This window comes from Streptomyces sp. NPDC006372, assembly GCF_040612515.1.
Lineage (GTDB): Bacteria > Actinomycetota > Actinomycetes > Streptomycetales > Streptomycetaceae > Streptomyces.
The window spans coordinates 114102-339036 of sequence record NZ_JBEXQJ010000001.1 but is presented as its reverse complement, the minus strand read 5'-3'; the positions used below and the strand labels follow the sequence as shown (position 1 = coordinate 339036).

Annotated in this window: 205 protein-coding genes, 1 tRNA gene, 1 other RNA gene, 4 pseudogenes and 1 riboswitch (2 of these 212 only partly in view); of the genes and pseudogenes, 96 read left to right on the top strand and 115 right to left on the bottom strand. The window is 70.9% G+C overall.

Features of this window, described 5'->3' with window-relative positions; translation table 11 throughout:
* On the bottom strand, positions 1-606 hold the 5' portion of the coding sequence (locus ABZ016_RS01555) for a mandelate racemase/muconate lactonizing enzyme family protein (RefSeq protein WP_356914506.1). The gene continues 558 nt to the left of window position 1, outside the view; the window shows 606 of its 1164 coding nt (coding positions 1-606); the start codon lies at positions 604-606; its stop codon lies off the left edge, out of view.
* Between the two features lie 252 nt (positions 607-858).
* On the opposite strand from ABZ016_RS01555, the gene ABZ016_RS01550 reads away from it, so the two are divergent.
* On the top strand, positions 859-1647 hold the full coding sequence (locus ABZ016_RS01550; protein ID WP_356914505.1) for a hypothetical protein: 789 nt from the start codon (positions 859-861) through the stop codon (positions 1645-1647).
* Positions 1648-1651: 4 nt separating this feature from the next.
* Here ABZ016_RS01550 and ABZ016_RS01545 read toward each other — a convergent pair.
* Positions 1652-2480, bottom strand: a pseudogene (locus tag ABZ016_RS01545) (phytanoyl-CoA dioxygenase family protein).
* Positions 2481-2560: 80 nt separating this feature from the next.
* A complete protein-coding gene (locus ABZ016_RS01540) occupies positions 2561-3004 on the bottom strand; it encodes a MarR family transcriptional regulator (RefSeq protein ID WP_356914504.1) in 444 nt (147 codons plus the stop codon).
* Between the two features lie 102 nt (positions 3005-3106).
* Here ABZ016_RS01540 and ABZ016_RS01535 point away from each other — a divergent pair, with 102 nt between their 5' ends.
* Together ABZ016_RS01535 and ABZ016_RS01530 are read left to right on the top strand one after the other, a co-directional pair.
* On the top strand, positions 3107-4129 hold the full coding sequence (locus tag ABZ016_RS01535; RefSeq protein WP_356914503.1) for an NADP-dependent oxidoreductase: 1023 nt from the start codon (positions 3107-3109) through the stop codon (positions 4127-4129).
* 1 nt (position 4130) lies between these two features.
* Positions 4131-4322: pseudogene (locus tag ABZ016_RS01530) on the top strand (organic hydroperoxide resistance protein); the annotation flags it as partial.
* A gap of 120 nt (positions 4323-4442) precedes the next feature.
* Here ABZ016_RS01530 and ABZ016_RS01525 read toward each other — a convergent pair.
* A complete protein-coding gene (locus ABZ016_RS01525; protein WP_356914502.1) occupies positions 4443-5588 on the bottom strand; it encodes a serine hydrolase domain-containing protein in 1146 nt (381 codons plus the stop codon).
* Positions 5585-8161 (bottom strand): M14 family zinc carboxypeptidase, encoded by a 2577-nt coding sequence (locus ABZ016_RS01520; protein WP_356914501.1) that lies wholly within the window; start codon positions 8159-8161, stop codon positions 5585-5587. The genes ABZ016_RS01525 and ABZ016_RS01520 overlap by 4 nt, the downstream gene beginning before the upstream one ends.
* Positions 8162-8304: 143 nt before the next feature.
* On the opposite strand from ABZ016_RS01520, the gene ABZ016_RS01515 reads away from it, so the two are divergent.
* A complete protein-coding gene (locus tag ABZ016_RS01515; RefSeq protein WP_356914500.1) occupies positions 8305-9132 on the top strand; it encodes an EI24 domain-containing protein in 828 nt (275 codons plus the stop codon).
* On the opposite strand, the gene ABZ016_RS01510 is transcribed toward ABZ016_RS01515, so the two are convergent.
* Together ABZ016_RS01510 and ABZ016_RS01505 are read right to left on the bottom strand one after the other, a co-directional pair.
* On the bottom strand, positions 9086-10393 hold the full coding sequence (locus ABZ016_RS01510) for a pyroglutamyl peptidase (RefSeq protein ID WP_356914499.1): 1308 nt from the start codon (positions 10391-10393) through the stop codon (positions 9086-9088). The two genes, ABZ016_RS01515 and ABZ016_RS01510, sit on opposite strands and share 47 nt — an antisense overlap.
* A 105-nt stretch (positions 10394-10498) precedes the next feature.
* The gene (locus tag ABZ016_RS01505) at positions 10499-11080 is read right to left on the bottom strand and encodes a TetR family transcriptional regulator (protein ID WP_356914498.1); all 582 of its coding nucleotides are present in this window, start codon (positions 11078-11080) and stop codon (positions 10499-10501) included.
* Positions 11081-11182: 102 nt separating this feature from the next.
* Here ABZ016_RS01505 and ABZ016_RS01500 point away from each other — a divergent pair, with 102 nt between their 5' ends.
* Entirely contained in the window at positions 11183-13636 is a 2454-nt protein-coding gene (locus ABZ016_RS01500) for a glycoside hydrolase family 3 C-terminal domain-containing protein (protein ID WP_356914497.1), read from the top strand.
* 78 nt (positions 13637-13714) lie between these two features.
* Here the strand turns inward: ABZ016_RS01500 and ABZ016_RS01495 are convergent, their stop codons facing one another.
* A complete protein-coding gene (locus ABZ016_RS01495) occupies positions 13715-14686 on the bottom strand; it encodes an aldose epimerase family protein (protein ID WP_356914496.1) in 972 nt (323 codons plus the stop codon).
* A gap of 27 nt (positions 14687-14713) precedes the next feature.
* Positions 14714-15601, bottom strand: coding sequence for an SGNH/GDSL hydrolase family protein (locus ABZ016_RS01490; RefSeq protein ID WP_356914495.1), 888 nt, complete (start codon positions 15599-15601; stop codon positions 14714-14716).
* A gap of 258 nt (positions 15602-15859) precedes the next feature.
* On the opposite strand from ABZ016_RS01490, the gene ABZ016_RS01485 reads away from it, so the two are divergent.
* Positions 15860-16354, top strand: a complete 495-nt coding sequence (locus tag ABZ016_RS01485; protein ID WP_345659460.1) for a DUF3145 domain-containing protein — start codon at positions 15860-15862, stop codon at positions 16352-16354.
* A gap of 128 nt (positions 16355-16482) precedes the next feature.
* On the opposite strand, the gene fabF is transcribed toward ABZ016_RS01485, so the two are convergent.
* From fabF to fasR, 5 genes are all read right to left on the bottom strand, one after another.
* On the bottom strand, positions 16483-17754 hold the full coding sequence (fabF, locus tag ABZ016_RS01480; RefSeq protein WP_356914494.1) for a beta-ketoacyl-ACP synthase II: 1272 nt from the start codon (positions 17752-17754) through the stop codon (positions 16483-16485).
* Positions 17755-17840: 86 nt separating this feature from the next.
* Complete coding sequence (locus ABZ016_RS01475; RefSeq protein WP_003989952.1) at positions 17841-18089, bottom strand: acyl carrier protein; 249 nt, start codon at positions 18087-18089, stop codon at positions 17841-17843.
* An 81-nt stretch (positions 18090-18170) separates the two neighbouring features.
* Positions 18171-19172 (bottom strand): ketoacyl-ACP synthase III, encoded by a 1002-nt coding sequence (locus ABZ016_RS01470; RefSeq protein WP_356914493.1) that lies wholly within the window; start codon positions 19170-19172, stop codon positions 18171-18173.
* Positions 19173-19188: 16 nt separating this feature from the next.
* Positions 19189-20118 (bottom strand): ACP S-malonyltransferase, encoded by a 930-nt coding sequence (locus tag ABZ016_RS01465; protein ID WP_356914492.1) that lies wholly within the window; start codon positions 20116-20118, stop codon positions 19189-19191.
* A gap of 89 nt (positions 20119-20207) precedes the next feature.
* The gene (fasR, locus tag ABZ016_RS01460) at positions 20208-21413 is read right to left on the bottom strand and encodes a fatty acid biosynthesis transcriptional regulator FasR (protein WP_356914491.1); all 1206 of its coding nucleotides are present in this window, start codon (positions 21411-21413) and stop codon (positions 20208-20210) included.
* Positions 21414-21553: 140 nt separating this feature from the next.
* On the opposite strand from fasR, the gene ABZ016_RS01455 reads away from it, so the two are divergent.
* Positions 21554-22207 carry a pirin family protein gene (locus tag ABZ016_RS01455; protein WP_356914490.1) on the top strand — a complete coding sequence of 218 codons (654 nt, stop codon included), beginning with the start codon at positions 21554-21556 and terminating at the stop codon, positions 22205-22207.
* Here the strand turns inward: ABZ016_RS01455 and ABZ016_RS01450 are convergent.
* On the bottom strand, positions 22204-23019 hold the full coding sequence (locus ABZ016_RS01450; protein WP_356914489.1) for a serine hydrolase domain-containing protein: 816 nt from the start codon (positions 23017-23019) through the stop codon (positions 22204-22206). The genes ABZ016_RS01455 and ABZ016_RS01450 overlap by 4 nt on opposite strands.
* Before the next feature lie 18 nt (positions 23020-23037).
* Entirely contained in the window at positions 23038-23508 is a 471-nt protein-coding gene (locus ABZ016_RS01445) for a GNAT family N-acetyltransferase (protein ID WP_356914488.1), read from the bottom strand.
* Positions 23509-23606: 98 nt separating this feature from the next.
* Here ABZ016_RS01445 and ABZ016_RS01440 point away from each other — a divergent pair, with 98 nt between their 5' ends.
* Both ABZ016_RS01440 and ABZ016_RS01435 read left to right on the top strand, forming a co-directional pair.
* On the top strand, positions 23607-24071 hold the full coding sequence (locus tag ABZ016_RS01440) for a MerR family transcriptional regulator (protein ID WP_356914487.1): 465 nt from the start codon (positions 23607-23609) through the stop codon (positions 24069-24071).
* Positions 24068-25084 carry an aldo/keto reductase gene (locus tag ABZ016_RS01435; protein WP_356914486.1) on the top strand — a complete coding sequence of 339 codons (1017 nt, stop codon included), beginning with the start codon at positions 24068-24070 and terminating at the stop codon, positions 25082-25084. The genes ABZ016_RS01440 and ABZ016_RS01435 overlap by 4 nt, the downstream gene beginning before the upstream one ends.
* Before the next feature lie 104 nt (positions 25085-25188).
* On the opposite strand, the gene ABZ016_RS01430 is transcribed toward ABZ016_RS01435, so the two are convergent.
* The 3 genes from ABZ016_RS01430 to ABZ016_RS01420 form a co-directional block, all read right to left on the bottom strand.
* The gene (locus tag ABZ016_RS01430) at positions 25189-26049 is read right to left on the bottom strand and encodes a DUF4429 domain-containing protein (RefSeq protein WP_356915030.1); all 861 of its coding nucleotides are present in this window, start codon (positions 26047-26049) and stop codon (positions 25189-25191) included.
* Positions 26050-26115: 66 nt separating this feature from the next.
* Positions 26116-27324 carry an alpha/beta hydrolase gene (locus tag ABZ016_RS01425; RefSeq protein ID WP_356914485.1) on the bottom strand — a complete coding sequence of 403 codons (1209 nt, stop codon included), beginning with the start codon at positions 27322-27324 and terminating at the stop codon, positions 26116-26118.
* A 73-nt stretch (positions 27325-27397) separates the two neighbouring features.
* Positions 27398-28030: a TetR family transcriptional regulator gene (locus ABZ016_RS01420; protein ID WP_356914484.1), complete on the bottom strand. Its 633-nt coding sequence runs from the start codon at positions 28028-28030 to the stop codon at positions 27398-27400.
* 115 nt (positions 28031-28145) lie between these two features.
* Between ABZ016_RS01420 and ABZ016_RS01415 the strand changes: the two genes are divergently transcribed.
* Positions 28146-29771 carry an MFS transporter gene (locus ABZ016_RS01415; protein ID WP_356914483.1) on the top strand — a complete coding sequence of 542 codons (1626 nt, stop codon included), beginning with the start codon at positions 28146-28148 and terminating at the stop codon, positions 29769-29771.
* A gap of 236 nt (positions 29772-30007) precedes the next feature.
* Positions 30008-30319, top strand: a complete 312-nt coding sequence (locus ABZ016_RS01410; protein WP_356914482.1) for a small hydrophobic protein — start codon at positions 30008-30010, stop codon at positions 30317-30319.
* A 63-nt stretch (positions 30320-30382) separates the two neighbouring features.
* Here the strand turns inward: ABZ016_RS01410 and ABZ016_RS01405 are convergent, their stop codons facing one another.
* Positions 30383-31117 (bottom strand): potassium channel family protein, encoded by a 735-nt coding sequence (locus ABZ016_RS01405; RefSeq protein ID WP_356914481.1) that lies wholly within the window; start codon positions 31115-31117, stop codon positions 30383-30385.
* 81 nt (positions 31118-31198) lie between these two features.
* A complete protein-coding gene (gene aceE, locus ABZ016_RS01400) occupies positions 31199-33946 on the bottom strand; it encodes a pyruvate dehydrogenase (acetyl-transferring), homodimeric type (RefSeq protein ID WP_356914480.1) in 2748 nt (915 codons plus the stop codon).
* A 418-nt stretch (positions 33947-34364) separates the two neighbouring features.
* Here aceE and ABZ016_RS01395 point away from each other — a divergent pair, with 418 nt between their 5' ends.
* The 7 genes from ABZ016_RS01395 to ABZ016_RS01365 all read left to right on the top strand — a co-directional run bounded on the left by ABZ016_RS01395 (position 34365) and on the right by ABZ016_RS01365 (position 39535).
* Positions 34365-34802: a DUF3052 domain-containing protein gene (locus ABZ016_RS01395; protein WP_356914479.1), complete on the top strand. Its 438-nt coding sequence runs from the start codon at positions 34365-34367 to the stop codon at positions 34800-34802.
* Between the two features lie 154 nt (positions 34803-34956).
* Entirely contained in the window at positions 34957-35415 is a 459-nt protein-coding gene (locus ABZ016_RS01390; protein WP_356914478.1) for a peroxiredoxin, read from the top strand.
* A gap of 147 nt (positions 35416-35562) precedes the next feature.
* Complete coding sequence (locus tag ABZ016_RS01385; RefSeq protein WP_356914477.1) at positions 35563-36138, top strand: TerD family protein; 576 nt, start codon at positions 35563-35565, stop codon at positions 36136-36138.
* A gap of 116 nt (positions 36139-36254) precedes the next feature.
* A complete protein-coding gene (locus ABZ016_RS01380) occupies positions 36255-36830 on the top strand; it encodes a TerD family protein (protein WP_356914476.1) in 576 nt (191 codons plus the stop codon).
* A 125-nt stretch (positions 36831-36955) separates the two neighbouring features.
* A complete protein-coding gene (locus ABZ016_RS01375) occupies positions 36956-38101 on the top strand; it encodes a DUF475 domain-containing protein (protein ID WP_356914475.1) in 1146 nt (381 codons plus the stop codon).
* Positions 38102-38230: 129 nt separating this feature from the next.
* Positions 38231-38965 (top strand): Tellurium resistance, encoded by a 735-nt coding sequence (locus ABZ016_RS01370; RefSeq protein ID WP_356914474.1) that lies wholly within the window; start codon positions 38231-38233, stop codon positions 38963-38965.
* A 9-nt stretch (positions 38966-38974) separates the two neighbouring features.
* Complete coding sequence (locus ABZ016_RS01365; RefSeq protein ID WP_356914473.1) at positions 38975-39535, top strand: GNAT family N-acetyltransferase; 561 nt, start codon at positions 38975-38977, stop codon at positions 39533-39535.
* Here the strand turns inward: ABZ016_RS01365 and ABZ016_RS01360 are convergent.
* On the bottom strand, positions 39522-40427 hold the full coding sequence (locus tag ABZ016_RS01360) for a TerD family protein (RefSeq protein ID WP_356914472.1): 906 nt from the start codon (positions 40425-40427) through the stop codon (positions 39522-39524). The two genes, ABZ016_RS01365 and ABZ016_RS01360, sit on opposite strands and share 14 nt — an antisense overlap.
* Before the next feature lie 228 nt (positions 40428-40655).
* Between ABZ016_RS01360 and ABZ016_RS01355 the strand changes: the two genes are divergently transcribed.
* From ABZ016_RS01355 to ABZ016_RS01345, 3 genes are read left to right on the top strand one after another with little or no spacing between them, the layout of a single operon-like run.
* The gene (locus ABZ016_RS01355) at positions 40656-41822 is read left to right on the top strand and encodes an HpcH/HpaI aldolase/citrate lyase family protein (protein ID WP_356914471.1); all 1167 of its coding nucleotides are present in this window, start codon (positions 40656-40658) and stop codon (positions 41820-41822) included.
* Positions 41823-41826: 4 nt separating this feature from the next.
* Positions 41827-44349, top strand: coding sequence for a phosphoribosyltransferase (locus tag ABZ016_RS01350; RefSeq protein ID WP_356914470.1), 2523 nt, complete (start codon positions 41827-41829; stop codon positions 44347-44349).
* Positions 44349-45158, top strand: coding sequence for an HAD family hydrolase (locus tag ABZ016_RS01345; RefSeq protein WP_356914469.1), 810 nt, complete (start codon positions 44349-44351; stop codon positions 45156-45158). The genes ABZ016_RS01350 and ABZ016_RS01345 overlap by 1 nt, the downstream gene beginning before the upstream one ends.
* On the opposite strand, the gene ABZ016_RS01340 is transcribed toward ABZ016_RS01345, so the two are convergent.
* Complete coding sequence (locus tag ABZ016_RS01340; protein ID WP_356914468.1) at positions 45079-45861, bottom strand: DedA family protein; 783 nt, start codon at positions 45859-45861, stop codon at positions 45079-45081. The two genes, ABZ016_RS01345 and ABZ016_RS01340, sit on opposite strands and share 80 nt — an antisense overlap.
* A 47-nt stretch (positions 45862-45908) precedes the next feature.
* Positions 45909-46130 (bottom strand): zinc ribbon domain-containing protein, encoded by a 222-nt coding sequence (locus tag ABZ016_RS01335; protein ID WP_356914467.1) that lies wholly within the window; start codon positions 46128-46130, stop codon positions 45909-45911.
* A gap of 368 nt (positions 46131-46498) precedes the next feature.
* Here ABZ016_RS01335 and ABZ016_RS01330 point away from each other — a divergent pair, with 368 nt between their 5' ends.
* From ABZ016_RS01330 to ABZ016_RS01320, 3 genes are all read left to right on the top strand, one after another.
* On the top strand, positions 46499-48550 hold the full coding sequence (locus ABZ016_RS01330; RefSeq protein ID WP_356914466.1) for a transglycosylase domain-containing protein: 2052 nt from the start codon (positions 46499-46501) through the stop codon (positions 48548-48550).
* 54 nt (positions 48551-48604) lie between these two features.
* A complete protein-coding gene (locus ABZ016_RS01325; RefSeq protein WP_356914465.1) occupies positions 48605-49879 on the top strand; it encodes a hypothetical protein in 1275 nt (424 codons plus the stop codon).
* Positions 49880-49993: 114 nt separating this feature from the next.
* Entirely contained in the window at positions 49994-51163 is a 1170-nt protein-coding gene (locus tag ABZ016_RS01320; protein WP_356914464.1) for an amidase domain-containing protein, read from the top strand.
* Positions 51164-51181: 18 nt separating this feature from the next.
* On the opposite strand, the gene ABZ016_RS01315 is transcribed toward ABZ016_RS01320, so the two are convergent.
* Together ABZ016_RS01315 and ABZ016_RS01310 are read right to left on the bottom strand one after the other, a co-directional pair.
* Positions 51182-52582, bottom strand: a complete 1401-nt coding sequence (locus tag ABZ016_RS01315) for a hypothetical protein (protein WP_356914463.1) — start codon at positions 52580-52582, stop codon at positions 51182-51184.
* Positions 52583-52656: 74 nt separating this feature from the next.
* A complete protein-coding gene (locus ABZ016_RS01310) occupies positions 52657-53454 on the bottom strand; it encodes a DUF4097 family beta strand repeat-containing protein (protein WP_356914462.1) in 798 nt (265 codons plus the stop codon).
* A gap of 200 nt (positions 53455-53654) precedes the next feature.
* On the opposite strand from ABZ016_RS01310, the gene ABZ016_RS01305 reads away from it, so the two are divergent.
* Positions 53655-53726, top strand: a tRNA-Val gene (locus ABZ016_RS01305).
* A gap of 121 nt (positions 53727-53847) precedes the next feature.
* Here ABZ016_RS01305 and tgmC read toward each other — a convergent pair.
* The 9 genes from tgmC to ABZ016_RS01260 all read right to left on the bottom strand — a co-directional run bounded on the left by tgmC (position 53848) and on the right by ABZ016_RS01260 (position 60553).
* Complete coding sequence (tgmC, locus tag ABZ016_RS01300) at positions 53848-54966, bottom strand: ATP-grasp peptide maturase system methyltransferase (protein ID WP_356914461.1); 1119 nt, start codon at positions 54964-54966, stop codon at positions 53848-53850.
* Complete coding sequence (tgmB, locus tag ABZ016_RS01295) at positions 54963-55910, bottom strand: ATP-grasp ribosomal peptide maturase (RefSeq protein ID WP_356914460.1); 948 nt, start codon at positions 55908-55910, stop codon at positions 54963-54965. Before tgmB ends, tgmC begins: the two co-directional genes overlap by 4 nt.
* Complete coding sequence (gene tgmA, locus ABZ016_RS01290; protein ID WP_356914459.1) at positions 55907-56200, bottom strand: putative ATP-grasp-modified RiPP; 294 nt, start codon at positions 56198-56200, stop codon at positions 55907-55909. The genes tgmB and tgmA overlap by 4 nt, the downstream gene beginning before the upstream one ends.
* Entirely contained in the window at positions 56184-56390 is a 207-nt protein-coding gene (locus ABZ016_RS01285) for a hypothetical protein (protein ID WP_356914458.1), read from the bottom strand. The genes tgmA and ABZ016_RS01285 overlap by 17 nt, the downstream gene beginning before the upstream one ends.
* Entirely contained in the window at positions 56387-57004 is a 618-nt protein-coding gene (locus tag ABZ016_RS01280) for a hypothetical protein (protein WP_356914457.1), read from the bottom strand. The genes ABZ016_RS01285 and ABZ016_RS01280 overlap by 4 nt, the downstream gene beginning before the upstream one ends.
* Before the next feature lie 57 nt (positions 57005-57061).
* The gene (locus ABZ016_RS01275) at positions 57062-58312 is read right to left on the bottom strand and encodes a helix-turn-helix transcriptional regulator (RefSeq protein WP_356914456.1); all 1251 of its coding nucleotides are present in this window, start codon (positions 58310-58312) and stop codon (positions 57062-57064) included.
* A 212-nt stretch (positions 58313-58524) separates the two neighbouring features.
* A complete protein-coding gene (locus ABZ016_RS01270) occupies positions 58525-59169 on the bottom strand; it encodes a hypothetical protein (protein ID WP_356914455.1) in 645 nt (214 codons plus the stop codon).
* Positions 59170-59267: 98 nt separating this feature from the next.
* A complete protein-coding gene (locus tag ABZ016_RS01265; RefSeq protein WP_356914454.1) occupies positions 59268-59834 on the bottom strand; it encodes a hypothetical protein in 567 nt (188 codons plus the stop codon).
* Positions 59835-60031: 197 nt separating this feature from the next.
* The gene (locus ABZ016_RS01260) at positions 60032-60553 is read right to left on the bottom strand and encodes a hypothetical protein (protein ID WP_356914453.1); all 522 of its coding nucleotides are present in this window, start codon (positions 60551-60553) and stop codon (positions 60032-60034) included.
* 158 nt (positions 60554-60711) lie between these two features.
* Here ABZ016_RS01260 and ABZ016_RS01255 point away from each other — a divergent pair, with 158 nt between their 5' ends.
* Positions 60712-61128, top strand: a complete 417-nt coding sequence (locus ABZ016_RS01255) for a DUF6153 family protein (RefSeq protein WP_356914452.1) — start codon at positions 60712-60714, stop codon at positions 61126-61128.
* Positions 61129-61239: 111 nt separating this feature from the next.
* Positions 61240-61911 carry a DUF305 domain-containing protein gene (locus ABZ016_RS01250; RefSeq protein ID WP_356914451.1) on the top strand — a complete coding sequence of 224 codons (672 nt, stop codon included), beginning with the start codon at positions 61240-61242 and terminating at the stop codon, positions 61909-61911.
* An 11-nt stretch (positions 61912-61922) separates the two neighbouring features.
* Here the strand turns inward: ABZ016_RS01250 and ABZ016_RS01245 are convergent, their stop codons facing one another.
* Positions 61923-62276 (bottom strand): hypothetical protein, encoded by a 354-nt coding sequence (locus tag ABZ016_RS01245; RefSeq protein ID WP_356914450.1) that lies wholly within the window; start codon positions 62274-62276, stop codon positions 61923-61925.
* Positions 62277-62327: 51 nt separating this feature from the next.
* On the bottom strand, positions 62328-63233 hold the full coding sequence (locus ABZ016_RS01240; protein WP_356914449.1) for a 2-dehydropantoate 2-reductase: 906 nt from the start codon (positions 63231-63233) through the stop codon (positions 62328-62330).
* Positions 63234-63351: 118 nt separating this feature from the next.
* On the opposite strand from ABZ016_RS01240, the gene ABZ016_RS01235 reads away from it, so the two are divergent.
* Complete coding sequence (locus ABZ016_RS01235; RefSeq protein WP_345659424.1) at positions 63352-63582, top strand: DUF2277 domain-containing protein; 231 nt, start codon at positions 63352-63354, stop codon at positions 63580-63582.
* Positions 63583-63599: 17 nt separating this feature from the next.
* Here ABZ016_RS01235 and ABZ016_RS01230 read toward each other — a convergent pair whose 3' ends face one another.
* From ABZ016_RS01230 to ABZ016_RS01220, 3 genes are all read right to left on the bottom strand, one after another.
* The gene (locus ABZ016_RS01230; RefSeq protein ID WP_356914448.1) at positions 63600-64205 is read right to left on the bottom strand and encodes a VTT domain-containing protein; all 606 of its coding nucleotides are present in this window, start codon (positions 64203-64205) and stop codon (positions 63600-63602) included.
* A 221-nt stretch (positions 64206-64426) separates the two neighbouring features.
* Positions 64427-64879: a DoxX family protein gene (locus ABZ016_RS01225; RefSeq protein ID WP_356914447.1), complete on the bottom strand. Its 453-nt coding sequence runs from the start codon at positions 64877-64879 to the stop codon at positions 64427-64429.
* The gene (locus ABZ016_RS01220; protein WP_356914446.1) at positions 64876-66891 is read right to left on the bottom strand and encodes an FAD/NAD(P)-binding protein; all 2016 of its coding nucleotides are present in this window, start codon (positions 66889-66891) and stop codon (positions 64876-64878) included. The genes ABZ016_RS01225 and ABZ016_RS01220 overlap by 4 nt, the downstream gene beginning before the upstream one ends.
* Before the next feature lie 354 nt (positions 66892-67245).
* On the opposite strand from ABZ016_RS01220, the gene ABZ016_RS01215 reads away from it, so the two are divergent.
* Positions 67246-68619 (top strand): RNA-guided endonuclease TnpB family protein, encoded by a 1374-nt coding sequence (locus ABZ016_RS01215; RefSeq protein ID WP_356914445.1) that lies wholly within the window; start codon positions 67246-67248, stop codon positions 68617-68619.
* Here ABZ016_RS01215 and ABZ016_RS01210 read toward each other — a convergent pair.
* Positions 68504-70141, bottom strand: a complete 1638-nt coding sequence (locus ABZ016_RS01210) for an alkaline phosphatase D family protein (RefSeq protein WP_356914444.1) — start codon at positions 70139-70141, stop codon at positions 68504-68506. The two genes, ABZ016_RS01215 and ABZ016_RS01210, sit on opposite strands and share 116 nt — an antisense overlap.
* A gap of 79 nt (positions 70142-70220) precedes the next feature.
* Positions 70221-70865 (bottom strand): HNH endonuclease family protein, encoded by a 645-nt coding sequence (locus ABZ016_RS01205; protein ID WP_356914443.1) that lies wholly within the window; start codon positions 70863-70865, stop codon positions 70221-70223.
* 366 nt (positions 70866-71231) lie between these two features.
* Here ABZ016_RS01205 and ABZ016_RS01200 point away from each other — a divergent pair, with 366 nt between their 5' ends.
* The gene (locus ABZ016_RS01200; protein ID WP_039932408.1) at positions 71232-71813 is read left to right on the top strand and encodes a TMEM165/GDT1 family protein; all 582 of its coding nucleotides are present in this window, start codon (positions 71232-71234) and stop codon (positions 71811-71813) included.
* A 198-nt stretch (positions 71814-72011) separates the two neighbouring features.
* Positions 72012-72671 carry an HAD-IA family hydrolase gene (locus ABZ016_RS01195; RefSeq protein ID WP_356914442.1) on the top strand — a complete coding sequence of 220 codons (660 nt, stop codon included), beginning with the start codon at positions 72012-72014 and terminating at the stop codon, positions 72669-72671.
* 35 nt (positions 72672-72706) lie between these two features.
* On the opposite strand, the gene cpt is transcribed toward ABZ016_RS01195, so the two are convergent.
* Positions 72707-73246: a chloramphenicol phosphotransferase CPT gene (cpt, locus tag ABZ016_RS01190; protein ID WP_356914441.1), complete on the bottom strand. Its 540-nt coding sequence runs from the start codon at positions 73244-73246 to the stop codon at positions 72707-72709.
* A 29-nt stretch (positions 73247-73275) separates the two neighbouring features.
* A complete protein-coding gene (locus tag ABZ016_RS01185; protein ID WP_356914440.1) occupies positions 73276-74661 on the bottom strand; it encodes a peptidoglycan-binding protein in 1386 nt (461 codons plus the stop codon).
* Between the two features lie 158 nt (positions 74662-74819).
* Between ABZ016_RS01185 and ABZ016_RS01180 the strand changes: the two genes are divergently transcribed.
* Positions 74820-76892: an MFS transporter gene (locus ABZ016_RS01180; RefSeq protein ID WP_356914439.1), complete on the top strand. Its 2073-nt coding sequence runs from the start codon at positions 74820-74822 to the stop codon at positions 76890-76892.
* A gap of 10 nt (positions 76893-76902) precedes the next feature.
* Here the strand turns inward: ABZ016_RS01180 and ABZ016_RS01175 are convergent, their stop codons facing one another.
* Positions 76903-77394, bottom strand: coding sequence for a GNAT family N-acetyltransferase (locus tag ABZ016_RS01175; RefSeq protein ID WP_356914438.1), 492 nt, complete (start codon positions 77392-77394; stop codon positions 76903-76905).
* 168 nt (positions 77395-77562) lie between these two features.
* On the opposite strand from ABZ016_RS01175, the gene ABZ016_RS01170 reads away from it, so the two are divergent.
* Both ABZ016_RS01170 and ABZ016_RS01165 read left to right on the top strand, forming a co-directional pair.
* Positions 77563-78282 carry a hypothetical protein gene (locus ABZ016_RS01170; RefSeq protein ID WP_356914437.1) on the top strand — a complete coding sequence of 240 codons (720 nt, stop codon included), beginning with the start codon at positions 77563-77565 and terminating at the stop codon, positions 78280-78282.
* A gap of 3 nt (positions 78283-78285) precedes the next feature.
* The gene (locus tag ABZ016_RS01165) at positions 78286-78876 is read left to right on the top strand and encodes a hypothetical protein (RefSeq protein WP_356914436.1); all 591 of its coding nucleotides are present in this window, start codon (positions 78286-78288) and stop codon (positions 78874-78876) included.
* Here ABZ016_RS01165 and ABZ016_RS01160 read toward each other — a convergent pair.
* A complete protein-coding gene (locus ABZ016_RS01160; RefSeq protein ID WP_356914435.1) occupies positions 78865-79302 on the bottom strand; it encodes a DUF1992 domain-containing protein in 438 nt (145 codons plus the stop codon). The genes ABZ016_RS01165 and ABZ016_RS01160 overlap by 12 nt on opposite strands.
* Positions 79303-79390: 88 nt before the next feature.
* Between ABZ016_RS01160 and ABZ016_RS01155 the strand changes: the two genes are divergently transcribed.
* Positions 79391-79783: a hypothetical protein gene (locus tag ABZ016_RS01155; protein WP_356914434.1), complete on the top strand. Its 393-nt coding sequence runs from the start codon at positions 79391-79393 to the stop codon at positions 79781-79783.
* Between the two features lie 107 nt (positions 79784-79890).
* Here ABZ016_RS01155 and ABZ016_RS01150 read toward each other — a convergent pair whose 3' ends face one another.
* On the bottom strand, positions 79891-80562 hold the full coding sequence (locus ABZ016_RS01150; protein WP_356914433.1) for an O-methyltransferase: 672 nt from the start codon (positions 80560-80562) through the stop codon (positions 79891-79893).
* 104 nt (positions 80563-80666) lie between these two features.
* Positions 80667-82007: a glycine betaine/L-proline transporter ProP gene (proP, locus tag ABZ016_RS01145; protein WP_356914431.1), complete on the bottom strand. Its 1341-nt coding sequence runs from the start codon at positions 82005-82007 to the stop codon at positions 80667-80669.
* Between the two features lie 319 nt (positions 82008-82326).
* Here proP and ABZ016_RS01140 point away from each other — a divergent pair, with 319 nt between their 5' ends.
* The 3 genes from ABZ016_RS01140 (at position 82327) to ABZ016_RS01130 (ending at position 87850) form a co-directional block, all read left to right on the top strand.
* Positions 82327-84387, top strand: a complete 2061-nt coding sequence (locus ABZ016_RS01140) for a bifunctional glycosyltransferase 87/phosphatase PAP2 family protein (RefSeq protein ID WP_356914430.1) — start codon at positions 82327-82329, stop codon at positions 84385-84387.
* Positions 84388-85009: 622 nt separating this feature from the next.
* Positions 85010-86506, top strand: a complete 1497-nt coding sequence (locus tag ABZ016_RS01135) for an NHL repeat-containing protein (protein WP_356914428.1) — start codon at positions 85010-85012, stop codon at positions 86504-86506.
* A 216-nt stretch (positions 86507-86722) separates the two neighbouring features.
* Entirely contained in the window at positions 86723-87850 is a 1128-nt protein-coding gene (locus tag ABZ016_RS01130; protein ID WP_356914427.1) for a glycosyltransferase family 4 protein, read from the top strand.
* Here ABZ016_RS01130 and ABZ016_RS01125 read toward each other — a convergent pair.
* Positions 87750-88202, bottom strand: coding sequence for an ATP-binding protein (locus ABZ016_RS01125; RefSeq protein WP_356914426.1), 453 nt, complete (start codon positions 88200-88202; stop codon positions 87750-87752). The genes ABZ016_RS01130 and ABZ016_RS01125 overlap by 101 nt on opposite strands.
* A 94-nt stretch (positions 88203-88296) precedes the next feature.
* Between ABZ016_RS01125 and ABZ016_RS01120 the strand changes: the two are divergent.
* Positions 88297-88596, top strand: a pseudogene (locus ABZ016_RS01120) (helix-turn-helix transcriptional regulator); the annotation flags it as partial.
* 78 nt (positions 88597-88674) lie between these two features.
* Positions 88675-88863 (top strand): DUF397 domain-containing protein, encoded by a 189-nt coding sequence (locus tag ABZ016_RS01115; protein ID WP_356914425.1) that lies wholly within the window; start codon positions 88675-88677, stop codon positions 88861-88863.
* Here ABZ016_RS01115 and ABZ016_RS01110 read toward each other — a convergent pair.
* Positions 88847-90016, bottom strand: a complete 1170-nt coding sequence (locus tag ABZ016_RS01110) for a steroid 3-ketoacyl-CoA thiolase (RefSeq protein ID WP_356914424.1) — start codon at positions 90014-90016, stop codon at positions 88847-88849. The genes ABZ016_RS01115 and ABZ016_RS01110 overlap by 17 nt on opposite strands.
* Positions 90017-90233: 217 nt before the next feature.
* Between ABZ016_RS01110 and ABZ016_RS01105 the strand changes: the two genes are divergently transcribed.
* The gene (locus ABZ016_RS01105) at positions 90234-91469 is read left to right on the top strand and encodes a cytochrome P450 (RefSeq protein WP_356914423.1); all 1236 of its coding nucleotides are present in this window, start codon (positions 90234-90236) and stop codon (positions 91467-91469) included.
* A 210-nt stretch (positions 91470-91679) separates the two neighbouring features.
* On the opposite strand, the gene ABZ016_RS01100 is transcribed toward ABZ016_RS01105, so the two are convergent.
* The 5 genes from ABZ016_RS01100 to ABZ016_RS01080 all read right to left on the bottom strand — a co-directional run bounded on the left by ABZ016_RS01100 (position 91680) and on the right by ABZ016_RS01080 (position 97212).
* Positions 91680-92504, bottom strand: a complete 825-nt coding sequence (locus tag ABZ016_RS01100) for an ECF transporter S component (protein ID WP_356914422.1) — start codon at positions 92502-92504, stop codon at positions 91680-91682.
* Positions 92501-94174, bottom strand: coding sequence for an ATP-binding cassette domain-containing protein (locus tag ABZ016_RS01095; RefSeq protein WP_356914421.1), 1674 nt, complete (start codon positions 94172-94174; stop codon positions 92501-92503). Before ABZ016_RS01095 ends, ABZ016_RS01100 begins: the two co-directional genes overlap by 4 nt.
* The gene (locus ABZ016_RS01090) at positions 94171-95226 is read right to left on the bottom strand and encodes a CbiQ family ECF transporter T component (protein WP_356915029.1); all 1056 of its coding nucleotides are present in this window, start codon (positions 95224-95226) and stop codon (positions 94171-94173) included. Before ABZ016_RS01090 ends, ABZ016_RS01095 begins: the two co-directional genes overlap by 4 nt.
* 142 nt (positions 95227-95368) lie before the next feature.
* The gene (locus ABZ016_RS01085; protein ID WP_356914420.1) at positions 95369-96004 is read right to left on the bottom strand and encodes an SCO2322 family protein; all 636 of its coding nucleotides are present in this window, start codon (positions 96002-96004) and stop codon (positions 95369-95371) included.
* Positions 96001-97212, bottom strand: a complete 1212-nt coding sequence (locus ABZ016_RS01080; protein WP_356914419.1) for a prenyltransferase/squalene oxidase repeat-containing protein — start codon at positions 97210-97212, stop codon at positions 96001-96003. Before ABZ016_RS01080 ends, ABZ016_RS01085 begins: the two co-directional genes overlap by 4 nt.
* A 129-nt stretch (positions 97213-97341) precedes the next feature.
* Positions 97342-97411, bottom strand: a riboswitch (cobalamin riboswitch).
* 69 nt (positions 97412-97480) lie between these two features.
* Here ABZ016_RS01080 and ABZ016_RS01075 point away from each other — a divergent pair.
* Together ABZ016_RS01075 and ABZ016_RS01070 are read left to right on the top strand one after the other, a co-directional pair.
* Positions 97481-98158: a phosphotransferase gene (locus ABZ016_RS01075; protein WP_356914418.1), complete on the top strand. Its 678-nt coding sequence runs from the start codon at positions 97481-97483 to the stop codon at positions 98156-98158.
* Between the two features lie 33 nt (positions 98159-98191).
* The gene (locus tag ABZ016_RS01070) at positions 98192-99007 is read left to right on the top strand and encodes an SAM-dependent methyltransferase (RefSeq protein ID WP_356914417.1); all 816 of its coding nucleotides are present in this window, start codon (positions 98192-98194) and stop codon (positions 99005-99007) included.
* Between the two features lie 37 nt (positions 99008-99044).
* On the opposite strand, the gene ABZ016_RS01065 is transcribed toward ABZ016_RS01070, so the two are convergent.
* The 3 genes from ABZ016_RS01065 to ABZ016_RS01055 form a co-directional block, all read right to left on the bottom strand.
* Positions 99045-99950 (bottom strand): DUF5753 domain-containing protein, encoded by a 906-nt coding sequence (locus tag ABZ016_RS01065; protein WP_356914415.1) that lies wholly within the window; start codon positions 99948-99950, stop codon positions 99045-99047.
* A 91-nt stretch (positions 99951-100041) separates the two neighbouring features.
* Positions 100042-100497 (bottom strand): nuclear transport factor 2 family protein, encoded by a 456-nt coding sequence (locus tag ABZ016_RS01060; RefSeq protein WP_356915028.1) that lies wholly within the window; start codon positions 100495-100497, stop codon positions 100042-100044.
* 50 nt (positions 100498-100547) lie between these two features.
* Entirely contained in the window at positions 100548-101573 is a 1026-nt protein-coding gene (locus ABZ016_RS01055; protein ID WP_356914414.1) for an MBL fold metallo-hydrolase, read from the bottom strand.
* A 166-nt stretch (positions 101574-101739) separates the two neighbouring features.
* Between ABZ016_RS01055 and ABZ016_RS01050 the strand changes: the two genes are divergently transcribed.
* Positions 101740-103191, top strand: coding sequence for an aldehyde dehydrogenase (locus ABZ016_RS01050; RefSeq protein WP_356914413.1), 1452 nt, complete (start codon positions 101740-101742; stop codon positions 103189-103191).
* A 2-nt stretch (positions 103192-103193) separates the two neighbouring features.
* Positions 103194-103427 carry a ferredoxin gene (locus ABZ016_RS01045; protein ID WP_356914412.1) on the top strand — a complete coding sequence of 78 codons (234 nt, stop codon included), beginning with the start codon at positions 103194-103196 and terminating at the stop codon, positions 103425-103427.
* Positions 103428-103559: 132 nt separating this feature from the next.
* On the opposite strand, the gene ABZ016_RS01040 is transcribed toward ABZ016_RS01045, so the two are convergent.
* The 5 genes from ABZ016_RS01040 to ABZ016_RS01020 form a co-directional block, all read right to left on the bottom strand.
* Entirely contained in the window at positions 103560-103931 is a 372-nt protein-coding gene (locus ABZ016_RS01040; protein ID WP_356914411.1) for a hypothetical protein, read from the bottom strand.
* A gap of 20 nt (positions 103932-103951) precedes the next feature.
* Positions 103952-104680: a maleylpyruvate isomerase family mycothiol-dependent enzyme gene (locus ABZ016_RS01035; RefSeq protein ID WP_356914410.1), complete on the bottom strand. Its 729-nt coding sequence runs from the start codon at positions 104678-104680 to the stop codon at positions 103952-103954.
* 11 nt (positions 104681-104691) lie between these two features.
* Positions 104692-105201, bottom strand: a complete 510-nt coding sequence (locus ABZ016_RS01030; protein WP_356914409.1) for a GNAT family N-acetyltransferase — start codon at positions 105199-105201, stop codon at positions 104692-104694.
* A 66-nt stretch (positions 105202-105267) separates the two neighbouring features.
* Complete coding sequence (locus ABZ016_RS01025) at positions 105268-106035, bottom strand: sulfite exporter TauE/SafE family protein (RefSeq protein ID WP_356914408.1); 768 nt, start codon at positions 106033-106035, stop codon at positions 105268-105270.
* A gap of 33 nt (positions 106036-106068) precedes the next feature.
* On the bottom strand, positions 106069-107247 hold the full coding sequence (locus ABZ016_RS01020) for an aminotransferase class V-fold PLP-dependent enzyme (protein WP_356914407.1): 1179 nt from the start codon (positions 107245-107247) through the stop codon (positions 106069-106071).
* Positions 107248-107342: 95 nt separating this feature from the next.
* Between ABZ016_RS01020 and ABZ016_RS01015 the strand changes: the two genes are divergently transcribed.
* Positions 107343-108278: a LysR family transcriptional regulator gene (locus ABZ016_RS01015; protein WP_356914406.1), complete on the top strand. Its 936-nt coding sequence runs from the start codon at positions 107343-107345 to the stop codon at positions 108276-108278.
* A 133-nt stretch (positions 108279-108411) separates the two neighbouring features.
* Here ABZ016_RS01015 and ABZ016_RS01010 read toward each other — a convergent pair whose 3' ends face one another.
* The 3 genes from ABZ016_RS01010 to ABZ016_RS01000 form a co-directional block, all read right to left on the bottom strand.
* Positions 108412-109071 (bottom strand): LysE family translocator, encoded by a 660-nt coding sequence (locus tag ABZ016_RS01010; protein ID WP_356914405.1) that lies wholly within the window; start codon positions 109069-109071, stop codon positions 108412-108414.
* 269 nt (positions 109072-109340) lie between these two features.
* Entirely contained in the window at positions 109341-109661 is a 321-nt protein-coding gene (locus tag ABZ016_RS01005) for a GYD domain-containing protein (RefSeq protein ID WP_356914404.1), read from the bottom strand.
* 391 nt (positions 109662-110052) lie between these two features.
* A complete protein-coding gene (locus ABZ016_RS01000) occupies positions 110053-110709 on the bottom strand; it encodes a TetR family transcriptional regulator (RefSeq protein WP_356914403.1) in 657 nt (218 codons plus the stop codon).
* A 211-nt stretch (positions 110710-110920) separates the two neighbouring features.
* Between ABZ016_RS01000 and ABZ016_RS00995 the strand changes: the two genes are divergently transcribed.
* Genes ABZ016_RS00995 through ABZ016_RS00985 form a run of 3 tightly spaced genes read left to right on the top strand, consistent with a single transcriptional unit; the run spans position 110921 to position 114188 of the window.
* On the top strand, positions 110921-112366 hold the full coding sequence (locus ABZ016_RS00995) for a glycosyltransferase family 4 protein (RefSeq protein WP_356914402.1): 1446 nt from the start codon (positions 110921-110923) through the stop codon (positions 112364-112366).
* Positions 112360-113121 carry a class I SAM-dependent methyltransferase gene (locus ABZ016_RS00990; RefSeq protein WP_356914401.1) on the top strand — a complete coding sequence of 254 codons (762 nt, stop codon included), beginning with the start codon at positions 112360-112362 and terminating at the stop codon, positions 113119-113121. The genes ABZ016_RS00995 and ABZ016_RS00990 overlap by 7 nt, the downstream gene beginning before the upstream one ends.
* Complete coding sequence (locus ABZ016_RS00985) at positions 113118-114188, top strand: prenyltransferase (protein ID WP_356914400.1); 1071 nt, start codon at positions 113118-113120, stop codon at positions 114186-114188. The genes ABZ016_RS00990 and ABZ016_RS00985 overlap by 4 nt, the downstream gene beginning before the upstream one ends.
* A gap of 96 nt (positions 114189-114284) precedes the next feature.
* Here ABZ016_RS00985 and ABZ016_RS00980 read toward each other — a convergent pair whose 3' ends face one another.
* From ABZ016_RS00980 to ABZ016_RS00950, 7 genes are all read right to left on the bottom strand, one after another.
* A complete protein-coding gene (locus ABZ016_RS00980; RefSeq protein ID WP_356914399.1) occupies positions 114285-114578 on the bottom strand; it encodes a hypothetical protein in 294 nt (97 codons plus the stop codon).
* Between the two features lie 46 nt (positions 114579-114624).
* Complete coding sequence (locus ABZ016_RS00975) at positions 114625-115635, bottom strand: LLM class F420-dependent oxidoreductase (RefSeq protein ID WP_356914398.1); 1011 nt, start codon at positions 115633-115635, stop codon at positions 114625-114627.
* 98 nt (positions 115636-115733) lie between these two features.
* Entirely contained in the window at positions 115734-116564 is an 831-nt protein-coding gene (locus ABZ016_RS00970) for a hypothetical protein (protein ID WP_356914397.1), read from the bottom strand.
* A 157-nt stretch (positions 116565-116721) separates the two neighbouring features.
* Positions 116722-117669: an N-acetylmuramoyl-L-alanine amidase gene (locus ABZ016_RS00965; RefSeq protein WP_356914396.1), complete on the bottom strand. Its 948-nt coding sequence runs from the start codon at positions 117667-117669 to the stop codon at positions 116722-116724.
* Positions 117670-117806: 137 nt separating this feature from the next.
* Entirely contained in the window at positions 117807-118109 is a 303-nt protein-coding gene (locus ABZ016_RS00960) for a hypothetical protein (RefSeq protein WP_356914395.1), read from the bottom strand.
* A 128-nt stretch (positions 118110-118237) separates the two neighbouring features.
* Positions 118238-118888 carry a class I SAM-dependent methyltransferase gene (locus ABZ016_RS00955; RefSeq protein WP_356914394.1) on the bottom strand — a complete coding sequence of 217 codons (651 nt, stop codon included), beginning with the start codon at positions 118886-118888 and terminating at the stop codon, positions 118238-118240.
* A gap of 98 nt (positions 118889-118986) precedes the next feature.
* Entirely contained in the window at positions 118987-120720 is a 1734-nt protein-coding gene (locus tag ABZ016_RS00950) for an MFS transporter (protein ID WP_356914393.1), read from the bottom strand.
* A 200-nt stretch (positions 120721-120920) separates the two neighbouring features.
* Here ABZ016_RS00950 and ABZ016_RS00945 point away from each other — a divergent pair, with 200 nt between their 5' ends.
* Entirely contained in the window at positions 120921-122363 is a 1443-nt protein-coding gene (locus ABZ016_RS00945; RefSeq protein WP_356914392.1) for an MFS transporter, read from the top strand.
* 65 nt (positions 122364-122428) lie between these two features.
* Here ABZ016_RS00945 and ABZ016_RS00940 read toward each other — a convergent pair whose 3' ends face one another.
* The 3 genes from ABZ016_RS00940 to ABZ016_RS00930 all read right to left on the bottom strand — a co-directional run bounded on the left by ABZ016_RS00940 (position 122429) and on the right by ABZ016_RS00930 (position 125695).
* Entirely contained in the window at positions 122429-123046 is a 618-nt protein-coding gene (locus ABZ016_RS00940; RefSeq protein ID WP_356914391.1) for a response regulator transcription factor, read from the bottom strand.
* Positions 123043-124266: a polysaccharide pyruvyl transferase family protein gene (locus ABZ016_RS00935; protein WP_356914390.1), complete on the bottom strand. Its 1224-nt coding sequence runs from the start codon at positions 124264-124266 to the stop codon at positions 123043-123045. The genes ABZ016_RS00940 and ABZ016_RS00935 overlap by 4 nt, the downstream gene beginning before the upstream one ends.
* 124 nt (positions 124267-124390) lie before the next feature.
* The gene (locus ABZ016_RS00930) at positions 124391-125695 is read right to left on the bottom strand and encodes a histidine kinase (RefSeq protein ID WP_356915027.1); all 1305 of its coding nucleotides are present in this window, start codon (positions 125693-125695) and stop codon (positions 124391-124393) included.
* A gap of 308 nt (positions 125696-126003) precedes the next feature.
* Between ABZ016_RS00930 and ABZ016_RS00925 the strand changes: the two genes are divergently transcribed.
* From ABZ016_RS00925 to ABZ016_RS00915, 3 genes are read left to right on the top strand one after another with little or no spacing between them, the layout of a single operon-like run.
* Positions 126004-126861, top strand: a complete 858-nt coding sequence (locus ABZ016_RS00925) for a MaoC/PaaZ C-terminal domain-containing protein (protein ID WP_356914389.1) — start codon at positions 126004-126006, stop codon at positions 126859-126861.
* Between the two features lie 31 nt (positions 126862-126892).
* Entirely contained in the window at positions 126893-127969 is a 1077-nt protein-coding gene (locus tag ABZ016_RS00920; protein ID WP_356914388.1) for a Zn-dependent alcohol dehydrogenase, read from the top strand.
* 11 nt (positions 127970-127980) lie between these two features.
* Positions 127981-128928: a 3-oxoacyl-ACP reductase gene (locus tag ABZ016_RS00915; protein ID WP_356914387.1), complete on the top strand. Its 948-nt coding sequence runs from the start codon at positions 127981-127983 to the stop codon at positions 128926-128928.
* Between the two features lie 95 nt (positions 128929-129023).
* Here ABZ016_RS00915 and ABZ016_RS00910 read toward each other — a convergent pair whose 3' ends face one another.
* A complete protein-coding gene (locus ABZ016_RS00910; RefSeq protein WP_356914386.1) occupies positions 129024-129191 on the bottom strand; it encodes a hypothetical protein in 168 nt (55 codons plus the stop codon).
* 97 nt (positions 129192-129288) lie between these two features.
* Entirely contained in the window at positions 129289-130581 is a 1293-nt protein-coding gene (locus ABZ016_RS00905; RefSeq protein WP_356914385.1) for a hypothetical protein, read from the bottom strand.
* Between the two features lie 236 nt (positions 130582-130817).
* Here ABZ016_RS00905 and ABZ016_RS00900 point away from each other — a divergent pair, with 236 nt between their 5' ends.
* The 3 genes from ABZ016_RS00900 to ABZ016_RS00890 are packed head-to-tail and all read left to right on the top strand — an operon-like array spanning position 130818 to position 133655.
* Complete coding sequence (locus tag ABZ016_RS00900; protein ID WP_356914384.1) at positions 130818-131657, top strand: Nif3-like dinuclear metal center hexameric protein; 840 nt, start codon at positions 130818-130820, stop codon at positions 131655-131657.
* Positions 131654-132397 (top strand): C4-type zinc ribbon domain-containing protein, encoded by a 744-nt coding sequence (locus ABZ016_RS00895; RefSeq protein WP_356915026.1) that lies wholly within the window; start codon positions 131654-131656, stop codon positions 132395-132397. The genes ABZ016_RS00900 and ABZ016_RS00895 overlap by 4 nt, the downstream gene beginning before the upstream one ends.
* 19 nt (positions 132398-132416) lie before the next feature.
* Entirely contained in the window at positions 132417-133655 is a 1239-nt protein-coding gene (locus ABZ016_RS00890) for a bifunctional RNase H/acid phosphatase (protein WP_356914383.1), read from the top strand.
* Here the strand turns inward: ABZ016_RS00890 and eda are convergent.
* The 4 genes from eda to ABZ016_RS00870 form a co-directional block, all read right to left on the bottom strand.
* Complete coding sequence (eda, locus tag ABZ016_RS00885; RefSeq protein ID WP_356914382.1) at positions 133630-134277, bottom strand: bifunctional 4-hydroxy-2-oxoglutarate aldolase/2-dehydro-3-deoxy-phosphogluconate aldolase; 648 nt, start codon at positions 134275-134277, stop codon at positions 133630-133632. The genes ABZ016_RS00890 and eda overlap by 26 nt on opposite strands.
* 70 nt (positions 134278-134347) lie before the next feature.
* Positions 134348-135130 carry a peroxide stress protein YaaA gene (yaaA, locus tag ABZ016_RS00880; RefSeq protein WP_356914381.1) on the bottom strand — a complete coding sequence of 261 codons (783 nt, stop codon included), beginning with the start codon at positions 135128-135130 and terminating at the stop codon, positions 134348-134350.
* 43 nt (positions 135131-135173) lie between these two features.
* Entirely contained in the window at positions 135174-135752 is a 579-nt protein-coding gene (locus ABZ016_RS00875; RefSeq protein ID WP_356914380.1) for a hypothetical protein, read from the bottom strand.
* Positions 135749-136504 carry a MerR family transcriptional regulator gene (locus ABZ016_RS00870; protein WP_356914379.1) on the bottom strand — a complete coding sequence of 252 codons (756 nt, stop codon included), beginning with the start codon at positions 136502-136504 and terminating at the stop codon, positions 135749-135751. The genes ABZ016_RS00875 and ABZ016_RS00870 overlap by 4 nt, the downstream gene beginning before the upstream one ends.
* A 131-nt stretch (positions 136505-136635) precedes the next feature.
* On the opposite strand from ABZ016_RS00870, the gene ABZ016_RS00865 reads away from it, so the two are divergent.
* The 5 genes and pseudogenes from ABZ016_RS00865 (at position 136636) to ABZ016_RS00845 (ending at position 139787) form a co-directional block, all read left to right on the top strand.
* Positions 136636-137202: a Uma2 family endonuclease gene (locus ABZ016_RS00865; protein ID WP_356914378.1), complete on the top strand. Its 567-nt coding sequence runs from the start codon at positions 136636-136638 to the stop codon at positions 137200-137202.
* Positions 137203-137226: 24 nt separating this feature from the next.
* Positions 137227-138066: an AraC family transcriptional regulator gene (locus ABZ016_RS00860; protein ID WP_356914377.1), complete on the top strand. Its 840-nt coding sequence runs from the start codon at positions 137227-137229 to the stop codon at positions 138064-138066.
* Between the two features lie 19 nt (positions 138067-138085).
* Positions 138086-138865, top strand: a pseudogene (locus ABZ016_RS00855) (EamA family transporter); the annotation flags it as partial.
* A 115-nt stretch (positions 138866-138980) separates the two neighbouring features.
* Positions 138981-139385, top strand: an RNA gene (gene rnpB, locus ABZ016_RS00850) — RNase P RNA component class A.
* Between the two features lie 96 nt (positions 139386-139481).
* The gene (locus tag ABZ016_RS00845; RefSeq protein ID WP_356914376.1) at positions 139482-139787 is read left to right on the top strand and encodes a hypothetical protein; all 306 of its coding nucleotides are present in this window, start codon (positions 139482-139484) and stop codon (positions 139785-139787) included.
* Here the strand turns inward: ABZ016_RS00845 and ABZ016_RS00840 are convergent.
* The 11 genes from ABZ016_RS00840 to ABZ016_RS00790 form a co-directional block, all read right to left on the bottom strand.
* On the bottom strand, positions 139759-141177 hold the full coding sequence (locus ABZ016_RS00840; protein WP_356914375.1) for a DUF6177 family protein: 1419 nt from the start codon (positions 141175-141177) through the stop codon (positions 139759-139761). The genes ABZ016_RS00845 and ABZ016_RS00840 overlap by 29 nt on opposite strands.
* Positions 141174-145151, bottom strand: a complete 3978-nt coding sequence (eccCa, locus tag ABZ016_RS00835; protein ID WP_356914374.1) for a type VII secretion protein EccCa — start codon at positions 145149-145151, stop codon at positions 141174-141176. The genes ABZ016_RS00840 and eccCa overlap by 4 nt, the downstream gene beginning before the upstream one ends.
* Complete coding sequence (locus ABZ016_RS00830; protein ID WP_356914373.1) at positions 145148-146239, bottom strand: hypothetical protein; 1092 nt, start codon at positions 146237-146239, stop codon at positions 145148-145150. The genes eccCa and ABZ016_RS00830 overlap by 4 nt, the downstream gene beginning before the upstream one ends.
* Positions 146240-146254: 15 nt before the next feature.
* Entirely contained in the window at positions 146255-147637 is a 1383-nt protein-coding gene (gene eccD, locus ABZ016_RS00825; protein WP_356914372.1) for a type VII secretion integral membrane protein EccD, read from the bottom strand.
* A 16-nt stretch (positions 147638-147653) separates the two neighbouring features.
* Positions 147654-147944: a hypothetical protein gene (locus ABZ016_RS00820; RefSeq protein WP_356914371.1), complete on the bottom strand. Its 291-nt coding sequence runs from the start codon at positions 147942-147944 to the stop codon at positions 147654-147656.
* Positions 147945-148001: 57 nt separating this feature from the next.
* Complete coding sequence (locus ABZ016_RS00815; RefSeq protein WP_356914370.1) at positions 148002-148841, bottom strand: pentapeptide repeat-containing protein; 840 nt, start codon at positions 148839-148841, stop codon at positions 148002-148004.
* 22 nt (positions 148842-148863) lie between these two features.
* Positions 148864-151650 carry a hypothetical protein gene (locus ABZ016_RS00810; protein ID WP_356914369.1) on the bottom strand — a complete coding sequence of 929 codons (2787 nt, stop codon included), beginning with the start codon at positions 151648-151650 and terminating at the stop codon, positions 148864-148866.
* A complete protein-coding gene (locus ABZ016_RS00805; protein ID WP_356914367.1) occupies positions 151647-152039 on the bottom strand; it encodes a DUF6507 family protein in 393 nt (130 codons plus the stop codon). Before ABZ016_RS00805 ends, ABZ016_RS00810 begins: the two co-directional genes overlap by 4 nt.
* A 40-nt stretch (positions 152040-152079) precedes the next feature.
* Entirely contained in the window at positions 152080-152391 is a 312-nt protein-coding gene (locus ABZ016_RS00800; protein ID WP_355836965.1) for a pore-forming ESAT-6 family protein, read from the bottom strand.
* Positions 152392-152473: 82 nt separating this feature from the next.
* Positions 152474-152806 carry a hypothetical protein gene (locus ABZ016_RS00795; RefSeq protein ID WP_356914366.1) on the bottom strand — a complete coding sequence of 111 codons (333 nt, stop codon included), beginning with the start codon at positions 152804-152806 and terminating at the stop codon, positions 152474-152476.
* Between the two features lie 519 nt (positions 152807-153325).
* Positions 153326-155164: a DUF262 domain-containing protein gene (locus ABZ016_RS00790; protein ID WP_356914365.1), complete on the bottom strand. Its 1839-nt coding sequence runs from the start codon at positions 155162-155164 to the stop codon at positions 153326-153328.
* A 336-nt stretch (positions 155165-155500) separates the two neighbouring features.
* Here ABZ016_RS00790 and ABZ016_RS00785 point away from each other — a divergent pair, with 336 nt between their 5' ends.
* From ABZ016_RS00785 to ABZ016_RS00775, 3 genes are all read left to right on the top strand, one after another.
* A complete protein-coding gene (locus ABZ016_RS00785) occupies positions 155501-156685 on the top strand; it encodes a serine/threonine-protein kinase (protein WP_356914364.1) in 1185 nt (394 codons plus the stop codon).
* Positions 156686-156791: 106 nt separating this feature from the next.
* Positions 156792-159824 (top strand): helicase-related protein, encoded by a 3033-nt coding sequence (locus ABZ016_RS00780; RefSeq protein ID WP_356914363.1) that lies wholly within the window; start codon positions 156792-156794, stop codon positions 159822-159824.
* Position 159825: 1 nt separating this feature from the next.
* The gene (locus tag ABZ016_RS00775) at positions 159826-165390 is read left to right on the top strand and encodes a hypothetical protein (RefSeq protein WP_356914362.1); all 5565 of its coding nucleotides are present in this window, start codon (positions 159826-159828) and stop codon (positions 165388-165390) included.
* Between the two features lie 154 nt (positions 165391-165544).
* Here the strand turns inward: ABZ016_RS00775 and ABZ016_RS00770 are convergent, their stop codons facing one another.
* The 4 genes from ABZ016_RS00770 to ABZ016_RS00755 form a co-directional block, all read right to left on the bottom strand.
* Positions 165545-166549 (bottom strand): hypothetical protein, encoded by a 1005-nt coding sequence (locus ABZ016_RS00770; RefSeq protein ID WP_356914361.1) that lies wholly within the window; start codon positions 166547-166549, stop codon positions 165545-165547.
* Between the two features lie 111 nt (positions 166550-166660).
* Positions 166661-167719, bottom strand: coding sequence for a S1 family peptidase (locus tag ABZ016_RS00765; RefSeq protein WP_356914360.1), 1059 nt, complete (start codon positions 167717-167719; stop codon positions 166661-166663).
* A 711-nt stretch (positions 167720-168430) separates the two neighbouring features.
* Complete coding sequence (locus tag ABZ016_RS00760; RefSeq protein ID WP_356914359.1) at positions 168431-168616, bottom strand: DUF397 domain-containing protein; 186 nt, start codon at positions 168614-168616, stop codon at positions 168431-168433.
* Complete coding sequence (locus tag ABZ016_RS00755) at positions 168613-169473, bottom strand: helix-turn-helix transcriptional regulator (protein ID WP_356914358.1); 861 nt, start codon at positions 169471-169473, stop codon at positions 168613-168615. Before ABZ016_RS00755 ends, ABZ016_RS00760 begins: the two co-directional genes overlap by 4 nt.
* Before the next feature lie 161 nt (positions 169474-169634).
* Between ABZ016_RS00755 and ABZ016_RS00750 the strand changes: the two genes are divergently transcribed.
* From ABZ016_RS00750 to ABZ016_RS00660, 19 genes are all read left to right on the top strand, one after another.
* Positions 169635-170093 (top strand): ATP-binding protein, encoded by a 459-nt coding sequence (locus ABZ016_RS00750; RefSeq protein ID WP_356914357.1) that lies wholly within the window; start codon positions 169635-169637, stop codon positions 170091-170093.
* 98 nt (positions 170094-170191) lie between these two features.
* Positions 170192-171493, top strand: a complete 1302-nt coding sequence (locus ABZ016_RS00745) for a DUF262 domain-containing protein (protein WP_356914356.1) — start codon at positions 170192-170194, stop codon at positions 171491-171493.
* Positions 171490-172677: a DUF3696 domain-containing protein gene (locus ABZ016_RS00740; RefSeq protein WP_356914355.1), complete on the top strand. Its 1188-nt coding sequence runs from the start codon at positions 171490-171492 to the stop codon at positions 172675-172677. The genes ABZ016_RS00745 and ABZ016_RS00740 overlap by 4 nt, the downstream gene beginning before the upstream one ends.
* A 54-nt stretch (positions 172678-172731) precedes the next feature.
* Positions 172732-173673 (top strand): hypothetical protein, encoded by a 942-nt coding sequence (locus tag ABZ016_RS00735; RefSeq protein ID WP_356914354.1) that lies wholly within the window; start codon positions 172732-172734, stop codon positions 173671-173673.
* A gap of 101 nt (positions 173674-173774) precedes the next feature.
* Positions 173775-180569, top strand: a complete 6795-nt coding sequence (locus ABZ016_RS00730) for a DEAD/DEAH box helicase (protein ID WP_356914353.1) — start codon at positions 173775-173777, stop codon at positions 180567-180569.
* A complete protein-coding gene (locus ABZ016_RS00725) occupies positions 180566-182854 on the top strand; it encodes a UvrD-helicase domain-containing protein (protein ID WP_356914352.1) in 2289 nt (762 codons plus the stop codon). The genes ABZ016_RS00730 and ABZ016_RS00725 overlap by 4 nt, the downstream gene beginning before the upstream one ends.
* Before the next feature lie 334 nt (positions 182855-183188).
* Positions 183189-184271, top strand: coding sequence for a lytic transglycosylase domain-containing protein (locus ABZ016_RS00720; RefSeq protein WP_356914351.1), 1083 nt, complete (start codon positions 183189-183191; stop codon positions 184269-184271).
* A gap of 54 nt (positions 184272-184325) precedes the next feature.
* The gene (locus tag ABZ016_RS00715) at positions 184326-185459 is read left to right on the top strand and encodes a sigma-70 family RNA polymerase sigma factor (protein ID WP_356914350.1); all 1134 of its coding nucleotides are present in this window, start codon (positions 184326-184328) and stop codon (positions 185457-185459) included.
* 150 nt (positions 185460-185609) lie between these two features.
* On the top strand, positions 185610-186539 hold the full coding sequence (locus tag ABZ016_RS00710; protein WP_356914349.1) for an ABC transporter ATP-binding protein: 930 nt from the start codon (positions 185610-185612) through the stop codon (positions 186537-186539).
* A complete protein-coding gene (locus ABZ016_RS00705; protein WP_356914348.1) occupies positions 186536-187306 on the top strand; it encodes an ABC transporter permease in 771 nt (256 codons plus the stop codon). The genes ABZ016_RS00710 and ABZ016_RS00705 overlap by 4 nt, the downstream gene beginning before the upstream one ends.
* Before the next feature lie 3 nt (positions 187307-187309).
* The gene (locus tag ABZ016_RS00700) at positions 187310-188125 is read left to right on the top strand and encodes an ABC transporter permease (protein ID WP_356914347.1); all 816 of its coding nucleotides are present in this window, start codon (positions 187310-187312) and stop codon (positions 188123-188125) included.
* Between the two features lie 8 nt (positions 188126-188133).
* Positions 188134-189381, top strand: coding sequence for an MCE family protein (locus ABZ016_RS00695; RefSeq protein WP_356914346.1), 1248 nt, complete (start codon positions 188134-188136; stop codon positions 189379-189381).
* Positions 189378-190415 carry an MlaD family protein gene (locus ABZ016_RS00690; RefSeq protein WP_356914345.1) on the top strand — a complete coding sequence of 346 codons (1038 nt, stop codon included), beginning with the start codon at positions 189378-189380 and terminating at the stop codon, positions 190413-190415. The genes ABZ016_RS00695 and ABZ016_RS00690 overlap by 4 nt, the downstream gene beginning before the upstream one ends.
* A gap of 263 nt (positions 190416-190678) precedes the next feature.
* Entirely contained in the window at positions 190679-191647 is a 969-nt protein-coding gene (locus tag ABZ016_RS00685; RefSeq protein WP_356915025.1) for an MCE family protein, read from the top strand.
* Positions 191644-192771, top strand: a complete 1128-nt coding sequence (locus ABZ016_RS00680) for an MCE family protein (RefSeq protein WP_356914344.1) — start codon at positions 191644-191646, stop codon at positions 192769-192771. Before ABZ016_RS00685 ends, ABZ016_RS00680 begins: the two co-directional genes overlap by 4 nt.
* Complete coding sequence (locus tag ABZ016_RS00675) at positions 192768-194081, top strand: MCE family protein (protein WP_356914343.1); 1314 nt, start codon at positions 192768-192770, stop codon at positions 194079-194081. The genes ABZ016_RS00680 and ABZ016_RS00675 overlap by 4 nt, the downstream gene beginning before the upstream one ends.
* Positions 194078-195355: an MlaD family protein gene (locus tag ABZ016_RS00670; protein WP_356914342.1), complete on the top strand. Its 1278-nt coding sequence runs from the start codon at positions 194078-194080 to the stop codon at positions 195353-195355. The genes ABZ016_RS00675 and ABZ016_RS00670 overlap by 4 nt, the downstream gene beginning before the upstream one ends.
* A gap of 20 nt (positions 195356-195375) precedes the next feature.
* A complete protein-coding gene (locus ABZ016_RS00665; RefSeq protein ID WP_356914341.1) occupies positions 195376-195840 on the top strand; it encodes a hypothetical protein in 465 nt (154 codons plus the stop codon).
* Between the two features lie 48 nt (positions 195841-195888).
* On the top strand, positions 195889-196671 hold the full coding sequence (locus tag ABZ016_RS00660; RefSeq protein WP_356914340.1) for a hypothetical protein: 783 nt from the start codon (positions 195889-195891) through the stop codon (positions 196669-196671).
* 12 nt (positions 196672-196683) lie between these two features.
* Here the strand turns inward: ABZ016_RS00660 and ABZ016_RS00655 are convergent, their stop codons facing one another.
* Together ABZ016_RS00655 and ABZ016_RS00650 are read right to left on the bottom strand one after the other, a co-directional pair.
* Entirely contained in the window at positions 196684-197019 is a 336-nt protein-coding gene (locus ABZ016_RS00655) for a MazG-like family protein (protein ID WP_356914339.1), read from the bottom strand.
* Positions 197020-197065: 46 nt separating this feature from the next.
* Positions 197066-197623 (bottom strand): DoxX family protein, encoded by a 558-nt coding sequence (locus ABZ016_RS00650; protein ID WP_356914338.1) that lies wholly within the window; start codon positions 197621-197623, stop codon positions 197066-197068.
* A gap of 151 nt (positions 197624-197774) precedes the next feature.
* Here ABZ016_RS00650 and ABZ016_RS00645 point away from each other — a divergent pair, with 151 nt between their 5' ends.
* The gene (locus tag ABZ016_RS00645; protein WP_356914337.1) at positions 197775-198101 is read left to right on the top strand and encodes a nuclear transport factor 2 family protein; all 327 of its coding nucleotides are present in this window, start codon (positions 197775-197777) and stop codon (positions 198099-198101) included.
* Between the two features lie 264 nt (positions 198102-198365).
* Here the strand turns inward: ABZ016_RS00645 and ABZ016_RS00640 are convergent, their stop codons facing one another.
* A complete protein-coding gene (locus ABZ016_RS00640; protein WP_356914336.1) occupies positions 198366-199124 on the bottom strand; it encodes an SDR family oxidoreductase in 759 nt (252 codons plus the stop codon).
* A gap of 134 nt (positions 199125-199258) precedes the next feature.
* Between ABZ016_RS00640 and ABZ016_RS00635 the strand changes: the two genes are divergently transcribed.
* A complete protein-coding gene (locus ABZ016_RS00635; protein ID WP_356914335.1) occupies positions 199259-200899 on the top strand; it encodes an alkaline phosphatase D family protein in 1641 nt (546 codons plus the stop codon).
* On the opposite strand, the gene ABZ016_RS00630 is transcribed toward ABZ016_RS00635, so the two are convergent.
* Complete coding sequence (locus ABZ016_RS00630; RefSeq protein WP_356914334.1) at positions 200886-201920, bottom strand: Gfo/Idh/MocA family oxidoreductase; 1035 nt, start codon at positions 201918-201920, stop codon at positions 200886-200888. The two genes, ABZ016_RS00635 and ABZ016_RS00630, sit on opposite strands and share 14 nt — an antisense overlap.
* Positions 201921-202005: 85 nt before the next feature.
* On the opposite strand from ABZ016_RS00630, the gene ABZ016_RS00625 reads away from it, so the two are divergent.
* Genes ABZ016_RS00625 through ABZ016_RS00615 form a run of 3 tightly spaced genes read left to right on the top strand, consistent with a single transcriptional unit; the run spans position 202006 to position 205474 of the window.
* The gene (locus ABZ016_RS00625; RefSeq protein ID WP_356914333.1) at positions 202006-203301 is read left to right on the top strand and encodes a multidrug effflux MFS transporter; all 1296 of its coding nucleotides are present in this window, start codon (positions 202006-202008) and stop codon (positions 203299-203301) included.
* Positions 203253-204428: a serine hydrolase domain-containing protein gene (locus tag ABZ016_RS00620; protein ID WP_356914332.1), complete on the top strand. Its 1176-nt coding sequence runs from the start codon at positions 203253-203255 to the stop codon at positions 204426-204428. Before ABZ016_RS00625 ends, ABZ016_RS00620 begins: the two co-directional genes overlap by 49 nt.
* 59 nt (positions 204429-204487) lie before the next feature.
* On the top strand, positions 204488-205474 hold the full coding sequence (locus tag ABZ016_RS00615) for a small ribosomal subunit Rsm22 family protein (protein WP_356914331.1): 987 nt from the start codon (positions 204488-204490) through the stop codon (positions 205472-205474).
* Here the strand turns inward: ABZ016_RS00615 and ABZ016_RS00610 are convergent, their stop codons facing one another.
* Both ABZ016_RS00610 and ABZ016_RS00605 read right to left on the bottom strand, forming a co-directional pair.
* The gene (locus ABZ016_RS00610) at positions 205475-206839 is read right to left on the bottom strand and encodes a S28 family serine protease (protein ID WP_356914330.1); all 1365 of its coding nucleotides are present in this window, start codon (positions 206837-206839) and stop codon (positions 205475-205477) included.
* 130 nt (positions 206840-206969) lie between these two features.
* Complete coding sequence (locus ABZ016_RS00605; RefSeq protein WP_356914329.1) at positions 206970-207182, bottom strand: DUF6243 family protein; 213 nt, start codon at positions 207180-207182, stop codon at positions 206970-206972.
* Positions 207183-207287: 105 nt separating this feature from the next.
* Here ABZ016_RS00605 and ABZ016_RS00600 point away from each other — a divergent pair, with 105 nt between their 5' ends.
* The gene (locus ABZ016_RS00600; RefSeq protein WP_356914328.1) at positions 207288-207923 is read left to right on the top strand and encodes a TetR/AcrR family transcriptional regulator; all 636 of its coding nucleotides are present in this window, start codon (positions 207288-207290) and stop codon (positions 207921-207923) included.
* Here the strand turns inward: ABZ016_RS00600 and ABZ016_RS00595 are convergent.
* Positions 207902-208783: a glycerophosphodiester phosphodiesterase gene (locus ABZ016_RS00595; protein ID WP_356914327.1), complete on the bottom strand. Its 882-nt coding sequence runs from the start codon at positions 208781-208783 to the stop codon at positions 207902-207904. The two genes, ABZ016_RS00600 and ABZ016_RS00595, sit on opposite strands and share 22 nt — an antisense overlap.
* A gap of 210 nt (positions 208784-208993) precedes the next feature.
* Between ABZ016_RS00595 and ABZ016_RS00590 the strand changes: the two genes are divergently transcribed.
* Positions 208994-209728: a bifunctional DNA primase/polymerase gene (locus tag ABZ016_RS00590; RefSeq protein WP_356914326.1), complete on the top strand. Its 735-nt coding sequence runs from the start codon at positions 208994-208996 to the stop codon at positions 209726-209728.
* A 22-nt stretch (positions 209729-209750) separates the two neighbouring features.
* Here the strand turns inward: ABZ016_RS00590 and ABZ016_RS00585 are convergent, their stop codons facing one another.
* From ABZ016_RS00585 to efeO, 7 genes are all read right to left on the bottom strand, one after another.
* Positions 209751-210749 (bottom strand): hypothetical protein, encoded by a 999-nt coding sequence (locus tag ABZ016_RS00585; RefSeq protein WP_356914325.1) that lies wholly within the window; start codon positions 210747-210749, stop codon positions 209751-209753.
* Positions 210750-210850: 101 nt separating this feature from the next.
* A complete protein-coding gene (locus ABZ016_RS00580) occupies positions 210851-211909 on the bottom strand; it encodes a low specificity L-threonine aldolase (RefSeq protein WP_356914324.1) in 1059 nt (352 codons plus the stop codon).
* Positions 211910-211920: 11 nt separating this feature from the next.
* On the bottom strand, positions 211921-212493 hold the full coding sequence (locus ABZ016_RS00575) for an XRE family transcriptional regulator (RefSeq protein ID WP_356914323.1): 573 nt from the start codon (positions 212491-212493) through the stop codon (positions 211921-211923).
* A complete protein-coding gene (locus tag ABZ016_RS00570; protein WP_356914322.1) occupies positions 212490-213182 on the bottom strand; it encodes a metal-dependent hydrolase in 693 nt (230 codons plus the stop codon). The genes ABZ016_RS00575 and ABZ016_RS00570 overlap by 4 nt, the downstream gene beginning before the upstream one ends.
* A gap of 110 nt (positions 213183-213292) precedes the next feature.
* The gene (gene efeU / locus ABZ016_RS00565; RefSeq protein WP_356914321.1) at positions 213293-214138 is read right to left on the bottom strand and encodes an iron uptake transporter permease EfeU; all 846 of its coding nucleotides are present in this window, start codon (positions 214136-214138) and stop codon (positions 213293-213295) included.
* A gap of 5 nt (positions 214139-214143) precedes the next feature.
* Entirely contained in the window at positions 214144-215382 is a 1239-nt protein-coding gene (gene efeB, locus ABZ016_RS00560; RefSeq protein WP_356914320.1) for an iron uptake transporter deferrochelatase/peroxidase subunit, read from the bottom strand.
* Between the two features lie 13 nt (positions 215383-215395).
* The gene (efeO, locus tag ABZ016_RS00555; protein WP_356914319.1) at positions 215396-216544 is read right to left on the bottom strand and encodes an iron uptake system protein EfeO; all 1149 of its coding nucleotides are present in this window, start codon (positions 216542-216544) and stop codon (positions 215396-215398) included.
* A 363-nt stretch (positions 216545-216907) separates the two neighbouring features.
* Here efeO and ABZ016_RS00550 point away from each other — a divergent pair, with 363 nt between their 5' ends.
* Positions 216908-217552: a PhzF family phenazine biosynthesis protein gene (locus tag ABZ016_RS00550; RefSeq protein WP_356914318.1), complete on the top strand. Its 645-nt coding sequence runs from the start codon at positions 216908-216910 to the stop codon at positions 217550-217552.
* A gap of 24 nt (positions 217553-217576) precedes the next feature.
* On the opposite strand, the gene ABZ016_RS00545 is transcribed toward ABZ016_RS00550, so the two are convergent.
* Both ABZ016_RS00545 and map read right to left on the bottom strand, forming a co-directional pair.
* Positions 217577-218224 (bottom strand): biliverdin-producing heme oxygenase, encoded by a 648-nt coding sequence (locus ABZ016_RS00545; RefSeq protein WP_356914317.1) that lies wholly within the window; start codon positions 218222-218224, stop codon positions 217577-217579.
* Positions 218225-218338: 114 nt separating this feature from the next.
* Positions 218339-219196 (bottom strand): type I methionyl aminopeptidase, encoded by an 858-nt coding sequence (gene map, locus ABZ016_RS00540; RefSeq protein WP_356914316.1) that lies wholly within the window; start codon positions 219194-219196, stop codon positions 218339-218341.
* A 58-nt stretch (positions 219197-219254) separates the two neighbouring features.
* Between map and ABZ016_RS00535 the strand changes: the two genes are divergently transcribed.
* Complete coding sequence (locus ABZ016_RS00535) at positions 219255-219485, top strand: hypothetical protein (RefSeq protein WP_356914315.1); 231 nt, start codon at positions 219255-219257, stop codon at positions 219483-219485.
* Positions 219486-219541: 56 nt separating this feature from the next.
* Here ABZ016_RS00535 and ABZ016_RS00530 read toward each other — a convergent pair whose 3' ends face one another.
* The gene (locus tag ABZ016_RS00530; protein ID WP_356914314.1) at positions 219542-220144 is read right to left on the bottom strand and encodes a hypothetical protein; all 603 of its coding nucleotides are present in this window, start codon (positions 220142-220144) and stop codon (positions 219542-219544) included.
* A 146-nt stretch (positions 220145-220290) separates the two neighbouring features.
* On the opposite strand from ABZ016_RS00530, the gene npdG reads away from it, so the two are divergent.
* Positions 220291-221010, top strand: coding sequence for an NADPH-dependent F420 reductase (gene npdG / locus ABZ016_RS00525; RefSeq protein WP_010036956.1), 720 nt, complete (start codon positions 220291-220293; stop codon positions 221008-221010).
* Positions 221011-221023: 13 nt separating this feature from the next.
* A complete protein-coding gene (locus ABZ016_RS00520) occupies positions 221024-221254 on the top strand; it encodes a hypothetical protein (protein ID WP_356914313.1) in 231 nt (76 codons plus the stop codon).
* Positions 221255-221258: 4 nt separating this feature from the next.
* On the opposite strand, the gene ABZ016_RS00515 is transcribed toward ABZ016_RS00520, so the two are convergent.
* Complete coding sequence (locus tag ABZ016_RS00515; protein WP_356914312.1) at positions 221259-222059, bottom strand: site-2 protease family protein; 801 nt, start codon at positions 222057-222059, stop codon at positions 221259-221261.
* Between the two features lie 103 nt (positions 222060-222162).
* Here ABZ016_RS00515 and ABZ016_RS00510 point away from each other — a divergent pair, with 103 nt between their 5' ends.
* Positions 222163-222897 carry a DUF6578 domain-containing protein gene (locus ABZ016_RS00510; RefSeq protein ID WP_356914311.1) on the top strand — a complete coding sequence of 245 codons (735 nt, stop codon included), beginning with the start codon at positions 222163-222165 and terminating at the stop codon, positions 222895-222897.
* 150 nt (positions 222898-223047) lie between these two features.
* Positions 223048-224935 carry the 5' portion of a BTAD domain-containing putative transcriptional regulator gene (locus ABZ016_RS00505; RefSeq protein ID WP_356914310.1) on the top strand. 1397 nt of this gene lie beyond the right edge of the window, so 1888 of the gene's 3285 nt are visible here — the first part of the coding sequence; its start codon is at positions 223048-223050; its stop codon lies beyond the right edge, outside the window.

Here is a 224935-nt window from a genome sequence, read left to right as displayed (position 1 = left end):
GCGAACGGCCGTGGCGGGGGAGAAGCGGCCGTGCATCTCCAGCATCAGCTCGGCCTCGGGGCCGATGGCGTCGCGTACGGCCTCGATCAGGGAGACGGCGTACAGGGTCTGCTCGTGGTCGAGCTCGAAGTGCCCGGTGCCGAACGGGTCGATCTTGAGTGCCCGGTACCCGCGCTCCATCACGCCCTGGGCGGCCTTGTGGTAGGCCTCCGGAGTCCGCTCGGTGGTGTACCAGCCGTTGGCGTACGCCTTGACCTTGTCGGTGACCTTGCCGCCCAGCAGCTGCCAGACGGGGACGCCGAGTGCCTTGCCCTTGATGTCCCAGCAGGCCATCTCGATCACGGCGATACCCGACATCACGATCTCGCCGGCACGGCCGTAGTCGCCGTACTTCATCCGCTTGACGAGGTCCTCGACGGCGAAGGGGTCCGAGCCGAGGATGTGGTTGGCCTGGGCCTCCTTCAGGTAACCGAGGAGGGCGTCGGTGTGTCCCAGCATCCGGGTCTCGCCGACTCCGGTGATGCCCTCGTCGGTGTGCACCTGGACGTACGTCAGGTTGCGCCACGGCGTCCCGACCACGTGTGTGCTGATTCCGGTGATGCGCACGGCGGTTGTCCCTCGCAGCTTCGTCGGCTCAATTCCGTCAGTGTTCCGTCTGTGTACCATCGAGTGTGTTCGATATTTCGGCACACGTTCGAAATGCTGGCGTGACAGTAAGGACGCGGCGGTGGGGGTGTCAATGGGTCGCGCACATAACGGTTTCGACAGTTTCGAAACCACGCGGGCGGCGTGTCCCCACAGAACTTTCACAGCTGGATCTAGGAACGTGACCGACGCGGAACTTAATCTTCCCGCGTCATGGACTACTGCGACCCGTGCCGAAGGCACCTCAACGGCGCGCTGGCCTGCCCGGGATGCGGCACCTCAGCCCCATCGCCGCACCGGCACGAGCGGGAGTACGGCATCGCGCCCGAGCGCGGCGAGGGCCTTCACGGCGACGCGGACGGGCCGGACGGGTCGGACAGGTTCGGCGGCGAGCGCGACGAACGCGACGATCGCGACGCGCCCGAAGGGGCCGATGAGCCGCCGGGGCGGGCCGCTCGGCGGCGTGGCCGCGGGCGGGGGCACGGGCCGGTCGCCGATGGTCCGGGCGGCGGGTCGAGCCGGCGGGACCGGAAGGCCGCGGCGCATCGCCGCCGGCGGCGCCGGACCCTGTTCGTCGCGGCGGGCTTCGTACTTGCGGCGGGTGGGCTGAGCCTCGCGGAACTCGGAACGGACGCGCCGAGATCGACGCCGAAGCCGGCGGCGGCCGGGGACGAGTCGGCGGACGGTGACGCGTCGCCGGAGACGGGTGAGCCGGGCCGGCCGAAGGGTGACGAGGCGTCGGAGTCCGCTTCCCCGAAGGCGTCCGGCACTCCCTCGGCTTCTGAGTCCCCGAAGCCCGAGAAGTCGAAGAAGGCGGAGGACGACGAGCCGTCGAAGTCCCCCGAGCCGGCCGCCGCGGACCCCTCCCCGGCTCGCCCCACCTCGGCCCCCACCTCCGCTCAGCCGGCCCCGACCCGCACCACGGACCCGGCGCCCCCGCCCCCCACACCGGAGCCGTCCCCGACGAAGACCTGCAACAGGTTCCTGTGGTGGTGCACGTAGCGCCTTACGCCTCGGACCGTGTCGGTCGAGCGCCGCACCGGCCGTTCCCGTCCGGACCGGGGGTGTCCCGTCCCAGACCTCGACGGATCGCGATCTCCACGGGTGAGTAGGCGCCGTCCGCCCGCTCCAGTTCGTACGGCCGCGGCCGGCATGAGCGGCGGCTGGGCCATGAAGCGCGGGCGCACCCCGTGATGCGGTTGGGTGGCGTGCACCAGGAACGGATGGCACAGGAAGACGTCGCCCGGGGACCCGGTGGCGAGGGCGACCGGCCGGTGGTCGGACGCCGCCACCAGATCCGGCGCCAGGACCAGCCCGCTCGCCCCGTCCTCCCCGTACTTCTCCAGCACCTTCGGCGCGTCGAGGTGTGAGCCGACCCGGATCCGGGTCGGGGCGTCCTCCTCGCCGACCTCGCTGAACAGGAACAGCATCAGCAGCGCCCGGTCCCGGGAGCGCAGATTCGTGAAGTACCAGCTCTCGCCCCGCGGCAGATAGCTCCCCTCGATGTGCCAGCCGGCGTCGTCCGGCTCCTCCTCGTGCGGGAAGCGCAACGGGAACGTGCCCAGCGAGTAGCGCGGCTCCCAGCGCCCCGGGCCGACGAGCAGGTCGTACGCGCGGTGCAGGGACGGGGAGTTGGGTGCGGCGGCGAACGGACCCTGCGCCATCCCGGCCACCCGGTGCACGGGCTCTGTCCAGGTCGCCGGATCGTCCGGGTCGCAGCCCGTCTCGCGCCACAGCAGCCGCGCGCAGTCCGCGGCCACGCGCGGCGCGACAGCGCCTTCCAGCTTCACGAAGCCGTCGCGGAGGAAGCGGGATACCAAGGTCGTTTCATCCATGCCGCCATCGTGCGGCGACACCGGTCCCGTTCACCCGACAGTGTCCGCACCACCTTGGTCGGCCCGAGCGGCGCCCCGGCCTACCCGAGCATCCCCCGCAACGCGTCCCGCAGAGCCACCCGCTCCGTCTCCGACAGCCCGGCCAGCGGCTCCCCGGCGAAGCGCAACGACTCCCGCAGGCTCCGGGCCACCCGCCGCCCTTCCTCCGTCGCCGCCGCCACCTTCACCCGCCGGTCCGCCGGATCGGGCCGCCGCTCCACCAGGCCCCGCGCCTCCAGCCGGTCCACGATCCCGGTCACGTTCGACGGCTCGCACTTCAACCGCTGCGCGAGCCTGCGCATCGGCAGCGGCTCCAGGCACAGCAGGCTCAGCAGCCGTGCCTGCGCGCCCGTCAGCGTGTGTTCCGCCGCGGCCTCCTCGTAGTCCGCGTGGAACCGCGCCACGACCTCCCCGATGAGCTCCACGACCTCGAGGGTCAGGGCGTCGGGGCGGTTCTTCCGGGGAGTCGGTGTGGTAGAGGCCATGCGATCGAGGGTACCCGGTTATTTGACAACATGAAATTTCCAGGAGCATGGTTGTTTCAGGTACTGAAACATTCGCTTTGAGCCAGTGAGGACAGGCGCACCATGACCGACACCCCCACCCTTCCCGCCGTCAGCCGCGAGTGGCACCTGGCGAGCCGCCCCGTCGGCTGGCCGAAGCCCGAGGACTTCGCCTTCGTCGAGGTGGAGGTTCCGCAGCCGGGCGAGGGGCAGGTCCTCGTGCGGAACAAGTACCTCTCCGTCGACCCCTACATGCGTGGCCGGATGAGCGACGCGAAGTCCTACGTCGCCCCCTTCGAGGTCGGCAAGGTCATGCAGGGCGGCGCCGTCGGCGAGGTCGTGGCCTCCAACGCCGAGGGCCTGTCCGTCGGCGATCACGTACTGCACTTCTTCGGGTGGCGCGAGTACGCCGTCGTGGCCGGGAAGAACGCCGTGAAGGTGGACCCGGAGGCCGCGCCGCTGTCGACGTACCTCGGTGTGCTCGGCATGACCGGGCTCACCGCCTACGCGGGTCTGCTGCGTGTGGCCTCCTTCAAGGAGGGCGACACCGTCTTCGTGTCCGGTGCCGCCGGCGCCGTGGGCGGCCAGGTGGGGCAGATCGCCCGGCTGAAGGGCGCCTCGCGGGTCATCGGGTCCGCCGGGTCCGAGGAGAAGGTGAAGCTGCTCGTCGAGGAGTACGGATTCGACGCCGCCTTCAACTACAAGGACGGGCCGGTGGGCGAGCAGCTGCGCGCCGCCGCCCCGGACGGGATCGACGTCTACTTCGACAACGTCGGCGGCGACCACCTGGAGGCCGCCCTCGGGTCCCTCAACGAGGGCGGGCGGATCGCCATCTGCGGGATGATCTCCGTGTACAACAACACCGAGCCCGCTCCCGGGCCCAGGAACCTCACCCGGCTGATCGCGACGCGCGGCCGCATGGAGGGCTTCGTGGTGACCGACCACTACGACCTCCAGCCCGAGTTCGTGCGCGAGGTCGCCCCCTGGGTCGCCTCCGGTGAGCTCAAGTACCGGGAGACGGTCGTCGAGGGCATCGAGAACAACCTGGAGGCGTTCCTGGGCGTGCTGCGCGGGGACAACACCGGGAAGATGATCGTCAAGCTCTGACATCTTCTGCCAGCAGTCCGACGTCCTGTACACCGCCGTCGCCACCGCCGAGGGCGGACGGGACGGCCGGGTCACCACCGACGACGGCAAGCTCGAGGTCGTCGTCAACCCGCCGAAGGAGATGGGCGGCAGCGGCGCCGGGACCAACCCGGAACAGCTGTTCGCCGCCGGGTACAGCGCCTGCTTCCAAGGCGACCCGCGGGAACATCACCGTGACGCTGGCCTGACGGTCGTCGTTGGCTACGCGGAGGCCGCACCCTTGGACGTGGGGTGCGGCCTCTTCGCGCCTCTTCGTGCCCTCTCGTGCCTCGGGTCAGAGGGCCAGGGCCGCCTTGTGGACCGCCCGCGCCAGGCGGTCGTTCTCCGGGGCCGCCCCGCCGGGGAAGGCGAAACGGCGCCGGGTGTAGCCGTAGGCGAGGCCGCTCCACGGGTCCGCGAAGGCCTGCGAACCGCTCGCGCCGCTGTGCCCGATCGTCCCGGCGCCGAGGAACGGGTGCCACGTGTCAGCCGTCGTCTGGAACCCCAGGCCGAACGACTTGTGGGCCCGGGCCACCAGGTCGTAGCCGACCGAATGGAACTGGCCGAACTCCGCCACCGTGTCCGGCTTCAGCAGGGGTGCCTGCTGGCCCACCTCGCTGATCGCCGCCGCGTACATCCCCGCCAGACCGCGCGCCGACGCCACCCCGCCCACCGACGCCGGGCCCTTGGCGCGGATCAGCGGCATGTTCGGCAGCGCGGCGAGGTCGGTCGGTTCGGCCGCGTTGCGGTTGAAGGCGATCGAGGCGAGCGTGTGCGGACCGTCCGGGAGCGCGTCGAGGACCTCCTGCTGTTCCGGGGTCGGGGCCATCGGCTGGGTGGTGCGGAAGCGGGGTTCGTCGGACGCGGGCAGTCCGAGGTGGAGGTCCAGGCCGTACGGGGTCCTGACGCGCTCCTGGTAGACCTCCTGGAGCGTGCGGCCCGTGGCACGGCGGACGACCTCGCCCACCAACGCTCCGCTGACCAGCGCGTGATAGCCGAACGCCGTACCCGGGCGCCAGAACGGCCGCTGGTCGGCGAGGCGTTCGGCGAGGTGCCGGTCGTCGGCCAGCTCGGCGAGCGTGAAGCCGGTGTCCGCGCCCACCACGCCCGCCCGGTGCGCGAGCAGTTCGCGCAGGGTCAGGGCGCCCTTGCCCTCGGCCGCGAACTCCGGCCAGTAGTACGTCACCTTGCGGTCCAGTTCGAGTGTGCCGTCCTGGACCAGGAGGGCCACGACCAGGTGGGCGGCGCCCTTGGTGGACGAGAACACGCCGTACAGGGCGTCCGCTTCGGTCCCCGCCCACAGGTCGACCACCTTCCGGCCGTGGACGTAGGCGCACAGCTGGCCCTCGTAGTCAGGGCGTTCCCCGGCCACGAACGCGGCGAACTCCTCGCGTACCCCCTCGAAGCCGTCCGCCACGGTGCCGTGGATCTCCTGCGTCATCCGTTCTCCTTTGCTGAACCGCTGTGTGCCGCTGTGAACAATGCCCCCGCCACCTGCGGGAATTCCCCCTTCGGGTGGTCCCGGAAGAGTGGTTCGGTGCCGAACAGGACCGTCCGGCCGCCGCTGACCACCGAGGCCTTGCCGGCCGCCGCGGCGGGGCCGCCGGTGCCGTCGCGGAGTGGTCGCCAGTGTCCGGAGACGAGCGGGTTCCCGGTCGCGTACGACTGCTCCGCGCGTACGCCCGGGCCGAGGTCGGTGAACCAGAGCGGGGCGTAGACGAAGGTGTGGGCGGGGGCGCCGTGCGTGATGCCGCCCGTGTTCCTGGTCCGCACGACGCCGTTGGCGTCCGGGTTGCCCTCGACCGGCTTGACGGCCAGCCGGTCCGTCGCGGCGTTGAGGGCCGCCCCGGTCGCGCCCCGGCCCACGAGACCGTGGTCGTCGAGGAAGGCGTCCAGGGCGCCGCGGGCGGCGGCGGTCAGGGCGGCCGGGTCCAGACCGGCGGACACCATCAGCACGTCCGTGCCGGACCAGTCGAAGCCCGCGTTCAGGACGGCCGTCGAGACCGGTGTGACCTCGAAGCCCATCTCCCGCAGCGCGAACAGCTCCCCCGGTGTGACGGCCGCGGCGACCCGCAGGCGGTGCAGGGGCGTCCCGCCGGTGTGCCGCGTGGCCGTGAAGGAGACGTCGTGGGTCCGGGCCGCCATGAGCGCCGCGCGGCGGGCCGACGCCGGCACGATCGCGCTGCCGTCCGGTGCCCGGCGAACCGTAATTCCCTGCTGGAGCAGGGAGTTGAGGGCGGCGACCTCGCGCGGGTCGGTCAGGCGCAGACGGAGGTCGCCGTGCCCGGGCACCCGGGCCACCGGGGCGGCTTCCGTGACCGGCCGCAGGGGCGCGCCCTTCAGGCTGCCCGATGGCACCTGCCGGACGGTGGCGCCCCACAGCCGGCCCAGGCTCCAGCCCGAGATGTCGTACATCACCGACACCTTGCCGCTGATGTCCCGGCCGTCGGCCAGCAGCACGTTCGCCATGCCGCGCTTGGGCTGGTGCAGGTCGACGACGTAGGAGCCCTTCGGGTACGTCCGTCCCGCGAGCCGGAAGGGGCGGGTCGCCCGGGTGACCCGCACGTCGTTGGCGAGGAGGTGGTCGACGAGGCGGGCCGCGGCCGGGGCGGAGCGCTGGGTGCGGGAGCCGCCGGGCGGGATGACGTACGCGCGCGGGAAGGTGGTCGTGTAGACGTCCTCCGGGCCGATGCCGGGGACGCCCGGGACCGTCTCCGGTGACACCGGCACCTGCGGGGCGCCCGTCGCGCCGCGCCGGAAGACCTCGATCTGGTCGGCGACGAGCGAGGCGCGGTGCTCACGGACGTGGTTCAGGGTCGCGCGGATCGCCGCGCCCGCCACGGCCGTGTTGACCGCCGAACGGCGCCGCAGCTCCGGGACGGGGAGTTCGTCGTACTCCTCGTTGTTCACCGCCAGCGGGATCTCCACCGTGTGCGCGGCCACCGTGCCGTGGAACGCCGCGTACTGCGGGGTGAAGATCGGCGGCCAGTCGTCCCAGCCCTCCTCCTGGTCGCGGAAGGGGATCTGAGCCGGTTCCACGCCGTCCTTCGCGGGCGTGTAGCCGAGGGCGTTGACCGCGGACTCCATGCCGAGGGCGTTGGCGTAGGTGTGCTTCAGGAAGAGGTCGTACTCGTAGTTCTCCCCGTGCGGGGGCGTGGTCGGCTCGATGAGGGTGCCGTTGACGTAGCCGTGCAGGTCGAGCAGCACGGCCGGCTGCTTGTCGAGCTCGATCCACCGCATCGCCCGGGACTCCGGCTGGGAGGCGGTGACGAAGTCGCGGTTCAGGTCGAAACCGTTCGCGTTGGAGCGGGTGCCGGCGATACGCCCGTCCGGGTTGGCCGTGATGTTGAAGTACAGGCGGCTGTGCGCCAGCAGGTCGCGGGTCTTCGCGTCCCTGGCCGTCGCGAGCTGCTCGATGATCTTCAGGGAGGCGTCCGTGCCCTCCCACTCGTCGCCGTGGATGTTGTTGTTGACGAAGACCGGCGTCTTGTACGCGCGTTTGATCTCGCGGGACTTCGCGGCGCTCGCGGGCGCGTTCTCGATCAGTTCGCGCATCCGGTCCTGGGCGCGGGCCTGGCGGGCGGTCTCCGGGGCGGTGACGGTGACGAGGTAGAGCCGGTGGCCGCCGGCCGAGCGGCCGGTCACCTCCACGCTCACCCGGTCGCCGAGGCGTTGCAGGGCGTTCAGCTTCGGGGCGATCGCGTGGTACGGGGTCAGGCCGAGCTTCAGGGACTTGTCGCCGGGGTTCCCGGGGTCGGGGGAGAGGGTCTGCCGGCGCGGGTAGCCGCGGGCGGCCGGGCCGGCGGAGGTGGTCTCCTCGGGGGCGGCCAGGGCCCGCCGGGCCGCGCTCGCGGGGGCCTCGGCCGCGCGGTCGTCCAGGGCGGAGCCCTCACGGGTGACGGGTAACGGGTCGGCGCCGGCGGCGCCGGGGGTGAGCAGGAGTGAGCTCGCCGTGGCGAGGGCCAGGGCGACGATCAGTGCAGGTCTCGCGGGAACGCTTCTCGTGGTGCGCACGCGTACCTCCTCCGGGGCTTCCTGAGATCGGTACGGCGAGGTGTACCGGTTCGACTCAACGGCAACAAGGCCGCGTCGGTGTCACCGGTGCCCCGGACGGACCCTTCGGGGGGTGGCCGGGCCCGCCCCGATAGGGTTTTGCCATGCGCGATCTCGGGGTGGGTTTCCGGTACCTGCTGAAGGGCCAGCGGTGGGTGGCCCGGCACGGCAGGAGTTACGGCTTCGGGCTGCTTCCGGGCCTGATCACCCTCGTCCTGTACGCGGCGGCGCTGGTCGCGCTGGCGTTGTGGGGCGAGGACGCGGTGACCTGGGCGACACCGTTCGCCGACGACTGGTCGAGCCCGTGGCCGGGGCTCTTCCGGGGCTTCCTGACCGCCGTGCTGTTCGCCCTCGCCCTGCTCCTCGCCGTCGTGACGTTCACCGCGGTGACGCTGCTGGTCGGGCAGCCCTTCTACGAGAACCTCTCCGAGAAGGTCGACCGGGACGTGTCCCCGGACGGGCACGCCCCCGAGTCGGGCCTGCCGCTCTGGCGTGAGCTGTGGATCTCCGCCCGCGACAGTCTCCGGATCGTCGTCCGCGCCGCCCTGTGGGGCGTACTGCTGTTCGCCTGCGGTTTCATCCCCGTCGTCGGCCAGACGGTCGTACCGGTGCTCGGGTTCTTCGTCACCGGGTTCTTCCTCACCGAGGAACTGACCGCCGTCGCCCTCCAGCGCCGCGGCGTCGAACTGCGCACCCGCCTCGGTCTGCTCCGCTCCCGCAAGACCCTCGTCTGGGGCTTCGGCACGCCCCTGGCCGTGGCCTTCCTGGTGCCGCTCGTGGCGGTGTTCCTGATGCCGGGCGCGGTCGCGGGCGCCACCCTCATGGCGCGGGAGCTGCTCGGTGAGGAGATCGACGAAGGTGGCGAGGAGGGCGACGGGGCCGTCACTACCGCTGCGCAGCCACCTTCAGAATGGCCTTCACCTGGGCGATGATGTCCAGCCGGTTCCGTACGAACTCCGGGTCGGTGACCTGGGTGGTGTTCCCGGCGCCGAACTGCAGGACGGGCGTGTGCACATGCCCGCCCGGCAGGCGGTCGTGCAGCCCCAGCCGGTCCCGCAGCAGCGTCGCCCGGTAGGCGATCTCGTTGGAGAGGTAGTCACCGCCGCCACCCGCCCTCGCGGTCGAGCCGGGGGTCGGCCCGTCGGGGCGGACGACGGGCTCGGTGGCGCCGGCCGGGATCTCGGTGACGCTCGTGTTGTCGTACACGGGGAAGCGGCCGGTGTCCGCGGCGACGATCGCGGTGTACGGCAGCGTGGTCGTGGTCCACTGCGGCTGCGAGGCCGGGTCGGTGACGGGCACGGTCTCGGTACGGCCGATGTTGTCGTTGTCCGCGAAACCGCCCCGCCAGGCCCCGTTGGTCCGCTCCACGTCGAACCGCCCGACCCGCCCCTGGCTCACGGTCGTGAACAGGTCGACCTTCGGCAGGTACGGCCGCAGGGTGCGCTCGACCATGCCTCCCCCAGTGCCAAAAGCCTGGGAGGTGCCCCCAGCGAAGTCCTGCCAGCGCACCGGGAACACGGCCGTCTCGATCCGGGCCGGGCCGTCCGCCGTCTCGATCACCGTGCCGTCGAGGGCCAGCGCGGTGGCGCCGGACGGGTTGGAGATACGGATGTCCCGGTCCAGGGTGAACGGGTCGAAGCCGGTGAGCAGGATCCGCTTGAGGCCCTTGGCGTGCGCGTAGTCGATGGCCGTCTGGCCGCGCGAGGTGCGCTCCAGTTCGTCCAGCAAACCGGCCCGCTGCCCGTCCGTCAGGCCGAACTCCGGTTCCCAGGTGCGTACTTCACGCGTCATGCCGAGCCGCGCCCAGTACAGCGGCCGGTCGTCGTCCCGGCTGAGGCCCGCCCGTCGCCCGCCGCCACCCTTCCAAGGAAGCGCTTCGCGCCCTTCATATTCCGCCGGACCCCGCCCCTGCGCCCGGTCCACGGCCCGCTGCCACAGCCGCGCCCCTTCCCGCGCGACCGCCCGTCGGGCCTGCGCGTAGGACCGGGCCGTGTCGAGCTGTCGGGCCAACCGCGGTGCCACGGTGTCGAATCCGGAGCGGCGCAGGAGCTCCTGGGGGACGGCCTTGCCGAGCCGCTGTTCCTCGACGGTGGGGGAGGGGGCCGCCTCGGTGGCGCTCGCGGCGGTCGGGGTGGTGAGGCCGGTCAGCAGGGCGAGTCCGAGGACGCCGAGGCGAACGCGTAGGGAGTTCAAGGAGGTTCAGGCCTTCCGTCACGGTGGGGCGCGGTCGGCCGCAGTATCGCGTGACGCGTGTGGTCCACGCCATGGGGCGGGACCCTGCCGGTCATCAGGTGGCGATCAGTCGGCGCTCTCGCCCAGCAGCGTCAGGAAGTCCCGGAACGCCGCTGCCATGTCCACCGACTCCGGGTCCAGCAGCCACTGGTACTGGAGGCCGTCCAGGGTCGCCACGAGGAGGGGTGCGGCCCGCTCGGGGGTGAGGCCGCTCGGCAGGCGGTCGCCGTACTCGGCGCGCAGCACCTCGGCCATGCCGGCGCGGACGCCGGTGTAGCGCTCGGTGAAGTAGGCGCGGGCCGGATGGTCCTCCGTGACGCTCTCGCCGAGCAGTGCCGAGAAGGTCTGGATGATGGCGGGCCGCATCGCGTTGTACTCGACCAGCGAGGCCAGCAGGTCCAGCCGCAGCCGTCCGGCGGGCACGGCGTCCCAGCGGTCCCGCTCCTGGAGCACCGCGACCAGCAGCGCGTCCTTCGTCGGGAAGTGGTGCAGCAGCCCCTGCTGGGTGAGCCCGACGCGCTCCGCGACCGCGGCCAGGCTCGCTCCCCGGTAACCGCGCTCGGCGATCACCTCCAGAGCGGCCCGCACGATCTCGGCGCGCCGCGCCTCGCTTCTGGTCCTGGCCGTCATGGCGTCACCGTACGACATGACGAACGCCTGATTGTTGCGAGAAGATAACGAAACCTACCGCATCACAGGTATCACGGGCACGATGTCGGCATCCAGCGGCTCTCGACGTGAGGTGGCGACATGGCGGACACAGCAGCGCAGACGGCGGAGGTACGGCGCGAAGCGGTGGTCGAGGCGGCCCTTGGCAAGCTCGACCTGGACGCCAAGGCACGGCTGCTGGCCGGCCAGGACATGTGGAGCCTGCCCGCGCTGCCGGAGGCCGGACTGGCCTCACTGGTCATGTCCGACGGCCCGATCGGCGTCCGCGGGGTGCACTGGAGCGCCGACGACCCGTCCGTCGCCCTGCCCTCCCCGACCGCCCTCGCCGCCACCTGGGACCCGGGGCTCGCCCACCGGGCCGGCATCCTGCTGGCCCAGGAGGCCCGCCGCAAGGGCGTCCACGTCCTGCTCGCCCCCACGGTCAACCTGCACCGCTCCCCGCTGGGCGGCCGCCACTTCGAGGCCTACAGCGAGGACCCGTACCTCACGGGCCGGATCGGCACCGAGTACGTCCGGGGCGTCCAGTCCGGCGGCGTCGGCACCACCGTCAAGCACTTCGTCGCCAACGACGCCGAGACCGACCGCCTCACGGTGAACAACCTCCTGAGCGAACGCGCCCTGCGCGAGCTGTACCTGGCCCCCTTCGAGGCGATCGTCGAGACCGCCCACCCCTGGGGCATCATGACCGCCTACAACTCCGTCAACGGCCCGACCATGACCGAGCACCACTACCTGGTCAACGAGGTCCTGCGCGGTGCCTGGGGCTTCGACGGCGTCAACGTCTCCGACTGGACGGCCGCCCGCTCCACCACCGGCGCCCTCGCCGGCGGCCTCGACATCGCCATGCCCGGCCCCCAGACCGTCTACGGCGACGCCCTCGCCCGAGCGGTGCGGGACGGCGAGGCCGACGAGGCCCAGGTCGACGAGGCGGTCCGTCGCGTCCTGCGCCTCGCCGCCCGGGTCGGCGCCCTGGACGGCGCCGAACCCGTCGTCACCGAACCGCCCGCGACCGTCGACGGCGAGGCGCTCGCCCGCGAGATCGCCCGCCGCTCCTTCGTGCTCGTCCGCAACGAGAACGGCGCGCTGCCGCTGAAGCCCGGCAGGGTCGCGCTGATCGGCGCCGCCGCCCGCGACGCCCGGGTCCTCGGCGGCGGCTCCGCCACCGTCTTCCCCGCCCGGACCGTCTCCCCGCTCGACGGCCTCACCGCCGCCCTCCCCGACGGCAGCCTCACCTACTCTCTCGGCGCCGACCCGAACACCGAACTCCCGGTGGCCGACCAGGGCTTCGAGCTACGCGCCGTCTGCCGCGACAGCAACGGCACGGTCATCGGCTCCCGCTCGGCCCCCAGCGGCCAGCTCCAGTGGATGGGCGACGACCTCCCCGAGGGAGTCACCCACGACACCCTGCACAGCGTCGAACTGACCGGCACCCTCACCCCGCGCGAGACCGGCACCCACACCTTCGGCATCAAGGGCCTCGGCCCCTTCAGGCTCACCGTCGCCGGCACCACGTACTTCGACGACGTCCAGCGCCCCGCCGAGGACGGTGACCCCTTCGCGGCCTTCTTCGGCGCCCCGGTGCCCCACGCCCGGGCCGACCTCACCGCGGGCGAACCGGTCGAGGTCTCCCTCACCTACACGGTCCCGCCACTCGGCGACCACCCCATGCGCGTCATCGGCTTCACCCTCGCCCACCAGGACCCGCAGCGCGACCCCGACGAACTGATCGCCGAGGCCGCGGCGGCCGCCCGCGCCGCCGACACGGCCGTCGTCGTCGTCGCCACCACCGACCGTGTGGAGTCGGAGGGCTTCGACCGCAAGGATCTGCGCCTCCCCGGCCGCCAGGACGACCTGGTCCACGCCGTCGCCGCCGCCAACCCCCGCACGGTCGTGGTCGTCAACTCCGGCTCCCCGGTGGAGATGCCGTGGCGCGACGACGTCGCCGCCGTGCTCCTCACCTGGTTCCCGGGCCAGGAGGGCGGCGCGGCCCTCGCGGACGTGCTCACCGGCGCCCACGAGCCCGGCGGCCGGCTGCCCACCACCTGGGGCTCCCTGGCCGACGCCCCGGTCACCACGGTCGTCCCCGAGAACGGTGAACTCGCCTACGACGAGGACGTCTTCATCGGCTACCGGGCCTGGGAGAAGCAGGGCCGCACCCCCGCCTACCCCTTCGGCCACGGCATCGGCTACACCGACTGGACCTACGAATCGGTCGAGGTCGACGCCACCGCCGACGGCACCACCGCGAAGGTCCGCCTCCGCAACACCGGCGACCGCCCGGGCCACGAGGTCGTCCAGCTCTACCTCGCCCCGGGCGAGGCCGACCCCACCCGCCCGGCCCGCTGGCTGGCCGGCTTCGCGGGGGTCGAGGCCGCCCCCGGCGAGCGCGTCGAGGCGACCGTCGTACTGCCACGCCGCGCCTTCGAGATCTGGGACGAGACGACCATGTCGTGGTCGTTTGTGAAGGGTTCGTACGAGATCCAGGTGGCGCGCTCGATCACGGACCGCAGGATCACCGCGACGATTAACGTCTGACCCGGGACAGGTTCCCCACGAGCAGCCCCGGTCCGGGACCTGACCCCTGGACCGGGGCTCGTGCTCCGCCGGGCCGCGTCAGCGCGTGCCGAACCCGTACACCGTCTCCGAGCGGTACAGACCGCCCGGCCGCAGCACCGTGCTGGGGAACTCCGGCCGGTTCGGGGAGTCGGGGAAGTGCTGGGTCTCCAGCGCGATGCCGTCGCCGGATGCGAAGGGCTCCCCCAGATGGTCCGCTGTGTACAGCTGGAGCCCGGGCTCGGTGGTCGCCACCGTCAGCACCCGCCCGGACGCCGGGTCGTGCAGCTCGGCGACCTCCACCGGAGTCTCCGTCAGGCCCTTGTCGAGCACGAAGTTGTGGTCGTAGCCGGCGCCGGTCTTGCGGGCCGCACGGAAGTCGAAGCGCGTGCCCGTCACGTCGTTCAGGGCCCCCGTCGGGATCAGGTCCGCGTCGACCGGCGTGTACCGGGACGCGGCCAGCCGCAGCTCATGGCCGCCCGCGTCACCGGAACCGCCCAGGTTGAAGTAGCTGTGGTTCGTCAGGTTCACCACGGTCGGCGCGTCCGTCACCGCCTCGTACACGATCCGCAGCGCACCGCTCTCCTGGAGCGTGTACGTCGCCGAGACCTCCAGCCGCCCGGGGAAACCCTCCTCCCCGTGGGGACTGACCCGCGTGAGCCGTACCCCGTGCTCGACGGGCGTCCCCTCCCACACGCGCTTGTCGAAGCCACGCTCCCCGCCGTGCAGCGAGTTCGGCCCGTTGTTCGGTTCCAGCGCGTACGTCCGACCGTCCAGCGGGAAACGAGCGCCGGCGATCCGGTTGGCGTACCGCCCGACCAGGGCGCCGAGGTACGGGTCCGGGTGGGCGAGATAACCGTCGAGGTCCGGGAACCCCAGCACCACACCTTCGGCCCGCCCCTCGCGGTCCGGCACCTCGACGGACTGCAGGATCCCGCCGTACGTCAGGATCCGCACCCGCACGCCCGCACGCTCCAGGGTCCAGCGGTGCACCGGCGTGCCGTCGGAAAGTGTGCCGAAGAGTTCGTTCATGTGCGGAACTCTAAGTCAGGTCCCGGGTCAGGGCCGCTTCGCCGTCACCGCCCGGTACGCGATCTCCGCCAACCGGGCCTGCCCGTTCACGCTCGGGTGGAAGTAGTCCCAGCGGCTCAACTGGGCGGTGCCGAAGCGGTAGTCGTACACCGCGCCCCCGTCGGAGCGGCAGCGCTTGTCCTCGGCGCAGACCTCCGCCAGGACCTTGTTGTAGTCCTCCACCCGTTTCTGCACCGTGTTCCGCCGCAGGGTGGCCGACGAGTCCAGGGCGTCCGCGTCGCCCAGCATCGAGGGGCAGATGCCCAGCTTCCACACCTGCTTGCCCATCGGGCTGGCACGGCCCTCGGACCACAGCCGCTTCAGGTTCGGCACGCTCGCCACGAACACCTGTGTCTTGGGCAGGGCTTTGCGCAGAGTGCGCATGGAGTCCTCGAAGTCGGCGCGGAACTCGGATACCGGGGTCATCGCCGAGGGTGTGGCCCGACACGCGTCGTTCGCCCCGACCATCACCGTCACCAGCTGCGGTTTCCGCCGCACGGCCCGGTCCACCTGCCCGGGCAGGTCCGCCATCCGCGCCCCCGTCACGGCGTAGTTCCAGCTCCGCTCGGCGGCGCCGGTCCGCCCCAGGAGCCGGACGGCGAGCGAGTCGACCTCGGGGCTCGCCCCGGTCGCCCAGGACGCCTCAGGGCAGTCCGACAGCACGTCACAGGCGTCGAAACCGCGCGTGATGGAGTCGCCGACGGCCGCGACGGAACGCGGGCTGCGGTCCCAGAGGGGCGTGGGCTCGGGGGACGGCTTGGCGGTACCGGACGGAGCGGGGGAGTCGCCCCCCACGGCATCACACCCGGCGACACCCAGCGCAGCCGCCGCGGCCACGGCAAGCACGGCCCGTGAGCGAAGGCTTCGCTTCCGCATCCCTGGTCCATCCCCTCGCCGCGCCGTGCCTGTCTCCCCAACCAATAACAACGCACGAGGGTTCCCGACCGATCAGGTGCAACGGCTCACACCCGCACAAGCGTCCCCCTGGGTGAATGGCGGGCGTTTCCCGGCCCCTGGACCGACCGTACGTCACACTCCTTGCGCCACCGCACGGTAGCCTCGCCATCAACGTGACCCGCCCGGTCACAGCCGTCCGCCCGTTTCCAAGCTGTCCCGCTCTGCCCGGAGGTTCCGGTGACGACACGTGGAGTTCTGTACGTGCACTCCGCGCCGCGCGCGCTGTGCCCGCACGTCGAGTGGGCCATCGCCGGGGTGCTCGGCACACGCGTCAACCTGGACTGGATCCGTCAGCCCGCCGCGCCGGGCACCTGGCGCTCGGAGTTCTCCTGGCAGGGCCAGGCGGGCACGGCGTCGAAACTGGCGTCGGCGCTGCGCGGCTGGCACCTCCTGCGCTTCGAGGTCACCGCGGAACCCTGCCCCACCGCCGAGGGCGAACGCTACAGCTGCACCCCCGACCTGGGCATCTTCCACGCCGTCACCGGCATCCACGGCGACATCCTCATCCCCGAGGACCGCCTGCGCGCGGCACTGCAGCGCAGTCGGCAGGGGGAGACCGACCTGGAAGCCGAACTCAACAAGCTGCTCGGCAAGCCCTGGGACGACGAACTGGAACCGTTCAGATACGCCGGGGAGGGCGCCCCGGTCCGCTGGCTCCACCAGGTGGTGTGAGTCTTTAGGGGCGCGGGGAACTGCGCGATCAACCCCCACCGGCCCGCACCCGGCACACAACACGTCACCGAAAACGGCGAATGGCCCGAACTCCACCCAAGGGAGTTCGGGCCATTCAACGCCCAGAATCAAACCGTCCGGAACGCCAGCACCACGTTGTGCCCACCGAACCCGAACGAGTCGTTCAACGCGGCGATGCGCCCTTCGACGGGCAGCTTCCGAGCCTCACCACGGACGACATCGGCATTCGCCTCGGCCTCCGGGTCGAGGTTCTCCACGTTGATCGTCGGCGGCGCCACCCGGTGGTACAGCGCGAGCACGGTCGCAACCGTCTCGACACCACCGGCGCCACCCAGCAGATGCCCCGTCATCGACTTCGTCGCGGACACCGCGAAGTGGTCGGCGTCGTCACCGAACACCTTCCGCAGCGCCTTCAACTCGGCGATGTCCCCGGCCGGCGTCGACGTCGCGTGCGCGTTGACGTGCACGATCTCGGCCGGGTCCAGGTCGTTGCGGTCCAGCAGGTTCTGCAGGGCGTGCGAGATGCCCCGCCCCTCCGGCTCCGGCTGCACGATGTCGTGGCTGTCGGCGGAGATGCCCTGCCCGACCGCCTCGGCGTACACCCGGGCGCCACGCTTGGCCGCGTGCTCGGCGGACTCCAGGACCACGACACCGGCGCCCTCACCGAGGACGAAGCCGTCGCGGGCGGTGTCGTAGGGGCGCGACGCGCCCTGCGGGTCGTCGTTGTTCTTGGACATCGCCATCATGTTGCCGAACGCGGCGATGGGCAGCGGGTGGATCGCCGCCTCCGTGCCACCCGCGACGACGACGTCGGCGCGGCCGGTGCGGATCATCTCGATGGCGTAGCCGATGGCCTCGGCGCCCGAGGCGCAGGCGGAGACCGGCGTGTGCACGCCCGCACGGGCGCCCACGGCCAGACCCACGTTGGCCGAGGGGCTGTTGGGCATCAGCATGGGAACGGTGTGCGGGGAGACGCGGCGGACGCCCTTCTCCTTCAGCACGTCGTACTGGTCGAGCAGCGTCGTCACACCGCCGATACCGGAGGCGATGACGGCGCCGAGCCGGTCCGGGTCGACGGCCGGGTCCTCGCCGGCCTTCGCCTCGAAACCGGCGTCCGCCCACGCCTCCTTGGCCGCGACCAGCGCGAACTGCGCCGAACGGTCCAGACGGCGGGCCTGCGGCCGGGGGATGACCTCGGTCGGTTCCACGGCGACCGGCGCCGCGATACGGACCGCCTGATCGGCGGCCCAGTCCTGCTCCAGGGGCTTGACGCCGGAACGTCCGGCGATCAGGCCCTCCCAGGTAGAGGCTACGTCGCCACCCAGCGGTGTGGTTGCGCCGATACCGGTGACGACCACGGTGCGATTGGTCGAGCTCACGGGAATTCTTTCTCCAACGGATCCGAGGATTAAGCGGCGCCACCGCCGGGTGGCGGGGCAGTCAGCCCTAGGACCTGATCGGTCGATCAGCCCTGGTGCTTGAGGATGTAGTCGGTCGCGTCACCGACGGTCTTGAGGTTCTTGACGTCCTCGTCCGGGATCTTGACGTCGAAGCGCTCTTCGGCGGCGACGACGACCTCGACCATGGACAGCGAGTCGACGTCCAGGTCGTCGGTGAAGGACTTGTCCAGCTGGACGTCCTCAACCGGGATGCCGGCGATCTCGTTCACGATCTCGGCGAGACCGGCGACGATCTCTTCCTGAGTGGCGGCCATGTTGGCGCTCCTTCGTAGATATCCAGAGGGTGTGGCAGGTGTTTGCTCCCGTGCTGGATCGCATGATCCGGCACGGAGTGCCTAGGGGAGGGTAACGACAGTCGCGGCGTAGACGAGACCCGCCCCGAAGCCGATGACGAGCGCGGTGTCGCCGCTCTTCGCCTCACCGGTCGCCAGGAGCCGCTCCATCGCGAGCGGGATCGAGGCGGCCGAGGTGTTGCCGGTGGTGCGGATGTCCCGGGCGACCGTGACGTGCTCCGGCAGTTTCAGGGTCTTCACCATCGAGTCGATGATCCGCACGTTGGCCTGGTGCGGGATGAAGACGTCCAGTTCGTCCGGGGTGATCCCGGCCGCGTCCAGCGCCTGCTGGGCGACCTTCGCCATCTCGAACACGGCCCAGCGGAACACCGCCTGGCCTTCCTGGGTGATCGCGGGGAACTTCTCGACCGTCCCGTCGCGGTAGTCCGTCCACGGCACGGTCTGCTTGATGGTGTCGGACTTGTCACCCTCGGAGCCCCACACGGTCGGGCCGATCGCGGGCTCCTGGGCCGGGCCGACCACGACCGCGCCGGCGCCGTCACCGAACAGGAAGGCCGTCGCGCGGTCCTCCAGGTCGGTCAGGTCGCTCAGCCGCTCGACGCCGATCACCAGGACGTACTCCGCCGAGCCCTCGACGATCATGCCCTTGGCGAGCGTGAGGCCGTAGCCGAAGCCCGCGCAGCCCGCCGAGATGTCGAAGGCGGCGGCCTTGTCGGTGCCCAGCTTGTCGGCGATCTCGGTGGCGACGGCCGGAGTCTGCTTGAAGTGCGAGACGGTCGAGACGATCACACCGCCGATCTGCTCGACGGAGATGCCCGCGTCCGCGATGGCCTTGCCGGACGCCTCGACCGACATCGCGGCGACGGTCTCCTCGTCGGAGGCCCAGTGCCGTGTCTCGATGCCGGAGCGCGAGCGGATCCACTCGTCGGACGACTCGATCGTCTCGAGGATGACCTCGTTCGGCACGACCCGGGTCGGGCGGTAGCCGCCGACACCGAGGATCCGCGCGTACGGGGCGCCCTTGCTGGGCTTGATCTTCGCCATGCTCTCGGGCTCCTTGTCAGGCGTGCTCGGCGATGAGCTCGCGAGCCGCGTCGAGGTCGGCGGGGGTCTTCAGCGCCAGCGTCTTCACACCGGGCAGGGCGCGCTTGGCCAGGCCCGTGAGGGTCCCGCCGGGGCACACCTCGATCAGGGCGGTGACGCCGAGCTCCTTGAAGGTCTCCATGCACAGGTCCCAGCGGACCGGGTTGGCGACCTGGCCGACCAGACGGTCCAGCACCTCGGTGCCGGAGGCGACCGCCTGCCCGTCCTTGTTCGAGACGTACGTGACCTTGGGGTCGCCGGGCGCCAGGGCCTCGGCGGCCTTCGCCAGCGTGTCGACCGCCGGGGCCATGTGGTGCGTGTGGAAGGCGCCCGCGACCTTCAGCGCGACGACCTTGCGCACGCCCTCCGGCTTGTCCGCCTCCAGCGTGGCGAGCTGCTCCTTGGTGCCGGCCGCGACGATCTGGCCCGCGCCGTTGATGTTCGCCGGCGTCAGGCCCAGCTTCTCCAGGTGCGGAACCGTCACGGCGGGGTCTCCGCCCAGCAGCGCGGCCATCCCCGTCTCGGTGACGGCGGCGGCCTCGGCCATGGCGAGTCCACGGGTGCGGACCAGGCGGACGGCCTCCTCGTGGGGGAGCACCCCGGCGAGCGACGCCGCGGTGATCTCGCCGACGCTGTGACCGGCGATGGCGCCGACCTTCTGCGGCAGCTCGGCCGGGTCGTCGAACAACGTGTACGCGGACGCCAGTCCGGCCGCGACCAGCAGCGGCTGCGCCACCGCGGTGTCGCGGATCTCCTCCGCGTCGGCCTCGGTGCCGTAACGGATCAGGTCGAGTCCCACGGCGTCGGACCATGCCTCAAGGGCACCGCGAACACCGGGGATGTCGAGCCATTCGGTCAGGAAGCCGGGCGTCTGAGCGCCCTGGCCGGGAGCGACGAGTACGAGCACTCTCACACTCTCTCTTGGGGACGGGCACGGCCGCCCGTGGGGACAGGGACGAAGAACACGAGGGGGTTTTGTCGAGCTTCGACAAAACCTTAGGGCTGGAGATCTCCATCGACCAGACGCCCCAGGATCAGCGCGATCCGCAGCGTAAAGGCAGAGCGTACATCGGAGGGTGACCAACCGGTGACGTCAGTCACACGTCGAAGCCGGTAGCGGACGGTGTTGGGGTGAACGAACAGCATCCGGGCGGCGCCCTCCAGGCTGCTCGCCTGTTCGAGATAGACGCTGAGGGTCTCCAGGAGTGCGGCCCCGGCCTCCTCCAGCGGTCTGTAGATCTCCTCCACCAGTTGCACGCGTGCCGAGGGGTCACCGGCGATCGCCCGCTCCGGGAGCAGGTCGTCCGCCAGGACCGGTCGCGGGGCGTCCTGCCAGGCAGAACACGCCTTCAGCCCCGCCGCGGCGGCCTGCGCGGAACGGGTCGCGGCCTGCAGGTCCGGCACGACCGGGCCCGCCACGACCGGCCCGGCCGCGTACGGGCCGATGAGCGACTTGGCGACGGCCAGCGGGTTGTCGCTGCCGCCCGCGATGACGACGAGCCGGTCCCCGAGCACCCCGGTCAGCACCTGGAGCTTGGCGTGCCGGGCGGCCCGCCGGATCGCCTCCACGGTCAGCTCGGAGTCACCGTCGGGCGCCGTGCCGAGCACCACGCACACGTGTTCGGGGGAGTTCCAGCCCAGGGCGGCGGCGCGCGACACGGCCCCCTCGTCGGCCTCGCCGCTCAGCACGGCGTTCACGACCAGCGACTCCAGACGGGCGTCCCAGGCGCCGCGCGCCTCGGCGGCCTGCGCGTACACCTGGGCGGTGGCGAAGGCGATCTCCCGGGCGTAGACGAGCAGTGCCTCGCGCAGCACGCTCTCGTCGCCCGGGGCCGCGACCTCGTCGATCGCGCTCTCCATGACCTCGATGGTGGTGCGCACCATCTCCACGGTCTGGCGCAGGGTGATCGCCCGGGTCAGCTCGCGCGGCGCGGTTCCGAACACGTCGGTGGAGATCGCCTGCGGGGCGTCCGGATGCCGGAACCACTCGGTGAAGGCGGCGATACCCGCCTGCGCGACCAGACCGATCCAGGAACGGTTCTCCGGGGGCATGGCCCGGTACCAGGGCAGCGTCTCGTCCATCCGCGCGATGGCCTGCGCGGCGAGCGACCCGGACGACTTCTCCAGTCGCTTCAGCGTCGCGGCATGCGGGTGGACGTCGTGTGCTGGGGCTTCGTTCTTGCTGGTTTCGGGTTCGGGCACGGGGACAAGCCTGCCTTATCCGGACGGGAGGGTGCGTCGCAGGGTCAGGCCCCGCCCGGCGGAGCATGTCGCAGACGCGTTCACGTGTGCTGTCGCTGCACTGCGGCCTGCTCCGCCGGGCAGGGCCTACGGTGGACCTCGTGATGGACGTGAGGCGCGCGGACGGGCGCTACCCCGGTGGGGATTCGACCGCAGGCATCGAGACGTGGCACGCCTTCTCCTTCGGGCCCCACTACGACCCGGACAACCTCCGCTTCGGCGCGGTGATCGCCTGCAACGAGGAGAACCTGGCGCCCGGCGCGGGCTTCGACGAACACCCGCACAGCCACACCGAGATCGTCACGTGGGTGGTGGAGGGCGAGCTGACCCACCGGGACTCCACCGGACACGAGTCGGTGGTGCGCCACGGCGACGTGCAGCGGCTCAGCTCGGCGGGCGGCGTACGGCACGTGGAGCGCAACGACGGCCCCGATCCCCTGACCTTCGTCCAGATGTGGCTGGCCCCGCTCGACCCCGGCGGCGACCCGTTCTACGAGGTCGTCCACGGCATCGCCGACTCGACGCCCTACGCCCTCCCGGAGGCCGGCGCGATGCTCCACGTACGGCGGCTGAGGGCGGGGGAGCGGACGGCGGTGCCGGACGCGGCACACGCGTACGTGCACGTCGTACGCGGCGACGTACGCCTCGACGGCGAGGAGTTGCACACCGGCGACGCGGCGCGCATCACCGACGCGAAGGGCCTGGAGGCCGAGAGCGCGACGGAGGCGGAGCTGCTGATCTGGGAGATGTCCTAGATCTCCGCGAGCACCGCGTCCGTGAACGCCGGCCACGCCTCGACCGCCCACGGCCCGAACGCCCGGTCCGTCAGGGCGACGCACGCGGCCCCCGCGTCGGGGTCGATCCACAGGAATGTCCCGGACTGTCCGAAGTGCCCGAACGTGCGCGGTGAGGACGACGAGCCCGTCCAGTGCGGCGACTTGGAGTCGCGGATCTCGAAGCCGAGCCCCCAGTCGTTGGGGTTCTGGTGCCCGTATCCCGGCAGGACACCCTTGGTGCCCGGGTAGTGCACGGTCATCGCCTCGGCGACCGTACGCGGGTCCAGCAGCCGCGGGGACTGCACCTCGGCCGCGAACCGCAGGAGGTCCTCGACCGTGGAGACCCCGTCCTTGGCCGGGGAGCCGTCCAGGGCCGTCGAGGTCATGCCCAGCGGCTCCAGCACGGCCTGCCGCAGGTACTCCCCGAAGGGAATCTCGGTCGCCTTCGTGATGTGGTCGCCCAACTGCTCGAACCCGGCGTTGGAGTACAGCCGCCGCTCCCCGGGCGGGGCCGTGACCTTGTGCTCGTCGAAGGCGAGGCCCGAGGTGTGGGCGAGCAGGTGCCGGACGGTCGAACCGGCCGGACCGGCGGGCTCGTCGAGCTCGACCGCCCCCTCCTCGTACGCGACCAGTGCCGCGTAGGCGGCCAGCGGCTTGGTCACCGACGCGAGCGGGAACCGCTGTCCGGCCGGCCCGTGGGTGCCGAGGACGGTGCCGTCCGCTCGTACGACACCCGCCGCGGCGGTGGGAACCGGCCAGTTCTCGATCAGCGCGAGGCTCTTCAGCGACATGCGTTCGACCCTATGCGCTCAGAGCGTGAGCTCCAGCAAGGGGTCGGGCTTGGGCCGGAAACCGAGGGACACGTACAGCGGCTCGGCCTCCCGTGAGGCGGTCAGCTGCACGCGCCGGGCGTCCCGCTCGCGGAACCACTCCAGCAGCGTCGTCATGCACGCCCGGGCGTACCCGCGGCGCCGGGCGTCCGGGTCGGTGGCCACACTGAAGACGAAGCCCACCTTGCCCTGCGGATCGGCGGGCTTGCCGATGCGGTAGTCGATCGTCCCGGCCACCAGACTGGCCAGCGCCCCCGGCCGCTCCGGGTGGTCCACGACGAACGCCACGAAGTCCCCGTCCGGCTCGGCCAGTTTGGCTCGCAGCGTGGGGAGGGACTCCCCGTGCCAGGCGGTGGACGGATCGGCGGCGAACAGCGAGTCGATCATGACTTGGCGCAGTCGCAGGACTTCCTCGGCGTCTTCGGGCAGGGCGCGGCGTACGGAGCTCATGACTCCGTACGCTAACCAGCCGGATCAGGACGCGTCCTGCCGATTTCTTACCGTCGGCGCTTGCTTGGAGCGCACTCCAAGGTTCTAGCGTTGGGGTCATGACGGTGATGGAGACCACGGGGACCAGGACCGACCTCTGCGCCACCCCGCCGCAGCAGAACCGGCGCCCGGACGGTGAGGACAGGTACACGATCAGCGAGGTCGTCGCCTTCACCGGCCTGACGGCGCACACCCTGCGCTGGTACGAGCGCATCGGTCTGATGCCGCACATCGACCGGTCCCACACCGGCCAGCGCCGCTACACCAACCGCGACCTCGACTGGCTCGACCTCGTCGGCAAGCTCCGCCTGACGGGTATGCCGGTCGCCGACATGGTCCGGTACGCGGAGCTGGTGCGCGAGGGCGACCACACCTATGTCGAGCGCTTCGAGCTGCTGCAGACCACCCGCGAGGACGTCCTGGCCAGGATCGACGAACTCCGGGGCACCCTCGCCGTGCTCGACCGGAAGATCAGTTTCTACGCGGACGCCGGGCGTGCCCTGGCGTCGGAGAGGTCCCGATGACGGACGGCAAGATCACAACGGCGAAGCTGGGCCACGACGGCCCCGAGGTGGGCGTCCAGGGCCTCGGCTGCATGGGCATGAGCTTCGGCTACGGCCCCGCGGACGCGGACGCGTCCCGGGCCACCCTGGAACGGGCCCTCGAACTGGGCGTCACCCTCTACGACACGGCCGACGCGTACGGCGCCGGCGAGAACGAGCGGTTCCTGTCCCCGTTCTTCAAGGCCCACCGCGACGAGGTCGTCATCGCGACCAAGTTCTCGCTGTCGATACCCCCGGACGACCCGACGCGCCGCGTCATCCGCAACGACCCGCCCTACATCCGCCAGGCGGTCGAGGCCAGCCTGAAGCGCCTCGACGTCGACGTCATCGACCTCTACTACATGCACCGGCGCGATGTGAACGTGCCGATCGAGGAGACCGTCGGCACCATGGCCGACCTGGTCCGCGAGGGCAAGGTCAAGCACCTCGGCCTGAGCGAGGTCACGGCCGACGAACTGCGCGCCGCGCACGCCGTCCACCCCATCGCCGCCGTGCAGTCGGAGTGGTCGCTGTTCAGCCGTGACATCGAGCCGAAGGTGGTCCCCGCGGTCCGTGACCTGGGCGCCGCCCTGGTCGCGTACTCGCCGCTGGGCCGCGGCTTCCTCACGGGCTCCTTCACCGACGCCGCCCAGGACCTGACCTCCGGCGACTTCCGCCGCCAGCAGCCCCGTTTCACGGGCGACAACGCGATGGCCAACGCGACCCTGCTGGAGCTGATCCGCTCGGTGGCCGACGCCCACGACGCCTCCCTGGGCCAGATCGCCCTGGCCTGGGCCCACCAGCAGGCCTCGGTCCACGACCTGTCCGTCATCCCGATCCCGGGCACCCGCAAGCCCACCAGGGTGGAGGAGAACACGGCGGCGACCAGGATCGTCCTGACGGACGAGCAGCTGGACCTGCTGGACGGCATAGCCGCCCAGGTAGCAGGCACGCGCTACCCGGACATGACGTTCACGTCGGCGGGCCGTGAGTAAAGGTTCTCAGGGGCGCGGGGCCGCATCGATATGCGGCTCCGCCGCGTGGGCGCGACCGGCCACAAGCGGCCCGCACCCGCCGGCGCGCAGCACCCCCGCAGACCCTAGAGTTCCGCCAACAACTCGGCCTTTTTGACCGAAAACTCCTCATCCGTCACCAACCCGGCCTGATGCAACTCCCCGAGATGCCGAATCCGCTCGGCGATGTCCGCAGGATCACGACGCGCCCCGCCGGCCGGCACGGCCGGCACCGGACTGGACGTCCGCGCCGCCGCCAGCACCGCCGCGGCGAACGGCAGGGACTCGTGCACAGGCCCGTACCCCAGCCCGAACACCACCGCGGCGGGATCCTGATCGGCCTGAGAGGCGGAGCCCTCAGCCCCGTCGCGCCGCAGCAGCCGCAGATGCCCTTCGAACACCTCCGGCGACCGCCACTCGACCCCGCTCAGCTCCCCGACGGAGAAGGTCTGGTCGCCGGCCTTCCACTTCGCCGACGACGCCCCCGTCCAGAACCAGCGGAAGTTCACGGTCCGCCCGTCGAAGGACGCCTTCCCGTCGTACGCCTTGAAGGACAGCGGTCCCTCCGGCGGCTCCACCAGGAACCGCTCCGACGGTCCTGACTCCGTCAGCAGCCCCCGCAACTCGTCGGCGTAGTACTCCGCGAGGACCTCCCGCTCCGCGGGCAGCACCAGCCGGTAGGGGTCGCCGCTCTCCTTCAGCTGCCCGGCGGCCGCCTCCATCAGCGGGTCCGCCCCGGGCCGCGGCTCCACGCGCAGCACGACCGTGCCGCGTTTGCCGCGTGTCAGCGTCACCCCGGCGAGCGCGTCCAGGGGGACACGCCGTTCCCCCAGCGCCTGGAAGAGCTTGGGTGTTCGAATCCCCCGTTCGTAGCGGATGAGCACGGAGTCGGACTCGAACTCCCAGGCGGCATGAAATCCGGCCAGTACGTCACCCATGCGGGTCATCGTATGCGGCACGCGCTCCTCCGTCCCCCTCCTGAGCAGACCGCAGTTTCTTCGCCTCTACGCGCGTCAGGCCGCCGCCGTGCCGGACAAACCGGTACGGCAGACGCCGTCTTCGTGCGCGCAGTGCACCGAGCGGTATGCGCCAACGCCGATCTCTGCGAAATTCATCAGACTTGCCGTACCCGGCTCGAAGTAGCCGGCGTGACCCTTCGCGCCCTGCGCCGACAGCACCCGCGCACCGAACCCGGAGGACACCGGGTCGGCCCCGTGGCCCAGCCCGCCGACCTCCAGGTACGGCACGTCCTGGATCCAGTCGTCGGCGTCCCGCATCGCCCAGACCCGGGCGCCGGTGTGCAGCTGGGCGGCCTTCTCGACGCGCATGCCCGGGCTGCCGGCCACCGCGATGTCGGACACCCGGCCCGGCATCCTGTGCGCGGCGACCCCGCACACCACGGAGCCGTAGCTGTGGCAGAACAGCGACACCGGCGACTTGCCGGGCAGCGCTCGCACCAGCGCGTTCAGCCGTACCGCACCCTCCTGGGCGCGCATCGCCGTGGCCGAGTCGATGCCGAGTCCGCTGGGTGCCGTGTAGTCGGCCCAGGCGATCACGGCGGTACGGGTCGAGGGGCTGGTCTTCCGCTCGGCCGTGTACAGCGACTCGGCCATGCCGACGGGCGCCGAGTACTTGCGGTTGGTGCGCTGGAAGGTGAGCAGGTCGGTGTCCACACCGGGCACCACGACCGACACCCGCTCCGCCTCGCGCAGGTCGCCGAAGACCTCTGCCACCCGGCCCGAGCCCTCGGGGTCGAAGGCGAGGACGTGGCGGCCCTTCTCCATGAGGTCCTCGAAGCGGTGCATGCGGCGGCCGGCGTCGTGCTGCCCGGCCGGGGTGAGGCGGTTGTCGCGCATGCGTTCCCGCTCGACGTCCCGCGCCTGGCCGAGCGCGACGCGGTTGGCGCGGTAACGCAGCTCGACCGGGGCGCCGTTCATGTTGCCGACCGCGAGCGGGTACGCGCGGACCAGGCTCGCGCGCTGCCGCTCGGTGAGCGAGGAGAAGAAACGGGCCAGCTTCGCCGGCTGGGACTGCGGGTCCGGCAGCCGGTGTCCGCCGATCCGGCCGTGCTCCCAGGCGGAGAGCGAGGCCTGCAGCGGCGTGTCGCCCCGCTGGTTGCGCAGGGCCGTCCAGCCGGTGGTCGCCAGCATCACGAACACGACGGCCAGAGCGAGCAGTGCGCGCCAGACGTTCAGTTGCGGGGAGGTGTCGAAGGAAGTCACTGGAAGGACACACTAGGAGAACGAGAGGGTCTCGCGTTAACCAAGTGACCGGGATCACGTTTCGGTGTATGTGCTAAGGGGAGGGCTCTGTACGCCAGTTCCCCGCCAGGGCGGGACCCACCTGATCCAGGTATGTCGCGGTGAGTTGGCGCATCGCGTCGAGGCTGAGGTCGTCCCCCGTGGACCACAGTCGCTCGGTGACACGAATCACCCCGCCGAACAGGGCCACGATGATCCTCGGACGCGGATCCGCGTCCACGTCGAGCCCCTCGCGCTCGGCGATGATCCGGGCGAGCTGCTCCTCCAGTTCCGCCGCCCGCCGCAGATGCGCGGCGAGCAGCGCGGGCGTGGACTCGATCACCCGGTAGACGCGCATGTGGAGCTCGATCGGCACGAGCTCCACGATGGCCGCGTTGATCGTGTCCCAGCTCTCCAGCACGGCCCGGCGCAGCGCCTCCAGCGGCGCCTCGCCCGGCGGGCGTGCCCGTACGGCCTCGACGACGTGTGTCTCCGCGAGCCGCGGCACGAAGAACGCCGTCTCCTCCTTGCCGGCGAAGTAGCGGAAGAAGGTGCGCTGCGAGACGTCGGCGGCCGCGGCGATGTCGTCCACGGTCGTCTCCTCGTACCCGCGCGTGGCGAACAGTTCCAGGGCGGCGCGCAGCAGCGTGTCCCGGGTGCGCCGTTTCTTGCGTTCGCGCAGGTTCAAGAGGGGCCTCTCGTCTGAAGTGTTTCCGCAGCTCAGGCTAGCTCGCGGTGTCGTGACAGTTACCGACTTGTGAATCCGTTTGTCAATTGTCAGTGGCTGTCATTAGCCTCGCGGTATGACTAGTCAGACCACCATCGACACGACGGGGTCGGGGGGCAACTCGCCGGCGGGTCCGTCGGACGCGACGCCGGGCAAGGGGCTGCGAGGGCACCCCTGGCTCACCCTCATCACCGTCGCTGTGGGGGTCATGATGGTGGCCCTCGACGGCACCATCGTGGCCATAGCCAACCCGGCGATCCAGAAGGACCTCGGCGCCACCTTCGCCGAGGTGCAGTGGATCACCAACGGATACTTCCTCGCCCTCGCGGTCTCCCTCATCACCGCGGGCAAGCTCGGCGACCGCTTCGGCCACCGGCAGACCTTCCTCATCGGCGTCGTCGGCTTCGCCGCCGCCTCGGGCGCCATCGGCCTGTCCGACAGCATCGCGTTCGTCGTCGTCTTCCGCGTCCTTCAGGGCCTGTTCGGCGCGCTGCTGATGCCGGCCGCGCTGGGCCTGCTGCGGGCCACCTTCCCGGCCGAGAAGCTCAACATGGCCATCGGCATCTGGGGCATGGTCATCGGCGCGTCCACCGCGGGCGGTCCGATCCTCGGTGGCGTGCTCGTCGAGCACGTCAACTGGCAGTCGGTGTTCTTCATCAACGTGCCGGTCGGTGTCCTCGCCGTCGTCCTCGGTGTCTGGATCCTCCTCGACCACCGGGCGGAGAACGCCCCGCGCTCCTTCGACCTCCTGGGCATCGCCCTGCTGTCGACCTCGGTGTTCTGCCTCGTTTGGGCGCTCATCAAGGCCCCGCCGTCCGAGTGGGGCTGGGGCGACGTCAAGACGCTGTCGTTCCTCGGTGCCTCCGTCCTGGGCTTCGCGCTGTTCGCCTTCTGGGAGACGAAGGTGAAGGAGCCGCTGATCCCGCTCGCGCTGTTCCGCTCCGTGGCGCTGTCCGCCGGTGTCGTGCTGATGGTCCTGATGGCCATCGCGTTCATGGGCGGCCTGTTCTTCGTGACGTTCTACCTCCAGAACGTGCACGGCATGAGCCCGATCGACGCGGGTCTGCACCTGCTGCCGCTGACCGGCATGATGATCGTCGGCTCGCCGCTCGCCGGCGCGATGATCACCAAAGCCGGCCCGCGGATCCCGCTCGCCGGCGGTATGGCGCTCACCGCGATCGCCATGTACGGGATGTCGACGCTGGAGACGGACACCGGCAGCGGCATCATGTCGCTCTGGTTCGCCCTGCTCGGTCTCGGACTCGCGCCGGTGATGGTCGGCGCGACCGAAGTCATCGTCGGCAACGCCCCGATGGAGCTGTCCGGCGTGGCGGGCGGTCTCCAGCAGGCCGCCATGCAGATCGGCGGCAGCCTCGGTACGGCCGTGCTGGGTGCCGTGATGGCGTCCAAGGTCAACAGCGACCTCGCGGGCAACTGGGAGAAGGCGGGACTTCCGCCGCTGACGCCGGAGCAGGAGCACCAGGCGTCCGAGGCCGTCCAGGTCGGTGTCCCGCCGCTGGCGCCGGGGACGCCGGACGCGATCGCCGCGAAGATCACGGGCGTCGCGCACGACACCTTCATCTCCGGCATGAGCGCGGCGTCGCTCGTCGCGGCCGGGGTGGCCGTGGTGGCGGTGCTGGTCGCGTTCCTCACCAAGCGCGGTGAGAACGCGGAGGCCGGCGCGGGCGCCGCGCACATCTGACGGTCCCCTACGGTTGCGTTCGCCTATCAGGGTGAACGCAACCGCAGAACCCTCCCCTCCGGCACGTATCGCAGGTCACAGTGGGTCAAGTCCTCCGCAGGGCATGGAGGATGGACGCTGCGGCGCGCTGCTGGAGGGGGGTGGCGCGCAGGCAGCGGGATTAACGCGTACCGACGGGGTACCCGTCATTCCATACCCGAAGAGAACCCCAACCGATAGAGGGTTTACGGGAGTTGATGATGGCGAGCTTCGGACACGGTACGCGCAGGCACCCCCGCTCACGTGGCCGGAAGTGGTCACGGGCCGGGACGGATCGCGCGACGCTCGGACTCATCGGAGTCATCTGCGCGGTTGCCGGATTTTTCGTGCTGGGGATCATCCTCGGCCCCGCGGCGATCGTCTGCGGCTGGCTCGCCATGGGCCGCACCTGGGCGGGCTCCCGCCCCGCGACGGCAGTGGTCGCCCTCGTCCTGGGCGCCATCGACACGCTCCTGGCCATCATCTGGCTGGCCGGAGCGGCAACTCCGGGCAACGGCATGCTGTTCTGACCCGGGGATGTGAGGGAAGGGCCTCCGGCGATTCAGCCGGAGGCCCTCCTTCATGCCCCGCCGCTAGTCGACCGATGTCCTCTTGAGCGCCGCCACCTCACCCCGCAACGCCCGAACCTCTGCGGCCAACTCCCGAATCGCCTCGGTCTGCCGCCGCTCCTCCACATCATCCTTCTCGAACCGCGCGATGAACCACGCCGCGATGTTCGCCGTCACCACACCCAGCAGCGCGATCCCCGACAGCATCAGCCCGACCGCGAGCATCCGCCCCAGCCCGGTCGTCGGCGCATGGTCCCCGTACCCCACCGTCGTCATCGTCGTGAAGGACCACCACACCGCGTCCCCCAGCGTCCGGATGTTCCCGTCCGGCGAGTCCCGCTCCACCGACAGCACCGCCAGCGACCCGAACATCAGCAGCCCGACCACCGCACCGGCGACATACGTCGTGAGCCGGATCTGGGAGGCCATCCGCGCCCGCTGCCCGACCAGCAGCAGCGTCGACACCATCCGCAGCAACCGCATCGGCTGCAGCATCGGCAGCAGCACCGCCGCCAGATCGAGCCAGTGCGTCCGTACGAACGTCAGGCGCTGCCGGGCGAGCCCGAGCCGTACGACGTAGTCCAGCGCGAACGCGCCCCACACCACCCACTCGACGGCGGTGCACACCTCCACCACGTCCCGGCTCGCGTCGGGCCGGACGATCGGCACGGCATAGGCGACGGCGAAGGCGAGGGCCAGCGCGAAGAGCGGCCGCTGCGTGTGCTGTTCCCAACGGAGTTGGGCGGACTGCTGCTGCATGGCCGAATCGTAGAAAACGTGAAGGGGTGGTGGGCCCACGGTGTACCCGTGAGGCGCACCACCCCTTGACGGTGGTCCGCGTTACGCGTCGCCGCCCGCGACCCCCGGGTCGGCCGCCGACGCGTCGAGCAGCTGGTACCGGTCGATGGCCTGCTTGAGCACCGAGCGGTCGACCTTGCCCGCACGCGCCAGCTCGGTCAGCACCGCCACCACGATCGACTGTGCGTCGATGTGGAAGAAGCGGCGGGCCGCGCCCCGGGTGTCGGCGAAGCCGAAGCCGTCCGCGCCCAGCGACTGGTACGTCTGCGGCACCCAGCGCGCGATCTGGTCCGGAACCGACCGCATCCAGTCGGACACGGCCACGACCGGCCCCTGCGCGTCCGCCAGCTTCCGCGTCACGTACGGCACCCGCTGCTCCTCCTCGGGGTGCAGCAGGTTGTGCTGCTCGCAGTCCACGGCCTCGCGCCGCAGCTCGTTCCAGGAGGTCGCGGACCAGACGTCGGCCTTGACGTCCCACTCCTCGGCCAGGATCTTCTGGGCCTCGATCGCCCAGGGCAGCGCCACGCCGGAGGCCAGGACCTGGGCCGGGATCGAGCCCGCCGTGCCCTCGCTGAAGCGGTAGAGGCCCTTGAGGATGCCGTCGACGTCCACGTTCTCGGGCTCTGCCGGGTGCTGGATCGGCTCGTTGTAGACGGTCAGGTAGTAGAAGACGTCCTCGCCGTGCGGGTGCTCCTCGTCGCCGCCGTACATCCGGCGCAGACCGTCCTTGACGATGTGGGCGATCTCGAAGCCGAACGCCGGGTCGTACGCCACACAGCCCGGGTTCGTGGAGGCCAGCAGCTGAGAGTGGCCGTCCGCATGCTGGAGGCCCTCACCGGTCAGGGTCGTACGGCCGGCGGTCGCGCCCAGGACGAAACCGCGCGCCAGCTGGTCGGACATCTGCCAGAACTGGTCGCCGGTGCGCTGGAACCCGAACATCGAGTAGAAGACGTAGACCGGGATCAGCGGCTCGCCGTGGGTCGCGTAGGCCGAGCCCGCGGCGATCAGGGAGGCCGTGCAGCCCGCCTCGGAGATGCCGTCGTGCAGCATCTGGCCGTTCGGCGCCTCCTTGTAGGCGAGCAGCAGGTCACGGTCGACCGACTCGTACTGCTGGCCGAGCGGGTTGTAGATCTTCGCACTCGGGAAGAACGAGTCCATGCCGAACGTGCGGTACTCGTCCGGCGCGATCAGCACGAACCGCTTGCCGATCTCCTTGTCCCGCATGAGGTCCTTGAGGAGACGGACGAAGGCCATCGTCGTCGCGATGGACTGCTGACCCGAGCCCTTCTTCACGGTCGCGTACGTCTTGTCCTCGGGCAGCGGCAGCGGCTTGGAGCGGACCACGCGTGTGGGGACGTAACCGCCGAGACCCTTGCGGCGGTCGTGCATGTACTGGATCTCCTCCGAGTCCCGGCCCGGGTGGTAGTACGGCGGGACGCCGGACTCCAGCTCCTTGTCCGAGATCGGCAGGTGGAGGCGGTCGCGGAAGCGCTTGAGGTCGTCGACCGTCAGCTTCTTCATCTGGTGCGTGGCGTTGCGGCCCTCGAAGTTCGGGCCCAGGGTCCAGCCCTTGATCGTCTTGGCGAGGATCACCGTGGGCTGGCCCTTGTGCTCCACGGCCGCCTTGTACGCCGCGAAGATCTTCCGGTGGTCGTGACCGCCGCGCCCCAGGTGCAGGATCTGGTCGTCGGTCATGCCCTCGACCATCGCGCGCAGCCGCTGGTCGTCGCCGAAGAAGTGGTCGCGGATGTACCCGCCGGTCTCCGTGGCGTACGTCTGGAACTGTCCGTCGGGCGTGGTGTTCATCTTGTTGACCAGCACGCCGTCGCGGTCCTGGGCGAGCAGCGGGTCCCAGGTGCGGTCCCAGACCAGCTTGATCACGTTCCAGCCGGCGCCGCGGAACACCGACTCCAGCTCCTGGATGACCTTGCCGTTGCCGCGCACCGGGCCGTCGAGGCGCTGGAGGTTGCAGTTGACCACGAAGGTCAGGTTGTCCAGGCCCTCGCGGGCGGCGAGCGTGAGCTGCCCCAGCGACTCGGGCTCGTCCATCTCGCCGTCGCCCAGGAACGCCCACACGTGCGACTTGGAGGTGTCGGCGATCCCGCGCGCGTCCATGTAGCGGTTCATCCGCGCCTGGTAGATCGCGCCGATCGGGCCGAGGCCCATCGAGACGGTCGGGAACTCCCAGAAGTCCGGCATCAGCCGTGGGTGCGGGTACGACGACAGGCCGTGGGGCGCCTTCGACTTCTCCTGGCGGAAGCCGTCCAGGTTCTCCTCACTGAGCCGGTCCAGCAGGAAGGCGCGGGCGTAGATGCCCGGGGAGGCGTGTCCCTGGAAGAAGACCTGGTCGCCGCCGAGGCCGTCGTCCTTGCCGCGGAAGAAGTGGTTGAAGCCGACGTCGTAGAGGGAGGCGGAGGACGCGAACGTGGCGATGTGGCCGCCGACGCCGATACCCGGGCGCTGGGCCCTGGAGACCATCACCGCCGCGTTCCAGCGGGTGGCGTTGAGGACCTTCCGCTCGATCTCCTCGTTGCCCGGGAAGAACGGCTCGCTCTTGGTGGGGATGGTGTTGACGTAGTCCGTGCTGCGCATCTCCGGCACGGCCACACGCTTCTCGCGGGCCCGCTCGATCAGACGCAGCATGAGGTAACGGGCGCGCTCCCGGCCGCGCTCGTCGACGGCGGCGTCGAGGGAGTCGAGCCACTCCTGCGTCTCTTCGGGATCGAAGTCAGGAACCTGACTCGGAAGGCCGCCAATGATGATCGGGTTGCGATCGGATGCGGAAGCCACGCTGTTCCTTACCTGTCAGAGGGCCTGCGAGGGCCGCTGTTTCGCTGTCGTCGCCGGGGCGTCGTCGCTGGGGGGCGCGCCGCTGTCCATGGTCCACCTCGGGGCCGGGAAACGTCATCTCTACCGAGCGGTAACCCAGACGTGAGATCGACTCCGTGACGTATGGGGCGAATACCTTCGAGTCTCGTACCCACAGACGATTCCCAAACGCCCAAACAGGGCAGAAAGGTGTGGTGTACGTCACCTCGGACCATGATGGTGTGCCTGGAGTTGCGGCGACACGGCCAGGATCGTCACCGTTTCGGCGGTCTGAACGGCCGGGTACTTGCGCGATCCGTCCCGCCCGTGTGGACTACGGCCAATGCTTCGCGCACGCGCGTGGCTGAGATATTCCCAAGACATGATCAGGAGGCAACCCGTGAGCGCGACCGCGGACCACGCGGAGGAGCGGACGAACCCTGCCGCCAGGCTGGGGTTCCAGCCCGGGCAGGTGGTCCAGGAGATCGGCTACGACGACGACGTGGATCAGGAACTCCGCGAGGCGATCGAAGGCATCGTCGAGGGCGACCTGATGGACGAGGACTACGACGACGTGGCCGACGCCGTTGTGTTGTGGTTCCGTGACGACGACGGCGACCTGACGGATGCGCTGGTCGATGCCACCACGTACATCGAAGAGGGCGGTGCCATCCTGCTCCTCACGCCGAAGACCGGCCGTTCGGGCTACGTGGAGCCGAGCGACATCTCGGAAGCCGCCACGACGGCGGGTCTGACGGCGGCCAAGAGCGTCAGCGTCGGCAAGGACTGGAGCGGCAGCCGGCTGGCCACGCCCAAGGCCGCCAAGTCCAAGCGTTAGCCGCACGGCGCGTACCAGCGCCGGCCGCACGACGGGCCCGAGCGGCAGTCGTACGGGAAGGGCGGGCCGACGCCGTCGGCCCGCCCCTCGGTCTGCGCCGATGTCTGCGTAGGGTGGTCCCACCGTCAAGCCCCAGGAAGGGACACCCACAACGATGGCGATCCAGGTCGGCGAGAAGGCCCCTGACTTCGAGCTCAAGGACAACCACGGCGCGAGCGTGAAGCTGTCCGACTTCCGCGGTCGGAAGAACGTGGTGCTCCTCTTCTACCCGTTCGCGTTCACCGGCGTCTGCACCGGCGAGCTGTGCGAGTTGCGCGACAACCTGCCGCAGTTCTCCGACCGCGACACCCAGCTGCTCGCCGTCTCCAACGACTCCATCCACACCCTGCGCGTCTTCGCGGAGCAGGAGGGCCTGGAGTACCCGCTGCTGTCGGACTTCTGGCCGCACGGCAACGTCTCGCGGGCCTACGGCGTCTTCGACGAGGACAAGGGCTGCGCCGTGCGCGGCACCTTCGTCATCGACAAGGAGGGCACCGTGCGGTGGACCGTCGTCAACGGCCTGCCGGACGCGCGTGACCTGAACGACTACGTGAAGGCGCTCGACTCCCTGTGACGCCGGTCGGGCGGCATGCGCTCGACACCCGCTGAAATCTCGGCTTCAGGGCCTGCGTGGGGCGGGAACCCGTCACTAGGATCGACTCGTTGATCCGACATCCGAGCACAACGGGGCATCCCGCCCCAGAACACCAATGGAGGACTCGTGGGAGTCAGCCTCAGCAAGGGCGGCAACGTATCGCTGAGCAAGGAGGCGCCCGGTCTGACCGCGGTCATCATCGGTCTGGGGTGGGACGTCCGCACCACGACCGGCACGGACTTCGACCTGGACGCCAGCGCGCTGCTGCTGAACAACTCCGGCAAGGTCGGCAACGACCAGCACTTCATCTTCTTCAACAACCTCAAGAGCCCGGACGGCTCCGTCGAGCACACCGGTGACAACATCACCGGTGAGGGCGAGGGCGACGACGAGCAGATCAAGGTCGACCTCGCCGGCGTCCCGGCCGACGTCGAGAAGATCGTCTTCCCGGTCTCGATCTACGACGCCGAGACCCGCCAGCAGTCCTTCGGCCAGGTCCGCAACGCCTTCATCCGCGTGGTGAACCAGGCCGGCGGCGTCGAGATCGCCCGCTACGACCTGAGCGAGGACGCCTCCACCGAGACCGCCATGGTCTTCGGTGAGCTCTACCGGCACGGCGCGGAGTGGAAGTTCCGCGCCATCGGCCAGGGCTACGCCTCGGGTCTGCGCGGTATCGCGCAGGACTTCGGTGTGAACGTCTGAGCCACCTGAAAGGCCCTGCTCGCGGGGCCTGAGGGTCTTTCGTCCGGCGCCGCACGGTTTACGTGCGGCGCCGGACGTGCAGGACCACCTGAGAAACACCATTCGGGGAGGGAATCATGGGCGTCACGCTCGCCAAGGGAGGCAACGTCTCCCTGTCCAAGGCCGCACCGAACCTCACTCAGGTGATGATCGGGCTCGGCTGGGACGCGCGCTCCACCACCGGAGCCGACTTCGACCTCGACGCCAGCGCCCTGATGTGCGGCGGCGGACGCGTGCTCGGGGACGAGTGGTTCGTCTTCTACAACCAGCTCAAGAGCCCGGACGGCTCGGTGGAGCACACCGGTGACAACCTCACCGGTGAGGGCGACGGCGACGACGAGTCGCTCCTGATCGACCTCTCCAAGGTGCCCCTGCAGTGCGACAAGATCGTCTTTCCGGTCTCGATCCACATGGCCGACGAGCGGGGGCAGACTTTCGGCCAGGTCAGCAACGCCTTCATCCGGGTCGTGAACCAGGCGGACGGCCAGGAGCTCGCCCGCTACGACCTCAGTGAGGACGCCTCCACCGAGACCGCCATGATCTTCGGCGAGGTCTATCGCTACCAGGCCGAATGGAAGTTCAGGGCCGTCGGACAGGGGTACGCGTCGGGGCTGCGGGGCATCGCGCTGGACTTCGGGGTCAACGTCTCTTGACGCGATATGAGCAATAGTCGGGGCCCCCTGGGCTGCCGAGGGGAGACGACTAGACTTCGGCTTCAAAAGTTCGTAAAGCCGGGTACGGCGCGGGGGAGCCCCGTACACACACGATTGGGTAGCCAGTGGTTCTGAAAACCTTCGGGTGGTCGTTCGCGGTCACCGCGCTCGGCCTGGTCGCGGCGGTCCTGTTCGGCGGGTGGACCGCGCTCGGCATCGTCGCGATCCTCTCCGTCCTCGAGATCTCGCTGTCCTTCGACAACGCGGTGGTCAACGCCGGGATCCTGAAGAAGATGAATGCCTTCTGGCAGAAGATCTTCCTCACGGTCGGCATTCTGATCGCCGTCTTCGGCATGCGGCTGGTCTTCCCCGTCGTGATCGTCGCGATCAGTGCCCAGCTGGGCCCGATCAAGGCTGTCGAGCTCGCTCTGAACGACAAGGACCGCTACCAGCAGCTGGTGACCGACGCTCATCCGTCGATCGCCGCCTTCGGTGGCATGTTCCTGCTGATGATCTTCCTGGACTTCATCTTCGAGGACCGGGACATCAAGTGGCTCGGCTGGCTGGAGCGCCCGCTGGCCAAGCTCGGCAAGGTCGACATGCTGTCGGTCTGCATCGCGCTGATCGTCCTGCTGATCTCGTCGATGACCTTCGCCACCCACGCCCACCAGCACGGCGGCACCCACGTCGACAAGGCGGAGACCGTCCTGCTCGCCGGCATCGCCGGTCTGATCACTTACATGATCGTCGGCGGTCTCTCCGGCTACTTCGAGGACAAGCTCGAAGAGGAGGAGGAACGCGAGCAGGAGGCCGAGGAGGAGGCCGAGCGCAGCGGCAAGCCCCGCTCGGCGGTCCAGCTGGCCGGCAAGGCCGCCTTCTTCATGTTCCTCTACCTCGAGGTCCTGGACGCGTCCTTCTCCTTCGACGGCGTGATCGGTGCCTTCGCCGTCACCAACGACATCGTCCTGATGGCCCTCGGCCTCGGCATCGGCGCCATGTACGTCCGGTCGCTGACGGTCTACCTGGTCCGCCAGGGCACCCTCGACGACTACGTCTACCTGGAGCACGGCGCGCACTACGCGATCGGCGCGCTCGCCGCGATGCTGCTCATCACCATCCAGTACCAGATCCCCGAGATCGTCACCGGCTCCATCGGCGTCATCCTCATCGCCGCCTCCTTCTGGTCCTCCGTGCGCCGCAACAAGGCGCTTGCGGCGGCCGAGGGAAAAGCCGACGCGGACGAGAAGACTGAGGTCTCGTCCGGGGTGTGACACCCGTCCGGGTGAGGAACGCTCTGAGCGGGGCGGCTGCCGAGGCGAGTCCTCGGGGCCGCCCCGTCGGTCGTCAAGGGCCGTGGGCACGACGGTGACCCGCGGTCTCCGAGTGAACGTGGGGGCGGAATGGGCCTGTTCGACGGACTCCGGCGCGGCGATGTGCAGTTCGACTCGGGCCATGCGGCAACCAACGCGATCGAACTGACCAAGCGGCGCGCTCAGATATCGCTCACCAAGCAGGACGCGGCCACCGGCCATCTGCGCGTCAATCTGAGCTGGCGGATGCGCACGTCCGACATCGGCGGCCCGCAGCGCGAGAGCCTGCTGCGGCACCCGTTCCGGGCGCTCAAGCCGCCGGAGGTCGTCGGCCACAGCCAGAGCATGGTCAACGTCGACCTCGACCTGGGCTGTCTGTACGAGCTCAAGGACGGCACCAAGGGCGTCGTCCAGCCCCTCGGGGGCTACTTCGGCGACGTCAACGCCCCGCCCTACGTCAAGCTCAGCGGCGACGACCGCTTCGGCTCCGGGTCGGGTGAGACCATGTACATCAACCTCGACCACCGCGACGACATCAAGCGGCTCCTGGTCTTCGTCTACATCTACGACCAGACCCCGGCCTTTGACCGCACCCACGCCAGTGTCACGCTCTATCCGAGCAGCGGCCCGCGCATCGAGATCCACCTCGACGAACGCCAGCCACAGGCCCGCTCCTGCGCCGTCGTCATGATCGAGAACGTCAAGAACGAGATCGTGGTGCGCCGCGAGGCGAAGTTCGTCTACGGCTTCCAGGCCGAGCTGGACCGGCTGTACGGGTGGGGGCTGCAGTGGGGCCGGGGTTACAAGACGAAGGTCGACCGCTAGGGTCCCCGGGTGAATGATCTACGCCTCCGCCCCGCCACCGAGTCCGATCTCGCCGCCCTCGTCCGCCTCCGCGACGGCGCGGCACGGTGGATGCTGACCCGCGGCGTCACGGGGCAGTGGCGGCCGGGAGAGCTGGGCGAGGACCACTTCCACCGGGTCATGGCGCACGGCGAGATCTGGCTCGCGGAGTCCGGCGGGCTCGTCGCGGGCGCCTGGGAGCTGTGGTGGGAGGACGAGACCGCCTGGGGCCCGCAGCCGCCCGTGGCCGGATACGTGCACCGGCTCATGGTGGACCGGAACACTGCCGCGCCCGGCACGGGCCGCTCGCTGCTGAGGGCCGCGGAACACCGGGTCGCGGCCGTGGGACGCGCCCGGGTGCGCCTGGACTGCCTCGCCGGCAACGCACAGCTCAACGCCTACTACCGGGCGGCCGGGTACCGCGTCGTGGGCCGCACGGAGGGCAAGCCGCAGCCCGGCGGGCCGCCCAAGGCCTTCACGCTGCTGGAGAAGGACCTCCGGCAGTCCGGGGAGGGCGGCGACCAGGGCTTCCCGGTTGTCAGCGGCCGATGAACTGCGGGCCCTGCGGGGGCAGCCGGAGGTCCGGGTCGGGGGCCGCGGCGGCGACGGGCTGGGGATAGCCGTATCCCGACTGTGCCCCCGTGACCCCCGCCGTGGCCGGCGCCTGGGGGTAGCCGTAGGCGGGCTGGCCGGCGGGCTGCGGGTAGCCGTAAGCGGGCTGGGTCGTCGCCGGCTGCTGGGGCGGATAGCCGTAGCCGGGCTGCGCGGGCACCGCGGACGGCTGCTCCGGCGGCAGCGGCCGGGACACCTCGGCGGAGGACTGGGCCGGGGGATGCTGGATGGTCGCGGCCGTCGTCGGGGGAGTGGGAACGGTCGTGGTCGCCGGTTCCGCCAGCGCCTCCGACTCGTCCACGGAGATGCCGTAGTCGGTCGCGAGCCCCTCCAGCCCGTTCGAATAGCCCTCGCCCAGCGCCCGGAACTTCCAGCCCTCCCCGCGCCGGTACAGCTCACCGCAGATCAGCGCGGTCTCCTCGCCCGTCTCCGGCTTGACGTCGAAGTACGCCAGCGCCTCCGCCCCGGTGCCCGCCGCGTCGTACAGCAGAATGCGCAGCGCCTGTACGCGGTCGAAGGTCACGCCGTCCGCCGAAGCGACCAGCAGAATCCGGCTGACTCCCGACTCGACACCGGTGAGCTCTGTCTGGATCGTGTCGGTCAGGCCCTCGGCGACCCGCTTCTTGCCGAGCCGCCACACCTTCCCGGAGGGGTGCCGGGGCTGGTTGTAGAAGACGAAGTCCTCGTCGGAGCGCACACGGCCGTCGGGGCCGAGGAGCAGCGCGGAGGCGTCGACGTCCGGAACCCCCTGCCCGGGTGTCCAGCGCAGCACGGCGCGCACCGTGGTGGCTTCCAGCGGGACGTTCGACCCCTTCAGCATCGCGTGCGTCATGCGGTCATCCTGCCTTCTCGGTCCTGCTCACGACAACGCGGGGCCGCGGGGGCACGAGCGGCGCCGACGGCCGTCGCGGATTACCGTCGTCATGGCCGGGTCTGGCTGTGCTTGCCCGCGTTACCTGAAATTCATGCCTGACGGGAACCTTTGACGTGCTCTTGTACGTACTATTACCGGCCACGTTCCGACGATTCGTAGGTCGCACAACCGCCACGGGGGAGTTCCATGCGTCATTTCGGGCACATCGCCCCTGAGGTGCGGAAGCGTCTCTTCCATCGCGAGCCGAGCGTGTTCACCCCGGACTCCCCGGCCCGGCTGCTCTCCACCGCCCTGGGCGCCACGCTCTACAGCCCGGCGACCCGGCCGCGCCTCGCCGACGACATCCTCAAGCAGGCCGGGCGTGGCGTGGTCTCGATGGTGCTGTGCCTGGAGGACTCGATCGACGACGCGGAGGTCGGCCCGGGCGAGGAGAACCTCGTCCGCCAGTTCTCGAGTCTCGCCGGGCTTCCGGACGCCGACGTGCCGCTGCTGTTCATCCGGGTCCGTGTCCCCGAGCAGATCCCCGACCTCGTACGACGCCTCGGGCCGGCGGTACGGCTGCTGTCCGGATTCGTACTGCCGAAGTTCACCGCGGAACGCGGCATCCCGTTCCTCGAGGCGCTGGCGACCGCCGAGGCCGAAAGCGGCCGTCGCCTTTTCGCCATGCCGGTGCTGGAGTCACCCGAGCTGCTCTACCGGGAGTCGCGCGTGGAGACCCTGGAGGGCATCTCCCGGGCCGTCGACAAGTACCGCGACCGCGTCCTCGCCCTGCGCCTCGGCGTCACGGACTTCTGCTCCTCGTACGGGCTGCGCAGAGGCCCCGACATGACCGCGTACGACGTGCAGATCGTCGCCTCCGTGATCGCCGACGTGGTGAACATGCTGGGTCGGGCCGACGGCACCGGCTTCACCGTGACCGGGCCGGTGTGGGAGTACTTCCGGGTCCAGGAGCGCATGTTCAAACCGCTGCTGAGGCAGAGCCCCTTCCTTGAGGTGCAGGCCGCGGAACTGCGCGAGAAGCTGATTGAGCACGCCATGGACGGCCTGCTCAGGGAGATCTCCCTGGACCAGGCCAACGGCCTGCTGGGCAAGACCTGCATCCACCCCTCGCACGTGCTGCCGGTGCACGCCCTGTCGGTCGTCAGCCACGAGGAGTTCTCGGACGCCGAGGACATACTGCGCCCCGAGAGCGGCGGCGGAGGTGTCCTGAGGTCGGCGTACACGAACAAGATGAACGAGGTGAAGCCGCATCGGGCCTGGGCCGAGCGGACCCTGCTGCGTGCCGAGGTTTTCGGCGTGGCCGGCGAGGACATCGGCTTCGTGGAACTGCTGGCGGCGGGACTGCCGGGCTGAAGGCATGGACAAGGCAGACAAGGCGGAGAAGGCGGAGAGGGCAGTGAACGAGGGGGAGCATCCTGAGGTGCGCGACGAGGCCGACGGCATCTGGTCCGGTACCTGGGTCGCCGAGCGGCTCGGTGTCGAGCTCGCCGGCGACGACCGGCTGACCGGCCTGCTGGGGCTGGCGCTGCGCCGCAACCCCAAGCGCGCCCACCTGCTGGTGTCGAACGTGCTGGGCAAGCACGTACCGCAGTCGCCGTCCGTCGTCTACGGCTACGGCTTCGAGCTCGGCCGTCGGGTGCGTGAGCTGCTCGGCGACGACGAGGCCCGCCGGGCGGTCGTGCTCGGCTATGCCGAGACCGCGACCGGCCTCGGCCACTCCGTCGCCGACGGACTGGGCCTCGCCCCCTGCCTGCACTCCACCCGCCGGCCCGTCGCGGGAGTCGCCACGGCGGGCGGCTTCGAGGAGTCCCACTCGCACGCCACCTCCCACCTGCTGCTGCCGGAGGATCCCGCGCTGCTGACCGGTGACGGGCCGCTGGTGCTGGTCGACGACGAGTTCTCCACGGGGAACACGGTGCTGAACACCGTCCGGGATCTTCATGGGCGGTATCCGCGGCGGCGGTACGTCGTGGTGGCGCTGGTGGACATGCGGTCGGCGGCGGATGCGAGCCGTCTCGCGGATTTCGCCCGGGAGATCGGAGCGCGTGTCGATCTGGTGACGGCGGCGAAAGGGACCGTACGGCTGCCGGAGGGGGTGCTGGAGAAGGGGCAGGAGCTGGTGGCGCGGTACGAGGCCGAGAGTGCCGCGACAGGTGATCGGTCGTCTGCGCGAGCAACCCCCACCGGCCCGCAGCCGGGCGACAACCGCATAGACCTGTGCTGGCCCGCCGGGCTGCCCGACGGCGGTCGGCACGGATTCACACCCTCCCATCGGGAGCGCTTGGAAGCCGCCCTGCCCGCGATGGCGGCCCGGATCGCCGACGCGCTGCCCGCCGACGCACGCCGCGTGCACGTCCTCGGCTTCGAGGAGCTGATGTACGCCCCCCTCCGGCTCGCCCACGAGCTGGAGCAGATCACCGATGCCGAGGTGCGTTTCTCGACCACCACCCGCTCACCCGTCCTGGCCGTCGACGACCCCGGCTACGCGATACGCACCCGCCTCGCCTTCCCCGCCCACGACGACCCCGCCGACGGCCCCGGCGAGCGCTACGCCTACAACGTCGCGGGCGCCGGATTCGACGCCGTCGTGGCCGTCGTCGACTCGGCCGCGGACACCCCCGCGCTGCACGCGCCCGACGGACTGCTGGCCAGGCTCGCCGCGCACACACCGCGGGTCCTGCTCGCCGTCATACCGTCGTACGTTCCCGAAAGGCCCTCCATGCTGCCCGAGCCCCTCCGCGGCCCCGCCTTCTCCTCGTACGCCCCCGAGGAGGTCGGCTGGCTGCTCCAGGACCTCTCGGACGTGACGCTGGAGGCGCCGACCGAGGAGCGCGAGGAGGCGATCCAGAGCGGCGGCGCGCACTACGCCGAGTCGCTGCCGGTGGAGTACCAGCCGAACGTGCAGTACCAGCAGCTGTTCCACGCCGCGCTGGAGACCTCCGCGGCCCGCATCGCCCAGGCGGTCGGCGTGGTCACCGAGACGGTCCTCACCGAACGCGCTCCACGACGTCCCGTCCTGGTCTCGCTGGCCCGCGCGGGGACACCCGTCGGCATCCTGATGCGCCGCTGGGCCCAGCACCGGCACGGGCTCGACCTGCCCCACTACGCCGTGTCGATCGTCCGCGGCCGCGGTATCGACGCCAACGCGCTGCGCTGGCTCGCCGCCCACCACGACCCCCGGGACGTCGTCTTCGTCGACGGCTGGACCGGCAAGGGCGCCATCACCCGCGAACTCGCCCAGGCCCTGGAGGAGTTCGAGAAGTCCGACGGCATCACCGGCTTCAGCCCCGAGATCGCCGTGCTGGCCGACCCGGGCTCCTGCGTCCGGACCTACGGCACCCGCGAGGACTTCCTCATCCCCTCGGCCTGCCTCAACTCGACCGTGTCCGGCCTGATCTCACGGACCGTGCTGCGGGCGGACCTCGTCGGCCCGCGGGACTTCCACGGCGCCAAGTTCTACCGCGAACTCGCCGCCACCGACGTCTCGGTGACCTTCCTCGACGCCGTGTCCGCCCGCTTCCCGGAGGTCGCGGACGCGGCCTGCGCCCAGGCCAAGGAACTGCTCGCCGGCGACCGCTCGCCCACCTGGGAGGGCTGGGCCGCCGTCGAGCGCATCAGCGACGAGTACGGCATCCACGACATGAACCTCGTCAAGCCCGGCGTCGGCGAGACCACCCGGGTGCTGCTGCGCCGCGTGCCCTGGAAGGTGCTGGCACGCGCCGGGGCCGGCAGCGACCTCGACCACGTACGCCTGCTGGCCGAGCAACGCGGGGTGCCCGTCGAGGAGGTCGCCGAACTGCCCTACACGTGCGTCGGCCTGATCCACCCCAGGTACACCCGGGGCGCGACCGGCGCCGACGGCAAGGCGGTGACGGTCTGATGCCCGCACTCGTCGCGAGCGACCTCGACCGCACGCTGATCTACTCCGCCGCGGCCCTGGCGCTGACCATGCCGGACGCACGGGCACCCCGGCTGCTGTGTGTGGAGGTGCACGAGAGCAGACCGCTGTCGTACATGACGGAGACGGCGGCCCGGCTCCTCACCGAGCTGGGCGACGCGGCCGTGTTCGTGCCCACGACGACCCGGACGCGCAAGCAGTACCTGCGCATCAACCTGCCGGGTCCCGCGCCCACGTACGCGATCTGCGCGAACGGCGGCCACCTGCTGGTGGACGGTGTCTCCGACCCCGAGTGGCACGCGCAGGTCACGGCGCGGCTGGCCGACCAGTGCGCGCCGCTGGCCGAAGTGCAGGAGCACCTGCTGAGGGCGGCCGACCCGGTCTGGGTGCGCAAGCACCGGGTCGCCGACGACCTCTTCGCCTATCTCGTCGTCGAGCGCGAACTGCTCGACGAGGACTGGGTGAAGGAACTCGCCGTGTGGGCGGAGAACCGCGGCTGGACCGTGTCCCTCCAGGGCCGCAAGATCTACGCCGTGCCCAAACCGCTCACCAAGAGCGCGGCGATGCGGGAGGTTGCCCGGCGGACCGGGGCCGATCTCACGCTCGCCGCGGGTGACTCCCTGCTCGATACCGACCTGCTCCTCGCGGCGGACCGAGGCTGGCGGCCCGGCCATGGGGAACTGGCCGACACCGGCTTCACGGCTCCCTCGATCAAGGTGCTTCCCGAGCGGGGCGTTCTCGCCGGGGAGCGGATCCTGCGGGAGTTTCTGGGGGCAGTGCGGGGCGCCTGAGAACTCGGGTGTCCTCGTCGTAGTGCGGGTGCGGCTTCGTGGTGGCTTGTCGCGCAGTTCCCCGCGCCCCTTGAGGGCGTGTCTCCTTGGGGCGTCGTAGGAGCCGTACGGCGATGAACACCGCCACCGCCACCGCCGCCACGGCCAGGACCACCTTCGAGTAGGTGGAGACGATGTCCGTCACCTGGTGCCAGTTCGCGCCGAGGAAGTAGCCCGCGAGCACGAACGCCGTGTTCCAGATCGCGCTGCCCAGGGTGGTCAGCCCCAGGAACACCGGCAGGCGCATGCGCTCGACACCCGCCGGCACGGAGATCAGGCTGCGGAAGATCGGGATCATCCGGCCGAAGAACACCGCCTTGGTGCCGTGCTTGAGGAACCACGCCTCGGTCTTCTCGATGTCCGAGACCTTCACCAACGGCAGCCGGGCCGCGATCGCCACCGTCCGGTCACGGCCGAGCAGCGCACCGACCCCGTACAGCGCGAGCGCGCCGATGACCGAGCCGGCCGTCGTCCACAGCAGGACGGCGAGCAGGCTCATCCGTCCGCTGCTCGCGGCGAACCCGGCCAGCGGCAGGATCACCTCGCTGGGCAGCGGCGGGAACAGGTTCTCCAGGGCGATGGCGAGACCGGCACCCGGCGCGCCCAGCGCGTCCATCAGGTCGTTGACCCACTGCGGCCCGGCGTCCGCTGCGATGGCTGTCATGCCACCACGCTAGGAAACCGAAGCTGAAGGACTCCTGAGGAAACGGGTCAGCCGCAGCAGCCGCCTCCGCAGCAGCCCCCGCCTCCGCCGCCCGCGCGGGGCGCCGGGGCCGGGGCGGAGGCCGAACCGGCCACCGAGACGGTGGAGAGGAGCTTCACCGTGTCGTCGTGGCCGGAGGGGCAGGCCGCGGGTGCGGAGGACTCCGCCATGGGACGGCTCAGTTCGAAGGTGTCGCCGCAGGTCCGGCAGCGGTACTCGTAGCGAGGCATGCCCCCAGATTAATCCGCGGCAACCGAAACAACGCCCTTCGGGATTCCATTTGGATCATTCTTGTCCGCACCACTGTGGAGAACCTGTAAAGGCCACTGGTAACTTTCGATCGTCGCGATGAGCCGTAAGGCCGGGGGGATGGGGGGCGCGCTGCCGTCGACCACGGCAGCCACGCTCTTCCGCGCGAGCACCATCGTAAGCGGGGAGGGGAGTCACAGCCGTGACCAGGGCTGGGTGGGAACCGGAAGAGACCATGCAGTTGAAGGCTCCCCCTTCCCTGCATGCGGAACATCCGAAACGTGCCGAAAATCCCGAACACGTTGCACGTGTCGACGAAACCGTGCAACTGCGTGCGCCCTCAGGCGGGATGAAGAGCACCGTCGACGGATCCGACCGGTCGCGCCGTCGTCGCAGGGCCCCCCGGCCTTCCCCGGTGTCCCGTCTCCGCGCCACCGTCGGCCCCAGGCTGACCCCCCTCGTCGCCCGCGCGGCGCCCTACGCCCGCCGCCTGCGGCCCCGGTACCCGCACGCCGACCGCACCGGCTGGCGTCGCTGGGCGCCCTCCTGGCGGCAGTGGCTCGGTGCCGTGCTGACCTTCACCGGACTGGCCCTCGGCTTCCTGGGCGCCGCCTACGCCGCCACCGACATCCCGGAGAACCTCAACTCGTACGCCACCCAGCAGGACAACGTCTACTACTGGTCCGACGGGACGCCCATGGCGCGCACCGGCTGGGTGCGGCGGCAGGCGATGCCCCTGAAGGACATACCCGAGGACGTCCGCGACGCGGTGCTGGCGGCGGAGAACGCGAGCTTCTACAGCGACCCCGGCATCTCCTTCAGCGGCCTCACCCGCGCCCTGTGGCGCACCGTCGGCCAGGGGGACACCCAGGGCGGCTCCACCATCACCCAGCAGTACGTCAAGAACGTCTACCTCAACCAGGACCGCTCGGTCGGCCGCAAGTTCACCGAGGCCATGCTGGCCCTCAAGCTCGACAACGGGATGAGCAAGGACGACATCCTCGAGGGCTACCTCAACACGAGCTGGTTCGGCCGCGGCACCTACGGCATCCAGCGCGCCTCCCAGGCCTACTACGGCAAGGACGTCGGCGAACTCGACGCCGGTCAGGCAGCCTTCCTCGCCTCCCTCCTCAAAGGCGCGGGGCTCTACGACCCGGCCCTGAGCAAGGCCAACCACGCCCGGGCTGTGGAGCGCTGGTCCTGGATCCTCGACCGCATGGTCGACAACGGCATGCTGTCGAAGGCGGAGCGGGCCAAGTACAAGGTGTTCCCCGAGCCGCTGAAGCGGTCCCCGGGGTACGACACCGGCAAGCAGAGCGACTACCTCGTGGAGCTGGCCGCCCAGTACGCCAAGAAGGCCGCGCACATCTCCGCCAAGGAGTTCGACCTCGGCGGCTACCAGATCTACACGACCTTCGACCGCAAGCAGGAGACCGCGCTCACCGACGCCGTGGTCAAGGCCCGCAAGCAGGCCCGGAAGGACGACGCGGCCAAGGCGAAGACGCTGCACTTCGGCGCTTCCTCGGTGGCCGCCGACGGGCGGATCCTCGCCGTTTACGGCGGTCCCGACCACCGCACGCAGGGCTACAACGAGTCGAACGCGACCACCGTGCCCGCCGGTTCGGCCTTCCTGCCGTTCGTCTATGCCGCCGCCCTGGAGAACGGCGTGCACAGGACGCGTGACGGCGCCGCGACCGAGGTCACCCCGCAGACGCTGTACGACGGGGACGACAACATCCCCGTCACGACCCCCGAAGGGCCCTACTGGGACCGCGGCGGAAAGCAGGTCAAGGCCCGCAACGACGGCAGACGGTCCTACGGGCGGATCAGCCTGAGCCGGGCGCTCGCCCTGTCGGTGAACACGCCGTTCATGCAGCTCGGCATGGACACCGGCCTGGATAAGGTGCGGGACACCGCTCAGGCGGCGGGCCTGCTCTCCTCCAGCTTCGGCCCGCAGGTGCCCGGGATGTCGCTGGGCAGCGCCACACCCAGCGCGATCCGCATGGCGAGCGGATACGCCACGTTCGCCGCCGCCGGCAGGCATGTCGAGCCGTACTCGGTGGCCCGGATCACCCGCAACGGCTCCGGGGTCCCGCTGGCGAAGCCGGCGTCCCGCCGCGCGGTGCGGGCGAGCGTGGCCGAGGCGGTCCAGTCCGCCCTCACGGACGCCTTCCGCACCGCCCACCCCGGCGCGGACCCGACCACGGAGGTGGCCGGGAAGGCCGGCACCGTCCAGAACGACACCGCGTCCTGGTACATCGGCACGGCCCACTCCGTGTCGACAGCCGTCGTGGCCTACCGCATCGACCTCACCAAGAGCCTCGAACCGCTGCCGTTGCAGGGGATCGTGGGCGACAGTGTCCCGTACCGCATCTGGTCCGGTGCCCGGGGCCTCGGCTGACCCCGTGCCCGGCACCACCGCACCACCTCACCCCCCTCGCAGAATGAGCCGCGCATGAAGTCACCGTCCGGCCGCCGCCGCAGACCCCGCGCACCCCGCCGCGCCACACCCCCGGGCATACTGACCCTGGCGGCCCTTCTCGTCGTCGCGGCCCTGGTCTCGGGTTACCTGGCCCTGACCCGCTCGGACAGCACCACTCCCACCGCCTCCTCCGGCGCCCGCAAGGGAACCTCCAAGGGGCACCAGGAACCCCCGTGGGACGGCAAGACCAAGGTCCTCGGGGACGGCTCCACCTCCTACACCGGCCCCCCGAAGGGGCAGTTGAAGCCGGTGCCGCTGAAACCCGGTGAGAAGCCGCCCCAGTTCGTGGTCTTCTCCTGGGACGGCGCGCTGCAGGGCGACGACGGGCTCTTCTCGCACTACCGGGAACTGGCCGAGCAGTACGACGCCCACATGACCTTCTTCCTCACGGGCATCTACCTGCTGCCCAAGAGCAAGAAGGACCTCTACTCCCCGCCCCAGCACGCCAAGGGCTCGGCGGCGATCAGCTACGCCACCGACGAGCACATCCGCACCACACTGGAGCAGCTCGGCGAGGCGTGGCAGGACGGGAACGAGATCGGCACCCACTTCAACGGCCACTTCTGCGGCAAGAAGGGCGGCGGCGACTGGAGCGTCGCGGAGTGGAAGAGCGAGATCGACCAGTTCTACGACTTCGTCGAGAAGTGGAAGACCAACACCGGCTTCCAGAACGTCGACCCGCTGCCGTTCGACATCAGGAAAGAGGTCACCGGCGGGCGTGCGCCCTGCCTGGAGGGCCAGGCGAACCTGCTGAAGGCCGCCAAGGGCTACAAGTGGCGCTACGACGCCAGCTCCTCGGGCGACTTCCAGATATGGCCCCGCAAGAAGGACGGCATCTGGGACTTCCCGCTGCAGATGCTCCCGTACGAAGGCGGCAAGTACCAGGGCCTGTCGATGGACTTCAACTACCTCTACAACCAGTCCGACGGCGAGACCGAGGGAGACCCGGCGAAGTACCCCGAGTGGGAGGAGCAGACCGTCGCCTCCTACATGGCCGGCTTCAACCGCGTGTACTACGGCAGCCGGGCCCCGCTCTTCATCGGCAACCACTTCGAGGACTGGAACGGCGGCATCTACATGAAGGCCGTCGACCGGGTCGTCAAGGACATCTGCACGAAGAAGGGCGTCAAGTGCGTGTCCTTCCGGGAACTGGCCGACTGGCTCGACGTGCAGAAGCCCGAGACGCTGCAACGGCTGCGGACCCTCGACCCGGCGCAGTCGCCCGACTGGTCGACGGTCGTGAGGTAACAGGGGCGGCTCCCTGAAATAACGGACTCAACACCCTTCACAATGGCCACACATTTCATGCGAAGATCTGCTACCCCGGCAACCTTTGGCCGGGGCAAGAGGGGAAAAACACCAGTGAAATCACGGAAGTTGAACGTGACGCGCCGCCGCGTCACGATACTCGGCGCCGCGGCGACCTCGGTCGTCGCGGGAGTCGCCCTGCTGCCCAACTGGAGCGCCGGCGCGGCGGTCATCGACGATCCGACCGTGGACGCGCGGACCAAGGCCACCTTCCAGCGCCTGGCGGACGCGGTCTTCACCGACCGCACCGACGCCCTGGTCACCGGCGAGCAGGGGGATCGCGAGAAGCCGCTGACCGGCGGCTTCTCCGGCGACGTCAAGCTGTCCTCCGGCACGGCCCGCTCCGAGGACGCCACCCTGTCCGGGCTGGGGCAGCGTAAGGAGAAGCTGGCCAAGGCCGGCGAGAAGTACCGCAAGGCGAGCACCACCGTCACCCTGAACGCCACGCGGGTGACGGGCCGTACGGCCAAGGCGGCGGTCACCGAGACCACGACCCTGACCTACGCCGCGGCCCGTGGTGACGCGCCGCGCACCACCGGCTTCCAGGCCCGGCACGAGCTGACCTTCAAGGCCGACCGGCAGGGCGACTGGCAGCTCACCGGCATCCGCGACACCGACCAGGGCGGACTCGCGGTGAACACGCTCTCCAAGCCCGCCCCCGTCAAGGCGACCACCGCCGACGACACCATGCCGAACGCCCCGCGCGCGGCGACCACCCGCAACCCGGCCGCCGTCCCGAAGACGGGCACCACGTACGACTACAAGGCCATGGCGTCCTACGCCGAGAAGTACTGGAACGTCTACAACAAGGACTACCCGGACTTCAACGGCCATGGCGCCGGCGGCGACTGCACCAACTTCGTCAGCCAGTCCCTCAAGGCGGGCGGCTGGAAGCACGTCCCCGGCTACGTCTACGACTACACCAAGTGGTTCGGCAACGCCGAGATCCAGTCGGACTCGTTCGTCGGCGTCAACGAGTGGTCCTGGTTCGCCCAGAACTCCAAGCGGACCAAGCCGCTCGCCAACGTCTACCAGCTCGAGGTCGGCGACGTCCTCCAGATGGACTTCGACAAGGACGGGTCCAAGGACCACACGATGGTCGTCACGTACAGGAGCGGCGGCGTGCCGTACGTGACCTACCACTCCAACAACACCCTCCGCAGGTCGGTGGCGAGCCTCGTCGCGTCGTACCCGAACGCGTACTACTACGCCTACCGCACCTGAGACCGGGCGGGGCCGGGCTCAGTGTCCGGCCCCGCGCTCCTCGCGGATCCGGCCCACCACACCGGCCGCCGTCTGCCGGATCGCTTCCGTCTCCGTCAGGAAGTGCCAGTAGTCGGGGTGCCGGCCCTCCAGGCCGGCGATCGCGCGATCGAGGCGGGACACCGCCTCGTCCAGGGGACGGGCGTGACGCGGGTCGGGGGTGTTGCGGCCGGACATGGCCAGCCGCTGGGCGTCGCGGAGGGCGAAGCGGGTGCGTTCGATCTCCTGCTGAGGGTCCTTCTGCACGGCGTTCAAACGGTGCAGGCGGTCGCCGGCGGCCGAGACGGCCTCGTCGGTGGTGTTGAGAAGGGTCCGCACGGTCGACAGCAGGGCCGTCGCGTCGGGCCAGCGCTGGGCGGCGCGGGCGGTGTGGGCCTCGGCCAGTTTGGTCTCGGCCTGCCGGACGTTCTCCGCGGCGATGTCGGGGACGTGCTGCAGGTCCTGCCAGCAGGCGGCGGTGAAGCGGCGGCGGAGCTCGCTCAGGAGGGGTTCGACCTGCTCGGAGCGGGTGGTGAGGGCCTGCGCGCGGGTCCGCAGGGAAACCAGCCGGTGGTCGATCTCGGCGGCTCTCTCCGGCAGCCGCTCGGCCTCCACCCGGATCGCCTCGGCCTCGCGTGTGACGCGCTCGGCCCGCTCCAGGGTGTCGGGCACGCCGTGCCGGCCGGCGCCCTGGTTCAGCTTGGTCAACTCCGGGGAGAGGGCGGCGAGACGCGCGGCGAGGTCGTCCGCCGTCAGCCCCGACGACCGTGACGAGTCGAGGGCGCCCGAGGCGGCGAGCAGGGCCTGGCGGGCGCGCTCGACCGCGGGGGCGAGGCGGGCCAGCTGGGTCTCCGCCTTGCCGAGCAGCGGACCGAGACCGTCGGCGAACCGGTCCAGCTCCTGCTTGACCCGGCCGAGTTCCTCCTTGGCGGCGGTCAGCTCGGAACGGGCCCGGGAGGCGGCCGAGGCCTCCAGGTCGTCACGGTCGAGGTCGTGGGCGTCGACGGCGTCGATGTAGCGGTGGCTGACCTCGTCGATACGCCGCCCGAGCGCGTCGAAGTCGGCGACGGCCCGCCGCGCTGCGGGGGAGTCGTCGACGGCGCTGATCGTCTCTATCGAGATGCGCAGGTCGCGCTGCGCGGTGTCGAGCTCGTAGAAGGCGGCCGCCGCGGCGTCCTTCGCGGCCTGCGCCTCGGCCCGCTGGCTCTCGGCACGGCCCCCGAACCAGCGCCGGGTGCCCCCGCCCGCGAAGGCGGCGGGCAGCGTCAGCGCGGCCAGCAGCGGCAGTCCGATCAGGGTGAGCGTGTCGCGCAGGGGTGCCGGGGTGCGGGGGAGGCGGCGGCGCGGGCGGTGTGCGCGCGGCGCCGACGGCGAGTACGGCTGTGCTGGTGTCGCCGTCACATCCCTCTCCCGTGCTGTGGTCCACCCTGCCCGGTGTCATTCTCCCACCGGTTAAGGACGAACACACGGGCCGGTCAGTTCACCGTTCGGACCATGACATTGCCGTCGCCGGTGTGGGCGGACACGACATGGGAGCTGTTCTCGTCCCGGGGCACGGCCACCTCCGCACCGCCGTCGCCGGTCTCCGTGGTCACGCGGTAGGCCGCCTCGGGCAGCGCGATGGTCACGGAGCCGTCGCCGCTGCGGGACTCCACACGGTCCGGAACGACCCCCAGTTCGAGGCGGACCGAGCCGTCGCCGGTGCGGGTGCGGACGTCACGGGAGGAGACGTCGGCACGGATGGATCCGTCGTCGCTGCGCAAGCTCAGGGGGCCGGTGGTGTCGGTGACGCGGATGGAGCCGTCGCCCGTGCGGATGCTGAGCGGGTCCCGGAAGCCGCGGGCGCGCACGCTGCCGTCGCCGTCCTCGACCCTGACGGTGATGCCACGGGGTACCCGGATGCGGTGCTTGGCGGAGCAGTCGACGATGAAGCCGGAGCACGTCTGCCGCAGCACCAGGCGGTCGTCCCGCATGGACCAGGTGACCTTGGGCTCCTTGCCGACGACCACCGAGCCCTGGAACCACCGGGTCACCTCGACCCTGTCCGCGGGACCGGCGTCGGCGGCGACGATCTCGAGGGCCGAGTCGTCGGAGTCGACGGTGAGCGTGCGGCCCTCCAGGGCGAAGGACCGGTGGTCGGGCTCCGTGTCGTCCCCCGCGGACGCCCCGCACGCGCTGAGCCCGGCGACGAGAACCACGACGACCCCGGCGACGGCCACCGCCCGGGCGGAGACGGGGCGTGCGGTGCCGGCGGTACGAGTGGTGCGGGCCATGACGATCTCCCCCTGAACGGACGACGGACGCCTCTCGGGCGCTCTACGACCGTAGGGAAAGGGGGCCCGCCGGGGGATCCGGTCCACTCCCGGATCCCGGGTGGGGATAACCCCCGGAACGGGCGGCGATACGGGTTTGCGGGACCGTGCCCCGGGCAAGGTAGGCTGTCGACTCGTCCTGGCCTTGTGGTCCGGGAGCCGGGTGCGTAGCTCAGGGGTAGAGCGCCTGCCTTACAAGCAGGATGTCGGCGGTTCGAAACCGTCCGCGCCCACGGTACTGCGTAGCAGGTCAGAGGCCCCCCAGGGATTACCCGGGGGGGGCCTCTTCTGTGCCCGGGGTCCACAACGAGTCCACTCCCCGAACGATCATGGCGAGCGGGGGCGGACCGGGGGTCACCAGTGGATCGCCTGGCCCTCCGGGGTGACGCTGACGGTGAACTCCTCCAGCGCCGGTGCGCCGGCAGCACGCCAGCGACCGAACTGCTCCTCCACGGCGTCCCACAGGGCATTTGGTCCGCCCTGCCGGACGAGCCACCGACCACAGTCCTCGTAGACGGCGGCCCACGAGCCGGACTCGACGTCGATCAGAACGTCCTCGGTGCGACCGCCCCGATGCAGAGCCACCCGTTGGGCGCCAGGTACGGCGAGCTGTGCGACGAAGCGGGCGGTCCAGTTGCTCAGCGGTTCCGCCCCGGCGGGGGTCTCGTGCTCCTTGCCCTCGCCCAGGTCGGGGAGCAGCCCGAGCGGCGGCGGCAGGTCCGGGCGGGCCAGCATGAAATTGACGCCGCCGCCCAGCAGCGGCCCGGAGGCCGTGCCGTCCTCGTGGACCGTCAGCCGTGCGAGCTCCGAGGAGCCGAGCCACCCGCCGACAGTCGCCAGGATCAGACCGCCAGGCCTGGTCTGCTCGAGCCATGCCGCCGGTACCGTGCGCACCCCGCATGTGGCGATGACCCGGTCGTACGGGGCGTCCTCCCTGTGGCCGAGGAGCCCGTCGCCGGTGACGAGGCTGGGGTATGTCCCGAGACGGCCGAGGGTCGTCCGTGCCCGCGACGCTACGTGCTCGTCGTACTCGATCGAGGTGACGTTCCCTGCGCCGAGCCGTGCACAGAGCACGGCGGTCGAGTAGCCGGTGCCGGTCCCGATCTCCAGCACTTTGTGCTCATCCTCGACCTGGAGGTCCTCGAGCATGCGCAGTACAAGGGAAGGCAGGGTGCTGGAGCTGGTCGGCAAACGCATGATCCGGCCGCGGACGTCTTCCGGCACGATCGTGCCCGCGATCTGGGTGACCAGGGAGGTGTCCGCGTAGCAGCCCTCGAGCCACCCCTCGTCGCCTTCGTGCACTGCTTCCCACGCCGTGGGCTCGGCGTCGGTCACCAGGCGGAAGTACCCGCCGCGCAGGAACTCGTGCCGGGGGACCGCCTCGGCTGCGCGCTTCCACGGCTCGGTGCGCAGGCTGCCGGTCGCCGTCATGCTGTCGAGCAACCGCCTGCGGAGCTGTGCTTGATCGGTCACGTCTTCCTCTCCAGAAGGTCTGCCAGGGCTGCGCACATGGGCAGACCCGTTTCGAGTTCCAGCCAGTACCACTGGCCGCTCGGGTTGCACTCCAGGAACCACCATCGGCCGTCGTCGCCGATGGCGAAGTCGAAAGCCCCGAAGATCAGCCGGAAGCGGTTCATGTAGTGGTGGAGCGCCGGCCGGATTCCGGGCGGGGCTTCGACTGGGGTGTAGGTGAGCTCGCTGTAGTCGGTGCGCCAGTCGAGCAGGTCGGAGTCGATACGGACGCAGTACACCTCTTCGCCGATGACGGTCACCCGCACGTCGGCGACCTTGTGGATCCGCTCCTGGAAGAGATGTGCCGTGCCCGCGACGGCGTCGTCGATGTCCGCTGGGGAGACCTCGGCGACTTTGACGACGGACGAGACATTTTCGACTCGGTAGACCGGGTTGTGCAGCGGCTTGTAGATGACCGAGGCGTGCGACTCGACGAACCGGCGGGCGGCGTCGGGGCTGGACGTGATGAGGGTGGGCGGCACCAGGAACCCGGCCTCGGCCGCTGTGGCCAGCCCGGCCGGTTTGAACTCGGCGTCGCCGATGCGATGTGGGTGGTTGACGTAGAGGCATCCGGGCAGTGACGCCAGGACTCCGCCCAGTCCGTACCGGGCCTGTGTGGTGGCGAACCGGGCGTCCTGCTCTTCGAGGTGCGGGAACGCGAACCCGGTCGGCCGGCGGTAGTACAGCGCTCGAACATTGGCCAGGTGCGCTGTGCGGGAAGGAGTGTGCAGGAGGCCTCGTAAGCCGTGCCCGGTGATCTCTGCCTCCACCGACAGTGATGCGGGGAAGTCCCCCGAGTCGAGCCGCACGACCGGAACGTCCCGATTGTGCAGCTCGTGGATCACCACGTCGGCGGTGGGGTCGTGCAGGCTGGTGACGACCAACACCTGACGTGGATCACTCACTGGTCGCTGTCGCTCCCCGAGTCCGTGTCCGTCGAGGGCTGGCCCGACCCGTCCGGGCTCGTACCCGTCGCCGGGCTGGTACCGGTGCTGGTGTTGTGCTTGCCCATTTCCATGACCTGACCGGCGCTGTCATAGAACACGGCGGTCTGCGTGGCCGGATCCAGCTCGGCGCGGACGGCGGGGGCCATGGTGGGGTAGGGCGCCATGCGGGTGATCCCCCACGGTCGGGCGGTGTTAGAGCCCTGCGGGACCGCCGGGCTCGTGGGCAGACGGTCAGAGTGGACGAACATGCCTCTCCCAGTGTCGTGATTGCCGGTACTTCTCGTTGAGCTGGTCGATGGCCTTGCAGGGCAGGTTGAGGTTCCAGCCCTGCTCGTCCACGGCCGAGCACGTTGCGCAGGCGATGGAGTGATTTGCCAGGCGCACGAAGGCTGTCGCCCACGGGACGTCGTCGAAGGATGGGTGCACGGTGCCGGTCACGCCTCAGGCTCCGTGGCCATGAAGTGCCTGCCGGCGGCGATCAGCCGGGCGACTGCCAGCGGCCTGCACAACATCGCGGCCGAGACCATCGGCACCGACCAGTAGGAAGCCAGCCCAGGGGTGCCCTCAACGGCGTCGAGTCTCGGGACTCCCAGGTAGCTGCTGCGGCCCAGGCAGTCGACATCCATGGCGCGCCACTCGTCGACTGCCTGATGCCATGTCGTCGGCATGACGGCGGGGACGAGGGCGTAGTAGCGCTCGTGGCGGGGGTCGCAGATGACGGGGCCACTGTCGAGAGCATCGCGCAGGAACGAGTCCAGCTGGGATACCTCGGTGGTGGCAGCGAGGGCAACCACCAGACGCTTCGGGACTCGTACAGCAGAGAACAGCGTGCCGAGCGGCAGTATTGCCACGCCGTTCTGCTCCCACTCCAGTTGAGCCCGGGCACGGCTGGATGCCGCGAGGGCCGACAACATCCAGTGCTCCGTGGCCAGGCGGCGGTCCGCGATGGGGTGGAGCAGCACGCCGGGGACAGCCTCGAATGGTCGTAAGGCGTGCTGGCTGTAGTCGCTGGTCATGCTCGCGCCTCTTTGGTCGCATGTGGTCTGACTCACACAAGCGACCGTAGAGGCCCTCAACCAGCAGCAGGGGCACAGAATGTGCCCCCTTGGTTACGCTGCGAGCAGCTCCAGTTTCACCGCCAGTTCCGAAGCGCGCCGACGACGAGCCGGGCTCTTAGCCTCAGCCTCTTCCAGCACGATCCGCTTCGCGTACCCGTTGTACTTGATCGTCTCTGGTGCGGCCTCGTACGCCTGGTTGAGAGTCGCCAGTGCCACGTCCGGCTGGCCGTCGAGCTGGTAGCCGCGAGCCTCCTCGATCCGGTGCCGAGCCCGCCGCGGCCGTGACGGGATGGCGACGGAGTCGGCGGCAGCCGCCTGTCGTACGGACTCGCCACCCGCATGCAGTTCAACGGCGATGGTGACAGCGTGGGCGCCCATGATGGCCCGAGAGAAGCTTGTGACCGGGTGGTAGTACGACTCGGGCAGCCTGGCGGCCATGTCGCGGGCCTGGTCCCAGTACCTCCACGCGGTGCCCGTCTCACCACGGCGTGCTGCGGTGTAGCCGGCCTCGAAGGTGAGTGCCCCGGTGATGGCGAGGACGTTGTCGTCGGCGTCCGGCAGCAGCGGCTCCAGGAAGGCGAGAGTCTCCAGGTTCACGGTATCGGCCGCGTCGAAGTGCGCAGGCCCGGAGTCGCGGTGTGCCTGCGCGGCGAGCCATGCGGCGACGCCGATCGCGTGCGGGTCCTCGGACTCCTGCGCAGCGACGAGCCCTCGGTCGGCGACGCGCCACAGAAGGGCGGGGTCTGGCTGGTAGGCACAGAAAAACTGGGCGAGGGAGTACACCTCGGAGAGGACGGCGTGCGCTGCACGACGGTCGGTTCCAGTATCGGCCTGGCGCACGGCGGCTTGGGCGTCACGGATCAGGTCGGGCAGCAGTTCGCCGAGGACTTCTCGGTGGTTCGGCGCGGAGTGGCGGGCGGCCCATGCGTGGGCGAGGCGAGCGCGGAGATGTGCGGCAGGTGGTGCTTCGCACCGGGTCGCAAGGGGGAAGGCGTCGACGGCGGCCTTGACCTCAGGGAGGCGCGCGTGACCGGGGCCGGTGAACAAGTCGATGTGCACGGACTGATCTCCAGTCAGGTCCGAGAGATCCCGCACACGAAGAATCTCGGCAAGCCGGAGAATCACTTCGAGCCGCGGTGTCTTGAGACGGCCGGTCTCCACGCCCTTGACCCAGGAGCCGGACCGGCCGGCGAGCCCTCCAAGCTGGTCTCGTGTAAGGCCCTTGCGGGTGCGGAGAATCTGGAGCCTCTGTCCGAAGACCAAAGGGTCGGCGTACGGGTCCGGGGTAGCGTCAGATGGCACGGTCTCGCCCCTCTCTGTACAGGTCGCACTGCCAGGGTATGAGGGCGGGGCCCTTTTCGTGCGAGCGCTCTGCGACTCTCAGCGCCCGTCGGGCTGAGTTCCTGCCCCAGCATCGATCGGTGGTCCGCACAGGCGCACTGGGCGACACGATCCGGGTGTGCGAAGGCCCGGCCGGGGAGCGGAACTCGGCCGGGCCATTCAGTGGCGTCAGGTCAGCAGGACTCCTCGAACTTCACCGCGGTGAAGGTCACGGGCTGCCCGTCGAGCTTCGCCCCTGCGGCCGGCTCCTGCGTGCACACCTGCCAGTTCGACTCCATGAGCACCATACGGCCCTGCTCTGAGGCGTCGTTGACGGTGATGCTCGTGGAACTGTCGAGGGCCGCGCGGGCCACCTTTACGGCCTTGCCCTTGAAGTCCGGCATCGTGCCGCTGGCGGCTTCCGGCGCTGCGCCCGCGTCCTCGGCCGGGCAGTCTTCTTCGAGCTTGACCGCCGCGAAGTCGACCTTGACGTCCGTCGGGTGCTCGCCGGCCTTGGGGCTTTGGGCACACACCTTCCAGTTCCGGTCGAACGCTTGCATGCGTCCGCGGCCGAGGGCGTCGTGCGAGGTGAGGCTGTAGAAGCCTGCTCCCTGGGCTTGGTCTTGGGCGGACTGGAGGCCCTTGCCTGCCGTGTCGGGCAGTGACGCTGTCTCGGCCTTCTTGGGCGTGCCGGTGTTGTCGGCCTTGTCGTCGGCGGTCGGGATGCTCTTGGAGCTGCTGCCGCTGCTGTCGCTGCTGCTGGTATCGGTGCCTTCGCAGGCGGTGAGAGCGAGCAGTGCAGCGGCGATGAGTGCGGCCGCGGTGGCGCGCTTCGTCATGGTTCCCCCCACAGGTGATGCATGTGCTGAAGGAGCATCATGCGTCATGTGAAGAGCGCGTGAGTACTCCGTGATGTTGCTGTGGTACGACTTGACGCTTACTGCCCCTGGACAATCACGTCGGAGATCTCCACCGATACTTTCGAGCTCGCTGAAGCGGTGCTGATCACGGAAGGCGTGTAGTTCAGGCTTGTCCGGTCCGACAGTTCAGCCGTTTTGATGACCGGACCGGACTCGCCGCCGCGGATTTCATAGGTGATCTCGTACACGACGTCCGGGTCGATGTCCTCGGTGAGACCCAGATAGGTCAGCCTCGGCTCAACCGTCATGTTGCAGCCCGCCGACCCGAAGCACTGCCGCTCGGTGGTGCGCAGCTCGATCGTGAAGCTTTCGGCGTCGATCTCACTGTATGTCGGCTCCGGTTCAGGCTCCTCCGTGGCGGCGGTCACCATGTCCTCGCCCGGGGTGGTCGACTCGGCGGCGGTGGCGGGCTTGCTGTCCCCGTCATTGGACTGCACGACCACGATGCCGGTTGTGACGATCGCGGCGATCGCGGCGGCGGCCGACCCGATGATGATCGCGTTCGTGCGGGATTTCGAGGGCTTCGGTGGCTCGGTGGGGAGCGGCGGCGGGAAGTCGGGCTGTGGCGGCATGGGTGTGCTCATGGTCCCCCCAGGTGGTGCGTGCTGTGCTGCGCGATGCGCTCGCGTGCTGGAGGCCGTGCCGGGGACTGCAGCGGCCGTCGGTGGCCCATCAGGGGCGGAATCCGACTCGGAGTCCCTCGGACCTCGAGAACCGGGCGGAGAGGTCACCGGATGCGGAGGCCTTCCGGGGAGATTTCCGGAAGGCCTTCTCCGTGTGGTCAGTAGTTCGCGTTGGCGAGCAGTTCGCCGTCCTTGTCGTAGACGGTCACGAGGCCGTTCTTCGACTCGTAGCAGGACGTGAACGCGGAGGCGATGAGCTTGCCCTCGCCCTGGTGGGGGCCCATCAGGCCGCCGGTGAAGTCGGTGAAGACCTCCGCCGAGTCGAGGATGTCGTTGCGCTTGTCGGCGCCGGTCACCTTCGTGACGTGCTCGGCCGCGGCCTTCTCGGTGTCCGTGCCGTTCTTGGCGACGCAGGCCCGGAACTGCTCGGCCTGGGGCTTCGCGTCGGCCGGCTCGGCCTTCTGGGCCCGATCGTCCTTGGGCTTGCTGTCGACGGTGGCGGCCTTGTCCTTGTTCGACGTGTCCTCGCTGCCGCCTCCGCCGCCCGTGGCGACGGCGGCGACGACGAAGAGGGCGATGATGCCCGCGCAGCCGAGGCCCGCGATCTTGCCGACGCCGCGCTTCTTCGGCGGCTGGGGCGGACAGGGCTGGGTCGGCTGCTGCGGGTACTGCTGGCTCATGGGGTCCCCTCGGGTCATTCGGGTCGTGCGGTTGGATGACCTGTGGAGGGGAGCGCAGTTGTGGAAGGCTGAACGAGTCCACCCGATCGGGGCGATGCGGCCGCACATGCGGTTGTTACCCGTATGCGCGTCCAGGGCGGCCGCGGGGCCTGTCTAGGATGTGCGGCGTGACCAGCCCCGCGCCGCGCGCCCAGCACCCCGCCGTCCGGCGTCGGCGTGTGCTGTGTGTGCTGGCCCTGTTGGCGGGGCTGTTGGCGATGCACGGTCTGGCACCCGGTGGCGCCGCCCCGCAGCCGCAGCACATGCCGCAGGCGCGCATGGCGCAGCCGTCCGACCGTTCCGAGGCCCAGGACGGCTGTGGCCAGGGCGGGCACTGCGGCGGCGGGCACGTCCAGCACGCCGACACGACCTGTGCCTCGGGTGCCGTCGGGGGTGGGCCGGTGCTGCCCGCGCTCGTCGCCGACCCGGTCGCCGTGGGCGTACCGGAGGACGTCGTACAGGACCACACGGCCGTGGAGCAGGACGGCGCGCGTGCCCCGCCCTCCCTCGCCGAACTCCAGCTTCTGCGGATCTAGACACACCTACGCAGCGTGCCGGCGCCCGTGCCGGTGCGGTGCGTCGCCGTGTCCGAATCCCTTTCCGATCCGTTCCGGATCACAGAAGCACCAAGAAGCAGGAGTTCACGTATGAGCAGCATCCGTACCCTGACGCGCCGGGCCGCCCTGGTCGTGGCGGCGGTCGGCGCCGGGTTCGTCCTCGCCGCGTGCGGCGGGGGCAGTGGTGACGACAACGGCAGCGGGCACGGGGCGCACGCCTCCGCGTCCGCATCCACGGCCGGTGCCCACAACGCCCAGGACGTCTCCTTCGCGCAGGGCATGATCCCGCACCACCGGCAGGCGCTGGAGATGGCGCGACTGGCCGACGGCCGGGCCTCCTCCGCCGCGGTCAAGGACCTCGCGGCGCGGATCGAGAAGGCCCAGGACCCGGAGATCAAGACCATGTCGGGCTGGCTGAAGGCCTGGGGCGAGGACGTCCCCGCGGCCGGAGGCGGCATGGACGGCATGGAGCACTCCGGCTCGGGTCACGCCGGGATGCCGGGGATGATGGGCGAGGCCGACATGACCGAGCTGGAGAACTCCTCGGGCAAGGCGTTCGACACCAAGTTCCTGGCCCTGATGGTCGAGCACCACCAGGGCGCGGTGGAGATGGCCGGCGTCGAGAAGGACAAGGGCCGGTACGGCCCCGCCAAGACCATGGCCGATGACATCGTCACCGCCCAGAACGCCGAGATCGGCGAGATGAACAAGCTCCTCGGCAAGGGCAGCGGCGCCAGCGGCCAAAGCGGCAGCAAGGGCTGACGCCCCGACCCCTACGAGGCTCCGTCGGACTCCTCCGGCGGGGCCTCGTGCGCGTGCTTCAGCTGTGAGCGGGCCGCCACCCGCTCGGGGCCGGTGAGTTCGGACCAGTAGCGGTGGGTGCTGACGAACACCGCGAGCTCGTGCTCCCGCCGCCGGAGCTTCTCCACCTCGGCCTGCTCGTCCGCGCCCCAGCCCGGGGAGGCGGGGCGTTCCACCTTGCGCCAGCCGTTGTCGTCACTGAAGCCGTCCAGCGGCTCCACCGACCAGGGGAGCCGCTTCAGCAGGGCCGACAGCTCGGCCCGGACCTGATGGAGTTCCTCCTGACCGGCGAGGAGGTCACTCGGAAAGTCATAGGTCGTAGCCACGGCCCAATGATACGCCTGTTCGAATTTGGGGGGCGAGTTCCTTCCTGAGGTTCACGCGGGCGGGTGTTCCTTCGTCAGCTCTTGCACCACCCGGGCCGCCACCGGGGCCGCCACCCCGTGCCGCCCGGCCGCGCGGAGCAGTGCCCCGCCGATGGCGTCCAGCTCCAGCGGCCGGCCCGCCTCGGCATCGCGCTGCATCGACGACTTCGTCGCCGGTGGGAAGGCGTCGTAGCGGGCGAGGGCCTGGGCGGGGTCCGCCGGGCCGCCGCACGCGCGGCTGATCGCGGCCGTCTCCTCCACCAGGGCCGTCAGTTCGTCGCGGTGACGGGTTCGGACGTCGCCCAGCGGGAGTCCGTAGCGGGTGGTCAGCAGAGCGAACGGGGCGAGGAACGACATCTTCGCCCACAGGGCCGCCGTCTCGTCGTCCTGGACGCGGGTCGCCGGGCCGGCGGCGGCGAAGGCCTCGGCGAGGGCGTCGAGTCGGGCCCGGGGGACCTCCGCACCGGCCAGGTCGACCTCGGCGAAGGGGCTGGCGTGTTCGATGACGCCCGGGGCGATCCGGGTCGACTCGACGCGGATGACGGCGGGGGCCACGCGGTCGGGGCGGTAGCGGGCGCGCAGGGCGGCCGGGTGTTCCACCCCGTTCAGGAACGGCACGAGGAGGCCGTCGGCGAGCGCGGTCGCGGGGACGCGCGCCAGGGCGGTGTCGAGAGCGGTGTGCTTGACGGTCACCAGGCACGCGTCGACCGGTTCGTGCAGCCGGGTGCCGGCCTCCACCCGGGCCGTGAAGTCGCCGAAGCGGGCGCTGCGGATCCGCAGACCGTCAGCGCGCAGGGCCTCGGCCGTCTCCTCGCCGGACAGGCAGATCACGCGGTGGCCGGCCCGGGAGAGCAGGGCGGCGAGGAGGCCGCCCACGCCGCCGGGGCCCAGGACGGCCACAGTGAGTTCGTTTCCCATGTCGGTTTCCTCTCTCCGGTCGGCCCCGGGACGGTGGCCGCCTTTGAGTGATCATGACAGGAATGGCCGAGGACGGGAATCACTGTCGCGGCGGGGCCGCAAGGGTGAGACTGGGGGCATGTGCCGGAGTATCAAGACCCTGCGTCCGCCCGCTATGCCCGAAGAGGCCACGGAAGCGGACATCCGGGCCGCCGCGTTGCAGTACGTGCGGAAGGTCTCGGGTTTCCGCGCCCCCGCCGCTCACAACCAGGAGGTGTTCGAACGCGCCGTGGAGGCCGTCGCGCAGGCCACGGCCGAACTGCTGGACGGACTGGAGATCCGGGGAGCCGCGGCCCGGCAGGCGAGCTAGCCGGGCCCGGCAGCGGCCTACGAGACCTCGGACGTCCGCGGTGCGCGGCGCATGAGGTACGCCGCCCCGGCCCCCGCGCCGAACAGCGCCCCCACCGACACCACCGTCGCCAGCCAGCTCGCGCCCAGCCAGTGGGCGCCGAACCAGCCGAGCGCGACGCTGTACGCGGCCCAGGTCAGGCCCGCCAGGGCGGACCAGGGGAGGAAGTCGCGGGGGCGGCGGTGGGCGGCGCCCGCGCCGAGGGAGACGACCGAGCGGCCGGCTGGGGCGAAACGGGCGAGGACCACGAGTGCGCCGCCGCCCCGGGCGAGGGCCGCGCCGAGACGTTCCTGCGCGGTGGTCAGGCGGCGGGAGCGGGAGATCGCCCGGTCCAGGCGGTCGCCGCCGCGCCAGGCGAGGCGATAGGCGGCCAGGTCGCCGAGGACGGAGGCGGTGGCCGCGCACAGGGTCAGGACCAGGACGTCGGGAACGTCGGTCGCCGACCCCGCGGCCGCCGCCGTGGCCGCCGTGATCACCAGGACGCCGCTGGGCAGCACCGGCAGGAACACGTCGAGCAGGACCGACAGGGTCACCACCACGTAGATCCACGGACTGCCGGCCAACGCCCCCACTTGCTCCAGCACCGCAACTCCCCGTGACTCCCCCGTAGGCCTGACCGTGCCGCAGTGTCGCGGGGGAGCGGCAGGGGCGGCCGATGACAGCCATACAGCGTACGCCCGGGGTGTGACGGGTGGTTCACGGGGGGCTCGTACGTTCGGTACCGGGTGTTCACCCCCGTGGACGCGAACGGCGCCTGCCCGCGCCCGCGGGAAGGCGCCGTTCCACGAGGTGCCGGCCGGTCGGCTCAGGCGGCCACGGGGGTCTGGTCCGTGGCCCGCTGCTCCTGCGTCGAGGTGCGCTTGGCGAGCAGCCGGTCGACGCCGAACGCGCCGGAGCCCGTGAAGATCAGCAGGAACATGGCCCAGCAGTACATGGCCGCGCCCTCGCCGTTGTTCTCGATGGGCCACAGACCCTGCGGCTGGTGGACCTTGAAGTAGGCGTACGCCATGGCCCCGGAGGAGATGAAGGCCGCGACCCGGGTGCCCAGACCCAGCAGCACCAGGATGCCGCCGACGAGTTCTATGACGGCCGCGTACCAGTTCGGCCAGGCGCCGGTCGGCGCGGTGCCGCCCTTGCCGTCCGCGCCGCCGAGGACGCCGAAGAGCGCGACGGCGCCGTGGCAGGCGAACAGCAGACCGATGACGATCCGGAACAGTCCGAGAGCGTACGGCTGCGCGCCGTTGAGGCGAGCGGTCATGTGGGGGTCTCCTTCGGACGGCCGGCCCGGGGTAGGCCGGTCGGGGGACAGAACCGATGAGTAACCCACGTTAGGTGTGCCTCACTAATGCTTGCAAGTTCAACATTTGGCCACTGGTTTACCTCCGGCTGGAGCTCCCTCTCGCCCCTAGCTGCACGTAGAGCCGCTCTCGCCACTGCGTCCGCGTCCGAAAGTGTGACCGAATCCACCCCTGGCCGGGCCCCTGCCGCGGTCACCCAGTGCACGCCCTCCGTCGGCACCCCGAAGGCGAACCGCCTTGCGTGCGCGTCTCCTTGACGGTCAATCAGATGATAAGGGCGCGGGGTCACATCCAACCCCCCTGTCTCGTGACCGTCGACGGTGTGCGGCCGGCACTGCCCGGTCCGCAGCAGCCCCGCGAGGAGCTCGTCGGCCGTGTGCCGCAGGTCGGGCTCCGGAAGCCGGGCCTCTATGAGGGTTGTCACTCGGACCGAAGAGCCCGGTATGTCGGGGGAGTACGCCGTCCAGGCTCCGTCCGCGTCCGCCACCCGCAGTCGCGGCCCGAGCACCCGCACCACACCCGCCTCCACCAGGGCCGCCAGCTCCTCGATGCGGCGCCGGGGCGGGCCGATCGACAGGAAGGCGTTGAGCGGGGTGTACCAGCGGTCCAGATGGTCCCGGCGGGAGGCGCCGGCGATACCGCCGTGGTCGACGATCAGCCGGAGCTCGTTGCGCAGGTCGCGCAGCACGTCCAGGGCCGCCTTCGACGGTCCGCGCACATTGCCCAGGGCGGCCTGCGCCGCGTCCTCGCGCAGGTACGACAGCAGCCAGTCGCGCCACTCGCCGGGGTGCGCGAAGCGCCGTCCGGCATACGGGCGGGAGATCCGCTCCCAGCACCAGCGCTCCTGCGCCGGCACCCCGAACTCGTCCAGCAGCAGGGCCTCTTCGGGATCGCCGTGCGGCACGGCCAGGAAGCGCTCGACGAGCTCCCGGCCCCGTCGCGCGGGCGCCCCCGGTCGTCCCGGCAGGGCGGCGTAGTAGACCGCCTCCACCTCCTTCGCCACCAGCGGCCACACCTCCGTCAGGAAGTCCGGCGCCTCCCCGGAGTCCGCGCGTTTGCGGAAGCCCGCGATCACCTCAGGGGTCAGGACCAGCGGGACGTGCCGGCCGTACGGCCCCTTCGCGTTGTCGCCCCGCGCCTGGTACGGGATCCCGCGCCGCGACCCCGCGTACAGCCGCGGTTCGCGGCCGGAGGGCAGATAGCGCAGGCCCCGCGCGTCCGGTACGAACCGCCCGCCGCGGCCGGTCGTCAACAGGGCCGTGTGGTCGAAGAAGTTGAGGCCGAGGCCGCGCAGCAGGACGGGTTCACCGGGGGCTACCGAGGACAGATCGACGTCGGCGGGATTGGCCGGCGGGACGTGGCGCAGTCCGTGGTGCGCGGCGTGGGCCGCGAGACGCCGCAGGTCCGGGTCCGCGGTCGTCGGAAGATGCCCCTGGGCCAGGACCACGGCGGACAGGCCGGTCAGGACGCGGCCGTCGTCGAGGGCGAGGGTCTGGTGGCCGCCGGGGGTGTCGTCGAGCCGGACCGCGCGTGCCCGGTGCGTCTCGATGCGCACACCCTCCGGCGCGTCCCCTGCGACCCGCGCGAACACCCACTCCAGATAGCGGCCGTAGTCCGCCCTCGCCGGGTACTCGTCCGGGCCCAGCGTGCCGCGCGCCCACTCGTGCAGGCTCGGACCCGGGCGGATCGGGCCCGAGCAGTCCACGCTGTCGTCGGTGAACAGGGTCACCTGGCAGGCCACGGTGTTCATCAGCAGCTCGGACGACTGGCCGGTGCGCCAGACGCGGCCGGGGCCGGGCGGGTCCGGGTCGATCACGTGCACCGTCAGCCGGGCGCCGGGCGGGAGGAGCTCCGGGGCGGAGGCGCAGAGCCGCTCCAGCACGCTGGTGCCGCGCGGCCCGGCACCGACCAGGGCGACGGCGAGGGGTGGGGGGTGCTCGGCCGGTACGGATTCCTCGGTCGACGCAGGCAAGGGTGGGACTCCCGGGCGTGTGGGGGCGCGTGTCGGCGGGTCCGCCGGTGGGGAAGCGGACGGTCCGCCTCATCATGCCGCCGCCGGGAGCGGGAACCGAGGCCGGTGGGAAAGGACGGGCGCTCGCTGTGGGACGCGTCACGAGCATCATGGGGCACAGCGGGACAAGCAGGGGGAACGGGTGGAATGCCGGAACTCTTGCAGAAGGCCCCGGCGTTCCCGTCGGGGACGATGCCTCTAAAGGATGCTCTGACGGCGCACCGACTCGAACGTGTGCGCTCATATCGTGAGCAATTCCGACTTGATGTGATCTTTCGCCGTGGGTCGCCACGAAGCATCCCTACCGTGGTCGACATGCAGCTCCGCTACAACTACCGGACCTACCCCGACGCCCTCCAGCGCTGTGCGTTGGCGCGTGCGTTCGGGTGCGCTCGTGTGGTGTGGAACGACTGCCTGCGTGACCGTAAGGAAGCGCATGCGGCGGGGCTGCCGTATGTGAAGTCGGCGGAGTTGTCCCGGCTGCGCATCACCCAGGCCAAGCGCACTGAGGAACGTGCCTGGCTCGCCGACGTGTCGGCGGTCGTCCTGCAGCAGTCCTTGCGGGACCTGGACACGGCCTACAAGAATCTCTTCGACAGCTGCAGGGGAAAGCGGCAGGGCCGGAGGGTGGGGCCGCCCCGGTACAAGTCGAAGAAGGACACCCGGCAGTCGATCCGCCTCAACACCAATGCCTTCTCCCTGAAGGACGACGGCACGGTGTACGTGGCCAAGATCGGCAACCTCAAGGTCACGTGGTCCCGCCCGCTGCCGGCCGTGCCGACGTCCCTGACCGTCACCAAGGACAGCTCCGGCCGGTACTTCCTCAGCTTCGTCGTGGACACCGGGCCGGACATCCTCCCCGTACTGGAAACCGACACCGGTATCGACCTGGGGCTGTCCGCATTCGCCGTCCTGTCCGACGGCAGGAAGATCGACAGCCCGCGCTTCCTGCGCCGGGCGGAGAAGAAACTCAAGCGCCTTCAGAGGGAGCTGTCCCGCAAAGTCAAGGGATCGAAGAACCGGGCCAAGGCCCGCCTCAAGGTCGCACGTCAGCACGCCAAGGTGGCCAACCGGCGCCGGGACTTCCACCACAAGGCATCCACACAGATCATTCGCGACAACCAAGCGGTGTACGTGGAAGACCTCGCGGTGTCCGGCCTCGGCCGTACCCGGCTCGCCAAGTCCGTGCACGACGCGGGATGGTCCGCGTTCGTGCACATGCTGGAGTACAAGGCGGCTCTGCACGGCCGCACCTTCCTCAAGGTGGGCCCTGCTTTCCCGTCCTCTCAGGTCTGCTCGGCCTGCGGGTTCCGCGACGGACCTAAGCCACTGCACGTCCGGCAGTGGACGTGCAGGGGATGCGGCGCCGTGCACGACCGCGACCACAACGCAGCCCGCAACGTCCTTTTCGAAGGACGCCGTATCGTTGCCGCCGGACGGGCGGAGACGCTAAACGCCTGTGGAGCGCCGGTAAGACGGGCACCCGTGCCCGCACAGCGCGGTGAAGCAGGAAGCCCCCGGAAGGGCCAGACGACCCAGGCCGGATCCCCTGGACATGAAGCCAGGGAGCACGTCAAGGGGCAAGGTCGGAGTCCAGGAGGGTCGCCAGCCGAGGCCCCGTTCCCTCCCGCGCCCGGGCCCGCTCCAGCCGCAGCCGTGCCGAACGCCCGCGCAGGGTCAGCGTCATGAGCTGGTTGCCGAACCAGGGGCCGCCGGTCTTGCGCCAGGTGACCGGCGGTGGTGCGAGGCGTCCGTGCCGGGCGAGGCCGCGGCCGATGCCGCGTGACAGGGCGGTCCAGCCGATGCGGAAGGCCATCCGCATGGAGAGCGGGACGGAGTTGTGGACGGGGGAGCAGACCAGTTGCACCACCCGGGCGCCGGGCCCGTCACCGGGCCACGAGGGCTCGGCGACATAGGCGTGGTGCACGTCCCCCGACAGCACGCACACGGTCGCCGGCGCGTCCCGCCCCGAGCCGGCCTCGGCGATCAGATCGGCCAGCCGGGCGAAGGACTCGGGGAAGGCCGACCAGTGCTCCAGGTCGGCCGCCCGCCGCACCTTCTCGCCGAACCGGGCCCAGCGGGCACCCCGTTCGCCCCGGCACAGCGCCGCGTTCCACCCCTCGGCGTCGTGCACCAGATGCGGCAGCAGCCAGGGCAGCGAGGTGCCGACGAGGAGGTGGTCGTACGTCCCGGACGAGTCCAGCACCTGCTCGCGCAGCCAGGCCTCCTCGCCCGGGTCGAGCATCGAGCGGCCCTGCTCGTCGAGGACGCGGGCCGCCCGGCTGTCCACCATCAGCAGGCGTACGCGCCCGAAGTCGCGGCGGTAGCTCCAGCGGACCGTGGCGGGGTCGGCGTCGGCCCGGGCGGCGAACGTACGCAGCACGTCGGTGCCGTCGGGCAGCTTGCGGACCTGCTCGTACACCGGGTCGGCGGCCAGCTCCTCCGGTGAGAGGTTGCCCAGGTGCTGGTGGACCCAGTACGACATCAGGCCGCTCAGCAGCCGCTCCCGCCACCAGCCGGTGGCCCGCATGTCGGCGAGCCAGGCGGCGGAGGTGTTCCAGTCGTCGATGACGTCGTGGTCGTCGAAGATCATGAAGCTGGGCACGGTCGACAGCAGCCAGCGGATGCGCGGGTCGAGCCAGGACTCGTAGTAGAGGTGCGTGTATTCCTCGTAGTCGGCGACGCCGCTGCCCGGCGGGTCGTCCAGGTCGCGGCGGGCCGCCAGCCAGCGCTGGGTGCCGTCGGAGGTCTCGTCGGCGTACACCTGGTCGCCGAGCAGCAGCAGGACGTCCGGCCGCTCGCCCTCCGGGTCGGACGCGAGGCGGGTGGCCAGTGCGTCCAGGGCGTCCGGGCCGACCGGGTCGTGCCCGCCCGCGGGCGGGGCGGCCCAGCGGCAGGAGCCGAAGGCGACACGGAGGCCGCCCTCCGGGCCCGGCGCGTGGATCGCCGAGGGCGGGAAGGGCGAGCCGGGCAGCGGCCACACCGGGGTGCCGTCGAGCAGGACCTCGTACGTCGTGCCCGTACCGGCCGTGAGGCCCGTCACCGGGACGAGGGCGTAGTGGTGCCCGGCGATCTGGAAGGTGCGGGCCGTGCCGCCGGAGCCGTCGGCGCAGCGCACCTCGGCGGTGCACGGACGGCTCGTCTCGACCCATACGGTCGCGGACGAGCCGTCGGTGTACCTCAGCAGTGGTCCGAGGCGCAGTCCGGCCATGATGATCCCCTCTCCGTCGCCCCGTACGGTACGGAACGACGGAGGTCAGCGGGGAGACACCGACCGGAATTACTGCGTGTCAGCAGCTCGCGAGGTAGTTCGTCAGCGCGGACTTCTCGGCCGAGTCGACCGAGAGGTCGTAGTAGTACTTCACCTGGACCCAGGCGCGCACGTAGGTGCAGCGGTACGCCGTCCGGGAGGGCATCCAGGTGGCCGGGTCCTGGTCGCCCTTGGCCTGGTTGACGTTGTCGGTGACCGCGATGAGCTGCGGGCGGGTCAGGTCGTTGGCGAAGGACTGGCGGCGGGACGTCGTCCAGGAGTCGGCGCCGGAGTCCCAGGCCTCGGCCAGCGGGACCAGGTGGTCGATGTCCACGTCGGAGGCGGCGGACCAGGTCGCGCCGTCGTAGGGGGAGTACCAGCTGCCGCTGGTGGCGGCGCAGGAGGAGTCCTGCTGCACGTTGGTGCCGTCGCGCTTGAGGACGACTTCGCGGGTGTTGCAGGCGCCGGACTGGGTGATCCAGTGCGGGAAGAGGTCGCGGTCGTAGCCGGTGCGGTCCTCGGTGGCCACGGTGAGCGAGGCGAGGTAGGAGCGGGCGGTGGCGCCGCTCACGGGGGTGGGGAGGGCGGCGGAGGCGGCCGGACCGTTGATCAGTCCGGCCGAGGCTATGAGACCGGTGAGGCCCGCGAGCACGCTGAGCCGTCGACGCGCGTAGAACTTCGGCATGCGAATTCCCTTGTGAGGTGGGGGTGTTGGGCAGCGAGCGGGAGAATGCTCGCGGCGCCGTGTTGCGGGGAGGTGTGCGTCCGGTGAGAAGTTAGTGACGCGGCCATGACATGACAAGATTCAAGGGGGAACTTTTCACTCCTGGAGCGTCACGTACCATGGACGGCGCAGAAGGGGAGTAGCTCTTCGCCGGACCGTCGACATACTGCTCAGCTCGCCTGAGCCGGCGCCCGGAGGCCGGTCTTCACCAGGACCTGCCAGCGAGACCTTCGGCAAGCAGTGCACTGACCGTGTGCTGCCCTGCCGAGGTGTCTTGTGTGATGTTCAGCACTCTCGGTGGGGCAGTCCCGACCGATTGAGGAACCCTTGATCAGCCTGACCGTGACGGCCGTCGTCTTCGGTGTCGTCTTTCTCGCCGAACTGCCGGACAAGACCGCCCTCGCCGGCCTCGTCCTCGGCACCCGCTATCGCGCCTCCTACGTCTTCGCCGGTGTCGCCGCGGCCTTCGCGCTGCACGTCGCGCTCGCCGTCGCGGCCGGCAGCGTACTGACGCTGCTGCCGCAGCAGCTCGTGCAGGCGCTGACGGGTGTGCTCTTCCTGGGTGGGGCCGCGGTGCTGCTGCTCAAGAAGAGCGAGGATGAGGAGGAGGTCCGCAAGCCGGAGAACCAGTCCTTCTGGAAGGTCTCGGGTGCGGGCTTCATGCTCATCCTGGTCGCTGAGTTCGGCGACCTCACCCAGATCATGACGGCGAACCTGGCGGCCCGCTACGACGACCCGCTCTCCGTCGCCCTGGGGGCGGTGCTGGCGCTGTGGGCGGTGGCCGGGATCGGCATCGTCGGCGGCAAGGCCCTGATGAAGAAGGTGCCGCTGCGGCTCATCACGCAGATCGCGGCGCTCGTGATGCTCGGGCTCGGGGTGTGGAGCCTGTGGGAGGCCGTGACGGGCTGAGCCGGCAGGGCCCGGGTGAGCTGAACGGCGGATGAACGTCTGCCGGGGCCTCTGGCGCAATCACGGCATGTTTTGTACCGTGAGGGAACAAAGTGGCCCTCGCCCGTTTTCCCTGACCGGCGGGCGGGGCCGCCTTGTCCCTCGGGGGTGCCGCGAAACCGTCGCGCGCCTTACCCGCCCTGAGCCTTGGAGCTGCCGATGCCGGCCACCGCCGTGCTCACCGCCCGCGCCCTCCTGCTGGACATGGACGGCACCCTCGTCAACTCCGACGCCTCGGTCGAACGCGTCTGGCGGCGCTGGGCCGAGCGGCACGGGCTGGACGGGAGTGAGGTCATGAAGGTCGTCCACGGGCGACAGGGATACGCCTCGATGGCGCTGCTGCTGCCCGGCCGTCCCATGGAGCAGAACTACGCCGACAACGCCCGGATGCTCGCCGAGGAGACGGCCGACACCGAGGGTGTCGTCGCGATCCCCGGGGCGCCGGAGTTCCTGGCCTCGCTGCGCGGACTGCCGCACGCGCTCGTCACCTCCGCCGACGTACCGCTGTCCACGGCGCGGATGGCCGCCGCCGGGCTGGAGCAGCCCGAGGTGCGGGTGACCGCGGAGTCCGTCGGGGCGAGCAAGCCCGACCCCGAGGGCTTCCTCAAGGGGGCCGCCGAGCTGGGCGTGGCGCCCGCGGACTGCGTGGTGTTCGAGGACTCCGGGGCCGGGATCGCCGCGGGACGCGCCGCCGGGATGACGGTCGTCGGCGTCGGGCCACGCGCCGCGGCCCACGAGCCGGACGTGGTCGTGGAGGACCTCACCAAGGTGCGTGTGGAGGCCGTGGGGGACGGGACGGTCCGCCTGCACATGGGGTGACGTCCGCCCCGGTCCGGCCCTGCCCGATCCGCCGGTCACCCCCGGCCGACGCGGGCGGCGATGACGCGCGCGCACTCCAGGGACTCGGTGCGGGTCGTGTCCACCTCCAGGTCGTAGCGCATGCCCTCGTGCACCAGGTGCGCCTGTGACGCGGCCATGCCCCCGACCCGGTCGCCCCGTGCGATCTCGCGGCCGGCGGCGACCGTGCTGTCGCATCTGACACCGACCCACAGCACGTCGAGGCCCGCCAGCGCCTTCTCCCAGCGCTGCCGGGACGCCGGTCCGCCGAGGAAGACGTCGTCGACGACGACCCTCGCGCCGGCGCGGGCCATGGCCGCGATGCCCTCGGTCCAGGCCGCGTCCAGTGCCCGGAACGCCGCCCCCACGTGCACGCCGCCGTCCGCGGCGAAGGTGATGCCCTCGCGCGAGCCGTGCATCCTCGCGGGCAGAGCGGCCACGAACGAGTCGACTCCGAACGCCAGCCACGGGTCCGGCAGCACCTGTTGCAGGCACCGTACGATCCCCGACTTGCCCGAGCTCGAACCGCCGTTGAGAACGATCACTTGAGTGGTCATATCGCGTCACCGTACGGCTCCGGGGCGGCCTACGGCTCCTTGGTTTCCGACTCCAGCCTGGTCCGGGTCGACCGGCCGTAGACGCCGAGGTCGTCCTCCTGGATGCCGCGTGAGTACTGGTAGGTGCGGACGGCGTCCTCCAGCCGTTTGTCGTAGGTGCCGTCGTCGTCCTCGTCGTAGAGGAACAACTGGCGCAGACGGAGCTGGAGTTCCGTGACCTCCGGGCCGCGGTCGCCGAGCCGCAGGGTGGTGGGGCCGCCGTTCTGGCGGGACTTGTCCGGGGGCGCCTGCCCCGGGCCGGTCGGCGTGGCGGACGTCGGTGACGGCGAGGGGGTGGCCGACTGCGAGGGGCTGGTTGAGGCGCTCGATGCCGACGGCGACGGGGAGGCGGGCGCGCTGCTGACGGCCGGCCGCGACGCCGGTGGTGCGGCGGGGGCCGACGGGGTGCCCGGGGCGCTCCCGGCCGGTGGCGTGGACGCCTCGCTGCTCGACGGGGCGTCCGGCACGCTCGCCCGGATGTCGTCCGGCAACGCGGTGTCCCGCGACGGCGCCTCGTAGGCGAACAGCCCGCTCGCGTACCCGGCCACCGCCACGACCGCGACACAGGCCGCGGCGGCAGCGGCGAGCAGCACGCCACGACGCCGGCTCCGAGACTCGCCGCCGGGCTCGGCAGCCCCGGGGGCGCCGTCCTCCGGCGCCCCCGCACCGTCGAAAAGCCGCAGGTCGGTCACGCTGGGCTCGCTCGCGGCGGGCGCCAGGGGTGTGGGCAGCGCGGTGGTGTCCGGGGGGACCAGCAGGGCGGTCGTGTCCGGCGCTGTCGGCAGCACGGTGGTGGCGTCCGGGTCGACGGGGCGCAGGGGCATGGTCGTGTCGGCGGGGGAGGGTGGCGGGGCGGCGCCCTCGGCACGGAAGGAGTCCGCAGGGTTGGCGACGGACCGCTGTGGGCTGACTTCCGGCGACTGGGCCGCACCGTCCGTGCGTGGGCTCTCCGCATACGGAGGCGTGGTGGGGCCGTTCGGGTGGGATGTGGGCGATGGCGTGACCCCGCCGTCGGCCAACGGCGACCGCGCGGGCCCTTGCCCGTGTGGCCCCTGCGTGTGCGGCGGCGTGCCGTCGGAGGGCCGGGCAGGGCCGTCGGTGCCGGAGGGCTCTGCGGAGTCCTCGGGGCGTTGCGCTGGGGCCCCGTCCATCGGCCCCGGCGTGGGCCCCTCGGGGCCGGGCGGGGCCGACTTCGGGTCGAGTTCGACGTACGGGCGGATGCGGAGCGGGTCGAAGTCCTCCGCCGCCGCTGCCTGGGCCGTACGGGCGTCGCGGAGGGCCTCCGCGGCGCGGTGGGTGCAGGCGCAGGAGGGGGTGTTGTCCGGGCGTCTGGGCGCGCCGCACTCCGGGCACGGGTGGCCGTTCGGCTGGTCCACGCGTCACTCCCTCCCCTCGCGAACTTCAGAGATTATCCAGATCTTCTCCACAGTGCGGTCGGCGAGCCCCCGGAACGACCGCTTCCAAAAGGGCTCGGCAGGCCATAGCAGGGCACTCCGGTCAGGATGGAAAATGTCACAGCACCCTGGGAGGACGCATGGCAGGGGACGAGGTCTTCGAGGCCGAGGACGCGCGCGCCGGCGCACCGCCGGGCCAGGGCGCCCCCGTTCAGGAGCGGGTCTCCGGGAACGTGCTGGTCTCCATCGGCGCCCTGCTCCTCGGCCTCCTGCTCGCCGCCCTCGACCAGACCATCGTGTCGACCGCGCTGCCCACCATCGTCAGCGACCTCGGCGGCATGGAGCACCTGTCCTGGGTGGTCACCGCCTACCTGCTGGCCGCGACCGCCGCGACCCCCCTGTGGGGCAAGCTCGGCGACCAGTACGGGCGCAAGAGGCTCTTCCAGACGGCGATCGTGATCTTCCTGATCGGCTCCGCGCTGTGCGGCACCGCGCAGGACATGGCCCAGCTGATCGCCTTCCGGGCCGTGCAGGGCCTGGGCGGCGGCGGGTTGATCGTGCTGTCCATGGCGATCGTCGGCGACCTGGTCCCGCCGCGCGAACGCGGGCGCTACCAAGGGCTGTTCGGGGCCGTGTTCGGGGCGACCAGTGTGCTCGGGCCGCTGCTCGGCGGACTGTTCACCCAGCATCTGAGCTGGCGTTGGGTGTTCTACGTCAACCTGCCCGTCGGCATCGTCGCGCTCGCCGTGATCGCGACCGCGCTGCACATCCCGCGCCGGACCCAGCGGCACGTCATCGACTACCTCGGCACCTTCCTCATCGCCGTCGTCGCCACCTGCCTGGTGCTGGTCGCCTCGCTCGGGGGGACGACCTGGGAGTGGGGGTCCCCGCAGATCGTCGCGCTCGCGGTCCTGGGCGTCGCCCTCGCCGGCGCCTTCGTGGCCGTGGAACGCCGGGCCGCCGAACCCGTCCTGCCGCTGACGCTCTTCCGCGTCCGCACCTTCACGCTCTCCGTCGTGATCAGTTTCGTCATCGGCTTCGCCATGTTCGGCGCGATGACCTACCTGCCGACCTTCCTGCAGATCGTGCAGGGCGTCAGCCCCACCATGTCCGGTGTGCACATGCTGCCCATGGTGCTGGGCCTGCTGCTGGCCTCGACGGTCTCCGGGCAGATCGTCAGCCGGACCGGCCGCTGGAAGGTGTTCCCGGTCGCCGGCACCGGTGTCACCACCCTCGGACTGCTCCTGCTGCACCAGATCGACGAACACAGTCCCGGCATCGAGCTGAGCGGCTTCTTCTTCGTCTTCGGACTCGGCCTCGGCCTGGTGATGCAGGTCCTCGTGCTCATCGTGCAGAACGCCGTCCCGTACGAGGACCTGGGCGTCGCCACCTCCGGCGCGACCTTCTTCCGCTCCATCGGCGCCTCGTTCGGCGTCGCCGTCTTCGGCACGATCTTCGCCGGTCGGCTGGGCGACCAGCTCACGGACGCCTTCCGGGGCGCACAGCTGCCGCCCGGCGCCTCCGTGGACGCGCTGGAGGCCGATCCGCGGGGCATCGCCGCCCTGCCGCCCGGCCTGCGCCCGCCGGCCCTGCACGCCTACGCCGTCTCCATCACGGACGTCTTCCTGTACGCCGCCCCGGTCGCGCTCCTCGGCTTCGTGCTGGCCTGGTTCCTCAAGGAGGACCGGCTGCGCGGCTCGGTCACCGCGCCCGACGTCACCGAGACCCTGGCCAGCAACCCCGTCGAACGGTCCTCCTACGACGAGGTGTGCCGCGCCCTGTCGGTGCTCGGCACCCGCGCGGGGCGCCGCGAGATCTACCAGCAGATCACCGCGAGGGCGGGCTACGACCTGCTGCCCGCGACCGGCTGGCTGCTGCTGCGGATCCGGCGGTACGGCTCCGTGGAGCCGGGCGTGCTGGTCGACCGCATGCCCGTTCCGCTCGGCGTGATCATGGACGCCGTACGCCAGGTGGAGGAACGGCGGCTCGCCGTGCGCGAAGGGGTCGACCTGGTCCTGACCGGCCAAGGGCGCGAGATCGCCGAGCGGCTGGCACAGGCCCGTGAGGAGTCCCTCGCCGAGCTGCTCGGCGACTGGTGGGGGCCCGACCGGCCCACCGACCTGGTGGAGCTCGTCCGCGAGCTCAGCGGCGAACTGTGCGGATCGCGGCAGGAGCGCCCGCACGAGCCGCCCGCCGCGGAACGCTTCGCCTGAACGGCCTACGTCAGATCAAGTGCTTGCGGAACCAGTGCTCGGCGTACTGGTCGTCGTTGTACGGCTCGGTCTCCGTGTAGCCGAGGCGGGCGTAGAGGGCGCGGGCCTCGACGAGGTCGCCGCGCGTGTCGAGGACCATCCGGGTGGCGCCGAGAGCCCGGGCGGCGTCCTCCGCGGCCCGGACCAGGAGAGCCGCGCCGCCCCTGCCGCGCAGCGGCTCGCGCACGAACACCCGCGTGAGCTCGGCGGTCGCCCCGTCCCGCAGCCGCACCCCCGCCGTGCCGGCCGGCTCACCGCCGTACCGTGCGACCAGCAACTTCCCGCGCGGCGGCCCGAGATCGCTGCCCGGCCGGGCGGCGATCTCCCGCTCCAGCTCGTCCGGGTCGGTCCGGCGCCCCTCGTGCAGCAGGTACCAGCGGTCGCTGACCTCGGTGTAGTACGCCCGCCAGAGGGCGGCGGCGACGGGGGAGTCGTACGGTTCCGGGTCCACGGTCCAGGTCATGCCCGGCATTCTCGGCGGGCGCCGTACCACGCGCGCAACCGAATAAACCCGGGGGAGCTCGGGCGCGGGCGGGCCGCGGAGGCCGTTTATGGGCGAACTTCCGGGCTACCCGATCGGCGAACCGGCTCGCGAGGACGGCCGGTTGGGCCGAGAACCCGGAAGGCATTCATGTCCACTGGCCTGATCATCGCTTTGATCGTGATCGCGGCGGTCGTCGTCATCATCGCGGCCGCCATGACCCTGCGCGCCCGAGGGCCTCGGCGAGGCCCGAGCCTGAAGCGGCGCTTCGGACCCGAGTACGACCGGGCCGTCGCCCGGCACGACGGCGACACCAAGGCCGCCGAGCGCGAACTCACCGAGCGTGTGCACCGCCATGGCGACCTGCGCGAACGGGCGTTGGAGCCGGCGCAGCGCGAGCGGTACGAGGCGCGCTGGACGGCCGCTCAGGAGCGGTTCGTCGACTCGCCGCGCGAGGCGGTCGCCGAGGCGGACCGGCTGCTCGCCGAGCTCGCCGGCGCCCGGGGCTTCCCGGACGGCGGGCAGTACGAGGAGCAGCTCGCCGCACTGTCCGTGCACCACGCCCACCACGTCGACGGCTACCGGCGGGTCCACCGTGCCGCGCATCTGCGGGCGGAGGACGCCCGGGACGGCGGCACCGGTACGGAAGACATGCGCGAGGCCATGGTGGCGGCCCGCGCCCTGTTCGAGGAGCTGGTCCGGCCGGCCCGCCATGACGGCGGAGGCCGCACCGGCGCACGGCACGAGGACGGACACCACGACAACGGACGGCACCACCGTGCCGGACTGAACGGCGGCCGCAAGGCCCCGGCCGACCGCGGCGGCCACATGCCGTGGGCGCTCCACCGACGTCAGGCGAAGGAGAGTTGAGCCATGTCCGACATGACCCGCCAGCCCGGCGAGCCCTCCGCCGCCGGCGACCCCACCGGCCCTGACGCCCGCGGCGAGAGCGCCCTGGGCACCGGCCACGGCACGACGGCGCCGCGCCCGGACCGTGGCATGGGCACGGACCCCACCGGCAGGCACGGCACCGACGTGCACGCCACGGACCTGCACGGCACGGAGGCGCCCCACGGCGACTTCCATGGCACCGGCCCGGACCGCGCCACCGGTACGGGGACCGGCACGCTCGGGGGAGAACCCACCGGCACCCACCAGACGGGCACCCCTGGCTCGCACCTCCTCGCCCACGACGAGTCCGACAAGCTCGGCTCGCAGTTGCAGCACGCCGTCGCCGGGTTCGTCGACGGGCCCCGGGCCGCCGTCGAGGAGGCCGACCACGTGCTGGAGGAGATCGCGGCCCGCTTCACCGAGGCCGTGACCAAACGCCGCCGCACCCTGCGTCACTCCTGGCAGTCCGTCGAGAGCGGCGAGGGCAAGCCCGTGTCGAGTGCCGACACCGAGCAGCTGCGTCTGGCCCTGAAGGACTACCGGGAACTTGCCGAACGGCTGCTACACGTCTGACCGGGGTGCACCACCCGGCTGCTGCTCCGCCCGGCGCTCCCGCCACTGCCGTACGACGTCCTCGACGTCGTACGGCTTCTTTCCCAGCGGGGGGCCGGGCGGCGGCTTGAACATCATCTCGCGGATCTTGTCGTTGACCTCGCCGATGATCTTCCTGACGATCCGCTCGGAGGGGGCCGCGTACGCGGCCTCGAGCGCGTCCTCCGCCTCCTTGCGCAACGCCAGCGCCGGCGGGAGCACGGAGAAGCCCTCGCGGGCCATCTTCCGCTTGACCCACCACAGTTCGTCGTACGTGCTCTCCACGTCGCGCGGGAGCGGTTCGCCCGCTCCCGGCAACCGTTCGAACTCCCCGCGCGCCTCCGCGTCGCGGATCTGCCGGTCGACCCAGGACTCGAAGTCGACGCCGGGTGGCTTTCGCTCGGTCATGAGGCCATTGTGCCGGACACCGCGTGGCCGGGCGTTCTATCATGCGGCGGGCTTGCAGGCCCATCAGGGACGTCTCAGGAGGAGTTACGTGCTCGAACTCACCATGGCCGCCGTGTCCGCGGCGGAGGAGGGTGCCACGGCCGGCATGCTCATGGCCGACGCGCCCAGCGAGCCGGGCGCCGTGCTGCGGGTGGGCCGTGACAAGTCGGTGTGCCGGCTCACGACGCCGGACGACTGGCTGTTCGTCTCCCGCGTCCACCTGGAGTTCCTGTGCGGGCCCGACGGGACCTGGCAGCTGACCTGGCTGCGCGGCTCCCAGCCCGACCCGTCCTCCGAAGTCCGGCTGACGGTCGGGGAGTACGCCCAGCCCCTCGCCTACGGCGGCACCGTCCCGCTGCCCAGGGGCGGCAGCGGCGAGGTCATCATCCAGGACCGCACCGCCCCGCGCAGCGTCAACGTGGGGTTCTTCCACGAGGTCTGACCGTTCCCGGGGGCTGAGCGGGAGTGAGCCCGCTCAGCCGCCCGGCCCGAACGGTCTGGGCGCACTGGTCCCAGCGCGACCGCCCGCGGGGGACGCACCTTGGGGGATCACGCCAGCACGCGCGCCAGCGCGAACCCGTCGTAGCCCTTCATGCCCACCGTCTGGATCGCCGTGCCGCTCAGCCTCGGGTGGCCGGCGATCAGTTCGATCGCGGTGCGGGTGCCCGTCACGTCCGGGGCGGTGCTGCCCGCGTCGACGACCCGGCCGCCCCGTACGACGTTGTCGAGGACGATCAGGCTGCCCGTGCTGGTGAGCTTCAGGGCCCACTCCACGTAGTGCGGGTTGTTGACCTTGTCGGCGTCGATGAAGACCAGGTCGAAGGGCGGCGGGTTCTCGTCGGCCAGCTTGGGCAGCGACTCCAGGGCCGGTCCCACCCGCACCTCGACGAGCTGGTCGAGGCCCGCGCGGGCGATGTTGCGGACGGCGACCTCGGCGTGCCGGGGGTCGTACTCCAGGGAGACCAGCCGCCCGTCGGCGGGCAGGGCACGGCCCAGCCAGATGGTGCTGTAGCCGCCGAGCGTGCCGATCTCCAGGATGTGGCGGGCGCCCTGGATCTGGGCCAGGAGCTGGAGGAGCTTGCCCTGGTTGCCCGCGACGTTGATGTGCGGAAGCCCGGCGGCGTCGCTGTCCCGCAGGGCTGCCGCCAGGGCTTCGTCGTCCGGGGCGAGGTGAGCGGTGAAGTAGGCGTCGACCTCGTCCCAGACGTGCGACTCGCTCATGCACCTGTACCTTTCGTCCGCACAGTTGGCTTCCCTGACCAGTGGCGCCGACGAAGATAGTTGGTGCGCGTGTCGAGTGTCAGCGGGTTTTCACCCGGCGTGTCTCAGTGCTCCACGGAGGGTGCCGAGCCCGGCAGCGGGCGTCCCGCCGACTCCGCCATGCGCCACACCGCGAAACCGCCGATCACGGCCGCGGCCATCATGTAGTACGCGGGCATCATCATGTTCCCGGTCGCGCCGATCAGCGCCGTGACCACCAGCGGCGTCGTGCCGCCGAAGAGGGACACCGAGACGTTGAAGCCGATGGACAGCGAGCCGTAGCGGACCTTCGTCGGGAACAGCGCCGGCAGCGCCGAGGGCATCGACGCCGTGAAGCAGACCAGCAGCATGCCGAGGGCGCCCATGCCCAGCCCGACCGCGAGCAGGCTGCCCTCGCGGATCAGCAGCAGGGCCGGGACGGACAGCAGCAGGAAGCCCGCGCAGCCGGTGGCGATCACCGGGCGGCGGCCGACCCGGTCGGTCAGCGCGCCGACGAACGGCTGGGCGATCATCATCACGGCCATCACGCCGAGGACGACGAGCAGACCGTGCGTCTCGTCGTAGTGGAGCTGACCGGTCAGGTAGCTCGGCATGTACGACAGCAGCATGTAGTCGGTGACGTTGAAGACCAGCACCAGGCCGACGCAGAGCAGCAGCGCGCGCCACTGGCCGGTGATCATCTCGCGCAGGGGCGTCTTCGGGCGGTTGTTCTCGGCCTTCTCGGCCTCGGCCGCGAACGCGGGGGTCTCCTCCAGGCGCATGCGCAGGTAGAGGCCGATGATGCCCATCGGGCCCGCGATCAGGAACGGCAGGCGCCAGCCCCAGGAGGTCAGGTCGTCGGCGGAGAGCAGGGCGGTCATGAGCGTGACCAGGCCCGCGCCGCCGATGTAGCCGGCGAGGGTGCCGAACTCCAGCCAGCTGCCGAGGAAGCCGCGCCGCTTGTCGGGGGCGTACTCGGCGATGAACGTGGAGGCGCCGGCGTACTCGCCGCCGGTGGAGAAGCCCTGCACGAGGCGGGCCACGAGGAGCAGGATCGGCGCGCCGACACCGATCGTCGCGTACGACGGGATCAGTCCGATCGCGAAGGTTCCCGCCGCCATCATGATCATGGTGAGGGCGAGGACCTTCTGGCGGCCGACGCGGTCGCCGAGCGGGCCGAAGACCATGCCGCCGAGGGGGCGGACCAGGAAGGCCGCGGCGAAGGCGCCGAACGTGGAGAGCAGCTGAGCGGTGGGGTTGCCCGAGGGGAAGAAGACCTTGCCCAGCGTGACCGCGATGTAGCTGTAGACGCCGAAGTCGAACCATTCCATCGCGTTGCCCAGCGCGGCCGCCTTCACGGCGCGCTTGACGAGCACGGGGTCGGTGACGGTGGGGGCGTGCGCCTTGGCGGTGCGCTTCTTGATCACGGACGTGGGAGCAATGACTGAGGCAGTCACAAGACTCGCTCGCCTACCTTTCGACGGGGACAAGGACGCGGTCCGCGCGGCGGCGCTGTCGAACGGGCCGAAAAAGCGACGATAGGCGAAGATTGCCCGCTCACGGGCGGTACGCCTTTCGTTGCAGGGTGCACGTAAACACCGGCTGTGCAGGCTCGTATGCCCGGCCGGGAGCGGTTCCCACGTGATCTTGATGTGATCCTTCTCGCTTTCACGAGAGGCGGCCGCGTGCCTCGCGCACTATCGTCAACCGGACGAACTGGGGCATATGGCAGAAGGCCGACGAGGCGTGGCGAATGCGGAGCGCAGCGGACGACCGACGGAATCCACCGGGGCGACTGCCGTCGGCAGGACTCGCGCACGCCTGCGGGCGGCCTGCTTCGCGCTGTGGCTGCTCGTCGCCGCCCTCGCCGCACGGCAGGTGGACGTCGTCCTCGGCAGCCCGCGCGGGGAGCGGCTGACGGACCTGGAGACCTGGGTCGGGCCGCACGGCGTGCTGCACGTGAACGGCTCCCTCTACGCCTCCACCCGCTTCACCGGCACCCCCTTCAAGGGGCTCGTCCTCAAACCCCTCACCCGTTCGGCCGAACAGACCCTCGGCTGGGGCTGGACCTTCGGCACACTGCTGCTGGTCGTCGCCCTCGGCCTGATCGCCGCCCGCGCGCTTCCCCCGCCCGTCGGACGCCGTACCGCCCTGCTGGCCGCCCCCGCCGCCATCGGCCTGCTCATGCTGTCCCTGCCGGTCCGCAACACCCTGTGGCTCGGCCAGACCAGCATCATCCCGGTCCTGCTCGTCCTGCTCGGCTGCTTCGCCGCCCGCGGCCAGCGCAGCAGCGGCCTGCTCATCGGTGTCGCCGCCGCGCTCCAGCCCACCTTGCTGCTCTTCGCGCCCCTGCTGTGGTGCACCGGCCGCAGACGCGCCGCCCTCTCCACCGGCCTCACCTTCGCCGCCGGCACCGCGCTCGCCTGGGCCGCGATGCCGAACGACTCCCACACCTACTGGGTCCACCACATCGCCGGCGCCGGCCTCGGCGGCCGGGCCGACGAGGCCGGCAACCAGTCCCTGCACGGCGCACTGCTGCGGCTCGGCCTCAACGGCCCCCTCGAGGTCGCCCTCTTCCTGACGCTCGGCGCGGCCGTCGCCGTCCTGGCCCTGCGCCGTGCCGTGCGCTGCTTCGACGACGGCCAGCTGCTCCTCGCCGTCGCGATCACCGGCTGCGCCGCGATCGTCGTCTCGCCCACGGCCTGGCAGCACCAGCTGCTGTGGCTGCTCCTCGCGGTCGTCGGCCGGGCCGGCAAGCGCGCTTCCGACCGGTACGTGTGGCCGGTCGCCGTCATCCTGGTCATGACCCTGCCGGCCGACATACTGCTGCCCCGGATGACGTCACTGGACCCGCTGCGCGACAACCTCGTCCTGCTGGCCGCCGTCGCCGCGGCCACGGCCGTACCGTTCCTCTCCCGCACCTCGCCGTACTACCAGTCACCCCGGCCCGCCGAGTACGCCCCCACGGCCCCGTCCCGCTTCCGGCGCGTGCCCCTGGTGCCATTCCTGCGCCGGGTCCTCAACCGGCCCAACCTCCTCCTGGAACTGCTCCTCCTCCGGGTCGCCTACGCCGCGTACTCCGAGATCCGGCTCGCCGCCACCGGCGGCAGCAACTCCGCCGGCCGGGCCGGGGCCGAGGAGCACGGCCGGCAGATCCTGGGCCTGGAACGCGCCCTGCACATCGACGTCGAGCGCTGGGCCAACCACCTGGTCGCCGGGACCACCTGGCTGCGGGACTTCCTCGACCACTACTACGTGTCGTTCCACTTCGTCGTCCCGCTGGCTGTCCTCGCCGCCCTCTACTGGCGCCGCCCCGCCGACTACCGCTGGGCCCGCTCCGCCCTCGGCTTCGCCACCCTGCTCGCCCTGGCCGGCTTCTGGCTCTACCCCCTGGCCCCGCCGCGCCTGATGCCCGGCCTCGGCTTCATCGACACCGTCCACGGCGTCCAGGACTTCTCCCAGCCCGACTACGGCACGCTCACGCACCTGACCAACCAGTACGCGGCCATGCCGTCGCTGCACTTCGGCTGGGCACTGTGGTGCGGCATCGTGATCGCCGTGCTGGCGCGCCGGTGGTGGGTGAAGGGGCTGGGGGTGCTGCATCCGTTGCTCACCGGTTGCTCGATCGTGGCGACCGGGAATCACTGGGTGCTGGACGCGGTGGGCGGGGCCGTCGCCGTCGGGGTGGGCTTCGGGCTCGTGTACGTGCTGACGGGGCCGCGGCCGACGGTCGCACGGCCTGCCGTGACGGTGGCGGGGGAGACAGGGAGTTCTGTCAGCACGGGGTGGCCCACTCGTCGCCGGTGACGCTTCTCAAGGCAGGGCAGTGAAGGGCGAAGCGCTCCTCAGGAAGTTGGGGGTCGCCATCGGCGGCGGCGTGGCAACAGGCGAGCAGGAGGGGATGGGAGTCCGGCGCCCCTGTCCTGCGTCCGTCCCGCACGAGCGGCTTCCGGCCATCGTGAGTCTTCGGCGTGGGGTCTCCTCCGTGGCGGAGGAGATGAGGCTGTGCTGTGGGGCGCCTGGGAGCGTGACGCGGAACTCGCGCGGTCTGCGTGTGACAGGTGCCGTCAGTTGATGCGGGCTCGGCGGGCTGTCCGTGTGGCAGGAACGGTATTCGTACACGCGGATTCCTCTTTTGCAGAAGCCTGGAATCGGGCAGTCTTTCCGAGCGATAAAGACTGCATACTCGAACATTTTCGCAGTCGTCTATGACGCGGGCAGTGGGAGGTGTGCGCATGAGTGAGAGTGCCATAGCGCAGCCGATAGCCCGCTCTTTGGGGTAACAGCAGGCTCTGATCCGGGCGTGTGAACCGGATGAACCAGATGCCCGTGCCCGGCGATTTCATACCGCATTTCTTCCATTTCGCCCCTCGCGCAGCTGGTCTGTGCCGGGGAAGTCCCTGCTGTCCGGAGAGAAAGGACAAATGCTGTGACCGGTCTCGAAACCATGCGTGTCGTCACGCGTGAACCCGCCATCTACATTGTCGCGGGTAACGGCACCGCTGGTTTTAGCAGCGACTATGGGCCGGCCGTCTGCGCCCAAGTCAATGGTCCCCGCAAAGTCGCGGTGGATTCCAGCGGCAACCTCTTCTTCTCCGACTACAGCAACCATCGGGTGCGGAGGGTGGATGCGGCGACCGGGCAGATCACCACGGTCGCGGGGAACGGCACCGCCGGCTTCAACGGCGACAACCAGCCGGCTGTCTATGCCCAACTCAACGCTCCCCGTGGTGTCGCGGTGGATTCCGGCGGCAACGTCTACATCTCCGACTGCAACAACCATCGGGTGCGGAGGGTGGACGCGGTGACCCGGCAGATCACCACGGTCGTGGGGAACGGCACCCCCGGCTTCAACGGCGACAACCAGTCAGCCGTCAACGCTCAGCTCTACAGTCCCATTGGTGTCGCAGTGGATTCCGGCGGCAACGTCTTCATCGGCGACTTCAACAACCATCGGGTGCGGAGGGTGGACGCGGTGACCCGGCAGATCACCACGGTCGCGGGGAACGGCACCGCCGGCTTCAACGGCGACAACCAGTCAGCCGTCAACGCCCAGCTCAACGGTCCCGTTGGTGTCGCGGTGGATTCCGGCGGCAACGTCTTCATCGGCGACTACGCCAACCATCGGGTGCGGAGGGTGGACGCGGTGACCCGGCAGATCACCACGGTCGCGGGGAACGGCACCGCCGGCTTCAACGGCGACAACCAGCCGGCCGTCAACGCCCGGCTCAACGCTCCACACACTGTTGCGGTGGATTCCGGCGGCAGCCTCTTCATCGCCGATGCCTCCAACCATCGGGTGCGGAGGGTGGATGCGGCGACCCGGCTGATCACCACGGTCGCGGGGACCGGCACCCCCGGATTCAACGGCGACGGCGGGCCGGCCATCGATGTCCAGCTCAACGCTCCCGTTGGTGTTGCGGTGGATTCCGGCGGCAGCCTCTTCATCGCCGACACCAACAACCATCGGGTGCGGAAGGTGAGTGATGTCGCTTCCACCGCCCGGTTCTCGGTGGCACCCGGGGGGCCGCCGGATGTGAGGCTGGAACGCGCCGGCAACACCGGCTACCCGGGTGTGCAAGTACGCGCCGAGGACGACGGCACGATCGCTCCGCAGAACGTCCGTGTGGATCTCCCCGCGGGAGTGGGCCTGCAGTTCGTGGGCGAACCCCGGTACACGCTGACCGTGTTGCCCGCCGCCGGGACCTCGCGTTCCTACTACGGGACCGTGTCGCCCGACGGGCAGAGCCTCACCTTCGACAATGTCGACCTGGCCCTGTCGGGAAGGGATTCGGTGTCCGCCGTATGGGTCGCGGTGAAAACCCCCGCCGACGCCCGGCTGGGAGGCACCAGGCTGACGTTCCGCATCGGCGACCGGCTCTCGGACTCCACGGCCATCCGCGTCGAGGAGCCGCCCCCGGCGTGACCGCCGGGGCCTTCCCGCCGAAGTGACACCACGAAAGACAGCCTGCCCGCGGGGTCCGCAGCCCGCGTCCTGCGGACCCGCGCGGGCAGGGTGTTCGAGGGCGTCGCGCCGGTGCAGTGCCGTCTTGTCCTCAACAAAAGGGAGTACCTACAGGTGGATACGGTGGCGTCTCGCCCCCACAGGCCCGCTCCGGCCACACCGGCCAGGTCGCGGAGCATGTCCATCATGGCCCGGGTGTACGGATATCCCCCGGCCCACAACGCGGGATCCGAGTGGATGCTCCACTCGATGCTTCGTCCCTTGAGCGAGCGCGGCCACCGGGTGACGGTCTGGCTGTCGCATCCCGGAAGCATGCAGAAGAGTTATGACATCGACGGAGTACGGGTCGTGCCCTATCAGGAGGGCGCGGACTTCGCCGCCGAGGTCCAAAGGGCAGACGTACTCCTCTCCCATTTCGAGAATGTCCCCCTCGTGTCGGGACTTGCCCGGGCCCGCCGGATACCCGTGGTCGTGATCTGCCACGACAATTTCGCCACGAGCTTCCACAACGCCGCGGGTGCCGATCTCGTGGTCTACAACAGCGAGTGGATCCGGCGGGACGGCGAGATCTTCTACGCGCGGTACCCTCCCGAGTTTCTGCCCCGGCGCACGATCGTCGTCCGCCCTCCCGTGATCGCCGAGGAGTACCACACCACACCGGGTGACTGCGCGACCCTGGTGAACCTGAACGCCGACAAAGGCGGCGACATCTTCTGGCGGATCGCCGCGTGGACGCCGGAATGGAGGTTCCTCGGTGTCCGCGGCGCCTACGGGCAGCAAGTCATGCCGCCACCACGGCTGCCCAACTGTGAAGTTGTCGACGGGGTGCCGGGACACATGATGCGCGAACACGTCTACAGCAGGGCGCGCGTGATACTCATGCCGAGCTTGTACGAGTCATGGGGGCGGGTGGCGGTGGAGGCGTTCGCCTCGGGCATCCCGGTGATCGCCCATCCCACGCCCGGGCTCGTCGAGTCCCTGGGCGAAGCCGGGATCTTCGCCTACCGAGACGACCTCAACGCGTGGACCGAGGCCCTGACGTTCCTGCGGGACCCGGGCAACTGGGCCCGGGCCTCCCGCCGGGCCATGGCCCGCTCCATCGAACTGAATGCGGCTCCCGACCTCGACATCTGGTGCGACGCCGTTGAATCCCTGAACGAGACCAGCCAGCGCAACGGCTTGCGCAGGCGCGCCATCGGCACGCTCATCGATGCCGGTGAGATGGGCCGCAGCGCCAGTGAGATGGGCCGCAGCCCTGGAGCCGGAGTGGCGGACTCGGGAGGCGAAAAACACGTGTGTCCCTGATAGACGAGGACGACGTCTCCCCCGGGCAGTGGGAAGAAGCCGCCTGACCGACGGGGCGGCTTCCTGCGCGAGTGCATTCGAACCACACGGTCTTCCCGCCCTCCGACCGTGGCGACACGCCCCACTTGTCGACCATCGCGTCGAGCAGGAGGAGTCCGCGGCCGTTCTCGGACCCCGGGTTCAGTGAGGCCGGCGTGCAGGGGAGTTGGTCGCTGCCGTCCGACACCTCCACCCGCACTCCGGCCGGCTGTCGCAAAATCAGCAGCGCGCAGCGCCGGTCCGGGACGTGTCGTACGACGTTGGCGAGCAGTTCGGTCAGGCCCAGTTCGACGGTGTCGGACAGCTCGGGCATGCGCCACTGATGCTGACGTGCGGTGACTACCCTCGGCTACGGAACGAATACAGCACGTCCCGTAGTGGACGGAGTTGCGTGAGAGGGGCTCCGCGTGACCAACATCAACGCCCTTGACCCGGGTGCTTCCCCGCTGGACTACTACGGCTTCGAGCTGCGGAGGCACCGGGAAGCGGCGGGACTGACGCTGAAGCAGCTCGGGCAGATCCTCAACTACACCGGCTCGCTGGTGGGGCAGATCGAGACCGCCCGGAAGGTTCCGACGCCGGAGTTCAGCGAACGGGCGGATGCGGCGCTGGGCGCGGACGGGATGTTCTCGCGGCTGGTGGAACTCGTGCTGCGGAGCCGGCTCCCGTCCTGGTTCCAGCAGGTGGCCGAGTTGGAGATGCGGGCCACTACGATCACCTCCGGGCCGCCGCGCTTTCCCTCACCAACTCGGCGGAGCTCATCCGGCGCGTAATGGAGGAACGCTATGGAGATGCAGTGGCGTAAGTCGACGTACAGCGGCGACCAGGGCGGCCAGTGCCTCGAAGTCGCTGAAACCCCGGAGGCCGCTGTCGCAATACGCGACTCCAAGAACCCGGCGGGACCGATGCTCACGCTCGACCCCGCCACGTTCACCACCTTCGTCAACTGGGCGACGACTACAGCCGCTGAATGATCGTGCCGGTGGCCAAAGCGCCCCCCGCACACATGGTGATCAGCGCGAACTCCTTGTCCGTGCGCTCCAGTTCATGAAGCGCCGTCGTGATGAGCCGGGCCCCGGTGGCTCCCACCGGGTGCCCGAGTGCGATCGCCCCGCCGTTGACGTTCACCTTCGACAGGTCCTGCTCGAAGACCCGTGCCCAGCTGAGCACGACGGACGCGAACGCCTCGTTGATCTCCACGAGGTCGATGTCCTTCAACGACATCCCGGCCTTGCCCAGTACGGCGTTGGTCGCGTCGATCGGGCCGTCGAGGTGGAAGTGGGGGTCGGAGCCGACCAGTGCCTGGGCCACGATCCGGGCCCGGGGACGCAACTTCAGCGCCCGAGTCATCCGCTTCGACGCCCACATGATCGCCGCCGCCCCGTCGGAGATCTGGGACGAGTTGCCGGCCGTGTGCACCGCCGTCGGCATGATCGGCTTCAGGGACGCCAGCGCCTCCGCCGTCGTGTCGCGCAGGCCCTCGTCCTTGTCGACCAGGCGCCACATGCCCTGCCCGGCGTGCTGCTCCTCCTCGGTCGTGGGGACCTGGACCGCGAAGGTCTCTCGTTTGAAGCGCTCCTCCGCCCAGGCGTGGGCGGCCCGTTCCTGGGAGGCGAGGCCCAGTGCGTCGACGTCCTCTCGGGTGAGCCCCCGGTGGCGGGCGATGCGCTCCGCCGCCTCGAACTGGTTCGGCAGGTCCACGTTCCACTCGTCGGGGAACGGCTTGCCCGGCCCGTGCTTCGAGCCCGACCCCAGCGGCACCCGCGACATCGACTCCACCCCGCAGGAGATGCCGACGTCGATCACGCCCGCCGCGACCATGTTGGCCACCATGTGCGAGGCCTGCTGCGAGGACCCGCACTGCGCGTCGACGGTCGTCGCGGCCGTCTCGCAGGGCAGTCCCATCGTGAGCCAGGCCGTGCGCGCGGGGTTCATGGACTGCTCGCCGGCGTGTGTGACCGTGCCGCCGACGATCTGCTCGACGCAGTCGGCCGGGATGCCGGTGCGACCGAGGAGTTCGCGGTACGTCTCGCCCAGGAGGTAGGCGGGGTGCAGGTTGGCGAGCGCGCCGCCGCGCTTGCCGATCGGGGTGCGTACGGCTTCGACGATCACGGGTTCGGCAGCCATGGGTGCGGGTCCTCTCCGGGAGGCTCAGCGGAACTAGTACGCGTTCTAGTTCTGCATGCAGTGTGCTGAGGGCCGCTCGGTGACCGCAATAGTCGTGCGGGCAATTGGCGGGCCCGTGCCTCTTGCTACTTGTAGAACCCGTTACTACCGTCACCGCAACTCCGCACAGCTGATGGGCCGTCAGACTCAGAGTCGGTACGAGTGGTGGGAGCCGCCCATGCCCTGTCCCGCGCTGCCCGACGGGTTCGACTTCACCGACCCCGACCTGCTGCACAGTCGCGTGCCCCTGCCGGAGTTCGCCGAGCTGCGCCGGGTGGAGCCGGTCTGCTGGGTGCCGCAGCCGGCCGGTCTCGCCGGTTTCCAGGACGAGGGCTACTGGGCGGTCACCCGGCATTCCGACGTCAAGTACGTCTCCACCCACCCGGAGCTGTTCTCGTCGTACCTCAACACGGCGATCATCCGCTTCAACGAGCACATCGAGCGCGACGCCATCGACGCCCAGCGGTTCATCCTGCTCAACATGGACCCGCCGGAGCACACGCGGGTCCGGCAGATCGTGCAGCGCGGGTTCACGCCCCGGGCGATCCGGGCGCTGGGGGAGAGACTGCGGAACCGGGCCCACGCCATCGTCGAGCAGGCCCGCGCGCACACCGGGCCGTTCGACTTCGTCACCCAGGTGGCCTGCGAGCTGCCCCTCCAGGCGATCGCCGAGCTGATCGGCGTCCCGCAGGAGGACCGGGACAAGATCTTCGACTGGTCCAACAAGATGATCGCGTACGACGACCCGGAGTACGCCATCACGGAGGAGGTCGGCGCCGAGTCGGCCACGGAGATCATCGCCTACGCGATGAACATGGCGGCCGACCGCAAGCAGTGCCCGGCCCACGACATCGTCACGCAGCTCGTGGCGGCCGAGGACGAGGGCAACCTCAGCTCCGACGAGTTCGGCTTCTTCGTGCTGATGCTGGCCGTCGCGGGCAACGAGACCACCCGCAACGCCATCACCCACGGCATGCACGCCTTCCTCACCCACCCCGGGCAGTGGGAGCTGTACAAGAGGGAGCGCCCGGCGACGGCGGCAGAGGAGATCGTGCGCTGGGCGACCCCGGTCGCGGCCTTCCAGCGCACCGCCACCCAGGACACGGAGCTCGGCGGCAAGCGGATCCGCAAGGGCGACCGGTTGGGGCTCTTCTACGCCTCCGCCAACCACGACCCCGAGGTCTTCGACGAGCCGGACGGCTTCGACGTCACCCGCGACCCCAACCCGCACCTGGGCTTCGGCGGGGGCGGCCCGCACTACTGCCTGGGGAAGTCCCTCGCCGTGCTGGAGATCGACCTCATCTTCAACGCCATCGCCGACGCCATGCCGGGGTTGCGGCTGGTGGAGGACCCGCGTCGGCTGCGGTCGGCGTGGATCAACGGCGTGAAGGAACTCAGGGTGAGCACGGGCTGACGGACCCGGCCGGTGCCGGACATGGTGCAGGCGACGGCCCCGGGGATCGGGGGGCCGTCGCCTGGTCGACCAGAGAAGCAGGGCCCGGCCCGTGCCCGCAAAGGCCCCTTTTACTAGGCCGGGCCGCATGTCGGGCGTCGCTTGGCCGCGTGACCGGGCCTTGTTCCCTACGACCTCGCTTCGTACGTGACGTGGGTCATGTGGGGGGCTTCACTGCCGAGGTGCCTCGAAGGTGACCGGCGTCTCGAAGGCCGCCCGGCGTGTGGCCCGCCGCAGCGCCCTGAGCACGGCCGGGCCGACGAGCAGCGTCAGCACGACCGTGACGACGGCCCGACCCAGGTCCCAGCCGAGCGAGGTGGCCAGACAGTAGGCGAGGAAGCGGGCCAGGTTGGTGGCGACCGCCGCCTGCGGGTCGAACGCCACGTTCGAGGCGAGGGCGCTCATGAAGGGCCAGCCCGCCATGTTCATCACGGTGCCGTAGACGAACGCGGCGAGGAAGCCGTACGCCGCGAGCATCACGAGTTCCGCACGGCCGCGCAGCCGGTCCGGACCGGGCAGCAGCCCCGCGCCCATCGCGAACCAGCCCATCGCCAGCATCTGGAACGGCATCCACGGCCCCACCCCGCCCGTCAGCAGCGCGGACGCGAACATCGTCACCGAGCCGAGGACGAACCCGAAGCCCGGACCGAGGACCCGCCCGCTCAGCACCATCAGGAAGAACATCGGCTCGATACCGGCGGTACCGGCGCCGATCGGCCGCAGCGCCGCCCCCGTGGCGGCCAGCACACCGAGCATCGCCACCGCCTTCGGGCCGAGACCGGACTCCGAGATCGCTGCCGCCACCACTGCCACGAGCAGCACCAGCAGACCCGCGAAGAGCCAGGGCGCGTCCTGCGCGTGGGCGCTGAGCCGCGAGCCGGGCGGGGTCAGGAACGGCCAGCCGAAGCCGACGACGCCCACGGCGCTGACGAGGACCAGGGCGGCGACGGAGCGGGGGCCGAGACGGACGGCCCGGGCCTGCTTCTGCGGGTTCACGCGTCGGCCCGGGGGTGAGGGTCGTGCTGCAGCGCCGCGCGGACCTGGGAGACCGTGAGCCACTGCTGCGGCGCCAGGATCTTGGTGACCTGCGGGGCGAAGGACGGCGAGGAGACGACGACGTCCGCCGTCGGCCCGTCGGCGATCACCTCGCCCTCGGCGAGCAGCACCACCCGGTCGGCGAGCTCGGCGGCCAGCTCCACGTCGTGCGTGGCCAGCACGATGGCGTGCCCCTCGGCGGCGAGACCGCGCAGCACGGTCACCAGCCGTGCCTTCGCCGCGTAGTCCAGGCCACGGGTCGGTTCGTCCAGCAGGAGCAGTGGGGGCCGGGCGGTGAGGACGACGGCCAGGGCGAGGGCGAGCCGCTGGCCCTCCGAGAGGTCCCGGGGGTGGGTGGTGTCGGTGACGCCGGGGAGCAGTTCGGAGACCAGGGCACGGCAGGTGCCGGGGGGTGCACCCGCGTCCTCGTCGGCCGCGGTGCACTCGGCGGCGACGGTTTCGGTGTAGAGCAGGTCGCGTGGTTCCTGGGGGACCAGGCCGACCTTGCGGATGAGGCGCTTCGGGGCGGTGCGGTGAGGGGTGGCTTCGCCGAGCCGGACGGTTCCGGAGCTGGGGGTTATGAGGCCGACGAGTGAGTTGAGGAGGGTGGATTTTCCGGCGCCGTTGCGGCCCATGAGGGCGATGGTTTCGCCGGGGGTGATGGTGAGGTCGATGTGGCGCAGGGCTTGGATGCGGGCGCGGGTTACTGAGAGGGCCTGCACTTCGGCTGTGGGGAGGCCTACTGGGGTGGGGGGTCCGGAGAGTGTGCGGGTGCGGGCTGTGTGGGGCTGGTCGCGCAGTTCCCCGCGCCCCTTCAGGGCGAGCTGGTGCCGTAGGTCCGCTGCACGGCGGCGGGCGTCTCGGACTGTCAGGGGGAGGGGGGACCAGTCGGCCAGGCGGCCCAGGGCGACCACCGGGGGGTACACCGGGGAGACGGCCATGATCTCGGCCGGAGTGCCCAGGATCGGGGGTTCGCCCGGGGCGGGCAGGAGGGCGATCTGGTCGGCGTACTGGATGACGCGTTCCAGGCGGTGTTCGGCCATCAGCACCGTCGTGCCGAGGTCGTGTACGAGCCGCTGGAGCACCGCCAGGACCTCCTCGGCGGCGGCCGGGTCGAGTGCGGAGGTCGGCTCGTCCAGGACGAGGACGCTCGGGTGCGGGGTCAGGACCGAGCCGATCGCGACGCGCTGCTGCTGGCCGCCGGAGAGCGTGGCGATCGGGCGGTCGCGCAGGGCGGCCAGGCCGAGCAGGTCGAGCGTCTCCTCGACGCGGCGGCGCATCACGTCCGGGGCGAGGCCCAGCGACTCCATTCCGTAGGCGAGTTCGTCCTCGACGGTGTCGGTGACGAAGTGGGAGAGCGGGTCCTGGCCGACCGACCCGACGACGTCGGCGAGTTCGCGCGGCTTGTGCGTACGCGTGTCGCGTCCGGCGACCGTGACCCGGCCGCTCAGCGTGCCGCCGGTGAAGTGCGGCACGAGTCCGCCGACCGCGCCCAGCACGGTCGACTTGCCGACGCCGGACGGGCCGGCCAGCAGGACGAGTTCACCTTCCGGGACCTCGAAGTCGATGCCTCGGACGGTGGGCTCGGCGGCACCGTCGTAGGTCACGGAGACATCCTCGAAGCGGATCACGAAGGCTCCTTGGGATCGGGGGCGACGAACGCCGGCAGCAGGCCGAGGAGTACGGCGGCGGCCGGCCAGAGCGGGAGGGTGGGGGCGACCAGGGGGACGACGCCCGGGTGCAGGGCCGCGGGGTCGCGGGCGGCGGCGAGGGCCAGGAGGGCAGCGACCGTCACGCCGGAGGCGACGACCAGCCAGGCGCGCACGTCCCAGCGGTCCGGGCGGTACCGGGTGCGCAACGACCGCCGTCCGCCGAGCCGGAGACCGGCCAGGGCGGCGGCGAGGCCGGTGAGGAGCACCGGGAGGCCGTAGGTTCCGCCTTCGGCGGTGAGCAGGCCGTACGTTCCGGTGCAGACGCCGAGCAGGCCGCCGAGGGTGAGGGCGGCGGTGGTGCGGCGGACGGCGGTGGGGACTTGGGCGGTACGGCCGTAGCCGCGGGCGTCCATCGCGGCGGCGAGCGACACGGAGCGCTCCAGCGCGCCCTCCAGGACCGGCAGGCCCACGTGCAGCAGCCCGCGGACGCCCTTGTCCGGGCGGCCGCGCAGACGGCGGGCGGCGCGCAGGCGCTGGACGTCGGCGATGAGGTTCGGCGCGAAGGTGAGGGCCACGACGACCGCTACGCCCAGTTCGTACAGGGCGCCCGGGAGGGATTTGAGGAGGCGGGAGGGGTTGGCGAGGGCGTTCGCGGCGCCGACGCAGATGAGGAGGGTGGCCAGTTTCAGGCCGTCGTAGAGGGCGAAGGTGAGGGCCTCCGCGCTGACCTCGCCGCCGAGGCGGATGCCCTGGGCCCAGGCGGGGAGGTCGACTTCGGGGAGGGTGAGGAGGGTGTGCGTGCCGGGGATGGGGGAGCCGAGGAGCGTAGCGAAGAGGAGGCGGATGAGGAGGACGGCGAGGGCGAGTTTGACGAAGGCGCCGTAGGAGCGGGACCAGGGGGTGTGGGGGCGGCGGGTGGCTACGACGTAGGTCGAGACTGTGATGAGGAGGGTGAGGAGGAGGGGGTTGGTGGTGCGGGTGGCTGCGGTGCCGAGGGAGAGGGACCAGAGCCACCAGGCGCCGGGGTGCAGTTGTGCTCGGCGTTGGTGCTGGTGACGGGGCGTTTGCGCAGCCCGGCGCTGCGGGGTGCCGCTGCGCCCACCCTCCCCCAAGCTCTCGGCTTCGCTCGAGCAGGGGGGACCCCCATCGCCCCAGCGGCACGACTGCCCGCAGCTAAGCTCGTCCACGTTCACGTCGTCGTACCTGCCAGGTTGCTGCTGCGGCCAGGACCGCTACCGCCGAGATTCCCGCCCACAGGCCCAAGGACGGACCGTTGTCCGGCTTGGTCTGCTTCTTGGGTGGTGACTGGTTCTTTGCCACCTGCTCCCCGCAGCCCTTCTCCGGGTAGCCGGCTATCGCGCACAACAGCGCGTTCGTGTCGTAGCGGAGGGGTTTGGCCACTGTCGCGAGGGCCTGTGCCGTGGTCGCGTCAGGGGAGAGCTGGGCGCAGGCCGTTCGGCTGGGGGGTGGGGTTTCGCCCGAGGGGGCGTCCCTCTTCGTGCCGAAGTCGAGGAGCAGGGCGACCCGCTTCTTCCCGTCCCGCGCGGGCGTCTTCGCGCAGATCGTGGCGAAGTCGGCGTCGCCGCGAGGCCGGGCCGCGTCCGCCGAGTCCTCGCTCACCGCGAAGCGGAAGCCCTGGACGTCGCCGTCCGAGGGGCGGGACGTGGACGGGCCCTGGGTCGCGTAGACCCAGTGGTCGCCGTCGCGTTCCCAGAACGCCCAGTACCGGTAACCGGCCGCCTGGGCCTGGCCCGCGCCCGCGCACAGCAGGAGCGAGGCCAGGAGGAGGAGAACGGCACGGCGGATCACGGCTGCTGCTTCTTCCTGCGGCCGCCGCTGAAGAGGAAGCCGATGCCGGCACCGGCGACGAGGAAGACGCCGACGTACCACCAGACTCCGAAGAACCCCGAGTCCGAGTCCTTCTTCTCGTCCGCAGCTCCGGTCCGCTCGGCGCTCTGTGGGGCCGGGCCCGTCGAGTTCAGCTGCTTCACCAGGTCCGCGCCGCCGAAGTCACGCGGGTTCGCGCCCGTCGCGTGGGCCGCGAAGATCAGCTGGGCGTAGGCGGCCGGGCCGCTCTGGGCCGCCCAGGACGCCGAGTTCTTCTCCAGCCAGCGCAGGGACTTCTCCGCCTGGGCGGTGTCGCCCCGGGCCGCGAGGGCGACGACCGCGTCGGCGGTGTTGCCGTAGTCGGGCTGGGGAGTGGAGCCGGCCAGGGCGGAGGTGAGGTGGCCGTCGTCCTTGGTGAGGGCGGACGTGAGGTACGCCGCCCCGTTGGACGCCGCCTGCTCCGGCGTACCCGGCTTCGCGCAGGTCGCGTCGGACTTCTTGCCGGGCTTCACCACCATGCCCTTGCCCAGTGAGCCGAGCACACCCGCCGCCGTCGCGTCCGCGTTGGCGGCCAGCTTGCCCTTCTTGTCCGGCTGGAAGGCGAAGGCACCGTCGCTGTCCCCGCCGCACGGCATGGCCAGCTTCAGCAGGGCGTCGTAGGGCGACTTGCCGTCCTTCTCGACCTGCTCCGGCTTCTCGCCGACGGCGGTGAGCGCGCCGATGACGACGGACGTGGAGTTGGTGTCGCTGGCGCCGCCGGGCGCGTAGCCCCAGCCGCCGTCCTTGTTCTGGACGGACTTGAGCCAGCCGACGGCCTTGCCGGTGGCGGCGTCGTGCCCGCCGAGCGCGGCGAGGGCCTGGACGGCGGCGGAGGTGGCGTTGGTGTCGAGCATGGTCCTGGCGTCGCACGCGGCGGTGGGGTCGGCGCGGTACGCGGCGAACCCGCCGTCCGCGCACTGCTGCCGCACCAGCCACGCGACGGACTTCGCCGCGGGCTTCACCCCCACCGTGTCCTGGGCGAGCAGCGCGAGCGACTGCCGCCAGACGCCGTCGAACTTGGGATCCTTGTCGCCGTACAGGGCGGACGGGAACGCCTGGGACGGGGAAGGTGACGGGTCGGCGGCGGCCGGGGTGGCGGCGCCGATCACGGCGACGGCGGCCAGGACCGCGGCGCTGCGGGGGACGTTCATGATCGGCGAGTGCCTCTCCCTGCGGGGAGCCGGGCAGCACGGGACACCCCGGCGGCTCGGCTCCGTATACCTCGACGGTGCCGTGCGCCGGCGGGCTGCCGGGCACGTGAGCCGGTCACGAACCGTCCGGGGCGATCCGGCTCACCGCTGGCAGCGGTTCACGGTTGCGGGTCAGCGCCGGAATTGCACCGGCTTCCCCCCGTACGGGTGATGACGACCTGGCTACTGTACCCGCCCGTAGGAAACCGGCCGAGGGTAGCTTCGCCTCATGCCGACCACACCGCCGGGGAGACTGCTCGGCTCGGGCCGCCGTGCCGACGTGTACGAGATCGACCAGGCGTGGGTGCTGCGGCGTGAGCGGGAGGGCGGGGGCGACGCGGCGGCCGAGGGCGCGGTGATGGAACACGTGCACGCCCACGGCTATCCGGCGCCCCGGGTCCGCCGGTCCGGCTCGCGCACCGATCTGGTACTGGAGCGGCTCTCCGGCCCGACCATGCTCCAGGCGTGCCTGGCGGGGGCCCTGGAGCCGGTGGAGGCGGGCTCGACCCTCGCCGAACTGCTGCACCGCCTGCACGCCGTCCCCGCCCTGCGTTCCACCGACCCGGCGGTGCGCATCCTGCACCTGGACCTGCATCCGGAGAACGTGATCCTCACGTCCGACGGGCCTCGCGTCATCGACTGGTCCGATACGCGGGAGGGCGACCCGGCCCTGGACTGGGCGGCGTCCGCGGTGGTCCTCGCCCAGGCCGCCGTCGCCGGGGACGGCCTCTCCGAACTGGCCTGTGCGATGCTCGGCGGCCTCCTCGCCGGTCCGTCCCCCCTCACCCGGTCCGCCCTGGCACAGGCACTGTGCCGCCGGGCCGCGAACCCCACCATGAACCAGGCGGAAGTCGAACTGCTCGGCACGGCCGGGGAGTTGATCCTGTCTCTCAGGCAGACAAGCTAACGTGGGCCTCCACGACCACACGCAGGAGCGTCCATGACTGATCAGGCGGAGAACTCCGGGCAGGAGCCGCTCACCAAGATCGACACCTCGGTTCCGCACTCGGCCCGGATCTGGAACTACTGGCTGGGTGGGAAGGACAACTACGAAGTCGACCGTGTGGCCGGTGACGCGTTCCGCGAGATCTTCCCGGGTATCGAGACCGGAGCCCGCGCCGCCCGCTACTTCCTCGCCCGTGCCGTCCGCCATCTGGCCGCCGAAGAGGGCATCCGCCAGTTCCTGGACATCGGCACCGGGCTGCCCAACGTGGACAACACCCACCAGATCGCCCAGCGGGTGGCACCGGAGAGCCGGATCGTCTACGTCGACAACGACCCGCTGGTGCTGGCGCACGCCCGCGCCCTGCTCACCAGCACCCCGGAAGGCGTCACCAACTACGTCGACGCCGACCTGCGCGAGCCGAGCACCATCGTCCGCGAGGCCGGGAAGACCCTGGACTTCGACCAGCCCGTCGCCCTCATGCTGATGGGCATCCTCGGCCACATCGAGGACCACGACGAGGCCCGCGAGATCGTGCGGCAGCTGGTGGACGCCCTGCCCCCGGGCAGCTACCTGGTGCAGTACGACAGCACCGACACCAGCGAGGAGTACGTCCGGGCCATCGAGCAGTACAACGACGGTGGCTCGATCCCGTACATCCTGCGCAGCCCCGAGCAGATCGCCCGCTACTTCGACGGTCTGGAACTGCTGGAGCCGGGCGTGACGTCGTGCTCGCGCTGGCGCCCCGACGCCGAGGCCATGGGGCTGCCCGCGGAGGTGCACCAGTACGGCGGTGTCGCCCTGAAGCGCTGAAACCGCCCGGCGTCCCAGCGTCGTTCAGGTGTTCTGCTCAGGTCTCCTGAAGGACGCGGTGCAGGATGGTCGGAGTCTCGTCCGGTGACTGGGCTTCGACCACCAGCCGGTTCATGGCGTCCCAGTAGCGCTCGATGTCGGCCGTCCGGTCGGGATAGAGGGCGGTGGTGAGCTGTTCCAGGTAGACCACGTCCGGCAACTCCCCGCCGGGCAGGCGCAGGATGGTGACCGGACCGCCCTCCGCGGCCGGACCGCCGGAGGTGAACGGCAGGATCTGGACCGTGATCTGGGGGATCCGGCAGATCTCGATGAGATGCCGGAGCTGGTCGCGCATCACCGCGGGGCCGCCCACCCGGCGACGCAGCGCCGCCTCGTCGATCACGGCCCACAGCTGGGTCGCCGGCTGCCGGTGCAGGACGCGCTGCCGTGTCATCCGCAGCGCGACCCGGCGGTCGATCTCCTCCGCCCCGGCGTCCGGACGGGCGAGCCGGACGGCGGCCCGCGCGTAGTCGGCGGTCTGGAGCAGCTCCGGCACGCGCTGCACCTGGTAGCAGCGGATGACGCTCGCCGCCTGTTCGGCGCCGAGGTACGTCTGCATCCAGGGGGGCACCACGTCGCTGTAGTACTGCCACCAGGCGTGGGTGTTGGCCTCCTCGGCCAGCACCATCAGGGTGGCGCGTTCGGCCTCGTCGGTGACGTCGTAGAGCGTCAGCAGATCCTCGACGTCCCGCAGCTTGAAGCCGTGGCGCCCGCCCTCCATCCGGCTGATCTTGGACGCGGAGGAGCGGATGACATGCCCGGCCTCCGCACGGCCGATGCCACGCCCCTCCCGCAGCCGGCGCAACCGCGCCCCCAGCGCCAGCCGGGGCACCATGGGCCCGGCCGACCGGACGTCCAGGACTCCGCTGAAGGGCGAGGTGCGAGCGGCCTCTTCGGTGCCCATGGGCATGTCTCCTTGCGGTGGAACGCAACTCCGCACGCGCTGAAGCGCCGCGGCACATTCATCCTAGGGGCCCTGCCAGGCGCCATCCGGCTTATGCCAAAGGCGCCTTCGTACGCGGGGTGGGACCACCGAAGGGCAGGTGGAGCGTCCGGGAGGCGAGCAGCCAGGTGCCGTCGACCCGGTGGAAGGTGTCCTCGTAGTGTCCGACCTGGACCGGCGGCCCGGCCGGGACCATGCCACCGGCGTAGCCGTCGACACGGTACGTCGTGAAGTACGAGACCGCCTCGGCCGTGTCCGCGGACGCCACCGTGACCAGGATGTTCGACATCACCCGTCGGGACAGCCGGTCGGCGGGGCGGGAGCCGAAGTAGGCGCGCAGGGCGTCCCGGCCCTCGATCAGCCGCCCGCCCACCGGCCACCGCCAGACGCCGTCCCGCGTGAACAGCTCGGCGACGGAGGCGGGTTCGCCGAGGTCGAGCCGGTGGACGAAGTCGATGATCAGGCGCTCGCAGGCACGTTCGGCGAGGAGCTGCTCGAAAGGGTCCATGGGGTTCATGGCGATGTTCGTAGCACTTGTCGCTCCGGACCACGAACCGACTACACCGCCACGTACGTCACCGGCTCGCTCCCCGGTACCGCCTCCGCCCGGCCCAGCTTCACCAGGCGCCGCAGGTGTGACTCGGCCTCCGAGACGGCGATGTTCCTGGACCCGTAGGGGATCTGGGCCCAGGGGCGGTTCCACTCCATGCGCTCGGCGAGCTGCCAGGGGGTGAGGGGCTCGGCGAGGAGGGCCAGCAGGTCCGTGAGGCGCGCCTCGTGGTGGGCGAGGAGTTCGGTCACGCGGGCGGCGGCGCCGGGGAACGGGCGCTGGTGCGCCGGGAGCACCTCGGCGGGGGCCAGGCGGCCCACGCGTTCCAGGGAGTCGAGGTAGTCGCCCAGGGGATCGGTGACCGTGGTGTCCTCGGGGTCCTCGTAGAGGCCGATGTGCGGGGTGATGCCGGGCAGCAGGTGGTCGCCGGAGAACAGGCGTCCCTGGCCGGGGAGTTGTGCGGGGTGCGCCTCTTCGAGGTGGAGGCAGACGTGGCCGGGCGTGTGCCCCGGCGTCCAGATCGCGCGCAGCCGGCGGCCGGGGAGGTCGAGGAGCTCGCCGGGGGCGATGTCGCGGTCGGGCAGGGCGGGGGAGAGGCCGGGCAGGGTGCGGGGCCGGGCCGCGCGCAGCGGCGCGATGTGCTCCTCGGGCGCACCGGCGGCGGTCAGTTTGGCCGTCATGTACGAGAACCAGCGCTCGGGCCGGGCCTCCCGGGTCCGGCGTACGATCGCGGTGTCCGCCGCGTGCATGGCGATCCAGGCGCCCGAGGCCTCCCGTACCCGGCCGGACAGGCCGTGGTGGTCCGGGTGGTGGTGGGTGACGACCACGCCGTGGATCTCGGCGGCCGAGGTGCCGCAGGCCGTGAGGCCGTCCGCGAGGGTGTCCCAGGACTCCGGGCCGTCCCAGCCGGTGTCGATCAGCACCGGACCCCGGTCGGTGTCGACGACGTACACGAGCGTGTGCCCGAGGGGGTTGTCCGGGATGGGGACGCGGAGGGAGCGGACGCCTCCGCCGTGGTCGGTCACCGGTGTCATGGGCTCCCCTGTCGCCGCGTCCCCGTCACTATAACTAGAACCGGTTCCATTGGGATCCCGGCGTCTCCGAGTGGTGTCCGGTCCGTGGACTCCTCGGGGCGGGGCTGGTATCAGTGGGCTTGTCTGATGGTTCGTCAGAGACGCGCTCCCGGGGAGGCAGTCGGCCATGACCGAGCTCGTGGAACACGGACAGCTGTTCGTCGGCGGGGAATTGACCGACCCCCTGGGCCAGGACGTGATCGAGGTGATCTCGCCGCACACCGAGGAGGTTGTCGGGCGTGTCCCGCACGCCTCGACGGCCGATGTCGACCGGGCCGTGGCGGTGGCGCGGCGGGCCTTCGACGAAGGGCCCTGGCCGCGGCTGAGCCTCGACGAGCGCATCGAGGTCGTGGGCCGGATCAAGGACGGGATCGCTCTCCGGCACGACGAGATCGCCCGCGTGATCTCCGGCCAGAACGGTTCCCCGTACTCCTGGAGCGTCCTCGCCCAGGCCCTCGGCGCGGTCATGGTGTGGGACTCGGCGATCACGGTCGCCCGGAACTTCACCTACGAGGAGCGGCGCGACGGCGTCCTGGGCAGGATCCTGGTACGGCGCGAGCCGGTCGGGGTCGTGGCCGCGGTGATCCCCTGGAACGTCCCGCAGTTCACCGCCGCCGCCAAGCTCGCCCCCGCGCTGCTCGCCGGCTGCACGGCCGTGCTCAAGCCCTCGCCCGAGTCACCGCTCGACGCCTACCTGCTCGGCGAGATCGCCCGCGAGGCCGGGCTGCCGGAGGGCGTGCTGTCGATCCTGCCCGCCGACCGCGAGGTCAGCGAGTACCTGGTCGGGCACCCCGGCGTCGACAAGGTGTCCTTCACCGGGTCGGTCGCGGCCGGCCGGCGCGTGATGGAGGTAGCGGCCCGCAACCTCACCCGGGTGACGCTGGAACTGGGCGGCAAGTCGGCGGCCGTCGTACTGCCCGACGCGGACGTCGAGACGGCCGTGGCGGGCATCGCCCCCGCCGCCTGGATGAACAACGGGCAGGCCTGCGTCGCCCAGACCCGCATCCTCCTCCCGCGCTCCCGGTACGACGAGTTCGCCGACGCCCTCGCCGCGACGGCGAGCGCGCTGACCGTCGGCGACCCGCTCGACCCGGCCACCCAGGTGGGCCCGCTGGTGGCGCGGCGGCAGCAGCAGCGCAACCTCGACTACATCCGGATCGGACAGGAGGAGGGCGCGAAGATCCTCACCGGCGGTGGGCGCCCGGCCGGCCTGGACCGGGGCTGGTACGTCGAACCGACCCTCTTCGGCGACGTCGACAACTCCATGCGCATCGCCCGCGAGGAGATCTTCGGCCCCGTCATCTGCCTGCTGCCCTACGACGACGAGTCCGAGGCCGTGAAGATCGCCAACGACTCCGACTACGGGCTCAGCGGCAGCGTCTGGACGGCGGACGTCGAGCACGGCATCGACATCGCGCGGCAGGTCCGTACCGGCACGTACTCCGTCAACACCTTCAGCCTGGACATGCTGGGCCCCTTCGGCGGCTACAAGAACTCGGGCCTGGGGCGGGAGTTCGGTCCCGAGGGGTACGGCGAGTACCTGGAGCACAAGATGATCCACCTCCCCGCGCAGGCGTAGCGATGGGCGACCGCTGGCACGTCGAGGTCGACCGCTCCCTGTGCATCGGCTCCGCCCAGTGCCTCCACCACGCACCAAACGGCTTCCGCCTGGACTCCGCCCGCCAGTCCCGTCCGCTCGCCCCGGACACGGACGCGAACGAACGGGTCCTGGAGGCCGCGGAGAGCTGCCCGGTGGAGGCGATCGTGATCACACTGGGGGGCAGCGGGGAGGCGGTGTTCCCGCCGGAGGATTAGGGAACGGCTTGCCGATCATGTGTCGAGCCGTATGAGTGTGCCGGCCAGGGTGATCGCGGCGCGGTAGCGGCCGGGCTGCTTGGCGTAGCGGCCGGCGATGCCCATGAGGTGATCTTGCGAGGACAGGCACCTTCACTTCGGCCCCCTCTCTGCGGTCTCTGTGAAGGCCAGCCCCTGCAGGGAGAGCCGGTGCGTTTCGTAGAGGCCTTCGGTCGTGGCCTCCACATCGAAGCCGTGAGCGGCTACTGGTGGGTAGCCGATGAGTTCGAGCGCCCGGCTGGGCAGTGCCTGTCGGGATGCCTCTTCTGATTCCCACAGCAGCACGGCTCCCCACCGGTTGGTGGCGGGATCGGAGAACCACATTTTGAAGCGGAGTCCGGGCACCTTGGAGAAGGCGGTGACGGATTCATCGCGCAGGTAACCACGCATGGTCTCGATGGTCTGGCCGGAGGCGGACAGATCCCACCAAACAATGTCGGCGCGCATAGCCGTCTTTCCCTTCATGAACGGAGTGCACAAATTCCTCACGCCGTGCCTGGTGAAGACCTCAGGCGCGGTTCCGTCTGCGGCGGGTGGGGCGGCCAGGGCCCGAGCGCGGGTAGTCCGTGCGCCGCTACCGGTGAGACTGCGGGCGTGCGTCCGGCCAGCCAGGCCGCCAGGTCGCGCACCCGCCCTGTGACCACCGTGCCCGGCCGGTCGCCGACGGACCACTGGCGGCGCACGTCCTCGGCGCATACGCGCGTGCCTGCCGGTAGGCGACCAAGGAGGAATGCGATGGCGTGAGTGGCCAGGCCCTCGGGCCAGTCGTCCGACCGTACGCCGAGGTCCAGGTCGACCATGTGGATCCATGCCTCGCGCCAGCGTGCCCAGACCGTCGCGGCCAAGTCGGCGTTTCGGAACGTGACCGGACGCTTCCAGTCCTCGTCGTCGGCGCGTGCCCAGGCTGCCTCCAGGCGGGCTGAGTGTGCGGCGAGCTCGGCCCGGTGCTCGGCGGCGCTGCGGCCGGCCGTGGCCTCGATGATCGCGTTGCGCTCGTCCGCGCCGCCGTCGTAGGCCGCCACCAGGTCCCCGTGCAGGGCATGCTCCGCGAGACGGGCGAACATCCTCGCATTGTCGGTGAGATGCGCCAGTACGTGGCCACGGGACCAGCCTGGAAGGGCGGATGCTTCGGCGAGTTGCTGGTCGGTCACTCCGGCGACGTGCCGTTCCAGGGCGCGGTGGGCTTCGATCACGGCTGCGACGGGTGGTTGCATGGGCAGTCCTTCTACGAGGCGGAAGGCTGGTTCACGACTGCGGGGGCCTCGGCGGCGAGGTGCTTGAGGGGCTCACCGCTGAGTCGGCATACCGTCCACTCGTCCAGGAGTTCAACCCCGAGCGACCTGTAGAAGGCGATCGTCGGCTCGTTCCAGGCCAGGACCCACCATTCGAAGCGTTCGTAGCCGTTCCTCCGGCAGATCGCGGCAAGCGCGGCGAGCAGAGCCTTGCCGTGTCCCGCGCCGCGGGCGTGCGGACGTACGTACAGGTCCTCGAGGTGCACGCCGCGTGTGCCGGTCCAGGTCGAAAAGCGTGGGAACCACAGGGCATAGCCCACGGCCTCACCCGTGTTCTCGTCCTGGGCGATCAGTACGGATGCGGCGGGATGTTCGCCGAACAGCGCGTCGTGGAGCTGTTCCTCAGTGGCTCGGGCCTGCTCAGCAGCGCGTTCGTATGCGGCGAGCTCGCGGATCATCGCGCGGATGTCCGCGACGTCGCTCGTAGTGGCGGAACGGATCATTTCGGCTGGTTCCCCTAACAGGTCATCAGGTCCGCGGGACATTGGTCGGGATATGGAACGGCAAGCTCACGTCATGTAAAGAACGGCAGAGACCGTTACGCCGGTGGTCACCACCAACCACCGAAGCGCTTCCTCGCGCATCCATCGGGCCAGCCTCGCGCCGGCGTATCCGCCGAGCAGGGTGGCCGGTGCCGCGACAGCCACCAAGGGCCAGTGCACCGGGCCGAACAGCGCGAAGACGAGCAACGTGACGGTCGAGTTCACCAGCGACAGGACCGCCTTGAGCGCGTTGAGGCAGGGCAGGTCCTCGGCTGTGGCCATTGCCAGTGTCGCGAGCATGATCACCCCCAACGCGCCGGCGAAGTAGCCGCCATAGATGCCGGCCGCGGCCATCGCCAGGCAGAGCATGACCATGTTCTGACGCGGGCGGCTCGATGCCGGCGGACCTGTGACCCGCGTGAGCTTGTTCATCTGCTTCTGTCCGGCCAGCAGCAAGCTGGCGAACAGCACCAGTGCCGGAACAACCTGGTCAAAGCGCGCGCTGGAAGTGGTCAGCAGCAGTGCCGAGCCCGCCATGGAGCCGATAGCGGTGATGACGGACAGCAACACGAGCCTCCTGCGAGACTCCCTCTTGACGTCCTCGGCGAAGCCGTAGACCTGGCCGGCGAACCCGGGCCAATTGGCCACCGAGTTGGTCACATTGGCCGCCTGCGTGGGCAGGCCGATACCGAGCAGCGCGGGGAACAGCAGCAGGGAGCCGCCGCCGGCGATGGAGTTGACCGTTCCGGACAGCAGCCCGGCGACGGCGACGATGGTGAGAGCGGCTGTGTCCAACAGTGGTGACCTCGTTCTCGTGACAAGGCAGCCCTAGCGTCGCAGGGCGGCGATCGCCTCCACCGCTTGGCCGAGTTCAGACTCGGTGTTGTAGTAGTGCGGCGAGAGCCGGACCAGGGGATGCACGCCGCGGTCCTCGGTGTCGAACTGCGCGTGCTCGGGGGAGGTCGTGCTGACGTTGATCCCGTGCCGGGCCAGCGCGGCGGCCACCTCGACGGTGGGTACCCCGTCGGCCTTCGCCGTGACGATGGCGCAGCGGTGCTCGCCCCGGTCGTACACGGTGATGCCCGGCAGACAGGCCAACCGGGACCGCAGTTCGGCGCCGAGCGCCAGCGTCCGATCGCCGATGGTGGCCAGGCCCAGGTCCAGGGCCTGGCGCACCGCCGAGCCCAGGCCGAGAACGGCGGCGTAGTTCTTCTCCCGGGCCTCGAACCGGCGGGCGCCGTCGCGCCAGGTGAAACCGCGGCCACCGTCCCAGGTGGCGGACGCTATCCCGGTGACGAACGGGTCCAGCCGCTCCAACATCTGCGGCCGCACCCACAGGAAGCCGATTCCGCGCGGTCCGCGCAGGAACTTGCGGCCGGTGGCGGCCAGCATGTCGCAGCCGGTCTCCCGGACGTCGACCGGGAACTGGCCGACCGACTGGCTGGCGTCCAGCAGGAACGGCACCCCGGCGGCCCGGGTGATGCGTCCGATCTCGGCGGCCGGATTGATCAGCCCGCCGCTGGTGGGGACATGGCTGACGCCGACCAACTTGGTGCGGTCGTCGATGAGCCCGGCCAGCGCGGTGGTGTCCAGTTGCCCGTCGGCGTCGTCGGGGACGACGATGATCTCGGCGCCGGTGCGCCGGGCGATCTGGAAGTAGGCCAGCACGTTGCTGCCGTACTCGGCGCGGCCGGTCAGGATGCGGTCGCCGGGCCGGAAGGAAAGCGAGAGGGAGTAGAACGCGGCTTGCCAGGCATGCGTGGAGTTGTCGAACAGAGCGATCTCAGCGGGCCGACCGCCGATGAGCTCGGCGACGTTGGCGTAGGTGCCATCGATGCGGTCGCGTTCCCGCTCGGCCGCCTCGTAGGCGCCGATCTCCGCCTCCAGTTCCAGGTGGGCGGTCATCGTCCGCAGCGTGTGCCGAGAGAGCAGGCCGGCGCCGGCGTTGTTCAGGTGCACCCGGTGTGCGACCCCAGGAGTGTCCCGGCGTAAGGCCTCGAAATCCATGCGGCCCACGCTGCATGACCCTCGTACATCAGTAAAGTGAATCTTTCCGAGCGTGATCATCCAGAAAAACTGATGATTCTGGGGATGAAGGCACCGTGTACAACCTGCGCAGGCTGCAGATCCTGCGGGAGCTGAAGCACCGCGGCACGCTGGCGGCCGTCGCGACGGCCCTGTCCTACAGCCCGTCCGCCGTCTCCCAGCAGCTCTCCCTGCTGGAGAACGAGGTCGGCGCACCACTGCTGCAGCCACACGGCCGTCGGGTGCGGCTGACCCCGCAAGCCGAAATCCTGGTGGCCCACACCGAAGCGGTGCTGCGCCAACTGGACCAGGCCGCGGCCGACATCGCCGCATCCCTGGCGGAGGTGACCGGCACACTGCGGGTGGCCGGGTTCCAAACGGCCGCGCTAGCGCTCCTGCCCCGCGCGCTGGCCTGGCTACGCGAGACCCACCCGGGCGTGCGGGTGACGTTCACCCAGGCCGAGCCGGACACCGCGCTGCCCGCCCTCCTTGCACGGGACTGCGACCTCGTCATCGACGATGTCTTCCCCGGCCGACCACAGGCTCGCGCAACCGAGGTCGAACACCAGTTGCTCGCGCGCGACCCCATGCGGCTGGCCACGCCCGGCCCGGCGGAGCTGGCAGAGCTTGCCGGGCAGCCATGGGCGATGGAGCCGATAGGCACGCCGGCCCGGGTGTGGACGACGGCAATGTGCCAAGAGGCCGGATTCGAGCCGGACGTCGCGTTCGAGACCGCCGACATGCTGGTGCACGCCGAGCTGGTAGCGGCCGGGCATGCGGCGGCGTTCCTGCCGGACCTGTTGTGGCACGACCGCCGACCGCCGGTCGCGCTGCACCACCTGGCGGCCCATCACCACCGGGACATCCTGGTCACCGTCCGCTCCGGAGCAGACGGCCACCCGCTCATCCGCGTCCTGCTGGCCGCGTTGTCCGCGGCGGCGGACAACGCCCGAACTGCCGTCCACCACCATCTCACCGAACAACGCGCACAGGCGCGTACTCCACAAGACTGACCGGTGCACAGTATGGAGGCACCATGTGTGAGTCTGGACTGGCTGCGGACAGGAGGCGGACCCGGACAGTCGGCGGTTACTACGTCAGGGTCGTTCGCGCTGCCCGTGGCCGTATGGGCCGCGCAGAAGGAGTTCAGCGCGTGGTCGTGGCCAGACGCAGCCCCAAGGCGACCAGCACGCCGCCGCTGACCGCGTCGACGCGACGCCTCATCCGTGGCCGGCGGAACCAGGCTCCGGTGCGGCCCACAACAGCGGCCAAGCTGAGGTAGAACGCCGTTTCGATGAGCACCTGCACTGCGGCCAGCAGCGCGGTGGTGGCGAACAGTGGACGACTGGCCGGAACAAACTGCGGATAGAACGCGATCATGAAGAAAGCGGCTTTGGGGTTGGCAAGCATCACCACTGTTCCTTCCCCGAAGGCCCTCCACCACCCCCCTCGGCTCACGGGCGGCGTGATCGACGCTTCCGCGTCTGCCGGTGCAGCCCCCGGGCGGGTGCGGCTGCGCCACGCCGTGCGCCATGCCTTGATGCCGAGGTAGACCAGGAACACCGCACCGACCATGCGAAGCACGACGAACGCCACCTCGGAGGCCGCCACCAGAGCGGCCAGACCAGCACCGGCGGCCAGCGCCCACAAGTACAGACCCGCTTCGAGTCCCAGGACGGTGGGCACAGCCGCCCGCCACCCGCGCAACGCCGCTTGCCGAAAGATCAATATCATGGCCGGCCCCGGAGACGCCGAGATGAGGAGCACGGCAACCACGAACGGGGGTAACAACGCAAGAAGATCCATGAAGTGATGGTGTCAGCGCCCGGTAGCCCGTACAACGGCTTACCCACCGAAGGCTGGACCCGGGACTGGAGCGACAATGACCGGGCCTGAGCGGGCGCGAGGCGTCCAACGAACCCGCGATGAGGCCGGGGGCAGGCTTCTCGGCACTGCTCGGCAAGAGAGCCTGGGGAGATCGGCGACCGACGACAACGCCGCAGATGTGCGTGCCAGGCCCCGCGTCTGCGGCGTGATCCGAACGACAGGCCTCGGCGGTCGCCTGGCCGCGCGTGTCAGGCGCCGGGGGCCCGGTACCGCACCTCCTGCCGGGCCGCCTCGTCGATCTCGTCGGCGGACAGCAGGACGACCGTGCTGGTGCGCACCCCGCCGGCGGCCGACACGACCATTCCCATGGCGGCAGCGGAGGTGTTGCCGGGCAGCTCAGCCGTGAGGTAGACGTCGTCGTCACCGAACGCCCAGTACATAGCCTCTACCCGGCCTCCGAGGCCCTCGACCATGCGTCCGACGACCTCGCGCCGCGAGGTGGCGCCTTCGCTGAGCAGACCCTTCAGCCCGTCCGGGGTCAGCTTGACCTTGAAGAGGTACTTCGACATGAGGGTCACCTTCCACTTTGTCCCAACAGTCGCTTTTACCCTCTTATGTTCCTTCTGTTTCAGGTTCGCGTCGCAGCGGCCGGAAGAGCAAACGGGATGAGTGGGATCATTGGGAAAATTCCCTAAAAAATCTGGCATAGGGGGTTTCATCTGCGGGCAGAAGTTCTAACCTGGAATTGGCCTACGAGGCGAGTGAGGGAGTCCGACCGGAGTAGCCGACGTCGGCCGGAAGTTTCGGCTTCCGCCGGTGCCGACTGCGACGGTAGGGCTGAGAGGCCGGAAGGACGCAGGGTCGAAAGGCCAGGCGACCGGAAGGCGACCTCCAGCACCTGATCCGGACCATGCCGGCGAAGGGAACCCGTCTCGTAGGTTCTCGGCGTCTCAAGGGGGCTCACGGGGCCGGTGCGGTCAGGTCGATCAGGCGGCACACCGTCTCGATGTCGATCTTCACCTGGGCGATGGAGGCGCGGCCCGAGAGCCAGGTGATCAGCGCCGAGTGCCAGGTGTGCTCGATGACCCGGACCGCCGAGAGCTGCTCCGCGGTCGGGTCCTCCAGCCCCATCGCGTCCAGGATGATCGCCGTAGTCTGCCGCGAGACCTGGTCGACCTCCGGGCTCACGCTGCGGTCGGCGAAGGTGAGGGCGCGGACCATCGCGTCGGCCAGATGGGGCTCGCGCTGGAGGGCGCGGAAGGCCCGCATCAGCGTCTCGGCGACCCGCTCGGCCGCGGTCTCGCCCTGCGGGGGCTTCTTCCGCAGCGTGCCGTGCATGTGCTCCAACTGGTCCTGCATGGTGGCGACCAGCAGGTGGATCTTGGAGGGGAAGTAGCGGTACAGGGTGCCGAGCGCCACCTGCGAGGACTCCGCGACCTCACGCATCTGCACGGCGTCGAAGCCGCCCCGGCTGGCCAGCTGAGCGCTCGCGTGCAGGATGCGGCGGCGGCGGGCCTCCTGCCGCTCCGTGAGGGGAGGGGAGGCGGGGGCCGCCGCTCTGGCTTCCACCTTGGCCGGCTTGTTCACCTTGGTGCTCACCTTGGCTTCCGCGGGCATGTGTCCGTCCCGTTCCGTGACCGTCCGTGAGGACGAGTGATCACACAGCATGGCACGGCACCGGCCGTGGCGTGAATCACCTGATCCACTGCTCACAGCGCCCCTACCTGCCGGTAGATTCAGAGCCTCCGAACGATCAAGTCTGGAACTTGTTCTAGATTAGCGTCCCGGCGTAATCTCGCGGGACCGAGCAGGGAGAAGGGGGCCCAGAGTGACCGCTGAGGCCAGGGAGGCCGGGCCTTCGGAGGACCCCGCCGCCGACGGCTTGCGACCGCTCAACATCGCGCTCCTCACCTATAAAGGGAACCCGTTCTGCGGCGGCCAAGGCGTCTACGTCCGGCACCTCTCGCGCGAACTGGCCCGCCTCGGCCACCGGGTCGAGGTCATCGGCGCACAGCCGTATCCCGTGCTCGACGAGGGCGACGGACGGGTGAGCCTCACCGAGCTGCCCAGCCTCGACCTGTACCGCCAGCCGGATCCCTTCCGCACCCCGAAGCGCGACGAGTACCGCGACTGGATCGACGCGCTGGAGGTCGCGACGATGTGGACCGGCGGCTTCCCCGAACCCCTGACGTTCTCCCTGCGCGCCCGCCGTCATCTGCGCGCCCGCCGGGGCGAGTTCGACGTCGTGCACGACAACCAGACACTCGGGTACGGGCTGCTGGGCGACGTGGGCGCGCCGCTGGTGACCACCATCCACCACCCCATCACCGTCGACCGGCAGCTGGAGCTGGACGCCGCGGAGGGCCGCAAGCGACGGGTGTCGGTGCGGCGCTGGTACGCCTTCACCCGCATGCAGAAGCGCGTCGCGCGCCGGCTGCCGTCCGTGCTCACGGTCTCCGGCACCTCGCGGCAGGAGATCGTCGACCACCTGGGTGTGCGGCAGGACCGTATCCACGTCGTCCACATCGGCGCCGACACCGACCTGTTCTCGCCGGACCCCTCGGTGCCGGTCGTCCCGGGCCGGATCGTGACGACGTCCAGCGCGGACGTACCCCTGAAGGGCCTGGTCCACCTCGTCGAGGCGCTGGCGAAGGTGCGCACGGAGCACCCCGGCGCCCATCTCGTGGTCGTCGGCAAACGTCCCACGGAGGGGCCCGTCGCCCAGGCGATGGAACGCTACGGCCTCGACGGAGCCGTCGAGTTCGTCAAGGGCATATCCGACGCGGAACTCGTCGACCTGGTGCGCTCGGCGGCCGTCGCCTGCGTGCCGTCGCTGTACGAGGGCTTCTCCCTCCCGGCCGCCGAGGCCATGGCCACGGGGACACCGCTGCTGGCCACCACCGGGGGCGCGATCCCCGAGGTCGCCGGGCGGGACGGCGAGACGTGCCTGGCGGTACCGCCGGGGGACGCGGGGGCGCTGGCCGCCGGGCTGAGCCGCCTGCTGGGCGACGAGGAACTGCGCGCACGGCTCGGAGCGGCCGGGCGTGAGCGGGTGCTGCGGCACTTCACCTGGGCCAGGGCGGCGGAGGGGACGGTGGCCCGGTACCGCGAGGCGATCGATCGGGCCGGGGATCGCTCCCTGCCCCGCGCTTCCGGTCCTTCGGCCTCCTCGACAGGCGCTGTGCCCACACCTCCCGCAGCCCCAGTAGGTGCAGTTTCCGCAGCACCCATAGATGTAGAAGGCGTCAACTCCGAAAGCAGGGCCACGTGCTGACCGTCGACTTCTCCCGGTTCCCGCTCGCCCCGGGCGACCGTGTCCTGGACCTGGGCTGCGGTGCCGGGCGGCACGCGTTCGAGTGCTACCGGCGTGGCGCACAGGTCGTGGCGCTGGACCAGAACGCCGAGGAGATCCGCGAGGTCGCGAAGTGGTTCGCGGCGATGAAGGAGGCCGGCGAGGCTCCCGAGGGCGCCACCGCCACGGCCATGGAGGGCGACGCCCTCGCTCTGCCCTTCCCCGACGAGTCCTTCGACGTCGTCATCATCTCCGAGGTGATGGAACACATCCCGGACGACAAGGGCGTCCTCGCCGAGATGGTCCGGGTGCTGAAGCCCGGCGGACGCATCGCCGTCACCGTCCCGCGCTACGGCCCCGAGAAGGTCTGCTGGACCCTGTCCGACGCCTACCACGAGGTCGAGGGCGGCCACATCCGGATCTACAAGGCGGACGAACTGCTCACGAAGATCCGTGAAGCCGGCCTCGAACCGTACGGCACGCACCACGCCCACGCCCTGCACTCCCCCTACTGGTGGCTGAAGTGCGCGTTCGGCGTCGACAACGACAAGGCCCTGCCGGTGCGGGCGTACCACAAGCTGCTCGTCTGGGACATCATGAAGAAGCCGCTGGCCACCCGGGTCGCCGAGCAGGCGCTGAACCCGCTGATCGGCAAGAGCTTCGTGGCCTACGCGACCAAGCCGCACCTGCCGCGCCTGTCCGACCGCCTGTCCGGCACCGGGGCGGACGCCCAGTGACGACTCCCCGGACGGAACACCTGGTCCTGCCCGGGGTCCTCACCGCGGAGCAGGCCGCCGCCACCGTCGCCGGCATCCTCGCGGTACAGCGCGAGGACGGCGCGATCCCCTGGTTCCGGGGCCACCACCTCGACCCGTGGGACCACGTCGAGGCCGCGATGGCCCTCGACACGGCCGGCGAGCACGAGGCCGCCGAACGGGCCTACTTGTGGCTCGCCCGGCACCAGAACCCGGACGGCTCCTGGTACGCCGCCTACACCGACGGCGAGTTCGACGCGGTCACCGACCGGGGCCGGGAGACCAACTTCGTCGCCTACATAGCCGTCGGCGTCTGGCACCACTACCTCTCCACCGGCGACGACGCCTTCCTGGACCGGATGTGGCCGGCGGTGTACGCGGCGGTGGAGTTCGTGCTGCGCCTGCAGCAACCGGGCGGGCAGATCGGGTGGCGCCGCGACGACGACGGCACGGACACACCGGACGCCCTGCTGACCGGGTCCTCCTCCATCCACCACGCGCTGCGGTGCGCGCTGGCCATCGCCGAGCAGCGCGAAGAGGCCCAGCCGGACTGGGAGTTGGCGGCGGGGGCCCTGCGGCACGCGATACGGCACCATCCGGAGCGGTTCCTCGACAAGAACCGGTACTCGATGGACTGGTACTACCCGGTCCTGGGCGGCGCGCTGACCGGAGCGGAGGCGAAGGCCCGGATCGAGGAGGACTGGGACCGGTTCGTCGTCCCGGGGCTGGGCGTGCGGTGCGTGGACCCCAATCCGTGGGTGACGGGGGGCGAGTCCGCGGAACTCGCGCTAGCCCTCTGGGCGATGGGGGAGTCCGACCGGGCGCTGGACGTGTTGCAGTCGATCCAGCATCTGCGGGACGAGGACAGCGGGCTGTACTGGACGGGGTACGTCTTCGACGATGACGCCGTCTGGCCTCGGGAGTTGACGACGTGGACCGCGGGGTCGTTGTTGCTGGCCGTGGCCGCGTTGGGTGGGCATGAGGCTACGTGCCAGGTGTTCGGGGGTGAAGGGTTGCCCGTGGGGCTGGACTCGGACTGCTGCGCCTGAGAGCTCGGGGGCTCGCCCGGTTCGCGGGTGCGCGTCGCGTGTGGTCGCTCGCGCAGTTCCCCGCGCCCCTGGAGGGGCGAGCCCCTCAGGGCGTTTTCAGTGGCGGTGGGCCCTGTTGGCGATCGCGTGGCCGATGAACAGGTAGACCACCGCCGCCAGGCCGTAGCCGCAGACCACTCGGGCCCATGCCTCGTCGAAGGTGAACAGGTCGTGGGACCAGCCCGCGAGCCAGCGGGCCGCGTCGTGGATGAACTGGACGAAGCTGTTCGCCTGGTTCGCGTCCAGCAGGTACATCAGGATCCAGAGACCCAGGATGAGCGCCATGATGTCGGCCACGACCGCGACGATCGTGCCGGCCTGATTCGCACCGTTGCGATATCGAGGGGACATGTTCTCCGGATTGCCCTTGAACTCTGGATGAAACCCGCGGAATCGCTCAGGAGTTCAACTCGGCCAGTACGCGCAGCGTGTGGCGGTCCGGGCTGATCACCAGCAGGTCCGTCACCGGGCCCTTGCGCCACGACTCCAGCCGCTCCGCGATCCGTTCGCGCGGTCCGACCAGGGAGATCTCGTCGGCGAAGGCGTCGGGGACGGCGAGTACGGCCTCCTCCCGGCGGCCTTCGAGGAACAGTCGCTGGATCCGGCGGGCCTCCTCCTCGTACCCCATGCGGGCCATGAGGTCGGCGTGGAAGTTGCGGGCCGCGTGGCCCATGCCGCCGATGTAGAACCCGAGCATGGCCTTGACGGGCAGCAGGCCCTCCGCGACGTCGTCGCAGACCCGGGCCTGGGCCAGCGGCGCGACCAGGAACCCCTCCGGCAGGTCCGCCAGGGCCGGGCCGTACACCTCCGGCCGGGTCGGCGGCCAGTACAGCGGCAGCCAGCCGTCGGCGATCCGGATCGTCTGGGCGACGTTCTTCGGGCCCTCCGCGCCGAGCAGGACCGGCAGGTCCGGGCGGAGGGGATGGGTGATCGGCCTGAGCGGTTTGCCCAGGCCCGTGGCATCGGGGCCCTGATAGGGGTGCGGGTGGAAGCGGCCCGCCGACTCCACCGGCGCCGCACGCCGCAGCACCTGTCGTACGACGTCGACGTATTCACGGGTGGCGGTGAGGGGTGAGGAGGGGAACGGGCGGCCGTACCAGCCCTCGACCACCTGCGGTCCGGAGAGCCCGAGGCCCAGCACCATGCGGCCGCCGGAGAGGTGGTCCAGGGTCAGGGCGTGCATCGCGGTGGTCGTCGGCGGGCGGGCGGCCATCTGCGCGACCGCCGTGCCCAGGCGGATGCGGGAGGTGTGCGCCGCGATCCAGGCGAGCGGTGTGAACACGTCCGAACCCCACGACTCCGCGGTCCAGACGGAGTCGTAGCCCAGACGCTCGGCCTCCCGCGCGAGTGGCAGGTGGTCCGGGGAGGGGCCGCGACCCCAGTAGCCGAGCGCGAGACCGAGCCGCATACCTGCCTCCTGACGGAGCGTCAGCTAAAGGGGAGCGACGACTGTACGGCAACGGCCCCCCGCCCGGAAGGGCGAGGGGCCGTGAGCGGTGGGCGGGCTCAGCCGCGCTGGATGCCCGACGTGTCCTGGAGGACGCCACGGCGGCCGTCCTGCGTCTGGGCGACCAGGGCCGCGCCGCGCTGCTCGACCGCCAGGTACCAGGTGCCCGGGGCGAGTTCGGCGATCGGCGTCGGCGAGCCGTCCTCCGGGAACAGCGGCCGCGGCACCGGCACCGCGAACCAGAACGGGGAGAAGTCCCCGGCCGGCGGCTGCGGGGCCTGGGCCTGCTGGGGCTGGGGCTGGGGCTGACCGCCGTACGGCTGCCCCGGCTGCGGCTGACCGTACCCGCCGGGCTGCTGCGCGCCCGGGTAGCCGTAACCACCCTGCGGCTGACCGCCGTAGGGCTGCGGAGCGGCGGGGCGGGGGGCCGGGACGAGGGCGCCCTTGAGGGCGGGGACGAGGGGGGTGGCGACGGCGGCGGCGGCCATGAGGAGCGTGGCGACGAGGGCGAGGATCAGGCCGATGCCGGGGCTCGGGGCACCGTCGCTCGCGTTCTCGCCGATGTTGTCGAAGCCGCTGGGCGCGTCGACGATGTTGCCCAGCGCGCTCCAGGCGGCGAACACGGTGAAGGCGGCGCCGAACTGGCCGATCTCGAGACCCGCGATCTTCGGGACCTGCGGCAGACCGTGGGAGACGACGACGAGCGCGGCGCCGATGATCCCCGCCAGCACGACACTGAACACGACCGGACCGCTGCCCCACAGGGTGGGGAGGTCGACGCTGTCGGGGACATTGTCGAACGAGTAGAGGTCGAGGAATGACGCGATGAACAGCAACACCGCTGCTCCGAGCACCACGCCGTCGCCTCGAGTGAGGGAGCGGATATTCACTTCAGGTCCTTCTCAGGTCGTCTCATCGTCGGTAGAGGCGTCGCTGTCACCATGTCGCCGTCAGGCCCCTGTGTGAAGCGCGGGGGTGGCCCCTCATCGTAGGGAGACACTATCGTCCGCCCGATCAGGGTGTCCGCCCGGACCAGCCCGGCGAGAGCTACCCGCGCAGGAAACTCACGATTCCCTCAGAGATCCCTTGCGCCGCCTTCTGCCGCCACGCGCCACTCGTGAGCAACGCCGCGTCCTTGCTATCGCGCATGTTCCCGCACTCGATGAACACCTTGGGAACCGTTGACAGATTGAGACCGCCCAGGTCCTTCCGCGTGACGAGGCCGGTGCCGTCGCCGATGTAGTCGGACGGGGCGCTGCCGGTGACGGCGACGAAGCGCCCGGCGACGCGCTCGCCGAGGTCGCGGGAGGGGGCGACGATCGCGCGGGTGTCCGCGGCGCCCGCGTGGACCGCGCCGGGCATGATGACGTGGAAACCGCGGTTGCCGGCGCCGGCGCCGTCCGCGTGGATCGAGACCACCGCGTCGGCCTTCGCCTCGTTGCCGATCCGGGCCCGCTCGTCCACGCACGGGCCGTACGGCCGGTCGCCGTCCTGGGTCAGCTTCACCGTGGCGCCCTGCTCTTCGAGGAGCGTGCGCATGCGGTGTGCCACGTCGAGGGTGAACTTCGCCTCGGCGTAGCCGTCGTTGGTGGAGGTGCCGGTGGTGTCGCACTCCTTCCAGTTGGTCCCGATGTTCACCTTGCGGTTGATCTCGGAGGCGTGCTGGAAGTTGTCCGGGTTGTGCCCGGGGTCGATGACGACGACCTTCCCCTTGAGCGGGCCGGAGGCGGCGGGCGCGGCGGGCGCGGACGCGGAGGGCGTGGGGGAGGCGTCCGGCTGCTTGGCGTCGTCGGTGGCCGTGCCGGAGGCCGAGGGCGGAGAGGACCGTACGGTCGCCCGGTCCGAGCCGTCGCCGTCCCCCGAGCCGCCCATCGTCTCGAACACCAGCCAGCCGAGCAGCGCCCCCGGCACCAGCGCGGCGAGGGCGACGGTCAGGGGCCCGCGGCGGGAGCGGCGGGGCTGGGGCGGTTCGAAGTCCGGGCCTACGTACGACACGTCTGCCACCCTAGCGGCCGCCCCCGGGAGCGGCGGGCCGAGGACGGCCCGACGGGTGGCGGCTACGCCCCGGCCTCCCCGTGCTCCTCGTTCTCCCCGTGCTCCTCGTTCTATCCGTCCTCCTCGTGCTCCTCGTTCTATCCGTTCTCCTCGTTCTCCCGGTTCCCCTCGTTCGGGCCGTGCCCGGCCGCCTCCCTCACCCGCGCCTCGATCTCCTGGCGCGAGGTGCCTTCCTGCTTCGCGTACGCGGTCACCGCCGCCTGGACGTCCCGGGCGAGGTCGCGCCAGGCGCGCCAGGCGGTCTCCCAGGTGGTGGTCTGCTGGCCGCTCCACTTGGTCTGGGTGGGCGGCCCGTACGCGTCCTCCAGTCGGCGCACGCGGGCGTACGCCGTGTCCGCCGCGCGCTGCTTCTCCACGAGCTCTGCGAAGGTGTGTGCCACGCGCCCGGATCTTTGGGCAGTGGCGGTCGCCCGCCGACTCGCCACGCCGCCCGTGGGCCGACCGGAGGGGGTGGAGGAGGCCCGGTTCACCCGCCCAGCCGTCAACCCGCCCGGGGTGGCGCGTGCTGTCAGACGCCCGGTCCCGTGCGGCGCAGCACCCGCAGGGAGTCCGTCGCCGAGACCTCCGTGAAGGCACCCGAGGCCAGGGCCCTGAGGTAGACGCGGTACGGGGCCTGGCCGGTGAACTCGTCCTGGGGGTCCGGGAAGACGTCGTGGATGAGGAGCAGGCCGCCCTCGGCGACGTGCGGGGCCCAGCCCTCGTAGTCGGCGGTGGCGTGCTCGTCGGTGTGGCCGCCGTCGATGAAGACGAACCCCAGGGGCGTGTTCCAGAACGCGGCGATCCGCGGGGAACGGCCGACCAGGGCCACCACGTGGTCCTCCAGACCGGCCCGGTGCAGGGTGCGGCGGAACGTGGGCAGCGTGTCCATCACGCCGAGTTCCGGGTCGACCGTCTCCGGGTCGTGGTACTCCCAGCCCGGCTGCTGCTCCTCGCTGCCGCGGTGGTGGTCGACGGTGAGCGCGCCGACCCCGGCCTCCCGGGCCGCGTCGGCGAGCAGGATCGTGGACCGGCCGCAGTACGTGCCGACCTCCAGCAGCGGCAGCCCCAGCCGGCCGGCCTCCACGGCCGCCGCGTACAGGGCGAGGCCCTCGTGCACGGGCATGAACCCCTTCGCCGCCTCGAACGCGGCCAGGATCTCGGGCTTCGGGGCCGCGGGCATGGGGTTCCTCTCGGTCGTACGGGTGTCCGGGCGCTTTATCGTGCCGTACCCCCTGCCGGTGGCCGACAGGGGGTACTGGTCAGTAGCGGGGGGTGGCGTCAGGCCGGGACCGTCTCGCCCGGCAGGGACAGGTCGAGGTCGACCGGGCGCTCGTCGCCCGTGTGGGTCGCGGACGAGGCGAGCGGGCCGTGGCCCGTGGCGCGGGCGGCCAGGACGTACGCGCCGCCGCCCGGGACGGTGAGGACGTAGCCGCCGTCCTCGGCCGAGAGGGTCGCGCCCGCCTGGCGGCCGTGCCGGTCGATGAGCGTGACCTTGGCGCGGGCGACCGGCCTGCCGCCGGCGTCCAGCACCCGGCCGCGGAAGCCGCGCAGCACCGCCTCGGCGCGCTCCAGGTTGGCGTCCTCCTCGCTGCTCGCCCGCAGCTGCGGGGCGCGGTTCGCCTTCGGCAGGAACAGGGCCAGCAGCAGACCGATCGCCACCGCCGCGGTCGCGATCAGGAAGGAGACCCGGAAGCCGTGCATGGTCGGGACGGCGACGCCGCCGACGTGGTCCGCGGTGTTGGCCAGCACCATGCCGATCACGGCGCTCGAGACCGACGTGCCGATGGAGCGCATCAGGGTGTTGAGGCCGTTCGCCGCACCCGTCTCCGAGGCCGGGACCGCGCCCACGATCAGTGCGGGCAGAGAGGAGTAGGCGAGGCCGATGCCCGCGCCCAGCAGCACCGAGATGACCAGGCTCTGCCAGGGGGCGCTCATCAGGCCGAGGCCGGCGCCGTAGCCGATCGCGATGATCAGCAGACCGAGGATCAGGGTGAACTTCGGGCCGTACTTCGCGGACAGCCGGGCGTAGACGGGCGCCGTGAACATCATCGTCAGGCCGAGCGGCGCGACCAGCAGACCCGCGACGACCATCGACTGGCCGAGGCCGTAACCGGTGGACTTCGGCAGCTGGAGCAGCTGCGGCAGGACCAGGGAGACGACGTAGAAGGAGACGCCGACCATGATCGACGCGAGGTTGGTGAAGAGGACGGCCGGGCGGGCGGTGGTGCGCAGGTCGACCAGCGGGGCCTTGACGCGCAGTTCCATCACGCCCCACAGGACCAGCACCAGCGCGGCGGCGGCGAACAGGCCGAGGGTGGTGCCGGAGGCCCAGCCCCAGTCGCTGCCCTTGGTGATCGGCAGCAGGAAGAGCACGAGCCCCGTGGACAGACCCACGGCGCCCGGCAGGTCGAAGGAGCCCTCGGCGCGCATCGGCGACTCGGGCACGACGAGCAGGGTGAGGGCGATGGCGAGGACACCGAGGCCGGCCGCACCGTAGAACAGGACGTGCCAGTCGGAGTGCTGGGCGACCAGGGCGGCGGCGGGCAGCGCGAGGCCACCGCCCACGCCTATGGAGGAGCTCATCAGGGCCATCGCCGAGCCGAGCCGCTCCCGGGGCAGCATGTCGCGCATCAGGCCGATGCCGAGGGGGATCGCGCCCATCGCGAAGCCCTGGAGCGTACGGCCGACGATCATCATCAGCAGAGCGCTGGTGAACGCGCTGATCAGGGCGCCGACGACCATGACCGCCAGGCTGGTGATCAGCATGCGGCGCTTGCCGTAGAGGTCGCCGAGCCGGCCCATGATCGGGGTGGCCACCGCGCCCGAGAGGAGGGTCGAGGTCAGGACCCAGGTGGCGTCGCTGGGGGCGGTGTCCAGCAGTTGCGGCAGATCCTTGATGACCGGGACGAGCAGGGTCTGCATCACCGCGACAACGATGCCCGCGAAGGCGAGTACCGGGACCACGGCTCCGCTCGCTCTGCCTGCGGGGCGGTCTGTCGTCGACTGCGTCATTGAGAGGGGCCTCCAGGCCGGTGTTCGGGTCGTGCGTGGTTACGTGGATCCTGAACCTTGTATGTCCAGGCAACTATTCCGTTGCTTTGGCACCCTAACGAAAACTTGACCTTTCCTTGGGATTACGGGAGTCCTAGGGCTCGGGACCGACGCCGGGGCCCGGCGAAATCCCGATGCAAGGGCGCAAGGCGGTTGAGAGCATGACAGGCATGCTCGAATCCGCCGACACCGCCACCGCCCGCACGTCCCGACTGCGCCCGCGCGGCGCCCCGCCGATGTGGCTCGTCGTGGCCCTCACCTGCGCCGGGCAGTTCCTCGTCGTGCTGGACGTGTCCGTGGTCAACGTGGCGCTGCCGTCGATGCGGACCGGGCTCGGGCTGAGCGAGCAGGGCCTGCAGTGGGTGGTGAACGCCTACTCCATCGCCTTCGCCGGGTTCATGCTGCTCGGCGGGCGGGCCGGGGACCTCTACGGCCGCAAGCGGATGTTCCTCGTCGGACTCGGGCTGTTCACCCTGGCCTCGCTGGCCGGCGGGCTGGCGCAGGCCGACTGGCAGCTGCTGGTGGCGCGGACCGTGCAGGGGCTGGGCGCGGCCGTGCTGGCGCCCTCGACGCTGACGATCCTCACCTCCTCGGTGCCGGAGGGCTCCGCCCGGGCCCGGGCCATAGGCACCTGGACCGCGGTCGGCGCCGGAGGTGGCGCGGCGGGCGGTCTGGTCGGCGGACTGCTGGTGGAGGCGCTGTCGTGGCGATGGGTGCTGCTGATCAACGTGCCCGTCGGTGCCGTGGTGCTGTGCGCGGCCCTCTGGTTCCTCGTCGAGGGCCGGGCCGGTGACGGGCGGCGACTCGACCTGCCCGGCGCGCTGCTCGTCACGGCCGGGCTGGGCACACTCGCCTACGGCATCTCCCAGACGGAGGCGGAGGGCTGGACGGCACCGGCCACCGTGCTGCCGCTGCTCGCCGGGCTGGCTCTGCTCGCCCTGTTCCTCGCCGTCGAGGCCCGCACCGCGCATCCGCTGATGCCGCTCGGACTGCTCCGGCGCCGCGCGGTGTCCGCGGCGAACGTGGCGATGTTCCTGTGCGGCTCCGCGATGTTCTGCATGTGGTTCTTCATGACCCTGTACGCGCAGAACGCCCTGGGCTACTCGCCCCTGGAGGCCGGACTCGCCCTGGTCCCGAGCTCCCTCGCCGTCATCCTCGGCTCCAAGCTCGCGCCCCGGCTGATGCGGACGGTCAGCCCGCGCCATGTGGCGGTGCTGGGGACGCTGGTCGCCGTGGCCGGCTTCGGCTGGCAGTCCACGATGACCCCCGACGGCGCCTACGTCACGGCGATCATGATCCCCGGCATCCTGATGATGCTGGGCGCGGGCCTGGCGGCGACCCCGCTCGCAGCCCTGGCCACCTCCGGAGCGGCCCCCGGCGAGGCGGGCCTGGTCTCCGGCCTCGTCAACACCTCCCGCACGATGGGCGGTTCACTGGGCCTGGCGGTCCTCTCGACCCTGGCGGCAGCCCGCACGGCGGGCAGCACCACCCCGGCGGCCCTGACGGAGGGATACGCCCTGGCGTTCCGGGCCGGGACCGTGGTGCTGGCGGTGGGGGTACTGCTGATGTGGGCGTGGCTGCCGCGGGTGGCGCGGGAGCGGTAGGAGCGCCGACAGGACGGGGACGGCGGGGTCTCACGGGGAGATCGGTGCCCGTTGCGTGTCGCGGGTCACAGCCAGCCCTGGTGGCGGGCCTCCCGTAGGGCTTCCATGCGGTTGCGGGTGCCCGTCTTGCCGATGGCCAACGACAGGTAGTTGCGCACCGTGGACTCCGACAGGTGGAGTCTCGTGGCGATGTCGGAGATCGTCGCGCCGTCCGCCGAGGCCAGAAGCGCGTCGCTCTCGCGGGCGGTGAGGGGGCTCGGGCCGGCGCTGAGCGCGGCGGCGGCGAGGGCGGGGTCGACGACCGTCTCGCCCGCCAGGACACGGCGGATCGAGACGGCCAGCTCCTCCACGGGGCCGTCCTTCACGAGGAAGCCGGCGGCCCCCGCCTCCATCGCCCGGCGCAGATAGCCGGGGCGGCCGAAGGTGGTGAGGATCAGCACCCGGCAGTCGGGTACCCGGGCGCGCAGGTCGGCGGCGGCGTCCAGGCCGCTGCGGCCCGGGAGTTCGATGTCGAGGAGCGCGACATCGGGGCGGTGGGCGAGCGCCGCGTCCACGATCTCGTCCCCGGCCGCGACCTGGGAGACGACCTCGATGTCGTCCTCCATCCCGAGCAGCAGCGCGAGCGCACCGCGCATCATCCCCTGGTCCTCCGCCAGCAGCACGCGGACGGTTCCGTCGGTCACGGGCCCAGGGTAGGGCGGGGGCTGCCGAGCAGGGAGGCCAGCGTGTCGGTGAAGGCCGCGGCCGAGTAGTCGGCGTGGTCTCGGATGCGTGCCGCGACCGCATCGGCTCCGCCTCCTTCCAGGAGGTGGACGAGCCGGCCGGTGTGCTGCTCGTGCCCTTCCTGCCCTTCCTGGGTGGACAGGTAGAAGTCCGTCGCGTCGTACGCCATGTGGAAGACGTGCTTCTTGACGTCGCTCAGCGTCAGGTAGTCGTCGTGGGTCTTGGGGGTCGGCTCGGGCGCGCCGACGCACACCGCCGGGGTGCCGGCGCCCCAGGCGTTGACGGCCAGGTGGTAGGTGTCCGTGATGACCAGCCGGTACCGGGGGAGAACCCTCACCAGGTCGCCGATGGTGTGCTGACCGGGCCGGGCCGCGATGTGCTGGACCGCATCGGGGACCTCCCGGTCGAACCAGGGCAGCCATTCCAGCGGGACGCCCAGACGGTCGGACAGGTCCTGGCAGAAGCCGGGCAGCCACTCGGGGATCGGGGTACGGGCGCCGAGGAACACGCCGATCGCACCGCCGTCCGGCACCGACCGGGACCAGTCCGTGGCCGGGAGGTGGTCGAGGTCGCCCGGGCGGGACAGCAGCGCCGCGTCCGAACCGAAGTGGTCGGTCGTACGGTCCCCGCGCAGGTGCGCGATCTTCGCCGCCGAGAGCGGGTCCCGCACCCAGACGCGGTGACTGCGCCGCACCATGCGCGAGAACAGCGGGCCGTACTCCTTGTCCTCGTAGTCGGACTGCGTGTTGTGCAGGATCGTCCCGCCGTAGCTGAGAGTCCGCGTGAGGAGCTCGTCCGGCTGGTCCGCGAACAGCAGGGTCCGGTTCAGCAGGGCCCGGGCGGCGTCCCGGTCCGCGGCGATCCCGAAGTCCGTCAGGCGGTTCGTCGCGTCCTGCGCCAGATAGTGCCGGGTGTGCAGGAAGTCGCCCCAGAAGACGACCGCGTCGTGCTCGCGGACCGCGTCCAGGTTCTCGGCCAGGGGGTGGAACCGGAACGGGAAGCTGGTGCCGCGCGCGCACTCGCGCAGGGGCACGGTCTCCGGGGTGTGCAGGGTGTACCAGGTGGCGTCGATCCCCATGTCCATACGCCGCCGCAGGGACTCGAAAGCCAGGTCGACGGTCAGCATGCCGGTGTTGCGGTACCCGATGTTCGGCGCGGTGATGACGGCGACGCGTGCCATGTGTTCCTTTTCCCTAGCCCCTTGCCGACGCCGCCGACGACTGCGACGCGGACCACCGGCCAACGTACACGCCACCCCTGCCCGGGAGCTGCCCCGCCCTGTTCCCCTGAACTGGGCAGCCGGGTCACGCCGATTCCGTCATCGCCGGACGGACAGCGGTCGCGTCGACGTCCAGCGGGAGCTCCGCCGTCACCGCGAAACCGCCCCTGGGCCGGGGCCCCGCCGTGAGGGATCCGCCCGCTGCCGCGAGGCGCTCCGTCAGCCCGATCAGACCCGTGCCGCCGAGCCCGCCGCCGGCGGACACCCCGGCCCCGTCATCGGCCACCGTCAGCCGCACCCGCTCCCCGGCCCCCGCCCCTGCCTCGGCTCCGGCTCCGGCCCCGGACACCGTGATCTCGCAGCCGTCCGCCCCGCTGTGCCGTACGACGTTCGTGACCGCCTCACGCACCACCCACCCCAGCAGCGCCTCGGTCTGCGGCCCGAGCGGCGGGCCGGAGCGGCTCACGGCCAGGGTGATGCCCGCCGCCGTCAGGGCCGAGTGCGCCCGGTCGAGTTCCATGGCGAGGCTGCCCTGCCGGTAACCCGTCACGGCCTCCCGGATCTCCGTCAGGGCCTGCCGGCCCACGGACTCGATGTCGGTGATCTGCGCCAGTGCCGCGTCCAGGTCGCGGTCGGCCAGGCGACGCGCCGCCTCCGACTTCACGACGATCACCGACATGGTGTGCCCGAGCAGGTCGTGCAGATCACGGGAGAAGCGCAGGCGCTCCTTCTCGACCGCCCGGCGGGCCAGCTCCTCCCGGGCCGCGCGCAACTCGCGCACCGCCTCGGAGAGGCGCATGATCGCCGCCGTCACCATCGTCGAGATCCACGTGGCGTACGCGATGTCCAGGCCGCCCCAGCCGTCGTGGAAACAGGACACCGCACCCGCCAGCACGGCCACCGCCGTACTGGCGGGCCGCAGGTGGGACAGCCGCAGGGCCGCGCCCGTCGCGAGGCCGAGCAGGGGGAAGAACAGCAGCCAGTTGCCGCCGTAGCCGGCCGCGAGCCCGCAGGTCACGGCCGCCAGCAGGGCGAGCGCCACCCCAGTCGAACGTGCCTCGCGCCTCTCCTTGTCGAACGCGTGGAACGCCACGTAGATGTACAGCGAGTTGAAGGTCAGCAGACCCAGCCCGCCGATCCACGGGTTCGGCGTCTGGTCCTGGAACAGGTTGGAGAAGGCACCCATCCCCATCAGCAGCCACGGCAGCAGCGTGAAGCCGCTGGGCGGCGGTCCGGGGTTCTCGGGGAGTTCCCCGGCCCGCCTGGCGGCTCGCCACTCGGCCTTGAGCCGGTTCTTGTTCGCCGCGTAGTTGCGCTGGTGCTCACGGGCCTGCCGGACGGCCGCCCGGGTCCCCGCGACATGGCACCTGACCTTGCGTGTCCAGGACATGTTCCCGTCCCCGATCAGACGTTCACCACCGGTGTTCCGCGTGGTCATGGCGACGACGCTACAGAGCGGCCCGGGGCGTCCGGCAGATGCACTTGTACGGACTTCGGGAGGACAAATGTCACTGGTCCGGAGGCTGATGTCTGACACGACGTCAGGAGGGTTCCCAAGTGCGGTGGCCTGGGCTATACAGAGGGCGCAGGACTGGAACGCGTTTCAGTTCGCGTTTCGGGCCCGCCCCAGACGGCCTCGGTGCGGCCGACGGTGCGGACGGCCGTACCGAGGTCTTTCCCACGGCGATCAGGAGCCCCATGCCCATCGACGCAGCCAAGGCGCTCGCCGCCGAACCCCGTACCGGCGAGATCTCCTGGGACACCAAGGACGTGCAGCTCTACCACCTGGGCATCGGCGCGGGCACCCCCGCCACCGACCCCGACGAGCTGCGCTACACCCTGGAGTCCCGGCTGCACGTCCTGCCGAGCTTCGCCACCGTTGCGGGCGCCGGATCGCCCGGCGTGATCAGCGGACTGTCCATGCCCGGCGTCGACGTCGACCTCGCCCGCGTCCTGCACGGCGGGCAGAGCCTGCGGATCCACCGCCCCCTTCCGGCGGAGGGCCGCGCGACCGCCACCGGCCGTATCGCCGCCGTGTACGACAAGGGCAAGGCGGCCGTCCTCGTCATGCGGACCGAAGTGGCCGACGGCGACGGGCCGTTGTGGACCAACGACGCGCAGATCTACGTACGCGGCGAGGGCGGCTGGGGCGGCGACCGGGGACCGTCCGCCCGGCCGGACCCGCCCGCCGGTGACCCGGACCGGGTCGTCGAACGGCACGTCCGCGAGGACCAGGCCCTGCTGTACCGGCTGTCCGGCGACCGCAACCCGCTGCACGCCGACCCCGAGTTCGCCAAGCGCGCCGGGTTCGACCGGCCCATCCTGCACGGGCTGTGCACCTACGGCATGACGCTCAAGGCGGTCGTCGACACGCAGCTCGGCGGGGACGTGACCCGGGTCCGGTCGTACACCACGCGTTTCGCCGGGGTCGTGTTCCCGGGCGAGACCCTGCGGATCCGCATGTGGCACACGCCGGCGTCCACCCGGGTCGCCGTCAGCGCCGCCGACCGCGACGACACGCCCGTCCTCGCCGACACCATCGTCGAACACACCTGAGTCCCGAACGCCGTACGAGGGGAGCCGCACCATGCGCGCAGCCGTACTGCACGAGATCGGCCAGGACAAACTGGAGGTCCTCGACGACGTCGAGGCGGTGGGTTTCGGACCCGGCAAGGTGCGGATACGGGTGCGCGCCACGGGCCTGTGCCACTCGGACCTGTCGGCGATGAGCGGGGTGCTGCCGCAGCCCGCGCCGTTCGTGCCCGGCCACGAGGGGGCGGGGGAGATCCTCGACGTGGGCGAGGGCGTGAGCCACCTGAAGGCCGGTGACCGGGTCGTGGTGTGCTGGCTGCCGGCCTGTGGCGCCTGCCCCTCCTGCAAGCGCGGTCAGACCCAGCTGTGCCTCGCCGGGTTCATGAACGCGGGCACCCCCAACTTCAAGCGGCCCGGCGGGGACGTCTTCGGCTTCGCCGGCACCGGCACCTTCACCGAGGAGGTCGTCGTCGACGCCGGCTGCGCGGTGCCGATACCCGACGACGTGCCCTTCGACATCGCAGCCCTCATCGGCTGCGGGGTGACGACCGGACTCGGCGCCGCGCTCAACACGGCAGACGTGGAAGCCGGTTCCTCGGTGGCCGTCATCGGCTGCGGGGGCGTGGGCATCTCCGTGATCCAGGGCGCCCGGCTGCGGGGCGCCGCCGAGATCGTCGCGGTCGACCCGGTCGTCTCCCGGCGCGAGGCCGCCCTGCGGTTCGGCGCCACGAAGGCCGTCTCGCCCGACGAACTCCCCGACACCAAACAGCAGATCACCGCAGGCGAGGGCTTCGACTACGTCTTCGAGGTCGTCGGCAGGTCCGCCACCGCCCGCACCGCCTACGACACCACCCGGCGCGGCGGCACCCTCGTCGTGGTCGGCGCCGGCGCCATGGACGACTTCCTCCAGCTCAACATGTTCGAGCTGTTCTTCGACGAGAAGCGGATCCTGCCGTCCATGTATGGCGGCGGTGACGTCCTGCGCTCCTACGAACGCACCATCGCCCTGTGGCGCGCCGGCCGCGTCGACCTGGCCGGCCTCATCACCCACCGGGTCCCGTTCACCGACATCAACGAGGCCCTGGACCAGATGCGGTCCGGGACGGCCCTGCGTACGTGCATCGAGCTGTGAGGACCCGCGCCATGCCGCTGCCGCCGCCACTCCAGGGACTGTCCGCGATCGTCACGGGCGCGGGCCGCGGGCTCGGCCGGGCCGAGGCGCTGGAACTCGCCCGGCTCGGCGCCGCCGTCGTCGTCAACGACTACGGGCAGCCCGGCCGCGACGGGAGCGGCGCGGCCTCCGCCGGGCCCGCCGAGGAGGTCGCCGCCGAGATCCGCGCGGCGGGCGGGACCGCCCTCGCGCACACCGGCGACGTCGCCGACTTCCAGCAGGCGCGCGCCCTGGTCGAGCTGGCCGTCGACAGGTTCGGCAAGCTCGACATCCTCGTCAACAACGCGGGCATCCTGCGCGACCGCATGGTGTTCTCGATGGCCGAGGAGGAGTGGGACGCGGTCATCCGCGTGCACCTCAAGGGCCATTTCAACACCACCCGGTTCGCCGCCGCGCACTGGCGGGAGCGGTCCAAGAGGGCCGGGGAGCCGGTGTTCGGGCGGATCGTGAACACGTCCTCGGAGGCGTTCCTGGCCGGTTCGGCTGGGCAGCCCAACTACGCGGCGGCCAAGGGCGGGATCGTCGGCCTCACCACCTCCACGGCCCTCGCCCTCGCCAAGTACGGCGTGACGGCCAACGCCATCTGCCCCCGCGCCCGCACCCGGATGACCGAGGACGTCTTCGCGGGCGTCGAGCGGCCCCCCGGCAGCGCCCTCGACCCGCTCGCCCCCGAGCACGTGGCCCCCCTGGTCGGCTACCTCGCCTCGCCCGCCGCCGCCCACGTCAACGGACAGCTCCTCGTGGTGCACGGCGGAATGGTGGCCGTCGTCGAACGGCCCCGGGTGGCCGCCCGGTTCGACAGCAAGCAGGACACCTTCACCTACGACGAACTGGACGCCGTCCTCGGGCCGTACTACGCGGACCGGCCGGCGGGGGAGACCTTCGCGGCGGCGGAGGTGCTGGGGCTCAGGCGCGGGTGAGAGACATGGAACGGCCCTCGCGGGTGAGGGAGACGCGGAACGGCCCTCCCGTCGTACGACGGGAGGGCCGTTCCCACTCGGTGACTGGTCCGCCGTCAGGCAGCAGTCCCGGCCTGCTCGGTCTCCGCCGCCGGCTTGCGGTGGCGGCCGCGCGGCGCCGTCTCGCTGTTCTGCGTGGAGACCTCGCCACGGTGCCGGCCGTGGCCGGCGGCGGGCTCCTGCAGTTCGGCAGTGCGCGGCTGGTTCGTGCTGGCGTCGCTCATCGGATGGAATTCACCCCGTCAACATGATCTTTCTTACAGCCGGGCGAGTGTAACCGGCACCCCGCCCCCGGGATCCAGGCGGCCACGCCAACCGCCACTAGTTCGTTACAAGCCGTCCCAATGGGGCCTGTTGCAGCGGGACCGGACGGGGGGCGGAAGGGGCCGGGGGCTCAGCAGGAGGCGCTGGTGAGAGGAGGTCCGCCGGCTCCGGCGGGTGCACCGCGCCTTCCAGAGCCGGGGGCGCCGGTTCCGGAGGGTGCCCCGGTGGGCGCCCGGGCCCGGCGGGCGTGCCGAGAGCCGGCCCGTCCGTCCCCTGCCCTGGCTCCGGACCGGGCGGCGGCGGCATGACACCGGTCTCCGGCGGCACCACCCCCGGAGGGCTCACCTGCGTCACCCCGCACGGCACCGCGGGTGTCGCGTACGGCAGCCGCAGCACCCCGTCCGGCGTCCACAGGCCGGTACCCGCCAACCACCCCTCGGGCGCCGGGAGATGGTGCACCCGCCGCTCCGCCGGCCGCCACACGCCCACCCAGCTGCCCACCGGCCCGTCGACGCGCAGCGCCACCGCACAGCTCTCCGGCGTCAGCACCTGCCCCGGCTGGATCGCGAACGGCGTGACGGTGCAGTCCCGCAGCCGCAGGCACTCCGGGAAGCGCACCGGCAGCGTGCTGCCCAGGACACCCCAGCCCAGCCGGTCCTGCCCCGGCGAGGGCGCGTCCGAGCGGACGATCAGCAGCCCGCTGTCGTGGTCGGCGAGCAGCAGCCGGTCGTCGCTGTCGGCGGCGATCTGCAGCAGCGGCGACACCTCGCCGCCACGCCCCAGGTCCACCACGACGGCCTTGGTGCGCCCCCCGCACTCCCGGTCCAGCGCCAGCAGCCGTCCCGTACGGTCCAGCCAGACCCCGCCCGAGCAGCGGCCCGGCACCTCGGCCAGCCGCTCCGGACCGCAGGCGCCTCCCACCACCAGCCAGACCGTCGTCGCACGCGGCCCGACGGCCAGGGCGTACGCCCTCGCACCGCCGGGAGCGGGCGGCAGCAGCCGCAGCCGGGCCGTGTCCCGCGGGCACTCGACCACGCCCAGGGGCAGTTCGCCGGTGCCGGGGCCGGTCGGGTACAGCAGCGAGAAGGCGTGCCGGCCGGCCACCAGACGGTGGATGAGGACCCGCCCGTCCCCCATCGGCTGCACCTCGGTGCCCGGCTCCTCCGGCTGGTTTCGGGGCAGCGGCACCGCGTACGGCTCGGGGCCGGCCAGGGTCCAGCGCTCCGGGAACCAGGCATCGCCGGCCGACGCGAGGCGCGCGGCGTAGGCGCCGTCCGCACTGAGCGTGCATCCCGCCGGCGCGGCTCCGTCCTCGTGACCCGCCGAAGGCTCGATCGCACACGCTGTCATCGTTCGGTCACCTCCAGTGACGAACGTAGTTACCGTATGCGCGGGCGAGGAATCCACCGGGTCCCGTCTTCACACATAAGGGTGTTCCAGGAACGATTCGCCTGAGGGAAAGGTGGCATTTGTGCTGCGCGGGGCGACAGTCGGCCCACGGGGGTGGTGCCGGCGGCGCCAGGCTGGGGCGGCGACGGTGACGGTGGCGGTTCAACGCCACAGATCAGACGGGTAGCCTTGCACCCGTGCCCCGTCTGTCTGAAGTCATCGCCGCGCTGGAGAACCTGTGGCCGGCCGAGCGTGCCGAGTCCTGGGACGCGGTCGGCACCGTCGTGGGCGACCCCGACCAGGAGGTCACGCGGGTCCTGTTCGCCGTCGACCCGGTCCAGGAGATCGTCGACGAGGCCGTGAAACTGGGCGCCGACCTGCTCGTCACACACCACCCGCTCTACCTGCGCGGTACGACGACGGTCGCGGCGACGCACTTCAAGGGCCGTGTGGTCCACACCCTCATCAAGAACGACATCGCGCTGCACGTCGCCCACACCAACGCCGACACCGCCGACCCGGGCGTCTCCGACGCCCTCGCGGGCGCCCTGGACCTGCGGGTCACCGGGCCGCTCGTCCCCGACCCCACCGACCCCGAGGGCCGCCGGGGCCTGGGCCGCGTCTGCGCCCTCGACCAGCCGCTGACCGTCCGCGAGCTGGCCGCCCGCGCCGCCGAGCGGCTGCCCGCCACCGCGCAGGGCATCCGGGTCGCCGGCGACTCCGAGGCGCTGGTGCGCACCGTCGCCGTCAGCGGCGGCTCCGGCGACAGCCTCTTCGACCACGTGCGCGCGGCCGGTGTCGACGCCTTCCTCACCGCGGACCTGCGCCACCACCCCGTGTCGGAGGCCCGCGCCCACAGCCCCCTCGCGCTGCTCGACGCGGCGCACTGGGCCACCGAGTGGCCCTGGTGCGAGCTGGCCGCGAGCCAGCTCGACGAAATCTCCGACCGGCATGGATGGGACCTGCGCGTCCACGTCTCCAAGACGGTCACCGACCCCTGGACCAGCCACTCCTCGTCACCTGGAGCCCCCAACTGAACGCCGCGCCCGCCGACCAGATCCGACTCCTCGACGTCCAGGACCTCGACGTCCGCCTCCAGCAGCTGGCCCACAAGAGGAAGTCGCTGCCCGAGCACGCCGAGATCGAGTCGCTGACCAAGGACCACACCCAGCTGCGCGACCTGCTCGTGGCCGCGCAGACCGAGGAGAGCGACTGCTCCCGCGAGCAGACCAAGGCCGAGCAGGACGTGGACCAGGTGCGCCAGCGCGCCGCCCGCGACCAGCAGCGCCTGGACTCCGGCGCCGTCACCTCCCCCAAGGACCTGGAGAACCTCCAGCGCGAGATCGCCTCGCTCGCCAAGCGGCAGGGCGATCTGGAGGACGTGGTGCTGGAGGTCATGGAGCGCCGGGAGTCCGCGCAGGAGCGGGTGGCCGAGCTGACCGACCGGGTCGCCTCCGTCCAGGCGAAGATCGACGACGCGACCGCGCGCCGCGACGCGGCCTTCGAGGAGATCGACGGCGAGGTCGCCACGGTCTCCAAGGAGCGCGAGGTCATCGCCGGGTCCGTGCCCGCCGACCTGCTCAAGCTCTACGACAAGCTGCGCGAGCAGCAGGGCGGCATCGGCGCGGCGAAGCTGTACGCGCGCAGCTGCCAGGGCTGCCGCCAGGAGCTGGCGATCACCGAGCTGGCCGAGATCCGCAAGGCGGCGCCCGACACGGTCGTGCGCTGCGAGAACTGCCGCCGCATCCTGGTGCGCACGTCCGAGTCCGGCCTCTAGGTCCCTGGGAGTTCTTCCGGTGCGGGAGTCGCGGGAGTCGCGGGAGTTCATCGTCGAGGCCGACGGCGGGTCGCGGGGCAACCCGGGGCCCGCGGGCTACGGGGCCGTGGTCAGCGACGCCGCGACGGGCGAGACGCTGCGGGAGACCGCCGAGTACATCGGCGTCGCCACGAACAACGTCGCCGAGTACCGGGGCCTCCTGGCCGGCCTGCGCGCCGCCCACGAGCTGGACCCGACCGCGACCGTCCACGTCCGGATGGACTCCAAGCTCGTCATCGAGCAGATGTCGGGCCGCTGGAAGATCAAGCACCCCGACATGAGGCCACTGGCGGCGGAGGCGGCCCGGGTCTTCCCGCCCGGGCGGGTCACGTACGAGTGGATGCCGAGGGAACAGAACAAGCACGCGGACCGGCTCGCCAACGAGGCGATGGACGCGGGGGCCAAGGGAGAGCAGTGGTCGGAGTCGGGGTCGACGGCTGAGCTGGACACGCGGGCCGAGCCCCCCGAGGTCTCTTCCTCCGACGCTGCTTCCACCGCCATGGAATCCGACGCAGACACTGGTGCCGCCAAGGTCGACGCCGACACCCGTGCCGCCAAGGCCGTGGCCACCCCGGGCTGGGCCCCCGCCGACATGGGCGCCCCCGCCACCTTCGTGCTGCTGCGCCACGGCGAGACCCCGCTGACCCCCCAGAAGCGGTTCTCAGGCAGCGGCGGAACCGATCCCTCCCTCTCCGACGCCGGACGGGAACAGGCCGAGCGGGCCGCCGCCTTCCTGGCCCGGCGCGGCACCATCCAGGCGATCGTGTCGTCACCCCTCGCCCGCACCCGGGAGACCGCCGGCATCGTCGCCGCCCGGCTCGGCCTCGACGTGAGCATCGACGACGGCCTGCGCGAGACCGACTTCGGCGCCTGGGAGGGCCTCACCTTCGCCGAGGTGCGCGAGCGCCACCCGGACGACCTGAACGCCTGGCTGGCCTCCCCGGAGGCCGAACCCACCGGCGGCGGCGAGAGCTTCGCGGCCACCGCCACCCGCCTCGCCGCCACCCGCGACAAGCTGGTCGCGGCCCACGCGGGCCGCACGGTCCTGCTCGTCACGCACGTGACCCCGATCAAGACGCTCGTCCGGCTCGCCCTCGGCGCCCCGCCGGAGTCCCTGTTCCGCATGGAACTGTCGGCCGCGTCCTTCTCGGTCGTCGCGTACTACGCGGACGGCAACGCCAGCGTCCGGCTCCTCAACGACACGTCCCACCTGCGCTGAGCCCCGCCGCCTCGCGGGCCAGCGCCTCGACGCGACCCCAGTCCCGCGCCTCGACCGCGTCCCGCGGCAGCATCCAGCTCCCGCCCACACAGGCGACGTTGGGCAGGGCCAGATAGTCCGGCGCGGAGGCCGGACCGATCCCGCCCGTGGGGCAGAACCGGGCCTGGGGGAGCGGCCCGGCCAGCGACTTCAGATACGCCGTGCCGCCCGCTGCCTCCGCCGGGAAGAACTTCATCTCCCGCACCCCGCGCTCCAGCAGCGCCACGACCTCGGAGGTGGTCGACACCCCCGGCAGGAACGGCACACCGGACCCGCGCATCGCCTCCAGCAGCACGTCCGTCCAGCCCGGGCTGACCAGGAAGCGGGCCCCCGCGGCCACCACCTCCGAGACCTGCTCGGGGCTGATCACCGTCCCGGCACCGACCAGCGCCTCCGGCACCTGCCCGGCGATCTCCCGGATCGCCTCCAGCGCCGCCGGCGTCCGCAGCGTCACCTCGATCGCGGGCAGCCCACCGGCGACCAGCGCCCGCGCCAGCGGTACGGCGTCGGCGGCATCCTCGACGACGACGACAGGGACGACGGGCGCGAGGTCCAGCACGGACGCGGGCAGGGCAGAGGTCATGGCCGTATCCTGCCGCTCCCGCGACAGCATGCGCAAAGCTCATTGCGCATGCTGCAACATGCAGTGGATGTCAGTGGATCTCGTCCACCAGGACATCCAGCGACCAGGCCTGCCCGGCCTTCACGGGCGCCTGCGCCTCCACCACGTACCCGAGATCCCGCAACGCCGTGACCAGCTCAGCCGGGCCCTTCGGAGCGGCACCGGCGCTCAGCAGGCTGCGCACGATCCGCCCCTTCGTCGCCTTGTTGAAATGGCTGACGACCTTCCGGGTCGGCGCGTACAGCACCCGCACGGACGCCGTCCGCCCGGCGACCTCACCCTTCGGCTTCCACGCGGCGGCGTACGCGGCCGACCGCAGATCCAGCACCAGCCCGTCCCCGGCGGCCTCGGGAAGCACCGACGCCATCGGCGTACGCCAGTGCGCGCCCAGCGCCCCGAGCCCCGGCAGCTTCACCCCCATCGAGCACCGGTACGACGGAATCCGGTCCGTCACCCGCACGGCACCCCACAACCCCGAGAACACCAGCAGCGACCGCGCGGCACGCCGCTTGGCCGCCGTGTCGAGGGACGCCAGCCCGAGGGCGTCGTAGAGCACCCCGGTGTAGATCTCCCCGGCCGGGCGCGCACCCGCCGTCCGCAACTCCGCGTTCTTCGCGACCTCGCCCCGCAGCCCCTCACTCAGCCCGAGCACCTCACGCGCCTTGTCCTCGTCGGCGCTGCAGAGCTCGACCAACTCACCGAGCACGGCCTCCCGGGCGTCGGCGAGCCCCGGCAGCGACAGCGACTCCGGTTTCAGCGGCGCACCACGACCGGACGACGCCTTGCCTTCGGACGGCGGCAGCAGGACAAGCACGCGTACTCCTTCGATCGAACTCCGCCGACAGCGTACGGGGAGCTCAGACGCGGGCCTGGCCGAGGGCACGCACGAGCCCGTCGGCGTCGTCGGCATGGAAGCGGACGACCCGCACCTCCCGACGCCCCCCGAAGAAGCCGACATGCGTGACGGGTTCCGTCAGTTCCAGCGTGACGCTGGTCTGCGACCCCACCTCCACATCGAGCTCACCCGCGGCCCGCTCGTGCGTCATCCGCAGCTCACGCCGCACGGAGCCGATCCGCTCCAGCGGCACCCGCAGATCGACATGGACGTACCGCCGGATCCGCAGCGAGCCGCCGTCCACGTCCAGCACATGCGGACGTACGACGGACGAGGCGTGCAACCCCACGACAACGACCACGCCGTACACGTCCAGGAAAAGCAAGACGGCGTGCACGGTCGGCCAGTCCCGCAGCAGCACGGACATCGCCACGGTCTCCACGACGCACACGAACGCGAACCCGGCCATCATCGCGCCCTGCCCCCGTGCATACCCGAAGACCCGCCCGCCGTCCGCCCCCTGCGTACGCCGCGCCACCCACAGCACGAGGCTCACGAGCAGCCGCACCTCGTGCACGACCAGCCGCCGCGCGCCCCTCATCGCCGCTCCTCGGTGAGAATCAGCAGCGTACGGCGGATGACCTCCGCCTGCGCCGGGGCGAGATCGTCGTAGAAGGCCTGTAGGAAGCCGTGGTCCGGGTCGAGGTCCCTGACCTCCGGGAACAGCCCCGCCGGAATGCAGTCGGCCAGGGCCCGAGCGGCCTCGGCAACGCGCGGATCATCCGGCTCGGCACCGGCGAGCGCGTCGAGGAGCGCGTACGCCTCGTGGGCTCGCGCCGCGGCCTCCGGACTCCCGAACGCCGCACCCAACGACGACACCATCTGGTCCCGCGCCTCCTCCGGCATGGCCGTCTCCAGGAAGGCGATGACCTCGCGGTCCTTGACCGCCATCGGCGAGTCCGACAGATGCGCGGTCCCGGCGAACAACGCGGCCAGCTCCGGCGACACCGGCCCTTCGGCCGGCACCCCGCCCTCCGCCTCCAGCAGCGCCCGCAACCGAGCCCGCCGCTCCCGGATCGCCTCCTCCTGCCGCGCCAGATCCTCGTCCAGCTCGGTCAGCACCTCCACGAGGTCCTTCCCTGCCTCCTCCGCCAGCACGTCCCGCACCTCGGCGAGCCCCAGCCCCAGCTCCGTCAGCCGCCGGATCCGCGCCAGCACGACAGCGTGCCGCAGCCCGTACTCCCGATACCCGTTGGCCAGCCGCTCCGGCTCGGGCAACAGCCCCAGATGGTGGTAATGCCGCACGGCCCGTGTGGTGACACCGACGGCCGCGGCGAGTTCTCCGATCCGCATGGGACCAGTGAAGACGTTGACGTTGCGGCAAGGTCAAGCGGCCTCGATCGAGGGAACGGTTCGCTGATCCCGCGTACGTGATCCGCGCCGTGCCCCAGTCTGATCGGTGACGGAAGGGGAGCATCATCGGCATGGCGCAGGACCCGTACACGCAGAAGCTGCTGCTGGAGTGGTTTGTTGAACTGGACACTCCGGAGGGCTTCCGCGCCGAGTTAGTGGAGGGCGAGTTCGTTCTCACCTCGCTGCCGGACGGTCACCACGAGCGCTGCCTCAGCCGGATCGTGAGCCAGCTCCACCGGCGCTCCGACTTGGACGTTCAGTTCTCCGGGAACAAGGGGCTGAAGCTGGGGAACGCGGACGGACACCCCCAGGACCATGTGATCCCAGACGGCACGGTCGTGGCCCGGGCCCCACGGCTCTTCCGGGGCGCGCCCCCATGGATGCCCTGCCAGGGAGTCACCATGGTGCTGGAGGTGACCTTCACCAGGCCGGAGATCGACCGAGTGGCCAAACGTCGTTGTTACGCCCGCGGCGGCATTCCCTGCTACCTGCTCGTGGACCGTGACACCGACTCGACAACGCTCTTCACAGAGCCCGAGCAGGGCGACTACCTCCATTCCCGCACCGCGGCCTTCGGTAGACCGCTCACACTCCCTGAACCCTTCGCCTTCGACCTGGACACCACGGACTTCCTCTGATCCCCTGTGGGCGGGGGGTACGAGGTGAGTACACGGCAACGCATACGCGAGCAGACTTACTGGACCCGGGCACGACTGGGCCGGTCCGGCCCGCCGCTCGACCTCCTCACCGCCCACTTCGACCAGCACGTCTACGCCCCCCACGCCCACGACGAGTTCACCGTCGGCGTCACGGTCGGCGGCTCAGAGGTCATCGCCTACCGGGGCGGACACATCCACTCCTACCCCGGCTCGATCGTCGTCCTGGAGCCGGGCGAGATGCACACCGGCGGCCCGGCCGCCGCCGACGGCTACGCCTACCAGGCCCTCTACGCCACCCCGTCCCTCCTCACCGACGGCACCCTCGGCGGCCTCCCGCACTTCCGCGACGCCGTCCTGCACGACCCGGAACTGGCGGTGGCGCTGCGCGCCGCCCACACCGACCTCAGCGCCTGCCCCGACCCCCTGGAAGCCGAATCCCGCCTCCCCTGGCTCCTCACGGCCCTGGCCCGCCGCCACTCCACGGCCCGTGCGAGCGAGGACACGGTGCCCGGCGCCGACGGGATCGCCAGGGTCGTACGGGACCGCCTCGCGGACGAACTGCTGGACCCCCCTTCCCTGGCCGCCCTCGCCACCGACCTCGGCCTGTCCCGCTACCAACTCCTCCGTGCCTTCCGCACGGCGACGGGGATACCGCCGTACGCCTGGCTCGCCCAGCACCGCGTGACCAGGGCCCGCAGCCTCCTGGAATCCGGCCTGCGCCCCGCCGAGGTCGCCGGCCTCGTCGGCTTCGCCGACCAGGCGCACCTCACCCGCTGGTTCCGCCGGGTCCTGGGCGTGACCCCCGCGGCCTACCGCAACAGCGTTCAAGACACGGCGGGCTGACTCGGCCGAGACTCACCGCATGACTGCACGCGGCTGGTTCCTGTTCTCCCTGATGGGAGTGGTCTGGGGCGTCCCCTACCTGATGATCAAGGTGGCGGTGGACGCCGTGTCCCCGTCCATGGTGGTGTTCACCCGCTGCGCCCTCGGCGCCGCCCTCCTGCTCCCCTTCGCCCTCCGCCAGGGCGGCTTCGGCCGTACCGTGCGAGCGCACTGGAAGCCGATGCTGGCCTTCGCCGTCATCGAGATCGTCGGCCCCTGGTGGACTTTGACCGACGCCGAACGTCACCTCTCCAGCTCCACCGCCGGACTCCTCATCGCGGGCGTGCCGATCGTCGCCCTCCTCCTGGCCCGCTTCTTCGGCGCCGAGGAACACGTGGGCGCCCGCCGCATCACGGGCCTGGCCCTCGGCCTCGCGGGAGTCACCGTCCTCACCCTGCCCCACCTCACCGGCGGCGACGCCCTGTCGATGGCCGAGGTGCTGGTGACGGTCGTCGGCTATGCGACGGCCCCGCTGATAGCGGCCCGGTACCTCAAGGACGTCCCGACGCTCCAGCTGATCACCCCGTGCCTCACGCTGGCCGCCGCCGTCTACGCCCCCGCGGCCTTCCTGACCCGGCCCGCCACCATGCCGTCGGGTGAGGTCCTGGCCGCCCTCGCCGGCCTGGGCGTCATCTGCACCGCGATCGCGTTCGTGGCCTTCCTGGAGCTGATCAAGGAGGTCGGCCCGACCCGGGCCGGCGTGATCACGTACGTCAACCCAGCGGTGGCGGTCGCCGCAGGTGCGCTGTTCTTGGATGAGCAGCTGACACTGGGCATCGGCGTCGCCTTCACCCTGATCCTGGCGGGCTCGGTCCTGGCCACGGCCTCGGCGCCGAAGCGGGAGATCCGCCGGGTACCATGGTCCACACGGCAGACGAGCCGGGCGGACGGCCGCGTGGAGTCCCCCTGACGGGGAGCTTCCCGAGGAACGTCCGGGCTCCACAGGGCAGGGTGGTGGCTAACGGCCACCCGGGGTGACCCGCGGGACAGTGCCACAGAAAGCAGACCGCCGGGGACCTCGGTCCTCGGTAAGGGTGAAACGGTGGTGTAAGAGACCACCAGTGCCCAGGGTGACCTGGGCAGCTAGGTAAACCCCACCCGGAGCAAGGTCAAGAGGGAGCACCTCGGTGCTCCTGCGCGGACGATCGAGGGCTGCCCGCCCGAGTCCGCGGGTAGACCGCACGAGGCCGGTGGCAACGCCGGCCCTAGATGGATGGCCGTCGCCCCGACGACCGCGAGGTCCCGGGGTACAGAACCCGGCGTACAGCCCGACTCGTCTGCCCTTTGATCCTGGCCGGGGATTCCCTCCTGGTCGGGGCAGTTCGCGTGTCGGAGCGCACCCCGCCTTCACCTCGGACGGTGTGAGGCTTACAAGCATGTGTCACCCCGACCCGGGGAAGCTCCAGATCTACGCCGTGGAAGCCATGGCGCCTCTGTCGGCCACGTGCATCGTCCGCTGCGTGGGCGGACTTGTGCGCCCTGGCCGGCGTTTCAGCATCGGGTCCGCAGATGAGGTCTCAGGTGAGCGCTTCCACATCATGCTGAACTGGATCGACCGTTATGAGCATCGAGTCGACTACTTCGACCCGCCCCACAGCGCGAGGGTTCACTTTTCGGGGAGCGGGGCCTTCCTGTTGAAGAAGGGCCTGACGATCATTTCCGTTGATCGTGTTGTGGGGTGAACAGGTGGCGGATCAGGCGCTGGAACAGGCTCCAGGTGTCGGGGTCGGTTCCGTCGCCCATCGGGTAGTGGAGAGCGGGTCTGCCTTCGAGGCCCAAGCGCGTGGGCGTGGGGCCGAGAGGCGGATGCCCGGCGTGAGACGGCCCGATGGCCTCAGTCTCGCCGCTGCCGAGCGTGAATGCGACGGGAACGGGCGGGGCTTCCAAGGACGGTGGGACCGTGAGATCGCGGCGGGCCGCGCGCAGTGAAGTGAGCAGGGTGACGAGGCGGTGCTCGGTGTCGAGTGCGGCCGCGAGTTCCTCGACGGCGTCCAAGGGTGGCTTCTCGCCGTCGCCGTAACCGATGGCAAGGGTGATGTCCTCCTCGACCCCGGCCGGTGTGCGCAGCACGCGGACGGTTGCCAGGGCGGGCCGGCCGGGCTGGCCGACGGCGACGAGCCAGGTGGGTTGAGGAGCGCGGGAGCGGGCCAGATCGGTCAACTGGCGGTTGGACCACGGAAGGTTGACCGGTTCGGCGGTGCTCCAGCCTGCGGGCGGGGCGCCGGTGAGGTGTTGGAAGGCGGCCTCCAGGCCACAGCCGAGGACGAGGTTCTCGTCGGCGGGGTGGCGGGTGCGCAGGGTGAGGATCAGCTGGCGATCACCGGTGTCGAGGGTGGGCGCGAAGGCCCCGGCGACTGCGGTGGCGCCGGTCTCGTCGGGTACGGGGGTGAAGGTGCCGTTCTTCCAGTGGAGTACGGCACCGGACAGGCCGTCGTAATAGCCGAGTTCGGGGTCTTGGACCACCCAACGGTTGGGCAGGCCCCGCATCGCGTCGCGAGTCGGCAGGGTGAGGCGTGCCGTGGGCGGGGTGACGATCTGCAGGGCGCGGTCGGTGCTGGTCGCGGTGCGCAAGGCGTCGGAGAGCCAGCTGGTCATGGCGATCAGGGGCCGGTCCTGGATGACCACGGCGGTCGTGGCCGTGAGGACGTCCACGGCAGGGCTGCCGGTGGCCGGGGCCGGGATCGCGGAGACGTCGGTGGTGAGAGGGACGACGTCGGTGGTGGCGGCCTCCGGGGGCCATACCGTCCCGCCCAGCACGGTGGCCAGCCGTCCGGCGAAGGAGCCCGCGAGGCGTGCCGCTTCGGCGACGGCGGTCGAGGCGCGGGCCTCGGTCCACCACACCGGCCCGTCCGCGACCGTGTGGTCCAACAGGCGAGAGGTCTCGCCGGGGACCTGGACGAGGATGGGCGCCTCGACCGATACCAGGGAGCGGCCGTCGGGACCGCAGAGCTGCACGACCGCGCCGTCGGCCGTGGTGTTCACGCCGAGGTCGGGGCCGCCGGCATACAGGCCCGCGAGCAGGGTCGGCAGGTCCGGCATCTTGGGGGTGAGAGCGATGACGTCCTTGGTCACGGGCCTTCTTCGTCTGCGAGGGCGGTCTGGATGAGCCGGTGGGGACGTCCGCGGCGGACGAGTGTGCCCCGGCCGGGCGGCTGCCGGGACGCGAAAAGGCCCGGGAACAGCTGGCCTTCGGTGCGGTCACCGGTCATGACGAGTGCGGTGGTGCCGGTTTCGCGCAGCGTCGTCAGGAGGGGCTCGTAGAGTGCCCGGGAGGCCCCTGCGGCGCGGCGGGCGATGACGAAGTGCAGGCCGATGTCCTGCGCGGAGGAGGCGTAGGGCAGGAAGGGCGCCAAGGGCTGCTGGCCGGCCGTGGTGAGGATGTCGTAGTCGTCGACGAGGATGACGATGCGGGGCCCCGTGAAGGCAGGCTCGCCGCTCTCGGGTGCATCGGGGTCCGCCGTCTCCGGCAGGCGCTTCTCCAGTTCGGCGGCGATGCCCGTCGACAGCGCGTTCGCGAGCTTGGCGTTGTGGGCGTAACCACCGCGGTAGGGCTCGGGGACCACACCGCGCAGACCGCGTCGGGGATCGTAGACGCCGAAGACGAGTTCCTTGTCGCCGTACCGTTCCACGAGCTGGGTGGCGATGAGCTTGAGCAGGTTGGTCTTGCCGCACTCGTTGTCGCCGAGGATCAACAGGTGCTGGTCCGTGCCGAACAGGTCGAGCAAGACCGGCGCGAGGGTCTCCTGGTCGACGCCCACGGGGATCGCCGTCGGTTCGGTGGCCGGTGACGGCAGCCTGGCCGCGGGGAGCCGGGTGGGCAGCACCCTTACGGGCGGGGCGAGTTCGCCGTGCCAGGAGGCACGGACGGTGCGGGCGGCGCGTTCGAGAGCCGGACCCAGGTCGCCGGTCTCCGGCCTGCCGTCGATGCGGGGCAGAGCGGCCTGCGCGAACAACTTGGCGTCGGTCAGGACGCGGCCGGGAGTGTCGGGAGCGAGAGTCTCGGAGAGCTTGCGGTCGATGGAGGAGTCGGCAGGGTCGTTCAGACGCAGTTCGACGCGGGTGCCGAACATCGACTGGGTGGCTACGCGGACGTCGTTCCAGCGAAGCATCCCGGCGACGACGTGGATGCCGTAGCCGCCGCCGCGCTTGAGCAGATCGGCCACCGCGTCGTCGAGGTCGGCGAACTCGTCGCGCAGTGCCCCGAAGCCGTCGACGACCAGCACGATGTCGGTGGCGGCCAGTTCGGGCAGTCGTCTTGCGGAGCGCAGGCGGCGCAGGTGGTCGACGGAGTCGATGCCGTGCTCACGGAAGACCGTCTCGCGTGTCGCCAGCATGCCGTGCACTTCGGCGACCGTGCGGGCTGCCCGTTCGTGGTCGGCGCGGGAGGCGATACCACCGACGTGCGGCAGCCCGGCCAGGGCGGACAGACCGCCGCCGGACAGGTCGAGGCCGTACACGGCGACGTCGTACGGGGTGTGAGTGAGGGCCAGGGAGAGGACGAGGGTGCGCAGAAGAGTGGTCTTGCCGCACTGCGGCCCGCCGATGACGGCTGCGTGCCCGCCGGCGACGGTCAGGTCCAGCTGCCACGGCTGCTGCCACTGTTGCGCCGGGTCGTCCAGGATGCCGAGCGGAACGTTCATCGGGCCGCTCGTGTGGGTGAGGCGCACGCCGTCGGTGTCGGCTCGGAGTGGGCCGGCCGCCCTGTCGAGGGCAACGGCGTCAGGCAGTGGGGGCAGCCAGATGCGCCGTACCGGCGGCGCCGCGGTGGCCAGTTGGCCGACCATGACGGACAGGACGGTCGGGCCGGCTTCCCGGTGGGTGGCGACGGCCTCCTCCACCGCCTCGGTCTCTCGAAGGGTGTTGTACGCCGGGTAGAGGTGGGCGAGCGGCCTGTCGTCCTGTTGGTCGCGCTGGGCAGGTCCGCGGTAGGGGCCCGAGACGTACCCGGCCTTGAAGCGCTCGTACGTGGACGTGTCGACCTTGAGATAGCCGAAGCCCGGCAGCGGCGGAAGGTGGAAGGCGTCGGTGGTCTCGAGGACGGTGCGGGACTCGTCCGCGGAGAAGGTACGCAAGCCGAGCCGGTAGGAGAGGTAGGTGTCCAGGCCCTTGAGCTTCCCGCCCTCGATGCGCTGGCTCGAGAGCAGCAGGTGAACGCCGATGGAGCGGCCGATGCGGCCGATGGACAGGAACAGGTCGATGAAGTCCGGCTTGGCGGTGATGAGTTCGCCGAACTCGTCGATGACGACGAACAGGTGGGGGAGGGGGACCAGATCGGGGCGGGTGGTGGCGCGCAGGGTGGCGTAGTGGCCGATGTCGGAGATGTTCCCGGCGTCCTTGAGGACCTGCTGGCGGCGCTTGACCTCGCCGGCCAGGCTGGAGTGAACGCGTTCGACGAGCCCGGCCTGGTTCTCCAGGTTGGTGATCACACCGGCCACGTGGGGAAGCTCCGAGAAGGGGGCGAAGGTGGCACCGCCCTTGTAGTCGACCAGGACCAGGGAGAGGTCCTCGGGCGAATGAGTGGCCGCGAGGGCGAGGACGAGGGTGCGCAGCAGTTCGCTCTTGCCGGAGCCCGTGGCGCCCACGCACAGTCCGTGCGGGCCCATGCCGAGCTGCGAGGACTCCTTCAGATCCAGCAATACCGGCTCGTGGTGGTCGGTGAGGCCGATGGGGACACGCAGGAAGTCCCGCTCACTTCGGGGCGCCCACAGGCCGTGCAGGTCGAGATCTGCCGGGTCGTCGATGCCCAGCAGCGCGGGGAAGTCGACCGGGCCGGACACGGGCGTGCCCTCGGCCACCGACTCGGCCGACAGCCGCAGCGGGGCGAGCATGCGGGCGATCCCTTCCGCGCCGGCGGTCGTCACCGCGTCGACCGTTCCCCGGCCGGTGTTCCCGCGCAGGTCGTCCACGGTGATTTGGTCGCCGTCGACGGTGATGCGCACGCTGATCTGATCGGGCTCGTGCACCTGCTGCTGGAGCAGGTGCAGCACGGTGACACCCATGTCCGGCAGCCCGATCGCCGAGTCGGGACGGGGGAGTTCTGCGGCGTTGCCGCCGTAGGAGTCGCTGATCACGAGCATGCGGGAGGCCAGGCGCAACGCCTCCTTGGTCCTGCCGGAGAGTCCGCGGCGTACCTCGGCCGCGTAGGCGGCGCGCTGCCGCAGGTCGGATCCGCACAACCGGGCCAACTCGGCGAGGCCGGGGGCGATGCGGCGGGCGGCGACCGGACCGTGGTACGTCTGTGGGTCGAGGACGTGGGGCAGCCATTTGGTCCAGGCCCACTCCGGCTCGTCGCCGGTGCCGAGGGCGACGGCGACGGCGACATCGTCCGGCGCGTGGGTCACGACCGTCTGCAGCAGCAGTGCGCGGGCGACCTGGAGGACGCCGTCGCGGTCGCCGATGATGCTGACGTCCCCCGCCCGGTCCAGCGGCACGGTGAGGGGGAAGTCTGTTGCCGTGCCGAATCGGCCCTGCAGGGCACGTGCCTCGTTCAGCATGAACGGGTCCGGTGGGGTGAGGACGCCACCCGTGCTGTTCTGGGCGATGGTCAGCTCATGCGCCGGTACGTCACCGGTTCCGGCCCTGACCGAGAGGAAGTCGGCGTCCGGGCGCCGCCGCTCCCACAGCCTGGCGGGATCCCGGACCAGGTCGTACAGGGCCTCGGGCGGCGGGTTCAGCTCGCGCGCCGCCTGCCGCCGTTCCCGCTCGGCGGCACCCAGTTCCTCACGCAGCTCCTCCAGGTACTCCAGATAGCGCTCACGCTGCACGCGCCGGGTGCGCTGTGCCTTGCCGCGCTGGGACAGGAACAGCGCCACCGCTCCGAGCAGGGCGACGACCAGCACGATCGCGCCGATCGCCGCGAACTGGCTGTTGCGGATGACGGTCATCAGCACGACGGAACTGACCACACCAGCCATGGGCAGCAGGGCGGTGGCGGCGTTGCCGACTTTGCCCTCGGGGAGGTTCGGGGGTGCCTCGATGGTGTGGGGTGCGGCGGGATCGAGGGGGCGGGTACTGCGGGCGGGCCGGTGGGTCACCTGCTGGGTCATCGCACCCTCACCGCCCGCTGCATCGCCTCGGCCGCCAGGCGGACGGCCGCGTCCCGGGTGCTCCGGCCCAGCATGGCGGTGTGGATGGGGCCTCCTTGGGCGAGATGGCGGTCGTAGGGCAGCAGGACGACGGGCACGCCCGGCTCGCGCAGGTGCGCGGCGGCCGTCTTCGGGTCGAGGGTGGTGTCGGGGGAGTTCGCGCTGAGGGCGACCACGGTGGTGGCGAGCGCGGAGTGCGGCAAGTGGCCCAGCCAGTCGAGGACCTGGCGGGTGCCGTGGATGCCCTCGGCGGTCATCGGGGCGACGACGACACGTGCGTGGGCGGTGTCCATCGCCGTGCGCGCCACCTCGCCGGGCAGGGTCTCGCAGTCCACCACCGTCACCGCGAAGTACCGGCGCAGGGCCAGCGTCACCGTCCGGTAGGTGTGCATGTCCATGGGGGCGCCGACCCGTCCCTGACTCGCGGGCAGCAGCCAGCCACCGTCGGCGACGGGCACCAGGTAGCCCGTGATGTCCGTGAGCTGCATGGCCGGCGTCAGGATCCGGGCGAGGTCGGCGCAGCACCAGCGCACCGTGTCCGCACCCATCCGCACCGGGAGCGTGCCGAGGGCACCGTCGGCCTCCAGGGTGAGCACCGGATCGTGCCGGTAGTGGTTGAAGGTACGGCCGAGCAGGGCGGAGACCGTTGACTTGCCGACTCCGCCGCGGATCGAGGTGACGGCGATGACGCGGCCGGTGGTGACAGGATGCTGCAACTCCTCGGCGAGCCACGTCTGTTCGGCGACCTCCTGGCCGGCCGAGGCGGTGAGGCGGCGCAGGGAGGCACCGGCCCGGCGAGCGGCCGAGTCACCGTGCTGCGGGTTGCCCAGCGCGATGGCGAGGCGGGGGTCGACGGTGGGGTGGGATTCGGGGGCCGGGGCCGGGACTTGAGGGACGTGCGTCCGGCGGGGGGCCGGTGCCGAGGGAGGCGTGGAGTCAGGTGTGCCGGAGACGGCAGCCTGGACTTCCGGGTGCTCGGTCACGGCAATCGGCTCCGGGCCGGTGAGCTCGCGCAGCACGTCGCGCTGCCAGTCCCCGCCTCCTGTCACTCCGGTCACCCTGTCCTACGCGAAGGTGCCGAGCAGCCGCCCGTACACCCCGAACACACCGATCACCAGCGGGAACTGGGCGATCACGGCCACGGACTCCAGCAGGTCACCGGCGCGCCGCAGCCGCACCCGCACATGCTCGGCCGGTTCCACGGCCAGCACTCCTAGAGGCACGACGGCGAGCAACCCGAGCACGGCGACAGGCCCTGCCGGTGCCGAGGCATGGTCACCCCACACCACGGCGAGCCGCACAGCGACCACGGCCGCCGCCACGAGCAGCACCACGACCTCGGCGGTGAGCGGATAGGCCCGCGCCCGCAGGGCGAGCACCACCATGACGGTGACGGCGAGCGGCACGCTCCACACCGACACGGTGCCCAGCACGAGCACACCGGCCGCACCCGCGGACACGGCGAGAGCAACGGTGGCCAGCACCAGCCCACGGTGGGTGGCCGCGAGGGCCGTGCCCACCCGGTACCGGCTCACCGACACCCCGCCCGTGCGACGGTCGTCCAGACCGGTCAGGCCTGACGCCATCAGCGCGAGCCGAGGCAGCATCCCGAGGACGACGAGGGAGACGACGGCGAGGAGCGCGCCCACCCGGGTTTGCTCTGCTGCTGTGCCTGCCCCGCCCTGCAGCCCGAGAGCTGCTTCCCATGCCACAAGGCAACCGGCGACAGCCCCGGCACCGATCAGCGCCCCGCGTCCGAAGGGCGTGAACTCCCCGGCGAGCAGCAGCGCGAGCGTCACGGCCCCCGCGACGCCCACCAGCCGCACCGCACCGCCCCAGCCGTAGGCGTCGGCGCAGGTCCAGGCGCCCAGCACGGCCAGGGACGCGGCCGTGACGATGAGGGCGGCGGCGAGCGCCTGCCGCCGGGCCCGCCCGAGGAGGACACCGGCCAGGGCACATGCGGCGGCAATGACGAGAGCCCCAGCGCCGACCGAGGACGGGGGGAAGGAGCCGCGGGCCAGGAACCCGGCGGCCAAGGCCCACAGGACTGTCGCGCACCCGGCGACGACACGCCGCGCCGAGGGCTGCCACCGCCAGGCCCGCACGCCGAGGTCGTCGGCGACTTCGTCGGTGACGTCATGGACGACGGGCGCGGATGGGGCGTCCTCGGCCCGCACGAGCCGCAAGACGGCCCCGTCGACCACGCCCGCCGACTCCAGGGTGCTGTCGTGCGCGAGCGCGGAGCCGTCCGGTGTGACCAGATGCCGCAAATCGGGCCGTTCCGCGACACGGTCGTCCAGAAGCCGCATGATCTCCGGCAGCAGAACCCCGACGGGCTCCCGCGAAGGCAGCACGAGGTCGACCCGACGCCGCTCCCCGACCAGGGTGACCCGGCTGAGCGCCGTACGGCTGCTGGTCGCCGAACGACTCAAGGACCCCGTGGACATCACGCGTTCGAACCTATCACCGAGAAGAAGAGGCTGAAGGGGCGGCAGTGCTGGGGGAGTTCGGACCCGAGGACGGCACGGACGCGCCGTACGGGCTCTTCCCGATGACCCGATGCGACACGAACGACCAGCCCACACACCCGGCGCACATCACGGCCGCGATGACCAGGCCGGCGAACACCTTCCCGACCCGCTCGTCGAGCGACCGCCGCTGGCGCTGGGCGCCGAAGAGGAGGGCGTCGCGGAGGCGACGACGGCGGACGGAGACCGATTCGAGGAGCTGGTTGTCGTAGTCCTGGGCGGGCACGGCTCTTTGCTGTCTGCCTTTCGATTCCGGGTGTCATCATCGCGCCTGTCGGGTCCGCTATTCGGTCTGTCTCGTTACGTCTTCGATGAACGCGACCGCTTCCGCTTCGCTGATCTCGGCGTGGTCGACCTCGTTGTGCCCCATCTGGTAGAGCCGAAGATACTCGGTCGGTTCCCAGCGAAGGTTCCTGGTGAACGCCTCGTCATGCGCTACGCCGTTCACCATGCGGCGCCTGACGAGACCTTGGGGATTGCTGCGGGAGTAACCCTCACTGAACTTGGCGTAGTAAGTGATGGCACCAGAGCGTGGAGTGAGAACACGTACTTTCGCTCCCCGGCGGTTCAGCCACCGCTCGAGTTCCAGCCCGTCGATCTCGCGTTGCCTGCCTGCCTGACCGATCGTGGCAGGACCGAAAAGAGTGCCGGTGAGTCCATGTACGACGGTGTGCTCGTCAAGCACTGCCTTCACGGACGTCTCACGCAATGACACGTCTGTGAGGTCAGCGCCCTCCAGTCGTACGTCGATCAAGGAAGCGCCGTGGAGCTTGGCAGCCCGCAAGCGAGCCGACCGAGCGTCGACCGCCCACAGGCTGGCACTTCCCAGATCTGCATCGTCCAGAGTGGCGCCCCGAAGCGAAGCCTCGTCGAGTTCGGCTTTGACCAGCGACGCGCTTGAGAGGTTGGCCTCGTCGAGTACAGCGCCTTCCATGTGAGCCCGGTAGAGGTCGGCGCCGACGAGTTTCGCGCTCCGGAGGACCGTCTGCGTCATGAGTGCCATGGCGAGGTCCGCAGCCGACAGGTCGGCCCGAGACAGGTCGAGGGCAGAGACGTCCAGAAGCGACTCCTCTTGCTCAGCCCACTCCCGCAGAGCAGCAGCGGCCTCCGCGTCAGGTGGCATCACCCGGACCACTCGGCCTACGTCACGGATACCAGACAACTCGATCACTCCACCCGTGCTGCTCGACGATCGACTTGACATCGTCGATCGCCGCTTGATTGGCATTGCGCATGTCGAGGATAACCATGCGCCCCCTGGTGACGATCTGGTCCTCCAACTTGCGCACCCACCCCTGATTGTCCGCCGGGTTGTAGGCCCCCTTGAACGGTAAGGACTTGTCGCGGACATTGTTCAGTGGAGGCCAGTCCGAGTGTACTCCCTTGATGTCATAGAATTCTCCGGTGCTCGGTGAATAGAGGTCTCCTTGATTTGCTCCGGGGGGTCGCTGAACATCGGTCGGCACCTTCCCGTTTTCGCGTAGGTCAAGCGCGACACGGGCTTCGTCCATCTCCGACGGTTTCACCTTGCCCTTGTGGTCAGGGTCTTGCTTCAGCTGGTCGAAGTCTTCGCTGTACTGCCGCGCAAGATCGTTCAGATGTGCTTCGTGAGATGCGCGCTTATCCGCCGTGAGTTCCTGCGGCGGTCCGTTTCCATGCACTGACTCGTCGCCGTGTCGCCCCAATCCGACGTCGGGAGCGTCGGCGGATCCTGGGCCGTGTGGGTCGGGGCCGAGTCGGATCGATTCGGCCCCATGAGGCACAGGCACCCTGTCGAACAACTCATTCTGCGCGGCCTGAATAGCGGCGAATTCATCCTTGGAGATGCCGGGGAGGCGCCCCTTCTCGTAGAGCACGTGAGTGTCCATCTTGGCGACAAAACTCTCAGGGGTGTGGAACTGCACCTCGAAGATTTGTCCAGTCGAAGGATCTCGCCATGTGGAATTTATACCCTTGTACCCCGAGCCCTCCCAGGTGTTCTTGAATGTGACATTCTCGAACCCTCGCGAGCGCAGGTCGTCGACTGCCTGCTGCACACCCTGTGAGTAGTGCCTGGTGGGAACCTCAACCGTGTATCGGAGGGAGTCTCTGATATTGGACAGAGCCCGTTCCGGTGTCAGGCGGGCGTCCTCGAGCAGGGCCGTGGCTACTTTCCGCTTCAGGGATTCTTCGCCCTTGAGGCGGTACTCGAGACCGTTGAGTTTCCCGTGCTCGACGCGCCCGGCAGCTGCTTGAATCGCCTCTGTGATGCGCGGCTCGGTCGCCAGTGCGCGGTCGATGAACTGGCCGGCGGCAGCGTTCTCCTCCGGACTGAGCCTCAGACCCCGCGGCCCCTCCCAAGAGCCATCGGGAAGATTGCCCCGAGGCTCTACGGGACCGTCGGGCAGACCTGATGAACCTCCGCCGACCGGCGGGCCTCCGGCGTCACCGCCACCACCGCCCGACCCGGAACCGTGCGAGTGTGCGTTGCCTGTCCCCTCCGGGATGTCGTGGCTATGCCCTGAGTGCATGTCGCCGGCGCTTGTGAGCTCCTGACTTGACTGGGGTGGCACAGCGCCATCCGTATGAGCCGTGGCTTCATGAGCGCGGGAGCCGATATTGACTCCGGCGAGTTCCCGCTCACGTACCGGCGGTGCCTCCACTGTCCCGGAGCGGTCCCGCAGTGGAGCGTCGCTGACGACCTTTCCGTCCTTGAGGACGACGAATTCACCGTCCTTGAGGACGAGGACCGAGCGTCCCGAGGCGTCCGAGAACTCCAGGACGCTGTGCGGGGTGTGCAACGCGGGCACGTTGTTGACGCCGCGCAGGCTTTCGGTCACCTGGGTGATCCTCGGGATGGCATGCCCCGTCACCTTGACCGCCGCGCCCAGCGGGTCGATGACCTCGCCGACCTTCGCGACCGTGGCAGCCGTCTTGGCCGCAGCACCGGCCTTGCCCGCCGAAGCGACCTTGAGCGGGCCGGCGCCAAGCGTCAACCCGTTGAAAACGACCGTAGCTGCGGCACGGGACGGGTTCTCGTCCCACATGTCCCAGGCGACGAAGCCCTTGGCGAACTCCTTGGCGTAGCCCTTGCTGTCCTGGGCGAAGTCGGTCGCGAAGATTCCGGTGGGTTTCTTGCCGCCGGACTCCATGAGGTAGGTCTCGGCCCCGACCACCGCCCGGACCAGGCCTTCCCAGGCTTGTCCGGCGTTGTCCGAGCCGTGGAAGCCAGTCAGGGTCGCGAGGCCGTCGATGGTGCCCCAGACGTTGTCGACGATGATCCCGTCCCAGACGAAACTCTTGGCGTAGTAGCCGAGATCGTCCGGGTCCCACCAGTCGTGCGACTGGGTGACCGGCGTGCCCCAGGGGAGTTCCTTCGCCTGGTCCAGCACCTTCGCGCTGTAGCCGTAGAGTTCCGCGCCGCGCGGTATGAGCTGCTTGGCCCCGGTGTTCATCACGTACTGCGTGCCGCCGACCAGTGCCGTGATCTTGTTGTTGCAGGCGATCTCGGCAGCGGCGAACTGCTCCTGCGCGACGTTCACGTCATGCATCAGGGCCTGGTGCTGCGAGACCTTGTCCGCGTCATCGGTCCAGTTCTCGTCGAAGGCCCCGCTGTCGGTCTTCAGCCCCGCGACGAACGTGGCTGCCCTGCTCTGCAATTGCTCCAACCGCTTGGCGATCGGCGCGACTTCGGCCGCGTACGTGTGCAGCGCGTCCGCCACCGTGGCGACCTTGTCCCCGAAACGGTCGGCGGCATCGCTCACCGGCTTGGTGGACGCGAAGAGATCCTCCGCCTCCGGCGCCTGGTAGAAGGCCGACAGCCCCTGAAACTGCCGATGCGCCTCCCCACCGGCTTGGCGGATGCCGTCCGCCTCCTTGCGCAGGGCGTCAGTGTGCTGTTCCAGCTGGCCGAGATCGCCGGTGAACAGCGGGATGGACTCCGGCTCGATCACAGGCGACCGGCCTTCCAGCCCGCCGGCATGTCGGGTCTGATGAGTCCGGCCGCCCGGTGCTGCGCCTCCGCAGCCATCTCCAGGTCACCGTTCTGGTACGCCACGGTGGCCTCCACCGCGCCGTTCACCGACTTGCCGACGCGCTCGCCGATGAACTTCAGCTCGTCAGCGGTGCCTTCCATGAACTCCGCGAGCGCTGCGGCGACCAACCCGGTCTGTCCCTTGTGCTCACCGCCTGCCCCGCCCGGAGCGAGCGTTCCGGCCGATGTGGCCGCTCCCTGCACATCATCCGAGTACGCCTGGACGATCTCGTCCAGGACCTTCATGACGTCGCCGACGTTCGAGACCACACCTTGGACCCCGGACGGAGAGATGTCCCACGCAGGCATGCGTCAACCCCCGTTCCCTTCCCCCTGTTACTGCTTGACGTCAGCCGATGTTGTCGACGGCCGCACGAGCCTTGGCCAGGGTCGTCTGCGCGGTCCCGTCGTTCTGCTCCATCGTCGTGCGGACCAGGCGGATGATCTCGCGGACCTCACCGGCGGCGCGGTGCCAGCGGGCCTCCTTGCCGTGATACTCGTCGGCCACGCCGTCCGCGGTGAAGTCGGCCATCGCGGCCTTCACCGCGCGGTCGCGGTCACTCAGTACCCGCTCCAACTGCCCGATGACGCTGTGCAGGCTGATCTGCACTTCACCGGAAGCACCGGTGTCGTACGAGCGGCGGTCCTGGTTCTGCCCCATGGCTGAATTCCCCCTGAAAACAATGGTGGTGAAGGCGGCGTCGGGTGGACGGGCGCATGCGCGCCGCCGTGGGCCGGCGCGGCTACCGCGCGCCGAAACGAGCCGCGTCGAAGTTGGCAGCGCCCATGTTCTGGTGGGCGTTGTCCTCCAGTTCCACGTCACCGGTGCCGAACGCGGTGTCCATGCCCGACTGGCCGCCCAGGATCGCGCTTAGCGAACCGTTCAGAGCAGCCGTGATCTCGTCGGCGTTGAGCTTGAAGGTGTCGAACGCCGCCTTGCCCGCGCCGTTGAACTTGCCCTCCAGTGGCTCCGCCGACTGGATCAGCCACTTGATCAGCGTGCCCAGGTCCTCACTCGACCCGACGGTGCTCTTCCCGAGCTCCGACAGGGTCGTCGACCCCATGTCGAACTTCATACCCCTACCCCCGTAAGCGTGTTGCGCAGTGGCGATGCGCGATCACTGCAGCGTACTCACACGTCACGTGTGCCTCAGAGTTCGTCGAACATCCTTCCGTACCGTGCGTTGCGTGCGCAACGCAGAAGAGGCCGAAGTGGCCTGATCTCGTACGTGGATGGCCGTCGTCTCGAACTCCGGGGACAGAACCCGGCGCACAACCCGACTCGTCTGCCTCTGGGACTCTGGAGTGACGGACCAGCAGATGCGGACCCAACTTGTTGCCCAGCTTCGGAGACGTGCTCGCCAAGCTCAGGAGTTCAGACCCCGCACGCGCCTCTCCCTGCCCCGGGACCACGTCGAACCCGGCTCTGGCATTCTGCCGCCCGATGAACACTGGGCGGTCAGCGCGGACATGCGGGGCGGCTCCGCAGCCTCGCTCACTGGGCCCGCCGACCGAGCGGATGTGAGGTCGGCCTCGCCGACAGGTTCAACCCATTCGGTTTTCAGCAGATGCCGGGCGGGTCCTCCGGAAGGCGTTCACGCGTCCTCGGTGTCGTCCAGTGCGTCCAGACTCGGGCCCTCATCGTCCCCGTCCCACTCGTCGTCGTTGATCACTTTGCCCATGGCGGACGAGATGTGGTTGAGCAGTGCCGCTCTGCGGGCGGTGAAGAATCCGTCGAAATCGTCGGATGCCATCATGTTCACATCGGCCAGGTGTGTGCGGATGCGTCCAGCCATGTCCTCGAAATCAGTCTCGGCGGACTTCTCAAGACGATCGAGGTACGAGGAAGGAGAAGTGCCGCCGATGATTCTGTTGGTGCGGGCCGTCAAAGGCGTCTTGTTGACGATGGAGTTGTAGACAGCGGGGTCCAGGCCAGACTTTTCACACCACGCTTTGGGGAAGATGTGGTGGATGTCGATAGACTCGTCGAAGTATCCGGTTACCTCCGCCTTCTCCCCAGTCCGCCAGTCGACGGCTCCGGCTTTCAGTAGCAGGGCATAGATTCCTTTGTAAGCTGCACTGTTTCGGGTTCGAAGCGTCAGCAGACGTCCCGGGGAGAACTGGGCGGCAGTCACAGTGCGCGGCTCGGTGGGGGTGCCGCGAATCCAGTCGACGACATCGGGCAGGTCCTGGCTGAAGCGAGTTTCTGTTGACCCTCCGTACAGTTCCCCGAACACCCCGCACCAATACCACCGGGCAAGTTTTTGCTGGGCTCCCGCGGTGTGGGCGGCATCGCCGGCCAGCGCCAGGATGGCGGCTAGCGGAATGAGTTGGGTGCCGTACGGCAGGAATTTCGTGTCGAAGAGGTACTGCTGATGCAGGAACTTAGCAGCCGTCTTGAACCCGGCGATGACGGACGGTGAAAAGCGCTTGTAGTCATCCAGGGACAGGGCAAGCATGTCCTTGCGCTTGCACCCGATCCGAGGGAGTCGCTCCTCCTCTGTCCCTTGCCGCTGTTCGGCCTGGCGGCGTGCTGCCGTAGCGAGCAGGGTGACTGCCTGGAGGAAGTCGGTGTTGGACACCTCGCGCAGGATGCGGTACTCGGGCGCCCTCCAGGCTGCGCGACATTCTTCCTGCCAATGTCGGCGCAGATCGAACTCCTCGGCGGCGTAGGTTGCAGTCAGGAGCTCGAAAACGGTCAAGGTTACGCCGCCGGTGTTGACTTTCTCGAATACCTGGCATACGGCCTGCCGAGGAGTGTCCTGCCCCAATTCGATGACAGGGACATGGTACAAGTCGAAGGGGCGGATGAATTCATTTCGGAAAGCGCGCCACAGGCTGCGCTTGGCTTTGTCGTCTCCCCAGTAGTCGGTGAATTCGTCCCCCCAGTCGCCATTGTCGAAGACTGCGTTCAGAGGAAACATGTGATGCTCGTACTCAAGCTCAGGCTTCGAGTAGTCTTCGATGACTTCCCTGCGGAAGTTGAGTACCTGACGCCCCGCTGGAAGGAATCGGATCGCTTCTTCCCGGTCGTCGTTCTCTTCGAGCGCCCTGCGCATGTCGACGTAGAACCATCCGGATACCTGCTGCTTACGCATATCTTGGGTGACCACCGGGCGGCGGAGCTTCAACGCCTGGAAGAGGGAGGTGAGGCGCTGCTGCCCATCCAAGATCAAAGACTCGGGTTCCGGTTCGCCGGTTGGTGTGGCTCCCTCGATCGGGCGGTACTTGAATCGAACGTTACCGCCGGCCCTGAGCAGCATCACGGTTCCGACGGGATAACTCAGTGAAATGGATGCGAGAAGGCTGGCGATGTTCGGCCACGGCCAGACCCAGCCACGCTGGAATTCGGGGAGCTGTGCCTTGCCTACTTCAACCTGCCTCAGCACGTCGCGCAGCGGGCGCTTGTCGATGCTGAACGCCTCGTCGGCCACACAAGCTCCTTTGGGGCAGTGGTCGCGCTCGCGACCTAGATCCACGTTCTGTCAACGCTACTAGCTGCACGAGCTGTTGAGGGCCGCGTTGCGGGAGAATCCCTCTGGCTGATGTGGCTGGCGCTGCTTGTTGTGGCGAAAGGCAGGAATCTCTCCGTAGGGCATTGCGGACGGTGTCGGACTCAGTGTCAGGGGGCGACTCGGCGTCGGCGTGGCTGGGAATGGCCCGCAAACACGCGGGCCAGGGTGGGCTGAGCCTCGTGCATAGACTGATTCCGGTCCAGGGCGGCTCATGTCCGGAGCGGCGCACACAGACCACAGGGGGGGCAGAGCACTGTGGAACCACTGAGGGACGAGGACCCGAAGGAGATCGGGGGCTTCGCCCTCGTCTGCCGGATCGGATCCGGCGGCATGGGGCAGGTCTTTCTCGGCGAGTCCGCGGCCGGGCATCAGGCTGCCGTGAAGGTCATCAAGTCCTCCGTCCTCGACGAGGACACCCGCGCCCGCTTCCTGTCCGAAGTGGACAGCCTGCGCACGGTGTACGGGCCGTTCGTCGCGGCCTTCGTAGGGGCCGACGCGGACGCCGATCAGCCGTGGCTCGCGGTGGAGTACGTTCCCGGACCTGATCTGCGTACCTTCGTCGCCGATCATGGCCCGCTCCCGCTCGCCGAGACGGCCAGCCTCGGGGCGCTGCTGGCGGAGGGTCTCGGCACGGTGCACGACGCGGGACTGCTCCACCGCGACCTGAAGCCCCAGAACATTCTGCTGTCCCCATACGGCCCCAAGGTGATCGACTTCGGTCTCGCCGTGCTCGCGGAGCGCCGCACCACCCTGACGGCGACCGGGTTCGTCGTCGGCAGCGTGCTGTGCATGCCGCCCGAGCAGGCCCGGGGCGAGCACCGGCTGGACCGGCCGGCCGACGTCTACGCGCTGGGTGCGGTGCTGCTGTTCGCCGCGACCGGGCACTACCCCTACGAGGGACCGACCTGGCAGGCCATCGCTCTGAAGATCGAGGACCCGGCCGCTCTTCCCGACTTGACGGACCTGCCGGCGGAGCTCGAGCCCCTGGTCACGGACATGCTCGCGCTGGACCCCGGTGCCCGGCCGGCTCTGCCCGAGGTCATCGAGCGTCTGGTGCGTGTCATCCACGAGCAGGGCCTGACCGCCCTCCAGGCCAAGCGCCGCCTCACCGACCTGACCCCCGAGATCGTCGTGCCCCAGCTCCCCGCACCGGTTCGCGAGCCCGCGCCCGCGGCCGGCGTTCCCTCTTACGCGCCGGCCGCCGCCGATCCAGCGGCGGTTGAGGACGATGAGCAGGCGAGCGGAGCCGAGCGGCACGACCTCGACGACGAACTCGGCGGGCAAGACCCAAGCGCCGGTCCCCCCGCCCCCCGGGGCGTCGTCCTCGGACGGGACGGAACCCCGCCCGGAAGCGGCAGGGCCACCGGCGTCCGCCCCTCGGCACCCCTGCGGATCGCTGAGCGGATCCGTGCCGCGTATGCCCGCGAGGCGCGCTTCTGAGCTGCTCGGGTTCGCTTGCCGAAGCCCGCACGGCCCCCTCGGCTCGCGTGACAGACTTGCGTTTCGCAGGACCGCGCGACGAACGGGAAGACTTAAGGGGCCGCAGGTGACCGACCAGGGGGCGACGCAGGACGGGACCCGGTTCCCGCCGGGAGCGCAGATCCTCGTACGGGACGAGGAGTGGCTGGTCCGCAACACCACCACGACCGACCACGACGGGGAGCGGATCGAAGCGGTCGGCGTCTCCGAGTTCGTCCGGGACGAGGAGGCCGTCTTCTTCAGCGGCATCGACCGCGTGGAGCTGCTCGACCCGGAGAAGACCCGCCTGGTCCCCGACACCTCCTCCTACTTCCGGCGCAGCCGGCTGTTCCTCGAAGCCGTCCTGCGCAAGACGCCGTTGCCCCAGTCGGAGCGGGGCCTCGCCCTCGCCGACCGCTTCCTGCTGGACCCGCTCGTCTACCAGCAGCGCCCCGCCGAGCTCGCCCTGTCGATGCGCAACCTCCGCCCGAGGGTGCTGATCGCCGACGTCGTGGGGCTCGGCAAGACGCTAGAGATCGGCCTGACCCTCGCGGAGCTGATCCGCCGCGGCCGGGGCGAGCGCATCCTGGTGGTGACCCCGCAGAGCATCCTGGAGCAGTTCCAGCACGAGCTGTGGACCCGTTTCTCGATCCCCCTGGTGCGGCTCGACTCCCTCGGCATCCAGCGCATCCAGCGGGAGATCCCGGCGGGCCGGAACCCGTTCACGCACTACAAGCGCGTGATCATCTCCGTGGACACGCTCAAGAACATCGGCCAGTACCGGCACCACCTGGAGCGCATCCGCTGGGACGCCGTCGTCATCGACGAGTCGCACAATCTCATCAACCCCGGCAGCCAGCGCCGCGCCCTCGCCGAGATCCTCGCCCCGCGCACGGACGCCCTGCTGCTCGCCAGCGCCACCCCGCACAACGGCGACAAGCGTTCCTTCGCCGACCTGATCTCGCTGCTGGACCCGGCCGCCATCGCCGACCGCGACCACTACGACCCGGCACAGGACCTCGGCCACCTCTACATCCGGCGGACGAAGATCAGCCCCGAGGTGCGCGACGAGATGGGGACGGAGTGGCCCGACCGCGGTCCCACCGTCTCCCTGCACTGCGCCGCCACGGAGCCGGAGGAGCGGATCTTCGCCGAGCTGGCCGAGCACTGGCTTCCCGCCGTGCCGACGAGCACGGAGTTCGGCACGGCCGACCAGGACCGTACGTCGGTCGCCACCGAGCAGCTCTTCGCCTACCAGTTGCTCAAGACGTTCCTCTCCTCCCACGCCGCACTAGGCGAGACGGTCGACAAGCGTCTCGTCTCCCTCGGTGAGCGGGTCCGCAAGGCCGAGGAGAAGGGACTGCGGCCGGACCCGGCCATCGCCCCGGAGCAGGCGGCCCTGGCCCGGCTGCGGGAGATCGTCGCCGGCATGGGCGACGGCACCGCTCCCGGTGACTCGGCGAAACTCGACGCGCTCGTCGAGCAGTTGAAGGAGATCGGCGTCGGCCCCCGGTCCACCACCCGGGCCGTGGTCTTCTCCGAACGCGTCCGCACGCTCACCTGGCTGGCCGAGGTCGTCCCCGCCCGTCTGGGCTTCCCGGTGGCGGCCGACGGCACATCGAAGGCCGTCACCGTCATGCACGGCGGCCTCAGCGACGACGAACAGGCCAAGGTCCTGGAGGCGTTCGGCCTCGCCGACAACCCGGTCCGGCTGCTGTTCACCGGGGACGTGGCCTCCGAGGGCGTCAACCTGCACCGCCAGTGCCACCACCTGATCCACTACGACATCCCGTGGTCGCTGATCCGCATCGAGCAGCGCAACGGCCGTATCGACCGGTACGGGCAGAAGCACGAGCCCCAGTTCCGGGCGCTGATCCTGACCTCGGCCGTCCCCGGCGCCAAGGACGACCGCACGGTCGCCGAGAAGCTGCTCCGCCGCGAGGAGGAGGCGCACAAGCTGGACGGCACGGCCGAGGCCGTGTCCGGTCTCTACCGGGCCGAGGAGGAGGAGCGCCGGCTCATCAAGGAGCTGGTCCGGGGCGGCACGGTCGAAGACTTCCTGGAGGCGGGCCCGGCCGACGACACCGCCCTCGCCGACCTGTTCGGCCAGGTGGACACGATCACCGAGCAGGAGCTGCCCGCCCGCGCCGAGCTGATCTCGCTCTTCGAGGGTGACACGGCCGCCTTCGTCGACACCGCCCTCGATGTGGTCTACGAGGAGCGCGCCGAGGACCTGATCGGCCTGTCGTCCGGCACCGACGCCAAGGGCGGCGCGTACTTCTCGCTCTCCCCGGCCAAGGCCCCCGACCTGCTCCACCGCCTCAAGGCCCTGCCGCCCTCCTATCTGAAGGAGCAGCGGGTCGCCGAGCGAATGCTGGTCACCTTCGACCGCGCTCTCGCGCAGCGCAAGCTCACCGAGGCCAGGGACAGCAGCACCACCATGTGGCCGGAGGTCTCCTTCCTCACCGACATCCACCCGGTGGTGGAGTGGCTGACGGACAAGGTCCTCGTCGAGTTCGGCCCCCAGGAGGCCCCGGTCATCACCACCCCGCACGTCGACGGGCCGGTGTTCCTCGTCCAGGGCATCCACTCCAACGCCCTCGGCCGCCCCACGGTGGTGCGCTGGATGGCCGTGACCGGGCTTGCCGCCGACGGCGCCGGGACGCCCGAGGTGCGTCCCATGGCGGACGCGCTGCGGGACGCGAAGGTCGGCCCGCGGCTCGCCCGCACCGGCGGGCCGCGCGACCTGGACCGGCTCCAGGCCCTCGTCCCGGCCGCCGTCGCCGCCGCCCGCGCACACCTGGACGCCGGACGGGCCCAGTGGGAGGAGCGGATCAGCGAGCCCCTCGCCGCCTACCGCGACCATGTGGCCCAGTGGCGCACCGAATCCCTGCTGCCCGGCATCACGGGCCGTCGGGAACGCCTCGTCGAGGAGACCGCCGACGAACTGGCCCGCCTGCTGGACCAGTTGCAGACCACCGGCCGCCCGCTGCTCCGCGTCCTGGCCGTCCTCGACCGTCCCGGCGACCCGGACGCCACCGGCGCGGACGACGACACCGGCTCCTCGGGCGGGCCCTTCGCATCCGACGCCCACCCGTCCGACGCCCAGGCGGAGAACTGACGTGACGTACGACTCGCTGGTCAACCACGGCGACTACCTCTCGGCCCACTATCTCGCCGAAGTCCTCCCCAAGGACCTCAAGGCCAAGGACGGCCTTCTCTCACGCTGGGCCGCCTTCGAGGAGCAGGAGCGCCGCCGGCACGCCGACGCCGTCGCCGAGGCCAAGCGCCAGGGCCTCGACCCCGACTCGGTGCCTCCGCGCGCCCGCACACCCCGCGAGGGACTGCGTGCCCTGCACGGTCCCTACTTCGCGAGTCGCGCCGCCCTCGCCCAGGACGCGGAAGCGCTCGCCGACAGCGGCGCGCCCGAACCCGAGGGCTGGCGGAAGCGGTTCACCGAGAGCCACCTGGACACCCTGCACGCCCTCGGCTACACCGACGCCCACGAGCAGACCGTCACCGTCCACCGTGCCGACCGGGCGTACACCCTCCAGGTCGCCCTCGCCGAACCAGGCCTGTACGCCGTCTCCTGCGGCTGGACCACCGAGCCGGACGCCGCGCTCGACCCGGACGGCGCGGGCCGCCTGCTCCACCCCGTGGACCTGGAGGCGTCGGCGGCTCCCCTCGAAGACGCCAAGGCCCTCACCGACTTCCTCTTCGCCTGCGACACACCCCCGCGCTACGTGCTCCTGCTCGTCGGCGGCGTCATCGTCCTCGCCGACCGCCTCGCCTGGCCGGAGGGCCGCTACCTGGCCGCCGACCTCGACGCGGCCCTCAATCGGCGCGACGACCGCCACGGCGGTGAACTCGACACGGTGGCCGCGCTGTTCGGCGCCGACTCACTGCGCGTCCCCGCCGAGGGCGGCACCGCGCCGCTCGCCGGCTTCCTCGACAAGTCCGGCAAGCACGCCGTCGGCGTCTCCACCGAGCTGCGCGAGGGCCTGCGCCTGAGCGTCGAGTGGATCGCGAACGCCGTCCTGGAGCGCCTGCGCGACCCGGAGAACGGCGTCACGCCGGCCGACCTCGACGACCCGGCCCGCCTGGCCAAGGAACTCAGCCGCGAGTCGCTGCGCTACCTGTACCGGATCCTGTTCCTCCTCTACGCGGAGGCCAGCCCCGCCCTCGGCATCCTGCCCTCCGACTACCCCGAGTACGAGCAGGGTTACGGCCTCCAGCGCCTCGGCGACCTCGTCCTGCGCGACCTCGTCGGCGAGCGCTCCCGGCGCGGCTTCCACCTGTACGAGTCGCTGGAGCTGCTCTTCGACAAGGTCGAGCACGGCCACCGCCGCTACGGCACCGAGCCCGAGGACCTGGCCGCCGAGGCCGCCGCCCGTGAGGCCGCCGAGGCGGAGCGGGAAGCGGACCGGCTGCTCGCCGACGGCGCGATCACCCGCGCCGAGCACACCGAGCGCGTCCGCGAGGCCGACCGCGTCCGCCGCGCCGCCGCCCGCAGCACCAGCGCGGGTCTGCGCTTCGAGGCCCTGCGTTCGGAGCTGTTCACCAAGGAGGCGGTCCGCCTCATCGCGGACGACCAGATCGAGAACCCGTCCTACCGGGGCGGCGAGGCCGAGAAGCGCCGCCCGTTCCTCGACACCCGGCTGCGCAACGAGACCCTGCACAAGGTGCTGCGCCGCCTGATGCTCACCCAGGGCCGGGGCAGGGAGCGCGGCGGATTCATCTCGTACGCCCAGCTCGGCATCAACCAGCTCGGCGCGGTGTACGAGGGCCTCATGTCCTACACCGGCTTCATCGCGGAGGAGGAGCTGTACGAGGTCGCCAAGGGCGGCGACCCCTCGGGCGGCAGCTGGATGGTCCCCGCCTCACGCGTCCAGGACTACGCGGACGAGGTCTTCGTCCAGCGGACGAACCCGGAGACCGGCCGCCGCGAGCGGGTGGTCCACCCCAAGGGCACGTTCGTCTACCGCCTGGCCGGCCGCGACCGCCAGACCTCCGCCTCCTACTACACGCCGAAGTCCCTCACTGAGGTCACGGTCGAACTGGCCCTCAAGCACCGGCTCGACCAGGACGGCACCACCACCCCGGCCAGGGAACTCCTGGAGTGGAAGATCTGCGAACCCGCCCTCGGCTCGGGCGCGTTCCTCAACGAGGCCATCGACCAGGTCGCCGCCGAGTACCTGCGGCGGCGCGAGCACGAGCTGGGCCGCCGGGTGGACCCTGAGCTGCGGCAGATCGAGCTCCAGAAGGCCAAGGCGTACATCGCTCTGCACAACGCGTACGGCGTCGACCTCAACGCCACGGCGGTGGAGCTGGCCGAGGTCTCCCTCTGGCTCAACTCCATGCACCCGGGCATGCGGGCCCCCTGGTTCGGCCTGCACCTGCGGCGCGGCAACTCGCTCATCGGCGCGGGCCGCAAGGTCTACCGGGCCGACGTCCTGACGGACGGCCAGTGGCTGGCGAAGAAGAACACCCTCCCGCCCACCGACCTCCCGTTCCGGGACGGCCCGCTGCCCGAGGGGGCGGTGCACCAGTTCTTGCTGCCCGCGATCGGCTGGGGCGCGGTCGCCGCTGAACCGGAGGCGAAGAAGCTCGCGGCGGACGAGGCGAAGGCGCTCGGCACGTGGCGCAAGGGTGTGCAGAAGGCGCCGAAGGGGCCGAAGCCGTTCCAGGAGCGCGGCGAGGAGACCGCCGAGGCACGGCAGAAGCGCTACGCCCGGTGGCGCAAGGCGGCCGAGAAGACCGAGCTGGGCCGCTTGCAGGGCTTGGCCCGCCGTGCCGAGTTCCTGTGGTCGCTGGTCGCCACCCGCCTCGAACTCTCCGAGCGGGCGGTCGCCCGGCGCGTCGACGTGTGGGGCGCGGACTGGCTGGAGCAGTCCTCGGAGGCGGAGGACAAGCAGAAGGTCCTCGACGACCTGACCCGGTTCGGCACCCCGTACTGGCGGCTGAAGACCGTGATGGACGCTTGGTGTGCGCTCTGGTTCTGGCCGCTGGACAAGGTGGGCGAACTCGACGGCACGGGTGTGGTGTACGAGACGGGGGGCGCGTTCGTCGACGAGTCGTCGGTGGCGGGGCTGCTGGGTGGGGGCCGCGCGGCGGCCGCCACGGAGCAGGTCGTGGACCCGGGGGAGTCGGCCGGTTCCTCTGCTCCGGGCGACCAGCTGTGGCGGATGGCCGGACTGTTTGACGACCCCGACGGCGAGCAGGAGGAACTGGGCACGGGTGCCGACTCTGAGGCCCGGCCGAAGCGGAGTCCGTCGCGTCCCCGCAGGAGCGGCGGCGGGGAGCAGGAGCGGAAGACCGTCCCGCTCCAGAGCCTCGGCGACTGGCTGGACTTCCTGGAGAGCGTCCTCGGCAAGGCCGACATGCCCGAGAACTCGCTGCTCTCGGGCATCGAGAACCTCAGCCCCGATGAGGCGCTGGGGGTGCTCACCGATGTCGAGGACCGCCTGGAGGGCTTCCTCGGCATGCGACCGGCCCGGCTGCTGCCGTTCCGCTACCCGTGGCTGAACACGGTCGAGGACATCGCCGGCACGACGGAGAAGGACATTAAGGCGGAGGACGGCCACGGCTTCTTCCACTGGGAGCTGCACTTCGCGCATGTGTTCCGGGGGCCCGGGGGCGGGTTCGATCTTCAGGTGGGGAATCCGCCTTGGGTGCAGCCCAGGTGGGTGGAGAACCCGGTTCTCGCTGAGTACGAACCGTGGTTCATGCTCACCGAGAAGCCGACCAAGGCGGAACGCACGCGGCGGCGTGACGAACTGCTGAAGTCGCCCCGCGCCCACGCGTATCTGCTCGCCCAGCTCGCGTCGACGAGCGGCACGGGCGAGATGCTGGGGTCCGGTTCGGTGTACCCCCTGCTCGCGGGGACCCAGCCGGACCTGTACCGGGCCTTCATGTGCCGGACGTGGCAGCACATGGCGGCCAACGGCTCCGTGGGCCTCGTCCACCCGGGTTCGCACTTCAGCGGTGATAGGGAAGGGCGGCTGCGTGAGGCTGCGTACACCAGGTTGCGGGTGCACGGCGACTTCGTGAACCAGGGAAACCGCTTCTTTCCGCCCCCTGTCGGCCATGCCAGTCACTTCGGCGTGCACATCTACGGACAGGAAGGCGAGATCGGCTTCGACCATCTGTCTTGGCTCGTTTCCGTAGATGCGCTGCGCCTGTCGGCCGAGGATGACGGAACGGCTCCGGACCCTGGGATCAAATACGGCACGAGCTGGGACGAACGCCCGCACCGCAAGCGGATCGTCCGCGTGGACGAGGTGATGCTCGCCCGGTGGCAGAAGCTCACCGGCGACGAGGCACAGCCTGTACGCCAGGCGCGGCTGTTGTCGCCGGTGAGCACGGCGGAGGCGCAGGCGATCGAGGCGCTCGCGGACTACCCGCTGCGGCTCGCGGAGTACGAGCCACAGATCAGCAGCGGTTACCACGAAAGCGGAGCCAAGGCGGCTGACCTCATCGACTACAACACACCGGACGACTCGGGTGTGGTCAGTCGCCCCGACGACTGGTCCGAGGTGATCCTCAAGGGCCCGCAGATCGGCCTGGCCAACCCCATGTTCAAGCAACCGAGCCAGGGTAGCGGTGATCTCCTCGGGCTCAACCCGATGACGCTGGCGGACGATGCCGTGCCCGAGTCCGAGTACGTGTACGTCGCGAAGCCCGAGGTGTACCGGGCCGCGCAGGACGTGTGGAGCGACGGCAGGACGCTGGAACAGCTCACGGAGTCCACGCGTGAGGTGACGCGGGCACGGAACGCGGCAGCCAGGCGGTTCGAGGTGGCGGCGTCGGAAGTCCTCGACGAACAGGTGGAGGCGGAGCTGTTGCGGCGGCTGCGGCGGCCGTACACGGAGTTCTATCGGGTCGCGTGGCGCAAGATGATCGCGCCAGATACAGAGAGGGCTCTTTACACAGCCTTGCTACCTCCTGGTACCGCGCACGTTGATGCCTTGCGGAGCGCGGCGCTGCCTGAAAACCGGAGCACTGCGATGTTGGCTGGCTTCTGGGCGTCGCTTCCGGTGGATTACTTGCTGCGCACAGTTCGTGTGCGGAACCTCGATGTAGCTCCGGCGAGGCGACTGCCCGCGCCAGCCGTCGACCACCCACTTGCCTCCGCCCTCTTGTTGCGTACTCTGCGCCTGAATTGCCTTACATCTGCCTACGCGGATTTGTGGGAAGAGCTGTACGAGCCGACTTGGCCCGGCTACGAACCCTGGGCAGTGGAGTGGCCCGATATGCAGCCTCTCCACGCGGTCGGCCCGAGGTGGGATCGGTCAACCCCGCTCCGGAGTGAGCGTGCGCGTCGGGCTGCCCTGGTGGAGATCGATGCCCTGGTCGCTGTTTGGCTCGGAGTGAGTGCGGACGCGCTCGTGGCCATGTACAAGTCCCGGTTTCCGATCATGCAGGACTTCGACGCGGTCACTTGGTTCGACGCGAACGAACGTAAGATCGCCGGTGGCCGTCACACGTTCGGCTTCGGCCAGACCAAGGAGCACTACGAACACTTCCTCGCCTACCAGAAGAAGGAGCGGCACGAGCCCCCCGAGGGCTACACCGCACCCTTCTACAAGGCCGACCGCGAGAGGGAGATGCGCGAGGCGCACGCCCATTTCTCCGCACGGCTTCAGGAAGCCGTCGACACAGGCAAGTGGATGCCGTCTGCCCGCTGAACGGCAGCGCCCCGTGCCTGACCTGTCCGGCACGGGACACAGGTCGAAGGGCCAGTCGCCGAAACCGCCGGCCAGGTCCGCCGCCACCGCGCCCCTGCCGTCACGGCCGACAATGTGGTGGACGGCGTGTACAGCGGGCTGGATGATGTTGCGCTTACGTCCAGCTCGGTGCCGTCCCTTTGGGGTCTCCGAACGGCACTGGTCGACCAGTGAGGGCGTCCAGGAGGAGGCGGTCACTGAGCGGCTGCGACAGTTTCACCCTCACGTCCTGTTCGATCATGTCGGCGGAGCATGGGCCGCTTTCTGCCCCCTTGACAGAGGCGTACAACACGACGCTCTCCTCTGTTTCCAGCGCTTTCACGACGGGGCCGTCGTCGCAGGATCCGTGCGTGGCCCGCACAGTTACGGAACGACCATCTGCCGCCGTTCCGGCCAGCCGGGCAATGCTCCTGAGACCGCCGGCAGCCCCTTGTCGGGCTTGTTCGATCGGCGGCTCGGGAAGCTTTGAGGGGGTTACGGCGACACGCTTAAGCGGGGTGTCGTAGCTCTCCAGCGTGAACAACCATGCGGGAACGGTTGCCTTGCCGCGGCTTGTCACGATGGTTGTTGTGCCGAGCCGGGCCCCCGTCACGGTCAGGTGGGGTCCTGCGCTGCGATTGAGAGCGAACGACTGGTATGCCTTCTCTGCCTCGATCAGTGGGCGGGTGAGATCTTTCCCGTTTCCCCAGTCCACCTTCCCGACGGCGGGGGCTGTGGGGGCTGTGGTGGGCAGATCGCCTCCCAGGGCGAAGTTCTTCGTTTCGTAGGCTCGCTCGTCTGCCTTACTGCGCCAGCCGGATTCCGGCTTCTGCACCGCGTCGGCCATCGGGTAGTAGCCCTGTGCCCATGCAGCGGCGGCTGGAGAAGCCCGCCAGGCACCGGCTACTTGACGGGCGCGCTCCTCCTGCATGCGCAGCGACTGATCGTTCGCATGGCCATCATCGTCTGTGCGCTGATCATTGCCGCAACCAGCAAGGAGGCTCGTGCTCAGGAGTGATACCAAGAGCATGCGGACGGAGCGCTTCGGCTGCGTGTTCATGAAGTCCTCTGTGGTGGTCGACGAGGGTTGGCTATGGAACACAAGGACGCGGGGACTCTTCAGCGCCCAGCGCTGTCCCACTCGCACACCTTCGACGCGGAGGGGCGCATCCGGGTTCATTCGCGGCCTCCCGCCGCCTGCGGCTCTGTGACACCACCCCAGATGCAGCAGGCGGCGGGAGGCCGTGGTGGCCTAGTAGACCTTCAGGCCTTCCCAGGAGAGCACCTTGTAGACGGGCTCGTAGAAGCTGGAACGGTCCGCTTGGCTGTCGGAATCCCCGCATGGCTGGTCGGCATAGCTGCCGCCCGAATTGATGCCCAGCGCCGTCTCACCGCTGAAGAGAGGTCCTCCGCTGTCACCATGCACAGTGCAGTTGCTTGCCTCGATCATGTTGGTGAGGGTGGTGCCGTCGGTGTAGGTGACCGTCGCGTTCGTCGCCAGCACCATGCCCACGAGGTCCTGGCTCATGGTCCCCACGCGCTTCACCTTCTCCCCGTCGAACGCGGAGGCGGAACGCGAGATCTGCCCTTCCGAGCCATCCCTGTACTGGATCGTTCCGTACGGCGCGACGTCGCTGTTGCTGTACTCCACCACTCCGTAGTCGGACTGATTCACGTCGTTTCCGTAGGCCCATTCGATGGCCCTTCCGAGGGGAATGTCCCCGCTCCTGCGGCGCCAGGTGACAGCGCCTCCGTCCATGCAATGGCCAGCGGTGAGCATGTACTTCTTACCGCTGGAATTCTGCACGTTGAATCCGGCCGAGCAGGTCTTGGTCCAGTTTGTCCCGCCTGACGTGAAGTTCGAGACTATGCCCACGCCGCCGCGCATGGTGTACGCGGTCGACTCGATCTTGCCGGAGTGTTCCGTTATGGCGACCGCGTCCCCGAATCCGGAAACGGCCTTCTCGATTCGAGTCCTGTCAGCGTCGGAGACCCCGTCGTAGATCTTTACGTTCACCCGGTTGCTGCTCTGGTCGATACTCCAGGCAGTGTTGGGTATCCCCGCCAGTTGATCCAGTTCCGCCTTGGCGGAGCTGAGCTCGGCCGTGCTGTGTGGGACGACCTCCGCTGCCGCCCCAGCGCTCCGCACGGTTTCTGCCGCGGCCTGATCGGTAACGGCGACAACGAGTCGTTTGTCCTGGTAGTAGATGCCCGCTGTGCGCTTGCTGCCCAGCTGATCGGCGATCGCCGCCACCTCTGCCGGATCGGTGAGCGGTGCCGGCGCCGCCTGAGCGGCGGTAAGTGTGGTCAACGTGAGAGCTCCGCCGACCGCCGCCGCTACGATTCCTCGGTACGCGTGATGACGTCTTCGCATCTATGTCCCCCTGCTTGTCCAACTCGGATTGCGCTCCCTGTGAGCGACGAGCTCGGGCGAGACTCTCGCCGGTAGATGAGCGGTTGTTGAATTGGACATGACAGTTCCGCTTGTTGATCACATTTGGCTTGAATCCCCCTGCGGGCCGGGAAGTCCCGGCCAAAGCGTCTTGGCCTCGCCGCCGTGACTGTTCACGACGACTTGTGAGCTGGGGTGGCGGCGGGGCAGTCGCGTAGTGAGTTCATGCCGGCAGGGTGCGGTGGCGGGAGAGCTGGCCGACGGTTCGGCGAAGGTGACGTCCGTGGTCCAGTGGACGGTGTTCTGGATGATCCAGTGGCCGCGGTCAGCGCGGCGGCGTCCACCCGGGCGAAAACGTCCTGCGAGGTCATGGCCCGCGCTGGTCAGCCCACTGTGATCAACATCGGCGCACCCCGCGCCGGTCACGGAGATCGGGCACCCGCGCAAGCGAGGGGAGCAGCGCGGGTTGCCCAACACCGGTCCGGCTGGCGTGAGCGAGGACGCCACAGCGGGCGTGACGGGCGTAGGAGTTGATGGAGCGACGAGCACGGCAACGTTGCGGATCTTGAAGCCTAGAGAACTCCATGAGTCGTAAGTGCCGTGCTCGTGACTCTCCCTGGGGCCTTGGGGTCAGCCCTGGGCGGCGTAAGTGATGAAGTCGCTCCAAGCGGCGGGGGAGAGGGTGAGTTCGGGGCTCCGCTGGTCCTTGGAGTCCCGGACGTGGATCGCCTGCCTGTCCTTCGCCACCTCGACGCAGCTGTCCCCCTCGGAGCCGCTGTAACTGCTCTTGAACCAGGCCAGTTCGGACGTGTTCATAGCGCTCCTCGCAGTCGCTTCAGCAGGCCCAGAGAGTCCTCGGGTGCCAGGGCCTGTGAGCGCAGTTTCGCATAGCGCTGTTGGAGCACGCTGATCTCCTTCGGGTCGTTGATCAAGCGCCCGTTCTTCTGGCCCTCTGAGTAGCCGAACCAGCGATTGTCCGGTGCCTCAGCCAACTGCAAGGGCCCGTCCAACCCCGCATGCGACGGCCTCCGCGTCGGCATCACCTGAAGCTCCACGTTCCAGTTCCGCTCGACCAACTCCAGCAACCGGTCGAACTGACCCCGCGTCACCTCCTCGCCGCCCGTCCACCGCTCCAGCACCGCCTGCTCCACGATGAAACTGAACGCCGTCGGCGGCTTGCGTGTCACCGCCAGCAACTCCTGCCGTGCCATTCGCGCCGCGATCCGCTGCTCCAGCTCCTCCGGGTCGGGCAGGGGCGGCACGTCCAGGGACACCGCCCTCGCGTACGCCTCCGTCTGCAACAGGCCCGGCACGACCCGGCATTCGTACGTGTACAAGCTGATCGCCGTGGCCTCCAGCCGAGCCCACTGCCGGAACCAACTCGCCAGCCCCGCCTGCCGCGACAGATGTGGCGCTGCCCTCCGCAGGGCCCCCGTGCTCCCGAGGATCGGCTCCGCGCGCTCCACGAAGTCCCGGTCCGGCATCCGGCGGCCCTGCTCGACCGAGGCGACCGTGTGTTTCGAGAAGCCGACCAGCGTGCCGAACTCCTCCCGGCTCAGGCCAGCGTGTTCGCGTAAGGCCTGGACGACCGCGCCGAAGGTGCGCAGACTGTCCGACGCCCCCGGTTCAGCGCCGCCCGCGCCCGTACTGCCGTCCGTGCTCTCGTAGGCCACCGCCGGACACCTCCCGTGCCACCCGCCCGCCGTAACGCTCTTGACTCCGGACATGGTCACGCACGGTGACGCGTACTGTCCACGGAATGTGCGCGTACGCTGACCCAGCGTACGCAGGGTCGCCCTGGTGAAACCGCCTGATCCGACGTCACATTGGGCATATGACACCACCGTCCACCCCCACAACCCGCCGAGCGCACGTCACCGTACGTGTGTTCACCCAGCGGTTCAGCTCCACCCCGCGCGGCGCCCGCCTCGCCCGTCGGCTCGCGCTGCACCAACTCGACACTTGGGGCGTGCCGTACGGAAGTGAGGCGTCCGACACCGCCGCCCTGCTCGTCGCGGAACTCGCCGCCAACGCCGTCACGCACGGCCGCGTCCCCGGCCGGGACTTCGAGGTCGCCGTCAAGCTCCTCGGCCGGACCCTGCGCATCGAGGTCTCCGACACCCGGGGCGAGGAGCGGCCCCCCGGTCCCGGCGCGCCCCGCCCGGCGCTCCCGCCGCTCGCGGAGGCCGGCCGGGGCATGCTCCTGGTGACGGCGCTCGCCGACCGGTGGGACGTCCTCGACCGCGTCCCCGTCGGCAAGACGGTCGTCGCCGAGCTGGATTTGCCACACTGACGGGCGCCGACAGGGCCGGACGATCTCACTGACAGGCCACGACGCCGTCTATAGGCTTTGCCGGGCACGGCATCGGGCGGCGGAGGGCAACGGGGAGCATGGCGGACCTGGAGGACAGCGGCGGCGGCCGGGGCGCCGGGCGGGACCGGCCGGCGCGGCCCCGGGGGTACGCCGTACCGGAGGACGTCGAGGGCGGGCCCGACGCGTTCTTCCTGCCGCTGGGGCCGCCCCTGGAGATCGGGTCCGACGGCCGACCGACCGGCGTCGAGCTGGAGCTTCCCTCCGACGAGGAGGAGAGGGAGGGGGAGGAAGGCCCCTACAGCGACGCCGACGGCATCTCCGCGCCGTTCCGGCCCGACAGCATCAAGATCCACACGGAGACCACCACCGTGGACCTGCTGCTGTCCCGGCTGCGGGAGGGCATGATCGACCTCGCCCCGGACTTCCAGCGTCGGGCCGGGATCTGGAGCGACCGCGCGCAGAGCCGTCTGATCGAGTCGCTGCTGCTGCGCATCCCGATCTCCAACTTCCACATGGCTCAGGACGACGAGGACAAGTGGGCCGTGGTGGACGGCGTCCAGCGGCTCACCGCCATCGCCCGGTTCATGGAGCCCAAGCTCACCGGCCTCGGTCCCCTGACCCTCCGGGGCATGGACTACCTCTGGAGACTCGACGGCAGCACCTACCAGGACCTGACCGCACGGCTGAAGATCAGGTTGCGCGAGACCCAGCTGACCGTCCACATCATGCAGCAGGGCACCCCGGACACCGTCAAGCAGAACGTGTTCTCCCGGATCAACACCACCGGCATGCGGCTGACGCAGCAGGAGCTGCGGCACGCGCTGGTACGGGGTGCGGCGCGGGAGTTCCTCGCGGACCTCGCCGAGGACCCGGCGTTCGGCGAGGCCACGCAGTGGAGCGTGTCCAACGAGCGGATGGCCGACCGGGAGATGGTGCTGCGCTTCCTCGCCTTCCGCCTGACCAACCCGGCCGCGCACGACGAGAAGGACTTCGACCGCTTCCTCACCGACGTGATGTACCGGGTCAACAACCTCACCGAGGAGCGGCGGGAGCAGCTGACACGGGAGTTCCGCAGGGCGATGCGGTGCGCGCGGGACCTGTTCGGGGAGCGGGCCTTCCGCAAGTGGCGTGACGGGCCGGGGCGTTCACCCATCAACAAGGCTCTCTTCGAGACGATCTCCGTCCATCTCGCGCTGCTCGACGACCAGGAGCGGGACCGGCTGGTAGCGTCTCGGGAGATCTTGCTCGACCGGTACGCCGAGCTGATGAAGGACTGGGACTTCGACCGGTCGATCTCCATCGGCACCGGCGACCCGGCGAAGATCCGCACCAGATTCCAGTACGTGGCACGCTTGTTCCGGGGGGTAGCCGAACAGTGATCGACCGTCTGACTCTGCACAACTTCAAGGCCTTCCGCGATGCGTCCTTACCGCTGGGGCCGCTCACCCTCCTGACCGGGCTCAACTCGTCCGGCAAGAGCAGCGTCCTCCAGTCGATCGCGCTGCTGCGCCAGTCGCACGAGGCGGGCGACCTCGCGGTCTCCCCTTACCTGCGCGAGGCTCAACGGGCCGGACTGCGGCACAGCGTCGCCAACCAGGGCTTCCTGCTCAACGGCGAACTCGTCGGCCTCGGCACCGGAGAGGACGTCCTGCACGAGGACTTCGCGGGGGACGAGGCCCGGATCGGTCTCGCCGTCGACGAGGGGCCGTACCACTACGGCTGGAGCGTCGACTACGAACCCGAACAGAACCTGCTGCCGCTGCGCGACGTGGACCTGCCGGCCACCTCCGAGGGATCCGCCGCGCCGACCGGTCCCGAGTCCGTGGCCCCCTCTTTCCTAACCGCGCCCTTCCAGTACCTGCACGCCGACCGGATCTCGCCCGCCGAGTTCTACCCGCGCGACCACCACGCGGCCATCGGCCGGGGCTTCCTCGGCGTACGCGGCGAGCACACCGTCAACTTCCTCCGCCACCACGCCCGGGACGAGGTCCCCAAGGGCCCCCTGCACCATCCGCGCGCCGAGTCCGACCAACTGCGTGACCAGGCCGCCGCCTGGATGGGCGACCTGTGCCCCGGCGTGGACATCCAGGCCGACCCCATCGACGGCGCCGACGCCGTACGCCTCTCGTACGGGTTCCAGGGCACGCTCGGCCCCACCCGGCGCCGCCGGCCCAGCCACGTCGGCTTCGGCCTCACCTACGTCCTGCCGGTCGTGGTGGCCTGCCTCACCGCCCGCCCCGGCTCCCTGGTCCTCCTGGAGAACCCGGAGGCGCACCTCCACCCGCAGGGCCAGACACAGATGGCGACGCTCGCCGCCGCTGCCGCCGCGCAGGGCGCGCAGGTGATCATGGAGACGCACAGCGACCACGTCATCAACGGCGTGCGGCTCGCCGTCAAGCAGGGGCGGATCACCCCCGGACAGGCGGTGTTCCACTACTTCCGGGGCGACGGCACCGGCGTGGAGGTCGTCAGCCCGCGGGTCGACGCGGACGGCATGCTCGACCAGTGGCCCACCGGGTTCTTCGACGAGCTGGAGAACACGCTCGACCAGCTCATCGGCTGACACGCCCGCCTGGGGAGGCGGGCAAGGCGCACACATCGTCGCGGAGGGGGAGACGTGCCGCAGCTGTTCCTGAACGAGAAGTCCTGTGAGTCGAAGGCAGATCCGGAGCGGGTCAACCGCGCCATGACCGAGATGGTCAGGGCCGTGCTCGCGGTGGCCAGGGAGGACCGGGCGGGGACCCGGCTCTTCTCCCGGGAGCCCGTCAACGCGTTACAGCTGGCCCAGGGCCACGCCATCGGCAAGTGGATCGGCACCCCGGGTGCCAGGGACCTGTGGGTGCGCCTGCTCCAGATGCAGACCAAGTGGCCCCACCGGGAGGCTTTCCCAGAGGGGGAGACCCACTCCGACGTCGAGTACCGGCATGACGGGCAGGCGGTCGAGGGGCTCGGGTCGGCGCACCTGACCGGTGGCCTCGGGGTGTCCCTGCCCGTCGAGCCCTGCTGGGACGCCGACCGGCTCACCCTCGTACGGGAGGAACTCCTCGACGACGAGGACGGCGGCTCCGCCCTCACCGACGTCGAGGTGGAGCACGCCGCCAGACGGGAGCACGTGGCCACCCATCTGTCGTGGATCCGTCGCGGCGCGGACGGCGTCCGGCAGAAGGCCGTCGAAGGCCTGCGGTCCGGCACCGAGCTGTGGAGCCTGAAGGCGGAGCTGTTCCCGCACCTCCAGTTCACACGGCTCGCCGAGCAGTACTTCGTCGAACTGCCCGAGGTGTGGGTGCAGCCGGTGGGGGAGCGGCTCGGAGAGCTCCAGGACGCGGTCAGCGACTGGAACCCGGACCGGCAGCCCATCGCGCCCCAGTGGCGTTCCTACGTGCGGACCGAGTTCGAGGCCCGCCGGCGCCTGTGCTGGTTCACCGACGACGACGGCGAGAACCGCCTGTTCGACTGGCACTGCGACTTCCTGCCGTCGCCGGGCCGGATGCACTTCCGGCTGCTCCACGAGGAACGCACCCTGCGCATCGCGTACGTGGGGCGGAAACTCGGCAAGTGAGCCGGGCCCGGGGCCGCCCCACCTCCCCCGATACCGTGGGCCGTGAACGGGCGCCCCCGGCATGCCCGCCCCGGCACGACCAGCACCAAGGAGGACCGCGCGTGCGTCCCACCCTCGCCGCCGACCAGGTACGGGCCAGCCTGAGCCAGTACCTCGCGACGACGTACGCGCTGGCCGACGAGAGCACCCGCCGCGCCCTGGAGAACTTCCTCGGCGACGCCGACGACGGCATCTTCCGCGGCCCCTACCTCCGGGTGCGCACACCGTTCCGGACCGCCGAGGGCGAGAGCTGGAAGCGGCACCTGACCTGGCACCCCGAGCTGACCCCGTACCGGCACCAGGAAGCCGCCTGGGAACGGCTGTCCACCCTGCACGGTCCGGCGCGGCCCACCCTCGTCACCACCGGCACCGGCTCCGGCAAGACCGAGTCGTTCCTCGTCCCGCTGCTCGACCACTGCTACCGGGAGCGGCTGGCCGGCCGGGAGGGCGTCAAGGCGATCCTGCTCTACCCCATGAACGCGCTCGCCACCGACCAGGCCCACCGCATCGGCGAGCGGCTCGCCGACGCCAAGGACACCCGGCTGCACGACGCCGGGGTGCGGGCGGCGCTCTACATCGGCGACACACCGTCCCAGGACTTCAAGCAGGCCAACCCCGCGATCGCCGTCGACCGCGACGAGATCCGTCGCACCCGGCCGGACATCCTGATCACCAATTACAAGATGCTCGACCTGCTCCTCCAGCGGCCCGAGGACCAGCGGCTGTGGCAGGACTCCGCGCTCGCGTACGTCGTCCTCGACGAGTTCCACACCTACGACGGCGCCCAGGGCACGGACGTGGCGATGCTGCTGCGCCGCCTCGGATCCGTCACAGGACTCGCGCGGCCCGGCCGGCCGCTGGGGCCGGTCTGCCCCGTCGCCACGTCGGCCACCCTCGGCGCGAACGGCCCAGGTGCGGACGGGCGGGGCAGGACCGCGCGGCCGGGCGGCGGGCCCGGCATGCTGGAGGTCGCCGAGCAGGTCTTCGGCGTGCCGTTCCCTCCCGACTCGGTCGTCGGCGAGGACCGGCGCTCCACCAAGGACTTCACCGGTGAGAGCGACTTCAGCCTCCCGTTCCCCTCGCCTCAAGAGGTCGCCGACCTCGGCGACCCCACCCGCGAACCGGGCGCCATGGACGACCTCATCGCCGCGTTCACCGGCCTGAGCAGACCGAGCCCCGAGGAACTCGGGGCGGTGCTGCGCCGCCACCGGCTCACCGCCGCCGTCCTGGAGATCCTCGACGGCACCCCCAAGACCCTCGTCGAGATCACCGAGGTGCTGCCCCGCTACGCCTACCACTGGGGCATGGCCGTGCAGCAGCGGCCACGGATCGCCGCCCAGGCCCTCGCCCGCTACGTCGCCCTCCTGTCGTACGCCCGTGACCCCGAGCACCCCGGACGGCCGCTGCTGTCCATCGAGGTCCACCACTGGGTGCGCTCGGTCTCCCGTGTGCTGCGGGGCATCAGCGCGGCCCGCGCCGAGTTCCGCTGGGACGACGAGCGGGTGACCTCCGGCGGCGCACTGGCCCGCAAGGACCAGAGCACTGCCGCCCGACCGTCCCCGTACGACGGGGAGGGCCCCGCCGTACCGCTCGACGCCGCCGAGCAGGCCGCCGTACCGGCCGGCGACAGCGCCCCGCCGCCCGCCGAGATCTTCCTGCCCGCCGTGTTCTGCCGCGAGTGCGGGCGCTCCGGCTGGGCCGCGTACTCACCTGAGGTCGACCCGGCCGAACTCGACCTGACCGCCACGAAGATCCGCCGCGCCTCCGTGAGCCGCGACAAGCGCCGAGTGCGCAACATGATCGCCGCGACCCCGCAGGAAATGCACGAGGCCGCCTTCGCAGCCGGGGCGGAACAGCGGCGCGGCGGGCCCGCCGTCATGGTCCTGGAAGGCAGCGGCGGACGGCTGCGCCCCCTCTCGCCCGAAGCCGACTTCAGCAGCCCGGCGGACGGCGAGGGACCACGCAGGCCCGCGCCCCTGCACAACGCGGCGTTCGTCCACGTCGACCTCGACGGCGACCGGGCAGCGGAACGCGACCAGTGTCCCGCCTGCCGCACCTTCAACTCCATCCGCTATCTCGGCACCGGCCTCGCCGCGCTCGCCGCCGCCGCCATCACCCAGCTCTTCACCGGTGGCGAACTGGACAAGAACCTGCGCGAGAACAAGACCCTCCTCTTCAACGACTCCGTCCAGGACGCCGCCCACCGCGCCGGATACGTCGCCAGCCGCTCGTATACGTTCTCGCTGCGCGCACTTCTCGCCAGCCGCATCGACGAGGACGAACCCACCACCCTGAACGACCTGGCCGCCGACCTGATCGCGGACGTCGTCGACAGCAAGGCGGTGCAGGCCGCCGTCATCCCGCCGGACCTGCACCTGATCCGCGGCGTGGACACCCTGCTGTCCGGGCGTAGCCGCGGCTCGCGCCCAACCTGGGAACTGATCGCGCAACGCCTGGCGTTCGCCACCGTCATGGAGTTCGGACTGCGGTCCCGGCAGGGCCGCACCCTCGAACTCACCCGCACCGTCGCCGCCGACGTGCCCCTGACGGACCCCGACGCCGTGGCGGACCTCGTCCACGAAATCCTCCTCACCACACCGGGAGAGATCGCACTCCCCGACGGATCGACGCCCGGCCCCGACCAGTACCTCGGATTCGTCCGGGGTCTGCTCGAACGGCTGCGCATCCGTGGCGCCGTCCGGCACGCCTGGCTGGACCCCTGGCTCGACCAGGCCGGAGTGCGCCGGTGGGCGATCTGGGGCGGACGCGAACCCGGCATGCCCGCCTTTCCCCGCGGCGTCTCCGCGCCCGCCTTCCTGCTCGGCTCACCCAAGCAGGGCAGCGAGGACTTCGACGTGCTCACCGGCCGGCTCGGCTGGTACCAGGACTGGGCCGTACGCGCCCTCGGCCTGCGCCGGGAAGCCGCCGCCGGTTTCCTCGCCCGGCTGCTGCCCGCGCTCGCCGACACCGGGATCCTCTCCGTACGTACCGCTCTCGACGGCGCCACCCGCGTCTACGGACTCCAGCCCGGCCACATCCAGGTCCGCCGACTCGCCGACGACGTCCTGCCCGACGCCACCGCGCACTGCCCGCGCTGCTTCTGGGAACAGACCATCCACCCCGACCTCGCCGACCGGTGGCACGGACAGCCGTGCCCCCGCTACCGCTGCGGGGGGACCCTCGGCACCGGCCGCGACCTGGACAGCGGCCTGCGGCAACGGGACTTCACCGACGACTTCTACCGGCGCATGTACCGCGACGCCGGGGTCTTCACCATCAACACCGCCGAGCACACCGGCACCCTCAGCCGCGCCAGGCGCGAAGCGGTCGAGCGGGCCTTCCGCGAGGGCACCGACGTCCACTACGCCAACCCGCAGGTACTGTCCTGCACCCCCACCCTCGAACTCGGCATCGACATCGGCGATCTGTCGGCCGTCGTCCTCGCCTCGCTGCCGAAGGGACCGGCCAACTACATCCAGCGCGTGGGCCGGGCGGGCCGCTCCACCGGTAACGCGTACCTGCTCACCATGGTCGACCGCGGCCCGCGCGACCGCTACTACCTCGAAGAACCCCGGATGATGATCGCCGGGGACGTCCTGCCGCCCGGCTGCTACCTCTCCGCGGCCGAGATCCTGCGCCGCCAGTACCTGGCCCACCTCCTCGATCTCGCGGGCGCCGGACGGCTGACCGCCCCCGACGGGACACCCCTGCGGCCATTGCCCGGGCGCGCCACCGAACTGTTCGGGGCCTCGGCCTGGCAGGCGGAGTTCGCCGAGGCCGCGCTCGCCGCCGGCGAACGGCTCGTACAGGGCTTCCTCGACCTGTTCCCCCCGTACGACGAGAGCCGGGGCACCGGCGTCAGCCCGCAGGCCCGCGCCGCCCTCGTCACCTACGCGACCGATCCCGGCGAGCAGGGACTGGCAGGCGCCCTGGAAGCCGCGTGCCGACGCTGGGAGGACCGCCGCGCCGATCTTCAGCGCCGTAGCGAAGCCATCGACCGGGCCCACGGGTTGCTCGTGGCCGGCGACCCCGACCACGAACGGCAGGGGCGCGAACTGCGAGCCGAACGCAGGGACGTGGCACGGGTCTCCCGCGAGATCAGCCGCACCACCGCGCACGGCGCCCTCGTCGATCTCGGCCTGCTGCCGAACTACAGCCTGATCGACTCGGCCACCGACCTGGAGGCGACCCTCACCTGGACCGAGAAGACCGCCGACGGCACCCGCGAGAACCAGAGCAAAACCCTCCGCCACAGCCGTCCCGCGCGCTTCGCGCTCTCCGAGTTCGCCCCCGGCAACCACTACTACGCCCAGGGCTACAAGCACCGGATCACCGGACTGGACATCGGCAGCCCCGACCGCCCGGCCTGGCTCTGGTGGCGGGTCTGCCCCGACTGCGGACACGTCCGCACTCACCGCGCCGAACAGGACGCCTCACTCTGCCCCCGCTGCCGGTCCGCGGCCATCGGAGACGTCGGCTGCCTGCACAAGGTCCTCGTGCCGCGCCGCGTCACCTCCCGGGACGAACGCGACGACGTGCGCGTGCGCGACGACCGGGACGAGCGGGACGAGCGGCACTACACCGTCGTCCCGGCCGTGGACATCGAAGCGGGTGACGTCGAACAGGCGTGGAAGCACGAACACGCCACCTTCGGCTGGGAGTTCACCCGCGAGGCGCACATCCGCCACATCAACGTCGGAGCGACCCGGGTGGACGGCGGGGCCGACACGGCCTTCGCCGGACAGGAGGTCCGCCTCAACCCCTTCTGGGTATGCGACGCGTGCGGCTTCGCCGACCCCGACGGCGGGCCCGCCGCTCACGATGCCGCCGACCCGTCCGCGTACGGCAAGTACCACCGGCCCTGGTGCCGCAGACGGCGCGCCGGAGCCGACACCGCACGACGGGGCGAGAGGATCCTGCTCGCCCACGAACTGCGAACCGACGCCCTGCGCATCCTCATCCCCGCCGTCACCGCGTACACCCGGGAACGGCTCGCGTCCTTCAAGGCGCTGCTGCTGGCCGGCATCGCCCGCAGCTACGGCGGCGACCCCGACCACCTCGCGGTCGTCACCGACTCCATGCCAGAGGAACGCGGCGAGAGCGCGCACCGCCGCCACTTCCTCGTCCTGTACGACACGCTTCCCGGCGGCACCGGCTATCTGCACCGCCTCGCCGGCCAGGACGGCCTCAGGGGCGTCCTGGAGGCCGCCCGCCAGGTGATCGAGACCTGCGTGTGCGTGGGACAGGGCCGCCCCGCCTGCCACCGCTGCCTGCTGCGGCACGTCACGGACAACGAGTACGCACTCGTCTCCCGTGAGCACGCCCTCGACATGCTGGGCGACCTGTTCGGCCGCACCGCCGACCGGTGGAACGTCGGACCGGTCGCCACCACCCGGGACATCACCCTGGTGCACCAGGTGGAGAGCGAACTGGAGGCGCTCTTCCGCCGCGGGCTCCTGGAATGGGCCGAGCGGATGGACGAGGTCAGCGTCCGCACCGCGCTCACCGCGGACGGCACCCGGGACACGACCCTGCGCTTCACCGCACCCGACGGAACCGTTCGCGGCTGGCAGATGGAAACCCAGACCCCACTCGGCTTCACCCGGCCGGACGTGGTCTTCCGCAGCACCGACGAGGACCGTCGCGTCGCCGTCTACCTCGACGGCTACCGCTACCACGCGAGCCCGGAGCACCTCGTCGCCGAGACGGACGCGGTGAAACGCACCCGGCTGCGCGCGGAGGGCTGGCAGGTCTTCCAGCTCACCTGGGACGACGTGCAGGCCTGGACGGGACAGACCAGACCACAGGCCGACCCCGTGTGGAAGCCGTACCCGAACACCGCGCAGAAGACGGCCATGGACGTCCACCGGCGCATGCACGCCGGGGACACCCGTGACCTGCCGCGCCTGGTGTGGGCCAATCCGGTCGAGACACTGATCGGCTACCTCACCGACCCCGACCCCGACGCGTGGCGGCGCCGCGCCCAGAGCGCGCTCGCGGGCTTCGCCGCCGTGTCGGCGACCAGCAGGGCCCTGGCCGACGGCGAGGAGATCGGTCACCGGATCGGTGAAGCGCTGCACGGGCGGCGGCTGGCCAAGGGGCAGGGCGCCGTCCAGGTCATGGCGACCCGGGACGCGTCGGGATGCCCGCTCACCCTCGCGCTCGATCTGCGCAGGGGACAGACCGCGGCGGTCTGGACGGCGCTGACCGTACTGGACGACAACCCGGACCACGTCGCGGCCGACGAGGCCGCCCACCGCAGGCGTTGGCAGGCATGGCTCTACTGGAGCAACCTGCTCCAGTTCCTCGACGCGGGCGAGGGGGACGGGGTCCAGCTCACGACCGGCATGCTCCCCGGCTTCGAGGCGGCCGAACTGGCGGTCACCGGCGGAGCCGGATGGCTCACCTCCCAGCGGCGGGCGCACGAACCCGCAGCAGACGGACGGGATGTGGCAGCGGAGCGGCCGGCTGCCGAGGAGACCCCGGCGGCCGTGCGCGATCCCGCCTGGGACGAGGTCATCGAGCTCCTCGTCGACGATCCCGGCCTGCCCGCCCTCGCCCGCACTCTCGTCGACCGGGGCCTGCCCGCCCCGGAGGCCGGCTACGAGCTGGGAGCAGCCGCCTGGCCCGCCGAACTCGCCTGGCCCGGCCGGCGCGTCGGCGTCGTCCTCGCGCACCGTCCAGGCCCGGGCGGCGAACGGGACATCGACGCCGAACAACGGGACCAGGCCTACCGGGAGGCGGGCTGGCAGGTCCGCACCGCGACGGACTGGGACGCCGACGAACTCGCCGCCTTGGTGAACGGCGCCGGCAGTGCGACGAACGACCACGAGGAGAACGAGGAGAACGAGCGATGACGGTCACCGGCGCGCCGAGGACGGGCGTGACCCTGCGCCTGCTCGACAAGGCCGACAAGGAAATCGTCAAACTGGACCGTGCGGTCCTCGGGGCGTTCTACAAGTTCCAGCACGACTTCCGCCGCAACCCGGACGCCGGCGGTTTCCACCTCAAACAACTCGAAGGACACGACCGGCTCTGGTCGGCACGCGTCAACCGCGAGTGGCGCGCCCTGATGATCCGCCTCGGCGGTGACGACTGGCTTCTCGTCTCGGTCAAGCACCGCAGCCACGTCCACAAGAACCTGGACCGGCTCAACTACGGCATCAACCACGTCACCGGCGCCATCGAGTACGTCGACCTCCAGGTCGTCGAGGAGAGCGTGCTGCGCCGTGAACTCACGCCACCCGCCCCTCCCGCCCCGGCTCCCGCGCCCACCCCCGCTCCCGCACCGGACCGGCCGAAGCCGCCGGAGGAGCCCCTCTTCGCCGCGTACACCGAGGAGCAGCTCGCGGACCTCGGCGTCGCCGCACCCCTCATCCCGGTCGTCCGGAAACTCACCACGGACGACGAACTGCTCGGCCTCGCCGAGTACGCGCCCCGCCACACCGGGGAGGTGCTCCTCCAACTGCGCGACGGCGTCCCGTACGACGTGGTCATGGAACTGGTCACCGCACCCGTCGCCGTGACCGAGCCGGACACGAACCTCGACACCGACGACTGGCAGGCGGCCGTCGACCGCTCCCAGACCGTGGTGATCACCGATGACGAATCCCTCCAGAGCATCCTGGAGGAGGGCGACTTCGGGCGGTGGAAGATCTTCCTCCACCCCACCCAGGAGAAGCTGGTCCACCGACGTTACTCCGGCCCTGCCCGGGTCGGCGGCGGGCCGGGGACGGGCAAGACGATCGTCGCCCTCCACCGCGTGTGCCACCTCGTGCGAAAGCTCCCGCCTGGCCACAACAAGCCCGTCCTGCTCACCACATTCAACAGGAACCTCGCATCAGACCTGCGGGCCCGGCTCCTCTCGCTCGGCGGCCCCGACGTGCTCGCCCGGGTCGACATCGCCCATGTCGACCAGCTCGCCACCCGGGTCGTCAGCGAGGCCGACCCGGGCAACGCCAAGCGGCGGATCGACGACACGGCGGCGCTCCGCGAGTGGCGGGAGCTTCTGGTGGAGGCGGGGGAGACCCGCTGGAGCGCCGAGTTCCTCAGCGACGAGTGGAACCAGGTCATCCTCGGCCAGGCCGTGGCCTCCCGCACGGCCTACTTCACCGTCCGCCGCGCCGGACGTGGACGCAGTGTCACCCGCGTCGAGCGCGCCGGCATCTGGCAGCTCGCCGAACGCTTCACCCAGCGCCTCGAGACCAAGGGACTGGAGACCCACCGCCAGGTCGCGGAGCGGGCCGCGCGGCTGGAGATGGCCCGCAAGGCCAGGATCGACAAACGGGCGGAGGAACGCGAGGAACGAGGAGGACGGGACAACCTCCACATCGAGGCCGGCTCTGGTGCGTGGCTGCGGTACCGGTACCGGCACATCGTGGTCGACGAGGCACAGGACCTCAGCGCCGCCCACTGGAAGATGCTGCGCGCCATGGTGCCGTCCGAGCCCGACGACCTCTTCCTCGTCGGCGACACGCACCAGCGGATCTACGACAACCAGGTCACCCTCGGCAGCCTGGGCGTCCACATCCGGGGCCGTTCCTCCCGGCTGACGCTCAGCTACCGCACGACCCGGGAGATCCTCCGCGACGCGATCCGGGTGCTGGGCGACGCCGACTACGACGACCTCGACGGCGAAGCCGACACTCTCGCCGGGTACCGCTCGGTCCTCCACGGCCCGGCCCCGTCGCTGCGCGGTGCGCGGAGCTGGGACGAGGAGATGGACCTCGCCGTGGAGCAGTTGCGGGCCTGGCACGACGTGCCCCGCGAGTCCACGGCCATCTGCGTCCCGACCAACGACATGGTCACCCAGCTCGCCGATCGCCTCGTCCGGCACGGCATCACTCCCACGGAGATCACGCAGGACGGGCCGCGAAGCGACGAGGGCGTCCACATCGGCACCATGTACCGCTTCAAAGGACTGGAGTACCGCTGCCTGATCATCGCCGGGGTCGCCGAGGGGCTCGTCCCCCGTGCTTCGGTGGACGCCTGGGAGCACACAGACCCGAGTCGCCACCAGCGAGAACTGCACCGGGCGCGCTCGCTGCTCTTCGTCGCGGCGACCCGCGCCCGTGACGCGCTCGCCATCACCTGGCACGGTGAGCCGAGCCGCTTCCTGGCGCCGTTGCTTCCATCCCGGTGACAAGAGGCGGGGCTCTCTCTTGTCAACGATGGAGTGCCACCTCGGCCGCGAAGCCCCGCTATGCCCGCTCAGGCCGCTGCTGCACTCGTTCGTTCCAACGCGTGATCCCACGTACGGCACACGCCTCTACGGCGACGAGGCGGCCTGCGCGTAGGGGTTCCAGCCGTGCTGCCGCGGGGAGTCCTGAACGTGTCGGACCCTTTTCGGGGCGGCCCAGCCCCTCGTGACCCACCTGCGGAAACCCCCGTGGGCACCGTGCGCGATTCCCGCGACGGACCCCCCACCCTACCCCGTAGAGCAGACGACAGGAAGCTCGCAGGGAGGGGAACAGGACGTGGCAGGGCAAAGGGGCAGACGTGTCAGGGGTACGGCGGCCGCGGTGGCGGCGATGGCGGCGCTCACCGCGTCGCAGGCGCCGGGGGTGATTCCGGTGCGGGCCTCCGTACCGGCGCCCGGTCAGGCACCGGCCGAGCACGGACCGAGCGTGTCCGGCGACGCCCCGTACCGCACGGAGCTTCCGCCGCTGCGGACCGGGAAGCGCGCGGGCGGCGGGACGGTGGCGGAGCTGGGTGGTGCGCTGCCGGTGAGTGTGTTCGGCGCCTACCGGCGGGCCGAGAAGTGGCTCGCGCGTGAGGCGCCCGGCTGCCGGCTGCGCTGGCAACTGCTGGCGGCGATCGGGCAGGTGGAGTCGGGACAGGCGCGGGGCGGCAGGGTGACGTCGGACGGTACGACCGTGGCGCCGATCCTCGGCCCGCGGCTGGACGGCGTTGCCTTCGCGCTGGTCCGGGACACCGACGGCGGCGCTCATGATGGGGACACGGTTTACGACCGTGCGGTCGGGCCGATGCAGTTCATCCCGTCGACCTGGGCCCGCTGGGGCGCGGACGGCAACGGCGATGGGCGTACGGATCCGAACAACGTCTTCGACGCGGCACTCGCCGCCGGGCGCTATCTGTGCGCGGGTGGCCGGGACCTGTCCGACCCGGGTCAGCTGGACCGGGCGATCCTCGGCTACAACCACTCGGCGGCCTACCTGCGCACGGTCAGGGCCTGGTACGCGTACTTCCTGGAAGGGCACCGGGTGGTGCCGGACGTCTCCGCAGGGTCCTCCGTCGTGCCCTCAACCGGGTCCTCCTCCGCGCGCCCGGAGCCGTCGCGGTCGGCCGCCACCGCGCCGAGGTCCTCACCGAAGCCCTCGTCGGCACCCTCCACCCGGCCGAGCGCCCCGCCGTCCGGCACTCCGTCGCCCCCTGCCTCTCCGGCACCCGAGAAGCCGGACGGGCCGCAACTGCCCGCCCCCGGCCCGGACATCGGGCTCACCAGCGACGATCTGCCGATCGTCGGCACCCCGCTCACCAGTAACAACGCGGACTCGATGCCCGCCTCCCCCTCCACAACCGCCGATACTCGGCGGTAATGTCGCCCCCCGCCGGACAGCACGTAACCGGTGGGTGAGCGCGAAGGGGCCCTCATGGCGACGGACATGCCCGCGGACATGCCCGCGGAGACACCTGCACAGACGTACAAAGCCGACGAGCGGTGGCGGCGTATGTGGAGCCACCGTGAGCACCTGCTCAAGGTGGCCCGGCGCAGGTCGATGAGCCCTGAGGACGCCGAGGACGCGGTGCACGAGGCGATGCTGCGTGCCGCCGAGCGGCCCGACCTGGACGAGGAGCGGCTCGCGGCCTGGCTGACGACGGTGACGATGCGGCTGTGCGTCGACCGCTACCGGCAGGTGAACCGCGAGGCCGAGGTGCGTACGAGTCCGACGCTCGTCACCCCCGGTCCGGTGCCCGTCGAGGAGGCCGTGTGCGACCGGGCCGAGGCGAAGTGGCTGGCGGTGCGCAGTGGTGAGCTGCCCGCGCGGCAGGCGGAGGCGCTGCGGCTGAAGTCGGAGGACCTGGACGTCGGACAGGTCGCCGTCGAGATGGGGCTGAGCTACCGGACCGTCGAGTCGCTGCTCGCGCGGGCCCGGCGGACGCTGCGGCAGTCCTTGGCCGCCACGCTCGGGTTCGTGCTGTTCCTGATCGGGTGGGGGCGGCCTCGGCCGATCGGCAAGACGCAGGCCGTGGCCATGGCCTCGACGGCGGCGACCCTGGCCGTGGCCGGGTTCGTGCTGCCGCACGCCTTCGACGGGAGCGGTGGCGGGGCCGGGGCCGGGGGCGGTCCGGCGCCTCGGCCCGCCGTGGCCTCGCCGGGCACGGGGGAGCGGCTGCCGGACGGCAGTGGTGCGGACCGTGCCCCTCAGGAGAACAGTCCCATGACGACGGCGGCCGAGCAGAGGGCGGCAGGATCACCGTCGGACGCGTCGTTCCTCCCGCTGTCCGTGCCGTCACTCCCGGAGATCCCGGACATCCCGGGCAACTCGGTTCCCCCGCTGCCGAAGCTGCCCGCGCCAAAGCTGCCCGCGCCGAAGCTGCCCGCGCCGGAGGTCCCGCACGTGCCCGACGTGCCCGACCTCCCGGAACTGCCCGAGGCCCCCCGCCCGCCGGACACGCCCTCCGCGCTTCCCACGGACCCGGCACTCCCGACGGACCCGCCGCTCCCGACGGCCCCCCTACCGTCCGGTTCGGTCCCCGCTCCGGCGGCCAGCGCACTGCCGTAGCCCCGCACGACACGGCCGCACCACCTCGCGAACACCCCACCGGAAACCCACCCGAAAAAAATCCCCCACCCCGGCGACGGACCCCCCACCCCTCCCCGTAGAGCAGATGTCAGAGCTGCTCCACGGACATGGGCTGAAGGGCGGGACCGGATGGGTGTCGAGATCTGTGTGGAAGGGCTGACCAAGTCCTTCGGTCACCAGGTCATCTGGCAGGACGTCTCGCTGACGCTGCCCGCCGGGGAGGTATCGGTCATGCTCGGCCCCTCGGGCACGGGCAAGTCGGTGTTTCTCAAGACACTTGTCGGCCTGCTCAAGCCGGAGCGCGGCTCCATCACCATCCAGGGCCGGGACCTCACGAAGCTCCGCGAGCGCGATCTGTACGAGGTGCGCAAGCTGTTCGGCGTGCTGTTCCAGGACGGTGCGCTGTTCGGCTCGATGAACCTGTACGACAACATCGCCTTCCCGCTGCGCGAGCACACCCGCAAGTCCGAGAGCGAGATTCGGCGCATCGTGCTGGAGAAGATGGACATGGTCGGGCTGGTCGGCGCGGAGGGGAAACTGCCCGGCGAGATCTCCGGCGGGATGCGCAAGCGGGCAGGGCTGGCCCGGGCCCTCGTCCTGGACCCGGAGATCATCCTCTTCGACGAACCCGACTCGGGCCTGGACCCCGTCCGAGTCGCCTACCTCAACCAGCTCATCGTCGATCTCAACGCCCAGATCGACGCGACCTTCCTGATCGTCACGCACGACATCGCCTCGGCCCGCCAGGTGCCGGACAACATCGGGCTGCTGTTCCGCCGCGAGCTGGTGATGTTCGGGCCCCGTGAGGAACTGCTGACCAGCGACGAGCCCGTCGTACGGCAGTTCCTGAACGGCAGGATGCAGGGCCCGATCGGTATGGCGGAGGAGAAGGACGCGGCGCAGGTCGAGCAGGAGCTCGCACAGATCGACGACAGCGCGCGCGTTCAGGAGCTGACTCCCCGCCTGCTGCCGGGCCCGGGCGTCGCACGGCCGCCCCGCTGGGAGGCGATCGCCCGGCGCGAGGCCCGGCTGCGCCGGGAGGAGGTGGCCGGCGCATGAGTCTGTCACCGGTCGGAGCGCTGCGGCACTCGGGCAGCCTGTTCGCGATGGCGCTGGACGTCGTCCGGACGATTCCCCGACGGCCTTTTCAGGCAAGGGAGTTCATCCAGCAGGCGTGGTTCGTCGCCAGTGTGACCATCATGCCGACGGCCCTGGTCTCCATCCCCTTCGGGGCGGTCATCGCGCTCCAGATCGGCAGCCTGACCCGGCAGCTGGGCGCCCAGTCCTTCTCCGGGGCCGCCTCCGTGCTCGCCGTATTGCGGGAGGCCTCGCCGATCGTCACCGCGCTGCTGATCGCGGGCGCCGGCGGCACGGCGATCTGCGCCGACCTCGGAGCACGGAAGATCCGCGACGAGATCGACGCGATGCAGGTGCTGGGCATCGACCCCGTGCACCGGCTGGTCGTACCGCGCGTGCTGGCGTCGATGCTGGTCGCGGTGCTGCTCAACGGGCTGGTGTCGGTGGTCGGCGTGGCGGGCGGCTACTTCTTCAACGTCGTCCTCCAGAACGGCACTCCGGGCGCCTACCTGGCCTCCTTCACCACGCTCGCCCAGCTGTCCGACCTGTGGGCGGCCGAGGTCAAGGCGCTGGTGTTCGGCGCGATCGCCGGGATCGTCGCCTCCTACAAGGGGCTGACGGCGAAGGGCGGGCCCAAGGGCGTGGGCGACGCGGTGAACCAGTCGGTGGTGATCACCTTCATGTTGCTGTTCGTGACCAACTTCGTGATGACCGCGGTGTACTTCCAGGTCGTCCCCCAGAGGGGTTAGCCGATGAGAGTCGTCGACCGCCCACTGAAAGCCCTCGAGGCGCTGGGCACCCAGCTCTCCTTCTACGGCCGCTCGCTGGCGTGGACGGGGCGCACCCTGCGCCGCTACAAGAAGGAGGTCCTGCGGCTGCTCGCCGAGGTGAGCTTCGGCCGGGGCGCGCTCGCTGTCGTGGGCGGCACGGTCGGCGTGATCGCCTTCCTGTCGTTCTTCACCGGCACGGAAGTGGGGTTGCAGGGATACGCGGCGCTCAACCAGCTCGGCACCTCCAACTTCGTGGCGTTCCTCTCGGCGTACTTCAACACCCGTGAGATCGCCCCGCTGGTGGCCGGGCTCGCGCTCTCGGCGACCGTCGGCGCCGGGTTCACGGCCCAGCTCGGCGCGATGCGGATCAGCGAGGAGACCGACGCGCTCGAAGTGATGGGCGTGCCCTCACTGCCGTTCCTGGTGACGACCCGGATGATCGCCGGGTTCGTCGCGGTGATCCCGCTGTACGTGATCGGCCTGCTGTCCTCGTACCTGGCCGCCCGCACCATCACCACCGGCTACTACGGGCAGTCCACGGGCACGTACGACCACTACTTCCATCAGTACCTGCCACCGGTGGACGTCCTGTGGTCCTTCGGGAAGGTGCTGGTCTTCGCCGTCCTGATCATCCTGGTGCACTGCTACTACGGCTACCACGCGAGCGGCGGACCGGCGGGCGTCGGCGTCGCGGTGGGCCGCGCGGTGCGGACCTCGATCGTGGCGATCAACGTCCTGGACCTCTTCCTGTCGCTGGCGATCTGGGGCGCCAGCACGACCGTACGGATCGCGGGGTGAGCCGCCGTATGAGGGTGCTGAGACTGCGGTTGTACGGTGTCGTCTTCATCGCAGTGCTCGCGCTGCTGCTGTCCCTGTCCGTCGCCGTCTACCAGCAGGTGTTCACGCAGGCCGTGCGGATCACACTGGAGGCCGACAGCCTCGGCAACCAGCTCGACCCGCGGGCCGACGTCAAGTTGCGCGGGCTGCTGGTCGGCGAGGTGCGCGAGGTGGACGCGGACGGGACGAAGGCGCGGCTCGACATCGCGCTGAAGCCGGAGTACGTCTCCCACATACCGTCCGACGTGCACGCGCGCCTGCTGCCCAAGACGCTGTTCGGCGAGAAGTACGTCGACCTGGTCGCCCCCGCGGGCACCGCGCCCTCCCCGTCCCGCCCGATCCGCGACGGGGACGTCATCACCCAGGACCGCACCCGCGTCGGCATCGAGCTCCAGCAGCTGATGAACGACCTGCTGCCACTGCTGCGGACCGTGCAGCCCGGCAAGCTCAACGCCACGCTCTCCGCGTTCGCCACCGCCCTCGACGGCCGCGGCGACCGGATCGGCGACAACCTCACGCGACTGGAGGCCTACCTGAGCCGCCTCAACCCGCACCTGCCGTCCCTCACGGAGGACATCGCACGCTTCGCCGAGGTCGCCGAGGTGTACGGCGACGCGGCGCCCGACCTGATGGAGATCCTGCGCAACACGGTCACCACCAGCCGCACGATCACCGAGCAGAAGGACCGACTGGCAGCGGCGCTGAAGAGCACGGCCACCGTCGCGGGCACCGCGGAGGACTTCCTCGACGCGAACGGCGACCGGCTGATCACCCTCGGCCAGGTCTCCCGCCCCACGCTGGAGCTGTTCGCCCGCTACTCCCCGCAGTACCCCTGCCTGCTGGCCGGTCTGGTCCGGCAGGAGAAGGCCTCCGAGGAGGCGTTCCGGGGCGGCACGATGCACATCACGCTGGAGGTCGTACGGGCGCGCGGTGCGTACGAACCCGGTGAGGAACCCCGCTACGGCGAACGGTCCGGCCCCCAGTGCCGTGACCTGCCGCACCCGGCGGTGCCCGCGCCCGGGGCCCACCTCGACGACGGTTCGAAGCCGGGGAGTCCGTCCGCGGGTCCGCACGGCGTCTCCGCCACCCGGGCCGAGCAGCGGGCCGTCGGCTCGCTGGTGGCGCCGGCGCTGGGCGTGCCCGCGGACGAGGTGCCGCCGGTCGCGACACTGCTGTTCGGGCCGATGGCGCGCGGGACGGCGGTGAGCGTCGCATGAGCACCACAGGAGCCCGGCAGACCGCCGCCCCGCTGATCAAGTTCAGCCTCTTCGCGCTGGTGACGGTGGTGGCGACGGCCCTGCTCGCCGCCACCATCGTGAACATCTCCTTCACCCCCGAGCACGAGTACCGCGCGGTCTTCAGCGACGTCACCGGCTTGGAGGAGGGCGACGACATCCGGGTGGCCGGAGTGCGGGTCGGCGAGGTCGAGGGCATCCGGATCAAGGACCGGACGCTGGCCGAGGTCACCTTCACGGCCAGTCAGAACCGGCCGCTGCTCACCAGCACGGGGGCCGTCATCCGCTACCGCAACCTGGTCGGGCAGCGGTACGTCGCGCTGACCGAGGGCGCCGGCGACGGCACCCGGCTGCGCCCCGGCGGCACGATCCCGCTCGCCCGCACCCAGCCCGCCCTCGACCTGAACGCGCTGCTGAACGGCTTCAAACCGCTGTTCGCCGCGCTCAGCCCGAAGGACGTCAACCAGCTCGCCACCGAGATCATCAGGACCCTCCAGGGCGAGGGCGGCACGGTCAACAGCCTGCTCACGCACACGGCGTCGCTCACCACGACGCTGGCCGGCCGCGACAAGCTGATCGGCTCGGTGATCGACAACCTCAACACCGTGCTGGAGACGCTCGACAAGCGAGGCGCCCGCTTCTCCGGACTGCTCAAGCAGCTGCGCCGGGTCATCTCGGGACTGTCCGCCGACCGCAAGCCGATCGGGGAATCGCTGGTGAACATCGGCGGTCTGACGCAGGCCACCTCGGGCCTGCTGAAGGACGCGCGTCCGCCGCTGAAGGACGACATCGCGGAACTGACCGAACTCACCGGGACCCTGAACGACAACGAGAAGACCGTGGAGGGCGTGCTGCAGCGGCTGCCGAACAAACTGAACGAGCTGACGGGGACGGCGTCCTACGGCTCGTGGTTCAACTTCTACCTGTGCGACTTCGACGGCCGGATCGTGCTGCCGAAGACGAAGCAGGTGCTCACGCCCGACATGCACGTGGCGAGGGCGAGGTGCGGGGCATGAGACGCAAGCGCCGTCCGGAGCCGATGTTCAAGGTGCGGGTGGATCCGCCGAGGCTGCCGCGCCTGCGGTTGCCGAAGGTACGGCTCCTGCCGCGCCGCAAGCCGCGTCCGGAGCCGATGTTCAAGGTGCGGGTGGATCCGCCGAAGCTGCCGCGCCCGCGGCTGCCGAAGGTACGGCTCCTTCCGCGCCGCAAGCCGCGCCCGGAGCCGATGTTCAAGGTGCGCGTGGACCCGCCGAAGCTGCCGCGCCTGCGGCTGCCCCGCATGCGGAGCAACCCCGCCGTCACCGGTGCCGTCGGACTCACCGTCCTCGCGCTGCTGGCCGTGGCCGCGTTCAACGCCGACCGCCTGCCGGTGATCGGCGACGGCGAGACGTACAGCGCCGCCTTCGCGGAGGCGGGCGGTCTCAAGCCGGGCGACGAGGTGCGGATCGCCGGGGTCAAGGTCGGCAAGGTCGAGGAGGTCGACCTCGACGGCGACCATGTCAAGGTCACCTTCAAGATCAAGGACGATCCGGAGTTCGGCACCGACACCGGCGCGTCGATCCGGGTCAAGACGATCCTCGGCGCGAAGTACCTCGCCCTGCACCCCAAGGGCCGGGGCAGGCTGGAGCCCGGCAGCGAGATCCCCCTGAAGCGGACCGTCCCCGCCTACGACGTCGTGCAGGCGTTCAGCGATCTCACCACCACGTCGGAGAAGGTCGACACCGAGCGGCTGGCGAAGGCGCTGGACACCATCTCGACGACCTTCGAGGACTCCCCTGCCGAAGTACGGGCGTCCGTCAAGGGCCTGTCCCGGATCTCCCGGACGGTGGCCTCACGCGACAAGGCGCTGCGCGAACTCCTCGGCCACGCCAAGGGCGTCACGGGCGTACTCGCCCAACGCTCCGGCGACTTCACCGCCCTGGTCGAGGACGGCGACAAGCTGTTCAGGGAGATCAGCAAGCGGCGTGCGGCGATCCACCGGCTGCTGAAGAGCTCCGCCGCGCTCGGCATCCAGCTCTCCGGCCTCGTCCAGGACAACGAGAAGGAGATCGGGCCCGCGCTCAAGGGCCTGGACACCGTGGTGAAGATGCTCGAACGCAACCAAGCCGGCCTGGACCGGAGCATCGCGCTCCTGGCGCCCTACGTCCGGGTCTTCACCAACACCCTGGGCAACGGCCGCTGGTTCGACTCCTACATCCAGAACATGGTCGCCGCTCCGGTGGAGCCGCGGACGGGAGGCGCGCAGTGAGCAACCGCCGGAGGAAGGGCCTGGCCCTGCTGACCGTCCTGGCCCTGGTCGCCGCGCTCACCTACGCCCTGTGGCCGCGGACCGAGCCGGCCCGCGTCACGGCGTACTTCCCGCGCACCGTCGGCATCTACCCCGGCTCGGACGTCCGCGTACTGGGCGTGCGGATCGGCGAGGTCAGGAAGATCACGCCGGAGGGGGACCGGGTGCGGGTGGACCTGGAGTACGACGCCGACCGCAAGGTCCCGGCCGACGCGCAGGCCGCGATCATCAACTCCTCCGTGGTCAGCGACCGTTACGTGCAGCTGCTGCCGGTCTACCGGAGCGGTCCGGTGCTGCGGGACGGGGACGAGATCCCCGAGTCGCGCACGGCCGTGCCGGTCGAACTGGACCGCGTCTTCGACAGCCTGCACACCACGGCCGAGGCGCTCGGCCCCGACGGCGCCAACAAGGACGGCGCCCTGTCACGGCTGCTCGGCGTCAGCGCCGACAACCTCGACGGCCAGGGAGAGAACGTCCACCGGATGGTCGAGGACCTCTCGGAGGCGGTCACGACTCTCTCCGACGGCCGCACGGACCTGTTCGGCACGGTCCGCAACCTCCAGGTGTTCACGGCGGCGCTGGCGGCGGACGACAAGAGCGTGCGGTCGTTCAACAGCAGCCTCGACAAGGTCGCCGGGCAACTCGCGGGCGAGCGCAAGGACCTGGCGGCCGCGCTGAAGAACCTGGGCACGGCGCTCGGTGACGTGTCCGCATTCGTGAGGAAGAACAAGAAGTCGCTGACCTCGAACGTGTCCGGCCTGAGCAAGGTGACCAAGGTGCTCGTCACCCAGCGTGCGGCGCTTCAGGAGCTGCTGGAGGTCGCGCCGACGGGCATGTCGAACCTGAACAACGCCTACAACCCCTCCGCGGGCACCCTCGACACCCGCAACAACCCCGACGGTCCGCAGGATCCGGCCGCACTGCTGTGCTCGGTGCTGAGGACGACCGGCGGCGAGGGCGGCAAGAACCCCGACTGCAAGGAGCTGAGGGAACTGTTCGACTCCCTGCCGAAGGTGCCACGGGGCCCGGCGGTCACCGGCACGGTCGACCGCACCCTCGGCGGGATCCTGGGGGCGAGCGCATGAGCGCACCGCGCAAGGGCCGGACGGCCGTCTGGGCGGCGGTCGGCTCGCTGCTGCTGACCGGCTGCGAGTTCAACGGCTGGTACGACGTCCAGCTCCCCGGCGGAGCCGCCGCCGACGGCCACGCCTACCACGTCACCGTCGAGTTCCGTGACGTCCTCGACCTGGTCCCGCAGTCGGCGGTCAAGGTCAACAACGTCACGGTGGGCGCGGTGGAGAAGGTGGAGCTGGAAGGCTGGCACGCGAGGGCCCGCCTGCGGGTCGCCGACTCGGTGAAGCTGCCCGCCAACGCGATCGCCGAGCTGCGGCAGACCAGCATGCTCGGCGAGAAGTACGTGGCGCTGTCCAGACCCCTGGAGAGCACGCCGGCCGGCCGGCTCCGCGACGGCGATGTGATCCCGCTGTCCCGCAGCGGCCGCAACCCGGAGGTCGAGGAGGTGCTGTCCGCGCTGTCCGCCCTGCTCAACGGCGGCGGCGTGGCCCAGCTCAAGACGATCACCACGGAGCTGAACAAGGCCCTTCAGGGCCGGGAGAACCGGGTCAGGTCCCTGCTGAAGGAGCTCGACACCTTCATCGGCGGCCTGGACGATCAGCGCCAGGACATCGTCCGCGCGCTGAAGGCCGTCGACCGGCTGGCCGCACGGCTGGGCAAGGAGAAGACGACGATCGCCGAGGCCGTCGACACGATGCCGCCCGCCCTGAAGGTCCTGGCCGACCAGCGCCGTGACCTGACCAGGATGCTCACCGCCCTGTCCGAGCTGGGTAAGACCGGCACCAAGGTGGTCAACGCCTCGCACGACGACACGGTCGCGAACCTCGAACAGCTGCGGCCGATCCTGCGACAGCTCAACAAGGCGGGCAGCAACCTGCCCAACTCCCTGGAGCTGCTGACGACTTACCCGTTCCCGCGCAACGTGGTGGACGCCATCAAGGGTGACTACGTCAACCTGCACATTACCGCCGACCTCGACCTGGCCGGGATCTACGGCAACCTGACGGACGAACCGGGTGGCGGGAACGGCGGGGACGATCAGGGGCCCGAACTTCCCGGGACCCCGGACCTGCCGGACGTACCGGACCTCCCGGACGCACCGCGGCTCCCGGACGTGCCGGACGTGCCGACGCCCACCCCGCTGCCGAGCGGCCCGAGCGTGCCGTCGTCCCCGTCGGCCCCCTCAGGCGGCGGCGACCCGCTGTGCCCGCCGGTGTGCACCGCCGGCTACGGCGCCGCCGGCCACCGCACCGGAGGCGACTGGCCTGAGGGGATCAACCTCGAACTCGCCGAGTTGATGCTGAAGGGGGTCCAGCCGTGATCACCCGTACCGTCAAGGCGCAACTGATGGCCTTCGCCACCATCACCGCCGTAGGCGTGTCGTACGTCGGCGCCGAGTACACGGGCCTGGTGGACGGGGTCCTGGACCGCGGCTACACCGTGCGGGCCGACTTCGCCGACTCCGGGGGCGTCTTCCCCGGTGCCGAGGTCACGTATCGCGGGGTGCCGGTGGGCAAGGTCGGCGCACTGCGCCTGACCGGCTCGGACGGCGTCTCGGTCGACCTCGACATCGAGGACGGGGCGCCGCGCATCCCGGCGGACACGCTGGCAGTGGTGGCGAACCGTTCGGCGGTGGGCGAGCAGTACGTCGACCTTCAGCCCCGCTCCTCCCACGGCCCGTACCTGCTGAACGGCCACACGATCCCGCGCGAGAGCACGCGGGTGCCGCTGCCCACGACGGACATGGTCCTCAGCCTGGACCGCCTGGTGAACTCGGTCGGCAAGGACGACCTGCGGGTCACGGTCGACGAGCTGGGCGAGGCATTCGCCGGCACCGGCCCGAACCTGGGACGCCTGGTCGACTCGGGCAACACCCTGGTGGAGTCGGCGTCCGGGGCGCTGCCGGAGACGGCTCGCCTGATCGAGGACTCACGGAAGGTCCTGAAGACACAGGCCGACCAGGGCTCGTCGATCAAGTCGTTCGCCCGCGATCTGGCGTCCCTCTCGGCCCAGTTGAAGACGAGCGACGGGGACCTGCGCAAGGTGATCGGCAACGCGAGGCCGGCGGCGCAGGAGCTGAACTCGCTGCTGAAGTCGACCGGGCCGGAACTGTCGGTCCTGCTGGCGAACCTGATCAGCGGCGGCCAGGTCACACTGGCCCGTCTTCCCGGCGTGGAGCAGGCCCTGGTCACCTTCCCGCTGATGGTCGCGGGCAGCTACACGGTCGTCCCGGGCGACGGCACCACCCACTTCGGCCTGGTGCTGAACGCCGACGACCCGCCGTCCTGCACCCAGGGGTACGGCACGGCACGCCGCGACCCCGCGGACACCAGCACACGCGAGGCGAACACCGACGCCCGCTGCACGCTCCCACGCGGCAGCGAGTCGTCGGTACGGGGCGCGCAGAACGCCCCGGGCGCGTCGACCGCCGACGGCGGCGCGAACCAGGCGGCGTACGCCACCCCGTACGACCCGGAGACCGGCACCGCCACCGGCCCGGACGGAAGGAACGTCGAGATCGGCTCGACGGGCGGCCAGCAGGCCGTGTTCGGAAAGGAGTCGTGGCAATGGCTGCTCGTTGGCCCCGTGGCATGAGGCCGGTGCGACCCGGAGTGATGACGGCAGGTCTCGTCGCGGCGACCGTCCTCACCACAGCAGTGACCCTCTGGCTGACCTTCGGCCTCTACGAACAGCGCGAGGCGGACCAGCGACGCCAGGGCATCCTGACCGCGGCCCGCCAGTCGGCACTCAACTTCACCTCGCTCGACTACCGGCACTACGGCCGCGACAGCGCGAACGTACTGGCGGGCGCGACCGGTGAGTTCAAGAAGCAGTTCACCGCGCAGACCGACCAGCTGACGAAGCTGGTGGCCCAGAACAGGTCCGTGTCGGAAGGCCAGGTCCTGGAGGCGGGCATCGTCCGCTCCGACGAGAACTCGGCCCGTGTGCTGGTGGTCGCCGACAGCAAGGTGGCCAACACCGCCGTGCCCGAGGGGGAGGCGCGCACGTACCGGCTCCAGCTCGACCTCGTGCACAAGGACGGCCGCTGGCTGACGTCCGACGTCGAGTTCGTCGGCTGACCCACGGGCCGATCCGCCGACAGACAAGCACCGACGAGGAGTACCACCATGCCGAAGACGACCACCGGCCGCGGCCCCGGTCCCGGCACCCGCCGCACCATGACGGCGGCCGCCCGCGCGGCGGCGAAGCGTGCGGAGCGCGGCCACCGCGAACCGGTCGCGGCGACGGCCGGCGACGAGGAGTCCCCGCGCCGGGCCGAACGGCGGCTCGCCGGACGAACCGTCCCCATCGAGGCTCCGAAGGGCGGCTGGCAGGACCCGCCGGAGCCGGCGCCGGAGTCGTGCGACGAGGACGGGCCGGAAGAGCGGAGCGCGCCCGGCCCCGGCAGCCGTCGGAGGCTGCTCACCTTGGTCCTGGCCGCCCTGCTCGTCATCGCCCTGGTCGCGCTCGCCGCCCTGGGATGGCGGTACCGCGACGGCCGCCTGACGGAGACCGCCCGTACCGAGGCGCTCACGGCCGCGCGAGAAGCGGCGCCGATCGTTCTGTCGTACGACTACCGTCACCTGGACAAGGACTTCTCGAGGGCCCGCGCCCACCTGACCGGCGACTTCCGTGACGAGTACGGCAAGACCACGAAGACCGTGGTCGCCCCGACGGCCGGGAAGTACCACGGCGTGGTGAAGGCGACGGTCGCCACCCCCGGCCCCGGCGGCGCCCCGGCCGCCTCCGTCGTCTCTGCCTCCCGCGACAAGGTCGTGGTCCTGCTCTTCGTCAACCAGGTCACCGAGAGCACCCAGGTCTCGGGGTCCCGCCTGGACCTGAACCGGGTGCGGATGACGATGGAACGCGCGGACGGCGGGTGGAAGGTGAGCGCGGTGGACGCGCTGTGACGGGCGGGGCGGTCAGCCCGACGAGGCCAGCGACCGCTCCCTGACCCGCTTCAGGTGCCGCCCGAACACCTCCCGCGCCTCCGGCGTAAGCGTCCGCAGCGCCACCAGCGCCGTGATGACGACGTCACACAGCTCCGACTGCACGTCGTCCCAGGTGTGGGTCACACCCTTGCGCACGTTCTGTCCGGTCGCTCCGATCACCGCCTCCGCGACCTCCCCGGCCTCCTCGGACAGTTTCAGGATGCGCAGCAGCACCCCCTCGCGGCCCTCGACCGGGCGGTTGGTCTCGAGCCACTCCCAAAGGTCGTCGACGGCGGTCCACAGCTCGGGCGTTGTCTGGTCGCTCATGGGCGCAGCCTGCCACGTGGGTCTGACAACGCCCCGAGCTGCCGTCCTACTCCATGTAGTCCTCGTCGAACAGCGGGTCCTGCTCGCCCTCCTTCGCCTGGCGCAGCCGCCTGGCCCGCGCCCCCACGACCAGTGCCGTCCCGGCCGCCGTCGCCGCGAACGCCGCCGGAATCATCCAGCCCCGGTTCACCGCGTGCCCGAGCGCGTGGTCCAGGGAGAGCCGTCCCGGGCCGGTGACGGCCAGGCCGGCCGCCGTCAGGCCCAGGGTCGCCGCGTACTCGTAGCCGCCGCCCTGGTTGAAGAAGCCGTTCGGGGTGTGCACCGCCGCCGCGCCGGCCATCGCGCCGGCCGCCGCCGCGCCCGCGGCCGGGGTGGCGAGTCCCAGCGCCAGCAGTGTGCCGCCGCCGGTCTCCGCGAGGCCGGCCGCCGTCGCGCTGGCCTTGCCGGGTGCGTAGCCCACGGACTCCATGAACTGCCCGGTGCCCTCGATGCCGTGCCCGCCGAACCAGCCGAACAGCTTCTGCGCCCCGTGCGCGGCCAGCACCCCGCCGGTACCCAGTCGGAGCAGCAGCAGGCCCAGATCACGTCGGTTGTATGCGGTCACGATGACTCCTGAGGCGTCAGCAGGAACAGGTCCCCTCCCGCGTTTCCACCGTCGCACTCCTGACACCCCGCGACACCCCACGGACCCGCCCGGGACGCCGTTCGGGTGGCACGGGTGGCGGGCTCCGGTGGCCGGTACGAGGCTGGCTGGCATGACGATTCAGACCACGCGCCTCAGCGATCCGGCCGTTCGCGCCTTCGTGACCGCCGTGAACAACCACGACCGCGAGGGATTCATGGCGCTCCTCGCGCCGGGCGCGACCATGGCGGACGACGGTTCCGACCGCGACCTCGCCGACTGGGTCGACCGGGAGATCTTCTCCACGCACGGCCACATGGAGGTCGACAACGAGTCCAACGGCGGCCGTGCCCTGATCGCCCGCTACGCCAACGACACCTGGGGCGAGATGCGGACCCGCTGGAGCTTCACCGTGGACGACGACGGCAGGATCTCCCGCTTCGAGACCGGGCAGGCCTGACGCCCCAGGCCGAAGCGGCAGTCGTTCCACGCACCGGTGCGTACCCCGCGGTCCCACGCGGGGTCCACCCCCACCCGGTGCCGTGGAACGACTGCCGCCTCCCCCCCCTTGGATGTGGCCTGAACGCGGTCGACGGAAGCTCTCTGCTCCAAGTGTGAAGCTTTGGTGTAGGAGAGTTGAGCATATGTGCCCGACCGGCCGCAATGGGGCGGATGTTCAAATTCCACTTGTGCAGGTTGACGAGTTGACGACCGCGGGCGTGGCTCAGCCGCGCCCCACATAAGGCATCGCCGTCGCCAGCACGGTCGCGAACTGCACGTTCGCCTCCAGCGGCAGCTCCGCCATGTGCCGCACCGTGCGGGCCACGTCGGCGACGTCCATCACCGGTTCCGGGGCTACCTCCCCGTTCGCCTGGAGGGCTCCCGTCTGCATACGGGACGTCATCTCCGTCGCCGCGTTGCCGATGTCGATCTGCCCGACGGCGATGCCGTACGGCCGCCCGTCCAGCGACAGCGACTTGGTCAGGCCGGTCAGCGCATGCTTGGTCGCGGTGTAGGCCACCGAGTGCGGGCGGGGCGTGTGCGCGGAGATCGAGCCGTTGTTGATGATCCGCCCGCCCCGCGGCTCCTGCTCCTTCATCTGCCGGTACGCCGCCTGCGCGCACAGGAACGCCCCGTTGAGGTTGGTGTCCACCACGTGCCGCCAGGCGTCGTAGGGCAGTTCCTCGACCGGCACACCGCCGGGCCCGAACGTCCCCGCGTTGTTGAACAGCAGGTCGACCCGCCCGAACCGCTCGACGGTGGCGGCGAAGAGGGCGGCCACGTCCTCGGGCCGTGAGACGTCCGTCCGTACGGTGAGAGCCGCGCCTCCGGGGACCAGGGCCGCCGTCTCCTCCAGGGGCTCCACGCGCCGCCCCGCCAGCGCCACCGACCAGCCCGCCCGCAGCAGTTCCACGGCGACCGCCCGGCCGATGCCGGAGCCCGCCCCGGTCACCACCGCGATCGCATTTTCCTTGGCATTCATGGGCCCGCAGCGTACGGGAGGGTCCGCCATGCGGAACTCATCCCTCCGTCATGTGGCTGCTGTGTACGTGTCAACCAGAGGTCGTCCCCGGCCACTCCAATGCCCGGTGCAGCCATTCGCCAGGGGAGGACCGGATGACACCCGCAGCACACCCGTCCCAGCACGCCCCCGAACTCCGCGCGGCGGCCCGGCACATCGGCCGCCGCCGCTTCCTCACCACCACCGGCGCCGCCGCCGCGCTCGCCTTCGCGACCAACCTGCCCACCGCCGGAGTCGCGGCCGCCGCCGAACTCGACGCCGCGCGGATCACCGAGAACCCGTTCACGCTCGGTGTCGCCTCCGGCGACCCCCTGCCCGGCTCCGTGATCCTGTGGACCCGCCTCGCGCCCGCCCCCTTCCAGGCCGACAGCGGACTGCCCGCCGAACGCATCACCGTCCACTGGGAGCTGGCCCACGACGAGCGGTTCCGCCGTATCGCCCGGCGCGGCACCGTCACCGCCCACCCCGAGTTCCACCACACCGTCCACGTGGAGCTCGCCCAGCTGGACGCCGGCCGCGTCTACTACTACCGATTCCGCACGGGCCGTTGGGTCAGCCCCACCGGCCGCACCCGCACCGCCCCCGAGCCCGGCAGCCGCGTCCCGGAGCTCACCCTCGCCGCCGTCTCCTGCCAGGCGTACCACGACGGCTACTACACGCCGTACGCGCATCTCGCCGACGACGACGTCGACCTCGTCTTCCACCTCGGCGACTACCTCTACGAGTACGCCGTCAACTCCGTCGGCGGTCAGCGCAACTACACCGACCGCACGCTGCCCGGCCTCTTCAACCGCGAGACGCTGACCCTGGAGGACTACCGGCTGCGGTACGCCCTCTACAAGTCCGACCCGGACCTCAGCGCCGCGCACGCCGCGCACCCCTTCGTCGTCACCTGGGACGACCACGAGACCGAGAACAACTACGCCGACGACATCCCCGAGAACGACGTCCCGCCGGAGGAGTTCCTGCTGCGCCGCGCCTCCGCCTACCGTGCCTACTGGGAGAACCAGCCGCTGCGCCGGCCGCAGCGCCCCGCCGGCCCGGACATGCAGCTCTACCGCCGCCTGATCTGGGGCCGGCTCGCCCAGTTCGACGTCCTGGACACCCGCCAGTACCGCTCCGACCAGGCCTACGGCGACACTGCGCACGTCCCCGGCCCCGAGTCCGACGACCCGGCGCGCACCATGACCGGCGCGACGCAGGAGAGGTGGCTGCTCGACGGCTGGCGCTCCTCGCGGGCGCTGTGGAACGTCGTACCGCAGCAGGTCCTGTTCGCCCGGCGGCACATGGACGCGGCCACCCCGTCGCGGGTGTCGATGGACGCCTGGGACGGTTACAGCGCCTCACGCCGCCGTGTCCTCGACGGGGCGAAGGCCGCCGGGGTCGAGAACCTGATGGTGCTCAGCGGCGACGTGCACTCCGCGTACGCCTTCGACATCAAGGACGACTTCGACGACCAGGACTCGGCGACGCTCGGCACGGAGATCGTGGCCACCTCGATCTCCAGCGGCCGGGACGGCGCCGACAAGCCCGCCACCTGGGACACCTACATGTCCGCCAACCCGCACCTGAAGTTCTTCAACGGGCGGCGCGGCTACGTCACGGTCGCCCTGGGGCAGGAGTCGGCGCGGGCCGACTTCAAGACCGTGCCGTACGTGACCAGGCAGGGGGCGCCGGTCACGACGGCGGCGTCCTTCGTGACGGAGGTGGGGGAGCAGGGGCTCAAGCCCGCGTGAGCTCCGCCGTGAGGTCCTCGTCCGGCATCTCGCCCGGGTAGCGGACGCCGACGCGGTCCCGGATCGCGTCGAGCGTCCGCATCACGGCGAGCGTGCCGTCGAGCGGGACGAGCGGGGACTCCGTCTCGCCGGCCCGCAGGGCGCGCATCACCTCGGCGGCCTCATGGCGGAGGCTGTTGCGGGGCCCGTCCGCCGGGTCGGCCGTGAACTCCTCGGGGTCGCGGCCGTCCCGGTGCAGCACGAAGCGGTCCGGGAAGAAGAAGCCGTTCGGAATGTCGATCCGGCCGTGCGCGCCGGTGACCGAGGCGGAGGTGGCCGTACCGCCGACGATGGAGCAGTGCACGGAGCCGAGAGCGCCGCTCTCCCAGGAGAGCAGTGCCCCCGTCTGGAGGTCGACGCCCTCCTCCGAGAGCACCGCCCGTGCCGCGACGTCCGACGGCTCCCCGAGCAGCAGCTGCGCGAACGACACCGGGTAGACGCCGAGATCGAGCAGCGCGCCCCCGCCCAGCTCCGGGTTCCGCAGCCGGTGCGACAGCGGGAACGGCCCGGCCAGCCCGAAGTCGGCCTGCACACTGCGCACCTCACCGATCGCGCCGTCGTCCACCAGCGACTTCAGCCGCCGCACCAGCGGATTGCAGTACATCCACATCGCCTCCATCAGGAAGCGCCCGTGCTCCCGCGCCAGCGCGACGAGTTCCTCCGCCTCGCGCACGTTCAGCGTGAACGGCTTCTCGCACAGCACGTTCCGCCCGGCCGCGAGACACAGACCGGCGGCGGTGCGGTGGGCCGTGTGCGGTGTGGCGACGTAGACGACATCGATGTCCTCGTCCTGCGCGAGCGCGTTCCACTCGCCGTACGCCCGGGGTATCCCGAACCGCTCCGCGAACGCCTTCGCCGACTCCTGCGACCGGGAGGCCACCGCCACGACCTCCGCGTCGGGCAGGTCGATCAGATCCGCGGTGAACGCCGCCGCGATCCCTCCGGTCGCCAGGACCCCCCACCGCACCGTGTCCGCCGTCATTACCGTCCCGCCTTCACCTTGTGACCCCGAGCAGTCCGTACGAGCTGAGAGCATAGGTGCGATCGAATCGAACAGGGAGGGACTCATGCCCGAGGGTGGGGCGTCCATATCGAACATCACGCAGGGGGTCGCGGCCGGGACGGAGCGGCCCGACCACACACCGCACCGCACCGGGCTCCTCGTCACCTTTCTCCTCGGCGGGCTGACCGCCGTACCCCCGCTGGCGATGGACATGTACCTCCCGTCGCTGCCGGAGGTCACCCGGTCCCTGCACGCCCCCGCCGCGACCGTCCAGCTCACCCTCACCGCATGCCTCGCGGGCATGGCCCTCGGCCAGCTCGTCGTCGGGCCGATGAGTGACCGCTGGGGCCGCCGCCGCCCGCTGCTCGCCGGGCTCGGAGTCTTCGTCGTCGCCACCGTCCTGTGCGCCCTCGCGCCCACCGTCGAACTCCTCGTCGCCTTCCGGCTGGCGCAGGGCCTCGCCGGTGCCGCCGCGATCGTCATCGCCCGGGCCGTCGTCCGCGACCTCTACGACGGCATGGCCATGGCCCGTTTCTTCTCCACCCTCATGCTGATCTCCGGCGTCGCGCCGATCGTCGCGCCGCTGATCGGCGGTCAGGTCCTGCGCGTCACCGACTGGCGGGGCGTGTTCGTCGTCCTCACCTTCATCGGTCTCGCGATCGGCGCCCTGGCCTGGACGAAGCTGCCCGAGACCCTGCCGGCCGCCGAGCGCCACAGCGGCGGCGTCGGCGAGGCCCTGCGCGCGATGCGCGGACTGCTCGCCGACCGCTCCTTCGCCGGCTACATGCTCACCGGCGGCTTCGCCTTCGCCGCGCTGTTCGCCTACATCTCCGCGTCCCCCTTCGTCATCCAGGAGATCTACGGCGCCTCCCCGCAGACGTTCAGCCTGCTGTTCGGCGTCAACTCGGTCGGGCTCGTCCTCGTCGGCCAGATCAACGGCAAGATCCTGGTCGGCCGGGTGAGCCTGGACCGGGTGCTGGGGATCGGCCTGACGATCGTCATCACCGCCGCGACCGCGCTGCTCCTGATGTCCACCGGCGTGTTCGGGGAGGTCGGTCTCGCGCCCGTGGCCGTCGCACTGTTCGTCCTGATGTCCGCCATGGGCATCACCCTGCCCAACACCCAGGCCCTCGCCCTGATGCGCACCAAGCACAACGCCGGCTCCGCGTCCGCCCTGCTCGGCACGTCGTCCTTCCTGATCGGCGCGATCGCCTCCCCGCTCGTCGGCGTCGCCGGGGAGGGCACCGCCGTCCCGATGGCCGTCGTCCAACTGGCCGCCGCACTGGTGGCACTGGCCTGCTTCATGGGAATGTGCCGACCGTGGAAGGCCCGCGCGAGTGTGGAGGGGGCGGACAGCTGAGCGCACCGAGACTGCGCGACGGCACACCGGAACGGGCCGGACTCGACCCGGCGGAGCTGCGTCACCTCGTCCGGGAGGTCCATGTCCTCACCACGGGCACCCGGCCCTGGGCGCCGGGCGCGGTCCTGGTCGTGGGGCGCGGCCCGGTGATCGCCGTCGAGGAGGCGGCGGGCTGGGCCGTCCGCTACTCGGCCTACGACGAGGACGCCGACGCCGGTGTGGAACTGCCCGTCGAGGACCGCGTCCCGATGACCGTCGGCACGCCCTTCGACCTGGCGTCCCTCACCAAACTGTTCACCTCCGTGGCCGCCGTCCAGCAGCTGGAGCGCGGCACCCTCGGCATCGACGCGAAGGTGGGCGCCTACCTGCCCGACTTCACGGCCGCCGCCCGGCACGGCATCACCGTGCGGCAACTGCTCACCCACACCTCGGGGCTGCGGCCCGAACTCCCGCTGTACGACTGTCCCGACGCCGCGGCGCGGCTGGCGATGCTCCAGGCGGAGCCTCCGGTCGGGGGACCGGGCACGTACTGCTACTCCGACCTGAACATGCTCCTCCTCCAGCACGTCCTGGAACGCGTCACCGGCCGCACGCTCGACGTCCTGGTGCGCGACGGCATCACCCGGCCGCTCGGCATGACGGCGACGGAGTTCGGGCCGTGCCCCGGGGCGGCGGCGACGGAGGACCAGCGAAGGCCGTGGGCCAAGGCCGACCGGGGGATGCTGCGGGGCGAGGTGCACGACGAGAACGCGTGGGCGCTCGGGGGCGTGGCGGGCCACGCGGGCCTGTTCTCGACGGGCCGGGACCTCGCCGTGTTCTGCCGCACCCTGCTCGCCGGCGGCTCCCACGGGCCCGCCCGCATCCTCGGCCCCGACTTCGTCGAGCTCCTGTTCACCCCGCCCGGCCTCGGCTTCTCCCTGGACCAGCCCTGGTTCATGGGCGACCTGGCCGGTCACGGCGCGGCGGGCCACACGGGCTTCACGGGCACGTCCCTCGTCCTCGACCCGGCGACGGACACGTTCCTGATCCTCCTCACCAACGCGGTCCACCCACGCCGCCGCCGCCCGGACAACGCCCCCAGGGCCGCGGCCGCGTCGAGGGTGGCCCGGGCGGTGCGGGGGAGGTGAGGGAGGCCGGGGGAGAGAGGTGCCTCTCGCCGCCCCGGAACCCCTCGTAGAATCGCCGGGTGAACGCCCCCGCACACCCGGCCGAAACCCTCCGCGCCGCCCTCGCCGGCCTGCTCGACGGGCTCCCGCCCCGGCAGGCCTCGCAGGCCGTCGAGCGGCTGATCGCCAACTACCGCGGGGCCACCCCGACCGACGCGCCCATCCTCCGCGACCGGGCCGATGTCGCCGCCTACGCCGCCTACCGGATGCCCGCGACCTTCGAGGCGGTCCGGTCGGCGCTCGCGGCGTTCGCGGCGGCCGTGCCGGGGTGGGTGCCCGGCGGGCATCTGGACGTCGGCGGCGGCACGGGGGCGGCCGCCTGGGCCGTGAGCGCCACCTGGGAGGGGGAGCGGCCCGTCACCGTGCTCGACTGGGCCGAGCCCGCGCTCGCCCTCGGGCGGGAGATCGCCGCGGCCGAACCGGCCCTGCGGGACGTACGGTGGCAGCGCTCCCGGATCGGAGCGGCGCTCACCCTCGAGAGCACCGATCTCGTCACCGTCTCCTACGTCCTCAACGAGCTGACCGCCCCCGACCGCACCGCCCTCGTGGACGCCGCCGCGGACGCGGCTCAGGCCGTGGTGATCGTCGAACCCGGCACCCCGGACGGCTACGCGCGCGTGATCGAGGCCCGCGACCGGCTGATCAGCGCCGGCTTCCACGTCGCCGCCCCCTGCCCGCACAGCGCCGCCTGCCCCATCGAGCACGGCACGGACTGGTGCCACTTCTCCGCCCGGGTCAGCCGTTCCTCCCTGCACCGCCAGGTCAAGGGCGGCTCCCTTCCGTACGAGGACGAGAAGTTCAGCTACGTCGCCGCCACCCGTCTCCCCGTCGCCCCGGCGCCCTCCCGCGTCGTCCGGCGCCCGCAGATCCGCAAGGGCCAGGTCCTGCTCGACCTGTGCGAGACGGAGCCGTCCCTGCGCCGCAGCACCGTCACCAAACGCCACGGCGACCTCTACAAGGCGGCACGGGACGCGGACTGGGGCGACGCCTGGCCCCCGGCCCCCTGATCAGGAGCTCGGGTCAGGCACCTCCTGACCGGCCCAGCGGTGCAACGCGGCCTCCGCGGACGCCCGGTCGGCGGGGGACAGGTTCGCGATGTCGACGCTGTGATTGCCGCCCGGCACCCACAGGATCCGTGAGTCGCGGCCGCCGGGGTGGAAGTACTCGGCCACGGACGGGTCCTGACTCCCGTTGACGAACAGCAGCCGGCTGCCGTGCCGGCGGACCCAGCGGTCGATGTCCGGCATGGCGTCCCGGTCGAAGACCATGGGAATGTCCCGGGGGACGAAGTTGCGCGCCTCGATGCCGCCGGAGTGGCGCAGCAGGTCCTTCAGATGGCCGGTGGGGACGTCGCCGTACCCCAGCTGGGTGCCGATCTGGTACCAGTACGGGACGTAGCGGCGGGCCGCGGTGTCGGCGTACAGGGACAGCCCCGCCCAGTTGTCCAGCCACGTGTACAGCTCGTCGGTCGTGGCCTGCGGGCCGGGGATCGCGGCGGTGTCGGACGCGTCGGCCCGCTGCCAGAACATGAACAGCACCCGCAGCACGGCGATCTCGAACGCCTGGTCGGCGCTGCCGATGATGCGGAAGGTGTCGTTGTTCGCCGCCGCCCAGGCCTCGTAGCGGGCGACCATCTCGGACCGCTTCAGCAGCATCTGCCTCTGGGCGGCCTTGACCGCCTCGCGGTCCGCGGCGGTGCCGACCGACTCCAGGGAACGGAGGTAGGCGGAGTTCTCGCGGTCGTCGACGTTGTTGGGGGCCGAGTAGGCCACCGTGCCGTCCACGTCGTGGGGGTGGAAGCGGCGGTGGTAGACGCTCACCATGCCGCCCTTGCTGCTGCCCGTGGAGATCCACGCGCCGCGGTAGAGCCTGCGGAAGAGGCGGACGACGCGGTGGTGGTCGTCGGCGGCCTGGCGGATCGTGAGATGGGCGTAGCCGGTCTCCGCGGGGCGTGATTCTCCGAAGTAGCGGTGCTCCACCTGGAGTTGGTTGGCGCCGAGCAGGACCGCCGGTTCCGTCCGCCGTGGGGTGAGGACCGCGTGGTAGCCCGTCGAGAGCAGCACCGTGGGGCGGTCGGTGGCGGTGTGGAGCAGGGTGAGGCGCTGCTCGAAGGTGCCGGCCGCGGGGTCGGTGTGGTCGACCGGCTGGCGCAGGCCCAGCACGAAGTGCCGGTACCCCGGTTCGGCATCCTGCCGCTCCTCGATCAGCCGCAGTCCGGGCAGGGCTCGCAAGGTGTCCGCGATGTCGGTTGTCTCGGACGGGGCGTCACCGGCCGCCGCCCGCGCGGGCAGGGCCGTCGTCGCGGCGAGACCCGCCGCCGAGGCGGCCGTCGCCGCCGAGGTGAGCAGCCGTCGTCTCGTCCACACGCGCATGATGAGTCCTCCCGGGATGTCCGTGGGGCGTCTGTCCTGGCCGCAAGGTCGCGACCGCTTCAGTACATCCGCCGGACGTCCCGGGAGGATCCCGCGCACGAGGGGACGGTCTCCCCCGTGCGGGGGAGGCTCATGAGGACCGGTCGGTCGTACGGCCCTCCTGACGCTCCTGCTGTTGCTGTCGTTCCTCCTGGAGCTTGCGCAGCAGCTCGCGCTTCTGGGCCTGCGGATCGAGTCCGCCGCCGATCCGGCCGCCGCGGCCGCCGCCGCGCAGTTCCTCACGGCCGAGGTTCCGGCGCGATCCGCCGACGCCCAGCATGTTTCCGGCTCCGCCTCGGGTCATCTCGGGCTCCTTTTCCTGGATGCATTCGCGACGATACGGTTCGTCTCGTGGACGACTCCACTGTCGGCGAGACGCGCCGTCTTGTCAACCTGATAAGTTCGAGCCATGGCAGTCCAGAAGCCCGCCCGGTCCGGCAAGCCCGCCCCCGACTCCGCCCGGCGCAGTGAGAAGTCCCGCCGCGCCATCTACGACGCCGCCCTCGCCCTCGTCGTGGAGGTCGGCTACCCGAAGACCACCGTCGAGGGCATCGCCGCCCGCGCCGGCGTCGGGAAGCAGACGATCTACCGCTGGTGGTCGTCGAAAGCGGACGTGCTGATGGAGGCCTTCCTCGACCTGGGCGAACAGTCCATGGAGGAAGCGGGGCCGGTGCCGTACGCCTTCCCCGACACCGGAGACGTCGCCGCCGACGTCAAGGGCGTGCTGCGCGCCACCGTCGACCAGCTGCGCGACCCGCGCTTCGAGGCGCCGTCCCGCGCGCTGGCCGCCGAGGGCGTCGTCAACGAGCAGCTGGGGCGGGAGCTCGTGGCCAAGCTGATGCAGCCCTCGCTCGACCTCTACATCGGCAGGCTGCGCGCCGCGCAGGACGCCGGCCAGGTGCGGCCCGAGATCGACCCCCGTATCGCCCTGGAGTTCTTCATCTCCCCCCTCGCCCAGCGCTGGCTCCAGCACACGGGCCCGATCTCCTACGAGTACACCGACACCCTCGTCGACTACGCCCTTCAGGGCCTCGCGCCCCGCTGAGCGCCCTGCTGAGCACCCCGCTGGGCGGCCCGCGCCAGCCGCCCCGGCGCGTCCGTGATGACCCCGTCGCAGCCCAGCGCCAGCACCCGGTCGCGCTGGGCGTCCGTCACCACGGTGTGCGCCCACACCCGCCGGATCCCCGACCGCACCGCCCGCACCATGTCCGCGTCGCGCGCCCGGTGGTCCACGTCCAGCAGGTCCACGTACGACCGCCAGCGCTCCGGGCGGTCCGTGCGCAGCTGCTCCGCCGAGCGCCACAACTGCGAGAGCAGGCCCATCCGGTGGACCCGCCGGGCCACCTCGGGGTCGTTGGAGTTCACGAAGACGGAGCGGGTCAGGCCCCGGGCCCGGATCAGCCCGGCCAGCCGGTCCAGGCTGCGCGGGTCCTTCGCCTCCAGCATCAGCACGATCCGGCCGCCGAATCGATCCAGCACCTCGGCGACCGTCGGCGGCCGTTCCGACCGCCAGCTGCCGGGCAGCGCGTCCTTCGGGCGCAGCCGCACGCCCTGCCACTCCCGGGCGTCCAGGCGGCGCACCTCGCCGCCGAGGTAGGTGGTGCGGTTCAGGGTCTCGTCGTGGAACACCACGGGCGTGCCGTCACGCAGCAGCCGGGTGTCGAAGTCCAGTACCTGAGCCGTACCGCGCTCGTAGGCGGCCATCAGCCCCGACATGCTGTTCTCAGGGACCTCGCGGGCGCCGCCGCGGTGGGCGACGTACGTGATCCGGGGGAGCGCCGCCACCGTCAGCGGGCCGGCGCCCCACTCCAGCGGCGCCAGCGCGCCACTGGCCGGTCCGGTGAAGGTCAGCGAGACCAGGGAAGCCGCGGAGGCCAGCCCCGTCAGCGCGATCCTTGTGAGCATGCCGACAACGGTAGGACGCCATGTCATATCAAAGCAGGCAATGACACCCCATCCGGGTACAGAGCACACCTCGCCCCGGCGGCATATGCCTCGCCCCGCTGGCACATGTCTCGTCCTTCCTGCCCCGGATGTGGGCACTGGCCCCCCGGTGCGCGGGAAGATGCGACCATAGGGCATGCTGTTCGGCACGACGGCGAGGCGAGGGGATAGATGAGCGCGGAGTTCGGCGGCCGGACCGGCCTGCAGGGCAAACTCACCCAGTGGCTGCGCGCCGGACGCCGGCCGAAGGAGACCGCCGGGGACGGCGACCGTGAGGCCCTGCTGCTCTCCGCCGCCGGCGCGGGACTGCCCCTCGCGCCCGCCGCGCACCCGGCCGGTTACCGCTGCTCCTGCGACCGGGTCGGCTGTCCCACCCCCGCCCGGCATCCGGTGTCCTTCGCCTGGCAGACGCAGTCCACCACCGACCGCGCCCAGATCGAGCGCTGGGCCCGCCATCAGCCGCAGGCCAACTTCATCACCGCGACCGGCATGGTGCACGACGTCCTCGACGTGCCCCTGAATGCCGGTCGCGGTGCTTTGGAGCGGCTGCTCGCCGACGGTGTCGAGGTCGGGCCGGTCGCCGAGAGCGACGACGGCCGCATGCTTTTCTTCACCCTCACCCGCGGTACGCCCGAGGACGAGGACGAGTGGTGGCCGTGCGAACTGGACTGCCACCCCGAGACGATGGACGAGCACCCGGGGCTGCGGTGGCACTGCCGCGGCTCCTACGTCCTGGTGCCCCCGGCCCGGCTGCCCGGTGAGGACCAGACGGTGCACTGGGTACGGGGGCCGGAGCATCCGCTGCCGGATCCGCTGAGCCTGCTGGAGACCCTGACGGAGGCCTGCGCCCGGTACGCCGGCGAGGAACCCGACCACACGGGCACGGCCTGGCCCCTGCGGCACTGAGCCGGGCGGCCTGCCCCGGCCGCTACGAGCCTTCCGCCGACGTCATTCCCTGGATCCGGCCCAGGATCGTCACCTGCCCGCCGCCGCCCTTCGGCGGGTCCAGTGCCACCTCGTTGGAGACGAACTCCATCGTGAGGGACTGCTTGATCTCGCCGGTCGTGAGCGCGAGCACGTCCTTGTTGGGGGCGGGGACCGACGTGCCGGCGTAGGCGGTCTGCTTCTCGTAGTGCCGCGTGGTGAAGAACACCAGGGCTCCGCCGTCCGTCGTGCGCAGCGCCAGCGGTGCGTAGTCGCCGTTCGTCAGCGGCTCGTCGATGTACTGGGTGGCCATGCCCGGCTTCTTGGCGTTCTTCGCGCGCAGGGCACGCCACTGGCTGGTGTGGGAGCCGTCCGCGAAGGTGTCCCCACCGCTCTTCAGGTACGTCGCGTAGTCCTGGCTCAGCGTCTTGGGGCCGGCGGCGAGGGCGGTCTCGTTCGCGGGGACCGACTCGGCCCAGCCGTCCGCGTCCTTCTTGAACTCCGGGACCTTGCCGGGGGCGACGAGGGTCAGGTACGCGACCTGGAAGGGGTCGTCCAGGCTGCTGCGGGTGAACACGAGCAGCCAGCGGGCGGTGCCGCCCTTGTTGCCGGCCGCGTCCACGAGGAACCAGCGGGGCCAGCCGGCCTTCTTGGGGATCGTGAACTTCGGGTCCGTCAGCTTCAGGGGCGTGTGGTTCGGGTTGCCGTCCGGGTTGTTGGCCTTCCCGGCCTTCAGGCGTGCCGAGTCGATGTCGGCGAGGGCGCCGGTGGTGTGGTCGGCGTCCAGGGAACCGTCGTAGGCCTTGTCGGCCTCGTTGTACGCGGTCGTGAACTCCTGGAGGGCCTTGGCGGCTTCGGCGCGGGTGGTGGACGGGAGGATCTCCCGTTCGCCGTGCACGACGACGCAGCCACTGGCCGTCAATGACATAGCGGTCATCGAGGCGGCTATGAGTGCACTCCGGGCGGGCCTGCGGAGCGTTCGAGGGTCGCGATCCCAGCTCATCGGCTTCCTTCACCTTCCCCTTTCCGGAGGCGAACCCTACCGGGTGCCTCCGGCGGCCGGGCGGGGGTGGGTAGTTGGTGAGGGTGCGGCCCGGGTCGGGGTCAGGTGGTGAGGCGGCGTACCGCTGTGAGGAAAGCGTCGACGTCGTGCTCGGTGGTGGAGAAGGAGGTGACGAAGCGGCAGACGCCCGGCCCCCAGCGATCGTGGTAGAAGGCGAACCCCTCGGCCAGGAGCCGGTCGACGACCGGCTGGGGGAGGCGGCAGAAGAGGATGTTGGCCTCGACGGCGTGCAGCAGCTCGGCGCCGGGCAGGGCCTTGAGCCCGTCACCCAGCCGGGCGGCCATCGCGTTGGCGTGGGCGGCGTTGCGCAGCCACAGGCCGTCGGTGAGGTAGGCGTCGAGCTGGGCGGACTGGAAGCGCATCTTGGAGGTGAGCTGGCCTGAGCGCTTGGCCCGGAAGGACAGTTCCGGGGTGAGCGTGCGGTCGAAGACGACGACGGCGTCGGCGGTCATGGTGCCGTTCTTGGTCGCCCCGAAGGACAGGACGTCGACGCCGGCCCGCCAGGTCAGCTCGGCGGGCGTGCAGCCGAGCGCGGCGACCGCGTTGGCGAAGCGGGCCCCGTCCATGTGGACGCGCAGGCCCGCGTCTTGGGCGACAAGGCCCAGACTCCGGATCTCGTCGAGGGTGTAGAGGGCGCCGGTCTCGGTCGCCTGAGTGATGCTGACCACCGACGGCTGCACGCTGTGCACGTCCCCGGCCTTGCGGCCGGCGGCCGCGCGCAGCTGATCCGCGTCGATCTTGGCGTCGTCGCCGGGCAGACCGACGAGCTTGGCTCCGCCGGTGAAGAACTCCGGGGCGCCGCACTCGTCGGTGTTGATGTGGCTGTCGCGGTGACACAGCACGCTGCCCCAGGGCGGGGTGAGAGCGGCCAGACTCAGCGCGTTGGCGGCGGACCCGGTGGACACGGGCAGGACGTCGACGTCGCACTCGAAGACCTCGGCGAAGCGGGCCCGAACGCCGTCCGTGGAACGGTCGGCGCCGTAGGGCAGGTCCTGTCCCGCGGCCGCGGCGCTGACGGCCCGGACGATCTCCTCGCAGGCGCCGGCGGTGTTGTCGCTGGTGAATATCGGCTGGGGTGCGGCGGGGGCGGTGTCGCTCATGGGCGTGTCTTTCAGCTGACGATGGGGGAGGCGATGACGACGGTGACGTCGGCCGCCTCGGGTCCGGTGCGGTAGAGGTGCGGGGTGTCCCCGGCGAAGGCGAGCAGGTCGCCGGGGTGCAGGTCCGTGGGGGTGTCGGTGGGCCCGGCGGTGAGCCGGCCGGAGGAGACGAGCAGGTGCTCGATGGTGCCGGTGGCGTGCGGCACGCCGTCCAGGTGCGTGCCGGGAGGCATGCGCAGGCGCCAGATCTCCAGGCTGTTGCCGCTGCTGATGCGGCGCAGCAGTTCGCGGCCCACTTCGCCGTCGGCCAGGTCGGTGCCGGGCACGAAGACCGGTCCCGGGTCGGTGTCGCGGGCGAGCAGGTCGGTCAGCGGGATGCGCAGGGCGATCGCGAGCGCGTCGAGCGTCTCGATGGTCGGGTTTCCCCGCCCGGCCTCCAGCTGCGAGAGCGTGGCCTTGCTCAGGCCCGCCCGGCGGGCCAGCTCGGCACTGCTCATGCCGCGCTGCTCACGGCGCCGGCGGATCTGGGCTCCGACCGCGATCGCGGTGCTGCTGGCGGGCCGGCGTTCCCCCGGCGGCGTCATGACCGCTCCCGGTGGGAGGCGCTGTAGGAGACGCGGATCCGGCCCTTCTTGATCTTCAACGTGGGCAGTACGACGTCGGCGAGGTCACCGAGGCTGCGCACATGGGTTCCCCCGCACGGCGCCGAGTGCAGATCGGCCAGATGTACGATGCGGCGCCCCTCGGCGTCGTTCTCCCAGGTCACCGGCAGGTCCTGGGCGATGGCCGCGGCGACCTGCGTCCGCAGGGCCTCTGTGGCCTCCTCCCGGCCCTCCGCCGTGTCCAGGCGGGCGTCGGGCCGCGGCGCGGTGAACTCGATCCGGGCCTGGCCGGGGAAGTGGATGTTGGCGGCCAGTACCCAGCCCTGTGCCCGTCCGGCCGCCTCGATCAGATGGCCTGCCGTGTGCAGGGCGGCGTGCGCGAGGCGCGTCGGAAGGTCGATCCGGACCTCGACCGGCTGCCCCATGGAGAAGACCGGCAGTGCGGCCTCGCCCGAAGCCATGGCCACGACCATCCCGGAGTCGTGGTCGCGTACGGGAGTGATCTCGTGGCCGTCCACCCAGCCACGGTCGGCGGGCTGTCCCCCGCCCTGGGGGTGGAACAGACAGTGCTCGACCGCCACCCATGGTGTGCCGTCGTGCTCGCCTGTGGCGGCGATCCGGGTCCGGGCCTGCTCTTCGTACGTGTCCGCTTGGTAGGCGGGGACCTGCATGACACCCTCACTAGGAAAATGAACCAACTATTCGTTCACTATAACGAACGATGGGTGCTGCGTATATGAGCCATGTCGCCCGGGGCGCGCGCCGCGGGGGCGCGCACCCGTCACACCTTGTCGCGCACCGGTGCCGTCGTGCCCTGGCGTCGTGCGGTGCCCGAAGGCGCCAGGAACAGTGCGAGGGTCGGGATCAGGTACAGCAGCCACACCGTGACCTGGAGGACCGTCGGGTCGGGCTGGAAGTTGAAGACGCCCTTCAGGAGCGTGCCGTACCAGCTGTCCGGCGGGATCGTGCCGGAGATGTCGAAGGCCCTGTCGGTGAGGCCGGGCAGGAAGTCGGCCTCCTGCAGGTCGTGGAAGCCGTAGGCCAGTACGCCCGCGGCCACGACCACGAGCATGCCGCCGGTCCAGGTGAAGAACTTGGCCAGGTTGATGCGCAGGGCGCCCCGGTAGAACAGCCAGCCCAGCAGGATCGCCGTCAGCAGGCCCAGGGCGACGCCGACCAGAGGCCGTGGGGTGCCGTCGCTCGCCGCGTGGACCGACGCCCACACGAACAGCGCCGTCTCCAGGCCCTCCCGCCCGACTGCCAGGAACGCCGTCGCGACCAGCGCCCCGGTGCCCATCGCCAGCGCCGCGTCCAGCCTGCCGTGCAGCTCCGACTTGAGGTGCCGGGCCGTGCGCCGCATCCAGAACACCATCCACGTCACCAGACAGACCGCGAGGATCGACAGCGACCCGCCGAGCGCCTCCTGGGCCTGGAACGTCAGCTCCTGGGAGCCGAACTCCAGCGCGCAGCCGAAGCCGAGGGCGAGGGCCACCGCGATGCCGATGCCGATCCAGATCGGCTTCAGGGCGTCCCTGCGGTCCGTCTTGACCAGGTACGCGATGAGGATGCAGACGACGAGGCTCGCCTCCAGGCCCTCACGCAGGCCGATCAGATAGTTGGAGAACATGCGGTCTACGCCTCCCCGGAGAACAGCGTCCGGCCCCACCAGTCGTCCTTGTCGCGAACGCCCGGCGGGATCGCGAACAGTGCCGAACCCACGTGCTGGATGTACTCGTTGAGCGCGTCCGTGGCCAGGTTGCGCTGGATCGGGATGAAGCCCTCGCGGACGTCCCGCTGGTAGGCCAGGAAGAACAGGCCGGCGTCCAGGCGGCCAAGGCCGTCCGTGCCGTCGGTGAAGGAGTAGCCGCGGCGCAGGATCGTCGCGCCGTGGTTGGCGTCGGGGTGCGCGAGCCGGACGTGCGCGTCGGGCTTCATCGCCTTCAGGAACGGCTCGTCGCGCTCCTTCGCCTTGCCGACCGGCGCGCCCTCGCCCTTGTCGCGGCCGAAGATGTCCTCCTGCTCCTGGAGCGAGGTGCGGTCCCACGTCTCGATGTGCATGCGGATACGGCGGGCGACCAGGTAGGAGCCGCCCGCCATCCACGACGGGCCGTCCTTCTCCGACGCCCAGACGAACTTCTTCAGCCGGTCCGTCTCCGTGCCCGCGATGTTGCGGGTGCCGTCCTTGAAGCCCATGAGATTGCGAGGCGTCTGCGCCTCGGGCGTCGTCGACGACGTCTTCCCGAAGCCCAGCTGGGACCAGCGGATGACGACCTTGCCGAAGCCGATGCGGGCCAGGTTGCGGATGGCGTGCACGGCGACCTGCGGGTCGTCCGCGCACGCCTGGACGCACAGGTCACCGTCGCTGCGCGCCTTGTCCAGGGCGTCACCGGCGAACTTCGGCAGGTCGACCAGCGCGTCGGGGCGCCGGTCCGCGAGGCCGAACTTGCCGAACAGGGACGGGCCGAAGCCGATCGTGAGGGTCAGCCGGGAGGGTTTGAGGCCCAGCGCCTCGCCGGTGTCGTCCGGGGGTGCCTCGGGCAGACCGCCGTAGGCGCCCTCGCCCACCGCGTGCCCGGCCGTCATCCGGCGGGCGGCCTGCGTCCAGTCCTTCAGCAGCTGGACGAACTCCGCCCGGTCGTCCGTCGTCACGTCGAACGAGGCGAAGTGCAGCCGGTCCTGGACCGGTGTCGCGATCCCCGCCTGGTGCGGGCCGTGGAAGGGCACGGCGGTTCCCGCGTCCGGCGTGGGCTCCTCGCCGGGGCGGGCCATCGCCACCGCTCCACCCGCCGCCGCGGCGCCGAGGGCCAGTCCCGCGCCGCCCCAGCCGAGCAGCGAACGCCGGGAGGGGGAGGGCGTGTCGTTGTCCGTCATGGTCGCGTCCCCCTTACTTCACGACGGCTGCGGCGAGCTTCGACAGCGGCTCCGCCAGCGCGTTGACCGCGTCCGAGAGCTCCTTGCGGTCGGCCTTGCCGACCTTGTCGTACGAGGTGAAGTCGTACGACGTCTTGTTCGGGCGGTACTTGTCGAGGAGTCCGTCCAAGGCGGCGAACTGCTTGTCGAGTTCGGTGGTGAGCGCCTTGTCGTTCTCCTGCGCGACCGGCTTCAGCAGCGCGTACGACTTCTGCGCGCCCTCGACGTTGGCCTTGAAGTCGACCAGGTCGGTGTGCGAGTAGCGCTCCTCCTCGCCGGTGACCTTGCCGGTGGCGACCTCGTCGAGGAGTTCCTTGGCGCCGTTGGCCATGGAGGTGGGGGTGATCTCGGCCGTGCCGACCCGCTTCTGCCAGTCCTTCAGGTCGGTGATCAACCGGTCGGCGAGTTCCTTCTCGCGGTCGCCGATCTTCTTGTCCTGCCAGAGGGACTTCTCCAGCCGGTGCCAGCCGGTCCAGTCCTTGGCCGGGTCCTGGCCGTCCTCCAGGCCGTCCTCGCGGACGTCCACCTTCGGGTCGATGTCGCCGAACGACTCGGCGACCGGCTCGGTGCGCTCCCAGCCGATCCGGGAGGGGGCGTAGGCCTTCTTCGCGGCCTCGACGTCGCCGTCCTTGACGGCCCGCGCGAAGGCCTCGGCCTTGGGCAGGGTCTCGTCGGCCTGCGCCTGGGCGTAGGCGCGGTAGGCCGCCACGGCCTTGTCCAGGCGCGGGTCGCGCTGGACGGCCTTGCCGCCGGTGGCCTTGACCCTCTGGCGGATGCCGTCGCCCTTCATACCGGGCTTGCAGGCGATCTGGTAGTCGCCGGCCTTCACTTCCGCGGTGACCCGCTGCTTGGTGCCGGGGCCTATGTTCTCCCGCTCGGCGACCACGCGGTCGTCGGGGAAGAGGACGTAGACCTCGGTGACCTTGGAACCCTTGTTCTCCACGGCCAGCTCGACATGCCCGGCCGGGAACTCCTTCCTCGACACCTCGCACTTGTCGTCGGTCGCCGTCACGTTGACGACGTGGTCGCCGTCCTTGGCGTCGCTCTTCTCGGTGCAGCCGGTGAGGGCGGTCAGAGCCGCGGCGGCGGTGAGCACGACGGAAACGGGTCTGGCGGGTCGCATGCAGGCTCCAGAGACGGGAAGGTGAGGCTCACCTAAGCTACATAAGGATTACCTAAGTGGCTAAAAAATGACCTCATGAAAGGGTCAAGGGAGGGTCAAAGATCACGTCGAAGGGGCGGCGTGCGGGTCGTCGGCCACGGCATGACCGGCGCACAGGAGCGCTGCCCGGAGCGCGTAGGCCGCAGCGGGTCCCGGATCGTGCGCCACCACCACAACCACGCCACCGGCGTGCGCCCTTGCCGTCCGGAGGACGCGCATGCACGTGTTTCGGCCACCGTTGCGCCACGCAGGGGCGGGTGAGGGCCGGGCCGGGCCGGGGCGCGGGCGGCACCCCGGCCGCCCGCCCGATGTTTGAATGCCCCTGTGACTGACTACGACGTGCTCCGCGTCTTCTGCGGGCCGAGCGGCGGATACGGCAACGAGCTCGGGGTCGTGCGCGAGGGTTCGGTGCTGCCCGCGCAGGGGGAGCGGCAGGCGTTCGCCGCGAAGGCCGGGTTCAGCGAGACCGTGTTCGTCGACGACCCCGAGCGGGGCGCGATCGACATCTACACGCCGACCCTGCGGCTGCCCTTCGCCGGGCACCCCTGCGTCGGCACGGCGTGGCTGCTCGACGTGCCCGAACTTCTCACGCCCGCCGGGGTGGTCGGGGCCCGGCAGGACGGGGAGTTCTGCTGGATCGAGGCCCGGGCGGAGTGGGCGCCGGAGCGGACCCTGCGGCAGTACGGCAGCGCCGCCGAGGTCGATGCCCTGGCCGTGCCGCCGCCGGGGGAGTGGGTGTACGCCTGGGCGTGGGAGGACGAGTCCGCCGGACGGGTGCGAGCCCGGGCCTTCCCCGGACGGGGCGACGGGATCGACGAGGACGAGGCGACCGGAGCGGCGGCCCTGCTGCTCACCGACCGGCTGGGCCGCGCCCTCAACATCACCCAGGGTGCGGGCTCCCAGATCCTGACGGCGCCGCAGCCGGGCGGATGGACCGAGGTCGGCGGCCGGGTCCGCCTCGAACGCTGACCGGCCGCGGGGCCCCGGGGCCGCTCAGGCCGACAGCGGGAACTCCTCACCCAGCGCCTCGAACACCGCGTTGTTCAGCGCGTACGCCCGCTTGCACTCGGCCACGACCCGCTGCCGCTCCAGCTCGTCCCCGGGCAGCGCGTCCAGCAGCTCGAAGTAACTCCGCTTGAAGGCGGCCGGGTTGGGGATCTCCTCGAAGACGTAGAAGCGCACCCCGTCGCCCTTCCTCGGGAAACCCCACGTCTTCTCCGCCGTGTCGCGGATGATCTGCCCGCCGGAGAGGTCGCCGAGGTAGCGGGTGTAGTGGTGTGCGACATAGCCGACCGGCCAGGAGCGGGCGCACTCCGTGACCCGGCGCGCGTACTCCCGCGTGGCGGGCAGCGCGCTGATGCCCGACCGCCAGTCCGGGCCACGCAGATACTCCAGGTCCTGCTCCAGCGAGGCCATGCGGAACAGCTCCGGGCGGACGAAGGAGCCGGCCACCGGGTCCGCTGCCAGGCGCTCCGTACCGGACTCCAGCGCCCCGTACACGAACCACAACTGCTCCGTGTAGCGCGCGAACGCGTCGACCCCCAGCCTGTGTCCCAGCAGGTCGCTGATGAACGTCGAGCCCCTGACCTCCTCGTGCTGCTCCCGGGAAGCGGTGCGGATGAGGGTCGAGAAGGATTCCATGAGACCTGCTTTCCCGACGTCGTGTCGGTAAAAACGCTACACCGATGACGCGCCGAGGGCATGCGAAAGCCCGCCCTCGGGAGAGAGCGGGCCGTCGGGGGCGTGAGCGGGGGGCTACGGCAATGTGAGGATCTCCGCGCCCGTGTCCGTCACGACCAGGGTGTGCTCGAACTGCGCCGTGCGCTTGCGGTCCTTCGTCACGACCGTCCAGCCGTCGTCCCACATGTCGTACTCGTGCGTCCCGAGCGTCAGCATCGGCTCGATCGTGAACGTCATGCCGGGCTGGATGACGGTCGTGGCGTGCGGGCTGTCGTAGTGCGGGATGATCAGGCCCGAGTGGAACGACGAGTTGATGCCGTGGCCCGTGAAGTCCCGCACCACGCCGTAGCCGAAGCGCTTGGCGTACGACTCGATGACCCGCCCGATGATGTTGATCTGCCGGCCCGGCTTGACCGCCTTGATCGCCCGGTCGAGGGACTCCCGGGTCCGCTCCACCAGCAGCCGCGACTCCTCGTCGACCTCACCCACGAGGTAGGTGGCGTTGTTGTCGCCGTGCACACCGCCGATGTACGCCGTCACGTCGAGATTGACGATGTCGCCGTCGCGCAGGACCGTCGAGTCCGGGATGCCGTGGCAGATGACCTCGTTGACCGACGTGCACAGCGACTTCGGGAAGCCCCGGTAGCCGAGCGTCGAGGGGTAGGCGCCGTGGTCGCACATGTAGTCGTGCGCCACCTTGTCCAACTCGTCCGTGGTCACCCCGGGGGCGATCAGCTTCGCGGCCTCCGCCATCGCCCGGGCGGCGATCCGGCCGGCGACGCGCATCGCCTCGATCGTCTCGGGCGTCTGCACCTCCGGACCGGTGTACGGCGTCGGCGCGGGCTTGCCGACGTACTCGGGACGACGGATGTTTCCGGGCACGGAACGGGTGGGGGACAGCTCCCCCGGTACGAGCAGCGACTGGCCAGACATGCCAGCGAGTCTAACCAGCGCCCATGGGGGAACATGTCGATGGCGAGAGGAGCTGGTCATGGCCCTGTTCAAGAAGCGGACGGTCGGCAAGCCGGGCGAGTGGTACTACTGCCTGGAGCACAAGAAGGTCGAAGAGGGGCCGGAATGCCCCAACAAGGACCGCTTCGGCCCGTACGCGAGCCGCACCGAGGCCGAACACGCGATGGAGACCGCCCGCGACCGCAACGTCCAGTGGGAGAACGACCCCAAGTGGCACGACGCCCCCGCGGGCGGCCGGAACGACGAGTAGGCACATTCAAGCGGCTGCGTGCCGGGCACGCAGCCGCACCTCCGGCCGAACCGGCCCTACCAGCGTGCGGGCGGCGGGGCCGTCAGATGTTCCGCCAGTCTCGACACCCGGTCCCGGAAACGGCGGCGGCCGCGAGGGGTCGGCAGGGCGTTCTCCCCGGCCGCCGCGCTGACCAGGTGCTGGACCGTGTCCAAGTCCAGCTCCGAGCCGTCCGGGACGGCCAGGCACTCGTGGGCCATCGCCGGCAGCTCGCCCTCCACGGGGCCGAGGGACAGCACCGTCGCTCCGGCCCGCCGGGCGTCGGAAACCCGTTCGAGGAGGGGTGAGGCAGGCTCCTCGGGGGACACCACCAGCAGCGTCTCACCCCGCCGGGCCGCCTCCAGCCGCCCGAGACCGACCGCCAGGTGCGCCGGATCCGACGGGCGCGCGTCATGCCGCACCAACGTCGGGGCCAGCTCCGGCGTGCCCGACCACGCGGCCTCGTCGACCAGGTGCGCCGCCAGGTGCCACGGCTCGAACTCCGGTGTGCCGACGAGCAGCAACCCGCCCCCGTGCGACACCACCGACCCCCGCAGCGCCCCGGCGAACCGCCGCGTCGCCCCCAGCCACTGAGTCCCGGCGAGCACTTCCCGCAACAGCGCCACCCGTACCGCATCCATGCCCCCGCATCCTGCACCGACCGGTCGCGGCCGACGTGCACTTCGGCACGCGTTCGCCCGGCCAGGGCAGGCGCACCGGTCACCTGTACCCCCGTCGAACGGCCGGCGGAACCGCCGGTGAGCACGTCGGACGTAGAGTCAGGGCCATGACCTCTACCGACAGTGCTGCCACCGACAACGCCCAGAAGGCCCCCGCCAAGGACCCCTGGGACCTGCCCGACGTCTCCGGACTCGTCGTCGGGGTGCTCGGCGGGACCGGGCCGCAGGGCAAGGGCCTCGCCTACCGGCTCGCCCGGGCCGGCCAGAAGGTGATCATCGGCTCGCGGGCGGCCGAGCGGGCCCGGGCCGCCGCCGAGGAACTCGGACACGGCGTCGAGGGCGCCGACAACGCCGAGACCGCGCGCCGCAGCGACATCGTGATCGTCGCCGTACCGTGGGACGGCCACGGCAAGACCCTGGAGTCCCTGCGCGAGGAACTGGCGGGCAAGCTCGTCGTGGACTGCGTCAACCCGCTCGGCTTCGACAAGAAGGGCGCCTACGCGCTGAAGCCGGAGGAGGGCAGCGCCGCCGAGCAGGCCGCCGCCCTGCTGCCGGACTCCCGGGTGACGGCCGCCTTCCACCACCTGTCGGCCGTGCTGCTCCAGGACCCGGAGATCGACGAGATCGACACCGACGTGATGGTCCTCGGCGAGGTACGGGCCGACGTCGAGATCGTCCAGGCGCTGGCCGGCCGCATCCCCGGCATGCGCGGAATCTTCGCCGGGCGGCTGCGCAACGCCCACCAGGTGGAGTCGCTGGTGGCGAACCTGATCTCCGTGAACCGCCGGTACAAGGCGCACGCGGGGCTGCGCGTCACCGACGTGTGAGCCGGTGAGGTGCATGGGGGACACTGGTGGCCGTAGCAGTGTCCCCCGACAGGAGTCGACCGAAATGCCCCGCCTCGCCGTTTATGCCCTGATCGTCTGCGTTCTGTCCGTGTCCGCGGCCGTGGTCTCCTTTGTGCAGGGCAGCTGGCTGGGGATCGTCTGGGTGCTGCTCGCCGGTCTGTCGTCCAACATGACCTGGTACTACGTGAAGCGCGCCAAGGCGCGGAAGTCCGTCACGGGCTGACCCCTCAAGGAGCGGCCGAGCAGAACTCGTTCGAGCCCTGCCAGAAGCGGTACAGCTCCTGCCCGCAGTAGGTCTCGAAGTCGCTGATCCCGAGGGACTTCAGGATCGAGTCGATCACGTCGAAGAACACGCCGTTCACCGCCGGCAGCCACAGCAGCGCGAACACGAACAGCAGGCCGAACGGCGCGAAGGGCTCCACCTGGCGCCGGATGTTGTACGACAGCCAGGGCTCGATCACGCCGTAGCCGTCCAGGCCCGGCACCGGCAGGAAGTTCAGCAGCGCGGCCGTCACCTGGAGCAGGGCGAGGAACGCCAGCGCGAACCGGAAGTCCGTCGGCACGCCGTCCAGCGCGTCCAGCCAGAACGGCGCCGTGCACACGACCGCGAACAGCACGTTGGTCAGCGGACCCGCCGCGGAGATCAGACTGTGCCGCCAGCGCCCCTGGATCCGGCCCCGCTCGATGAACACCGCACCGCCGGGCAGCCCGATCCCGCCCATGATCACGAAGATCACCGGGAGCACGATGCTGAGCAGCGCGTGCGTGTACTTCAGCGGGTTGAGCGTGAGGTAGCCCTTCGCGCCGACCGAGATGTCCCCGCTGTGCAGGGCGGTGCGGGCGTGCGCGTACTCGTGCAGGCACAGCGAGACGACCCACGCCGCCGTCACGAAGAGGAACACGGCGACCCCGGGCTGTTCCGCGAACCCGGTCCAGGTCGCCCATCCCGTGACCGCCGTCACGGCCAGGATCCCGAGGAAGACGGGACTGATCCGCCGCTCACTGTGGCGGCTGGTGGCGGTGGTCATCGGACTCCCTGCAGTCTCGAACACGCGATGGACGGCCCGACCGTACCGGGCGCAAGGGGAAAACGTCTCGCGCGGGGCGGTCGGTTCCGGAGAGGGTGGGGGCATGGGGCTCTGGCACGTGTTCTACGCGGACTGGCAGATGGAGTGCTGCGGCACGCCGTTCTCGGTGGGGGACGAGGTGAGCTGGCCGCTGCTGCTCCTGGACGCGGGCGAGGTGTTCGGCGGCGGCTGGCACGACCAGCTCACCAAGATCACCGGACCGGTCGAGGACGTGGACGGCGTCCGGGTCGTACGGGAGGAGACCGGCCTCACGGTGGCCCTGGGCGGGGACCCCGACGACGACGAGGACCGGCGGCCGATGCCGGGGGACCGGATCCGGTCGGTCGGAATCCTGTCCGTCGAACGGCACGGTGCGAGGTGGCCCCAGGTCGCGGGGCGGGTGCGGGCCGTGCAGGTGCTGACCCAGGCCTACACCGAGACCGCGCCCGGGTCGCGCTCCTGGGAGCCGGTCGCGGGGCAGCGCCGGCTGCGGACGGTGGAGCGGTGTCCCAAGTGGTTCACCGACGCCGACGCCGAGCGGGCCGACGGGCAGGGGCGGCGGTGGCGGAAGCCGGGGGTGGTGGTGACCCTGGAGGTGCCGGGCACCGACTCCTGGCTCTCGTACGCCGTCCGCGAGGCCCGGGGCATCCCCCAGCGGGACCCCGAGCCCGGCGCCGAGACGCAGGACCTCCCGGAGGCGGCCCTCATGGCCCTGCTGGAAACCCTGAGCACGACCACGCCCCCACCGGACGCCCGCCCCAAGCGCCGACACGGCCGCACCAAAGCCCACCACCGGTGACCACTCACCCCCATCCCGCCGCCCGCGGCCGCACAGCCCTGGCCGCAGACGACCAGACCGGCCTCATGGCTGGCTTCACGGCCGACCGGCCTGACCGCCGCGCCGTGGAACACCGTGACCCGCTCTCGAGCCAGCAGGGACAATGACCCCGTGCGCTACCGCATCCTCGGCACCACGCAGGCGCTCCGCACCGACGGTACGGTCGTACCGGTGGGCGGGGCGCGGTTGCGTGCGCTGTTGACCGTGCTGGCCCTGCGGGCCGGTCGTACCGTGCCCGTGGGACTGCTGGTCGAGGAGGTGTGGGACGGCGATCCGCCCGCCGACGCTCCGGGGGCGCTCCAGGCCCTGGTCGGGCGGCTGCGGCGGGTGCTCGGGGCGGACGCGGTCGCCTCCGCGGAGGGCGGGTACCGGCTCACGGCCGCGCCCGACGACGTCGATCTGCACCGGTTCGAGCGGCTGGCCGGCGAAGGCGTGCGGGCCCTGGCCGACGGCGACCCCGCCAAGGCCGCCGTGGTCCTCGACGACGCCCTCGCCCTGTGGTGCGGACCGGCCCTCACCGACCTCCCCGACCGCACCGCGGAGGCGGCCCGCTGGGAAACTCGTCGCCTGGACGCGGAGCGCGCCCGCCACAGCGCCGCACTCGCCCTCGGCGAGGCCGAGCGGTCACTGCCGGAGCTGACCGCCCTGTGCGACGGCCACCCTCTGGACGAACCCCTCCAGACCCTCCGGCTGCGCGCCCTGCGCGACGCAGGCCGCACGGCGGAGGCGCTGGATGCGTACGAAGACGTCCGGCGGCTGCTCGCCGACCGGCTCGGCGCCGACCCCGGCCCGGAACTGCGCACCCTGCACGCGGAGTTGCTGAGCCTCGGGGACAGCCCGCTGCCCGCCCGCGGCAGCGAGCCCCCGCAGCCTGCCGGAAATCTCCGCGCGCGGCTCACCTCCTTCATCGGCCGCGAGGCCGACATCGACACCATCCGGGGTGATCTCACCTCCGCCCGGCTCGTGACCCTGCTGGGCCCCGGCGGCGCCGGAAAAACCCGACTGTCGCAGGAGGCCGCCGAGGCCGTGCGGCCCACCATGCCGGGTGGCGTGTGGCTCGCCGAACTCGCCCCGGTCGACGACCCCGCCGCCGTACCGGAGGCCGTGCTCACCGCCGTCGGCGCCCGCGAGACCGTGCTGTACGGCGCCGGCGCCGAGGGCATCCGGGCCGCCGTCGCCGACCGGCTCGACGACCCCGTGGAACGGCTCGCCGAGCACTGCTCCCGCCCCCGCATGCTGCTGATCCTCGACAACTGCGAGCACGTCGCCGACGCCGCCGCCCGGCTCACCGAGGAGCTCCTGGAGCGCTGCCCCGGCCTGAGCGTCCTCGCCACCAGCCGCGAACCCCTCGGCGTGCCCGGGGAGTTGCTGCGGCCCGTGGAGCCGCTGCCCGAACCGGTCGCGCTGCGGCTGCTCGCCGACCGGGGCGCGGCGGCCCGGCCCGGCTTCCGTGTCGAGGACGACCTCGAGGCGTGCGCCGAGATCTGCCGGCGCCTCGACGGCCTGCCGCTGGCCATCGAACTCGCCGCCGCCCGGCTGCGGATGCTCACCCCCCGCCAGATCGCCGACCGGCTCGACGACCGCTTCCGCCTCCTCACCTCCGGCAGCCGTACCGTCCTGCCCCGCCAGCAGACCCTCAGGGCCGTCGTCGACTGGTCCTGGGACCTGCTCGACGAGGACGAACGGGACGTGCTGCGGCGGCTGTCGGTGTTCGCGGGCGGCTGCGCCCTGCCCGCCGCCGAGGCCGTGTGCGGGCCGGCCGCCCTGGAGGCGCTCGGCTCCCTCGTCGACCGCTCCCTCGTCGTGGCCGCCCCGCCCGGCGAGTCGCCCGACGGCGAGATGCGCTACCGGCTGCTGGAGACCGTCGCCGAGTACGCCGCCGAACGGCTGGACGAGTCGGGGCAGCGCGCCGAGGCCGAGCGCGCCCACCTGACCTACTTCCGTGAACTGGCCCGCGTCACCGACCCGTTGCTGCGCGGCTCCGGCCAGCTCGTGGCCA

What these genes read in the sequence shown, in the direction of transcription:
- ABZ016_RS00725 (WP_356914352.1), top strand. Translation starts at nt 180,566, where the DNA reads ATGACGGTCACCGGCGCGCCGAGGACGGGCGTGACCCTGCGCCTGCTC.
- ABZ016_RS00585 (WP_356914325.1), bottom strand. Translation starts at nt 210,749, where the DNA reads ATGAGCTGGGATCGCGACCCTCGAACGCTCCGCAGGCCCGCCCGGAGT.
- ABZ016_RS01470 (WP_356914493.1), bottom strand. Translation starts at nt 19,172, where the DNA reads ATGGCGAAGATCAAGCCCAGCAAGGGCGCCCCGTACGCGCGGATCCTC.
- ABZ016_RS00845 (WP_356914376.1), top strand. Translation starts at nt 139,482, where the DNA reads ATGTGTCACCCCGACCCGGGGAAGCTCCAGATCTACGCCGTGGAAGCC.
- ABZ016_RS01450 (WP_356914489.1), bottom strand. Translation starts at nt 23,019, where the DNA reads ATGTCGCTGAAGAGCCTCGCGCTGATCGAGAACTGGCCGGTTCCCACC.
- efeU (WP_356914321.1), bottom strand. Translation starts at nt 214,138, where the DNA reads ATGTTCTCCAACTATCTGATCGGCCTGCGTGAGGGCCTGGAGGCGAGC.
- ABZ016_RS00515 (WP_356914312.1), bottom strand. Translation starts at nt 222,059, where the DNA reads ATGACCACCGCCACCAGCCGCCACAGTGAGCGGCGGATCAGTCCCGTC.
- ABZ016_RS00975 (WP_356914398.1), bottom strand. Translation starts at nt 115,635, where the DNA reads ATGCGGCTCGGTCTCGCGCTCGGCTACTGGGGTCGCGGCCCCTCCCCG.
- ABZ016_RS01210 (WP_356914444.1), bottom strand. Translation starts at nt 70,141, where the DNA reads ATGGCCGGACTGCGCCTCGGACCACTGCTGAGGTACACCGACGGCTCG.
- ABZ016_RS01165 (WP_356914436.1), top strand. Translation starts at nt 78,286, where the DNA reads ATGTCCGACATGACCCGCCAGCCCGGCGAGCCCTCCGCCGCCGGCGAC.
- ABZ016_RS01225 (WP_356914447.1), bottom strand. Translation starts at nt 64,879, where the DNA reads ATGACCGCTCGCCTCAACGGCGCGCAGCCGTACGCTCTCGGACTGTTC.
- ABZ016_RS01195 (WP_356914442.1), top strand. Translation starts at nt 72,012, where the DNA reads ATGCCGGCCACCGCCGTGCTCACCGCCCGCGCCCTCCTGCTGGACATG.
- ABZ016_RS01270 (WP_356914455.1), bottom strand. Translation starts at nt 59,169, where the DNA reads ATGACGAAGCGCGCCACCGCGGCCGCACTCATCGCCGCTGCACTGCTC.
- ABZ016_RS00705 (WP_356914348.1), top strand. Translation starts at nt 186,536, where the DNA reads ATGAGTCTGTCACCGGTCGGAGCGCTGCGGCACTCGGGCAGCCTGTTC.
- ABZ016_RS01055 (WP_356914414.1), bottom strand. Translation starts at nt 101,573, where the DNA reads ATGACACCGGTGACCGACCACGGCGGAGGCGTCCGCTCCCTCCGCGTC.
- ABZ016_RS00945 (WP_356914392.1), top strand. Translation starts at nt 120,921, where the DNA reads ATGACAGGCATGCTCGAATCCGCCGACACCGCCACCGCCCGCACGTCC.
- ABZ016_RS00625 (WP_356914333.1), top strand. Translation starts at nt 202,006, where the DNA reads ATGCCCGAGGGTGGGGCGTCCATATCGAACATCACGCAGGGGGTCGCG.
- ABZ016_RS00930 (WP_356915027.1), bottom strand. Translation starts at nt 125,695, where the DNA reads ATGTCCTGGACACGCAAGGTCAGGTGCCATGTCGCGGGGACCCGGGCG.
- ABZ016_RS01410 (WP_356914482.1), top strand. Translation starts at nt 30,008, where the DNA reads ATGATGGCGAGCTTCGGACACGGTACGCGCAGGCACCCCCGCTCACGT.
- ABZ016_RS00545 (WP_356914317.1), bottom strand. Translation starts at nt 218,224, where the DNA reads ATGGAATCCTTCTCGACCCTCATCCGCACCGCTTCCCGGGAGCAGCAC.
- tgmA (WP_356914459.1), bottom strand. Translation starts at nt 56,200, where the DNA reads ATGTTCGTCCACTCTGACCGTCTGCCCACGAGCCCGGCGGTCCCGCAG.
- ABZ016_RS00910 (WP_356914386.1), bottom strand. Translation starts at nt 129,191, where the DNA reads ATGAGCGACGCCAGCACGAACCAGCCGCGCACTGCCGAACTGCAGGAG.
- ABZ016_RS01405 (WP_356914481.1), bottom strand. Translation starts at nt 31,117, where the DNA reads ATGCAGCAGCAGTCCGCCCAACTCCGTTGGGAACAGCACACGCAGCGG.
- ABZ016_RS00955 (WP_356914394.1), bottom strand. Translation starts at nt 118,888, where the DNA reads ATGCCCGCGGCCCCGAAGCCCGAGATCCTGGCCGCGTTCGAGGCGGCG.
- ABZ016_RS01045 (WP_356914412.1), top strand. Translation starts at nt 103,194, where the DNA reads ATGGGCGACCGCTGGCACGTCGAGGTCGACCGCTCCCTGTGCATCGGC.
- ABZ016_RS00760 (WP_356914359.1), bottom strand. Translation starts at nt 168,616, where the DNA reads ATGAACACGTCCGAACTGGCCTGGTTCAAGAGCAGTTACAGCGGCTCC.
- ABZ016_RS01265 (WP_356914454.1), bottom strand. Translation starts at nt 59,834, where the DNA reads ATGAGCACACCCATGCCGCCACAGCCCGACTTCCCGCCGCCGCTCCCC.
- ABZ016_RS00980 (WP_356914399.1), bottom strand. Translation starts at nt 114,578, where the DNA reads ATGTCCCCTCGATATCGCAACGGTGCGAATCAGGCCGGCACGATCGTC.
- ABZ016_RS00870 (WP_356914379.1), bottom strand. Translation starts at nt 136,504, where the DNA reads ATGCGGATCGGAGAACTCGCCGCGGCCGTCGGTGTCACCACACGGGCC.
- ABZ016_RS01125 (WP_356914426.1), bottom strand. Translation starts at nt 88,202, where the DNA reads ATGCCCGAGCTGTCCGACACCGTCGAACTGGGCCTGACCGAACTGCTC.
- ABZ016_RS00675 (WP_356914343.1), top strand. Translation starts at nt 192,768, where the DNA reads ATGAGCGCACCGCGCAAGGGCCGGACGGCCGTCTGGGCGGCGGTCGGC.
- efeO (WP_356914319.1), bottom strand. Translation starts at nt 216,544, where the DNA reads ATGCGACCCGCCAGACCCGTTTCCGTCGTGCTCACCGCCGCCGCGGCT.
- ABZ016_RS00645 (WP_356914337.1), top strand. Translation starts at nt 197,775, where the DNA reads ATGACGATTCAGACCACGCGCCTCAGCGATCCGGCCGTTCGCGCCTTC.
- ABZ016_RS00805 (WP_356914367.1), bottom strand. Translation starts at nt 152,039, where the DNA reads ATGCCTGCGTGGGACATCTCTCCGTCCGGGGTCCAAGGTGTGGTCTCG.
- npdG (WP_010036956.1), top strand. Translation starts at nt 220,291, where the DNA reads ATGACCTCTACCGACAGTGCTGCCACCGACAACGCCCAGAAGGCCCCC.
- ABZ016_RS01475 (WP_003989952.1), bottom strand. Translation starts at nt 18,089, where the DNA reads ATGGCCGCCACTCAGGAAGAGATCGTCGCCGGTCTCGCCGAGATCGTG.
- ABZ016_RS01175 (WP_356914438.1), bottom strand. Translation starts at nt 77,394, where the DNA reads ATGACCTGGACCGTGGACCCGGAACCGTACGACTCCCCCGTCGCCGCC.
- eccD (WP_356914372.1), bottom strand. Translation starts at nt 147,637, where the DNA reads ATGTCCACGGGGTCCTTGAGTCGTTCGGCGACCAGCAGCCGTACGGCG.
- ABZ016_RS00630 (WP_356914334.1), bottom strand. Translation starts at nt 201,920, where the DNA reads ATGACGGCGGACACGGTGCGGTGGGGGGTCCTGGCGACCGGAGGGATC.
- ABZ016_RS01355 (WP_356914471.1), top strand. Translation starts at nt 40,656, where the DNA reads ATGCGTCATTTCGGGCACATCGCCCCTGAGGTGCGGAAGCGTCTCTTC.
- ABZ016_RS01255 (WP_356914452.1), top strand. Translation starts at nt 60,712, where the DNA reads ATGTGCGGCGTGACCAGCCCCGCGCCGCGCGCCCAGCACCCCGCCGTC.
- ABZ016_RS00530 (WP_356914314.1), bottom strand. Translation starts at nt 220,144, where the DNA reads ATGGATGCGGTACGGGTGGCGCTGTTGCGGGAAGTGCTCGCCGGGACT.
- ABZ016_RS00590 (WP_356914326.1), top strand. Translation starts at nt 208,994, where the DNA reads ATGAGCGCGGAGTTCGGCGGCCGGACCGGCCTGCAGGGCAAACTCACC.
- ABZ016_RS01360 (WP_356914472.1), bottom strand. Translation starts at nt 40,427, where the DNA reads ATGACGCACGCGATGCTGAAGGGGTCGAACGTCCCGCTGGAAGCCACC.
- ABZ016_RS00635 (WP_356914335.1), top strand. Translation starts at nt 199,259, where the DNA reads ATGACACCCGCAGCACACCCGTCCCAGCACGCCCCCGAACTCCGCGCG.
- ABZ016_RS00535 (WP_356914315.1), top strand. Translation starts at nt 219,255, where the DNA reads ATGGCCCTGTTCAAGAAGCGGACGGTCGGCAAGCCGGGCGAGTGGTAC.
- ABZ016_RS00935 (WP_356914390.1), bottom strand. Translation starts at nt 124,266, where the DNA reads ATGGCACGCGTCGCCGTCATCACCGCGCCGAACATCGGGTACCGCAAC.
- ABZ016_RS00710 (WP_356914349.1), top strand. Translation starts at nt 185,610, where the DNA reads ATGGGTGTCGAGATCTGTGTGGAAGGGCTGACCAAGTCCTTCGGTCAC.
- ABZ016_RS01325 (WP_356914465.1), top strand. Translation starts at nt 48,605, where the DNA reads ATGAAGTCACCGTCCGGCCGCCGCCGCAGACCCCGCGCACCCCGCCGC.
- ABZ016_RS01020 (WP_356914407.1), bottom strand. Translation starts at nt 107,247, where the DNA reads ATGGATTTCGAGGCCTTACGCCGGGACACTCCTGGGGTCGCACACCGG.
- ABZ016_RS00795 (WP_356914366.1), bottom strand. Translation starts at nt 152,806, where the DNA reads ATGAAGTTCGACATGGGGTCGACGACCCTGTCGGAGCTCGGGAAGAGC.
- ABZ016_RS00665 (WP_356914341.1), top strand. Translation starts at nt 195,376, where the DNA reads ATGACGGCAGGTCTCGTCGCGGCGACCGTCCTCACCACAGCAGTGACC.
- ABZ016_RS01550 (WP_356914505.1), top strand. Translation starts at nt 859, where the DNA reads ATGGACTACTGCGACCCGTGCCGAAGGCACCTCAACGGCGCGCTGGCC.
- ABZ016_RS01075 (WP_356914418.1), top strand. Translation starts at nt 97,481, where the DNA reads ATGCCGACCACACCGCCGGGGAGACTGCTCGGCTCGGGCCGCCGTGCC.
- ABZ016_RS01235 (WP_345659424.1), top strand. Translation starts at nt 63,352, where the DNA reads ATGTGCCGGAGTATCAAGACCCTGCGTCCGCCCGCTATGCCCGAAGAG.
- ABZ016_RS01445 (WP_356914488.1), bottom strand. Translation starts at nt 23,508, where the DNA reads ATGAGCTCCGTACGCCGCGCCCTGCCCGAAGACGCCGAGGAAGTCCTG.
- ABZ016_RS00690 (WP_356914345.1), top strand. Translation starts at nt 189,378, where the DNA reads ATGAGCACCACAGGAGCCCGGCAGACCGCCGCCCCGCTGATCAAGTTC.
- ABZ016_RS01335 (WP_356914467.1), bottom strand. Translation starts at nt 46,130, where the DNA reads ATGCCTCGCTACGAGTACCGCTGCCGGACCTGCGGCGACACCTTCGAA.
- ABZ016_RS00745 (WP_356914356.1), top strand. Translation starts at nt 170,192, where the DNA reads ATGGCGGACCTGGAGGACAGCGGCGGCGGCCGGGGCGCCGGGCGGGAC.
- ABZ016_RS01060 (WP_356915028.1), bottom strand. Translation starts at nt 100,497, where the DNA reads ATGGACCCTTTCGAGCAGCTCCTCGCCGAACGTGCCTGCGAGCGCCTG.
- ABZ016_RS00695 (WP_356914346.1), top strand. Translation starts at nt 188,134, where the DNA reads ATGAGGGTGCTGAGACTGCGGTTGTACGGTGTCGTCTTCATCGCAGTG.
- ABZ016_RS00925 (WP_356914389.1), top strand. Translation starts at nt 126,004, where the DNA reads ATGCCCATCGACGCAGCCAAGGCGCTCGCCGCCGAACCCCGTACCGGC.
- ABZ016_RS01115 (WP_356914425.1), top strand. Translation starts at nt 88,675, where the DNA reads ATGGAGATGCAGTGGCGTAAGTCGACGTACAGCGGCGACCAGGGCGGC.
- ABZ016_RS01160 (WP_356914435.1), bottom strand. Translation starts at nt 79,302, where the DNA reads ATGACCGAGCGAAAGCCACCCGGCGTCGACTTCGAGTCCTGGGTCGAC.
- ABZ016_RS00715 (WP_356914350.1), top strand. Translation starts at nt 184,326, where the DNA reads ATGGCGACGGACATGCCCGCGGACATGCCCGCGGAGACACCTGCACAG.
- ABZ016_RS01330 (WP_356914466.1), top strand. Translation starts at nt 46,499, where the DNA reads ATGAAGAGCACCGTCGACGGATCCGACCGGTCGCGCCGTCGTCGCAGG.
- ABZ016_RS01380 (WP_356914476.1), top strand. Translation starts at nt 36,255, where the DNA reads ATGGGCGTCACGCTCGCCAAGGGAGGCAACGTCTCCCTGTCCAAGGCC.
- ABZ016_RS01415 (WP_356914483.1), top strand. Translation starts at nt 28,146, where the DNA reads ATGACTAGTCAGACCACCATCGACACGACGGGGTCGGGGGGCAACTCG.
- ABZ016_RS01050 (WP_356914413.1), top strand. Translation starts at nt 101,740, where the DNA reads ATGACCGAGCTCGTGGAACACGGACAGCTGTTCGTCGGCGGGGAATTG.
- ABZ016_RS01430 (WP_356915030.1), bottom strand. Translation starts at nt 26,049, where the DNA reads ATGACCCGCATGGGTGACGTACTGGCCGGATTTCATGCCGCCTGGGAG.
- ABZ016_RS01105 (WP_356914423.1), top strand. Translation starts at nt 90,234, where the DNA reads ATGCCCTGTCCCGCGCTGCCCGACGGGTTCGACTTCACCGACCCCGAC.
- ABZ016_RS01080 (WP_356914419.1), bottom strand. Translation starts at nt 97,212, where the DNA reads ATGAACGTCCCCCGCAGCGCCGCGGTCCTGGCCGCCGTCGCCGTGATC.
- ABZ016_RS00950 (WP_356914393.1), bottom strand. Translation starts at nt 120,720, where the DNA reads ATGACGCAGTCGACGACAGACCGCCCCGCAGGCAGAGCGAGCGGAGCC.
- ABZ016_RS01435 (WP_356914486.1), top strand. Translation starts at nt 24,068, where the DNA reads ATGACGGACGGCAAGATCACAACGGCGAAGCTGGGCCACGACGGCCCC.
- ABZ016_RS00915 (WP_356914387.1), top strand. Translation starts at nt 127,981, where the DNA reads ATGCCGCTGCCGCCGCCACTCCAGGGACTGTCCGCGATCGTCACGGGC.
- ABZ016_RS01490 (WP_356914495.1), bottom strand. Translation starts at nt 15,601, where the DNA reads ATGCGGAAGCGAAGCCTTCGCTCACGGGCCGTGCTTGCCGTGGCCGCG.
- ABZ016_RS01170 (WP_356914437.1), top strand. Translation starts at nt 77,563, where the DNA reads ATGTCCACTGGCCTGATCATCGCTTTGATCGTGATCGCGGCGGTCGTC.
- ABZ016_RS01030 (WP_356914409.1), bottom strand. Translation starts at nt 105,201, where the DNA reads ATGATCCGTTCCGCCACTACGAGCGACGTCGCGGACATCCGCGCGATG.
- eda (WP_356914382.1), bottom strand. Translation starts at nt 134,277, where the DNA reads ATGACCTCTGCCCTGCCCGCGTCCGTGCTGGACCTCGCGCCCGTCGTC.
- ABZ016_RS00600 (WP_356914328.1), top strand. Translation starts at nt 207,288, where the DNA reads ATGGCAGTCCAGAAGCCCGCCCGGTCCGGCAAGCCCGCCCCCGACTCC.
- ABZ016_RS00610 (WP_356914330.1), bottom strand. Translation starts at nt 206,839, where the DNA reads ATGCGCGTGTGGACGAGACGACGGCTGCTCACCTCGGCGGCGACGGCC.
- ABZ016_RS00595 (WP_356914327.1), bottom strand. Translation starts at nt 208,783, where the DNA reads ATGCTCACAAGGATCGCGCTGACGGGGCTGGCCTCCGCGGCTTCCCTG.
- ABZ016_RS01205 (WP_356914443.1), bottom strand. Translation starts at nt 70,865, where the DNA reads ATGCCGAAGTTCTACGCGCGTCGACGGCTCAGCGTGCTCGCGGGCCTC.
- ABZ016_RS01525 (WP_356914502.1), bottom strand. Translation starts at nt 5,588, where the DNA reads ATGACGCAGGAGATCCACGGCACCGTGGCGGACGGCTTCGAGGGGGTA.
- ABZ016_RS01260 (WP_356914453.1), bottom strand. Translation starts at nt 60,553, where the DNA reads ATGAGCCAGCAGTACCCGCAGCAGCCGACCCAGCCCTGTCCGCCCCAG.
- ABZ016_RS01180 (WP_356914439.1), top strand. Translation starts at nt 74,820, where the DNA reads ATGGCAGGGGACGAGGTCTTCGAGGCCGAGGACGCGCGCGCCGGCGCA.
- ABZ016_RS00700 (WP_356914347.1), top strand. Translation starts at nt 187,310, where the DNA reads ATGAGAGTCGTCGACCGCCCACTGAAAGCCCTCGAGGCGCTGGGCACC.
- ABZ016_RS00750 (WP_356914357.1), top strand. Translation starts at nt 169,635, where the DNA reads ATGACACCACCGTCCACCCCCACAACCCGCCGAGCGCACGTCACCGTA.
- ABZ016_RS01515 (WP_356914500.1), top strand. Translation starts at nt 8,305, where the DNA reads ATGCGCGATCTCGGGGTGGGTTTCCGGTACCTGCTGAAGGGCCAGCGG.
- ABZ016_RS00580 (WP_356914324.1), bottom strand. Translation starts at nt 211,909, where the DNA reads ATGAGCGACACCGCCCCCGCCGCACCCCAGCCGATATTCACCAGCGAC.
- ABZ016_RS01065 (WP_356914415.1), bottom strand. Translation starts at nt 99,950, where the DNA reads ATGGGCACCGAAGAGGCCGCTCGCACCTCGCCCTTCAGCGGAGTCCTG.
- efeB (WP_356914320.1), bottom strand. Translation starts at nt 215,382, where the DNA reads ATGACGGACAACGACACGCCCTCCCCCTCCCGGCGTTCGCTGCTCGGC.
- ABZ016_RS01390 (WP_356914478.1), top strand. Translation starts at nt 34,957, where the DNA reads ATGGCGATCCAGGTCGGCGAGAAGGCCCCTGACTTCGAGCTCAAGGAC.
- ABZ016_RS00510 (WP_356914311.1), top strand. Translation starts at nt 222,163, where the DNA reads ATGGGGCTCTGGCACGTGTTCTACGCGGACTGGCAGATGGAGTGCTGC.
- ABZ016_RS00800 (WP_355836965.1), bottom strand. Translation starts at nt 152,391, where the DNA reads ATGGGGCAGAACCAGGACCGCCGCTCGTACGACACCGGTGCTTCCGGT.
- ABZ016_RS00685 (WP_356915025.1), top strand. Translation starts at nt 190,679, where the DNA reads ATGCGGAGCAACCCCGCCGTCACCGGTGCCGTCGGACTCACCGTCCTC.
- ABZ016_RS00905 (WP_356914385.1), bottom strand. Translation starts at nt 130,581, where the DNA reads ATGACAGCGTGTGCGATCGAGCCTTCGGCGGGTCACGAGGACGGAGCC.
- ABZ016_RS00520 (WP_356914313.1), top strand. Translation starts at nt 221,024, where the DNA reads ATGGGGGACACTGGTGGCCGTAGCAGTGTCCCCCGACAGGAGTCGACC.
- ABZ016_RS00655 (WP_356914339.1), bottom strand. Translation starts at nt 197,019, where the DNA reads ATGAGCGACCAGACAACGCCCGAGCTGTGGACCGCCGTCGACGACCTT.
- ABZ016_RS01070 (WP_356914417.1), top strand. Translation starts at nt 98,192, where the DNA reads ATGACTGATCAGGCGGAGAACTCCGGGCAGGAGCCGCTCACCAAGATC.
- ABZ016_RS01370 (WP_356914474.1), top strand. Translation starts at nt 38,231, where the DNA reads ATGGGCCTGTTCGACGGACTCCGGCGCGGCGATGTGCAGTTCGACTCG.
- ABZ016_RS01350 (WP_356914470.1), top strand. Translation starts at nt 41,827, where the DNA reads ATGGACAAGGCAGACAAGGCGGAGAAGGCGGAGAGGGCAGTGAACGAG.
- ABZ016_RS01505 (WP_356914498.1), bottom strand. Translation starts at nt 11,080, where the DNA reads ATGTCGTACGGTGACGCCATGACGGCCAGGACCAGAAGCGAGGCGCGG.
- ABZ016_RS01440 (WP_356914487.1), top strand. Translation starts at nt 23,607, where the DNA reads ATGACGGTGATGGAGACCACGGGGACCAGGACCGACCTCTGCGCCACC.
- ABZ016_RS01250 (WP_356914451.1), top strand. Translation starts at nt 61,240, where the DNA reads ATGAGCAGCATCCGTACCCTGACGCGCCGGGCCGCCCTGGTCGTGGCG.
- ABZ016_RS01310 (WP_356914462.1), bottom strand. Translation starts at nt 53,454, where the DNA reads ATGGCCCGCACCACTCGTACCGCCGGCACCGCACGCCCCGTCTCCGCC.
- ABZ016_RS01340 (WP_356914468.1), bottom strand. Translation starts at nt 45,861, where the DNA reads ATGACAGCCATCGCAGCGGACGCCGGGCCGCAGTGGGTCAACGACCTG.
- ABZ016_RS01540 (WP_356914504.1), bottom strand. Translation starts at nt 3,004, where the DNA reads ATGGCCTCTACCACACCGACTCCCCGGAAGAACCGCCCCGACGCCCTG.
- ABZ016_RS00575 (WP_356914323.1), bottom strand. Translation starts at nt 212,493, where the DNA reads ATGACGCCGCCGGGGGAACGCCGGCCCGCCAGCAGCACCGCGATCGCG.
- cpt (WP_356914441.1), bottom strand. Translation starts at nt 73,246, where the DNA reads ATGACCACTCAAGTGATCGTTCTCAACGGCGGTTCGAGCTCGGGCAAG.
- ABZ016_RS01535 (WP_356914503.1), top strand. Translation starts at nt 3,107, where the DNA reads ATGACCGACACCCCCACCCTTCCCGCCGTCAGCCGCGAGTGGCACCTG.
- ABZ016_RS01150 (WP_356914433.1), bottom strand. Translation starts at nt 80,562, where the DNA reads ATGAGCGAGTCGCACGTCTGGGACGAGGTCGACGCCTACTTCACCGCT.
- ABZ016_RS01000 (WP_356914403.1), bottom strand. Translation starts at nt 110,709, where the DNA reads ATGCCCGCGGAAGCCAAGGTGAGCACCAAGGTGAACAAGCCGGCCAAG.
- ABZ016_RS01495 (WP_356914496.1), bottom strand. Translation starts at nt 14,686, where the DNA reads ATGAACGAACTCTTCGGCACACTTTCCGACGGCACGCCGGTGCACCGC.
- ABZ016_RS00815 (WP_356914370.1), bottom strand. Translation starts at nt 148,841, where the DNA reads ATGCCACCTGACGCGGAGGCCGCTGCTGCTCTGCGGGAGTGGGCTGAG.
- ABZ016_RS00570 (WP_356914322.1), bottom strand. Translation starts at nt 213,182, where the DNA reads ATGCAGGTCCCCGCCTACCAAGCGGACACGTACGAAGAGCAGGCCCGG.
- ABZ016_RS01035 (WP_356914410.1), bottom strand. Translation starts at nt 104,680, where the DNA reads ATGCAACCACCCGTCGCAGCCGTGATCGAAGCCCACCGCGCCCTGGAA.
- ABZ016_RS01110 (WP_356914424.1), bottom strand. Translation starts at nt 90,016, where the DNA reads ATGGCTGCCGAACCCGTGATCGTCGAAGCCGTACGCACCCCGATCGGC.
- ABZ016_RS01240 (WP_356914449.1), bottom strand. Translation starts at nt 63,233, where the DNA reads ATGGGAAACGAACTCACTGTGGCCGTCCTGGGCCCCGGCGGCGTGGGC.
- ABZ016_RS01010 (WP_356914405.1), bottom strand. Translation starts at nt 109,071, where the DNA reads ATGGATCTTCTTGCGTTGTTACCCCCGTTCGTGGTTGCCGTGCTCCTC.
- ABZ016_RS01005 (WP_356914404.1), bottom strand. Translation starts at nt 109,661, where the DNA reads ATGTCGAAGTACCTCTTCAAGGTCAAGCTGACCCCGGACGGGCTGAAG.
- ABZ016_RS00875 (WP_356914380.1), bottom strand. Translation starts at nt 135,752, where the DNA reads ATGAGGGGCGCGCGGCGGCTGGTCGTGCACGAGGTGCGGCTGCTCGTG.
- ABZ016_RS00865 (WP_356914378.1), top strand. Translation starts at nt 136,636, where the DNA reads ATGGCGCAGGACCCGTACACGCAGAAGCTGCTGCTGGAGTGGTTTGTT.
- ABZ016_RS01130 (WP_356914427.1), top strand. Translation starts at nt 86,723, where the DNA reads ATGTCCATCATGGCCCGGGTGTACGGATATCCCCCGGCCCACAACGCG.
- ABZ016_RS00640 (WP_356914336.1), bottom strand. Translation starts at nt 199,124, where the DNA reads ATGAATGCCAAGGAAAATGCGATCGCGGTGGTGACCGGGGCGGGCTCC.
- map (WP_356914316.1), bottom strand. Translation starts at nt 219,196, where the DNA reads ATGTCTGGCCAGTCGCTGCTCGTACCGGGGGAGCTGTCCCCCACCCGT.
- ABZ016_RS00660 (WP_356914340.1), top strand. Translation starts at nt 195,889, where the DNA reads ATGCCGAAGACGACCACCGGCCGCGGCCCCGGTCCCGGCACCCGCCGC.
- eccCa (WP_356914374.1), bottom strand. Translation starts at nt 145,151, where the DNA reads ATGACCCAGCAGGTGACCCACCGGCCCGCCCGCAGTACCCGCCCCCTC.
- ABZ016_RS01345 (WP_356914469.1), top strand. Translation starts at nt 44,349, where the DNA reads ATGCCCGCACTCGTCGCGAGCGACCTCGACCGCACGCTGATCTACTCC.
- ABZ016_RS00605 (WP_356914329.1), bottom strand. Translation starts at nt 207,182, where the DNA reads ATGACCCGAGGCGGAGCCGGAAACATGCTGGGCGTCGGCGGATCGCGC.
- ABZ016_RS01040 (WP_356914411.1), bottom strand. Translation starts at nt 103,931, where the DNA reads ATGAAGGGAAAGACGGCTATGCGCGCCGACATTGTTTGGTGGGATCTG.
- ABZ016_RS01500 (WP_356914497.1), top strand. Translation starts at nt 11,183, where the DNA reads ATGGCGGACACAGCAGCGCAGACGGCGGAGGTACGGCGCGAAGCGGTG.
- ABZ016_RS00920 (WP_356914388.1), top strand. Translation starts at nt 126,893, where the DNA reads ATGCGCGCAGCCGTACTGCACGAGATCGGCCAGGACAAACTGGAGGTC.
- ABZ016_RS01215 (WP_356914445.1), top strand. Translation starts at nt 67,246, where the DNA reads ATGCAGCTCCGCTACAACTACCGGACCTACCCCGACGCCCTCCAGCGC.